Origin of the sequence: Streptomyces sp. S4.7, from assembly GCF_010384365.1 — a bacterium.
Taxonomy (GTDB): Bacteria; Actinomycetota; Actinomycetes; order Streptomycetales; family Streptomycetaceae; genus Streptomyces.
On the sequence record NZ_CP048397.1, the window covers coordinates 3,155,585 to 3,382,076 of the forward strand.

Consider the following 226,492-nt stretch of genomic DNA (forward strand, 5'->3'; position numbering starts at 1 on the left):
GACGATCAACTGGTCGGTGTCGCCGACGGTCTTGTGCGCGGCGAAGAGGAGATTGCCGCCCGCCTTGGTGGTGGAGCCGGTCTTGATGCCGAGCGCGCCGTCGTACGGGACGAGGGTGTTGTAGTTCCGCCAGGTCTTGCCCGACGGGTCCTTCCACTCGGGCAGCTTGGTGATGTCCATCAGCGCCTCGATCTCGACCAGCTTCTGGCCGAGCTTCACCTGGTCCTCGGCGGAGCTGACCGTCGTCGCGTCGAGCCCGGACGGGTCGGTGTACGTGGTGTTCTTCATGCCGAGCTCTTCGGCGGTGTCGTTCATCTTCTTGACGAACGCCTCTTCGGAGCCGTCCGTGTTCCAACGGGCCAGGAGGCGCGCGATGTTGTTCGCGGACGGGATCATGAGGGCGGCCAGCGCGTCGTGCTGGGTGAGCTTGTCGCCCTCCTTGACGGTGTTGAGCGTCGACTCGCCCTGCGCGTCGAGCCCGCCGTCCTCCTCGGCCTTGGCGTCGACCGTGATGGACGGGCCGTCGGCGCCCTTGGCGAGCGGCTTGTCCTTGAGGACGACGTAGGCGGTCATCGCCTTGGCGACGCTGCCGATCGGCACGGCCTTCTGCTCACCGAACGAGTCGACGGTGCCGAGGCCGGTCGCCGCCATGAAGCCCTGGCCCTCGCCGGGCCACGGCAGCGTGGGCTTGTCGCCCTCGAAGGTGTACGTCGACTCCGCCGTCAGGTTCAACGACGGCTCCGGGAGAGGGCGCACGGCCTGTACGACCGCAAAGATGATCAGTACGAGCACGAGCAGCGGCGTCCAGATCTTGACCCGCCTGACGACCGTACGCGTCGGGGTCTCGGGCGGCGCCGGCTTGTTGGTCAGCTCGGCGAGCAGATCGAGCGGCGGCAGCGGCGGCATGGGCTGCTGCCGGGTCCGCTCGGCCTCGGCGACGCCGGCGGAGGCGGGCTGCTGAGCCTGCTCCGACCGGAGGGGCACGAATTTACTGGTCCGCTCGGCGGGCAACTCCGACGCGGGCGCCGGGGTCTGCGGCGGAAGCTTGAGCATGGCGGTGGGCTGATCGACCCCGGGCCGCTTGAGCGCCTTGAACACGGCGGTCTGCCGGTCGACCCCGCCCTCGGGGCTCGCCTCCGGTGCGGTTTGCGCTTTCGCGGAGGTAACGCCCGCGGCTGCGGGCTTCTGCCCGGAGGTGCCTTCCGGCTCCGCCGGGGCGACGGACGGCCGCCGGAAGTTGACTCCCGACCCACCCGCGGGCTTCGCGCCGGGCACCGCCCCGGCCGCAGCGGGAGCGTCCGGCTCCGCCGGAGCCACGCCTGTCGGGCGGTCAGAGCCGGACCCGGCAGACCCGACTTCAGGCTCGGCTCCGGGCTTCGCCCCGGACGAGGCAGGAACGGCCTCGGAACCGTTTCCCGGCTCCACCGAAGCGACAGCCCCCGCCGGGCTGGCGGACGCGTCATCGGCCCCCGCCGGGCTGGCGGACGCGTCATCGGCCCCCGCCGGGCTGGCGGACGCGTCATCGGCCCCCGCCGGGCTGGCGGACGCGTCATCGGCCCCCGCCGGGCTGGCGGACGCGTCATCGGCCCCCGAACCGGAGGCCGACCGGCCACCCACCGGCCGGACCGGCCCGGACCCGTCCGCCGACCCGGCAGGCTCACCCTCAGGCTCCGCCGAGGCAACGTCCGCTTCCGGCGCGGTGTCGCCCTTCACGCCAGCCGTGGACTCGGACACAGCGGGAGTGGACCCCAGCCTGCTGCCCGGCGCCGCCGGAGCGACGTCGGCCGGGCGGTCAGCGCCGGACCCGGCGGGATCGGCCTCGGAACCGTTTCCCGGCTCCACCGAAGCGACAGCCCCCGCCGGGCTGGCGGACGCGTCATCGGCCCCCGAACCGGAGGCCGACCCGGCCTCCGGGTTCGCGGGAGCAACGTCCGCCGCCGGAACAGGGGCAGCCTCGTCACTCTTCGGGCGGCTGGGCGAGGCCGGCGGCGTGGAGGTCACTTCGTCGGACTCGTCCGCCGACCCGGCGGGCGCACCATCAGTCGTCCGCTCGGAGGCTGCTTCCGGCTCCGCGGGAGCGACCCCCGCCTTCGAGCCGGAGGCGGCCGACCCGGCAGGCTCGGCCTCCCGCTCGCCCTCCGGGTTCGCGGGAGCAACGTCCGCCGCCGGAACGGGGGCGGTCTCGGGCTCGTCCGCCGGTTTCTCCGCGGCGGGGCGCAGGCCGGACAGCGGTGTCGCGGTCACTCCCGACCCGCTCTCAGGCTCCGCCGCCGACCCGGACTCCGTCACACCCGCCGAAGACCCCTCCACGGCCGCCACAGGCGCCTCAGCGGCCCCAGGAGCCCCTGGGGCTCCCCCGGCCCCCCTGACCGTGAACACGGCCGTCGAGTGGTCGACAGTGGCCTCCCCGGAACCTTCGCGGTCCGAACTCGCGTCCTTCGTCGTGTCGGGCTCGTCGGCGGCAGACTCCCGGAAGACCGCGAACCTCGGGTCCCGTTCGTGAGTCGCCTCCCCCGACGACTTCCGCTGCTCCGACTTGTCGGGGGACTCGCCCGCCACCGTGCCTCCTCATGCGTGTGCGACGCGTTTCGCGCGCTGCGCCGCACTCTCCGAACTGATTATCAGTGTCCTGTGTGAAACCACAGCCCAAGTGCAAGACGAGAACGACATACATAACGGTTCCCGCACAAAGCGACCAGGCACCCTCGACAGACCAATGTGAGAGGGGTCACCCTGTCATTCATCCACGCGGGGAGGCATGGATGGGCAGGAGCCGCAGAACAATTCCGGAGGAGCTTCTGTTGCTCGCTCTGGACCCGGCCACGGGTACCACAGCGCAGCCGCAGTCGCTCGACCTCGGCCTGGCCGGAGCACAGCTAGTAGAGCTGGCTCTGGCAGGACGGATAGCCCCTGACGGGGATCGTATCGCCGTGGTGATGCCACGGCCGACCGGAGATCCGACTCTGGACTCCGCGCTGGAGCTGTTGCGCAGACGCGGCAGCCCGGTTCGCGCAGTTCACTGGATCGGCGGGCCCCGATTGGGGCTCCGTCAGATTTACCTCTCGCATCTGGAGCGGTGCGGCATGGTTCATGCCGTGGCGGGCCAGATGTGCGGAGTGCTGCCGACGACTCGCTACCAGGCGACGGAGACGGCGATCAGCCGCGACATCAGGGCACGGCTGGACAGTGCGATCCGCACCGGCGTACCGCCGGACCCGCGGACCGCGGCGCTCGCCGCACTGGCCCACGCGGTCGGTCTGGGCAAGCACCTGTACCCCGGTAACGAGGGGCGCTCGTCGCGCTCCCGGCTCCGGGATCTGATCAGACACGACCCGATGGGCGGCCTCGTGGCGCATGCCGTGATGGACGTCCAGAACGGTGCGGCCGCTCAGCCGCGCCGTAATCCCGCACCGGGAGGCCGACCTCCGGCCGTACCGATGCAACCGCACCGCGGGAGCATGGCCCGCGTCGCGGCGCACTGAAGGCACGACACCGAGAGAGCCGCACTGAGAGCACGAACACGCACCGACAGGACAGCACGCGGTACGGGAAACCGCCGCGCCGACGTCCCCAGAGACCCGGTTCGGGAGCCGCAAGAGACGCGCGGGACCAGCCTTACGACAGGCCGTCCCGCGCGTCGCGCGTCCCGCGTCATCACGCGGCGCCCGAATACAGGACCTGGCCACGGTGTGTCCACTTACCACCCGCGCATTCCCCTCTGTCGCCGTTTTCCAGCGCGGTCGGGCCCATCGGTGGCAGTCTGCTGAGACGTAGACACACAGCGCTACGCAGATACTCAGCAGGAGGTGCCGTTCCCGTGGCGTCCAACGTCAATCCCACCGTCAGGCGACGCCGATTGGGCCAGGAGTTGCGCCGGCTCCGCGAGGTCAAAGGCATGACGGCGGAGGAGGTGGCGGAGCGCCTGCTGGTCTCCCAGTCGAAGATCAGCCGTCTTGAGAACGGTCGCCGTTCCATCAGTCAGCGCGATGTCCGCGACTTGTGCGGTGTGTACGAGGTCGAGGACAACCGCATTGTCGAGTCGCTCATGCAAATGGCCAAGGACTCGCGCCAGCAGGGCTGGTGGCACGCTTTCGGCGATATCCCGTACAGCGTCTACATCGGCCTGGAGACGGACGCGGCCTCGCTGCGCGTGTACGAGTCACTCATCGTCCCCGGTCTGCTCCAGACGCGTGAGTACGCCCAGGCCGTCATCGAAGGCATGTGGCCGGAGGAGACACCCGGCGACGTCGAGAAGCGGATCCAGATCCGGCTCAAGCGCCAGGACCGGCTGACGGACCCTCACGACCCGCTCCGCTTCTGGGCGGTCATCGACGAGGCGCTGCTGCGGCGCGTGGTGGGCAGTCCTCAGATCATGGCCGCGCAATTGGGGCACCTCGCGCAATTGAGCGCGCAGCCGCATGTGACACTTCAGGTGGTTCCCTACGATGTGGGCGCGCATCCGGGTATGTACGGCAAGTTCGCCATCCTCGAATTCCAGGAAGCGGCGGATGCCACCGTCGTCTACCTGGAAGGAGTGACGAGCGACCTGTACCTGGAGAAGGCGAATGATGTTCAGAGCTACACCGTCATGTACGAGCATCTCCGGGCCAAGGCTCTCAGCGCCGAACAGTCGAGGGAGTTCATCAACAAGATCGCCGCTGACTACGCGGCGAGTTGACGGCGACTTGGCAGCGACTTGACGGTTCGTCAGGTCAAGAGGCGCGCATCTTACACGCGTAACGGTCATTGAGGTAAGCCGCTTCGGCAATTGCCACTCGGTTGAGTGAACGATGAATGAAACCCATGATTTCACCGCGTAGCGTCGATCACGTCAGAGCGCAATGCGGCGCGCTGGTAAATCGACTTGTGTCAGTCTGGCACGACCACCGGAGCGATCATGGTTAGTAAGCGAGTCTCTTTGACCCAGTGGACGAAGTCCACCTACTCGGCGAACGGGGACTGCGTAGAAGTGCGCGCACTTCCCGCGACGGCGGTCTCCGTCCGGGATTCGAAGAATCTCGGCGGTCCCGTCCTCAATTTCGCCCCGAAAGCCTGGGAGACCTTCGTGGCCGACTCCGTAGGGACGTCGGCCACGACCCTCTGAACACCTTGGTGAGCGGTACGAGTACGTCCGCCGAACCCCAGCCCTCTCGACTGGTCGCCGTCCCGGCCGAGGGGGCTCTCACCTTTTCCGGGCACGGAAGCGGCTCACCGCCCGTTCTCCCGCCCGTTCCGCCCGTTCTCCCGCAGCGTCTCTCGATCGGTCCTCTCTTCCGGTCCGCGCGGGACCCGCATCCCGCGCGACCTCTCCATGGACGGCCGTGGTCTGACGAAGTGCCCGCCCATCGTGTGGTTCCTGTCACGTTCACGACAACGCCCCGCGAGGTCAAGAACGAGCAAAATGGTTCGGCTTTCTGATTTGTGTTCACACCTATGACCGCAGAAACCCTTGACCCGTTGCCGCGAATAGCGGTTCAATCCCCGAAGTCCCCGCTCCCGCACGGGGGCCGCTGACCGGACGTACTGACGAAGTGCACCCCCACGTTCACAAGGCGGACCCCTGGAGGGGGCACATGAACAGTCTCGACTGGACCGTGCTCATCGGATACTTCGGTGTGATGGTCGCGATCGGCGTCTGGTCCCACAAGCGCGTGGGCGACGTCCACGACTACTTCACGGCCGGCGGCAAGATGCCGTGGTGGCTGTCGGGCATCTCGCACCACATGTCCGGCTACAGCGCGGTGATGTTCACCGGCTACGCGGCCATCGCGTACACCTACGGCGTCACGTCGTACGTCACCTGGTCGTTCCCCATCGCCATCGGTATCGCGATCGGGGCCAAGCTCTTCGCGCCCCGGCTCAACCGGGTGCGTTCGCGGCTGCGGGTGTCGTCGCCGCTGGAGTATCTGAAGAACCGCTACAACCTGCCCACCCAGCAGGCGCTCGCGTGGTCGGGCGTGCTGCTGAAGATCGTGGACGTCGGTGCCAAGTGGGCCGCCATCGCCACCCTGTTGTCGGTCTTCACCGGTGTCTCGCTCAACATGGGCATCCTGATCACGGGCGCGGTCACCGCGGTCTACTGCACCGTCGGCGGGCTGTGGGCGGACGCCCTGACCGAACTGGGCCAGTTCATCATCCAGTTCGTCGCGGGCATCGCGATGCTCGTCGCCGTCATGGCGGAGCTGGGCGGCTTCAGCAGTCTGTGGAACGTCTGGGACGAGCCCGAACTCCAGGGCCACACCGAGCCGTTGGCCGGGCCGTACATGATGGTCTTCCTCATCGCGTATCTGTTCATCAAGACCTTCGAGTACAACGGCGGCATGTGGAACCAGGCCCAGCGCTACATGGCCACCGACTCCGCGAAGTCCGCGACGCGGTCCGGGGTCCTGTCCGCCGTGCTGTGGCTGATCTGGCCGCTGGTGCTGTTCTTCCCGATGTGGGTGGCGCCGGTCCTCATCGACACGGACGTACCGGCCGACAGCTACGCGCTGATGGCCGAACAGCTCCTGCCGCACGGTCTGCTGGGTCTGGTCATCGTCGGCTTCTTCTCGCACACGATGGCCATGTGCTCGTCGGACGCGAACGCCATCGCGGCGGTCGTGACCCGCGACATCATGCCCGCGGTGTCGCGCCGCGCACGGGAGTGGGACACGCGGGTCGGGCTGCTGGCCGCCCGCTGGACGACGCTGCTGTTCCTCGGTCTGTCGATGGCCATCGCGACGCAGGTCAACTCGCCCTTCTTCGGCGACATCATCACGGTCGTCATCAAGTGGGTGGCCGGGCTCATGGGGCCGATCGCGATCCCGCTGATGCTGGGTCTGCTGCCCTGGTTCCGCAAGAGCGGTCCCACGGCGGCGCTGATCAGCTGGGCCGTCGGACTGGTCACGTTCTGGCTGGTCAACTACCCGATCAGCTGGAACGTGGACGGTGGGGTGCCGCTCCAGTACCAGGTGTCGATCCCGCTCGCGGTCTCGCTGGTGCTCTACGTGGTGATCGGCTTCGTCAAGCCGGAGGACACGCCGGAGCGTGACGCGGTGCTGGAGAAGATCAACGACGACGACGGGTCGGACGGGTGCGCCGCGGTGCCGGGGCCGGCGGGGCCGGGGGATGCGAAGCAGCTCGGCCGCGAGGGCGCTTCCGGCTGACGCCCCGCCCGCCGCACCGGCGCCGGGCCCGAACTCGCCGACCGGGCCCGCCCGGTGGGCGGTTCTGTCCTCAAACGCCGGACGGGCTGGATGTACGCCCGGCCGACAACCGATTGCGTCCTCAAACGCCGGACGGGCTGCAAGTGAGCCCGCCCGGTGGGCGGTTGCGTCCTCAAACGCCGGACGGGCTGGACGTGGCCGGACAGACTGCAAGTACGCCCACCCGCCGGCCGGTTCTGTCCTCAAACGCCGGACGGGCTGGACGTGGCCGGACGGGGTGGGAGCGTGCCGGGCGCGTTCTCAGCCCGTCCGGCGATTGAGGACGGACGTCCGGCAGCGCGAGCCGGGGGCGACTCGCGCTGTGTGACAGCGGTGCCCGACTCGTCGTGGCCAGGCCGTGTCGACGAGGGCCGCCCCGAGGCGCTCAGCCCCGGGGATACCTCGTCAGCCAGCCCGAGGACGTGATCGACGGGCCGTGGAGGGCCGGGCCCTGGGTCATCTCCATCGCGAAGTCGTCCGCGATCTCCAGCAGCGTCGCCCGGCCCTCCAGCTCCGCCAGCCACGCGGGCGGCAGGGCCGTCTCCCCGTGCATCGCGCCCAGCAGCGCCCCGCAGAGCGCTCCCGTCGCCGAGGACGGCCCGTCGTGGTTGACCGCCAGCCGCAGGCCGTGGCGTACGTCCTCGCCCACCAGCGCGCAGTACACGGCCACCGCGAGCGAGTCCTCCGCCGCCCCGCCCTCCGCGAGCACCGAGACCCGGCCCGGGGTCGGGATCCCCTGCCGTACGGCTCCGAGCGCCTGCCCCAGCGCGTCGGTGACCGGCTGGTGGCCGGGGTGCTGGGTCAGCAGCGCGAGCGACCGCTGCACCGCCGCGTCGACGCTGTCGCCCCGCGCGACGCCGTGCACGATCACGGCGAAGGCACCGGCCGACAGGTACGCCGTGGGATGGCCGTGCGTCTGCGCCGCGCACTCCACCGCGAGCTGGCAGACCAACTGCGGCTCCCACCCCACGAGCAGCCCGAACGGCGCCGAGCGCACGACCGCGCCCGCGTCGCGCGCGGTGGGGTTCTTGGGCTTGTCCAGCGTGCCCATCAGCTCGTCGCCCAGCCCGGTGAGACAGGACACGGACGGGTCGCGGCGCGCGTACAGCCACTCCTCCTGGGCGAGCCAGCCGTTGTCCTTGCGGCGTTCGTCGGGTCCCCAGTCGCTCTGGGTGGCGGCCCACCGCAGATAGGCGCGGTGCACATCGGTCGGCGGATGCCAGGCGCCGGTGTCGCGCCGGACCTGCGCGCGGATGAGGCCGTCGACGGTGAACAGGGTCAGCTGCGTGGCGGCGGCGACCGCGCCGCGCCGGCCGTACGCCTGGGCGAAGTCGGTGACACCCTCGGCGCCGTGCGCGGTCCGGGTCTCGTCGAGGGTGAGCGTGTCGACCCCCGCCCCCAGCGCGTCGCCGATGGCTCCCCCGAGAAGGCACCCGCGGACGCGGCTGCGGAAGTCCTGCTGCTCCGCCCGGCCCCATATGGCGGTGGCTGGCCTGTTCACGCGTCCCTCCCTCCGAGTCGTGGAACGCGCTCTGGCGCAGCACTGTAATCGAACGGGAACGGACTGTTCGGCACGGGCGTGTCCGGGCCCGGCGGGACGGGCGGTTTCGTCCTCAATCGCCGGACGGGGCCGCGCGGGCGGACCCTCCGGGCGATCGGGTTACAGGGAGACGGCGCCGGGCAACAGCCCGTCCGCCCCACAGCGCGGGGGCACGCTCCTGCCGGGGAGCGGCGCGGGGACGGCCTACTCGGGCAGCAGCGGCAGCAGCTCCGGCAGGTGCCCGTCGGACGCGGTCGCCGCCCGTACGCGCTCCTCGGGGACCTCGCCGTACAGCGTGGTCCGGGGCCTGGCCGGCCGGCCCGCGGCGTCGGCGATCGCGACCAGGTCCTTGACGGAGCGGTACGAGCCGTAACCGGACCCCGCCATGCGGGAGATGGTCTCCTCCATCAGCGTCCCGCCGAGATCGTTCGCGCCGGAGCGGAGCATCTCGGCGGCGCCTTCGGTGCCGAGCTTCACCCAACTGGTCTGGATGTTGGTGATGTAGGGGTGGAGGAGGAGCCGGGCCATCGCCATGACCGCGCGGTTGTCGCGCGTGGTGGGGCCGGGGCGGGCGATGCCGGCCAGATAGACGGGCGCGTTGGTGTGGATGAAGGGCAGCGTGACGAATTCGGTGAAGCCCTCGCGCCCGGCCTCAAGTGCCTTGCGCTGCATACCGGCCAGGGTGCGGAAGTGCCCCAGCCAGTGGCGGGGCTGGTCCACGTGGCCGTACATCATCGTGGAGCTGGAGCGGATGCCCAGCGAGTGCGCGGTCTCGACGACCTCGATCCACGTCGCCGTCGGCAGCTTGCCCTTGGTGAGGATCCAGCGCACCTCGTCGTCCAGGATCTCGGCGGCCGTGCCCGGGATCGAGTCGAGCCCGGCCTCCTTCGCGGCCGTGAGCCATTCGCGGATCGACATCCCGGTGCGCGAGGCGCCGTTGACGACCTCCATCGGCGAGAAGGCGTGGACGTGCATGCCGGGGACGCGTTCCTTGACGGCGCGCGCGATGTCGAAGTACGCCGTGCCGGGCAGGTCGGGGTGGATGCCGCCCTGCATGCACACCTCGACGGCGCCGACGTCCCACGCCTGCGCGGCGCGGTCCGCGACCTGGTCGAGCGAGAGGGTGTAGGCGTCGGCGTCCGTACGGCGCTGGGCGAAGGCGCAGAAACGGCAGCCGGTGTAGCAGACGTTGGTGAAGTTGATGTTGCGCGTGACGATGTACGTGACGTCGTCGCCGACCACCTCGCGGCGCAGTTCGTCGGCGATCCGGGTCAGCGCGTCGAGCGCGGGGCCGTCCGCGTGCAGCAGCGCGAGTGCCTCGTCGTCGGTGAGCTTCGTCGGGTCGGCGGCGGCCTGGGTGAGGGCCTGCCTGACGTCGGTGTCGATCCGCTCCGGCACCATGCCGGGCGCGGCGGCCTCGCGCAGGGCGTCCCAGTCGCCGTAGACATGGTCGAAGTCGTCGCGGCGGTCGCCGGTTCGGCCCTCGGTGTCGATGGTGCGGTGCAGGTCGGTACGGCCGGTGGCCGTGAAGCCCTCGTCGGGCTCCTGCCACGGCAGTCCGGCCGGTTTGACGTCCTCGCGGGCGAGACCGGTGACGGGGTCGGCGAGCGCGCGCACGTGCGGCATCACGCGCGGGTCGAGCCAGGGCTCGCCGCGGGCGATGAACTCCGGGTAGATCGTGAGCCGTTCGCGCAGCTCGAAGCCTGCGGCGGCGGTGCGCTCGGCCAGCTGGTCGATGTGCGGCCACGGGCGCTCGGGGTTGACGTGGTCGGGTGTGAGGGGCGAGACGCCGCCCCAGTCGTCGATCCCGGCGCCGATGAGAAGCGCGTACTCCTCGTCCACGAGGTTGGGCGGGGCCTGGATCCGGGCCGCCGGGCCGAGGAGGTGCCGGGCGACGGCGATCGTGGCGGCCAGTTCCTCCAGTTCGGCGTCGGGCATGGCGCGCATCGCGGTGTCGGGCTTGGCGCGGAAGTTCTGGACGATGACTTCCTGGATGCCGTGGTAGGCGCGGGCGGTGCGGCGCAGCTCGAAGAGGGAGTCGGCGCGCTCCTCGTAGTCCTCGCCGATGCCGATCAGGATGCCGGTGGTGAAGGGGACGTTGGAGCGGCCCGCGTCCTCCAGCACCCGCAGCCGTACGGCGGGCTCCTTGTCGGGCGAGCCGTGGTGGGGGCCGCCGGGCTCGGACCAGAGCCGGGTGGCGGTGGTCTCCAGCATCATGCCCATGCTGGGCGCGACGGGCTTGAGCCGCTGGAAGTCGGTCCAGCCGAGCACTCCGGGGTTGAGGTGCGGAAGGAGTCCGGTCTCCTCCAGAACGCGCACGGCCATGGCCCGTACGTACGCCAGGGTGTCGTCGTACCCCTCGGCCGCCAGCCACTCCTTCGCCTCGGGCCAGCGGTCCTCGGGCCGGTCGCCGAGGGTGAACAGCGCTTCCTTGCAGCCCATTTCGGCGCCCTCTCGGGCGATGGCGAGGACTTCGTCGGGCGACAGGAACATGCCGTGCCCGGCCCGGCGCAGTTTGCCGGGGACGGTGACGAACGTGCAGTAGTGGCACTTGTCGCGGCACAGACGGGTGAGCGGGATGAAGACCTTGCGGGAGTACGTGATGACTCCGGGCCGCCCGACGGCTTCGAGTCCCGCGTCGCGGACCCGCGCGGCCGAGGCGGCGAGGTCCTTGAGGTCGTCGCCGCGGGCCTGAAGCAGGACGGCGGCCTCCGCGGCGTCGAGCGCGACACCCTCCCTGGCTCGTTTGAGGGCGCGGCGCATGGCGTTGGCGGTAGGGGCGGAGGGGGCCGTGGCGCTCGTCGTCATATGTCCGAGCATACGAGCGGGGCCGGGGGATTCCGGCTGCCGGATGAGTAGGTGAGCGGATGCCCACATTCGGGGATACGGGAATAACTTCGATCTCATGAACGACGCGAGGGACTTGGCTCACTCGGCCGGCTCGCCCGGCCCGACCGGCGACGAGGTCGGTGGCGCGGGTGGTGGCGTGCTGCGGGGCGTGGGGATCGGCTGCGGGGTGCTCGTCGCCGTACCGGTGCTGCTCGTACTCGGCTTCCTGGTCACGTACTCGGTGCAGCGCGGGACACCGGAGGAGTACGAGCGTGTCGACCCGCAGGCGATGATGACCCGCATCGGGGACGTGTCGCGGGAGTCGTACGAGGTGCTCGGCTTCGAGACGGCCGCCGGGTCCGACGCGAGCGCCGGTCTCTGTTACCCCGGCGGCCTGGAGAGCATGGCCGACGAGCCGGTGGACGGCGCGTACAGCCTCTCGCACCGCTGGTCGGTGGACGACGTCCCGGAGAGCGGGGCCGCGTCCGCGCTGAAGCGGCTGCACGGGCATCTCGGGGACGGGGGCTGGGACATCGACTCGTACGAGAGCGACGCGGGCGCCGCGTACGGGCTGGAGTTGCGCGTCTCGCGCGACGGCCCCTCGGACGACGGTGGCGACATCCGGGCCGTCTTCGAGTGGCGGGACCACCGAGGGCGGTTCGAGGGTGGCGTCCACGCGCCGTGCGCGTACGACCCCGGCGCCGGGCGGGGTACGTGGTCGGCCACGGACGCCGGGGCGGAGGTCGAGCCACCGCGGTTGCGGCCGTAGGGGCAGAGCCCGGAGGGGCAGTCGCGGTGTGCGACTGCCCCTCGGCGGCTTCCGGTCCCTGCGGTGTCATGTCAGGCCGCCAGGGTCACCGCCTCGACGGCCGGGGTGCGCAGGCCGCGGTACGCCGTACCGACGCTGGTGGCGATCGTCGCGACGGCGCCGATCCCGACGACGACCAGCCAGATCCCGAGGTCCTGGTCCGGGGTGGCGGTGTCGACGCGGACCATGCTGAAGGGGACGACTCCGGCGACGGCCGCCACCGTCGCGAAGAACACTCCGGTCACGGTCAGGATCACCGATTCTAGGGCGATCATGCCGAGGACCTGCGGTGGGGTGGCACCGGCGAGGCGCTGCTGGCCGAACTCCCTGGTGCGGTAAGTGGTCGCCGCGTAGAGGCTGTTGATCAGCATGATGCAGGAGAAGACCACGATGATGCCGACGACCACGTAGTTGAGCGTCTCGACGTTCTTGTCCTCTCCGGTCGGGGCGATGCCGGACGCCTTGGCCGCGTCGCTCTGGATGGCCTGCATGTAGAGCGTGGCGCAGGCGATGCCGATGAAGAGGATCAGCGGCATGAGCACGCCGGACAGCTCGGAGGCCCGCCGGCGCATGTTGTGGACGGTCAGATAGCCGCTGGCGCCGGTGAGGGCGGTGATGGGGCGGGCCAGGGTGCCGAGCACGAGGCGCAGGATCGCCGGCGAGAGGATCGCGAAGCCCGCGGCGAGCAGGATGGCTCCGTAGACCGGGCCGGCCATCAGCGCGACGTCCGACTTGTCCAGCGCGAAGGTGGAGAAGACCCCTCCGATGCCGAGGACGAAGGCGGCGGCACCGGCGAGGTTCTTGCCCCGGCCCCGCGGCTTGGCGCCGCCCGCGGCGACCTTGGCCACCCGGCGTACCGCGAGGAACGCGGCCCCGACCGAGGCCACCAGCGTGATGGCGAATCCCGACGCCATCGCGATCGGGCCGAAGCTGAAGTCCACGCCCTGGGTGACCTGGTCGGTGTCCTTGAAGAGGACGAGCAGCCGGTCGCCGCCGAGCATCGCCGGCCCGAACGCAAGGACGGTTCCGACGACCGCCACCGCGACGGCCTCGAAGACGACCATCCGCTTGATCTGGGCGGGGGTGGCCCCGCTGCGGCGGAGCAGTGCGATCTCCTCGCCGCGCTGGCGGACGTTGACGGTGAGGGTGGATGCCACGGCGAAGAAGACGAGGAAGGTGCCGTAGCCGCCGACCACGCTCGCGGCGATGGTGAGCGTTTCCTTGCTGAGCGCGTCGATGCCGGGGGCGGACGCGGTGTCGTGCATCGAGTTGAAGGTCATCACGACCACCGCGCCGAGGAACGTCGAGAGCAGGGTGGCGATGAAGCGCCCGGGGCGCTGTCGGACGGAGCGCATGGCGAGAGTGAACATCGGTCAGACCCCTGCGTAGGTGTTGCCGGCGGACCGGGCGGACGGCTCGGCGGCGGACGGCTGGTCGGCGGACCGCTCGGCCGGCCGGTTGAGGGTGTCGCCGAGGTGGGCGAGGCGTTCGGCGACGGTGTCGACGGTGGGGTGGTCGATGTGTCCGGCGAGGCGGCCGTCGGCGAGGAAGATCACGGTGTCGGCGTAGGAGGCGGCGACGGGGTCGTGGGTGACCATGACGACGGTGCGGCCGTGGACGCGGACGGTCTGCTGGAGCAGGAGCAGGACGTCGCGTGCGCTGCGGATGTCGAGGGCTCCGGTGGGTTCGTCGGCGAGAATGACGGCGGGTTCGGTGACCAGGGCGCGGGCGATGGCGACGCGCTGCTGCTGGCCGCCGGAGAGCTGGTCGGGCCGGTGGGTGAGCCGGTCGCCGAGGCCGACCTGGGTGAGGATGTCCCGGGCGTGGTCCTTGTCGACGCGGCGGCCGGCGAGTCTCAGCGGCAGGACGGTGTTCTGCGCGACGGTCAGGGTCGGCAGGAGGTTGTAGCGCTGGAAGACGAAGCCGATCCGCCGGCGGCGGAACTTCGTCAGCGCGGCCTCGGTGCCGCCGGTCATCTCCTCGCCGTCGACCACGACCTGCCCGCTGTCGGGCCGGTCGAGGCCGGCCGCGCACTGCAGCAGGGTCGACTTGCCCGAGCCGGAGGGGCCCATGACGGCGGTGAAGGACCCGGCGGGAAGACTCAGCGACACCCCGTCCAGAGCGGTCACGGCGCTGTCGCCCGATCCGTAGACCTTGCTGACACCCGCCAGCCGCAGCGCCTCCGCGCTCCTGGCCCGCCCGGTCGAACTCCGACGACGAAACATGATCCGCACCTTCCCCTCGGGCACTCCCTGCGCCACGACTACGAAGCTACGGACGCGCCGCCGCGACCACATTGGGCGTACGACCCGAGTCACCGGTGTCGCTGACTACACCCCCGCCCGCCGCTCACGACCACCGGCGGTAGTGCCTTGTTGACACATACGCCCCTCACACCTACGTTCAGTTCACTAAAGCAAACTTACGGGGTGGGGTTTGTGGCGTTCTGGATGGCTGCCGCGTCCGTGTGGTGCGTACTGCAACTGCTGTTGCTGTCATGGCCCGCGCGTACGGTCGGCTGGCCGACCGTACTGCTGGCCTTCGGGATCGGCGCCTACGGCTGCGGTGTCCTCTCGGTCCTGATCGAGACGGCCGTCACCCGCCAACTGGCCGCCGCCGACGAGACGTCGATGCGCACGGTGATGGACACCGTCATGTGGACGACGGCGCCGGCCGCCGAGGAACTGCTCAAGATCCTCCCGCTCGCGCTCGCCGCCTGGGCGCTGCGCGGCCGGGTCCAGTGGGGCCTGACGGACTTCGTGGTGCTGGGCGCCGCCGTGGGCGTGGGGTTCGGGCTGCTCGAATCGGTGCTGCAATTCGCATTCGCACCGGATGTCCGCGTTCGACCCATCGAGTCGGCGGGTGGCTGGTCGGTCGCGACACGGCTCTTCGAGGCGCCGTTCGTCTCGGGCTTTCCCGAGCTGCTGGGGCACTGGTTCCCCGCGGCCGTGGGCACCCTTGAGCTGGGCTCCGCCACCGCGACCGTACCGGTGGACAACCATGTCGCGTGGTCGGCGCTCGGCGGCCTCGCCGTGGGTCTGGTCGTGTGCGGACACCGCTGGTGGGTACGGGCGGCGGGGCTGCTTCCGCTGCTGGCCGCCGTCGGTCTGCACACCGCGGTCAACTACATCGCCGCCCTGCCCAGCGCCCACGGAACACCGCGTGAGTGGTACGACCGGATCGTCGCCAGCGGGCTCTGGGTGGTGCTCGGCTGTCTGGTGGCGGCCGTGGTGTGGGACGTGCGTACGCGGCGGGCCGGGCGGTCGCGTGAGACGGGGGTGCGGCTGAGGGGCGATCGGGAGGGCGCGGGCGGCGAAGGTGGCGGGGGCTCCGGCGCCGCGCTGCTGAACTACGCGCTGCTGCGGGCCCCTTGGACCACCCTGATCGCTCTCGGGTACGCGCGTCGGCGCCGGGCCCTCTTCCAGGTCACCACCCACCCCCGCGCCCGCCCGGAGCACGTCGCCGCGCTGCGGGACGAACTGACCGCCCGTACGGCCGAGTTGGACGCCACCGCGACCCCGGAGGCCTGGCGTGGCGCCTCGATACGCGAAGCCTGGCGACGCGTGCGAGCACGCGGGGCCGGGCGGCCGCCGTGGTGGGAGAAGGCCGTCCTGATCCTCGGACTGGCCCTGCTGATTCCCTCCGCCCTCCTCGCCGCCACGTTCGCCTTCGAGGAGACAAAGGGGCTGGAGGAGTACTTCACCGAGGGCCGGGGCTGGCAACTCCTCATCGGCTGCGGCCTGGCGGGCCTGCTGCTGGCCGCGTTCCGCCTCGTCATGACGTGGCGCTCCCTGCCCCTGGTCCGTACCCTGCCGGCCGCCGAACCGCATGCGACCGCCCTGCTGCGGATGGGGCTGGTCGCGGGGAGTCTCTGCGCGGGGGCTCTCCTGCTGTCGCGCGCGGACACCATCGCCGAGAACGGCAAGGTCCTGCCCGACCACCTGATCGTCTCCTTCGTTCTGGAGAAGTTCCTGGACGTGGCCCCCGCGCTCATCCTCACCCTGCTGATGTTCGCCCTGCCGTTCGCACTCCCGCTCGGCGCGGCCACCGGCGGACTCGGCTTCCTGCTCCCTGAGTTGCTCACGATGGCGGCGGGCCGCGCCCTGGCCCCACTGGCCGCCCGCGCGGCGGCGCAGGTGGGCGCGCGGCTCGCGGGCCGGGGCGCGCTGGCGTGGGCGCGGAACGCGCTGCGGAGCGGCCGGGGCCGGTACACCCGGCGTTCCGACGAGATCAGGCGCGGCCCGACGGACCCGGTGGACATGGCGACGGGCCGGATGTTCCTGCCGGTGACGGACGTCGAACTGCCGGGTGTGCTCCCGCTGGTGTTCTCGCGGCGGGTGGACTCCGGTTACCGGGGCGGCCGTTGGTTCGGCCCGTCGTGGGCGTCCCGACGGCGGACCAGCGGCTGGAGTTCGACGAGCACGGCGCGGTGTTCTTCACGCAGGACGGTCTGCTGCTGGCGTATCCGCACCCGGCGCCGGGCGGGGCCGCCGTCCTGCCGGAGGAGTCCGCGGGGCGCGCGCGGTGGCCACTGGCGCGGGGCGCCGACGGCTCGTACACGGTGACGGACCCGGACGCCGGGCAGGTCCGCACGTTCACCGCGCACGCAGACAGCGGCGTGGCCCTGCTGCGTACGGTCACCGACCGGCACGGCAACCGGATCGCGTTCACGTACGACGCCGAGGGCGCGCCGGTCGAGATCGCGCACAGCGGCGGGTACGTGCTGCGCCTGACGACGGCGGGCGGGCGGATCACCGGCCTGTGGCTGGGCGACGCGCGCGTGAAGGCGTACGGCTACGACGCCGAGGGCCGGCTGACCCAGACGTACAACTCCTCGGACCTGCCGCTGCGATTCGCGTACGACACGGCGGGCCGGGTGACGTCGTGGACGGACACCAACAACCGCTCCTACACGTACGAGTACGGCGGCGCCGACGACGACCGGGTGGTCGCGGAGGGCGGCGAGGGCGGTCACTACAGCTTCCGTCTCGCGTACGACGGATCCGAACCGTCCCTCCCCGGGCTCACGCTCACGACACTGACCGCCCCCGACGGCGCCACCACCCGCTATCTGATCGATGAGCGGCATCTGGTCGTCGGCGAGATCGACGCGAACGGTGCCGTGTCCCGTACCGCCTTCGACGGGGCCGGACGCGTCACCGCCGAGACGGATCCGCTGGGCCGCACCACGGAGTTCAGGTACGACGAGCAAGGCCGTCTCACGGGCGTTCGGCGTCCCGACGGCAGCACGGTCGCGGCCGACCTCGACACGGAGGGCAGGCCGGTACGGATCACGGACCCGGCCGGGCAGGTCTGGCACCAGACGTTCGACGCGGCCGGCAACCGCACGTCGGTCACCGACCCGACCGGCGCCACGACCCGCTTCCTGTACGACGGCCGGGGCGCCCCGCTCGCGCTCACGGACCCGCTCGGCGCGACCACGCGGGTGCGGTGCGACGCGGCGGGGCTGCCGGTCGAGACGACGGACCCGCTCGGCGCGACGACGCGCCTGGCGCGTGACGCGTTCGGCCGGATCGTGACCCTCACCGACCCGCTGGGCGCGGTCACGCGCTTCGAGTGGTCCACGGAGGGGCTGCTCCTGCGGCGTACGGGTCCGGACGGCGCGGCGGAGTCGTGGACGTACGACGGTGAGGGCAACACCGTCACGTACACCGACGCCAACGGCGGTGTCACGCACCACGAGTACACCCACTTCGACCTGCTGACGGCCCGCACGGGCCCGGACGGCGCGCGCCACTCCTTCACGCACGACGCGGCGGCGCGGCTGACCGGGGTGACCAACCCGCAGGGCCTGAACTGGAGTTACGCCTACGACGCGGCCGGGCATCTCGTGTCCGAGACGGACTTCGACGGCCGTACGGTGCGGTACGCGCTGGACGCGGCGGCCCAACTCGTCTCGCGGGTAGACCCGTTGGGCGTCCGTACCGACCTCCGCTACGACCTGCTCGGCCGTCTTGTCGCGCAGGACGCGGGCGGCCTGGTCACCACGTTCGACTGGACGGCGGGCGACGACCTGGCGCGTTCGACGGGGCCGGACGCCGAACTGCTGCGGACGTACGACCCGGCCGGGCGCCTGCTGACGGAGACGGTGGACGGACGCGAGCTGCGGCTGTCGTACGACGCGGCGGGGCGGTTGTCCGGCCGGCGGACCCCGGCAGGGGCGGTCACGACCTACGCGTACGACGCGGCGGGCAACCGCACCGGACTCACGGCGTCGGGGCGGTCGTTGACGGTGACGCGGGACGCGGCGGGCCGCGAGACCCGGCTCGGCTGGGGCGACGCGCTGTCCCTGACGCAGACCTGGGACGCGGCGGGGCGCCCGCGGTCCCGCTCGTACGCGGGCGCGGCCGTCCCCGCGGTCGCGTACACCTGGCGCCCGGACGGCCACCTCCTCGCCGCGGGCGACGCGCGCTACACGCTCGACCCGGCGGGCCGGGTCACCGAGGTCCGGGCGGCGGCGGACTGGTCGGAGTCGTACGCCTACGACACGGCCGGCAACCAGACCGAGGCCGCCTGGCCGGCGGAGCTCGCGTACCCCGAGGCGACGGGTCCGCGCACCCACACGGGCACCCGCGTGGGAACGGCGGGCACGGTCCGCTACGAGTACGACGCGGCGGGCCGCACCACACTGCGCCAGAAACCCCGCCTGTCGCGGAAGCCGGACAACTGGCGCTACACCTGGGACGCGCGCGACCAGCTGGCGGCGGTGACCACACCGGACGGCACGACATGGCGCTACGCGTACGACGCGCTGGGCCGCCGGGTGTCCAAACAGCGCCTGGCGCCGGACGGTTCGGTGGCGCAGGAGACCCGCTTCACCTACCAGGGCACCATGCTGATCGAGGAGACCTCGACCTCCACGGACTGGACGGGCACCCAGACGCTGACCTGGGACCACGACGAATCGACCCTGACACCACTGGCCCAGACGACCCGCTACGCCGCCTCCCGGTCGGAGACCGACACCCGCTTCTACGCGATCGTCACGGACCTGATCGGCACCCCGACCCACCTGATCGACGAGTCGGGCGCCACGGCCTGGCACGCCCGCCGCACCCTCTGGGGCACGACGACCTGGCCCCCGGACGCCACGGCGTACACCCCCCTGCGCTTCCCGGGCCAGTACCACGACCTGGAAACGGGCCACCACTACAACCTCCACCGCCACTACGACCCGGAATCCACCCACTACCTGACCCCGGACCCCCTGGGCCTGGCCCCGTCCCCGAACCCGACGGCGTACGTCCACAATCCACTGACGTGGTGCGACCCGCTGGGGCTGGCGCCGGCCTGTCGCGTTTTCGCCGTGGACAGTTCTGGTAGGACGTCTGAGCTACCTATTGCCTACTTCGGTGAACGGACTCTGCCCGGTGCGGCCGATAATCTTGCAGAATACCTCGCTAGGGGCGGCAGTCCCATCGTGGCCCGTCAGACCGGGCGGCGAAACATACGCCGGAATCGCCGGCATGCCCAAGCGGGGCTGGATCGGCCGCCCGCTGGCATGACATGGGAGGAGTTTCCATTGGCATCCTCTGCCCAAGGTGGAAGCGGCGCCATCACCACCCTGATTGCGCGTGCCGAAAACAATAGCCAAGGCGGCTTCTTGAGTGGCTTCTACAAGAAGCACGGAATTGGAAATGGAGACGAATTCTACGTTATGCCAGAAGGTTGGTTCAGACGCTGAAGTGAAACTCTTTAATATCTGCTCGACACCAAGGAAATAAGCATGACGATCATTACTGACCTGCTGACCGATATTCGGTCAAAACTCCTCGACCTGGATCGTCCGGTGGTTTCTGATCTTGTGCACCCCGGTCAGCCGCCGGATGAATTGGAGAGACTCTTCGGACCGACACCGGAAACAGTGCGTGACTGGTTCTCCTGGTGCGACGGAACGCGTCGCCGCCCGGGGCAAACCGTGGGACAATCCGCATTCATCCCTGGTTACATTTTTCCTTCGGCGGGCGAAGCAGCCGAAATTCGCAGAGCTGGGCACGCAGATCTCGACACCATGGGACAATGGCTGCCTCTTTTGGTAAATGCTTCCGCGGATCTCTACGCGGCGATCTGGCAGGAAACCCAATTCCTCGGCGTGGCAGGAGTCCTGGAATCGGAACCGACGGAGATCGAATACATGACGATCGAAGAAATGCTCCGGGTTCACTCGGCAGCCTTCGCCGAGGGGGCCTACTTTGTCGACGGAGGTGAACTGGAAGTCGACGACGACGCCTTCGATCAGATCTTTCTCCGGGTAACAGGCCGAGCGCCGCTTTTCTGAAATGCTCATGAGTCCGCGCCGGTCCGGACGTCAGCGAATAAAACGGAAGCGATGCTATGACTTCGCACATGCCCAGAGAAGAGCTGATCTCTCTAGTGAGTCGAATAATGTCGGGAGGGGATCCTGAAGAAGTGGGCGAGCAGCTCATGGTGCGGCTGGCGAGAAACCTCATAGACCCACAGGTGAGCGACTACATCTTCTACTCAGCCCCCCCGCTCTCCGCAGAGGAAGTGGTCGACAAGGCACTCGCGTACCGGCCGATTGCGCTCTGACATGAAACTGACCGTGCAGGCGGCGGAATTCGAGGCGGAGTGTACGAGTTGCCGCCATCCTTGTAGATATTGGGCAGTCCAGCTGGTAAGCCGGGGCAGGCTGGGGTGGGAGCTCAACTGGTCCTGTCTTGGTTGTGGCATTGAGGCCGACGATGTCAACTCGGGGCCGGCTCCCGAGTACATCCGGGGGCGGCTCATAGAGAGGTACGGGAGCACCCACGTTCGGGGCGGCGGCACCGACGCCCACGGCGGCAGGGTCCTCAAAGTCTTCCGGGACGTCTTCGGTTGGTCGGTTCAAGACGCGAAGCAGGCGGCGACAGAACTCACCACGACGGGATGGCGCGGCACTCAGGTGGAGGTCTCCCTCGTCGCGCATCTACTTCAAGAGTCGGGAGTCGAGGTCACGGATGGCGAGGACGAGCAGCCCAGCGGGTAGGCGCAATCACGCAGTGATCGGGCGCGTCGTCTCCGACTCCGAGGGCTTCGCGGGTGACTGGATGGCCGCAGGCGCCGGGAATGTCGTCGTGCCGTTGCCCGCCCATCGGACCGTCTTCACACACTGATGATCAACGGTGGCCGTACCTGTCGGCGAAACTGGAGCAGCCAATGACCTCGTCCGCCCCCGTCACCCGCGACCTGCTCGAAACCTTTGACGACGTACGTACCAGAATCTTCGCTCGCCTCGACGGCCTCACCGACGCCGAGTACCTCTGGGAGCCCGTCGCCTCGTGCATGACACTCCGGGCGGATGCGGATGGCGTGTTCCGTGCCGACCCGCGGCCCACAGGCGACGTCCACCCGGCGCCGTTCACGACGATTGCCTGGCGGATCTGGCACATCGGGGCCGACTGCCTGCGCGGCTACGGCCGCTTCTTCGAGGACCAATCCCTGAGCGGCGACGACCGGCACCTGTGGCCGGGCACAGCGACCGAGGGCGTCCAGGTGGTGGCCGACGACTGGTCCCGATTCCGAACCCAGGTCGAGTCCCTTGGCGATGACCGCCTTCTCCGACCCATGGGCCCCATCGCCGATCCCTACGCTCACGAGAGCTACCTGCTGCTGGCTCTCCACGCCTTGGACGAAGCCGCTCACCACGGTGCCGAACTCGGCGTCCTTCGCGATCTCTACCGTCATGGCTTCGCCAAGGAGCAACGGGAGAACCGCGACGAAGTCGGCCCCCCTGACACATCAAGCCCCTGACAGGCGGCCAAGCAGAGCAATCACGATCTACGGCTGGAGTACATAGCCGCCTCCTCCGGGCCGGGGGACCTGCTCCGCCGACTCCGCCCTCTCCTGGCGGCAGGCCCCGCACATGGTCTCGTCCGCCACCGGGCGGAACAGCAGGGGCTGGATGTGGTGTTCGCCCTCGCACTCGCGCATGCGGGCGACCCGAGGTTCGGGGGCAGGTGGAGGGACGTGTACGGGCTGCGGGTCGCGCAGGATGTAGCGGATCAGGCCGCCGGGGCTGTGGATGCGCTGGTCCTTGGCAGGCATGCTCCCGCGGATCTCGGCGCGGACGCCCTCCGGCGTGTGGCCGCACGCGAGCCATTGGGCGGCGAGGGCGGCCAGTTGCGGGAGCATGCCGCGTGGGACGCGCAGGCGGGGGTCGAGGTGGTGGAGGTCGGTGACGACCTCGCGCGCCTCTTCCTGCGTCGGCTCGGGCGGTCCCACCCGATGGTTGGAGGTGTTCCCCTTCGGGGTGTTTTCTGGATGACGACCGGCGGCCCGACCCGTCGGCCGACCGGCGGCCGGAGAAGTGACCGTCGGAGCCGCGACCGGGACTCCCCCGCCCCGCAGGGCTGTCGCCTCGGCCGCCGACAGCGGGACGCTCGATACGAGTTGGACGGTGGACCACAGGCCGCGTACGCCCTGCTGGCGCCACTCGTGGACGTAACCCTCCTCCTTCAACTGCCCCTTGGCACGGAGGAACGCGCCCTTCTTGATCCCGGCGCGTGTCGCGGTCCGCGAGAGTGATTCCTCGGCGTCCAGCGGGAGCGAGAGCTGCCAGGTCAGCAGCCGTACGGCGTCGGAGGACAGCCGCGGATGGCGGATGATGTCGTTCGATACCTGCGAGAAGAAACGGGCAGGCGGGATAACATGCCGAAGCATTGTGGGTGCCCCTTCCGGGATGGCACTCGTGGTGTAGGCCCTCGTCGCTGGCTGCGAACCGGCGATGGGGGCCGCTTTGTGCTCACGATACAGCAACACACGTACACACACAGTCACTGCGTGCGATCACACCTGGGGCACGCACACGGCGGGAAACGGGCCGTCAGCTCGAACGGAGCAGCCCCGCACGCGGGTTCATGGATCTCCCTCGGGCCCCAGGTACGTCCGCCGTCGCGCGAGACGCGCAGGGTGAGGTAGGTACGGCCCGCGCCGGACAAGATGGGGTCGGTCGCGCCCTCGTCATACGGGATGGCCATCGCGGCACCCCCACTCTCGCTCTGTGTGTCGAAACACTCACAGCGTGAAGTCGGTGCGGCTACGCTCGGTAGGGGTTCACCCGTGACACCGGAGTCAGCACATACGGGAGTTGCTCATGGCCATCGAGGACAACCCCGAGTCGCGCACGAAGTACGGCGAGGAACTGAGAGAGCGACGCGAGAGAGCCGGCCTCACGCAAGAGGCGCTGAGCCAACGGGCGGTCATGTCGCGCACGCACATCGCGCACATCGAGGCGGGGCGACGGCGGCCGGACATCGCCGACGCTCGACGGCTGGACCAAGTGCTCAAGACGGGCGGGCTGTTCGAGAGATTCCTGCCGACGCTGGACGGCAAGAAGGTCGCCGAACACTTCGAGGAGGCGCTGGAGTTCGAGCAGCAGGCCTCGGTGATCCGGGAGTACGCGCCGAAGCTCGTCCCCGGCATTCTTCAGACGGAGGCGTACGCGCGCGAGGTCCTGGGCTCGGGTTCCCCGCCGAAGAGCGCCGAGGAACGCGACAAGCTCCTTGTCACACGGCTGGCCCGCGCTCGCATACTGGACACCTTCGACTCGCCCGTGGTGTGGACGATGCTGGACGAGGCTGTGTTGCGGCGACCGATCGGTGGTCCGGCCACGATGTGCGAACAGCTCCGTCACATCGTCGCGCTGGGTGAGAGCCGCCGTATCCGGGTGCATGTGCTGCCGTTCGAGGTGGGCGCGCACGCACTGCTGGAGGGCTTCGTCTCACTGATGTGGTTCGACGACCTGCCGCCCATCGCCTATGTGGAGGGCTTGAAGAGCGGACGAGTCTGGGAGTTGCCATCCGTGGTGCGCCAGTGCCAGGAGGTCTACGATCATGCCTTGGGCGACGCGTTGTCGCACCGTAAGCCGTTGGCCCTGATCAGGTCCGTCGCGGAGGATTACGAGCATGACGCGCAGCAGCAGTAAGCACAGCATCTCGGACGCTTCGGTACTGCCCGTCTGGCGCAAGTCCAGCTACAGCGGCGGCAGTAGCGGCGAGTGCCTGGAGGTCAGCGACGCGTTCGCCGCCTGCGTCCCGGTCCGTGACAGCAAGGTCCCCCACGGTTCCGCCCTCCTCTTCGCCGCCCCCGTCTGGACTCCCTTCATCACCGCAGTCAAGTCCGACGGGTTCAACCGCTGAAGCTCGTGGAGCCCGTCCTCATGGGCGTTCGCAGAGCCGGTCAGCCACGCCCACCTGGCAGGTGCAGGCCTCACGGCAGCGGACCTGCAGGACGCTTGTCTCAGCGGCGCCGACATGCGTGGCTGTCATAGGGGTCTGGCAGGGTGCGGTTCAAGAGTGCTGATCCGCAAGGCGAGAGCGCCTACATCCTGGAGAAGACCTACACCGGCCAAATGGACTGGAGTTTGTTCTTCGTCCACTCCCAGCGTGAGCACATCAGGGCACTGCTACAGGACATGTTCCTGGACAATCCTGATTCGAACGTGATCGATGGCCAGTTCGAGAGCCATCTGGGTGGTGAGAGCGCGGATCTGTGGCTGATCGAGCACGGCCGTCGCATGGGCCACGTCGACCTGCGCCCCGTCATCGACTGGACGGAGGGGGGTGGCGTTGTTGTCGACTGGGCCGCGTTCGACGCCGCCGTCCCGACCGCTCTGACCGGGACACCCCTCCGGCACGGTGAAGAACTCCGGTTGCGTGATGTGCGGGCGGACTTCGAGCACACCAATAGTGAGCTGTTCAACCCCTACCCGGACGATCCCCTCAGCTACGGGATGCAGGGGTGGGTGGAAGGAGAGATGTCCGATCAGCCCTACGAGATGTTCACCGACCCCGACCCGGAACCTGCGTGACAGGCCGTTGATGGCCTCGCACACGCCCCACGCCCACCGGGAACACCCCATCGAGCTGCTGATCCAGCGGGCCGCCGAGTGCGGCCTCCTCTCAGCCGTACTCGACCTGGTCCAACTGCTCCCGGAGAACGGCGATTTCAACCGCCGTCCGAGCGTGGCGTTCGACGGCCCGTGGCTCGCCCTCACCGGGTTCGGCCGTTCGCCGTGGTGACCGACAACGCCTGAGCAGGCCCCGTCGCCGTCCACACGTCGGCGACGGGGCGCCGCGTGCGACGTAGGCTCGTCGCGCCCCGTCTCTTCTCCGCCACGCCCTGGGAGCCCACTCGTGAACAGCACCGACGACCGCGTGGGCCCGCCCCACCTCGGCGGCGAACGCGAAACCCTGCGAGCCTTCCTCGACTACCACCGCGCGACCCTCGCCATGAAGTGCGCCGGGCTGAGCGACGACGAGTTGCGGCAGCAGTCGATGGCTCCCTCGACGCTGTCCCTGCTCGGCCTCGTACGCCACCTGGCCGAGGTCGAACGCGACTGGTTCCGGCGGGTGTTCGAGGACAACGGGGCGCCGATGCTGTGGTCGCCCCCGGGCGAGATCGATTTCCAGGCGGCGTACGACGCGAGCGGCTCGTCCCGGTCCGAGGCTTTCACCGCCTGGGAGGCCGAGGTCGAGAACTCGCGCCGTGTCGAGCGTGCGGCGCAGTCGCTGGATCTGACGGGCCATCAGCCGAGGTGGGGCGAGGACGTCTCGCTGCGGATGGTGATGGTGCACGTACTGCTGGAGTACGGCCGCCACAACGGCCACGCCGACCTGCTGCGCGAGGGCGTCGACGGGACGGTGGGGGCGTAGCCGGTCGCTGGGACGGTGAGGCGCGGCGGGCTGCGCTGGGCGAGTCGGCGGTGGTTGGGCTGCTCGCCGTATCGTGCTGATGGCGCACGAAGTCTTACGCGGGGAGAGGGCTGGTGCGGTGCCGATCAGTACGCGGCTCGGACGACGGATCCGGCACGACTTCCCGGAACCCGGCTCCGCGCCCGAGATCATGCGCATGCTCGATGAACTCCCGGACACCGCAGGCTACGACGCGGAGTGTTTCAGAAGTGAGCGCCCGCAAGCCGCGATGGTTCCGCTCGCCCAGGAGAGCGCCGAGAGCGCCCGTCGCTTCCGTGAAGCCGTCCAACTCGCCCTGACGGCGGACTGGCGCGGCCTGCCGGTCGCGGCCGAGCCGGCCCACGATGACCGGCCTGATCGCCTGCGGGCCGAATTGGGTCCTTGAGTCGAATCCGGGTGGGACGGCCGCCTTGGCTGCCACAGCGTTTGCGGAACAGCGCGAGCGCGTCCGCCCAGGGCCTCCGAATCGATGTGCGTATCCGTCATCGTGGCCCGAATCAACGCCCCAGCCGGGCCCGCACCATGCCCGTCAGCGCGGCCAGCTCCGGCAGGCGCAGCAGGCGGGCCACGGCCAGGAAGACGCACAGGAGGACGGTCCCGCCCGCCGTCAGTGACAGGAGCGAGGCCGTCGCGCCGCTGCCCAGCTCGCGCGTGAGCCCGTACGCCACCGCGCCCGCCGCCACCGCCGCCGGGGCCGAGGCCGTGATCAGGCGGGCGTACGCACGCAGCACCCGGGCGCCGTCCAGGTCGCCGCCGAGGCGTTTGCGGAGGCGGCGCCAGGCGATGCCGACACCGATGGCGTAGCCGAGGCCGTACGACGCGGCCATGCCGACCACCGCCCAGCGCGGCGGGAGGACGGCGAAGCAGAGAGCGGACGCGGCGGCGTTGACCAGGGCGACAACGAGGGTGTTGTAGAAGGGCGTTCGGGTGTCTTCGTACGCGTAGAAACCGCGCAGCACCACGTACTGCACCGAGTACGGGACGAGGCCGAGCCCGAAGGCCATCAGCGCGAAGCCGATGCCGCGCGCGCCCTCGGCGCCGGACCCCGCGTAGAGCAGCGTCGCCATCGGGACCCCCAGCGCCAGGAAGGCGAAGGCGCACGGCACGATCGCGACGGCGGAGGTCCGGAGGCCGTACGAGATGTCGTCGCGCACCGCCGCCGTGTCGCCGTCGGCCGCGGCGCGGGAGATCCGCGGGAGGACGGCCGTCATGACGGAGACGGTGATGATGGCCTGCGGCATCTGCCACAGCAGCAGGGCGTAGTTGTACGCGGTGATACCGGTCCCGGTGAAGCCGGCCCGCTCGGCCACCGCGCCCGCCTTGGTGGCGAGTTGGGTGACGACGACCATGCCGAGTTGGTTGGCGAGCACGAAGAGCAGCGTCCACTTGGCGAGGCCGATGGCCCTGCCGAGCCCGTGGCCGCGGAAGTCGAGGCGCGGCCGGAGGCGGAATCCGGCGTCGCGCAGGTACGGCAGCATGGCGAGCGCTTGGACGGCGAGACCGAGCAGGGTGCCGATGCCGAGAAGCCGGACGCCTTCGGGGGTGACGTCGGCGGGGGTGACCCCGGAGCCGGTGAAGCCGCCGAAGGCCCAGATGAAACCGCCGAACGCCGCGATGATCACGAGGTTGTTGAGGACCGGGGTCCACATCATGGCGCCGAAGCGTCCGCGCGCGTTGAGTATCTGGCCGAGCACGACGTGGGCGCCCATGAAGAACAGGGTGGGCAGGCAGTAGCGGGCGAAGGCCACAGTGACGTCCATCCGGCGCGGATCGTCCGCGATCTCCGGCGACATCAGATGGACGAGGAGCGGCGCGGCGACGACGCAGAGGGCGGTGACGCCCCCGAGAACCACCATCACGAGGCTGAGGAGACGGTTGGCGTACGCCTCGCCCCCGTCGTCGTCCTTCTTCATGGCGCGTACGAGTTGCGGCACGAAGACGGAGTTGAGCGCGCCGCCGCCGACCAGGACGTAGATCATCGTGGGCAGGACGTTGGCGACCTGGTAGGAGTCGTTGAGCGTGCCGACGCCGATGGCCGCGGCCATCACCAGGGTGCGGGCGAAGCCGGTGATGCGGGAGACGACCGTACCGGCGGCCATGAGGGCACTGGACCTGGCCAGCCCGGCGGACCCACCGGCGGTGGGCGCGGGCGCCGACGCCTGGCGGGGAACTCCTGGGGGCAACCTCAGGGTGACGGTGTCATTGTCGTCCGGGGCGCTCATGCGCACACTCTCTCACCCGCGCGAGAAAGGGAGTTGTGGATGGAGCCGGTGCACGAGAGCCTTCAGGACGGGCCCCGCCCCGTCGTACGGATCGGCGACACCATCCACCGGCCGGTCCAGCCCTGGAATCCCGCCGTCCACGCGCTGCTGCGCCATCTGGAGGCGGTCGGATTCCCCTGCTCACCGCGTGTACTGGGCTTCGACGACGAGGGCCGTGAAGTCCTCACCTTCATCGACGGCGAGTCGGGCCCGGCGGCCTGGGCCAGGGTCGTGGACGACGACGGTCCGGCCGCGTTCGCCCGGCTGCTGCGTGCGTACCACGACGCCTGTGCGGGCTTCGTCCCCCCGGCCGACGCCGTGTGGTCCACGGCTGCCGGCGCCCCGGCCGCCGGTCAGATCGTCTGCCACGGGGACTTCGCCCCCTGGAACACCGTCTGGAACGGCGGCCGTCCCGTCGGGATCCTCGACTGGGACTTCACACGCCCGGCGGCGCGGATCCATGACGTCGCCTATGCCCTGGAGTACGTGGCCCCCTTCCGGGACGACGAGGAGTGCGTCCGTTGGCTGCGGTATCCCGAACCTCCGGACCGGCGGCGGCTGGAACTGTTCTGCGACGCGTACGGTCTCGGCCCGGCCGACCGCCCGGCGTCCGGCGTCCGGCGTCCGGCGTCCGGCGTCCGGCGTGGTCGAAGCCGTCGTCACCGCGCAGCTGGACACCACCGCGCTGGTGCGCCGGCTCGCCGAACGAGGGCTGGAGCCGCAGGCCACGTGGGTGGCCGAGGGGCATCTGGCGGCGCTGGCCGACCTGGTCGAGTGGTGACGGGCGCGCCGGCACCTCTTCGAGTGACCGGGGCCGGGAACAGCCTCCGGATCGGCCGTCCCGCAACAGCCGCCACACCTCGGCCGCCGGAACGGCCGCCCGCGTCAACCGGTCGGCGCCCGTCACACGTACCGCGCGAACTCGTCCAGCGCCCGCAGTACCTCCGCCTCGTCCCCCGAGGGCAGTTGCAGCACCACTTCGCTCACGCCCAGGTCCGCGTAGTGCGTCAGCTTCCCCGGTGAGGGGCGGACCGCGTACGGGACGATCTGGAGCGCGTCGGGGGAGCGGCCCGCGTTCACCCATGCCTTGCGCAGGACCGGGATCGAATCGGCGAGGCCCCGGCCGCCGATCGGGAGCCAGCCGTCCGCCTGTTCGGCGATCCGGGCGAAGAGTCTGGGGCCCGCGCCGCCGCCGACCAGGGTGCGGGGGGCGCCGTTCGCGGGCTTGGGGTGGGCCTCGCTGGGGCGTACGGAGGCGAACTCGCCCTCGTACGGCGTCGGTTCGGGCGCCCACAGCGCGCGCATCAACGCCAGCCGGTCCCAGCCGAGTTCGCGCCGTGTCGTCCACTGCACGCCGTGGTCCGCCGCCTCCTCCTTGTTCCAGCCGAAGCCGAGCCCGAGGGTGAACCGGCCGCCCGACAGATGGTCCAGCGTCGCGATCTGCTTGGCGAGGTCGATCGGGTCGTGCTGGGCGATGAGCGTGATGCCGGTGGCGAGGCCGAGGCGGTCGGTGACCGCCGCCGCCTGGGCGAGCGCGACGAAGGGGTCGAGCGTGCGGCCGTACTCACGCGGCAGATCGCCGCCCGCCGGGTACGGGGTGGCCCGCTCGACCGGGATGTGGGTGTGCTCGGGGAGGTAGAGCCCGGCGAAGCCACGCTCCTCCAGCGCCCGTGCGAGCCGCACGGGCGTGATCGTCTCGTCGGTCAGGAAGATGGTGGTCGCGATCCGCATGCGGTCCTTCTCTTTTCCGGTCGGGTGGCGGCGCCGAGCTGTGGGCGAGCGGCGTACAGACCTGTGCCCGGCCCGGCGGGACTGATGCGGACCCGGCCCGCACCAGCCACTGGCAATGTCCGGACCACCTTCCGAACCCCTTCCCTTGCCCGCCCGTTCACGGCTCAATACCAGGGTTCGAGTGCACCACTTCTGACCGTTCCTGTCCCTTCCTGTCCCTCTCGACACTCCTGGGGAGCCGCCGGCATGTGCAACGACCACACGGAACACGCGATGGGCAGACGCGGTCTGCTCGTGACCGGAGCGGCGACGGCCCTTACGTTGGGCACCGTGAGCTTCGCGAACGCCGCGCCCGGCGAAAGCGGCACCGGCAACAGCACCGGAAACGGCGACGGCACCGAGACCAGGACCGTACGCGGCACCCTGCCCACCGGCTCCCCCGACTACGTCTACCTCCCGGTCGACGTGCCGCGCGGCGTCCGCGAGATCCGGGTCTCGTACAGCTACGAGCGGCCCACCGTCCCGGCCGGCACCCAGGGCAACGCCCTCGACATCGGAATCTTCGACGAGCGCGGCACCGAACTGGGCGGCAAGGGCTTCCGCGGCTGGTCCGGCGGCGCGCGTACGGAGTTCTTCATCCGCGCCGACGAGGCGACCCCCGGCTATCTGCCCGGCCCGGTACGTTCCGGGAAGTGGCACATCGCCCTGGCGCCGTACACCGTCGCGCCCGAAGGCCTCGCGTACGAGGTCACGATCACCCTCACCCACGGGTCCCCCGGCCGCACCCCCCGGCCGGTCCACCCGCCCGAGCGGGCCAAGGGGCGCGGGCGCGCCTGGTACCGGGGCGACTGTCATCTGCACTCCGTGCACTCCGACGGCAGGCGCACCCCGGCCGAGATCGCGGCGGGCGCGCGGGCGGCCGGGCTGGACTTCATCAACACCAGTGAGCACAACACCTCGTCCGCGCACGGCGCGTGGGACGGGCTGTGGGACGACGACCTGCTGATCCTCACGGGTGAGGAGATCACCACCCGCAACGGCCACGTCGTCGCCATCGGCATGGACGCGGGCACGTTCGTCGACTGGCGCTACCGGGCCCGCGACAACCGCTTCGGCCACTACGCCCGCGAGGTGCGGCGCGCGGGCGGGTTGGTCGTGCCCGCGCATCCGCACGCCACCTGCATCGGCTGCAACTGGAAGTTCGGCTTCGGGGAGGCCGACGCGGTCGAGGTGTGGAACGGTCCCTTCACCCCGGAGGACGAGGTGGCCCTGGCCTCCTGGGACAACACCCTGGTGTCGACCGCCCGTTCGGGACGGCCCTGGACCCCGGCGATGGGCAGCAGCGACGCGCACCGTGACCCCGACCCGATCGGCACCCCGCAGACGGTCGTCCTCGCCGACGAGCTGTCCCGCGAGGCGATCCTGGCCGGCATCCGCGCGGGCCGCAGCTACATCGCGGAGTCGGCGGCGGTGTCCCTGACGTTCGGCGCCTCGGGCGGTCGCGGGCAGCACGCCGGGATCGGCGAGCGGCTGCGGGTGGCCGACGACACCCCCGTGACGGTGCGGCTGGAGGTCGCCGGCGCCCCGGCGGGCAGCTCGGCGCGCATCGTCACCGACCAGGGCGCGCTGCACACCGCCGCGCTGCCGGAGTCGGGCTCGGGCACGGTGGAGTGGCGTACGACCGCCGAGTACGCGACGTACGTACGCGCGGAGGTGCGCCGCCCGCCGGCGGTCCCGGGCGTGCCCGGTCTGCCGGGCCCGTTCGTCGCCCTGACCAACCCGGTGTTCCTGGGCGGCAAGGGCGCGTAGCCGTCAAGGACGCTCGGTCGATGTCGTGCGGGACGGCCCCGCCCCCGTGTCTCCACGGGGGCGGGGCACCGGCTCACCGCCACGGATCGCTGAACGGCCTTCCGGGCACCGGCTTGGCGATCAGCGCGACGGCGTTTCCTCCGTGCTGTCGCGTCGCCGCCACCGCCGCGTTCGGTCGCGCGGCGGCGGCGCTCCCACCCTCCTGACGGATCCCGGCGCCGAGTTGTGACCGATGGGCCGTCCGCATCCGGATTTACCCGGAGGGGTCGCGTCCTTTACCGTGTCGAGGGCTTGTGCAGACCCCCGCCCCGAGGCTGACGCCGCCACTCCGGACAAGGCAGACTGTCGGGGGCGATACCGGCAGTTCGGCGGGCAGGGGGAGCTATGGACCGTGACAGCGGGCCGCGCGTACCGGAGCAGCGGGCTCCGGCCACACCGAACAGCACGACGACCGGCACGGGGAGCGGCGCACCGGCCCTGCCCGGCGAGCTGCGTTTCGCCGTACTCGGACCGGTGCGGGCCTGGCGTGGTGGCGAGTCGCTGTCGTCCGGTTCGCCCCAGCAGCGCGCCCTGCTCGCCGCCCTCCTCCTGCGGGAGGGCCGGACCGCCACCGCCGCCGAGCTGATCGACGGCATCTGGGGCGAGACGCCGCCGCCGCAGGCGCTCGCCGCCGTGCGGACGTACGCCTCCCGGCTGCGCAAGGTCCTGTCCCCCGGTGTCCTGGTCAGCGAGTCCGGCGGGTACGCCCTGCGCACCCGGCCCGACGCCCTGGACCTCTCCATGGCACAGGAGTTGGCCGCCGCCGCCGAGAAGGAGCAGACGGCGGGCAACCGTCACCAGGCCCGTGTGCTGATCAACAAGGCGCTGGGGCTGTGGGACGGCGAACCGCTGGCGTCCGTGCCCGGTCCGTACGCGGAGACCGAGCGCGCGCGGCTCGTCGAGTGGCGTCTCCAGCTCGTCGAGGGCCGACTGGACATCGACCTGGAGCTGGGCAGACACGCGGAGGCCGTCTCCGAACTCACCGCGCTGACCGCCGCGCACCCGCTGCGCGAGCGCCTGCGCGAGCTGCTGATGCTGGCCCTCTACCGCAGCGGCCGGCAGGCCGAGGCGCTGGCCGTGTACGCGGACACGCGCCGTCTCCTCGCCGACGAACTGGGCGTGGACCCGAGGCCCGAACTCGCCAGGCTCCAGCAGCGCATTCTCCAGGCGGACGCCGAACTGGCCCGGCCGACGGAGGAGACCGCGCCCGTCGTCACCTTCACCCGGCCCGCGCAACTGCCCGCCACCGTGCCGGACTTCACCGGACGGGACCTGTTCGTAAGGGAGTTGGGCAACAGGCTGGCCGGCGCCGAGGGTTCGGTGATGGCGGTCTCCGCGCTCGCCGGTATCGGCGGCGTGGGCAAGACGACGCTCGCCGTGCACGTCGCGCACGCGGCCCGTCCGCGCTTCCCCGACGGCCAGTTGTACGTGGACCTCCAGGGCGCGGGGGCGCGGTTCGCCGAACCGGAGGCGGTGCTCGGCTCGTTCCTGCGGGCGCTCGGCACACCCGACTCGGCGATCCCGGACTCGCTGGACGAACGTTCCGCGCTCTACCGCTCGACGCTGGACGGCCGCCGGGTGCTGATCCTGCTCGACAACGCGCGTGACGCCGCGCAGGTGCGCCCGCTGCTGCCCGGCACGGAGGGCTGTGCCGCGCTCGTCACGAGCCGCGTCCGGATGGTCGATCTGGAGGGTGCCCATCTGGTCGACCTGGACGTGATGTCGCCGGAGGAGGCGCTCCAGCTCTTCACGCGCATAGTCGGTCAGGAGCGCGTCACCTCGGAGCGCGAGGCGGCGCTGGACGTGGTCGCCGCCTGTGGTTTCCTGCCGCTCGCGATCCGGATCGCCGCCTCCCGGCTGGCCTCGCGCCGCACGTGGACGGTCTCGGTCCTGGCGGCGAAGCTCGCCGACGAACGCCGGCGGCTGGACGAACTCCAGGCGGGCGACCTGGCGGTGAAGGCGACCTTCGAACTGGGCTACGGGCAGCTGGAGCCCGCGCAGGCCCGAGCGTTCCGGCTGCTGGGGCTGGCCGGCGGGCCGGACATCTCGCTGGCGGCGGCCGCCGCCGTACTCGATCTGCCGGCGCACGAGACCGAGGATCTGCTGGAGTCCCTGGTGGACACCTCCCTGCTGGAGTCCGCGGCGCCCGGCCGCTACCGCTACCACGATCTCGTCCGGCTCTACGCGCGTGCCTGCGCCGACCGCGACGAACAGCCGCGCACCGGGATCGACGGGGCGCTCTTCCGGCTGCTGGACTTCTATCTGGCGACCGCGGCGCGGGTGTACACGATCGAGCGGCCGGGCGACCGACTCAAGGACCATCTGGAGCCGACGGAGTACGAGGGTCTGGTCTTCACCGACCGGCACGAGGCGCAGGACTGGCTGTACGCGGAGGCCGACTGTCTGCTGGCGTGCGCCCGGCAGGCGGCGGGCGGCTCGCGGCTGCGGGTCGCCGTCGATCTGCTGTGGGCCGCGCAGGGCCTGGCGGAGTCGGGTGCCAACTCCAAGTCGTACGAGACGGCGGCCCGTTCGGCCCTCGCGGCGGCGCGCGCGGTCGGCGACGCCCGTACGGAGGGGCGCGCGCGGACCTCGATGACCATCGTCCATCTGGTGGCGGGCCGCTACGAGGACGCGGACGACGAGGCCCGGCAGGCGGCGGCGCTGGCGGAGTCCGTACGGGACCCGGCGCCCGTCTACTGGTCGGACAACGACCGGGGCATCATCGCCTTCAACCAGGGCCGCTTCCGGGACGCCGAGGCGCATCTGTTCAGGGCGATGGAGGGCTCCCGGGCCGACGGCAACCGGCCCGGCGAGGCGAGCGCCCTGTGCAACCTCTCGCGCATCCAGCACTCCCTGGGCCGTACGTCCCAGGCCGTGACGCTGGCCGAACAGGGCGTCGAGGTCTACGACAGCATCGGACACACCCTGCGGCTCTCCAACGCCCGCTTCGCGCTGGGGATCGCCCTCACGAACGCCGGGCGGCACACGGAGGCGCTGGAGCAACTGGGCGAGGCGCTGGAGGGGTTCGAGGCGAACCGGCAGAGGCTGTGGGAGGGCACGACCCACTTCCGTATCTCGCAGGCCCATCTGGCGGCCCGCCGTGCCGGAGCCGCCGCGCAGCACGCGGAGCAGGCGCTCGCGATCGGCTGCATCGGCGGCGACCGGACGAGGGCCAACGTCCTGATCACGCTGGGCAAGGCGCTGGAGAGTCTGGGGCAGGCGGACCGGGCGCGGGTGTGCTGGCGCGAGGCGCTGGCGCTGCACGAGGGGTCGGGCGCCGCGGAGGCCGAGGAGGCACGGGAGTTGCTCGCCGCGCCGCTCAGCGCGGCATAGGGGTCGCGCGGGGCGGATGGCGCCAGGGGGGACCGTCGTCCTGCCGGGGCTGGTCCTTCTGCCGGGGTGTCCGATGACTGGTGGGGTGCCCGGCCTGGGCGTTCATCGAATGTTTATGCTCTTTCGGCATGCTCCAGTGCATATTCGATCCGTCGCCTCGGGGGGCAGACGGGTCGCTTGGGACCGTCACATCCTCGGGGGGGGTGAGCGGTCCCCCAGGCCTTCTGCCCGGCGACCTCGGGGGAGTATCCGGGCAGAAGGCCGCCTTCGGTCCGACGTAGGGCAACCCCAAGGGGGACAAGATGAGCAGCACCGAGAAGAAGCCGGAAGAGACCACGCAGGGCGACCACCACTCTCCCGCGCCGCCGAAGACCACCACGACGACGACGCAGGGCGACCACCACTCGCCGGTCCCGCCGAAGAGCGGCGCCACGACGCAGGGCGACCACCACTCCCCCACACCGCCCAAGTAGCACCGGGCGGCGGTCGCGGCGGCGGGGGAGGGGAGCTGCCGCGACCGCTCTCCAGGGGGAAAGAGAGAGACGACGACAGTCGGGGCCGTTCAGGGGGCCCCGCCTGTCGTCGTCTCTCTTCGCGTTGCCGGTCAGGCGGAAGTGCGGATGACGTTCTCGACCTTGCACTCGCCGCCGGAGGCGCCCTCGTCACCCGACACGTCCACCGCGGTGACCTCGACGGACTCGGAGCCGCCCGCGGTCACGGCCGGGATGCTGCCGAAGCCGTTGCCGACGTTCGCGCCGGCCGAGTCGGTGAACTCGACCGAGAACGAGTAGCTGTAGTCGACCGAGGCGCTGTTGGTGGCGGTGACCTCCGCGACGAAGCCGCCGGCGACGGTGTCGTACTTGCAGCTGTCGATGGTCAGATCCCGGCCGGCGTCGGCGGAGCTGCCACCCGTCACGGATCCCCCGGTGGTGGTGGAACCGGACGATCCGTCGTAGTCGTCGTCGTAATCGCTGTCCGAGTGGCTGCTGCCACCGCTGCCGGAACTGCTGCTGGAGCAGCCACCGCCGCCGGAGCCACGGGCGCCGGTCAGCGCGAAGACGGCGATACCGAAGACGGCTATGGCACGGACATGGCGACTTTTCATTTCAACCCCCGTTGAAATTGCGATATTTGGTCATGGTTAATGCCCTTTTGTCGAGCGCATGTCACCCTAGCAGTGCGCGAGGGGTGCTCGGTTACGGGACCAAATCTGGCGGCCCTTGGTTCCCGGGCGTAGCGTCGGATTCTGGAAGCTGTGCTCTGCACGCTCGTCCAAGGAGGCCGTCGATGGTCCGCAACATCATCGGGTCGGTCCTCGCCGTCATCGGGGCCGCCTCGGCGGTCGCGAGCCCGTTCCAGGCCTGGTACAACGGCCGGCACGGCCGGGACTACCGCGTCGAGGACCTGTTCAACGGCATCACCGGCACCGGTTCGGACCTGTGGGTCTCCCTTCTGCTCCCGTTCGTCTTCGCCGCCCTGGTCACCCTGATCGGGCTGGTGCTGCGCTCACGGCTGCTGGTGGCGCTGGCCGGGGTGGTCGTGCTCGGGTTCACGATTCTGTGGATGGTGCGCCAGGGGCAGGCCGCCGGAAGCCTCTCGCTGACCAGCGACGGCTCGGGTCTCGGCCTCGGCGTCGCGGCCGCCCTGGGCGGCGGGGCGCTGCTGCTGATCGCGGCGGCGGTGATGAGCGGCCGGACGCGGCGCAGAGGCGGCGGAGGGGGCCACCGGTACGTCGGCGACCGGAAACGGGACGGGGACCGGGACCAGGACCGGGACGACTACCGGGACCACGGATACGACCCGGACGTGCGTGACGAGTGGTGGGGCGACGAGCGGCTGCCACCCGTACAGCCGCCGGTGAACGGCCCGCAGCGGCAGGACGACCGAGGACCCGGGCAGCAGGCCTGGGACACCGGGGAGCAGCCGTGGGCACAGCCCCCGCCGGACGACACCACCCGGCGCCCGCCCGGGAATTGACCGTACGGGAATCGACCGGCCCGGCCGGTCGGGTGCGCGCGGGCCGTCAGCCGGTACGGCCTGTCGTACGACGCGGCGCGGTCAGCGGGCGCCCCGGCCCGTGGCCGTGCCCTTGATCGCGTCCAGCGCGTACACGCAGCGGTCCTTGCTGCACGCGTACACCACTCCCCCGCGCGCCACCGGTGAGCCCGTGATCTCGCCGCCCGTCGCGAGCTTCCAGCGGAGCTGTCCGCCGCCCGCGTCCAGGGTGTAGAGGACATGGTCGGCCGAGCCGAAGTGCAGCCGGCCGTCGGCCACGACGGGCGCGCCGACGACCTCGCCGCCCGCGGCGAAGCGCCACTTGGGCGTGCCGGCCACCGCGTCCAGCGTGTAGAGCGCGCTGCCGCTGCCCACGTGCACGTTCCCGGCGGTGACCAGGACCGGTTCGAGGGACTGGCGGGCCTCGGTGGCGATGCGCCAGCGGTCCTTGCCGGTGGTGGCGTCCAGCGCGTACACCGTGCCGAGGTAGTCGGCGAGATACACACCGCCGCCGGTCACGGCGGGGCCGGGCGCGAAGGCGGGCGGTGAGAGGAAGACGGCGGGCGCCTCGAAGTGCCAGCGCACATGGCCGGTGGCGATGTCGATGGACAGCACGCGGGTGCCGGCCGCGACGTACACGTACCCGTCGGAGGCGGGGACCAGGCGAATCGGTACGCCGCCGCAGGACGCGCCGTCGCCGATGGGGTACGACCAGCGCTCGCTGCCGGTGCGCGCGTCGAGCGCCCGCAGCCGGGCGTTCTGCCAGACGTACACCGTGCCGTCGAAGATGGCGGGTCCGGCCTCGGGTGTCTCGAAGTCGGTCTGGGCGCCGGTGACTTCCCACAGCTTCTCGCCGTTGGACGCCTCCCACGCCTGGACGCCGCCGCCGCGCGTACCGGTGACGACGGTGCCCCGGTCGGTCTTCAGCGAGTACACCCAGGCGTCGGTCTGGAGTCGCCAGCGCTCGGTACCGTCCGCGCCGTCGAGCGCGTAGAGCGTGGGGCCGTCGGAGGCGTGGATACGGCCTCCGGAGACGGACATCGCCCACGCCACGTCGCGGGTCTTGAACTGCCGGCGCCCGCTGCCCACGTCCAGCGCGTGCACCTCGAACGACGTGACGTAGAGCAGATCGCCGTCGACGACGGGGGTGCCCCAGACGTCGTTGGACATCCGGAAGCGCCAGGGCCGCCAGCGGCCGGGCGCCGCGCCGTCGGGGGCGGGCGAGGGCGCGGGCACCGGCGGCGCGGCGGGGGCCTGGACGGCGCCGGGGGGCAGGTCCGCGCCGGTCAGCCCGGCGGGTGGCCGGATCCAGCCGGTGGCCGGTCCGGCGTCGGCGGAGGCGGCGACCCGGCCGTCGGGGACGCGGGGGCCGGGGCCGATCGGCACCGGGGAGCCGGAGAGCCTGACCGGGCCGCCGGGGCCCGCGCCCGGCGGTGCGGGCACGGCGGGCGCCCCGCCGCCGCCCTGGCCGCCCTGCTGTCCCTGGCCGGCTCGACCGCCCTGACCGCCCTGACCGCCTTCGCCGTCGCGGCGCCACGCGGCGTCCCAGTCGGGCGAGGGCGCGGGCGGCGGCGGCGGCGGGTGATGCGCGGGCGGCGGGGGGACCGGCGCGCGCGCGGCGGCAGCGGCGGCCGCGTTGATGCGCCCGCCACCGCGCCGCTCCTCGATCATCTCGGTGGCGGACGCGGGCAGCCAGGCCGAAGCCGTGCCGCTGTCGTCACTGCCCGAGGCGAACAGGTGCGGGGCGAGCTGCGACTGGAGATCGGCTGGCGACGGGCGACGGGCGGCGTCCATCTGCATGCACGACTCGATCAGCGGGCGCAGGTCGTCGGGGAGCCCCTCCAGATTCGGTCCCTCACGCAGCAGCATGAAGACCGTCTCGACGGGGTTGGCGCCGTGGAAGGGGGCGTGTCCGGTGGCCGCGAAGACGAGGGTGGAGCCGAGCGAGAAGATGTCGCTGGCGCCCGTGACGCTGCGGGAGTCGCGCGCCTGCTCGGGCGACATGTACGCGGGGGTGCCGACGGCCACGTTGGTCATGGTCAGCCGGGTGTTGGAGACGCCGGACGCGATGCCGAAGTCGATGACGCGCGGTCCGTCCTCCACGACCAGCACGTTCGACGGCTTGAGATCACGGTGGACCAGGCCCTCGCCGTGGATGGACTGGAGCGCCTCGGCGATGCCGGCGGCCAGCCAGCGCACGCCCTGGACCGGCAGCGGTCCGCACCGGTTGACCATCTCTTCGAGCGAGGGCGCGGGCACGTAGGCGGTGGCCAGCCAGGGCACGGCGGCCCGGGGGTCGGCGTCCACGACGGCGGCGGTGTAGAAGCCGCTGACCGCGCGGGCGGCCTCCACCTCGCGCGTGAAACGGACGCGGAACAGCTGGTCCTCGGCGAGCTCGGTCCGCACCGTCTTGATCGCCACGCGCCGGCCCGAGGCCGAGCGCGCGAGATAGACGAGCCCCATACCGCCCGCTCCGAGGCGTCCGAGCACCTCGAAGGGCCCGATACGTCTTGGATCGTGCTGCGTCAGCTGCTCCACTTGCCTGCCACCTCCCCGTACGGGCCACAAAGGTACGGCCCCCTGCACCCTGATTCTTCCTGCCTGGCTCGATCGTTGCGAACCCGGGGGCGGATCGGGGTGTCTCACCCCGTTTCGGACAGGAAATGAGCGAACGACCTCGTACGGGGTGAGTATCACGCCCGTATAAGTGTTGACGCGTACGGGCCAACACGGGTTGCGCCACCCCCCGACTCGGACGGACTACGCCGCCGCCGGCTCGGCGAGCAGCGCGAAAGCCGCACCCTGGTTGTCCGCGACGACGGCGATCCGGCCGTACGGGGTGTCTGCGGCGGACTCCCTGACCCGGCCGCCCAGCCGTACGGCGTCGGCGACCGTCTCGTCGCAGTCGGCGACGGAGAAGTAAACGAGGAAATGCCCCGGCATCTCCTTGGGAAATGCGTCGGTGATGACACTTCGCCCGCCGATCGCGGTGTCGCTGTCCGGCTCGGAGCCCTGCGGGGACCACGTGCGGTAATCGGCCGGATCGCCCGGCAGGTCCTTGCCGACGAAGCCGAATACCGACTCGTAGAAGAGGTCGACGCTCTCCTTGTCCCTCGTATAGACCTCTGTCCAGCAGAAAGATCCGGGCTCGCCCCGCTTTTCGAAGCCGGAGAGCGCTCCGGGCTGCCAGAGGCCGAAGACAGCGCCGCCGGGATCGACGCCCTGCGCCATCGTGCCGTACGGCCCCACGGGTGCCGGATCCATCACCATTCCGCCGCCGGCCTCCTTGATTCGCGCACTGAGCGCCGCGGCGTCAGATGTCGCGAAATAAACGCCCCAGGCGGTCGGCATACGCCCGTCCTGCTTCGCCGCGAGTGCGGCCACTCGCTTTCCGTCACTGAATGCATTCGTGTAGTGCCCGTATGCCGCACCGCCGTCCGCGCCGAATGTCCAGCCGAACAGCTCGCCGTAGAAACGCTTGCCCGCCCGGACGTCGGGAAGCGACACATCCACCCAGCACGGCGTGCCTTCCGCGAATGCGGCCATGAGCCCGGATCCTTCCCTCGCGTGCGCACCGCCCGAGCGGCGCCCCTTCCGGCCACGCTAATGGCGCATTTCGCCCGGCGCAGGGCGGGGCAAATCGAACAATTGACTAATCACCTCCCGGTGAGGGCCCGTGCGCGCTGAGTTGTCCACCGAAGTTGTCCACAGGCTGTTGATAACACTTTTCCCGGTCACGGCCGTCCGAGGGGGCGCTCCCTTACCGCCCCTAAACGGTTCCTTACGGCCCCGGCGATCAGCGGGCGGTTCCCCATTTGCAGTCGGCCGAATCGCGCTCCGATCACCCCTCGGTAAGCTGACGGCATGACAGGACAAGTGCGTACCGTCGACGGCCGCGTGGCCGGTCGGCGCGGCCAGGCGACGCGGCAGAAGCTGCTCGACTGCCTCAGCGAGATGCTCAGCACCTCGCCGTATCGGGACGTCAAAGTCATCGACGTGGCCCGGAAGGCAGGCACTTCACCCGCGACCTTCTATCAGTACTTCCCGGACGTCGAGGGCGCCGTCCTTGAGATCGCCGAGGAAATGGCCAAGGAGGGTGCCGGATTGACCGAACTGGTCTCCGGCCGCTCCTGGGCCGGTAAAGCGGGACGCCAGACGGCGGAAGAACTCGTAGAGGGATTCCTCGACTTCTGGCGCAAGAACGACGCGATCCTCAGGGTCATCGATCTCGGCGCCGCCGAGGGCGACAAGCGGTTCTACAAGATCCGTATGAAGATCCTGAGTTCGGTCACCAACTCCCTTACGGATTCCGTGAAGGAGCTCCAGTCAAAAGGCCGGGTGGACAAGGACGTCAACCCCGCCGCGATGGCCGGTTCGCTGGTCGTCATGCTCGCCGCGGTGGCCGGGCACCAGAAGGGTTTCCAGACCTGGGGTGTGAAGCAGGCCGAACTGAGGCCGAATCTGGCGCTGTTGGTCCACCTGGGCATCACGGGCAAGAAGCCGGCGAAGTAGCCGCGCCCGCGGGGCACGGTACGGGCGTGCCCTTCCCTGCGTCCTGTCAAGCCGGTGGCGGATCAGCGAACTTATCCGCCACCGGCGCTCCCGTCTCACGGACCGGACGGCAGTACACGCTCCACCATGTCGCCGATCAGCCGCGCGGCCTCCTCCTCCGAGAAGACACCGGGCAGCGTGAGCCGCTCCACCACCAGCCAGTTGGCGGCCAGATAGAGCATCTTGACCGCGTCGGCGTCACCGGGCAGTCCGGACGCCAGATGCCCCTCGACGTTCGCCTCCACGTCCTTGACGACGCGCGCGGTCAGTACGGCGCGCAGCTCGGGGCGCCGGGTGGCCTCCAGGCGCAGTTCGAGCAGCGCGAGGAACCCGGTCCGGAACGCGGTGACGCGCTCCACCACCTGCCGGGCCAACTCCGCCGTCCGCTCACGGGTGTTGGGGCCGGCGAACAGACCCGCGGCGGTGGCCTCGTCCGGGATCAGCCGCTCGTAGATCCGGTGGCCCACCTGGTTGAGCAGCTCGTCGCGGCTGGTGAAGTAGTTGGACGCCGTACCTTTGGGCACGGCGGCCTCGGCGTCGACGGCCCGGAAGGTCAGACCGCGGGCACCGTCGCTCGCGAGCACTTCGATGGCGGCGTCGACGAGCGCGGAGCGCCGGGCCAGGTTCTGTCGCATCGGAGCGGGCACACCTCTTCGCGTTGATACCACTTCATGTGTAGTACTACATCGTAGGTGGCGGCCGGTGCCCGGTGCGGCCGGGACCGGCGCGGTTGAATGGGCCCATGAGCGACGACGAGGCCGATGATGAGCAGCAGGCGTTCCGCGCGATCCTGCCGGAGCTGCGGGTCTGGGACACCGAACTGCCCTCCTTCGATCCGGGCTCCGTACCGGAGGCGCCGCTGACGCTGTTCCACCGGTGGTTCGTCGAGGCGGCTACGGCCGGGCAGACCGAGCCGCACGCCATGACGCTCGCGACCGCCGACGCCGACGGGCGGCCCGACGTACGCACCCTGCTGCTGCACGACGCCGACGAGCGCGGCTGGCACTTCGCCTCGCACGCGACCAGCGCGAAGGGCCGCCAGCTGGCCGGCCGGCCGTGGGCCGCGCTCGGCTTCTACTGGCCGGCGCGGGGACGGCAGATCCGGGTACGCGGCACGGTGAGCGCCGCCGGGCCGCGGGAGAGCCGGGCCGATCTGGGCGTCCGGTCCACCGGGGCGCTGGCCTCGGCGCTCACCGGGCGGCAGAGTGACGTGCTCGGCTCCTCCGAGGAACTGGCGCGGGCGTCCGAGGCGGCGTGGGAACGGGCGCGGGCCGATCCGCGGGCACCGGCCCCCACCTGGACGAGGTATGTGCTGGCCGCGGACGAGGTCGAGTTCTTCCAGGGCGACGTGCGACGCCGCCATGTCCGGCTGCGTTATCGCCGTACGCCCCCGGGCCCGGCCACGAACGGCGGCGACTGGTCCCGCGAACTGCTCTGGCCCTAGACAGCGCCTTCCCCTAGGCCGCGTCCTGTGGGCCGGGGCCGAAGCGGTCGCGGGAGCTCTCGATGTGGCGCAGATGGCGCTGGGTCCAGTCGCACATCAGGTCGACCGTCTCGCGGAGTCCGCGGCCCGGTCCGGTGAGGGTGTACTCCACCTTCGGCGGGACGGTGGGGTGCACGTTCCGTTCGACCAGGCCGTTGCGTTCCAGCATGCGCAGGTTCTGGGTCAGCATCTTGTGGCTGATGCCCTCGACCTCGTCCCGCACCTCCCCGAAGCGCAGGGTGCGCTCCCCCAGCGCCTCGATGATCAGCAGCGCCCATTTGTTGGCGACGTCGGAGAAGATCTCCCGCGCCAGCGAGTCCGCGCGCCGGAGATCCGCGTCCTCGGGCAGGCCGCCGAACTGCTTGGTCACCATCAGGTTCCCCAGTCACCGAAAAGTGCGTTCTTCCATGTCGGCGCACACTCTCCTACGGTTCCTGAGTAACCACAAGAGACCGGGCAAGAGCCTCGGAGCAAGAGAACCCAGAGCAAGGCAGGGACCATGGCCATCACCCTCGTCAACCCGACCGGACTTCCCGAGATCGACGTCTACCGGCAGGTGTCGGTCGCGACCGGATCGAAGCTGGTCTTCATCGCCGGGCAGGTCTCCTGGGACGCGGACGGCGCCACCGTCGGCGAAGGCGACCTCGCCGCCCAGGTCGAGCGGTGCTACCTCAACATCGCCACCGCCCTGGCCGGGGTCGGCGCCACCTTCGACGACGTCGCGAAACTGACCGTCCACGTCGTCGACTGGACCCCCGACAAGATGCCGCTGTTCCTGGACGGGCTCGCCCGCGCGTCGGCGAAGCTGGGGGTCACCCCCGTACCGCCCGGCACACTGCTCGGGGTCGCGGCACTGGACGTGCCCGAGCATCTGGTCGAGATCGAGGCCACCGCGGTCATCGACTGACCGACGACGGCGTCGGGCCCTACGGCGGACCCCGGTGGCACGCCGCGCGCGGAGCGTCTGATTCACGCCGACTTTCACGGCGGATTCAGCCTCCGCGCGCAGGACTTACCCGTACGTGACCGATTCGCAATCGATTCCCATCTTGACCGAGACCCAACAAGTGCCCGCTCGATTACGCTCAGCTCTCATGCCCAGCGACATCGACCTGACCAACGACCGCCCCGTGTACGTCGTCGGCGGCGGCCCTGGCGGTCTCGCCGTCGCCGCCGCCCTGCGCGCGCAGGGTGTACGAGCCGTGGTGCTGGAGAAGTCCGCGGCCGTCGGGGCCTCCTGGCGCGGTCACTACGACCGGCTCCATCTGCACACCACCCGCAAGCTGTCCGCGCTGCCGGGCCTCCCGATGCCGCGGTCCTTCGGCCGCTGGGTCTCGCGGGACCACATGGTCCGCTATCTGGAGAAGTACGCGGAGTTCCACGGCCTGGAGATCGTGACCGGCGTCGAGGTCACCGGCGTCGACCGCTCGGCGGACGGCGGGAGCTGGCTGCTGCGCGCGACCGGTGGCCGGGAGCTGACCGGGAGCGCCGTCGTCGTCGCCACCGGCTTCAACCACACCCCGCGGCTGCCCTCCTGGCCGGGCGCGGAGTCGTACGGGGGTGAACTGCTGCACGCGGGTGCGTACCGCAGCCCCCGTCCGTACGCGGGCAAGGACGTCCTGGTCGTCGGCGCCGGCAACACGGGCGCGGAGATAGCCGTCGACCTGGTGGAGGGCGGCGCGGAGCGGGTGCGTCTCGCGATCCGTACCGTCCCGCACATCGTGCGCCGCTCCACGGCGGGCTGGCCGGCGCAGCGCACCGGCATCCTGGTCCGGCGGCTGCCGACGCGGCTGGTGGACCGGGCCGGCGAGATCATGTGCCGGATCGCGGTGCCCGACCTCGCGGAGCGGGGTCTGCCGCGCCCCGACACCGGGCTGTACTCACGGGTGCGTGAGGGCGCGATCCCGGTGCAGGACGTGGGGCTGATCGCGGCGGTGCGCAAGGGGCGGGTCGAACCGGTGGCGGCGGTCGAGTCGTTCGACAACAGCAAGGTGGTGCTGGCGGACGGTTCGCGGATCTCGCCCGAGGTGGTGATCGCCGCGACCGGCTACAGCCGGGCGCTGGAGGGCCTGGTGGGGCACCTCGGCGTACTGGACGAGCGGGGGCGCCCGGTGGTGCGCGGCGCGCGCACCTCCGACCGGGCGCCGGACCTGTACTTCACGGGCTTCACCAATCCGATCAGCGGGATGCTGCGCGAACTGTCCAGGGACGCGGAGCGGATCGCGAAGGCGGTCGGGACGAAGGCGCGCAAGGCGGAGGCGCGCAAGGCGGAGGCGCGCAAGGCCAAGAGCGTCAAGCCGCGCTGACCGGGGCGGTCCTGGCCCGGCTCCTGATCAGCAGGGCCATCAGCGCCGCCGCCGCGCACAGCGCGCCCGAGCCGTACCAGACCATGTCGTACGAACCGGTGACGTCACGCACCATGCCGCCCGCGAACGCGACGACGCCGGCGCCGACCTGGTGCGAGGCGAGCACCCAGCCGAAGACGATCGCGCTGTCGGCGCCGTAGTACTCGCGGCACAGGGCGATCGTCGGCGGGACGGTCGCGACCCAGTCCAGACCGTAGAAGACGATGAAGAACAGCATCGGCGGCCGGACGTCCGCACCGCCCTGCACGAGCAGCATCGGCAGGAAGAGCAACGAGACACCGCGCAGCGCGTAGTAGACGGCGAGCAGCCGGCGCGCGTCGAAGCGGTCGGTGAACCACCCCGACGCGATCGTGCCGATGATGTCGAAGACACCGATGACCGCGAGGAGCGAGGCGGCGGTCGTGATCTGCATGCCGTGGTCGTGGGCGGCGGGGATGAAGTGGGTCTTGACCAGTCCGTTCGTGGAGGCGCCGCAGATCGCGAACGTCCCGGCGAGCAGCCAGAAAGGGCCCGTGCGGGCGGCGTCGAACAGGACGGTGACGGCCCGCCGGGCCGCGCCGGTGACCGGGGGCGGCTTGGGCTTGAACTCCTCGGAGCCGTACGCGGGAAGCCTCACGTCCGCCGGGTGGTCGCGCAGCAGCAGCCAGACGAACGGGACGACGACCAGGGCGGACATCGAGACGGTGATGGCGGCGGGGCGCCAGCCGTGGTTCGCCACGAGCCAGGAGAGCAGCGGCAGGAAGACGAGCTGCCCGGAGGCGCCGGCGGCGGTGAGGATCCCGGTGACGAGACCGCGCCGGGCGACGAACCAGCGGTCGGTGACGGTGGCGGCGAAGGCCAGGGCCATCGAGCCGGTGCCGATGCCGACCAGGACGCCCCAGTAGAGGACCATCTGCCAGGCGGCGGTCATGACGACGGTGAGCGCGGAGCCGGTCGCGATGACGCTCAGCGCGACCGCGACGACCCGGCGAATCCCGAACCGGTCCATGAGCGCGGCGGCGAACGGCGCGGTCAGCCCGTACAGCGCGAGATTGACGGAGACCGCGAACCCGATCTCGCCACGCGACCAGTCGAACTCGGTGTGCAGCGGATCGATGAGGAGCCCGGGCAGCGAGGCGAAGGCGGCGGCGCCGATGATGGTCACGAAGGTCACGGCGGCGACGAACCAGGCCCGGTGGATCCGCGGCCGACGCCGACCGCGCGGGCCGGGGGCCTCCGCGGGTATCTCTGCTGGGGTCTCGGCTGTCTGTGTCACGTCGAGAAGCATCGGCGCCGCGGACGCGCGGGACGAGCGGCCCGAAGGCCAGCGGCCAATGGGATCGGGCCATGGGGTGGGGACGAGCCGGGCGCGCACGGCCGGTGCGCCGGACCCGGCCCGCAGCCGCCCGGCAGGGGTGCGCGTGGCCCGGCTACGGTCTGTCCCCCTCGGCTGTCGGGCAGGCGGTCCCGGGCCGGGCGGTGAGTGGCTCCGTGGTGGGCCGGTCCGTGGTGGGCCGGTCCGTGGTGAGCGGGTCCGGCGGGGCGGGTCGAGGGCGGACCACGCGCCGCAGTGCGCGGATCGGGCGGGCCGTGAAGAGGGCCACGCAGACCAGGACGTTCACCACCGCCCCGCCCACCAGCGCCTCGCGCATCCCGATCGCCTCGGCCGCCGGGCCGGCCAGTGCGCGGCCGACCGCGAGCATGATGAGGGAGCCCGCCACGTCGTAGGCGTGGAGCCGGTTCAAAGCCTCCGGCGGGATCATCGTCTGGACCGTCGTGGACCACATCACCAGCCAGAACGCGAAACCCGTACCGCCCGCGAAGAATCCGGCGGCGAGCACCGGCAGCGGGACGTCGTAGGCCAGCACCAGCAGGTTCGCGGCGACCGCGAACAGCGCGATCGTCCCCGCGAACAGCGGTCTGGCCGGGCGCAGTCGCAGCGCCAGCAGTCCGCCCGCCACGTTGCCCGCCCCGTGGACGGTCATCATCAGGCCGAACATGGCCGAGCCGTACCGCTCGGTGACGACCACCGCCTCCAGCGGGACCATCGGCCCGAGGACGGTCACGCCGTACACCGACCAGATCGCTATCACGCCCCACAGCCACGACCGCGCGCGGAACTCGCGCCAGCCGCCGACCAGTTCGGTGAGCATCGAGTCACCGCGAACGGCCTTCATGGTCGGCATCCGCACCAGGAACAGACAGATCCCGCTCATCCCGAACGTCGCCGCGTTGACCGCGAAGATCGTGCCGGGCCCGCCGAACCCGGCCAGCGCGCCGGCCGCGGCCGGACCCGCCATCGTCGCCAGGGACTCGGCGACCCGCAGCACCGCGTTGCCGCGCTGCACGTCGGGCGAGAGCACGGGCAGCATGCTGGCAACGCCGGGCTGGAAGAGTGCGGCGCCGAGTCCGTTGAGTGCGCTGAGCGTGTACACGAGCCAGAGCGGCGGCGCTCCCCCGGCGAAGATCACGGCGAGGCCCGCCGTGCCGAACAGCCGCATCACGTCGGCGAGGACCATCATCCGGCGCGGCGTGAACCGGTCGGCGAGCACTCCGCCGAAGAGAACGAACCCGGTGAAGCAGACCATCCACGCGCCGAGCGCGAAGCTGACGGACGACGCGCCGTGTCCCGATTCGAGCAGCCCGGCGGCCAGCGCGACGGGCACCATGCCGTCGCCGAAGCGCGCCACGGTCCTGGCGAGGAAGAAGAGCCGGAAGTTACGGTTCCAGAGAGGGGTTTCGTCGGATTTCACGGATCTCCCGGCCGGGCCGGGAATGGCGGGGTCCCTCGGACGCTTGGCAGTCACAGAGTCGACAGATATCAAGTGCTGGTCTGGACCACCAGGGGATTCTCGAATGACGGACAGCAAGGACGGCCCGGACAGCGCCGCCGGCCGGGAGCGGGCACGGTCACCGCGCGGCACCGCCCGGCCGCGCCACCGCGTCGTGGTCCTCGCGCTCGACGGGGTCCTCCCCTTCGAACTGGGCATCCCCCAGCGGATCTTCGGCCGCGCCAGGAGCCCCGAGGGCGCCCCGTTGTACGACGTGGTCACCTGCTCGGTCCGACCGCCGGGCCCGGTCCGTACGGACGCGGATTTCGACATCCTCGTCGAGAACGGCCCCGAGGCCATCGCCACCGCCGACACGGTGCTGGTCCCCGCCTCGTACGAACTCGGCCCGGTCTACGAGAAGGGCGTCCTCACCGACGAGCTGACCGCCGCCTTGGCGCATCTGCGGCCCGGCACCCGGCTGGTCTCCATCTGCACCGGCGGCTACGTGCTCGCCGCCGCCGGGTTCCTCGACGGCCGGCCCGCCTCCACCCACTGGTCGTCGGCCGCCCACTTCCAGCGGACCTTTCCCCGGATCAGGGTCGACGCGGACGTGCTCTTCATCGACGACGGCGACGTCCTGACCTCGGCCGGGGTCGCCGCCGGGATCGATCTCTGTCTGCACATCGTGCGCCGCGATCACGGCACGGCCGTCGCCAACGACGTCGCGCGGCGCACGGTCGTCCCGCCGCACCGGGACGGCGGCCAGGCCCAGTACATCCAACGCCCCGTTCCCGACGCACAGTTGGCGACCACCACCAGGGCCAGGGCCTGGGCGCTCGCCCGGCTCCACGAGCCGATCCAGCTGCGGGACATGGCGGAACAGGAATCGATGTCCGTCCGGACCTTCACGCGCCGCTTCCGCGAGGAGGCGGGGATCAGCCCCGGCCAGTGGCTGGTCCAGCAGCGGGTCGAACGGGCGCGCCATCTGCTGGAGGCGACGGATCTGGCCGTCGACCAGATCGCGCGCGACGCGGGATTCGGTACGGCGCAGTCCATGCGCCAGCATCTCCAGGCGGCGCTCGGTGTCGCGCCGACCGTCTACCGGCGTACGTTCCGCGCGGTCGACGGCGGGAGCCAGGGTCCGTGCGGCGACACCCGCGACAGCGGAGGTCCGGCGGCGCTCAGGCCTGTGTGAAGGCCTTCGACGAGCCGTCCGCCCCGGCGGGGGGCCGGTCCCGGTCCCGGTCCGGCTCCACGGACCGGCCGGTCACCGACAGGTCCGCCCCGTAGTGCCCGAGCCCGCCGAGCGGCGGGGGCACCGGCGGCTCGTACCGCGCCGCGGGCTCCGGTTCGGACCGGTCCACCTCGCACCAGATCCGCTTGCCCGAGCCCTCCGGCTGCCAGCCCCACCGGTCGGCCAGTCCGTCGACCAGCTCCAGGCCCCGCCCGTTGGTGTCCGCGCCCTGCGCATGGCGCGGACAGGGGGGACGCGCGCTGGTGTCGGCGACCTCGACCCGTACGGTCCCGGCCTCGGCGGCCCCGGAACCGAAGAGCATCCGCAGCACGGCCGGACAGCCGGTGTGCACGACGGCGTTGGTGACGAGCTCGGAGATCAGCAGGATCAGCGTCTCCGCCAGTGGCTCGTCGTCGTTCAATCCGGAGCCGACGAGCCGCGACCGCGCCCATCGACGGGCCCGGCCGACCTCCGCCGGATCGGCCCCGACCTCCAACTGCACCTGAAGAACCTGCACCGCTCACACCATCCGAACCGGCGGGCACATCGCCTCGCGCCTCGACAAGGTCCACGACAAGGTCACAGAACGTGATTCCCTTGTGGGACAGCATGGTTGACGTACAGTCACCGCAACAAGCGCTTCGGGCATATTCCAACGCGAAGGAGTACGCGTGAGCCATACTGTGCGACGCACTCTGCGGGTAGTCGAACAAGGACGCCCCCGGCGCCGCCGTACGGTGCGATCGGCGGGCATTCCCCGGTCCGGCGTCGCCGTCCTGGCCACACCGGATCCGTCACGCCTCACCACCGCTCGCACCCGAGCGAGGCTACCGGAGCCCGCCGCCGACTCCGGCCCGTGACGGGTCACCCGCAGGACACAACCCGGTATCGACATGTGCGAATGCCATGCCGTCACTCACGGTAACGCTCTCCGGTACGGCTCCGCCAGCTCCGCCGGGCGGTCCCGGGCCCCGGTCGACCTCGCGGTCTACGGCTCCGGCGTCACGTAGTAGGACGCGAACGCCGTCAGGATCTCCTCCTCGGTGATCCGGCCGTCACCGTCCCCGTCCAGCCCCCCGGCGGCCTGCGCGGCCACGCCCTGCTCCGTGCCCAGCACGATCAGCACCCGCTCGGCCGCCGCCGGGGTCACACCATCGCCGTCCTCGTCCGCGATGGCGATCACCGCGTGCAGGAAGGGCCGGGCGATCTCGGCGAAGCGCTTGGGGCTGTCACGCAGCCTCTTCGCGGCGCCGGTGATGAATTCCTGCCGGGTGACCCGCTGGTCACCGTCGACGTCCGCGATGCCCGCCATGCCCTGCCAGAAGGCCTCGGCCCCGCTGTAGAGGGCCTGCCCCTTGTCGGATCGTGCGGTGACGCCGAACTCCGCGAGCAGTGCCGCTGCCGCTCCGCTGAAGTCCTCGCGGTCGATGTAGCCGTTGCCGTCCTGGTCGAAGGCGGCGAACCGGGAGGCGATCTTGCCCTCGTACTCTGCGCTGTCCATGCCTGGGAGCGTACGACGCCATGGGGCCGCCATGTGAAGGCTTCAGGTCTGTCCGGCGGACGGACCTCAGGCGGAGAGGGGCTGCGCCTCCTCGTCGACGGCGTCGGAGACGTCCGAGTAGACCTCGAACAGGCGACGCACGCCGAGAGCCGCGAGAACGCGGTTCACGTGTGAGCCCTCCTCCGCGCCATGGGCGGGCAGGATCAGATGCAGCCGTCCCTGACAGGAGCGCATCAGTTTGCGCGAGGCGATCAGGACGCCGACACCGCTGGAGTCGCAGAAGAAGACCTCGGACAGGTCGAGAACCAGTTCGCGGCGGCCGGCCGCGACGGCGTCGTGGACGTGCTGGCGGACCACGGGCGAGGTCACGAGATCCAGTTCTCCGGTGATGCGCAGCACCGTCCACAGGCCGTGCTCGTCCTTCTCCACCTTGAGCGTCACGCCTGGACCTTCCCTCGTACCGAACCGGAGACTCTGTACGGAGTTCCGGACTCCGGTTCCGCACCGGAGGTCGTCCCTCTTCCTCGCGGCTGCCCGACTGACCTCGTATGAAACACAACGCGTCCGACGCGGCCGAATTCCTTATCATCGCGAGCGGCCTCCAGGGGCGCACTTGGCGCAAAGGGGCGCTCTTCGATGACACTGGCCAGTACATTCGGAAACGGCGGGGTCGCATCGCAGGTCGGGTCACGGAGCAGTCACAGGGCTGGGGGTCTCATGGCGAAGGACACACCGCCCCGCTGGGACCGCAGGATGCAGCAGCGGCTCGCGCGGGGCGAGGCCGCCGCGCTCGGTGAGCTGTACGACCGCTTCGCCTCGCTCGTGCACAGCCTCGCGCACCGGGTGCTCGACGACGACGAGGCCGCCGACCGGATCACCCGGGAGGTCTTCGGCTACGTGTGGGAGAACCCGGATGTCTTCGACCCGAAGCAGGGCTCGATGCGGTCCTGGATCGCCAAGCTCGCCCGCGTCCAGGCCGTGAACCGGTTGCGGCAGCTGGAGACGGCCGCCCACCGGGCCAGCGGCGAGGGCAGCACGGAGGAGCTGGAACAGAAGATCCGCGAGGCGTCGGCGGCCGCACGCGCCGACTACATCGTCACCTCCATGCCCGCGCCCCTGCGAGCCGCGCTGGACCTGGCGTACTTCCAGCGCCGCGACTACCGGCAGACCGCCGCCGACCTCGGAGTCACCGAGGACGAGGCGCGGCGCCGGCTGCGGCTCGGTCTGCAACTGCTCTCGTCGGCGAACGCCCGTCCCCTGGAGGGCTCGTCGCCGCCCGGAAGCGGGCGGTCGCTGTGAACGGGCCGCTCGACGGCGGCAGGAACGGCGACCGCGGCGGCGCCGACGAGCCCGACGGCGTACGCGGCATCCCGCGCATACCGGGCCAGCGCGCCGCCGCCGACGACCTCGATCCGCCCTCGACGGATGTGCTGCGCCGGGCCGTCGAGGGCAACGCCCGCGCCGCGCGGGCGGCGGAGCACAGCCGCGAACGGGAAGAGCCGGATGAACCGGATGCGACAGACGAGGCAGGTACGGCGGACAAGACGGCGGGCGTGGACTCCGGCGCGGGCGCGGACACGGTCCCCGGCACACCGCCCGAGCCCGCCCATCCGCCTGAACCCGCCGGGGAGCGGGAGATGACCGGCGGGCGGGACCCGTACGGTCCGCCGCCCCGCCCGCCGGCGGAGCCCGTCGGGCCGCCGCCCTCGCACTCCGTACTGAAGTCCCTGCTCGGCGCCTGGGCCCTGGCCGCCTGCTCGCCCGAGGAGACGACACACGTCGAGAACCACCTCACCGAGTGCGCGCCGTGCGCCGACGAGGCCCTCAAACTGCGGGACGCGGTCGGCCTGTTGCAGGCCGACCGCAATCTCGACCTCCCTCCGCTGCTCCGCTCCCGCGTGCTGGAGAACTGCCTCGGCCGCAGGGCCGCGCGTATCCCGGTGCCGTTGTGGGCGACCCCGTACGACGCCGAGACCGCCCGGCTCGACGCGCTGCTGCGCGACTTCGGCGACGCCGAGTGGCACGCGCCGCTCCAGCTCAAGTGGTTCGAGAAGGAGGAGCCCGCCGCGCGACGTGCCACGGTCGCCGGGGTCATCGGACACCTGATGACGGTCGACGGCCTGGTGGCCTCGGCGCTGGGACTCGACGATCCGCTGGGCGAGCCGGCGCCGCAGTCGCCGACCGAGCGGACCGAGGCGTTCTGGCGCAGGGCGCATCCGCCGCCCACCCGCACCATCCGCGAACCGTGGCGCGACCAGAGCCACACGCTGATCAGGACGGTCTCCTTCGCGGGGCGCGGTGTGGCCGAACTCTCCGTCCCGTACGGCGAGTTCGCGCTGCCGCTGCGCGACGCGATGATCGACCGGGCCTTCGAGTGCTGGATCCACGGCGTGGACATCGCCGAGGCGGTGGACTACCCGTATCCGGCGCCGAGCGGCCCGCATCTGCACGAGATGATCGACCTCGCCGCGCAGCTCATCCCGTCCGCCCTCGCGGCCCGCCGCCGCGCGGGCCTGGCCTCGCCCGCCCATCAGCTGGTCGTACCGGGGTCGCCGGGGCGCTCGCTGCATCTGGAGGTCGAGGGCCCGGGCGGCGGGAACTGGTACATCGCGCTGGACTCACCGGCCGCGGTCGGCACGGCGGAGCGCGCGGTGGCCCAGGTCGCGCTGGACGGCGTCGAGTTCTGCCAGCTGGTCGCCGGGCACATCTCGCCCGAGGAGGCCGCGGCCGGACAGGACGGCGACCGCGAGGCGATCCGGGACGTGCTGTTCGCGGCGGCCTCGCTGAGCCGGCTCTGACGGTCGGCTTCGACGACCGGCTCCGGCGACCGGCTCCGGCGTTCGGCTGGGCCCTGTCCGGCCGATCATATGACCGGAGCTTGTCCCGAGTGGGAACGGTTGCGGCCGTTCTTGCCCGTCGGTAACGGCCGTTGTGGCCGGTGGCGGGATCACCGGAAGGTGATCGACGGAATTCGACTGCCGCGCCGTTTCCGGGCCAATCGCGGCGTGCCCTCGGAGCAACGTGATACTTCGCTCCGTACTGTGCCCGGCATGGCTGAACGAATGAGTGAGGACGTGTGGAAGGCCTTCATCGGAGAAGGCACTCGCACCGGCAAGCTGTCCACGGTCCGGGCGGACGGCAGCCCGCACATCGCGCCCATGTGGTTCCTGCTGGACGGTGAAGATCTCGTTTTCACCACCGAGAACACGACGGTGAAAAGCCGCAATCTTCTGCGGGACGAACGGGCCGCGATGTGCGTCGACGACGAGCGCCGCCCTATTCCTTCGTGGTGCTGCGGGGACGCGTGGCGATCTCGGAAGACCCCGGGCAATTGCTCACCTGGGCGACGAGTATCGCCGCGCGGTACACGGGCGAGGACCGTGCGCGGGAGTTCGGGGAGCGCAACAGCGTCCCGGGCATGCTACTGGGGCGGATGCGGATCGAGCACGTCACCGCCTACGCGGCCATCGCCTGATTCCTGTAGGTGGCCGCGGCGGCCTGCCTGGTCCCGGCCGGGTACGCGAAAGCCGTCGCCGCTGATTCCGTCTCTTCGATCTCTTGGCGAGCTTCATCACCTGGAAGGTTTGAGCATGCGCGTGGACATCTCGCGTGAGACCGCGGTTCCCGAAGTATTCGAGACAGTCACGAAACTGATGGTGAATGGGCGCCCATCCGTCCTGAGCATCGACACACGCGTCACGCTCCTGGACGCACTGCGCGATCACTTGGGTCTGGTGGGAACGAAGAAAGGCTGCGACCAAGGAGCCTGCGGTGCCTGCACAGTGCATGTGAATGGGAAGCGGGTGCTCTCGTGTCTCACTCTCGCGGCACAGTGCGAGGGCCGCGCGGTGACGACGATCGAGGGGATCGCACGCGCGGGCGCGACGCATCCCGTACAGGAAGCATTCGTCGCACGGGACGGCTTCCAGTGTGGATTCTGCACGCCGGGACAGATCATGTCGGCGATCGCCCTCATCGACGAAGAACGAGCCGGAACAGATGACGACATCCGTGAATTCATGAGCGGAAACCTCTGCCGGTGCGGCGCCTATCCGAACATGGTGGCGGCGATCCGCGACGTGGCCTCCGAGGGGAGAGGCAATGCGGCCATTTGAGTATGTCCGGGCGACGGAAGTCTCCGACGCGGTGCGGCTGGTCTCGGCCCGTCCCGACGCCGCGTATCTGGCCGGAGGGACGACGCAGCTCGATCTGATGAAGGACGGGGTGCTCGGCCCGGGCATGCTGGTCGACATCACGCGTCTCCCACTGGCCGGTACCGAGCGGCGGGGCGAGGCGCTCCACGTCGGCGCCCTGACGACGATGGAGGAACTGGCGGCCGATCCGACAGTCGCCGAGCGCCTGCCTCTGGTCCGGGAGGCGTTGCTGAAGGGCGCGTCCACCCAGCTGCGGAACATGGCGACGATCGGCGGAAACCTGCTGCAGCGGACGCGCTGCCGGTACTTCCGGGACCCCGACGTCCCGAAGTGCAACAAGCGCCTCCCCGGGTCCGGTTGTGCGGCCGTCGAGGGGGTGCCCCGTATGCACGCCGTCCTCGGCGCGAACGAGCGGTGCATCGCCCTGCACGCCTCGGACCTCGCCGTCCCCCTGGTGGCACTCGACGCCGTGGTGCGCGCCCAGGGCCCCACGGGCGAACGGCGGATCCTGCTGAGGGACTTCTACCTCCTGGCATCGGAGAGTCCGGACGTCGAGAACCACCTTGTACACGGCGAACTGATCACTGCCGTCGAGATCCCGCTGCTTCCCGCCGGGGCCGTCTCGGGCTACCTGAAAGTACGGGACCGGATGTCCTACGAGTTCGCGCTCACCTCGGCCGCGGTGGCCCTGGTGGTCTCCGACGGGATCATCCACGAGGCCAGGATCGGGCTCGGCGGGGTGGGCAGCCGGCCTTGGCGGGCGCTGGACGCGGAGCGCGAGCTCGTCGGCTCGCCTCCCGGAACGGAAGCCTTCCAACGAGCGGCGCGGGTGGCCGTACAGGACGCGTGGACCTTGCCCGGCACAGCGTTCAAGGTGGAACTCGCGCAGCGCTGCCTGGTCCGCGAACTGCGCACCGTGTCAGGGGTGGCGGCATGAGCGAGACAGTCGTCGGGGCCGGGATCAGCCGGGTGGACGGCCCCCGCAAGGTGGCGGGCGCCGCTCCCTATCCGTCGGACTTCAACGTCCACCATCAGGTACACGCGGCGCTCGTCGGGAGCACAGTGGCCGCGGGCCGCGTCGTACGCATCGACACCGCCCCCGCCGAGGCCGCGCCCGGCGTGATCAGTGTGCTCACGCACCTCAATATGCCGAGGCTGGAGCGCGGACCCATGACGGCGCTCGGCACCTCACCGCCGCCACCGATGCAGGACAACCTCATCCGGCACTACGGGCAGCACGTCGCTCTTGTCGTGGCGGAGAGCCCCGAGCAGGCCGCGGCGGCGGCCCGGCTGGTGGCCGTCGAGTACGAGCGCACGGAGCCGTTGCTCGACGTGCTGGACCCGAAGGCCCCCCAGGTGACCGACCCGTGGGGGACGGACAGCGATCGCGGGGACACCGACGCGGCCCTGGCCTCGGCCGAGGTGAAGGTCACGCAGACCTACACCACCCCGGACAACACCAACAGCCCGCTCGGTCTCTTCGCCACCCTCGCGATCTGGGACCGGGACCGGCTCACCGTCCACGACACCACCCAGTGGCCCTCCATGGTCAAGGCGACACTGGCCGCCGTCTTCAAGGTCCCGGAGAGCTCCGTTCGCGTACTGGTGCCGTACGTGGGAGGTGCCTTCGGCGCCGGCCTGCGGGCCTGGCAGCACGTGATCCTCACCGTCGCCGCGGCCCGGCTGATCGGCCGGCCGGTGAAGCTCGTGCTGACCCGGCCCCAGATGTTCAGTTGCGTCGGACATCGGCCCGACACGGTGCAGCGGGTGTCGCTCGCCGCGAACCGGAGCGGAGAGCTGACGGCGATCGACCACCGCACCGTCTCGTCGCTGGCCATGGAGGACGACGACTACGAGGCCGTCTCCGCGGGTTCGGCATTCGCCTACCGGTGCCCGAACGTGGTCACCCGGGACGTCCAGGCGCGTCTGAACCGGCCTGCCCCCTGCTCGATGCGCGCCCCTGCGGAAGGCCAGGGCAATTTCGCTCTGGAGTCCGCGATGGACGAGTTGGCCTACGCCCTGGCGATGGACCCGCTGCAGCTGCGTCTGCGCAACGAAACCGACGTCGACCCGCGGTCGGGCCTGCCCTGGTCGGGCAAGGCGTTGCGGGAGTGCTACCAGGTGGGGGCCGAGCGTTTCGGGTGGTCGTCCCGGGACCCCGAGCCGGGCTCCATGCGGGACGGCGACTGGCTCATCGGATACGGGATGGCCGGATGCAGCTACCCGTGGTACTCGGTGCCCTGCTCCGCGCGGGCCACTGTCGGCCGGGACGGGAGCGCGCTGGTGCTCAGCGCCGTCACCGACATCGGAACCGGCACCTACACGGTGATGACCCAGGTCTCGGCGGAGCATCTCGGACTCCCCCTCGGCGTGGTCCGCTTCGACCTCGGCGACTCCGACATGCCGGCCGCTCCCCAAGCGGGCGGCTCCGGACTCACCGGATCCCTGGGGAACGCCGTCGTCGACGCCTGCGGTCGCCTCGTCCGCCGGTTCGCCGAGCTCGCCGCGGAAGACGGCGAGTCGCCATTGCACGGTGTCCCGCCGGAAGCGGTGACCGCCGGCGACGGACGTGTCCACGTGAAAGGCGAGCCCTCCCGGGGCGAGTCCTACATCGACATCCTCAGCCGTCAGGGGCTGGCGGAACTTTCGGCGGACGGTTCGAGCACGCCCGCTTCCCCGGAGGATCTCGGCATGGCGCCGTCCGGCGCTTTCGGCGCCAAGTTCGTCGAGGTGCGGGTCGACCGCGACCTGGGGCTGGTGCGGATCGCGCGGGTGGTGTCGGTCATCGACGGGGGCCGCATCCTCAACGAGAAGACCGGCCGGAGCCAGATCATCGGCGCGACGATCGGCGGTATCGGCCAGGCGTTGTTCGAGGACACCGTCACCGACCCGCGCACCGGTCGAATCGCCAACGGCACGTTCGGGGACTACCTCGTCCCCGTCAACGCCGACATTCCCGACCTGGACGTCGTCTTCGTCGGCGGACCGGACCGCTTCTCGCCGATCGGTACCAAGGGCATCGGCGAGATCGGCCTGGTGGGCATCGCCGCCGCCGTGGCCAACGCGGTCCACCACGCGACCGGCAAGCGCATCCGCTCACTGCCCATCACCATCGACGACCTTCTGTGACGGCGGGGCACGGCAGCGAGGCGACTCGACTGCCGGGCCCTGCGATGATCCGCCGGACAGGGCCTAGCCGAAGATCACCGTGCGGCGGCCGTTCAGCAGGATCCGGTGCTCGGCGTGCCACTTGACCGCGCGGGCCAGCGCCTGGCACTCCACGTCGCGGCCGATCGCGACGAGTTGCTCCGGGGTGACCTCGTGGCCGACGCGCTCGACCTCCTGCTCGATGATCGGGCCCTCGTCGAGGTCGGCCGTCACGTAGTGCGCGGTCGCGCCGATCAGCTTCACACCCCGGGCGTGCGCCTGGTGGTACGGCTTCGCGCCCTTGAAGCTCGGCAGGAAGGAGTGGTGGATGTTGATGATCCGGCCGTTCAGCTGCTTGCACAGATCGTCCGAGATGACCTGCATGTAGCGGGCCAGCACGACCAGTTCGACGTCCTCCGCGCGGACCAGCTCCAGCAGCTCGGCCTCGGCCGCCGCCTTGGTGTCCTTGGTGACGGGGATGTGGTGGAAGGGGATGTCGTACGAGGCGACCAGCTCGGCGAAGTCCGTGTGGTTGGAGACGACGGCGGCGATGTCCACGGGGAGCGCGCCGGTCCTGGACCGGAAGAGCAGATCGTTCAGGCAGTGGCCGAACCTGCTGACCATCAGGACGACCCGCATCCGGTCCACGGCACGGTGGAGCTGCCAGTCCATCCGGAAGGAGTCACCCACCGCGGCGAAGCTCGCGCGCAGCTTCTCCACGGTCACCGGCACCTCGGCCGAGAAATGGACCCGCATGAAGAAGAGCCCGGTGTCGCGGTCGCCGAACTGCTGGCTGTCCTCGATGTTGCACCCGGTCATGAAGAGAAAGCTGGACACGGCGTGCACGATGCCCTGTCTGTCCGGGCAGGACAGTGTCAGGACGTACTCGTCGGACGGGGCGGGCCGGTCGGCCCGGGCGGCGGGCTGCTGCGGGGAACTCATGACCCCAGAGGATCCCACACGGGCCCCGTACGGGGCGGTCGTGACCGCCAGGCGGACCGCGTCGGTATCCGGCGGCGGTGTCTGCCGGGTCGGTGAGACCGCGGCCGGGTCAGGCGGACCGCGTCAGGATCCGCAGCACGTCCAGCGAGCGCGGCACCGTGTCCGGGTCCTCGCCGTCGTTGACGGCCAGCCGTACGTGCGCCTCACGCGCCGCGCGTACCGCCTCCGGCCAGCCGTGGTGCTCCAGATACACCGATATCGGGGCGTCCGGCCCCACCTGGTGCATGATCCGCAGCACCCGCAGGACGGCGACGTCGACCAGCGCGGCCTCGCCGGAGTCACGGAAGATCGTCCCGACGTATTTCTCCGCCGACCAGTTGTCCAGCCAGGTGTCCTCGACCAGCCGGTACACGGCGTCGGTGACGTCGCCGTACCCCTCTCGGCCGGCCAGCCAGAACTCCTGGTGGAAGACGGGATCGGAGAGCATGTGCAGCGCCGAGCGCACATTGCTGCGCCAGCGCCACCAGGGAATGTCATTGAGCGGCATGTCGCCCATGGTGGAGGAGCGACGGCCGCGACGGGAAGAGTTCTCCGAACCTTGCTGCACAGGAGTCGATCGTACGGACCTCCGTGAGGCGATCGCGCGGGCCCCCGTAATTCACCTCGTCGTCATGTGCGGTTGAACAAGCTCCACCAGGCAGTTACCCATAGGCCGGAAGTGTGCGGATACATGACCGGTAGGCAGCAGCGCTCCTCCTCGCCCCGCCCCTTCCACCGGAATCCGGTGGTCCGCGTCCTGTGTACGGTCACGGTCGGGGCATCGGTGGTCACCGGGTGCGGCGTACTCCCTGGGGGGCCGGGGGGCTCCAGGGAGCCCGTCACCGTCATGACGTGGGCGCCGGAGGGCACGGCGGCGACGAACATGCCGGGCATGCCCGCCATGGCCAAGGCCTACGCGCGCTGGGTCAACGCGGCGGGCGGTATCGACGGTCACGAGCTGCGGGTGCTGACCTGCAACGAACGCAACACCTCGGCGGGCGCCGCCGACTGCGCCCGCCTGGCGGCCAAGAAGGACGTCACGGCCGTCGTCGGCTCCTACAGCCAGCACGGCGACGCGTTCATGGCGCCGCTGGAGGCGGCCGGGATCCCGTACCTCGGCGGCTACGGCATCGCCGAGCGGGAGTTCTCCAGCTTCGTCTCGTACCCGGTCAACGGCGGCCAGGCGGCGCTCCTGGCCGGCAACGGCATGCAGCTGGCCGGGGAGTGCGACCGCGTCTCCATCGTGCGGCCGGACACGATCACCGGTGACGCGATGCCGGAACTGCTCAACTCCGGTCTGAGCAGGGGCGGCGGAGGCGGCAAGGACGGCGGGGAGGCGGGCGGGGGCGACAAGGCGACGGACATCCGCGCGGCAGAGGACGCCACCGACTACACCGACTCGGCGGAGCGCGCCCGCGAGAACGCGTCCGACGGCTGTGTCACGGCGGTGCTCGGCGACCGTACGGAGACGTTCTTCGACTCCTACCGGCGGCTCTCCGACGACGACGGGAACATCCGCATCTCCTCGGTGCTGGGCAGCGTCGGCCAGCCCCTGGTGGACCGCACGGGCGGTTCCAAGGGCCTCTTCGAGGGCGCGTACGTCACGGGCTGGTACCCGCAGGCGTCGGATCCGGCGTGGGGGCCGATGCGAGACGTCATCCGTGAGCACGCCTTCGGCGACGACAGCATCGACCCGGCGGACCCGGGCGTGCAGACGACGTGGATCGCCTACACCGCCCTCAGGTCGGTCGTCGAGTCGATCGGCAGGGACACGATCTCCTCGGCCACGTTCTCGCACGCGCTGGACAAGGGCGCGAGGGTCGAGACGGGCGGCCTCACGCCCACGCTGCGCTGGCGGTACGAGGACATGCTGGGCTCGCCCGGCTTCCCGCGCATCGTGAACAGCGAGGTGACCTTCCAGGTGGTACGCGAAGGCCGGCTGGTCTCGCTGAAGGACGGCTTCGTGGACGTCCGCGGAACACTGAGCGACGCGGGCCCCAGCGCGTAGCGCCGGGGGCGGGTCCCGACGGCAGCGCCGTCCGCCCGCGGGGCGGGGCCGCGGGGCGGGACCGCGGCGGCCGGCGCGGTGCATCGCAGGGCGGAGGACCGGCGCCGTGGATGGACCGGCCGTACTCGGCCGACTCCGACAACGCAGGGGGCCACGGAGGAGAGGTGCCGTCACCGGAGCCCGCCCGCCCTCGCGGGTGGAGAGGCCGGCGACCCGTCGTGCGGTGCGGTGCCTCGCCGGCCGGAGGACCGGCGTCCTCGGCCCGTCCGGACGGGGTGTGTTCCGCCCGCCGGACGGGATCATCCGAGCCCGTCCGGCGATCGAGGACACACCCGGCGTCACAGCTCCGTCGGGGCTCGTTCCGTGAGGCCGTACTTGGTCGCGATGCCGTTCCACAGGCCCGACGCCTGGCGCTTCGCCGCCGTCGCCTCGCCGCTCGCGGCGTGGCCCTCGGAGGCCGCCTTCGTCGTACGGGCCTTGCCGCCCTTGCAGCCCTTCTTCGTCTTCGCCTCGCCCGCCCACGTCGCGTAGTGGTCGTCCGCCGAAGCGGACGCCTGCCACGCCTTGGTCAGGGAGGACGACAACTGGGCGTGCCGGGGCAGCTTGTCGAGGGTCAGTTCCTTGAGCCGGGTGACCATGTCGCGGCGCTGATCGGCCGCGCCCTGGAGGTCGCTGACGGCCTTGTCCAGGTTCTCGCAGGTCTTGATGGACTCGACCGCGCTGATCACCGCCGCCCGGCTGTCGTTGCTCTCGGCGAGGAGCTTGTCCAGCTCCTCGGCCTGGGGCTTGGCGGGGTCGGCCGGCTGCTCGTCCTCGCCCGGACCCGAGGGCGAGCTCTCCGACGAGACGGTCTGGTTGTTGTCCTGCTTCTTGGAGTCGTCCCCGCTCATCAGCCAGCCCGCGCCCAGTCCGAGGACGGCGCAGCCGACGACGACCGCGGCGATCAGCGGGATCGGTGAGGACTTGCGGCGCCCGGCGGCCCGGCCCTGCGGGCCCGACGGCTCCTGCGGGCCGCGCGGCGGCTGCCCGTACGGAGGCGGTGCGCCGCCCTGTCCGTAGCCCTGCCCCGGCCCCTGCTGCGGGTGACCCTGCCGGCCGCGGCCCTGTGGACCGCCCCTGCCCCGGCCGGGACCGGCGCCCGGACCCGCGGCCGGGTCGAACTGCGGCAGCTGCTGCGTCGCGTCCGGGACCTGGCCCGCGCCGGGGTCCTCGCTGCGGAAGAGGCTGTCGAACTCGGCGGGCGGCTGGCGGTCGCCGGGGTCGCCGGGCCTGATGCCGTACGGCGCGCCGGGGGGCGCGGCCGGGATGTCCCCGGGGCCCTGCGCGGGGACGGGCGCGATGAACTGCGTGGCGTCCGTGTCCGACGTGGCCCCGGCGGGCGGGGACGGCTGGACGGTGCCGAGGTACTGGGTGGACTCGGCCGGGCTCTCGGGCGGCAGCCCGCCGGGGTTCCGGCCCTGGTGGTACTGCGGCGGCACCGGCGGTATGTACTGCGTCGCGTCGGCGGCCCCGGCCGCGGGCACCGGCGGTATGTACTGCGTCGCGTCCGCGCTGCCGAGAGGGCCGCCGGGGGCGGCCGGGGGCGGCGTCTCGGCCGGCAGGGGCTGCGCACCGTACGTGCCCCCCTGCGGCGCTCCGTACTGCTGCTGCGGCGGCTGTGCCTGCGGCAGGGGCTGCGCCTGGGGCTGCGCGGGCGGCAGCGGCTGCTGGTACTGCTGCTCTTGCTGCTGAGGGGGCTGGTACTGCTGCTGGGGCGCCTGCGGGTAGCCGTAGCCCCCGCCTCCGTACGCTCCCGTCGCGTCGTACGACCCGTGGGCGCCCGGATCCGGCTGCTGCGCCTGCGGTGGCGGCAGTTGATGCCCCTGCGGCTGTCCTTGCGGCTCCGGCTGAGGCGCCCCCGGCCCCCAGGGCTGCCCCCACGGCTGACCGCCCGCCGGGGCGGACTGGTCGGCGGCCGGGGCGCCGGGGATCAAGGGGGGACCGCCGTCGGCGGGCAGCACGATGCCTTCGTGCGCGGGCCGAGCGGCAGGCGACTGCGACTCGTCCCTTTGTCCGCTTTGCGTCACCGGGACTCCTAGTGTGGACCTACGGAATCGTCAGTTCACGCTACCGGGTGAATCAGGAGCCCTGCTACGCGCCCGGAATCAGTCACAGCCACCCGTGTTCAAGACACCCGCCGGCGATGCGGACCAATCGGACCACCGTGCGCGGCTGCCGGTGACCGCCGGAGACCTTCCGCGAACGCCGGGGCCGGCCCGTCCGCCCCGGTCACGGACCCGCCGCCCGAGCCGCGCCCCGTCCCACCGACGCCACACCGGCCCCGTGGTCAACACGGCGCAACGGCCGCCCGATGGCTGTCAGACGCTCCGGCGAACGCCGTACAGCCGCGCTCCGGGCCGAAGTTGTAGCAAAGCCGTGTCACGCGGCCTGCGTCTCCAGCCGCGCGCTGAACTCCCGTACCGCGGGCTCCGCCCCGTACGGCTCCAACCGCTGCTGGAGATCGTCCAGATACTCCGCCCCCCTGCTGGAACGCAGCGTGCCCAGCAGCTCCGCCGCGCGCGTGCCCGTACGGCACGCCTCCTCCACCTCGCGCTGCTGGACCTGTGCCGTCGCCAGCAGCACCAGGCCGATCGCGCGCCGTCTCGACCGGGCCTCCGGATGCCCCGCCAGTGAGTCGGACGCGTGGCGCGCCGCCGCCTCGGGCTGGCCCAGGTCGCGGTAGCAGTGGGCCAACTCGTCGGCCAGATAGGCATGGTCGTAGTGCGCGATCCACACGGGGTCGTCCCCGCTCTCCGGATCCGCGTGCTCCAGCGCGGTGAGCGCCCGGCCCGCGACCGCGTGGCACTGGCTCACATCGCCCATCAGCGCGTGCCCCCGTGCCTCGGCGGCCAGGAACATGGCCTGCGCCCTGGGGGTGACATGTCCCCGCGCGCCTTCCTGCGCGGCCCGCGCCAACTGGGCGATCTCGCGCGGGTTCCCGAGCTGGGCCGCGAGATGGCTCATGGACGCGGCGAGCACATAGCCGCCGTATCCGCGGTCCCCGGCGGCCTGCGCGAGCCTCAGCGCCTGGATGTAGTACCGCTGGGCGAGCCCCGGCTGACCGGTGTCCACCGCCATGTACCCCGCCAGCTCGGTGAGTCTGGCGACGGCGGCGAAGAGTCTGCGGCCGACCGCCTCCGGGTACGACCCCGAAAGCAGGCCCGACACCACGCTGTTCAGATAGTGCACGACGACCGGGCGGACGTGGCCGCTGCCGAACCGGTGGTCCAGCTCGACCAGGGCGGATGTCATGGCGGCGACCGCCGCCACGTCCGAATCCCCCACCCGCGCACCGGTGTTGCGGGCCACCGACGCGTCCGCGCCGGTGATCAGCCAGTCCCGGCTCGGCTCGACGAGCGCCGACGACGCCACCGCCGCTCCGGTCAGGAAGTCGCGTCTGCCCACGTCGCTGCGCCACAACTCGCAGACCTGCTCGATCGCGCCGACGACCGTCGGCGAGAACTGGAGTCCGATGCCCGAGGCGAGATTCTTGCCGTTGGCCATCCCCAGCTCGTCGATCGTGACCGTGCGCCCCAGCTTGCGGCCCAGCGCCTCGGCGATGATCCCGGGGGCCCGGCCGCGCGGCTGCTGGCCACGGAGCCAGCGGGCGACGGACGTCTTGTCGTAGCGGAGGTCGAGGCCGCGTTCATTTCCGACCATGTTCACCCGGCGGGCGAGGCCGGCGTTGGAACAGCCCGCTTCCTGGATGAGTGTTTGCAGCCGTTCGTTCGGCTGACGGGCGACGAGAGGTCTGGCTGCCAATGGATACCCCCTGTGGCCGCGGTGATCGACTGAGCGATCACTGCCCGGCGGAAACGCAGTAAATGCGTGCGATGGTCGAAATCAGCAATCTTCGGTAACTTTCGGGAAACGCCGCCCGCTTGGCACCGAGATGTGTGTGATCCGCCTCATGCCTCGCGCCTCCCCGATGGCAACCCCCGGTCACCGGTTGTGGTTACCCATCGACACGCCGCAACCTCACGCGCGCCCCCGCCCATGCACCAGTGCGCCCCGCGTGCGCGATCGATGCGCCGCCGCGACGCTCCGCGGCGCCCGTAACCCGGGGTGCGGGCGGGAGTTGTGCTCATCGTGGACAAGACCATCGGAGTGACGGGCGTCACGGACGCCGCGCAGATCCCCCAGCAGCGGGGCGAGCCGCTGCTGGACAGCGCCGTGCGGTACGCGCAGGAGCGGCACTGGGACGTGTTCCCCGGCACCTGGCTGGAGGCGGTGGACGGCAGGGAGCGCTGCTCGTGCGAGCGTTCCGACTGTCCGGCCCCCGGGGCGCATCCGACGAGGCCGGACTGGGCGACGCAGGCGACGGGCAGCGGCGTAGCCGCGCGCAGGCTGTGGTCGAAGCAGCCGCGCTCCTCGGTCCTGCTGCCGACGGGCCGCACGTTCGACGCCCTCGACGTGCCCGAGTCGGCGGGGTTCCTGGCGCTCGCCCGGATGGAGCGGATGGGGACGACGCTCGGTCCCGTCACCCGCACCCCCGAGCGCCGGATGCTCTTCTTCGTGCTGCCCGGCGGCTCGGTCAAGGTGGACGACCTGGTGCGGAGGCTGGGCTGGTCGGCCCCGGCGATCGACCTGGTGGCGCGCGGCGAGGGCCACTACGTCGCCGCCCCGCCCACCCGTGTCGGCGGTTACGGCGCGGTGCAGTGGGTCCGGCGGCCCACCCCGCCGAACCGCTGGCTCCCCGACGCGGAGGAGCTGATCAGCCCGCTGGCGTACGCCTGCGGCCGCGACGCGGCGGCCGCACGGGCCCGGCGGACCTGAGGACCCCGCTCGGGGGTCGTCCTATGGTGGGTCCTCCCGACATCTCGAAGAGGAACACCGAAGGGCAGTGCGGCATGCCGGATCACGTACCGGACCGAGCGGCGGAGCAGACAGGGCGACAGACGGCGGCCGGGCGGCCCGCCGCCCGGCGGGAGGCGCGGGATGCGGCGCCGGACACGGCGGGCGGGGCGCGTACGGAGGCGCCGCCCGCCGTACGCGTGGAGGGGCTGTGGAAGCGCTTCGGTGAACAGGTCGCCGTCGCCGGGATCGATCTCGATCTGCCCGCCGGCCAGTTCGTGGGTCTCGTCGGCCCGAACGGCGCGGGCAAGACCACCACGCTCTCCATGGTGACCGGCCTGCTGCGGCCGGACATGGGCAGGGTCCGGGTCGCCGGGCACGACGTCTGGGGCGATCCGGTCGCGGTCAAGGCCAGGATCGGCGTACTGCCCGAGGGGCTGCGCCTGTTCGAGCGGCTCTCCGGGCGCGAACTCCTCGGATACACCGGCCGGCTGCGGGGGCTGCCCGGTGACGAGGTCGACAAGCGCGCCACCCAGCTCCTGGACGTACTGGACCTGGCGGGCTCGCAGCACAAGCTCGTCGTGGACTACTCGACCGGTATGCGCAAGAAGATCGGCCTGGCGTCGGCGCTGCTGCACAACCCCGAAGTCCTGTTCCTGGACGAGCCGTTCGAGGGCGTCGACCCGGTGTCGGCGCAGACGATCCGCGGTGTCCTGGAGCGCTACACCGAGTCCGGCGCGACCGTCGTGTTCTCCAGCCATGTGATGGAACTGGTCGAGTCGCTGTGCGACTGGGTCGCGGTGATGGCCGCGGGCCGTATCCGCGCGCAGGGGACGCTCGCGGAGGTACGGGGCGACGCGCCCTCGCTCCAGAGCGCGTTCCTCGAACTGGTCGGCGCGCAGGGCCGCGACACCGGCGAGTCCCTGGACTGGCTGGGCGGTGCCCGATGAGCGCGGAGGCACCGGCCGGCGGCACGGGTCTGTCCGGGACGCCGGGTGGCGCGGCATCCGCCGCTCCCGCCCCATCGGTCGGCCCCGCCGGTCCCGTCGGTTCGGGTACGACGCCCGTCGCCACCCTCGGCACCCGCGCCCTCGCCCCGGTCTTCGTGACGCTGAAGCTGTCGCTGCTGCGCAACGGGCTGCGGCAGTCCTCCGGCCGTACCGCCGCCTATGTGGCCTCCGTCGTCTTCGCCCTGCTCATCGCCGCGGGCCAGCTCCTCGGTCTGATCCTGCTGCGCGGGAACAGCGGCGCGGGCACCCTCGTCGTCGTACTGACCGCGATCGTGGCCCTGGGCTGGGCGATGCTGCCGCTGTTCTTCCCCAGCGGCGACGAGACACTCGACCCGAGCCGCCTGGTGATGCTGCCGCTGCGGCCCCACGCGCTGATCGGTGCGCTGCTCGCCGCGTCCCTGGTCGGTATCGGACCGCTGTTCACGCTCTGTCTGGTGCTGGGATCCGCGATCGCCGTCGCGCACGGCGGCGCCGCGATCGCGCTGTCGGTCGTCGTCGTACCGCTGACCCTGCTGGTGTGCGTGGCGCTGTCGCGTGCCGTGGCCGCGGCGAACATCCGGCTGCTGACCTCGCGCAAGGGCCGGGACCTGGCCGTGCTGAGCGGTCTGGTGATCGCCGTCGGGATCCAGTTCGTCAACTTCGGTGTGCAGAGGCTCAGCGAGGCGGGCGGGCTGTCGGCGCTCGACCCCGTGGCCGACGTCCTGCGCTGGCTGCCGCCCGCGTCGGCGATCGGCGCCGTGGACTCGGTGAGCGACGGCGCGTACGGATGGGCCGCCCTGCAACTGCTGCTGTCGCTGGCCGCGTTGGCCGCGCTCATGTACTCGTGGCAGCGCTCGCTCGTGAAGCTGATGACCGCCCCGGACGGCTCGACGATCGCCGCCGCCGGGCCGGCCCGCAAGGAGTCGGCTTCCGGGCTGGGCCGGCTGCTCCCCGAGGGGCGTACGGGGACGGTGATGCAGCGGAGCCTGTGGTACGTGTGGCGCGACCCCAAGACCAAGGCGGCGTGGATCACTTCGCTGGCGATCGGGCTGATCGTGCCGCTGATCAACGCCCTCCAGGGCAACGGCTCGATCTATCTCGCGTGCTTCGCGGCGGGGATGCTCGGCATCCAGATGTACAACCAGTTCGGGCAGGACACCTCCGCGTTCTGGATGGTGGCCCTGACGATCTCCTCCACCCGTGACGCGTATCTCGAACTGCGGGCGAGGGCCTTCGCCCTGCTGGTGATCACCCTGCCGTACTCGGCCCTGGTGACGATCCTGACGGCCGCGCTGCTCGGCGACTGGCGGGCGCTGCCCGAGGCGCTCGGGCTGTCCTTCGCGCTGCTCGGCGCGATGATGGCGACGGGCGCCGTGGCCTCGGCCCGGTTCCCGTACTCGATCCCGCAGGACAGCGCGTACAAGAACGTCGCTCCGGGGCAGGGCGGGCTCGCGTGGATCTCGATCCTCGGCGGCATGCTCGGCGGCGCGCTGCTGTGCGCGCCGGTGATCGGGCTGACGATCGGCCTGCACGTGTCGGGCGCTGAGGGCCTGACGTGGCTCGTGCTGCCGGCGGGGACCGCGTACGGCGCGCTGATCGCGTGGGCCGGGGTGAAGGTGGCGGCGCCGCAGACGGCGTCGAGGCTGCCGGAGATCCTGACGGCGGTCAGCAAGGGCTGACCGCCCCCGCAGGCGGGAGAAGTGACCGCCGGGGCGCCCCGGCCGAGGCGCCCCGGCGGCCTGCCCGCTCGGACCGCGCGCGGCGCCGCGGACCGACGCGGTCCTGCTCGGCCGTCTCGGCCACCACCCGGTCTCCGAGGCCGTGCGGCACAACCGCCCCGGGGCCGATCCAAGGAGACCGCGTCGTCTTAAGCTCGCCGGTATGACTGTTTCTCTCAGCGCCGCCGCCCGGAAGATCCTCGACGGCCGCAATCCGGCCGTCCTGTGCACCGTCAACCCGGACGGCGGTCCGCAGTCCTCGGTGGTCTGGGTCGGTACGGACGGCGACGACCTGGTCATCTCCTCGCAGGCGGGCCGTCGCAAGGTGACGAACCTGGCCGGTGAACCGAGGGTCAGCCTCAGCGTGTTCGACATGGCCGACCCGGAGCGGTACGTGGAGGTGCGCGGCACGGCCACCGTCAGTGAGGACATCGGTCGGCGGACAGCCGTCGCGCTCGCCGAGGAGTACGAGGGCCCCGGCGCCGGGCAGGAGTATCTGAACCTGCCGCCCGACGTCGTACGCGTCACGATCCGGATCACCCCGGAACGGCTCACGGGCAACTCGGCGGCCTGACGCGGCAGTCCGCCCGGCATGCGCGGACCGCCCGGTCGCCGTCCCCGGCTACGCCGTCAACGCGCCGTCCAGGAACGGCTCTATCGCGGCGTGCCAGGCGTCCGGCCGGTCGTAGTGCGCGAGATGCCCGGCGTCCGTCACCTCCGCGTACCGCCCGTGCGGCAGGACGCGGACCATCTCCTGCGCCTCCGCGCGGCCCAGCTCGCCGTCCAGGCCCCGCACGACCAGCGTGGGGCAGCGGACCTGCGCCAGCTCCTCCCAGTGCGCGTCGTGCACCCAGGTCTCCCGGGAGACGAGCATCTGGCGGCGGGAGAAGACCGGCCGCCAGCCGTCGGCGCGCTCGGCCATCACCTCGGCGAAGTACTCGCCCCGGCCCGGACTCGGCCGCTCCAGCCACGGGTCGTCCTCGGCGAACCACTTCCGCACGTCGGCGAGCGTCGCGAACGGGACGGGCCAGGTGCGGAACCAGTCGACCCACTCCCGCTGCGACGCCGCCCCCAGCGCGGACGCCCGCATGTCGCAGATGATCAGCGCACCGACCAGGTCGGGACGCTTCGCCGCCAACTGCCAGGCGGTGAGCGCCCCCATGGCGTGGCCGACGAGGGTGACGGGCGCCAGGCCGAGCTGTTCGATCGCGGCCTCGGCGTCCGACACGTACGCCTCGCGTGTGTACGGCGCTTCGGGCGGCTTGTCGCTGCGGCCGTGGCCCCGCTGGTCGAGCGCGACCGCCCGGTGACGCCCGGACAGCCGGCGCGCGGTGGCCGCCCAGTGCGAGGCGCGGCCCATCAGTCCGTGGAGCAGCAGCACGCCGGGGGCGGGTCCGGTCCCGGCCGGCTCCTTGGGAGGATCGGCGAACTCCCAGGCAGCGAGCCGCAGCCCGTCGAATCCGGTCACATCGATGCGCTGCACCATGTGTCCTGGCACCCCCTTCGGTCCTGAGTGGTCGAGTCGATGGCACCGGCCCGATGCCGTGCCGTTCGATGCCGTGCCGTTCGTTGTGCCGTTCGGTCGCACGACTCCCCCAGGCTATCGAACTCCCATTCGAAAACTGGGTCCTGGCGCGCAACACCGCTCGTACGAGTGACGGTGGTCAAGGATTGTCCGAAGCGCCGGAGGGGAGATCTTCTCCAGGAGGCGGACCACTCGGGGATGAGGGTTCGCGGGGACCGACCCTGGGAGCTCGGGGCTCCGGGTCGGAACAGGGGAGGACAGGCCCCGGCGCCGCAAAGCGCCGGGGCCCTTACCGCGCGCGGCGGGCACAGCGAAAAGCATCAGGCGCACAGCCCCGCTCCCTCCTCGGCCGCGGAACGAGGTCCGCCACCGCTGCCCTCAGGTCATATGCCCCTCGACAAGCCTGGCACGCGAATCGCCCGCCCGCTGCCATTCCGCCGGGATATTTGCATTCTCCGTCGCCAGGGGAACACTCTCCGCAGCCGTCACCGGGCAGCCCCGACCCGCCGCCCGTGCGCGGGGCGGCCGGAGCGCTGAGCCGAGGTCCGGGACCGGTACGGGTCCCGGAGACCCCGGTAGGTCAGCGCTTGGCGACGAAGACGTGCGAGGCGACCTCGGAGTCCAGCTCTGCGGCCTCTCCGCTGCTGCCCACGAGCACCCCGCCCACCGGCGACTCCGTCACGCTCACCACGGAGCCGGGCTGCACGCCCGCCCGCCGCAGGGTGTACATCAGCTGGGCGTCCGTCTGGATCGGCTCGCCGATCCGCCGCACCACGACCGTCTTGCCCTCGCTGCCCGGGTCGAGATCGGCCAGGCTGACCATGCCCTCGTCGAGGAAGGGGTCGGCCTCCTTCTTCTCGCCCAGCTCCTCCAGGCCCGGGATCGGATTGCCGTACGGCGACTCCGTCGGGTGCCGCAGCAGCTCCAGCACCCGCCGCTCCACCGCCTCGCTCATCACGTGCTCCCAGCGGCAGGCCTCCGCGTGCACCTGCTCCCACTCCAGGCCGATCACGTCGACCAGCAGACACTCGGCGAGGCGGTGCTTGCGCATCACCCGGGTCGCGAGTCTGCGCCCTTCCTCGGTCAGCTCCAGATGCCGGTCGCCCGCGACCTGCACCAGCCCGTCGCGCTCCATGCGGGCCACGGTCTGGCTGACCGTCGGCCCGCTCTGATCCAGCCGCTCCGCGATCCGGGCGCGCATGGGGACCACACCTTCCTCTTCGAGTTCGAGGATGGTGCGGAGATACATCTCCGTCGTGTCGATCAGTCCGGACATACGTGCCCCTCGATGCTGTGACATGAAAACAACCGTGCGCTGGCCCCTGCTCAATTCTGACGCATCGCACCGACAACCGTGCCGTACGGGAAGCCGCCCATGAGGAAGCCGTATTGACACGGTAAAGGTCCAGACCGCAACGTGATCCGCGGCACAGGCATTCCCGCCCCCGTTCCCTGTCTGTTCCGCCCTCTTTCCCGCCCCCTACGGAAGGTCTCCCGATGAGCGAGAGCACGCTGGCCGGTCAGTTCTTCGGCGCCGCGATCGGTCTGCTGGAGCGCGTACGCGACGAGGAGGCCGCGAGCATCGAAGCGGCCGGCAAGGCGATCGCCGAGACGGTCGCCTCCGGCGGCCGTGTCTTCGCCTTCGGCGCCGGGCACTCCTCGCTCGCCGCTCAGGACGTCGTCTACCGGGCGGGCGGTCTCGCCCTCATGAACCTGCTCACCGTGCCGGGCGTGACGGGCGTCGACGTCATGCCCGCGACGCTCGGCTCCGCGCTGGAGCGGGTCGACGGCCTCGCGAGCGCGGTTCTCGACTCCAGCCCCGCGAAGGCGGGCGACGTCCTGGTGATCATCTCGCTGTCCGGGCGCAACGCGCTCCCGGTGGAGATGGCCCTCAACGCGAAGGCGCTGGGCCTGAAGGTGATCGGCGTGACATCGGTGGCGTACGCGACGCAGACCGGGTCCCGGCATGTGTCGGGCACGTACCTCAAGGACCACTGCGACATCGTCCTCGACAACAAGATCGCGGTGGGCGACGCGGAGCTGTCGGCGGACGGCATCGAGGCGCCGTTCGCGCCCGCGTCGACCGTCGTGACGAGCGCGCTGATGCAGGCCATGGTGGCGACCGCCGCGGGCGGCCTGGTCGAGCGCGGCATCGACCCGCCGATGCTGCGGTCGGGGAACGTGGACGGCGGGCACGAGTGGAACGGGCGCGTGATGACGGAGTACGGGGACCGGATCTTCTACCGGCACTGAAACCCGGCGCCCGGCACCTGGGGTCCGGCACCGGTACGGCCGCGCCTCATCACCCGGGCCCGGCCTCCGGCCGCGTCTCCTCCGCCCGGAGCAGGTCCAGCGACGCCGCCATGCGGGCCGTCACGTCCTCCGCGTACACCGCGTCCTGGCGTTCGAACGACGGGCGGCTGGCACCCCGCAGGAACGTGACCACGCCCAGGGTCCTGCCCCGGCTCCGCAGCACCGTGCAGAGCGCGTGCACGGAGTCGGGCGGCCACTGGCGGGAGACCGACCAGGTCGGGGTGGTCGAGGCCCCCGAGGGGGCGCTCGCGCGCACCGAGCCCGTGCGGGCCACCGCCTGGAGGGCCGGATGCCCGTCCCGGTACCGCACGGGGATCCCGCCCGCCGCCACCGGCAGACAGGGGCCGACCGAACCGCCCGGCGTCGCCGCCACCCGTACGAGGCGGGTCGGCGGGTCACCGGACCACTTGTCACCGTGGGACCTGCCACCGGGCGCGGTCGCCGCGCCCGGGTCGCCGTGCACCAGATCGATCAGCGCGTGGTCGGCGAAGCCCACGAGCGCGAAGTCCAGACAGACCGTCGCCGCCTCCATCGGGCTCTCGCACTCACCCGCGGCCCGCCCGGCGCGATGCAGCTGGCTGGAGCGGAAGCGCAGCTTGTCCGCCTCCTGCGCGGCGAGCCTCGCCTCCGTGACGTCCTGGAAGAGCCAGCCGATGCCCAGCGGCACCGGTTCCTCGGCGAGCGGGGACGCGAGCCGCAGGAAGCCGCTGCGCCAGCAGCGCCGCCGCTCACCGCCGTCCGCCTTGCGCAGCGTCACCCACAGCTCGGCGAGCGCCCGCGGCGCACCCTCCGCCAGTACGTGGTGGAGCGCGCCCTCCAGCTCCTCCACGCCCTGTACGACGGTCTCGCCCAGGGGCCGTCCGAGCAGCGCCGTACGGTTCGAGCCGAGCGCACGCGCGGCGTGCCCGTTGACGACCGTCGGCCGCAGGTCCACGTCGACCAGCACCACGCCCCACAGCGCGTCGTCGAACAGCGCCTCGCTGAGCGCGATGGACCGCTCCAGGTCGATCTGCGCGTGCACCTCGCCGAACGCGCAGTACACCCCGGCGGGGCCGCCGTCCGCGCCGCGCACCCCCGCCGACTGGGTCCGTACGAGGACACGGCCGCCGTCCTTGCGCAGCAGCGCGAACTCGTGGACCAGCCGTCCGGGCACCTCCATCGCCGACATCAGCCGCCCGTGCACCTCGTCGGCGTCGGCGCTGCGCACGGCCCAGCCGGCGAATCCGCGCCGGCCGACGGCCTCCTCGGCGGACCAGCCGAGTATCCGCTCGGCCTCGCGGTTCCAGTGCGTTATGACGCCGTCGGCGTCGAACGCGCACAGGGCGGCGTCCATCCCGTCGAGCAGCGCGGCGAGCAGATCGGCCCCGGGCCCGCTGTCGGGGCCCACCGCCCCGGCCTCGCCGGACTCCGGCTCGTCGGGGCCGGGCGGGCGAGCGGTCTCACTCCGGGAAGCACTCATCCCTGGCACCCCCTGCCGGCTGCTTGGTCACACCTACGACCATTCAACTCGAACGTGACCCAGCACACACCTTGTTCCGGGAAATCGTTGTGCGGTGGAAATCCAAAATAATCACTTGTGGGTCGCGGGAGGGCTTCCTAGGCTGGTGAGCACACTAGAAGGGAGGTGGTTCGGAAGTGATTTCAATCCGGACAAGTGAGGTGGCTGCGGGCTGACGCCCGTCGTCGCACACGTGCGGTGCCGGTGAACCACCGGCCCAATCCAAGCAGTCACCCGACCCGCGTGCTCGCCGGTAAGTCCGGCCGGCTCCTCCCCGGAGGAACCTGAGCACGCGGGTCGTCTGCGTTCGGTGGTCCGCGTTCGGTCGTCCGTGTTCCCGGTCGCCCGCCTTCACCCAGGACGCCGCGTCACGGGCAGAGCCGCTCCACCCGCCAGCCGTCGGACTGCGGCTCGCGGACGTAGCGCAGCCGGTCGTGCAGCCGGTTCTCGTGGCCCTGCCAGAACTCGACGGTCTCCGGGACGACCCGGACGCCGCCCCAGTGCGGAGGGACCGGGACCTGCTCGTCGGGCCCGTAGCGGCGGCCCAGCTCCTCGTACCGTTCGAGCAGTTCGGCGCGCGAGCCGATCGGCGTGGACTGGTCGCTCGCCCACGCGCCGAGCTGGGAGCCGTGCGGGCGGGTGCGGAAGTACGCGGCCGTCTCCTCGCGGCCGACGCGGTCCGCCGCACCGGTGACAACCACCTGGAGGGCCAGCGCGTGCCAGGGGAAGAGCAGGGCGACGTAACCGTTCGCCGCGATCTCCCGGCCCTTGCGGGATCCGTAGTTGGTGTAGAAGACGAAGCCCCGCTCGTCGTAGGCCTTGAGCAGCACCGTGCGCGACGACGGGCGGCCGTCGGGCGTCGCGGTGGAGAGGACCATCGCGTTCGGCTCGTGCAGACCGCCGGCCACCGCGTCCTTGAACCAGCGCGCGAACTGCTCCATCGGCCCGGGTGCGAGGTCGCTCTCCAGGAACGCGGTGCCGCGGTACTGCTCGCGCATCACGGCGGGGTCCGGGGTCGCTGAGGGGTCGGGGGCCGCGGAGGGCGGGATGTGAGGCACGCGACCCATCCTCGCCCAATGCCGGGACCGTGTCATGGTTGATTCATTGTCCGGGTTGGGCAGGACGGTGAGTACGGATGACCGTTCCGGACCGCGAGTCGTAGGACAACGACCGGGGATCCGTATCGGCGCCGACAACTTCTGACATCGGATCGCGGGCCGTAGGCCGTAAGCCGTCTCCCGGTTCAGCCGCACGCTTCCACGCCCGTCACACCAGAGGAGCCGCCTGATGTCCGATTTCGTACCCGGACTCGAGGGAGTCGTCGCTTTCGAGACGGAGATCGCCGAACCGGACAAGGAGGGCGGCGCCCTCCGTTACCGGGGCGTCGACATCGAGGATCTGGTCGGCCACGTGTCCTACGGGAACGTGTGGGGCCTGCTCGTCGACGGCGCCTTCAATCCGGGGCTGCCGCCCGCCGAGCCCTTCCCCATCCCCGTCCACTCCGGCGACATCCGCGTCGACGTGCAGGCGGCGCTCGCGATGCTCGCCCCCGTCTGGGGCCTCAAACCGCTCCTCGACACCGACGAGGCGACGGCGCGCGACGAGCTGGCTCGGGCCGCCGTCATGGCCCTGTCGTACGTGGCGCAGTCGGCACGCGGCCAGGGCGTGCCGATGGTGCCGCAGAGCGAGATCGACAAGGCGGAGTCCGTCGTCGAGCGCTTCATGATCCGCTGGCGCGGTGAGCCCGACCCGCGGCACGTCAAGGCGGTCGACGCGTACTGGACGTCGGCGGCCGAGCACGGCATGAACGCCTCGACGTTCACGGCCCGCGTCATCGCCTCCACCGGCGCGGACGTCGCCGCGGCCCTCTCGGGGGCCGTCGGCGCCATGTCCGGGCCGCTGCACGGCGGCGCCCCGTCGCGGGTCCTCGGCATGATCGAGGAGATCGAGCGGCTGGGCGACGCGACGGCGTACGTGAAGCAGGCGCTCGACAAGGGCGAGCGGCTGATGGGCTTCGGCCACCGCGTCTACCGGGCGGAGGACCCGCGCGCCCGCGTGCTGCGGCGTACGGCGAAGGAGCTGGACGCGCCGCGTTTCGAGGTCGCCGAGGCGCTGGAGAAGGCGGCGCTGGAGGAGCTCCACGCGCGCAGGCCGGACCGGGTGCTGGCGACGAACGTGGAGTTCTGGGCGGCGATCATGCTCGACTTCGCCGAGGTGCCCGCGCACATGTTCACGTCGATGTTCACCTGCGCGCGTACGGCGGGCTGGTCGGCGCACATCCTGGAACAGAAGCGGACGGGCCGGCTGGTGCGGCCCTCGGCGCGGTACGTGGGTCCGGGGTCGCGGGACCCGCGCGAGATCGAGGGGTACGACGACATCGCGTCCTGACGGACGGCCCGGACGCCGGAGGGCTCCGCGTGTCGCGCGGTGCCCTCCGGCGGATCCGGTCCGGATCCGGTCGGGTCGGCCCTCCCCGTCAGCCCAGCACCGTTTCCAGGATCCTCGCCCACTGCGCGACCACCCGGTTCCGCCGCTGCGTGTCGTCCGTCAGCAGGGTGGCGAGGCCGAGGCCGCGCGCCATGTCCAGCAGGCCCTGGACCGTCTCCCGAACGCCGGGGACCGACTCGTCCGCGCCCAGCAACTCCACGGTCATACGGTGCGCCTCACGGCCGACCCGCGCTTCGAGTTCGGTGACACGGGGCCGCAGTTGTTCCTCGTCGGAGGCGGCGACCCACAGATGCAGCGCGGCCCGGAACAGCGGCCCGGTGTAGAGCGTGACGACCGCCTCGACCACCTCACGGCGGTGGGTCGGCCCGCTCGGCGCGAGCGCGCGCAGGGCGGTGGAGCGTTCCTCGGCGACGTACTCGACGGCCGCGGTGAACAGGTCCTCGCGGGTGGGGAAATGGTGCTGCGCCGCGCCCCGCGACACCCCGGCGCGTTCGGCGACGACGGAGACGGTGGAGCCCGCCCAGCCGTGTTCGGCGAGACACGCGACGGCGGCCTCCAGCAGCCGCCGGCGGGTGACGCGGCTCCGGTCCTGCTTGGGCTCCTTGGAGGTGGTCACCGCACCCATGCCGCGTCCCGCCGTTCGAGGAACGCCGACATCCCCTCGCGGGCCTCGGCCGTGGCGAAGAGGGACGCCGAGCGCTGGACGAGATCCTCCGCGTACTGGTCGAAGGTCTCCAGCACCCGCGCGCTCAGCAGCTTCTTGGACTCGGCCAGACCCTGCGGGGAGCCTCTGCGAAGGGCTTCCAGGACCGGGGCGAGCGCGCTGTCCACGTCGTCGGCGGCCTCGGTGACGAGCCCGTCGGTGACTGCCTCGGCCGCGTCGAAGGTCTCGCCGGTGAGGTAGTGGCGGGCGGCGGCGCGCGGTGTCATCCGGGGCAGCAGGGGCATCGAGATCACTGCGGGCGCGACTCCGATCCGTACCTCGGTGAAGGCGAAGTCCGAGTCGGTGGAGGCGATCACGATGTCGCAGGCCCCCAGCAACCCGAGCCCCCCGGCCCGGACATGGCCGGTGACACGCGCCACGACGGGCTTGGGGTGCTCCACGATCTGCCGCAGGAGGGCGACGAAGGTGTACGGGTTCGGCGGCTCCTTCAGATCGGCGCCGGCGCAGAAGGTGCCGCCGGTGTGGCTGAGCACCACGGCGCGTACGGAGGGGTCCTTGGCGCACCCGGTGAGCGCGTCGGCCAGCTCGCCCACGAGCCGTGCGGACAGGGCGTTGCGCTTGGCCGGCGCGTCCAGGGTCAAGGTGGTGATGCCGCGCTCGTGCGCGGTCGCGACGAGCGTCACGTGGTCTCCGTCTCCCGTTCGCGGGCTGGTGTGCGAGGGTTCAGAGAGTGGCAGCGTGCGCCGAATCAATCAAGCGCGCATGCATGATTCCGGTGGTCGCGGCAGTCGCGGGCAGTTGCTCGGCTCAGTCGCAGAAGGCTTCGTCCAGGAGCGCGTGGACGGCGTCGGCCGGGTCAGCGGGGCGGTTAGACGTGAGCCCGACCGTGGCTTGGCGGCGCCCGTCCTCCGTGGAGTACGACCAGGCCTGGTAGGCCAGGGCGTCGCCGTCGTTGCCGTACACACGGACCCCGCACGCGGTGTCGTACCAGTCCAGACCCAGTCCGTACGTCGCACCCTCGGCACCGGGCTTCTTCGTCTCCGCCGGCAGGTGGTCGGAGACCAGACCCGTCGAGCAGCGCGGCGACGAAGCGGTTGAGGTCGCGGGTCGTGGAGATCATGTCGCCGGCCGTGCCGAACAGGGACGGATTCATCTCCGTGTAGTCCGTGGGGTGCGCCGTACCGCCGGGCTCGACGGGCAGATAGGCGCGGGGACGCGGCTGGGGCACACGCGGGGACGTGTCCGGCACCGACGTTCCGCGCAACCGCAGCGGCTCGATGATCCGTCGCTCGATCTCTTCGGCGTACGACTGGCCGGCCGCCTTCTCGATGATCCGGCCGAGGAGGAGGTAGCCGGTGTTGGAGTACGAGTAGCGCGACCCCGGCGGGTCGACGGACGGCGCATTGGCCACCGCCCGCCGCACCAACTCGTCGGGGGTCCAGGTCCGCCACCGGTTGGCCACGAACTCCTGGCCCGGCGGCATCGGCAGCGTGCTGACGTAGTCGTACACCCCACTGGTGTGGTTGAGCAGCTGCCGCACGGTCATGCCTTCGCCGGCCGGTAGGACTCCGGGCAGCCACGACTCGACGGTGTCGTCCAGCCCCAGCTCGCCCTCTTCTACGAGTTGCAGAACGACGGTGACGACGAACGTCTTGCTGATGCTGCCGACCCGGAAATGGCCGCGGGCCGGCACGGCACGCGTCGTACCCAGCTCGGCGACCCCGCTGGTGCCGCGCCAGACGCCGTGTTCGTCCCGCACCTCCGCCAGGGCCCCGACGGCGCCGACGTCCACGACGTGGTCCAGCCGCTCCTGCAACGTCTTTCGATCCGCGCCGTGTTCGGCGGGCGCGGCGGAGGCGGCGGTGCCCGCCACGATCACCGCGACGGCGGCGGGCGCGCTCACCCACGCCCGTTGGGCACGCATCATCCCGACCTCCGTGATCAGTGTGTACGGCACGGTGCACGCCGTACGACGAGCCTGCCGGAGGCGCGGGGCCGCCACGAGGGGGCGCGTTGCCGTATCCGGCCGGGGGTTATCCCCACCCTCGGCCGCCAATGCGCCCTGCACGAACCGGGCATCGTTCCCTACGGTTGGAGGACGAACGTATGCGTTCTGGAGGCGAGCATGGATGCGGTAACAACGGCCAAACACCGTACCCCCATCAGCGACGACGGCCACCAGCCCAACCGGCCCATCCCACCGGCGCAGCCGACACCGCCGCCGCCTCCCCCTAAGAAGTAGGTGAAGTGGGCACACCAGCACGGTCGGCGGCCGACCTCACCGAGCAACTCCTAGCCGCGGTAGCCCAATTCATCGGCCCGGTGCCGTCCGCCTTCGACCGCGCGGTCCGCGCGGTCCCGAGGCATCTCTTTCTCCCTGCTGTCATCTGGCTGCGCGACGGGGAGGGCGGCTACCGGCCGTGCGACCGGGCCGCCGCCCCCGGCGAGTGGCTGAGCGCTGCCTACAGCGACGCTCCGCTCGTCACACAGCTCACCGACAAAGTACCTACCTCGTCCGCGTCCATGCCCTCCATGGTGCTCCGCATGCTCGCTCTGGCGGACCTGGACCGGGAGGCGGCAGGGCTCCGTGTTCTCGAACTCGGCGCGGGCACCGGGTTCAACGCGGCGCTGCTCTGCCACCTCTGTGACGATCAGGCCGTCGCCACCGTCGAGTTGGACCCCACGCTCGCCGCGGAGGCGGAGCGGAATCTGAAGGCAGTCGGCCACGCGCCGAAGGTGGTACGCGGTGACGCCGGGGCCGGCTGGCCGGCCGGGGCTCCGTACAAGCGGATCATCGCCACGTTCTCGGTCGACCGGCTCCCGTCGGCCTGGTTGGAGCAGACAGAACCGGGCGGCCGCATCGTCACCCCGTGGAACTCCGCCTGGTGCAGCGGTTACGGCACGCTGGTGCTGACGACGACACCGGACGGCGGCGGCGAAGGCCGGTTCCACGACTTCGCCTCGTTCATGCCGATGCGGGAGCTTGTCCCGTCGGCTACCGCGCCCGCCGACAACGGCGGTCCGCCCGAACCCCGGCATGTGACGTCCTCGGCCTTGTCCCCGTGGGCCGTCGCCGGAGGAAATCTGAACGCGGAGTTCCACGTCGGACTCACCGTTCCCGGAGCCTGGTTCGCCTGGGACGCGAGCGGCGAGCACGCTCCCGCACGGCTCGATGTAGCCGACGACACCGGGCCGTCCTGGGCCACGGTCGACTACGACGGACAACACGCCGACCGGTTCACCGTCACCCAGGCAGGTCCCCGGCGGCTCTGGGACGAGATCACGGCGGCTCACACCCGGTGGGAGAGCCTTGGCCGCCCGAGCGTCGACCAGTACGGCCTCACCGTGGATACGGCAGGGGCCCACACGGTGTGGGTGATACAGAGCGACGGCACCCGCGAACCGGCTTCACCGGAGCGGCACGGCCATTCGCCCGCCGCCGCCCCGCTCCCCGGCTGACGCCGCCGCAGCGCCGACTCTGTGAGGGCCGGGGGCACGTACGCGACATCAAGCGGTCCGACATCCGCACCCGGCGGGACGATCGCGTCGATCCGGTCGAGGAGATCGTCGTCCAGTGCGGTCGCCGCGCCCGCGAGCAGGTCGTCGAGGTGGACCATGGTGCGGGGGCCGATGACGGCCGCGGTGACACCGGGGTGGGTGATGGCGAACGCCAACGCCATGTGGGTCAGCGACAGACCGGCCTGCTCGGCGAGCGGGAGGAGTCGCTCGACGGCGTCCAGTTTGCGCTCGTCGGTCATGTGCTGGGGCACCCGGTGGATACGTGCGGCGTGTGCGTCGGACAGGCGGCCCTTACGGTGGAACCGGTGAGCAGGCCCATGGCCGGCGGGCTCCGGACCAGGGTGCCCATGCCGTAGCGCTCGCAGACCGGCAGCACCTCGCGCTCGATGGCACGGTTGAGGATCGAGTAGGGCGGCTGCTCGGTACGGAACCGCTCCAGCCCGCCGCCCTCGGCAGGTTCGACGCCGACATCGAGGGTGTCGGCGCCGCAGAACTCAAAGACGCCTTCGCCCGCCTGGCCCGCCGCTACACCGAGACCGCGACCGCGCCTTCCTCACCCCGGTGAACCGGGCACTGGCAAACGGGGCCGCCGCCTCGTACATCTGACGCGTCAGGCGCCCAACGCGCCGCGCTTCACGGCCGAGATGAAGGATCCCCAGCCGGACGCGTCGAACGCGAGCACCGGGCCGTGCGGGGTCTTGCTGTCCAAGATCGGAACACGGTCTACGGGTGCAGCATCACCTTCGTGTAGCCCTCGATCCGCTTGTCGAACTTGTCGTACGCCGACGGCGCCTGGCCCAGGGGCAGTTCGTGCGAGACGACGAAGCTCGGCTTCGCCCTGCCGTCGATGATCATGTCCCGCAGGAACCGGTTGTAGTTCTTCACGTTGCACTGGCCCGTGCCCATCCGCAGGCCCTTCTCGAAGAGCTTGCCGATGGCGACGAGCAGCATGCCCTGCTTGGCCTGCTCGTCCGGGCCTCCCGGGTCGGCCGGGACGTAGAGACCCGGTACGCCGAGCGCCCCGGTGGCGCGGACCGTTCCGACGAGGGAGTTCAGGACGGTCGCCGGCTCCTCGGTGTCCGTGCCGTGCGCCTTCGCCTGGTAGCCGACGGCGTCGATGCCCTTGTCCGTGCCGACGCCCTCGGTCTGTTCCTTGATCTGCTCGACCGGGTCGCCCTCGCCGAAGTTGATCGGCACCGCGCCTATCTCCTCGGCCTTCTGCAGCCGCTCGGCGACCCGGTCCACGACGAAGACCTTTCGCGCGCCGCGCAGCAGCGCCGAGTAGGCGGCCATCAGTCCGACCGGCCCGCCACCGTACACCGCGACGCTCTCGCCGGGGCGCACCTGGGCGAGTTCGCAGCCGTGGTAGCCGGTGGGGAAGATGTCGGCGAGCAGAATGAAATCGCTCTCGTGCTCCTGTCCCGGCGGCAGCTTCAGGCAGTTGAAGTCGGCGTACGGAACGCGCAGGTATTCGGCCTGGCCTCCCTTCCAGGGGCCCATGGACACGTAGCCGTAAGCACCGCCTGCGAAACCGGGATTGACCGTCGTGCAGAACGCGGTGAATCCGTCGACGCAGTTGGTGCAGAATCCACAGGCGACGTTGAAGGGCATGACGACACGGTCGCCCTTCTTGAGGCCGGTGACGCCCTCGCCGATTTCGTCGATGATTCCCATGTTCTCGTGGCCGAATACGATACCGGGCTCGGCTGCGGTGCGGCCCTCGTACATGTGCAGGTCCGAGCCGCATATCGCGGTCGTGCTGACCCGTACGATCACATCGTTCGGATGCTGGATGCCCGGCTTTTCGACGTCTTCCACCGCGACGCTGAAAGGTCCCTTGTAAACGACGGCTTTCATGCTGCCACCTCCGTCCGGCTGCGCACGTGTGTGATTGCCCCACCCGGCCTCACCCACCCCCGGCCGCCCCGCCCCGGCCGCTCTCCCCGCGTGACCCACCTCTCAATGGTTCTCCGCCCCGGCCGATGGGGCAAGTCGGCATTCTCCGGTAAATGGCCGCCCGGCGCCGTACCATGAAATGGAGAGGGTGACGAAACGTGTCCGCACAGCGACTGGGAACTCTGCTCGTCGCCGCGCCGGGGCTGTCCGGCACCGTTTATCCGCCCGGCACGACCGTGGCCGTCCACGGACGCGGCTCCACCGTGGACGCCTTCGTCAATGGAGACTGGCTCGCTCTGTCGTGGTGGGAGTTCTCCGACGGACTTCGCGAGGACATCGCGGACCGCTGACGCTCTCTGCGACCGGACGCATACGTCACGTCGGCGTTATCGTCTCCGGCTGCCTTTCGCGGTCCCTGAGTTCACGCCTGAGGATCTTGCCCGACGCGGCCCTCGGGACACCCTCGATGAATTCGACCCGGCGGACCTTCTTGTGCGGGGCGACGTGTTCCGCGACGTATCCCATGACGTCGGACTCGGTCAGTTCGGGCGCCGTGGGCCGGCGGACGACATACGCCTTCGGGATCTCGTTCCCGGCCTCGTCGTACACACCGATCACCGCGGCATCGGCTATCGACTCATGGGTCAGCAGCAGCGCTTCCAGGTCGGCGGGGGCGACCTGGAAGCCCTTGTACTTGATGAGTTCCTTCACGCGGTCGACCACGAACAGCCAGCCGTCGGCGTCGACCCGGCCGATGTCGCCGGTGTGCACCCAGCCTTCGGCGTCGATCATGTGGGCGGTCTCCTCGGGACGTCCGAGATAGCCCTTCATGACCTGCGGGCCGCGGATGAGGACTTCGCCGTCGGTGCCCACGGGGACGTCCGTGCCGGGGTCGTCGAGCGAGACGATACGCATCTCGGTGCTGGGCAGGAGCCTGCCCACGGCTCCGGCGGGCGGGTCGACGGCGTCCAGCGGGACGACGTGCGTGCCCGGCGACAGCTCGGTCATGCCGTACGCCTGCCGGACGGGCGGCAGCCCCAGCCGGGCCGAACAGGCTTCGGCGAGGCGGGCGTCGAGGGGCGCGGCGGCGCTGACGACGTAGTCGAGCGAGGACAGGTCGTAGCGGGCGACGGCCGGGTGCTTGGCGAGCGCGAGGACGATCGGCGGGGCGACGTACAGGCCGTTGATGCGGTGCGTCTCGATCGCGCCGAGGAACTGGTCGAGTTCGAAGCGCGGCAGCACGACGACGGTGGCGCCGGTCCGCAGTGGCGCGTTCATCAGGGCGGTGAGGCCGTAGATGTGGAAGAACGGGAGTACCGCGAGGATGCGGTCGCCGGGGCCCATGGGGATGACGGGGTCGAGCTGCGCCAGGTTGGTGGCGATGGAGCGGTGCGTCAGCATGACGCCCTTGGGGCTGGCGGTGGTGCCGGAGGAGTACGGGAGGGCGGCGATGTCCTCGGCGGGGTCGATGTCCACATCGATGTCCGCGTCGGCGGCGGGCCGTCCGGCGCCGTCGGCCGCCGGCCCGGTGGCGATCATGTCGAGTACGGAGCGGTGGCCCGGCGCCCGGTCGCAGACGAGGATCTCCTCGATGCCGCCGACCAACTCGGCCGATCTGCAGGCGACTTCGAGCAGCGGCGAGACGGTGACGATCCAGCGGGCCGAGGAGTCCCGCAACTGTTTCGCGAACTCCTCGGCGGTGGACAGCGGATGGACGGTGGTGACGGAGGCGCCGGCGCGGGTGGCCCCGTAGAACACGACCGGATACGCGACGGTGTTGGGGCTGTGCAGGGCCAGGACGTCGCCCTTGCGCAGACCGGCCGCGGTGAGCGCGGCGGCGGTACGGCGGTGGAAGGCGTCCAGTTGGGCATAGGTGACGGTCGTTCCGTCCGTACCGTCCACGAGGGCGACGGCCTCGCCGAACTCGGCCGCGCGGCCGAGTACCGCCTCGTGGATGGGCAGGTCGACCGGCTCGACATCCGCGTACTCGCTGTGAAAGATCATGAGGACGATCCCTTCGACGCGTGGACTGCCAGGTGCGTGGGACGGACAGAATGACCTGTCTCAGTACGACTTGGGGAGACCCAGGGACTGGTGGGACACGTAGTTCAGGATCATTTCGCGGCTGACGGGCGCGATACGGGCCACGCGAGACGCGGTGATGAGGGAGGCCAGACCGTACTCGCGGGTGAGCCCGTTGCCGCCGAGGGTGTGTACGGCCTGGTCGACGGCGCGTACGCAGGCCTCCCCCGCCGCGTACTTGGCCATGTTGGCGGCCTCGCCCGCGCCCGCGTCGTCGCCCGCGTCGTAGAGGTGCGCGGCCTTGCGCATCATCAGCCGGGCGAGTTCGATCTCGATGTAGGCCTGGGCGAGCGGGTGGGCGATGGCCTGGTGGGCGCCGATGGGCTGCTTCCAGACCTGCCGGGTCCTGGCGTAGTCGACGGCCTTGTCGAGGGCGTGGCGGCCCATGCCGAGGGCGAAGGCGGCGGTCATGACGCGTTCGGGGTTGAGGCCGGCGAACAGCTGGAGGAGTCCGGCGTCCTCGTCGCCGACGAGGGCGTCGGCGGGCAGCCGTACGTCGTCCAGCACCAGCTCGAACTGCTTCTCCACCGCCTGGAGTTCCATGTCGATCTGCGAGCGGTGGAAGCCCTGCGCGTCACGCGGGACGATGAAGAGGCAGGGCTTGAGGGAGCCTGTCCTGGCGTCCTCGGTGCGGCCGACGACGAGAGTGGCGTCGGTGATGTCGACGCCGGAGACGAAGACTTTGCGGCCGTTGAGTATCCAGCCGTCGCTGTCGTCCGCCCTGCGGGCGGTGGTGGTGATGCGGTGCGAGTTGGAACCGGCGTCGGGTTCGGTGATGCCGAAGGCCATGGTGCGGGAGCCGTCGGCGAGACCGGGGAGCCATTCGCGCTTCTGCTCCTCGGTGCCGAAGCGGGCGATGACGGTGCCGCAGATGGCGGGTGACACGACCATGAGGAGCAGGGGGCAGCCGGCGGCGCCCAACTCTTCGAGGACTATGGAGAGTTCGGCGAGGCCGCCGCCTCCGCCGCCGTACTCCTCGGGGAGATTGACGCCGAGGTAGCCGAGCTTGCCCGCCTCGCTCCACAGGGTGTCGCGGTCGAAGCCGCGGCCGTGCCGGCGGCCGAGGGCGGCGACGGCGGCGCGGAGATCCTGGTGTTCCTGCGTTTCGACGATGCTCATGTGTCCTCCTGGGCGGTGTCCGTGACTACGGCGAGGAGCGCGCCGACCTCGACCTGGCTGCCGGGGACGGCGTGGAGCGCGGTGAGCGTGCCGGAGGCGGGAGCGGTGATGCGGTGCTCCATCTTCATGGCCTCCAGCCAGATGAGCGGCTGCCCGGCGGTGACGGCGCTGCCCTCGCCGAGCCCGTCCGCGATCCGTACGACGGTGCCGGGCATGGGCGCGAGCAGCGAACCGGGCGCGGTGGCGGTCCGGGGGTCGGTGAAGCGGGGGTGGACGCGGAGCCGGTACGAGCCGGCGGGGCTGTCGACGTAGACGTGGTCGCCGTGTTCGGCGACGTCGAAGTGGCGCAGCACGCCGTCGACTTCGAGGCTGACGCGGTGGGGTGCGACGGCGACGGCGCGTACGGCGTCGTCCTCGACGCGGAACCCGTCGCGGGTGCGGTGGTAGCGGACCTCGTACTCGCCGTACGTCTTGGTCTGCGGCTGCGACGCGAGGTTCCGCCACCCGCCGAGGGGGTGGCCCCGGCGTACGGCGTCGGCGAGCGCGGCGGCGACGGCGGCGGGCCGTCCGGCGTCCTCGGCCGTCGGCCCGGTGAGCGCGCCGAGGTGGCGTTCGTAGAACCCGGTGTCGAGCCGCCCGCCGGTGAAGTCCGGGTGGAGCAGGGACCGTACGAGCAGTTCGCGATTGGTGACCGGCCCGTGCACACGCGCCCGCCGCAGCGCGCCGGCCAGCACTCGCACGGCCTCGGCACGGGTGGGTGCCCAGGCGACGACCTTGGCGAGCATGGAGTCGTAGTGCACCCCGACGCTGTCCCCGGACCCGTACCCGGTATCGACCCGCACACGGGGGTGCCCACCGCGCCCGACGAGCGCGGGTTCCGGTGCGTCCGGGGCGACGCGGGGGCCGGGGCCGCCGGCCCCGCCGATGTCGGCCCCGGTGCGGCCGAGGCCGCCGGAGGCGGGACCCGTCGCGCCCGCGCCGGAGGCGCCCGGACCGGGGTGGCCCGTCCCGGCCCAACCGCCCGCGCCCGCAGTCCGGGCGACCCGCGGCTCGTTCGCGCCGGAGGCGCCCGGACCGACCGCCCCCGTCCCGCCCGCGCCCGGCGCGTCGATCCGGCCCGGATCGACGGCGCGCGCACCCGACTCGGCCCGGCCGGATGCGCCCGTCGCCGGCGAGGGCCGTGCGGCCCGCGGCTCGGCCGCGTACGGCGGGCCCGCTTCCCCCACCCCCCGCACCGTCAACTCGTGGACGCGGCCCGGTTGGGGGGCCCAGTCCTGGGAGGGGTCCTCCGCGTAGAGGCGGGCCTCGATCGCGTGGCCGAGGGGGGATGGTGGGGTCGGCGGGAGGGCGGCGCCTTCCGCCAGGATCAGTTGGAGTGCGACCAGGTCGACCCCGAACACCTCCTCCGTCACCGGGTGTTCGACCTGGAGGCGGGTGTTCATCTCCAGGAAGTACGCGCGGCCCGTCGGGGAGAGCAGGAACTCGACCGTGCCCGCGCCCCGGTACTCCACCGCCCGCGCCGCCGCGACCGCCGCGTCCGTCAGGGTGGCGCGCAGTTCCGCCGTCAGGCCCGGCGCCGGGGACTCCTCGATCACCTTCTGGTGCCGCCGTTGCAGGGAGCAGTCGCGGGTGCCCAGCGCCCACACCGTGCCGTACGCGTCGGCGAGGATCTGGACCTCGACGTGCCGGCCCCGTTCCACGTACGGCTCCGCGAAGACCTCGCCGTCGCCGAAGGCCGACCGGGCCTCCGCGCGGGCCGCCTCCCACTCCTCCCCCACGGCGTCGAGCGAGCGGACCACCCGCATCCCCCGGCCGCCGCCGCCCGCCGCCGCCTTGATCAGCAGCGGCAGATCCGCCTCGGTCGCCGAGGCCGGGTCCACCGGTGTCAGGAGCGGCACACCCGCCGCCGCCATCAGCTCCTTCGCACGGGTCTTGGAGGCCATCGCCTCGATGGCCTCCGGCGGCGGACCCACCCACACCAGCCCCGCGTCGAGCACCGCCCGCGCGAACCCGGCGTTCTCGGAGAGGAATCCGTAGCCGGGGTGCACCGCGTCCGCGCCCGCCGCGAGGGCCGCCTTCACGATCAGGTCGCCGCGCAGATACGTGTCGGCGGGGGCGGCGCCGGGCAGCCGTACCGCCGCGTCCGCCTCGCGTACGTGCAGCGCGCCGGCGTCCGCGTCCGAGAAGACCGCGACCGTGCCGATGCCCCGCTCGCGGCAGGTCCGGAGGACGCGGCAGGCGATCTCGCCACGGTTCGCGACGAGGAGAGTGGATATCAACGTAAGCCTCACATTCGGAAGACGCCGAAGCCGCCCCGGACGCCTTCGACGGGCGCCGTGCGGATCGCCGACAGGCACAGGCCGAGCACCGTGCGGGTGTCACGCGGGTCGATGACCCCGTCGTCGTAGAGCCGCCCGGAGAGGAACGCCGGAAGCGACTCCGACTCGATCTGCGCCTCCACCATGGCGCGCAGCGCCGCGTCACCGTCCTCGTCGTACGGCTGCCCCCTCGCAGCCGCCGAGCCGCGCGCCACGATCGACAGCACACCCGCCAGCTGCTGCGGCCCCATCACCGCGGACTTGGCGCTCGGCCAGGCGAACAGGAACCGCGGGTCGTAGGCCCGGCCGCACATGCCGTAGTGCCCGGCTCCGTACGAGGCGCCCATCAGCACCGACAGGTGCGGGACCTTCGAGTTGGCGACCGCGTTGATCATCATCGCGCCGTGCTTGATGATGCCGCCCTGCTCGTACTCCTTGCCGACCATGTAGCCGGTGGTGTTGTGCAGGAAGACCAGCGGGATGTCGCGCTGGTTGGCGAGCTGGATGAACTGCGCGGCCTTCTGCGACTCGGCGCTGAACAACACGCCCTGCGCGTTGGCGAGCACTCCCACCGGGCAGCCGTGCAGTGTCGCCCAGCCGGTCACCAGACTCGGCCCGTACAGCGGCTTGAACTCGTCGAAGTCCGAGCCGTCGACGATCCGTGCCACGACCTCGCGCGGGTCGAAGGGGATCTTGAGGTCGCCGGGGACGATGCCCAGCAGTTCGTCCTCGTCGTACTTCGGCGGCTCGACCGACGCCGGGTCCGGATCGGGGTGCGCCTTGCGCCGGTTGAGGCGGGCGACGATCCGCCGCGCCTGCCGGATCGCGTCCGGTTCGTCCACGGCGAAGTGGTCGGCGAGCCCCGAGTCGCGGGCGTGCATCTGCGCGCCGCCGAGCGATTCGTCGTCGCTCTCCTCGCCCGTGGCCATCTTCACCAGCGGCGGCCCGCCCAGGAAGACCTTCGACCGGTCCTTGATCATCACGGCGTGGTCGGACATGCCGGGCACATACGCCCCGCCCGCCGTCGAGTTGCCGAAGACGACCGCCACCGTGGGGATCCCGGCGGCGGAGAGCCGCGTCAGATCGCGGAAGAGAGCGCCGCCGGGGATGAAGATCTCCTTCTGGGAGGGGAGATCGGCGCCGCCGGACTCGACGAGACTGATGAGCGGCAGCCGGTTCTCGTACGCGATCCGGTTGGCGCGCAGGGCCTTCTTCAGCGTCCAGGGGTTGGACGCGCCGCCGCGCACGGTCGGGTCGTTGGCGGTGACGACGCATTCGACGCCCTCGACCACGCCGATGCCGGTGACCATGGACGCGCCGACGGGGTAGTCGCTGCCCCAGGCGGCGAGCGGGGACAGTTCCAGGAAGGGGGTGTCCGGGTCGAGCAGCAGCTCGACCCGCTCGCGGGCGAGGAGCTTTCCGCGTTTACGGTGCCGCGCCACGTACTTCTCGCCGCCGCCGGCCAGCGCCTTGGCGTGCTCGGTGCCGAGGTCCGCGAGCTTGGTGAGCATCTCGGCGCGGTGCTCGGCGTAGTCGGGGGACGCGGTGTCCAGCGCCGAGTGGAGCACGGTCACAGCAGAACCTCCGGGATGTCGGCGTGCCGGGAGCGCAGCCACTCGCCGAGCGCCTTGGCCTGCGGGTCGAAGCGGGCGCGTGCGGCGACGCCTTCGCCGAGGAGGCCCTGGACGGTGAAGTTGAGCGCGCGCAGATGGGGCAGGACATGCCGGGTGACGGTCAGGTCGGCCGTCTCGGGCAGGAGTTGACGCAGTCGCTCGACGGTCAGCTCGTGCGCGAGCCAGCGCCAGGCCTGCGGACCGCGCGCCCACACACCGACGTTGGCGTCCCCGCCCTTGTCGCCGCTGCGGGCGCCGACGATCAGGCCGAGGGGGGCGCGGCGGGTGGGTCCGGCGGGCAGCGGGTCGGGGAGCGGGGGCTCGGGGACGGGTTCAAGTACGCGTGTGGGGGCGGCGGTCGGCACCGGTACGCGCGTGCCGTCGGGGAGCACCGCCGTGTGCTGGATCTCGGCGGCGGGGACGTACGCCGCCTCGAAGACGCCGTACGGAGCGCCCTTGCCGGGCGGCGCGGTGACATGGAAGCCGGGGTAACTGCCCAGCGCCAGCTCGACGGCGGCGCCGCTGACCGCCCGGCCGACGGCGTCGGGGTCGCTGTCGCGGACGACGAGCCTCAGCAGCGCGCTCGCGGTCTCCTCGGTGCCGGCGTCCGCCCGGTCGGTGCGCGCCAGCTCCCAACGGACCTCCTCCGGCGCCTTCTTGACGCCCGGCGCCGCCAGCGCGTCGGCGACCTGTTCCTTCACCAGCCGTGCCTTCGCGTCGATGTCGAGTCCGGTCAGGACGAAGACGACCTCGTTGCGCCAGCCGCCGATCCGGTTCAGCCCGACCTTGAGCGCGGGGGGCGGTGCCTCGCCGCGCACGCTGGTGACGGAGACCCGGTCGGGGCCGTCCTGGGTGAGCCGTACGGTGTCGAGCCGGGCCGTCACGTCGGGTCCGGCGTACCGGGCTCCGCCGGTCTCGTAGAGCAACTGCGCGGTGACGGTGCCGATGTCGACGACTCCGCCGGTGCCGGGGTGCTTGGTGATGACGGCGGAGCCGTCGGCGTGGAGTTCGGCGAGCGGGAAGCCGGGGCGGCGGACGTCGTGCTCACCGAAGAAGGCGTAGTTGCCGCCGGTGGCCTGGGTGCCGCACTCCAGTACGTGCCCGGCGACGACGGCGCCCGCGAGGGCGTCGAGGTCGTCGGCGCCCCAGCCGAAGTGCGCGGCGGCGGGGCCGGTGACGAGCGCGGCGTCGGTGACCCGGCCGGTCACCACCACGTCGGCCCCCCCGCGCAGACACTCGGCGATGCCGGCGCCGCCGAGGTAGGCGTTGGCGGTGAGCACACCCTCGCCCCAGTCGCGCGCCGCGAGCAGGTCGTCGCCCTCGACGTGCGCGACGCGCACGGGGACGCCGACGCGCTCGGCCAGTTCGCGTACGGCGGCGGCCAGTCCCGCCGGGTTCAGCCCGCCCGCGTTGGCGACGATCTTCACGCCGTGTGTCCGCGCGAGCCCGAGCCCTTCCTCCAACTGCCGCAGGAATGTCCTGGCGTAGCCGGACGCGGGGTTCTTGAGCCGGTCGCGGCCGAGGATGAGCATGGTCAGTTCGGCGAGGTAGTCGCCGGTGATCACGTCGAGCGGGCCGCCGGTGAGCATGGAGCGAAGCGCGTCGAAGCGGTCGCCGTAGAAGCCGGAGGCGTTCCCGACGCGCAGGACGTCGCGGGTGGGGTGAGAGGTGTCCGGCACGCTCAGGCCCCCTTCGCCGGGCGGCCGGGACCCGCCGGGCCCGCGAACGCCTGGGCGATGTCCAGCCATCGGCCGGCGTCCGGGCCCTCGGCCCGTACGTCCAGGTCGGCGCGGTGGGCGCGCTGTGTCACGAGCAGGCAGAAGTCCAGGGCCGGCCCGGTGACGCGCTGGTCGGCGTCCTCGGGACCGTATGTCCACAACTGGCCTTGGGGTCCGGTGAGTTCGACCCGGAAGGGGGCGGCGGGTGGCTGTTCGCCGCGGACGAGGTAGGCGTAGTCGCGGGCCCGTACGCCGATCCACGCCACGTGCCGCAGCCGCGCGGTCGGCTCGCGCCGCACGCCGAGCGCGTCCGCGATGTCCTGGCCGTGCGCCCAGGTCTCCATCAGGCGTGCGGTCACCATCGACGGGGCGCTCATCGGCGGCCCGTACCAGGGGAAACGCGCGCCGGGGGGTGCGGAGCGCAGCGCGTGGTGGAGCCGTTCGCGGCCCTCGCGCCAGTGGGCGAGGAGTCGGTCCGGCGGCAGTACGGCGCCGGCCTCGGCGCCCTCGTCCACGAAGGAGTCGGGGGCGGCGAGCGCCTTCGCGGCCACGTCGGCGAAGACGGCCTCGTCGGTCACGGCGAGGAGGGACGCGGTGTCGGTCCACGCCAGATGGGCGATCTGGTGGGCGACGGTCCAGCCGGCCGCCGGGGTCGGGAGCGACCAGCTCTCGTCGCCCAACTCGGCCACGAGCCGGTCGACTTCCTCACTCTCGCTGCGCAGATCGTCGAGGATTGGCGCGGCAGGGTCGGACACGGGACGCACTCCCATCGGCTCTCGGGACACGGCGTGGTGCGTGCCCCGGAGCATGGCAGCGCCCGGAGAAACAAGCAAGCGTGCTTGCTTTACTGGCCGGCGCTTTCCCGGCCCGTCCGCAGGGCCTCCGGTGCGGGCTCCGGTGCGGCTCCCTCCGCCACGGCCTTCCCGGCGGCCGACTCCTCGCGCCGCGTCCTGCGCCTGCCCGCCTGCGCCTGGACCGCTCCCACGCTCGCCATGATGACCAGCGCGATCGCCAGCGCGTCGGTGAGGGAGAGGCCCTGGTGCAGCACGAGGAAGCCGGCCATCGCCGCGAGAGCCGGTTCCCCGCTCATCAGGATCGCGAACGTCGACGCGGGCAGCCGCCGCAGCGCGAGCAGTTCCAGGGTGTACGGCAGGACGGACGACATCAGCGCCACCGCGAGCCCGAGCCCGATCGTGGACGGCACCAGCAGCTTCGAACCGGCGTCCATGATGCCGAGCGGCAGGGTGAGCACGGCGCCGAAGGCCATGGCCAGCGCGAGTCCGTCGGCCTGCGGGAAGCGCTGCCCGGTCCGGGCGCTGAAGACGATGTACGCCGCCCACATCACCCCCGCCGCCAGCGCGAACGCCGCGCCCACCGGGTCGAGCCGGTCGAACCCGCCGCCGCTGAGCAGCACCACACCGCCGAGCGCGAGGCCCGCCCACAGGAGGTTCGAGAGCCTGCGGGAGGCGATGACGGAGAGGGTGAGCGGCCCGAGGACCTCCAGGGTCACGGCGGCGCCCAGCGGGATGCGGTCGGCGGCCTGGTAGAAGAGGAGGTTCATGGCGGCCAGCACGGCGCCGAAGACGAGCACCGTGCCCCAGTCGGCGCGCGAGTGACCGCGGACCCTGGGCCGGCAGACCACGAGCAGGACGACCGCCGCGAGCAGGAGCCGCAGCGCCACCACGCCGACCGCGCCGGCCCGCGGCATCAGCAGTACGGCGATGGCGGCGCCGAACTGCACGGAGAGCATGCCCCCGACGACGAGCGCGACGGGCCCGAGCGTGCGCCGCCCCTTCTCCGCCGGCGCCCCGGCGGCCACCCCCACGGCCTCGGGGACCGCCACGACGGCGCCTGCGGCCGCGGTACGCGACTCCTCCACCGGGATCCTCCTCCAATTCAGCCAGACCCATCAGGTCAATTCAATGAACTACTGCATGCAACATACTGCACTGCGAAACACGACGGTCGACCCCCCGACCCCAGGCCACCGCGCCCGCGACCATCGGCTCTCCGCGACGGAGATTCCACCGTTGACACGATTGGCTAATGAGACTAGCTTTTAGCTAACAACATTAGCCAACTATCCGGAGGACGTCATGACCCAACACCTCGCCGTCGACGGCGGCACGATCGCTTACGAGGTGGCGGGGTCCGGGCCGCTGATCGTTCTCGCACACGGCATGGGTGACAGCCGCGCCGCGTACCGGGCCGTGGTTCCCCAACTGGTGGCCGCCGGCTACCGGGTCGCCGCGGTCGATCTGCGCGGCTGCGGCGAGTCCACCACCGACTGGCCCGACTGGAGCCGCACCGCCATCGCGGGCGACCTGCTCGCGGTGATCCGGCACCTGGGCGGCCCGGCCGTGCTCGTCGGCCACTCGATCTCCGGCGGCGCCGCCACCATCGCCGCGGCGCGGGAGCCCTCGCTGGTCACCGCGGTCGTCCAGCTGGCACCGTTCACCCGTAAGCAGTCGATCCGCCTCGGGGACCTGCGGGTGAAGCGCTTCCGGCAGGGCATGCTGCGGCTGCTCGGCGCGGCGACGTTCGGCAGCGTGCCGCTCTGGCGCTCCTACCTCGGCACGGCCTACCCCGGTGCGAGACCGGCCGACTGGGCGGAGCGGCTCGACCGCGTCGACTCCCTGCTGCGCGAGCCGGGCCGGATGAAGGCCCTGCAGGGCATGGGCCGCGGGGCCCCGGCCGACGCCGGTGCGCAACTGGCCAACGTACGCCGCCCCGTCCTGGTCGTCATGGGCACGCTCGACCCCGACTGGGCCGACCCGCACGCCGAGGGTTCGGCGATCGTCGAGGCCCTGCCGTCCGGTCTCGGCCGCCTGGAGATGATCGAGGGCGCCGGGCACTACCCGCACGACCAGTTCCCCGACCGGGTGGTCTCGCTCGTGCTCGCCTTCGTCCGCTCGGACGCCGCCCGTGCCTAGGGCCGGACTGGACCCGGCGGCCGTGGTCGCGGCCGGCGCCGCCCTCGCCGACGAGGTGGGCCTCTCCGGGCTGACGATGGGCCTGCTCGCCGAGCGGGTGGGCGTACGCACCCCGTCCCTCTACAAGCACGTGGGCGGCCAGGAGGACCTCACACGGCGCATCGCGGCCCTGGCGCTGAGCGAGGCCGCGGACGCCGTCGGCGGCGCGGTCCAGGGATACGCGGGCCGCGACGCCCTGGCGGCGGCGGCGCGCTCCTTCCGCGCCTTCGTCCTGGAACACCCCGGCCGGTACGCCGCGACGATCGGCGTCGAACCGTCCGGCCCGGACGATCCGCTGGCCACCGCGGGCCGCCGGCTGCTCGACGCCTTCACGGCGGTCCTGCGCGGCTACGAGATCGACGAGGCCGACGTGGACCACGCCCTGCGCATGCTCCGCAGCTTCTGCCACGGCTTCGCCACGCTCCAGTCGGCCAACGGCTTCCAGTGGAGCGCGGACGTGGACGAGAGCTTCGAGTGGCTGATCGCCTTCACCGACCGCGGGCTGCGCGCCATTTGAGCCCGCGGACGCCACCGACCACCGACGGCACCGACACCGACACCGCCGACGTGCGGATCGCCCCTCAGCCGACCGGCTGGGCGAGCCCTGTGACCGTCGACCACCGGGGCCCGGTGTCGCGGTCGTGGCTCCATACGTACTGGCTGTCCGGGGTGCGCGTCATGCCGAAGTCGTAGAGGTCCGGCCGGTCGTGGTGCTCCCAGCGGGCGACGGCCGTCCCGATCTCCTCAAGAAGGCGTCGTGGCCCTCCCTGGAAGGCGGCGCCCGGTCCGGACACGGAAGCGGTCAGGGTCGCCCAGGAGGAACGGCCGTCGTGGGCCCAGGCCACCGGTCCGTCCCGGTCCCCGAGGACGATCTCCACGTCCGGCAGGAGCACCCGCAGCGCGAACAACAGGTGCGGATCGGACAGTCGCGTCAGATCGAGGGTGTGGGCGCCCTCGACCTCGGCCGGGTCGTGACCGCGCACCTCCTGCCAGCCGGCGCGGGCCGGAGCGCCGCGGGCGGGCATGAACAGGGCGAGCCCCTGGACCCAGCCGGTGGCGGAGAGCCCGTCGGCCGCGACGGTGAGGGCGACATGCCCCATGCGGCCCCACGGGGTGACGATCCGTCCGCCTGGCCGGGTCTGGGCCACCCACTCCCACGGGACGGTCTCCACCGCGTACGTCGACTCGACCCGGTCGTACGGGCCATCCGGCGCGTGACCGAGCCGCCCGTCCCCGGTGACCACGGTGACCTCCGCCCCCGCGGCCTCCAGGCGGGTGCGCGCCGTCGCCGCGAGACCGGGTTCGGCCTCCACGCTGGTCACCCGCCCCGGCCCGGCGCGACGGGCGAGCAGCGCCGCGTTCCAGCCGGTGCCGGTACCGAGCTCCAGGACCCGGTGGCCGGGCTCCGCCATCAGGGCATCGAGCATGTCCACCACCACGGACTGACAGGACAGGCTGGATGTGGCCCGTCCGTCTCCCACCTGGGTGACGGCGGGATCACCCGGGCCGCCGTAGACCTCGGCGGCCCACCGCTCCGGCTCCGTCGCGCGGCTCACCGCGACGTAGGCGTCGCCGTCCCAGCGCCACAGCGTGTCGGGTGCGAACGAGTGCCGGGGAACGGCGTCGACGGCCGCCCGCACCCACGGCGAGTCCGCGGGCCAGCCGCCCCGCTCCGCCATCGCCTCGGCCAGCGCGATCCGCCGCTCCTCGAACACGGCGCCTACTTCCGGCGGTTGCCGGAGGGAGGCGGCGGTTTGGGCACCTCGCTGTCGCCGTTGCCCGGCGGCGGCTTGCCCTGCGAAAGGTCCGGCTCGGGCTTGCGGTGATCCCCCATGACACATCCCCTTCCTGAAGGTAGTCGATCAACTACAGAGTGCTACATGTTCGATCGGTGGAGCAAGCGATCCGAGGAGATCGGCGACCGACTCCCGTGGCACTGACCGCGCAGACCCGGCGCACTCGGGAGCGCATCCGTCAGCGGCCGGTGCCCGGCCCGTCACCACCCGTGCCGTCCCCCGGCCCTTCGTCGCCCGCCGCCTCCCCCAGCGCCTCGGCGAGGACCTCCGCCAGGTGCCTCGCTCCCCCGTCGGACAGCTGGTCCAGCTGCGTACGGCACGAGTAGCCGTCCGCGAGGAGTTCCGTTCCCTCGTCCGCCGCCCGGACCGCCGGCAGCAGCTGGTCCTCCGCGCACGCCACCGAGACGTCGTAATGGCCCTTCTCGAAACCGAAGTTGCCCGCGAGGCCGCAGCAGCCGCCGCTCAACTCGCCGGTGAGACCCGCCCGTTCGCGCAGGCGCCGTTCCGCCGCGTCACCGAGGACCGAGTGCTGGTGGCAGTGGGTCTGGCCCGCGACCGGGCGGTCGACGCGTGGCGGGCGCCAGTTGGGCGCGGACTCCTCCAGCGTCTGGGCGAAAGTCCTCACGGACGCGGCGAGCCGGGCGGCGCGCGGGTCGTCCGCCAGCAGCTCCGGCAGATCCGTCTTCAGCGCGGCGGCGCAGCTCGGTTCCAGAACAACCACCGGCAGCGCCCGGTCGAGCAGCGGTTCCATCCGGTCCAGGGTGCGGCGCATGACGGCGCGCGCCTGGTCGAGCTGCCCGGTGGAGACGTACGTGAGGCCGCAGCACACCTTGCCGGGCGGCAGCGTGTGCGTGACGCCGGCCGCGTCCAGGACCCGTACGGCCGCCTGTCCCACCGACGGCGACAGGTGCTCGGTGAAGGTGTCCGGCCACAGCACCACCGCCGGGTCCCCGGCCATCTCGCGCCGCTGCCGCCGCAGCCACCGGGTGAACGTGAGCGGCGCCAGGCGCGGGATCGAGCGCTCGGGGGCGATCCCGCCCGCGCGCTTGGCCAGCGCGGCCACGCCCGGCACCCGTACCCCCGCGTTCAGCAGACCCGCGAACGGCGCGGCAGCCCGGAGCCAGCGCGGCAGCCGGCCCATCGCGTAGTGCGCGGCGGGCCGCCGCCTGCCCTCGTAGTGGTGGTGCAGGAACTCGGCCTTGTACGTGGCCATGTCGACGCCCACCGGACAGTCGCTGCGACAGCCCTTGCAGGACAGACAGAGATCGAGCGCGTCCTTGACCTCGGCCGAGCGCCAGCCGTCGGTGACGATCTCACCGGCGAGCATCTCGTGCAGCAGCCGGGCGCGCCCACGTGTGGAGTGCTGTTCGTCGCCGGTCGCGCGGAACGAGGGGCACATCACCCCGGCGCCCGAACTCGGCCCCTCCACCCGGCATTTGGCGACGCCGACACAGCGCCGTACGGCCGCCGAGAAGTCTCCGCCCACGACACCGTCCGCCTCGCCGTCGTGCGGATAGGCGAAGGCGACGTCGACGCGGCTGCGCGGCAGGACCTCGAAGCGCAGGTTCTCGTCGAGCCGGGCGGGCCGGGCGATCGAACCGGGGTTCAGGCCGCCCGCCGGATCCCACACGTCCTTGAACTTCCCGAAGAGACCGGTCAGTTCGTCCCCGTACATCTTCGGCAGCAGCTCCGAACGCGCCAGCCCGTCGCCGTGTTCCCCGGAGAGCGAGCCGCCGTGCGCGACGACCAGCCCGGCGACGTCCTCGGAGAAGCGCCGGAAGCGGCGCACACCGTCGGTGCTCAACAGGTCGAAGTCGATGCGGACATGGATGCAGCCGTCGCCGAAGTGCCCGTAGGGCGTGCCGCGCAGCCCGTGCTGGGCGAGCAGCGAGCGGAAGTCCCGCAGGTACGCGCCGAGCCGGGCGGGCGGTACGGCGCAGTCCTCCCAGCCCGGCCACGCCTCTCCCCCGTCGGCGCTGCGGGTGGCGGTGCCCGACGCGTCCTCCCGTACCCGCCACAGGGTCCGGATCCCGGCCGGGTCGTCCACGACCGTGCCGTCCAGGGCGTCGGCGGCGCGCATGATCCGCTCGGCGTGCGCGCGGGCCTCGGCGACGGTGGCGCCGCCGGTCTCCACGAAGAGCCAGGCGCCGCCGCGCGGCAGGTCGTGCGGGCCGGGGACGAGGTCGTCGGCCATGCCCTCGACGGTGAGCGGGTGGTACGGCAGCAGCCCCGCGGCCGCTTCGGCCGCCGCGCTCTCGTCGGGGTAGCCGAGGACCGCGAGCACCCGCGCGGGCGGCGAGTCCACCAGCCGTACGACGGCCTCCGTCACGACGCCCAGCGTGCCCTCGCTGCCGCAGAACGCGCGGGCGAGGTCGGTGCCGTTCTCCGGGAGCAGCGCGTCCATCGCGTAGCCGGAGATTCTGCGCGGGAGGCCGGTGGGGTAGCCGGTGCGCAGCAGGGCGAGGTTGCTCTCGACGAGGGGGCGCAGCCCGGTGGGGGCGCCGTCCCAGCCCTTGCCGAGCCGCAGGGAGGCGCCGCCGTACGTCGTGACCGACAGCTCGTGGACGTTGTCGGCGGTCGTCCCCCACGCGACCGAGTGCGATCCGCACGAGTTGTTGCCGATCATGCCGCCGAGGGTGCAGCGGCTGTGCGTGGAGGGGTCGGGCCCGAAGGTCAGACCGTGCGGTGCCACGGTGTCGCGGAGCCGGTCGAGGACCACTCCGGGCTGCACGACGGCGGTACGGGCCCCGGTGTCGACCGACACGATCGAGCGAAGATGCCGGGTGAGATCGAGGACGACGCCGATGCCCGTGGCGTTCCCGGCGATCGAGGTGCCGCCGCCGCGCGGCACGACGGGGACGCCGTGCGTACGGCAGATGTCGAGGGCCGCCGCGACGTCCGCCGTGTCGCGGGGTGAGACGACGCCCACCGGGACCCGTCGGTAGTTGGACGCGTCCATGGTGACCAGTGCGCGGGCGGCGGCGCCGAAGTCCACTTCCCCGCGGACGGCTCCGGCGAGGTCTCTGGCCAGCGCGGTGGTGGCCGCCGATGCCTGCGCCTTCGCGGGTGCCGTACGCGCCGTCGTTTCCCGGTTCCGGTTCCGCTGCCTGTGCTCAGCCATTCCCCCAGGATGCCCCGCCGGGCGCATCGCACCACATGTCGACGACGTGTCGGCCACGTCTCACGACGTGACCGCCGCCCTGACAGCCGTCGGAAAACGTCTAGGCTGCCGTCCGTGGCCGATATTCAGATTCCCGCTGACATCAAGCCCGCCGACGGTCGTTTCGGCGCGGGCCCCTCCAAGGTACGTACGGAGGCGGTCGACGCCCTGGCCGCCACCGGCACCTCTCTCCTCGGCACGTCCCACCGCCAGGCCCCGGTGAAGAACCTGGTCGGCGCGGTGCGTGACGGTGTGCGCGAGCTCTTCCAGCTCCCCGAGGGCTACGAGGTGATCCTGGGCAACGGCGGTTCCACCGCCTTCTGGGACATCGCGACGCACGGTTTGATCGAGAACAAGTCGCAGCACCTGACGTTCGGCGAGTTCTCGTCGAAGTTCGCGAAGGCGTCGAAGCTCGCCCCCTGGCTGGCCGAGCCGACCGTCATCTCCTCCTCGCCGGGCACCCGCCCGGACCCGGAGGCCGAGTCGGGCGTGGACGTGTACGCGCTCACGCACAACGAGACCTCCACCGGTGTCGCCGCGCCCGTCAGGCGTGTCGCGGGCGCCGACGAGGGCGCGCTCGTGCTGGTCGACGCGACGTCCGGCGCCGGCGGTCTGCCGGTCGACATCGCCGAGACCGACGTCTACTACTTCGCCCCGCAGAAGTCCTTCGCCTCCGACGGCGGCCTGTGGATCGGCGTCTTCTCGCCGGCCGCGCTGGAGCGCGCCGCGCGTGTCCACGGCTCGGGCAGGCACGTCCCGGAGTTCTTCTCGCTGCCGACGGCGATCGACAACTCGCTGAAGAACCAGACGTACAACACCCCCGCGCTCTCGACGCTCTTCCTGCTGAACGAGCAGCTGACCTGGCTGAACACCCAGGGCGGTCTCGACTGGTCGACCGCCCGCACGGCCACGTCCGCGCGCACGCTGTACGGCTGGGCGGAGTCGTCCAAGTACGCGACGCCGTTCGTGCTCGACCCGGCGCACCGCTCGCAGGTCATCGGCACGATCGACTTCTCGGACGAGATCGACGCCGCTGCCATCGCCAAGGTCCTGCGCGCCAACGGCATCGTGGACACGGAGCCGTACCGCAAGCTGGGCCGCAACCAGCTGCGGGTGGCGATGTTCCCGGCGATCGACCCGGCGGACATCGAGGCACTGACGGCGTGCGTCGACTACGTGATCGACAAGCTCTGACCCCACCCCGCGCCGTCGACCGGCCCCGTCCCCTTTCGTTGGGGGCGGGGCCGTCACTCTTGCGCGTGCATGATCACGTTCACGACGAATCGGGCTGTCCCGGCTTACGATGATGGTCTCGACAACAAGGTCACCGCTTACGCCGAGGCCAAGATCCCCGTCTACGTGATCGTCGACCGCAGACACACCCGACCGCACGTGCTCACCGACCCCGTCGCCGGCGACTACGCAAGCCACCGCATCCACGCGCCCGGCGAGCAGATCGTCCTCCCCGAGTCGATCGGCGCCGAGGTGAAGCCCGACGTCTCGGCCGTGCTCAAGACCGGGGAGCCCAGGAACGCGACCTGACGGTCACCGGCTCAGCCGCTGGAACCTCCGCACCGCCAGTGGGACGAACAGCAGCGTGATCGCCACCGGCCAGGCCACCGACAGCAGCAGTGCGTGTTCCTCCGGCCAGGTGCCGCCGCTCGCCACCGGGTTGCCGAACAGTTCCCGGGTCGCCGTCACCGTCGCCGACACCGGGTTCCACGCGGCGACCACGCCCAGCCAGTCCGGCATCAGGGACGGGGCGACGAAGACGCTGGAGATCATCGTCACCGGGAAGGCGACGGCGAAGAGACTTCCGGCCTGTTCGGGGCCCGGGACGACCAGGCCGAGCCAGACTCCGACCCAGATCAGCGAGAAGCGCAGCAGCATGAGCAGGCCGAAGGCCGCCAGGAAGGCGAGCAGGCCGCCGTCCGCGCGCCAGCCGATCGCCAGGGCTGTGAGCGCGAGGATCGCCAGTTCCGCGCACGCGGTGAGCATGTCCCCGACGCCGCGTCCCGTGACCACCGCCGACGGTGCCATCGGCATCGACCGGAAGCGGTCGTGCACTCCCTTGCTGGAGTCGGTGACGAAAGCGGTCGCCGTGTTCATGAAGCCGAAGGCCATCGTCATGGTGAACATGCCCGGCATCAGGAACTCCCGGTAGTCACCCCCGCCCGGCACCTTCATCGCGCTACCGAAGACATAGCCGTAGAGCAGCACGGAGACGAGCGGGAAGCCCAGCATCCAGAGGATGTAGGAGGGCTGGCGCTGATAGTGGGTCAGGCTGCGGCGTACGAGGTTCCAGCAGTCGGCCACCGCCCAGTAGGCGCGGCCGTGCGTGTCGTCCACCACCAGGCTCACCCCCGCGTTCTGATCCGTCCTCGGATCCGTGTTGGTGCTCATGCCGCCACCTCGGTCTTCGTCCTCTTCGTCGTCGTCGCGTCGGTCGGCGCCTCTTCCGAACGGTGGCCCGTCAGCCGCAGGAACACGTCGTCCAGGCTCGGACGGCGCAGGCCGATGTCCTCCGCCGCGATCCCCCGGTCCCGCAGCTCCCGCGCGACGTCCGTCAGCGCGGCCACCCGGTCGGTGACGGGCGTGTGCACCCGGCGTGCCTCGGTGTCCGTCGCCGGCACCGATCCCGCGACGCGTGCCACCACCTCGGCCGCCGCCGGGAGTTCGCGCTCGTCGTGGACGACGACCTCGATCAGGTCACCGCCCACGGTGTTCTTCAGCCCGTCCGGTGTGTCGTCGGCGATCGCCCGCCCCCGGTCGATGACCGTGATGTGCGAGGCGAGCTTGTCGGCCTCGTCCAGATACTGCGTCGTGAGCAGCACGGTCGTACCGCCCGCCACCAGCGCCCGCACGGCGTCCCAGACCTCGCCGCGCCCGCGCGGGTCGAGTCCGGTCGTCGGCTCGTCGAGGAAGAGGACCCGGGGCGCGAGGATCATCGACGCGGCGAGGTCGAGCCGGCGCCGCATACCGCCGCTGTACTCGCGCACGCCCTTGTCCGCCGCGTCCACCAGGTCGAATCGCTCCAGCAGTTCCCCGGCGCGCAGCGCGGCCCGCCGTCCGCCGAGGTGGAAGAGGCGGCCGAACATCTCCAGGTTCTGCCGGCCGGTGAGGATCTCGTCGACCGCCGCGTACTGCCCGGTGAGCCCGATCCGGGCGCGGACGGTGCGCGGTGCGGTGCGCACATCGGCCCCGGCGACCGTCGCGCGCCCACCGTCGAGCCTCAGCAGGGTGGCGAGCGCGCGTACGGCGGTGGTCTTGCCCGCGCCGTTCGGGCCGAGGAGGCCGTGCACGGTTCCGGTGCGTACGGCGAGGTCGAAGCCGTCGAGGGCGTAGGTGTCCCCGTAACGCTTGCGGATCGCTTCGGCGTGCACGGCGTATTCGGTCGCGTTGTCGTCGGTCACGGCGTGGTCGTTCACTGCCCCTCCAGGGAACTGAGTACGGTGTACCCAAGAAGCGTACATGGTACCCAGTTGATGTCCAGCCGTTTAGGCTGGGGCCATGGCGACGACGGAAAGCAGCGGCAGCGGCGACGTGTCCCGCAGCATGGAACTCCTCTGGGGCACCGGCGAGCGGGCGACCCGGGGACCCAAACCGGGGCTCACGCTCGACCGGATCGTCACGGCCGCCGTCGAACTCGCGGACGCCGAGGGGCTCTCCGCGGTCTCGATGCGCAGACTCTCCACGGAGCTGGGCGCGGGAACGATGTCGCTCTACCGCCATGTCCCCGGCCGGGCCGAGCTGGTGGACCTGATGCTGGACCGCGTACAGAGCGAGTCCGGTACGCCCACCGCCGAACCGGATCCCTCGGCCGCCCCCGGCTGGCGGAAGACCGTCGAGACGGCGGCCCGCGGCGAACTCGCCCTCTACCAGGCCCACCCCTGGCTGGTCTCCGTCAACCAGACCAGGCCCGTCCTCGGCCCCGGCGCCGTCGGCGGCATGGAGACGATGCTCACCGGCATAAAGGACATGGGCCTGACCGACCCCGAGCTGATCTCCGTGATCATCATGGTCAGCGGTTACGTCTCAGGCGTCGCCCGCACCCAGGTGCAGGCCGTCGAGGTCCAGCAGGCGAGCGGCATCAGCGACGACGAGTTCTGGAAGGCGCAGGCGCCGATCCTGTCGGCGGTGATGAACAGCGGGCGCTACCCGGTGATGGCCACGCTCTCGGAAGACGCGTTCGGCCCCGACTTCGACCACTTCGAGTTCGGGCTCCAGCGGCTGCTCGACGGCCTGGAGGTGCTGGTCGCGCGGCGCACCGGCGGCGGCTGAGCCGGTATCCGCTTCCTCAGCCGCTCTGCTTCCGGCGCCTGAACCCGAAGAACAGCACGGCGGCTCCCACGAGCACCACCGCGCCGATGGTGATGTTCCCGCTCTCGCCCCCGACGCCGTCCCCCGCCGCGCCGTCGCCCGTGCTTCCCGCGCCTCCGGACGAACCGCCCTCCTTGTCGATGTCGACGCGCTCGACCTGGCTGCGCGTCCCCTCCGTGCCGAACATCAGGGCCGACCCGTCCAGGGTGTACGTCACCGACTCGGCCTGCCCCTGGATCGGGGCCCGGACGCGGTGGTCGGCGCCCGGGCGGCCGTTCTTCCACACGTAACCGCGGGCGCTGAAGTACGAGCGCAGCAGCAGTTCCCTGCCGTCCGGCGAGAACGCGCCGTCGGTCACCCACGGCACCTCGCCGATGCGGGTGAAGGTGTTCGTGCCGTTCGCGGTGAGCTCGGCCGGGCCTTCGTAGAGGCCGCCACCGTCCTCGTTCTTCGAGGCGATGTAGAGGCGGCCGGTGGCGGGATGGACCATCAGCGCCTCGGCGTCGCGCGGGCCGTCCGCGTACCTCACGGTGTACTGCGTGGCGTCGACCGTCGCGTCCGCGAGCGTCTTCGGCTCGGGGAAGCGGTAGATCCAGACGTGGTCCCAGCTGCCGTTGAGGTTGTCGCCGATGTCACCGACGTAGATGTCTCCGTCGGCGCCGACGGAGATCGCCTCCATGTCACGGGGCTCGCCGACCCCGCGCATGGTGATCGTCGCGACGGTCTCGCCGGTCCGCGAGTCGATGCCGTAGACGAGGGGCTTGTCCTGGTCGTTGTGCGTCCAGTACACGCCCGGGTGCGCGCGGCTGGCGGCGAGACCGCTGGACTCGGTGATGCGCGGGTCCGTGATCCGGAAGCTCCGGTCGGGGTCGGCGGCGGGCGCGGCCGGTGCGGCTACGGCCGCCGGGCCGCAGAGCGCGCCCGCCGCGCCCGCCAGGACGAGCACCGCCGCCGCGAGGACGGACCGGACACGGCCCGCGCGCGGAACGGGGGGCGGAGACGGACGCACGTCCTTGACCTTGACCATGGGCCAAGACTGCCACCTCGCAGGCCGGGGACGGTCGTCCACCGGCCATCGGGGATGATGATCCGATGCGTTTCATGTTCGTCGGCGACTCGATGACCATCGGCCGCGCCGGCGACTTCACCTGGCGCTACCGGATGTGGCGGCACCTGAACGCGGCGTACGGCGGCCCGTTCGCGATCGTCGGCCCGCGCACCGGGCTGTACGACGCCCACGCCGACGCCCCGGTCTCGCACGCGTACGGCGACCCCGGCTTCCCCGCGAAGGCCTGGCCGCACCTCGCGGGCTGGGGCGAGGGCTGGCAGCACATGGCGCCGGTGGTCCGTGACGCCGTCGCCGCGCACCGCGCGGACATCCTGCTCGTCTCGCTCGGCCTGATAGACCTCGGCTTCTACACGGACAGCGACCGAACCGCGCTGTACGCGAGGGAGTTCATCGCCGAGGCACGGGCGGCGAATCCGCGCGTGCGGATCGTGCTGTTGCCGGTCATACCCAACACGCGCGCCGACACCGACCCGGAGTTCGCCACCGAGGTCGACCGCTTCAATGTCCTGCTGGCCAAGGCCGTCGCCGATCTGGACAACGCGGCCTCCCCTCTGCTGCCGGCCTCGCGCCCCGCGTCGTACGACATCCACCGCGACACCTATGACGGGACCCACCCCGGCCCTTCGGGTGAGCATCTGCTCGCGGGGGCGTTCGCCGACGCGATGCACCAGGCGTGGGGGCTGGGCGCGCCGTATCCGTTCGCACGGCGATGAGTTGGCGTACACGGGCACCAACTCCCGTACGACGCGTCACCCGCGCCCGAGCGGGGTCCCGCACCCGCCGCAGTTCACCGGCCGCGGGCCGTCGTCCAGACGACCGCACTCCTCGCAGACCAGCTCCAGCATGCAGGGCGGTTCACCGCCCTGCACGACCTCGTCACCGGCGTCACGGTCACCGTCACCGCCACCGTTGCCGAAAGACATCGCCACGCACCTCCCCACCGCTCGCCGTCGCCCTCAACCCTACGCAAACCCCCCGTACCCCACCCCGTGAAGGAGACCCCTCGTGGACCGCGAGCCCGGTGAGCTGTATCCGCCGATCGAGCCCTACGACCGGGGCATGCTCGATGTCGGCGACGGCAATCTCGTCCACTGGGAGGTCTGCGGCAACCCCGGCGGCAAGCCCGCGCTCGTCGTGCACGGCGGCCCCGGCTCCGGGTGCGGCCCGCGCGCACGGCGGTACTTCGACCCCGACCGCTACCGCCTCGTCCTCTTCGACCAGCGCAACTGCGGACGCAGCACCCCGCACGCGAGCGACCCCGCCGCCGACATGCGGCACAACACCACCGGTCATCTCCTCGCCGACATGGAGCGGTTGCGCGCGCACCTCGGGATCGGCAAGTGGCTGCTGTACGGCGGCTCCTGGGGCTCGACGCTGATCCTCGCGTACGCCGAGCGGCACCCGGACCGTGTCTCGGAGATCGTCATCCCGAGTGTCACCACCACCCGCCGCTCCGAGATCGACTGGCTCTACCGGGGCGCCGGCCAGATCTTCCCCGAAGCGTGGGCACGCTTCCGGGCCGGTGCCCCGGCCGATGACGCGCGGCCGGGCGGCCACCAGGACACTCCCGGTCTGCTCGCGGCGTACGCGCGTCTCACCGAGAGCCCCGACCCCGCCGTACGGGCCAGGGCCACCGCCGACTGGTGCGCCTGGGAGGACGCGGTGCTCTCGGGGGAACCGCACGGCTCCGCCGACCCGTACAGCGGCCGGCCCCCCGCCGCACGCCAGGCCCTCGTACGGATCTGTGCGCACTACTTCTCCCACGGCGCCTGGCTGGAGGAGGGCGCGCTGCTGCGCGACGCGGGACGGCTGGCGGGGATTCCGGGGGTGCTGATCCACGGCAGACACGACCTGTCCGGCCCGCTCGGCACCGCGTGGGACCTGGCCGCCGCCTGGCCCGACGCCCGTCTGGTCGTCGTGGAGGACGCGGGCCACAAGGGCGGCGCGACGATGCGCCGCGAGCAACTGGCCGCGCTCGACGCGTTCGCGGCGCCGGACGGTGGTTCGCGGGGCACCTGTTGAGGCCTTGCTTCGAGCGCGCTCGAAGGCGTTGGCTGTTGAGTCATGAAGTACACGCAGCTCGGACGCACCGGACTCAAAGTCAGCCGACTCGTCCTCGGCACCATGAATTTCGGTCCTCACACCAACGAGGCCGACAGCCACGCCATCATGGATGACGCGCTCGGCGCCGGCATCAACTTCTTCGACACGGCCAACGTCTACGGCTGGGGCGAGAACAAGGGCCGCACCGAGGAGATCCTCGGCACCTGGTTCGCGCAGGGCGGCGGCCGTCGCGACAAGGTCGTGCTCGCCACCAAGGTGTACGGCAACATGGCGGCCGAGGGCGACGCGTGGCCCAACCACGACAAGCTGTCCGCCCTCAACATCCGCCGCGCGGTCGACGCCAGCCTCAAGCGGCTCCAGACCGACCACATCGATCTCTACCAGTTCCACCACATCGACCGTGACACCCCGGTCGAGGAGATCTGGCAGGCGATCGACACCCTGATCCAGCAGGGCAAGATCCTCTACGCCGGTTCCTCCAACTTCCCCGGCTGGAAGATCGCCCAGACCAACGAGACGGCCCACCGCCTGGGCTCGTACGGCCTGGTCAGCGAGCAGTGCCTGTACAACCTCGCCGAGCGCCGTGCCGAGATGGAGGTCATCCCGGCCGCGCGGGAGTACGGCCTCGGGGTCATCCCCTGGTCGCCCCTCCAGGGCGGTCTCCTCGGCGGCGCGGTCCGCAAGGAGCGCGAGGGCGCCCCCGGCAAGCGGTCGGGCGACCGGCTCAGGGACAGCAAGATCCGTGAGCAGATCCAGGCGTACGAGGACCTGCTCGCCAAGCATGACCTCGAACCGGGCGAGGCCGCTCTGGCCTGGCTGCTGACGCGTCCGGGCGTGACGGGCCCGATCGTCGGCCCGCGTACGGCCGGACAGCTGGAGTCCGCGCTGCGCGGGGTCGAGCTGGAGCTGCCGGAAGAGGTGCTGGCGTCGCTGGAGGAGATCTTCCCCGGTCCGGGGCCCTCTCCCGAGGCTTTCGCCTGGTAGTGCCGCTACGGGAGGGCGCGGCCTCCGGGCCGCGCCCCCTGACGGTCGCGGGACGGTCGCTAGCCGACCGCTCCCGCCACGGCGACGATCACGAACATCAGCACCAGCGCGGCGGCCATGATCCGGTTCCGGGTTTTGGGGTCCACGCGTCGAGGTTAACGGCCGCCGTCGGCGGGACTCGCGGTGGGGCAGCGCACCAGCGTCTCGTACCGCGGCTGCTCCCCCGGCACTCCGGCCACGGGCAGCCGGCTCCGTACGAGCGCCAGCTCCCCGACCTCCCACGGCGTGCCCTCGAAGCCGTCGAGCGCGGCAGCGTACGGGCGCAGGTCGGTCTCGGTCCGGGTACGGGCCAGCGTGAGATGCGGCCGGTAGGTCCGGTGCTCCTCCATCGCCAGCCCCGTCCGGCGCGCGGCGGCGTCGGCGCGTTCGGCGAGCCGCCGCAGCTCGGCGATGCCCCCGGCGGCGCCGGCCCACAGCGCGCGCCCGCCGAAGTGTCCGCCGCCGCGCAGCCGCAGCGGGAAGGCTCGCGTCCGGTGCGCCGCACGCTCCAGCCGCTCGGTCAGCTCGGGCACGAGCGCCTCGTCGACCTCCCCCATGAAGGCGAGCGTGAAGTGCCACCCCGCCCGCCCGGTCCACCGCATCCCATCGGCCCCGGGAAGCCCCCGCACCCGCAGGTCGACGGCCTCGGCGAGTTCGTCGACGGCGTGGGCGGGCGGCAGCACGGCGGCGAAGAGACGCATGCCGGCCAGTCTGGCAGCCCGGCGTGACCGAGTCACCGTGGTTATCGTTGTACCGCGCGGCTGCCGAATCGCGTACGGCGGCGGGGAGGAGCGCCACGATGACCGTCGTAGAGACCGACAGGATCGCCATGGCCGACGAGAGCGACGACAAGGACAAGCTGACTCTGGACAGGATGTTCGAGTGGCTTGAGCAGTTGCCCGTCCCCGAGGGATACAAGGCCGAGATCGTCGGGGGGAACGTCTTCATGGCGCCGCAACGGGACACCCATTGGGAGATCATCCTGGATCTCGTCGAGCAGCTACGGGCTTCCCGCTACGCGCGCAGCCGGGTCAAGTCCGATGTCCGCTTCGACTTTCCCGGGCACCTGAACGGCTTCGCCTGCGATGTCGTCGCACTGTCCGGCGAAGCGGTGAAGAACGCCAAGGGTCTCTGGGACTGCGAGGACATCGAGTTGGTGGCCGAGGTGATCTCCAAGTCGACCGCGCTCAACGACTACGGCCCGAAGAAGGCCGCCTACGCGACCGCCGGCGTGCCCGTCTACCTCGTCGTCGATCCGTACGTCGGCCGCTGCCGCGTCTTCACCGAACCGAAGAAGGACGAGTACGCCGTCGACCGGACCGTCGACTTCGGTGAGGAGATCAAGCTCAAGGACACCGTGGTCGGTCTCACCCTCAAGACCGACGAGTTCCCGCGCGGCTGACCTCGGCCGCGCCCGCTCCCCCGAGCCCCCCGGGCGAGCGGGCGACAGCACTCACGCCGCCGTCGTCAGTGGCTGTTCCCGCTGGACGAACGTCACATGGCGGTGGCCACGGCGCAGGTCGATCCTGACGCGGAGGCCGCCGACCCGGGCGAGCATCACTCCCACGCCCACCGCCGCCAGCGCGGCGACCGCGCCGCCGGAGGCGAAACCGACCCTGGGGCCGTAGGTGTCGGTGACCCAGCCGACGATCGGGGCGCCCAGTGGCGTACCGCCCGTGAAGACCATCATGAACAGGGCCATCACCCGGCCGCGCATGGCCGGGTCCGTGGTCATCTGGATGCTGGAGTTGGCGGTGACATTGACCGTCAGGCCGCACATGCCGACCGGCACGAGCAGCGCAGCGAAGAGCCAGAACGTCGGCGCGAACGCGGTCACGATCTCCAGCACACCGAAGAGGACCGCCGCCGCGACCAGCAGCCGCATCCGGGAGGTGCCCCGGCGGGCCGCGAGCAGGGCGCCGATCAGGGAGCCGATCGCCATCAGGGTGTTGAGCAGGCCGTACGTACCGGCGCCGGCGTGGTAGACGTCGTCCGCGAAGGCCGACAGCCAGATCGGGAAGTTGAAGCCGAAGGTGCCGATGAACCCGACGAGCACGATCGGCCAGATCAGCTCGGGCCTGCCCGCCACGTAACGCAGCCCCTCCCGCAGCTGGCCCTTGCCGCGTGGGGTGCGTTCGACCTTCAGCAGTTCGGAGTTGCGCATCAGCAGCAGGGCGGTGAGCGGGGCGATGAACGACAGTCCGTTGAGGAGGAAGGCGTAACCGCTGCCGACGGCGGTGATCAGCACACCGGCGACGGCCGGGCCCACGAGCCGGGCGGACTGGAAGTTGGCCGAGTTCAGGCTGACGGCGTTACGGAGCTGGTCCGGCCCGACCATCTCGTGCACGAACGACTGCCGTGCCGGGTTGTCGACCACCGTGACCAGACCGAGTACGAAGGCCGTGGCGTACACGTGCCAGACCTGGACCTGACCGCTGAGGGTGAGCGCGGCGAGCGCGAGTCCGGTGACTCCCATCGCGGCCTGGGTGCCGAGCAGCAGGGTGCGCTTGTTGCACCGGTCGGCTATGACGCCGCCGTACAGGCCGAAGAGCAGCATCGGCAGGAATTGGAGGGCCGTGGTGATACCGACGGCCGTGGAGGATCCGGTGAGGGTGAGCACCAGCCAGTCCTGGGCGATGCGCTGCATCCAGGTGCCGGTGTTCGACACGACCTGTCCGGTGGCGAAGAGCCGGTAGTTACGGATCCTCAGCGAGCTGAACATGCTCGTGCGGGGCTGTTCGGTCTGTTCGACGGGGTCGGGGGTGGTCGGTGCGGGGGCGGAGTCTGCTCCGGATCCCGTACTCAAAGTTGGTTCGCCTCCTCGGCGTGGACAGTGTGCTTCTACGGGCCTACAGGTGCGCGAGCTTCTCCAGCACCGGCGCGGCGGCGCGGAGCTTGGACCATTCGTCCTCGTCCAGGCCCTCGGCCACGGCGGTCAGCCAGGCGTTGCGCTTGCGGCGGCTCTCTTCGAGCATGGCTTCGGCCCGCTCGGTCGACGTGACCACCTTCTGGCGGCGGTCGTCGGGGTGCGGCTCCAGCCGGACCAGTCCCTTGGCTTCGAGCAGGGCGACGATCCGGGTCATCGACGGCGGCTGTACGTGCTCCTTGCGGGCCAGCTCACCGGGTGTCGCCGAGCCGCAGCGGGCGAGGGTGCCGAGCACCGACATCTCGGTCGGGCTCAGCGACTCGTCGACGCGCTGGTGTTTGAGGCGCCGGCCCAGCCGCATGACGGCCGAGCGGAGTGCGTTCACGGCGGCCGCGTCGTCGCCGTGGGATAGATCAGGCATGTTGTTTAGCCTAACTCATTACCTTGGCTAAAGAAAACGGAAAACGGCCCTCCGCGCCAGGGCTCACAGATCCCACACATCGAGCGCCCGCAGCTCACTCGTACGAGTGAGACAGGCGCGGAAAGTGACCCAACGGCCCGCACGTGCCCGCGACCCTGGTCGGCATGGGATCGACGGTGCTCAGCCTGCGGATAGACGGTGAGCTGCTCGACCGGCTTCGGCAACACGCCGCCAGACGCGGAATGAGCGTCCAGGACTACGTGGTCGGGACGCTCATGCGCGACGATTTCGACGAACGCTTCAGGGCGGCCGTCGACGAGACGGAGAGGTTCTACGGCGCGGCGTGACGCCGGGACAAAACGCCCGCGGGGCGAGCCGGCCCTCTTATGTGAGGCCCAGCGCCGGCATCGCGTAGTAGAAGACGAACACGGCCGACACGACGTACATCGCCACCGGCACCTCGCGGCCCCGGCCCGCCGCCAGCCGCAGCAGGCTGAAGGTGATGAAGCCGATGCCGATGCCGTTGGTGATCGAGTACGTGAACGGCATGGTCACCATCGCCAGGAACGCGGGCACGGCGACGGTGAAGTCGCTCCAGTCGATGTCCTTGACCGATCCGGCGAGGATCAGGAAGCCGACCGCCACCAGTGCGGGCGTCGCCGCCTGGGACGGGACCATCGTCGCGATCGGTGTGAGGAACAGCGACAGCGAGAAGAGCGCACCCGTCACGACGGACGCCAGTCCGGTCCTGGCCCCCTCGCCGACACCCGCCGTGGACTCCACGAAGCAGGTGGTGGCGGAGGACGAGGTGGCGCCGCCGGACGCGACGGCGATGCCGTCCACGAACAGCACCCGGTTGATGCCGGGCAGCCGGCCCTTCTCGTCCATCAGCTTCGCCTCGTCGCCGACGCCGAGGATCGTGCCCATCGCGTCGAAGAACGTGGCCAGCAGCACGGTGAAGACGAAGAGGAGGCCGGTGAGGACGCCGACCTTCCCGAAGCCGCCGAAGAGACTGAGCTCGCCGATCAGCCCGAAGTCCGGCATGTCCACGGGGTTGCCCGGCCACTTCGGCGTCGTCAGGCCCCAGCTCGGCACCTCGGCGACCGCCTCGACGACGAGCGCGACCACCGTCATCGTGACGATCGAGATCAGGATCGCGCCGGGCACCTTGCGGATGATCAGCGCGAGCGTGAGCAGCGCGCCGAGCGCGAAGACCAGCACGGGCCAGCCGTTGAGGTGGCCGTCGGAGCCGAGCTGGAGCGGCACGGTGGTCCTGGCGGCGTCCGGGATACGGGAGACGAAGCCGGAGTCGACCAGACCGATCAGCATGATGAAGAGGCCGATACCGATCGCGATGCCCTTGCGGAGACTGGCCGGTACGGCGTTCATCACCCGTTCCCGCAGCCCGGTCGCGACCAGCAGCATCACCAGGAAACCGGCCAGGACGACCATGCCCATCGCGTCGGGCCAGCTCATCCTCGGGGCCAGCTGGAGCGCCACGACCGTGTTCACCCCGAGCCCGGCGGCGAGCGCGATCGGCACATTGCCGATGACGCCCATCAGGAGGGTGGCGAAGGCCGCGGTCAGCACGGTGGCGGTGACCAGCTGCCCGCCGTCGAGCTGGTTGCCGTACATGTCCTTCGCGCTGCCGAGGATGATCGGGTTCAGCACGATGATGTAGGCCATCGCGAAGAAGGTGGCGAAGCCGCCGCGGACCTCGCGGGCGACGGTGGAACCGCGCTCCGAGATCCTGAAGAAGCGGTCCATGGCGACCGGGGCGGTGGCCTTGTCCTGGACGGGCATGCGCAACCCTCGGTCGTCGTGGTCATCGGCTGTCATGTTCATCGGCTGTTCGAGCGAATGGAACCGGCCATGCGGAACGGGCCATCCCGCAAAACCGTTTCAGTATGAACAGATGGACCGGTGATCGCTATCTCCGCGCGTAGAGCCGTGCGGGACCGCGCCCGAGCGGGCCGGGGCCGCCGCATACACTGACGCCATGGCCAAATGGACCCCGACGCATGAGGCACCCGAGCCCCTGGAGGGACCGGTCGTCCCGACCATCGTCGGCGGCACCCTCATCTGGTTCGTCCTCTTCCTCGTGCAGATCCCGTTCTACGGCTGGTTCGACGACCACGGGCACCTCTGGTGGGTATGGACCTGTCTGGCCGGCGCCGGGCTGGGGCTGATCGGCATCTGGTACGTCCTCAGGCGCGACGCCGCCATCAGGCGCACGGCCCGGGAGACGGACACAAAGTCCGGCACCGCGCGGGGCGACGGACCGGGGTCGGACACCGGCGGCGGCTCCGCCGGGGACCCCGCGCCGTAATGCCCTGGGACGACTAGTGGCCGTACCTCTCGTACCTCGGTCGGATCTTCGGGCCCCCCGGCGGGTAAACGCCCCCGCGCGGCCGTAACGTCAACCCCATGACTCAGCGGGCGAAGATCGACACCGGCGGCGGCGAGCCACGCGGCCCCTCAATTGACGCGGGCGCGGAACTCGACCCCGTCCACCCGAGGGAACTGCCCGCACCGGCCGGCCGCGCCACGGGGCTGACCGCCGCGGAGGTCGCCGAACGGGTCGCGCGGGGCGAGGTCAACGACGTACCCGTACGCAGCAGCCGCTCGACCGCCGAGATCGTCCGCGCCAACGTCTTCACCCGCTTCAACGCGCTCATCGGTGTGCTCTGGGTGATCGTGCTGTTCGTCGCGCCGATCCAGGACAGCCTCTTCGGCTTCGTCATCATCGCGAACACCGGCATCGGCATCATCCAGGAGCTGCGCGCCAAGAGGACGCTCGACGGTCTGGCCGTCATCGGCGAGGCCAAGCCGGTCGTACGGCGTGACGGCGTCCCGGCCGGGATCTCCACCTCCGAGATCGTCCTCGGCGACGTCGTCGAGCTGGGCCCCGGTGACAAGGTCGTCGTGGACGGCGAGATCGTCGAGGCCGACAATCTGGAGGTCGACGAGTCACTGCTCACCGGTGAGGCCGACCCGGTGCTCAAGCGCCCCGGCGACACGGTGATGTCGGGCAGCTTCGTGGTCGCGGGCGGCGGCGCGTTCCGGGCGACGAAGGTGGGACGGGAGGCGTACGCGGCCCAACTCGCCGAGGAGGCGTCGCGCTTCACGCTCGTCCAGTCCGAACTGCGCAGCGGCATCAGCACGATACTCAAGTACGTGACCTGGATGATGGTCCCGACCGCGATCGGGCTGATCATCAGTCAGCTCGTCGTGAAGGAGAACGCCTTCAAGGACTCCGTCGCCCGGACCATCGGCGGCATCGTCCCGATGATCCCGGAGGGCCTGGTCCTGCTGACCTCGGTCGCTTTCGCGATCGGCGTCATCCGGCTCGGCCGCAAGCAGTGCCTCGTCCAGGAGTTGCCTGCGATCGAGGGCCTGGCCCGCGTCGACGTCGTCTGCCTCGACAAGACCGGCACGCTCACCGAGGGCGGCATGGACATCGCCGAACTGCGCCCGCTGGGCGGCGCGGACGAGGCGTACGTACGCACGGTGCTCGGCGCGCTCGGTGCCTCCGACCCCCGGCCCAACGCCAGCCTCCAGGCGATCATCGACGCCTACCCGGACCACTCGGGGTGGCGCGCCTCGGCGGCGCTGCCGTTCTCGTCGGCCCGCAAGTACAGCGGCGCCACGTTCAAGGGGGACGGCCTGGACGGGCCCACGAGCTGGCTCCTGGGCGCGCCCGACGTCCTGCTGCCCGCCGGTGATCCGACGCTCGCGGAGATCGACTCCCTCAACGAGCAGGGCCTGCGGGTGCTCCTGCTGGCCCGTGTCGACGGCACCGGACCGCTGGACGCGCCCGGCGTGACGGCCGGCGCCGAGCCGACGGCCCTGGTCGTGCTGGAGCAGCGGCTGCGCCCCGACGCCGCCGAGACCCTCACGTACTTCGCCGATCAGGACGTCGCGGCGAAGGTGATCTCCGGCGACAACGCGGTCTCGGTCGGCGCGGTGGCCGCGAAGCTCGGGCTGCCGGGCGCGGAGCGCACGGTGGACGCCCGCCAACTGCCCGCCGAGCGCGACGAGATGGCGAAGGCGCTCGACTCGGGCACGGTCTTCGGCCGGGTCAGCCCGCAGCAGAAGCGGGAGATGGTGGGCGCGCTTCAGTCGAACGGCCACACGGTCGCGATGACCGGTGACGGTGTGAACGACGTCCTCGCCCTGAAGGACGCCGACATCGGCGTCGCGATGGGATCGGGGTCGGAGGCGACGCGGGCGGTCGCCCAGATCGTGCTCCTGAACAACAGCTTCGCGACGCTGCCCTCGGTGGTGGCCGAGGGGCGCCGCGTCATCGGCAACATCACCCGCGTCGCCACGCTGTTCCTGACGAAGACGGTCTACTCGGTGCTGCTGGCCATCCTCGTGGTGTGCACGCAGGTGGAGTATCCGTTCCTGCCCCGGCATCTGACGCTGATCTCCACGCTCACGATCGGCGTCCCGGCGTTCTTCCTGGCCCTGGCGCCGAACAAGGAGCGCGCCAGACCGAACTTCGTACGCAGGGTGATGCGCTACTCGATCCCCAGCGGCATCGTCGCCGCCGCCGCCACGTTCACGACGTACTCGCTGGCCCGCTCGCACTACAGCGGTTCGGGCGCCCTGCCCGCCGAGACGAGCGCGGCGACACTGACGCTGTTCCTGGTCTCGATGTGGGTCCTGGCGATCATCGCCCGCCCGTACACCTGGTGGCGGGTGGGGCTGGTGCTGGCGATGGGATTCTGCTTCGTGGTGGTGCTGGTCGTCCCCGCGCTCCAGCACTTCTTCGCGCTGAAACTGGTGGGCACGACGATGCCCTGGACGGCGGTGGCGATCGCGGCCGTGGGCGGGGTGCTGCTGGAAGTGGCGTGGCGGGTGGTGGACCGGAAGTACCCGGTGTAGGCACGGCCGGCCGGGAGACGGTACGGCGAAGGGCCCCGCGCCGGGTGCGCGGGGCCCTTCGTGGTGCCTGCCCGGGCCGCTGCCCGCCGGGGTTGTTACGTCACTTCACGTCGACGAAGTCGCCGGCCGGGATGACCGCCGGGGTCGTGGACGTGCCGGCGAAGTTCCAGCGCCAGTAGCCGTCCACCGTGGCCTTGGTGGTGGTCCTTAGCGTGCCGGTGCTGGAGGTCTTGACCGTCTTGACCGTGCTGTAGGTGGTGCTGGTCTTCTTACGGAACTGGAGCTGCACCGACTGGGTCGCGTAGCCCTTGTAGGTGCCCGTCTCCCAGTTGGCGCGGGAGAGCTTGCCCGTGACCGTGATCGTGCCGCCCTTCTTCACCGGCTCCGGCGCGGCGTTGACGGTGATCTTGGACAGGCGCTGGAGGTTCGTCTTGGCGAACTTGTCGTTCTGGACGCTGTAGGTGTCGTTGGACAGTGCCCAGACACCGACGTTCCAGGTCTTGGAGTCGCTGTTGATGAGCCACAGCGGGTCGACCTCGATGGTCTGGGTGCACGTCGAGGTGGTGGCACTCGCGGCCGTGCACTTGAACGCTCCGGGCGCTCCGAAACCGAAGGAATCCGGGTCGTCGAGGCTGGAGCCGATCCAGATGATCGCGTCGGCGTCGGCGATGCCGGACGGGTGGGACGCGGTGATCGAGACGGAGACCTTCTTGACGGCGGTGGTGCCGACGACGATGGGCTTGCCGCCGTTGACCACGGCCTTGTTGATGACCGGGGCCTCGGCAGCCGCCCGGGCGTTGCCCTTCGGCGCGGCGGCGGAGCCCTCGTGGGTGGCGGAGCCGTAGGACGGCACGCCGGGACGTGTCCCCGCGGGCGCGGCCTGGGTGGCCGGCACAGCGAGGGCTGACAGAGCCAGGGCACCGGTCGCGACGGCAACAGTGGCGCGGATTCGCATGCATTTCCCCATGTGTCAGTGAGCCTGTTGGCTCACCCGTACAGACGAGGGTCAGGAGGTAATGGTTGTGCACAACGTGCGACTTTCGTGAAGATCGCACCTCTTGCCGTGACTTCAGTCGAACCAGCGGTCCCGCGCCAGTTCCTCCGTGCGCGACGCGTCCTCCAGCAGCGCGGCCACCTCGAAGCGGCGCGGCCACTGCCCCGCCGCCCACGCCAGCCCGGCGGCGACACCCTCCACCGTGGCCGCGTGGACCGTGCCGTCCGGTGTGCGGCGCCAGTCCAGCTCCACGCCGCCCGCGAGCAGCCGCTCGTGCTCGACGTAGGTGGCGGGCGTGCCCGCGCCGAGCAGTACGTGGACGGACTCCGGGACCTCGTACTCCTCGCCCTGTGTCGCCACCTCCGCCGTGACGCTCTCGCCCAGCCGACCGACCTGGAGCAGCTCCGCGAGGTCTGCGGTGCGCGCCGGGGCGACCGGCAGCAGCGGCAGTCCGGCGCTCAGCGGCAGCAGGTCGGGCGCGTCCGCGATCACGGCGTCCGCCGCGTCCACGATCCGCACCTCGCCGTCCACGACCGCGCGCAACTCGTCGGGCAGGGTGACCTGCTCGGGGTCGAGTTCCGCGATCGCCGTGTAGAGGGCGTGCAGCTGACGGGCCGTCACCTTACGGCCCGGATCGGCCAGCCGGGTCAGCAGCTCGGCCGCGCCGCCCGGCTCGTCCAGCAGCGCGGCCACCGACGTCCGTACACCCAGGGCGCGCAGCACCTGCGCGTCCTCGAAGCCGGACGCGTCCACGGAGTCGTACAGCCCGGCAAGCAGCGGATCGCCGCCGGCCGCGCGCAGACCGGCCGGGCGACGCCCGTCGAGCACCGGGTGGTCGCGCAGCCACCAGGCGGTGTACGAGCGCACGCTCTCGGTGGTGCCGTCGGGCAGCAGGACCCGTACGGGCGCGGTCAGCGCGTCCCTCAGCGGGGGCCGCGCCAGCAGGGCCAGCGCCTGCGGCCAGGCGTCGTCGTCCACGAGGTCCAGGTCGCGTACGGCCACGATCTCGGTGGCGACGGGCGGCACGGGTGTCTCGGGCAGCCGGTCCAGGACGTCCTCGCACCACACGTCGACGGCGTCGAGGAGACCGGCGTCGTCGGGTTCGGCGAAGTCGCCGTCGCGCGGCTCCAGTTCGTCGGGGTCCAGGACGACATCGGTGGCGCGTACGAGGATGAAGTCGGCCAGCACCCCGCAGGCGGCGAGCGGCTGTTCGCCCCAGCGCTCGGCCAGGTCGGCGTCGCACAGGGCGAGTTCGTCCTCGCGCATGACGGCGGCGAACGGGCTGCCGGGCAGGACGAGTTCACCGGCGGGAGCCAGTTCGCCGTCCTCGTCGGGCAGAGCGAGCGCGGCCAGCCACGGCTCGTCGCCGGCCTCCAGATCCGCGTCCCGCACCAGGGCGAGGACCGTCTCGGCCAACTCCTCGGCGTCCAGGCCCTGTTCCTCGTCCCACACCTCGGCGGAGTCCAGCGAGGCGGCGACCGCCGCGCGCACCTCCGGGGTGGTCAGCACGGCGCGCGGCGACGCGGGGAGGGCGCCCAGCTTCTCCAGCAGCGGGTGGGCGGCGTCGGGGTGCGCCACCCTCAGGCCGAGCCTGGCCAGGTCGGACGGCGTGTCGGCGAGCGGCAGCAGGACCCGCCGGGGCCCGACCGCCGTACGGCCACTGGCGAGCGGCACCGGCAGTCCGGACAGCCGGTCCGGGTCGACGCCGGCCAGCGACTCGTACAGCCGCCGCCACCACTCGGGAGGCCGCTCGGCGCCGCCGATGCGCTCGATCGCGTCGCCGAGGGGCAGCCGGCCCACGGCCAGGGACCGCAGCTCCGTGCGCCGTTCGAGTCCGGCGGGCAGCAATGTGGGCAGCACTTCGGCCAGTACGCGTACGGTGTCGGCGCCCGCGCCCTCCACGACCTCCGCCTCGAAGGGCCGCAGCGCGGTCAACTCCTCGCTGGGGGCGGCCGGTTCGAGAAAGGCGACACGCGGCAGCCGCTTGAGGACCGCGGCCCGCAGGACGCCGTCCAGCTCGCCCTTGCCGAGCGGTCCCGGTACCAGGTCGATCGTGCCGGTGGACACCGGCTGCCAGTCGCCGAGCAGTTCGGCGTAGGCGTCGGCGGCGCGCTCCACGAGGAAGTCGGTCAGCGGACCGGGCGCGGGGTGGCGCCTGGTGGTGTCCAGCGGCAGCGAGGCGATCAACAGCGCGGGGACGCCGAGAGGTTCGTCGGTCGGCGTCGGGGCGTGCACGACGGGTGCGGTACGGGGCCGGACCGGGGCGCCCTCGTCGTCCACGGGTACGGCCCAGGTGACCGCCCAGTGGGGGCGCAGGCGTTCCTCGACGGGGCGGCCTTCGAGCAGGTCGGGCGCGGTGGCGCCGTGGTGACTGACGACCCGCCAGCGCCGTACGGCGTCCGCGGCGCTGTCCTCGACGTGCACGTACGGGCCGTGCTCGGCGCGCCTGAGCACCCGCTCGCCGTCCGGGGTCTCGACCACGATCTCGGCGAGGCCCGGCAGGGTCAGCAGCAGCGCGTCGTCGATCGCGGCGAGCAGCCGCTCCACCAGGTCGAGCGCGGTCCCGTCCCGCAGGGGGAGGATGACCACGGTGTCGTAACCCTCCGGCGCGCTGCCCTCGGCGGGCAGCGGCAGCCGCAGCAGCGGCACGTGCCCGTCGCGGCGGCGCAGCTCGTCGCCGAGCCCGGGGCTCGTCCGGGCGGCCTCCTGGGCCAGCCCGCGCGCCTCGGCGAGCGACCAGCGGACGCCGCCGTGCCGGCCGACGACGGCCGGTTCGTCGCTGACGGCGATGACGGCGGCGAAACCGACACCGAACCGCCCCACGGCGGACTCGTGCCCCTCACGCTTGGCGGAGGCGCGCAGTGTGCTGAGCGATTCGACACCGGTCGCGTCGAGGGGCGCGCCGGTGTTGGCGGCCACGAGTACGGCGGGCCCTTCGGCCGTGGCGGGCCGCAGGGTGAGCCGGAGCCGGCCGGGGGCGCCGGCGCGGGCGGCCGCGTCGGCGGCGTTCTGCGCCAACTCGACGATCAGGCGGTCACGGTAGCCGCCGAGCGCGAGGTCCTCCTCGGCGTTGGCGTCCTCCCGGAAGCGGGCGGGACCCGCCCCCCAGGAGGCCAGTACCGCACGCCGCAGCCGAGCCGTCCCGAACGGGTCGACCCCCTCGGTCGTCGTGACGCTCACCCTGTGACTCCACTCTGTCCGCGTACCGGTCCCGTATCGGTAAGTGTGCGGCCCGAAGGTACCGCGCGGAGAAGTCGGTACGCAGAGCGGTGCCGCGATCGCCGGCCTTGCCGAGCCTGTCCGGCGACGGAGGGCAGAAACGTGGCCCGTCCGGCCGCGGAGGACGAACCGGTCGCCCGGCACGGCCGGTCACGGGCACAAGCCGTCGGGCCGGTCGGGCCCGCGGCCGGTCAGGCGCTGTCCGGACTCTCCGGGGTGCCGTTCCTCGTCGGGGGCTCCAGTTCGAACGCGTCCGCTCCCAGCTCGTCCAGCACGTGCGGTGCCGGACGCGGGGGCGTGGGCATCACGGCCGCCTCGGAGTGGCCGCCGCAGCCGTACGCCAGGGACACCACCCGTCCGTCCGCCGGCGAGAACTCGTTCGCGCAGACGCCGAACGCCTGCCGCAGCGAGCCCGCGAGCGGCAGCAGGAAGCCGCAGGACACACAGGGCGCGGGCGCCGCCTGTGCCATGGGGGTCTTCGCGCCGAACGCCTCGTCCCAGCGGTCCGCCGCGATGTGCAGCCCGTACCGGGACAGCACCCTGGCCCGGCGCATGCCGAGCTCCTCGGCAAGGGCCGAAATGGTGCCGCGGCCGGTGGTCGCCGTCGCGGCGTCGCCCGTCGCGCCCTCGCGGTCGGTCTCCTCGGCGTCCTCCGCCTCGACCAGGTCGGCCAGCGCCTGCGGAGTGACGCCCTCGCGCAGGACGGAGTTCGGCGGGGGCACGTCCTCGCCGCTGTAGCCGGGCTCCAGGCGCAGATCCTCCGCCTCGGTCGGCAGCAGATCGCCGGGGCCCATGTCGCCGGGGCGCAGCCGGTCGCTCCACGGCACCCATTCGGGGGCCTGGAGGGAGTCGGGGCCGGGCAGCAGCACCGTTTCGTCAAGGGTGACGAGCTTGGAGCGGGACGCGCGGGCCACGGTCACCGCCCAGCGCCAGCCCCGGTAGCCCATCTCCTTGCATTCGAAGAGATGGGTGACGACGCGGTCACCCTCGGACACCGCCGACACATGCTCGCCGACGACACCGGGCGCGGCAGCCTCCTCGGCTGCCGCCCTCGCGAGGTCTACCGCCTCGGCGCACAGGCGGTCGGGGGTTCGGCTTCGAGTCGTCGCAGCACTCACAGGTCTCGCTTCTCTCCTACGCCGTTTCACGGGTGCGCCGGCCGAGTCGCGATGCACGGGCCGAGGGCGGAGCGGACCAGAGGGCCGCATCGACGTCCACGCCCGAGGCCTCTCGGGCACACCTACCGTCAACCATTCTGCGGGATGACGAAGAGGCGCGCGGCCGAGAACAACCGCCGGTGGCGCGCTACGCACGCTACCCCCTCCACCGCCCGCCGCCCACCTGCACGCCCCCTTTCCCGGAGTTCGGGCAGCCCGGAGGCGGTGCGACAGCCCGGGAAAGGGCCGGAAGACAGCGGTGGAGCGGGTGTCCGAGCGGCCGTGAAATCTCGGCAAAGTAATGAGAAGAAGAGCCGAAGTCCGCGCGTCAGCGACGTCGTGGGCGTTCCCTCACCCGAAGTGGGGGCAGTATGACGGGGTGGCAGCCGTCAGGTCGTCCGAGAGGCCCGGTCCGTTCCGCAGAGCGGGCCGGTCGGTCGGGCGTGCCCTGCACCTGCCGTTCACCGGCACGGCCAAGGGCATCCGCAAGGCCACGCACGCGCACGGCGCGGGCGAGTCCGGCCTCGGCAGACTGATCGAGCTGCACGCCGTGAACGGCGCGGGTGACGTCATGATCACCGTCGCCCTCGCGTCGACGGTCTTCTTCTCCGTACCGACCGACGAGGCCCGTGGCCGCGTCGCGCTCTACCTCGCCGTCACCATGGCCCCCTTCACACTCCTGGCCCCGGTGATCGGCCCCCTCCTCGACCGCCTGCCGCACGGCCGCCGGGCCGCGATGGCCGGCGCCATGCTGACCAGGGCGCTGCTCGCGCTGACGATGTCGGGCGCGGTGGCGACGGGCGGCCTCGAGCTGTATCCGGCCGCGCTCGGCGTGCTCGTCGCCTCGAAGGCGTACGGGGTCGTCCGCAGCGCCGTCGTGCCACGGCTGCTGCCACCGAAGTTTCCCCTGGTCCGGGCCAATTCCCGGGTGACGCTCGCGGGGCTGCTCGCGACGGGTGCGGCGGCCCCGATCGGGGCCGGACTCCATCAGATCGGGCCGCAGTGGCCGCTGTACGGGGCGTTCGTCATCTTCGTCGCGGGCACGTTCCTGGCGTTCACGATGCCGCCGAAGGTGGACTCGGCCAAGGGCGAGCGCAAGATGCAGCTGGTGGCGCGCGGGAGCAAGAAGCGGCCGAGTCTGCGTACGGTCGGCCCCTCCGTCTTCAACGGCCTCCAGGCGAACGCGTCGCACCGCGCGCTCTCCGGCTTCCTGATCTTCTTCCTGGCGTTCCTGCTGCGCCAGCATCCGCTGGCGGGACAGAGCGCCGCCGTCTCGCTGGCCATCGTTGGCGTCTGCGCCGGTACGGGCAACGCGATCGGTACGGCGGTGGGCGCCTGGCTCAAGGCCCGCGCGCCCGAGCTGATCATCGCCACCGTGCTGGGTCTCGCGCTCACGGCGGCGATCTTCGCCGCGGTGTTCTTCGGCGGCCTGACGATCGCGGTGCTCGCCACCACGGCCGGTTTCACCCAGGCGCTGTCGAAGCTGTCGCTGGACGCGTGCATCCAGCGGGACGTCCCGGAGGAGGTCCGTACGTCCGCCTTCGCGCGCGCCGAGACGCTGCTCCAGATGTCCTGGGTGGTGGGCGGCGCGATCGGTATCGCGCTGCCGCTCAACGGCGTGCTCGGCATGTCGGTCGCCGCCGCTCTGGTCGCGACCGGGGCGCTGTTCTCCGTACGGGGGCTGCTCGGCGCGGCCAGGCACGGCGCGCCGCACCCGCGCGTCGGATGAGACCGGCCGGGCGATAGCCTTCCGCCCATGACCGTTGCGTTTATCTCTGCCAGGGCCCGCCGGACCGGTGTCGCGCTCGGCGCCGTCTCCGCGGGCCTGCTCGTCCTCTCGGCCTGCGACAAGCCGACGCCGGTCGCGACGGTGACGGTGGGCACGGACTCCGTGCACTCCGAGGCGGCCTGCTACAACCACGGCGAGTCGCTGGGTGAGCAGTCCGTGCTGGCGAAGTGCCTCAACGACACGTCCGGGCGCAAGACGATCCCGGTCTCCCTCGACGACCGGATCCACTTCGGCGTCGACCCGGCGATCGCGGACAACGGCTGGACCTTCTACATCGACGGCCAACGTGTGGAGCCGGAGCCGAACAAGGACACGTACCGCACCATCCAGGCGAGTTCGTTCTTCGCCTCGCAGACGGGCGAGCTGATCAAGTCCGTCGATCTCGGGATCGTGGAGACGAGCGAGAAGGAGAAGGCGGTCACCGGTGTCTGGAACTTCGAGCTGAAGAAGAAGTCCTGATCCCGGAGTTCCGGCCGGACCGCAACCCGGCGAGGGAGGGGCGTGCGTGCGCGTACTCGTCGTGACGGCCGTGCCGGCCGAGGCCGACGCGGTCTCCGCCGGACTGGGCGGATCCGGTACGGCGGCCACCGAGCGCGCCCTGCCGGGCGGTTACGTCCTGCGCGCCCGCCCGAGCGCCGATGTGCTGGCGGCCGGGGTCGGTCCCGCCGCGGCGGCGGCCGGTACGGCGACGGCGCTGGCCGCCTCGGCCTCCGCCACCCCGTACGACCTCGTGGTCTCCACCGGTATCGGCGGCGGGTTCCAACCGCTCGCCCCCCTCGGCTCGTTGGTGGTGGCCGACGCGATCGTCGCCGCCGACCTGGGCGCCGAGACGCCCGAGGGTTTCCTGCCGGTGGACGAACTCGGCTTCGGCCGCACCGTCCACCTCCCGCCCCCGGAGGTGGCCGCCCGGATCGCGCACCTGCTGGACGCCGTCCACGCGCCGGTGCTCACCGTCTCCACCGTGACCGGATCGGCCGCCCGCACCGGTGAACTGATCGCGCGTCACCCGCGCGCCGCCGCCGAGGCGATGGAGGGGTTCGGTGTCGCGGAGGCCGCCGCCGCGTACGCCCTGCCGGTGATCGAGATCCGCGCGGTCTCCAACGCCGTCGGCCCGCGCGACCGTTCGGCGTGGCGCATCGGCCCGGCACTGGACGCGTTGCGGTACGCCTTCCAGCAACTCAGCCCCGTCTTCGAGGAGTCGCCATGAGTCATGCCGCCGCCAAGCCCCTGCGCATCGCCTACTCGCCCTGCCCCAACGACACGTTCGTCTTCGACGCGTGGGCGCACGGCCGGGTGCCCGGCGCGCCCGAGCTGGACGTGACGTTCGCGGACATCGACATCACCAACGGCATGGCGGAGCGCGGCGAGCTGGACGTGCTGAAGGTGTCGTACGCCGTGCTGCCGTGGGTCCTCGACGAGTACACGCTGCTGCCGTGCGGCGGCGCGCTCGGCCGCGGCAACGGTCCGCTGGTCCTGACCCGCGAGCCGGCCTCCGATCTGACGGGCGCGACCGTCGCCGTACCGTCCGAACGGTCCACCGCCTACCTGCTGTTCCGGCTGTGGGCGGCTGAGGTCGTGCCGGGCGGGGTGGGCCGGATCGTGGTCATGCCCTTCCACGAGATCATGCCCGCGGTGCGCGACGGCAAGGTCGACGCGGGGCTCGTCATCCACGAGGCGCGCTTCACCTACCGGGACTACGGGCTGCACCGGCTCGCCGACATGGGCGAGCACTGGGAGTCCACGACGGGCCTGCCGATCCCGCTGGGCGCGATCATCGCGAAGCGGAACCTGGGTTCAAACACGCTCCAGCTGCTGGCGGACTCGGCGCGTACGTCGGTCCGCATGGCGTGGGACGACCCGGAGGCGTCCCGCCCGTACGTCCGCGCCCACGCGCAGGAGATGGACCCGGCGGTCGCGGAGCAGCACATCGGCCTGTACGTGAACGAGTTCACCGCCGACCTCGGCCCGGACGGCTACGCGGCGGTCCGGGGGCTCCTCACCCGCGCGTCGGCGGAGGGCCTGGTTCCACCGCTCCCCCCGGAGGCGCTGGCCTTCGGCTGACCAGCCGGGACCTCGGTCCTAGGACCCGGGTGTACGGGCCTGGTCCGTGCGGCCGATACGCGACCGCCGGACCCCGTCCTAGCGTCACACCCATGACCAACGACGTGAACACGAGCGGTGTCCTGGAAGAGGCCCTGGGGCGGCTGCACGCCTCCGGTCCCGAGATCTACGAGTGGCGCCTGACCAACCACGCCCCCATGGTGGTCGAGGCGCTCGCCACGCACGGGCAGTCGGCGGCCGTGCACCGCTGGCTGGACGCCTACCAGGCCAGGCTCGACGACTTCCCCACCCCCGTGTCCCCCGTGACCGACGCCAACTGGCGGGAGGCGCTGGGCGATACGCGCCGGGGAGCGGACTGGATCGGCTACTTCCTGCGGGCGACCGGGGAACGGCCCTGGCGTGACGTGCTCGCCCAGTGGTGGGCCCGGCTGCTGCCGGGACTGTACGGCGGGTCCACCCACCCGGTGATCCGGGTCGGCCACGCCGTACGCGTCATCACCCGGAGCGGGGAGAACGGGCCGCGCCTCACCGAACTCGCCCACGGACTCGGCTACTGGGCCGCCCGGCACCACACGGTCCCCGGCGTCGCCCCACTCCCCGGTGCCCCGGACGCCGACGGCGCGCTGGAGGCCGTCCCCGCGATCAGCGACTTCCAGGGCGGCTTCCGGGACAGGCTCGCCCGGGTCGACCGCCTGCCGGTCTGGTCGGCGGACGTCACCGACCCGGACGAGGCACGGGACCGGCTGACGGCCCTGGTGGCCGCGGCGACCCACCGCTACGCCACCCACGGCCACGGCGACGAGACGATGCTGGTCCACGCGGCAACGGCCCCCAACGCCGTACTCCGCACCCTGCCCGCCCTGCCCCGCGCCCTGTGGGTCCCGAGCCTGCACGCGGCCTGGACGGCCTCCGCGGCGGTGACCTCGATGTACGCCCCACCCGCCCCGGCCCCGTACACCCCAGCCCCGGCCGTGACGCCCGAGGAGGTCCTCGAACGGGCCCTGGCCCACGGCGACGAGCACGTCATCAAGTTCGCCGACACGGCGCTGGACGTGGGCGACGAACGGGCACTGACGGCGGCACTGCGCGCGATCGACCTGAGCGAACCGCTGATCTACTGAGGATGCGGCCTTGGCAGCAGCTGGAGGTGTACATCGGCATGCGCTGCGGCCCCGAGGTCGCGTGACACGGCCGGGACGCGGGCGGGAGCAGGCGGGGGGAGGGAGCCGGACTCACGTGTCAGGCCACAGGGCCGGTGAGCCCGGCGGGGTTCGGTGGGGTTCGGCGGGTGGGGCTATACGTCGAGTTGGTCCGCCACCGCGCGCAGCAGGCCCGCGATGTTCGCACCCTGCGACTTGTCCGGGTATCTGCCGCGCTCCAGCACGGGCGTGATGCTCTCCAGGAGCGTCGTCAGGTCCTGGACGATCGAGGCGAGTTCGTCGGGCTTGCGGCGCTGGGCCGCCGCCACCGACGGGGCCGGGTCGAGGACCGTGACCGAGAGGGCCTGGTCACCACGTTGGCCCGCGACGACGCCGAACTCGACGCGCTGGCCCGGCTTCAGTGCGTCGACTCCGGCAGGGAGGACCGATGAGTGGACGAAGACGTCGCCGCCGTCGTCACGGGAGAGAAAGCCGAAGCCCTTCTCGCGGTTGAACCACTTGACCTGGCCGGTAGGCACGTCTGTCCTCGTCCTCATATGTGTTGGGGGCGCTGGCGCGCACAGAAACGGCTCTGGATAGCACTACAGCGGGTCGGACGACCCGCCAATCCCCAAGGCTAATGGTCCAGGGGCTGGTGACAAGACGTCGCCGGTTGGTTCCTGTCCGCATGGAACTACCCTGGTGGAGTGACCGCTACTCCTTCATCGCCCTCGACGGAATCCGCACCCGACGCCGCGTCCGAACCCGCCGCCCAAGTGGCCGGTCCCGGCGACCGGCTGGTGCGGATCGGCGCGATCGTCTTCATCGTCGGCGCGGTCGCCACACTGGTCACCGTGGCCCCACTGTTCCTCGGGACGGACCCGTTCCCGACCGTCGCCTACGCGCTGTGCATGCTCATGGCCGTCGGCTTCGTGATCGCCGGCGCCGGCCTCCTGCGGTCGATCGCCGCGCAGCGCCGTCAGGCCAGGTCGGCGGCGGGCTCCGCGACGTAGGCGCGCAGCCACTCCGGGAACGCCAGCAGGTCCGGCAGCACGACGTCCGCGCCCGCCGCCCGCAGTTCCCCCTCGCCGCAGGGGCCGGTCGGCACCGCGACCGAGAGCGCGCCCGCCGTACGGGCACCGCGTACGTCGCCCGTGTGGTCGCCCACGTACACGCTCGCGCCGTGCTCGCGCAGCGCCTCCGCCTTCGCTTCCGCCCAGAGCCGGCCGACGACCGCGTCCGGTTCCACACCGAGATGCGCGAGATGCAGCTTCGCGTTCGGCTCGTGCTTCGCCGTCACCACGATCACCCGCCCGCCGAGCGACCGAACGGCTGCGACCGCCTCACGGGCCCCGGCCATCAGCAGCGTCGGCGCGATGGCGTGAGTGGGATAGATCTCCCGGTACCGGTCGCCCATCGCCGCGATGCGGTCCGCCGGGAACCAGTGCGCCAACTCCTCGTCGAGCGGCGGTCCCAGCCGGGTGACGGCCAGATCGGCGTCGATCGGGACACCGGTCTCGGCCGAGAGAGCGCGGTAGGCGGCGTGGATGCCGGGCCGGGAGTCGATGAGGGTCATGTCGAGATCGAAGCCGACCGTCGGCGGCCGGTCGCGACCGACGGACAGGGGCGGGGTCGGGAGCGAAGTCATACGAGCATTGTGCCCGGACCCCTCCGCCGGTCGGTGGCCTGATCTCGACGCTTAGACTTAGCCAAGCCTTACCAAGCCACGCCCACGTCAATCCGCGCCCAGCCACGTCCAAGCCATGCCTCGCCGACCCACGCCGCGCCACGCCCCGCCGTCGTGGTCCCGGAGCCCAGCACCCGATTGGTCCCGATGACAGCCGCCGCCGTCCCGACGACCCACCGCACCAGACGCGCTCTCGTCGCCCGCCGCATCGGCTGGACGACGGTCGCCGCCGCGGCCCTGCTGCTCGCCGTCCTGCTCAGCCTCGCGGTCGGGGCCCGCGCCGTCGCGCCGGGCGCCGTGTTCGACGCGCTGCTCAACGGGGGTCACGGCGAGGACGCCGAGGTCGTACGGCAACTGCGGGTGCCCCGTACCGTCGTCGGCCTGATGGTCGGCGCCGCGCTCGCGCTCGCCGGTACGGTCCTCCAGGGCATCACCCGCAACCCCATCGCCGACCCCGGCATCCTCGGAATCAGCCAGGGCGCGGCGGTCGGCGTCGTCATGGCCATCGCCTTCGCCGGGGTGCACACGCTGACCGGATACGTGTGGTTCGCGTTCGCCGGCGCTGCCGTCGCCTCGGTCGCCGTGTACGCGATCGCCTCACGCGGCAGGGGCGGCGCGACCCCGGTCAAACTCGCCCTCGGCGGCGCCGCGATCAACGCGCTCCTGGTCTCCGTGACGATGGGCATCCTGACGACCCGGGCCGCCGCGCTGGACGAGTTCCGCTTCTGGCAGGTGGGGTCGGTCGCGGGCCGGGACGCCGAACTCGTCGGCCAGGTCTGGCCGTTCCTCCTCGTCGGCACGGTCCTGGTGGTGAGCGTCGCGCGCGGGCTCGACGCGCTCGCGCTCGGCGAGGACGTCGCGAAGGGCCTCGGGCAGAACGTCGGAGCCGTCCGCGTCGTGGGCGGTGTCGGCGCGACCGTACTCGTCGGGGTCGGCGTCGCCGCGGCCGGGCCGATCGCCTTCGTCGGCCTCGCCGTCCCGCACATCGCCCGCGCGATCGTCGGCAGCGACCACCGCTGGCTGATGCCGATGGCCGCGCTGGTCGGGCCGGTGATGCTGCTCGTGGCCGATGTGCTCGGCCGTGTCCTGTTCCCGCCGGGCGAGGTGCCGGCGGGCGTGATGACGGCGCTGCTCGGTGTGCCGTTCCTGGTCGCTCTCGTACGCAGGAAGGCGGTACCGGCATGAGTACGGCCCCAGCGGCCGACCGGAAAGTGGTCACCAGGGGCGCCGGGGTACGGCCCGCCGGATACTCACTCGTACGCACCCGGCTGGGCACCCGGCGCGTGTCGTTCCTCGTGCACCGGCGCGCGGCGGTCGTCGCCTGCGCCCTCGCGGTGCTGCTCTCGCTGGTCTGCGTCGCCTACCTCGGCGTCGGCGAGAGCTTCGTCGCCCCCGCCGAGGTCCTGAAGGTGATCCTCGGACAGCCGTCGCCGGACGAACTGGTCGTCGGCACGCTGCGGCTGCCGCGCATGGTGGTCGGTCTCCTCGTCGGCGCCGCCTTCGGTGTCTCCGGCGCGCTCATCCAGACCGTCGCCCGCAACCCGCTCGCCAGCCCGGACATCATCGGGGTCACGCAGGGCGCGAGCGCGCTGACGGTCTTCGCGATGACGTACGGCGTCACGTCGTTCACCGTCCTGCCCTACCTCTCGGTCACGGGCGGCATGCTGGCCGCCGTGCTCGTGTACGTCTTCGCCTGGCGCGGCGGGCTGCACGCCACCCGCTTCGTCCTCATCGGCATCGGCTTCGCGATCGCGCTGCGCTCGCTCACCACACTCTTCATGACGAAGGGCGACTATCTGGTCGCCCAGCAGGCCCAGGTGTGGATGACCGGCTCGCTCAACGGCCGCGGCTGGGACGAGGCCGCGCCGCTCGGCTGGGTGCTGCTGATCCTGCTGCCGGCGGTGGCGTGGGCGGCGTACGCCCAGCGCACGGTGTCGATGGACGACGGGACCGCCACCGCGCTCGGCGTGCGCCTGGGGCACGTACGGCTCGGGCTCGTCCTGCTCGGCGTGGTGCTGGCGTCGGTGGCGACCGGGACCGCGGGGCCGGTGGACTTCGTCGCGCTGCTCGCCCCGCAGATCGCGCGGCGGATGACGCGTACGGCGCAGATCCCGCTGCTCTGCTCCGCGCTGCTCGGCGCGGTGATCGTCGTACTCGCCGACCTCCTCGCGCGCAAGCTGTTCGCGCCCACCGAACTGCCCGTGGGCGTGCTCACGGCCGCGATCGGTGCCCCGTATCTGATCTGGCTGATCATCCGCAGCCGTACCGCAGGAGCTGGAGCATGAGCATGGGCGCAGGCACGGGCACGGGCACGGGCATCGGTGGCCGGACGGAGGCGCGGGAGACCGGCGTGAGCCGGCTCGCGGCCCACGAGCTGACGCTCGCCTACGACGACCGCACGGTCGTACACGGTCTCGAACTGGCCGTCCCCGACGGGCGGGTGACCGTGATCGTCGGCCCCAACGCCTGCGGCAAGTCGACCACGCTGCGCGCGCTCGGGCGGCTGCTGAGGCCGAAGAGCGGTTCGGTGCTGCTGGACGGCGCGGAGCTGGCGAGCATCCCGACGCGGAGGATCGCGCAGTCGATCGGTCTGCTGCCGCAGTCGCCGTCCGCGCCCGAGGCGATCACCGTCGCCGACCTGGTCTCGCGCGGGCGCCAGCCACATCAGCGCTGGTGGCAGCAGTGGTCGGAGGAGGACGAGCGGGCCGTGACGGACGCGATGGGGCGTACGGACGTGACCGAGCTGGCCGAGCGGTCGGTCGACGAACTGTCGGGCGGTCAGCGGCAGCGCGTGTGGATCGCGATGGCGCTGGCGCAGGAGACGGATCTGCTGCTGCTGGACGAGCCGACGACGTTCCTGGACATCGCCCACCAGGTGGAGGTGCTCGACCTGGTGCGCCGCCTCAACCACGACCAGGGCCGCACGGTCGTGATCGTGCTCCACGACCTCAACCAGGCGGCGCGGTACGCCGATCACCTGGTGGCCATGAAGGAGGGCCGGATCGTCGCGGAGGGCGCTCCGGGCGAGGTCGTCACGGCGGAGCTGGTACGCGAGGTGTTCGGCCTCGAATCGGTGGTGGTCCCGGACCCGGTGACGGGGTCACCGCTGGTGGTCCCGGGGGCGCCGTACCGGCCGGGGGACGGGGAGTAGTCGCGCGCGACGGCGCCGTCCCCCCGGACGCCGGACGGGGTCGGGTCGTGCCGCCCGGCGCGGTCGCGGATCGAGGACGACCGGGAGCCGCTTCGAAGCGCGGGCGCGCGTCGGCGCGCGGCGTGTGCCGGCGGAGCCGGGAGCGGCACGGAAGCACGTCACCGACAGCGGAGCATGGCGACCCGGCGGCCACGGAGACGCAGCGACGGCGCCCACCACCTCAGCCCTCACGGTGGCGGGAGCGTGGTTGCGCGGCAACGCGGCAAGCGTCGACGGCACCGGCGGTCAGCCCGGCAACACGGCGAGAGCCCGTCGGCACGACAGCGGCCGTGGACGTGCGACAAGGCGGTGGCGCCGCGACGGCAACGCGATTGCGCGGCAGCCCGGTACCGTCGGCAGCTCAGCGGCGGCGGGAGCGCCAGACCAGGAAGAGTGCCGAGCTGACCGCCGCCACCCGGATCACCAACGGCCAGGTCGCCGAGAGCGCCTCGCCCATCGTGCCCTCCGGGATGGGCTCGCCCCAGCGTTCCGTCGCACGGCCCCAGAGCCAGATCCCGCCGCCGACCACGGCCACGATCGGCAGACCGAAGACCGCCAGCTTCGCCTCGAAGCGGGACAGCCGGCGTGAGGCGTACGCGAGGACCCAGCCGCCCGCGAGCGCCAGCCAGGAGCCGAGGACCGCGCCGACGACGAGGAGGGCGGCGGCCAGCAGGAGGAACGGGTTGGTGAGCCGCAGCCCGGGGCCCGCGCCCGGGGCGGCGGGGGCGGGGTCGGGCTTCTTGGCGCGGGGGCGCAGTCGTGACAGCAGCCGGCGCCGCTCGGGCGTCTGCGCCACTTCCATCGCGCCGGCCCCGTCCGCCGCCGCCTCCGCCTCCGCCTCCGCCGCGAGGCGGGCCTTCTCGTCACGTTCCTCGGGCGTCGGCGGCGGCTTCAGTATCTCGGGGATCTCGACCCCGCCGACGAACCCGGAGACACCGGTCGCCGTGCCCATCGGGCCGGCGTCGACACGCCACCAGTCCGGTTCACCGCCGGACTCGCCGAGTTCGTGCATGGGCGCCAGATGCGGCGGGGAGGCGGTGGGTTCGGCGGGCGTCTCGGGTGCGGTCCGGCGCTTCTGCTTCGGCAGCGAGGGCCCGTCAGGCCCCCGCCCCTCGCCGGAAGCACCGAGCCCGAGCCCGAGCCCGAGGCCCAGCCCGCGCCCCAGCTTGCCGCGCTGCTTGGGAAGCCTGGGCCCGGACCGGGGTTCTGGAACGGGATCGGGTGACGGATCCGGCGCCGGCTGCCGGTCGGCGAACGTGCCGCCCGGCGCCGCCGCGCCCACCACCTGGTCCGGCGAACCGAGCCGCCCCAGGATGCGGCGGACGGCGGCGGGACTGTCGCCGCCGAACTTCCCGCGCTGCTTGTCGATCTCGCCGCGCAGCTCGGAGACGAGTCTCATCCGGTCACCGGAGGGCAACTGCCTTTGCTGGGCCACGTCTCCGACCCTGCTCAGATAGTCGTAGACGAGCTGGTCGCTCTCGATCCCCACACTGCCCTCCGCACATACGCGCCGTACCTGGGGCCGATGGTGTCGCGCTCGTCCCCGTACGTCCAGTACGGCGCGTGCGGGCGGCTCCTGGGTCGCGCCTGTCCCCCAGGTCCTGACTTCACACTGGCGTCTGGCTCCCACCCTGCCGGCGGACGACGCCAGTTCGAAGACAGGCCCCAGGCGGGCGGACCCGGCGGCCACGGCACGTCCGCGACGAGGGGAAGGATCATCTCCTCCTCGTAGTCGAGGTGCGCGGTCAGCTCCGTCGTCATCCGTGCCAACTCGGCCCGGAAGCGCGGCGGATCGGCGGCGCCGATGTCGGCGAGCAGCGCCACCAGCCGCTCCTGGACGCGGGCGACCGTGCGGTGTTCGGCGCGCAGCCGGTCGAAGACGTCGGTCAGATGCGGGTGGTAGTGGGCGATCCCGGGGAACAAGTGCCCGTCCTCGCCGGTGTGGTGGAACTCCAGCGCCTGGCAGAACGCCAGGCAGCGCTGCCGGATCTGCAACCCGAGACCCGGCGCCGGCGGCTCGCCGGGACCCTCGTGGGCGTCGAGCGCGGCGAAGTGCGCGTCGATGTCGGCGGTCACCAGCCGCGGTTGGAGGCGCAGTTGGTCATGGACCTCCAGGATCTTGTCGGCGAGGGTCCGCACCTCGCGCGGGCTCCCGTCGTCGGGCACGGCGGGCTCCAGCACCACGACCGGCAGGGTGCGGGTGGTGGCGGCCTGGTAGTCGCCGTATCCGGGAGCCTCGCGTACGACGTGCGCGAACAGCTCGTCGCGCCTCGCCCCTTCGGCCGGGACCGCGAGGGCCTGGTAGGCGCTGGTGCCGATCTCGACGTCGACCACGGGGTGGGCGAGCAGGTTGCGGTACCAGTGGGGGTCGTCGGAGGCGCCGAGGTTGGAGGCGACGAGCAGGAGCGAGCCGCCGTGGCGGACGTACCCGAGGGGAGTGGTCCTGGCGGTTCCGGACTTCGCGCCGGTGGTGGTCAGCAGGAGCAGGTTCCCGCCTTCGAAGGGGCCGCCGACCTTCCCCTCGTTGGCGCGGAACTCCTCGATGACGGACTCATTGACGGATGCATTGAACGATGTGGGCATGCGTGTGTGTTCTCCGGAAGATGGAGGCAGCCTTCGGACACGGCAGAGCCGGGGGCTGCGAAGGATGAGAGACGACGTGCGACAGCGCTGTTCGCGCTCGTGGCTACGTCACGTACGGGTCGCGGAGTACGTACTCGTGCTCATGGCGGATCCCCTGAATGAAGGGTGCTCGCCCGGTCACCGGCCCGCCCACTGCTCTTCGGCCGGCACCACGCGGCACCGCGTCCATTACACGCAGCCGCCTGCCGGCTGTCAACAAGCCCCGGACGACGCCCTCCCCGCACCGCGCCGCACGGCCCCCGACGGCCACCACCCCGGCCAGGCGCCCCGCAGGGGCTAACGTGGGGCGGATGACGGGAATCAGCTAGCCGCCCCTGGAGGCGCACGTGTCCGAACGAACCGGCGCAACGCCCCCGCGTACGCTCGCGGAGGCCCTGCGCACCCGCGACGACGACGCGCTGGCCGCTCTGCTGCGCACGCGCCCCGACCTGCTGAGCCCCGTACCGAACGACCTCAGCCAGCTCGCCACCCGGGCCGGCACCCGCGCCTCCGTGATGCGGGCGCTGGAGCGGCTAGACCGATTCACGCTCCAGACCGCCGAGGCGCTGGCGGCCTCGACCGACCCCGCGCCGTACGAGGCCCTGCTCGCCCTGATGACCGGCGACGAGGGTGACGCGCGGGTCGAGGCGGCCCTGCCGCGCGCCGTCGCGGCGCTGCGCGAACAGGCGCTGATCTGGGGCGCGGACGACCGGCTGCGGCTGGTCCGTACGGCCCGCGAGATCCTGGCCCCCTCCCCCGGCCACCCCTCCCCGACCGGCCTCGGCCCGACCGTCGCCGAGGCCACGGCAGGGATGTCGCCCGGCCGGATCCAGGAGATCATCAGCACCGCCGGTCTGCCCTCCACGCACGACCCGGTCTCGGCGGTCGCCGCGCTGGCCGCGCTGTTCACCGACCGCACCCGTATGGCGGCGCTGCTCGACACCGCCCCGCCCGACGCGCTGACCGTCCTCGACCGACTGGTGTGGGGGCCGCCGTACGGCGAGATCACCTCGAAGCCCGCGCCGCCCGTGCAGTGGCTGCGCGACCACGGGCTGCTGCTGCCGACCTCCACGCGCACCGTCGTGCTGCCGCGCGAGGCCGCGCTGCATCTGCGCGGGGGCCGCGCGCACCGCCACGCCGAGCCGGAGCCGCCGGCGATCCTGCCGCATCCCTCGGCGTCGTCGGCGGCCTCGTCGGCCGTCAGCCGTCCACAGGTTGTGGACAGCGCGGCGGCGGCACAGGCGTACACCGCGCTGGAGACGATCGAGGAGCTCGCCAAGGAGTGGAACGAGGGCGGCCCGAACGTCCTGCGCGCCGGCGGTCTCTCCGTACGCGACCTCAAGCGCACCGCCACCGCCCTGGACGTCACCGAGCCCGTGGCCGCCTTCTGGGTCGAACTCGCCTACGCGGCCGGGCTGTTGGCGGCGGACGGTGAGGCCGACGAGCGGTACGCGCCGACGCCCGCCTACGACCAGTGGCCCGATCTGCCCCCGGCGCAGCGGTGGGCCGCACTGGCCACGGCCTGGCTCCGCGCCACCCGCACCGCGGGCCTCGTCGGCGGCCAGGACAGCAAGGGCCGTACGCTCGCCGCGCTCGGCCCCGACCTGGACCGCGGCGCCGCGCCGGAGGTACGGCGCCATGTCCTCGACCTGCTCGCGAGCCTCCCGGAGGGCACCGCCCCCGACCCGGAGAGCGTGCTCGCCCGGCTGCGCTGGGAGCGCCCGCTGCGCGGCGCGGCGGCCGGCCGGCCCGAGGACCTGCGCGCGCGCATCGCCGCGTGGACCCTCAACGAGGCGGAGATGCTGGGCATCACCGGCCGCGGCGCGCTCTCGTCGCACGGCCGCGCGCTGATCGCCCCGGACGCCGGGGCGGGCGGGGCGACGGGCGCGTTCCCGAAACCGGCCGCACGGGCGGCCACCGGCGCCGAACTCCCGGCCGCCGGTCTGCACGCGGCCCACGCCCTGGCCCCCCACCTCCCCGAACCCCTCGACCACGTCCTCCTCCAGGCCGACCTCACCGCCGTCGCCCCCGGGCCGCTGCTGCGCCCGCTCGCCGAGACGCTGTCCGTGATCGCCGACATCGAGTCACGCGGCGGCGCCACCGTCTACCGCTTCACGCCCGCGTCCGTACGCCGCGCCCTCGACGCCGGGCGGTCCGCGTCCGACCTGCACGCGTTCCTGGCCGCCCACAGCCGTACGCCGGTACCGCAGCCGCTCAGCTATCTCATCGACGACATGGCGCGCCGCCACGGGCATCTGCGGATCGGCGCCGCGTCGGCGTACGTACGCTGCGACGACGAGGCCGTCCTGGACGAGATCCTGGCCGACCGGCGCTCCCAGGGCCTGCGGCTGCGCCGGCTGGCGCCCACCGTCCTCGCGGCCCAGGCCGACCCGACGACGCTGCTGGACGGGCTGCGCACGATGGGCCTCGCGCCGGCCGCCGAGTCCGCCGACGGCGACGTCCTGGTCACGCGCGCCCACGCGCACCGCACCCCGCCGCGTACGCCGCCTGCCCCCGTGCCGGACGGCCCGCCCGTGCCCGCGCCGCCGCTGCTCGGCGCGGCGGTACGGGCGATCCGGGCGGGCGACCAGGCGGCGACCGTCGTACGCAAGACGCTCCCCGAACCGGCCGAGGCCGCGGCGACGGCACGCGGGGACCTGCCCCGCACCACGTCGGCCGAGACCCTGGCGACGGTCCAGGCCGCCGCGCTGACGGGCTCGGCGCTCTGGATCGGTTATGTGAACGCGGAGGGCGCGGCGAGCCAGCGGGTGATCGCGCCCGTGCGGGTCGAGGGCGGCTTCGTGACGGCGTACGACCACACGGCGGACGAGGTCCGCACCTACCCGCTGCACCGCATCACCGGCGTCTCGGAACTGGCGGACGACCCGGCGTAGCCCCGCGCGGGGCGCTACTTCGGACTCTTCTTCGCGGGCGTGGTCTTCTTCACCGGGGACTTCTTCGCGGTCGCGGTCTTCCCGGCCGTGGTCTTCTTCGCCGCCGCCTTCTTCCCCGCCGTCTTCTTCGCCGCCGTCTTCTTCGCGGCCACGGGCTCGCGCCTCACCGCGGACCGCACGCGCTCGGTCCACGGCGTGCGACCCGTCGTGGGCGTGCCCACACCCGCGCGCCGGGCCTTCTTCTCCGCCACCCGCTCACGCCGCTCCGCCTCGCGCTCTTCCTCACGCTCCCGCTCGCGCCGGACCTGCGCCTCCAGCGAGCGGAACCCCAGCGTGTGGAAGCGGTGGCTGAACCGGCGCCCGATCAGCAGATACGCCAGGAACGCACCGCTCGCGTTCATGATCACGTCGTCCACGTCGAAGGCCCGGCCCTCGACGATCGCGCCCTGCGCCAGCTCCACCACGGTCATCATGACCACGGTCAGCGCCATCACCCGCAGCATCCGGAACCTGCGCGGCACCAGCACCGGCAGCAGCAGCCCGAACGGCGCGCCCATCAGCACGTTGCCGCCGACCTGCTTGCAGGCGGCGAGGAAGGTGTAGTCCTCGGCGTACTGGCGCAGCGAGTGCCCCGGCTGGAGATTGGACCCGGCGATCTCCGACGAGGCGGGTGACGGCGTGAGTGTCAACTCCGCGAGAACGGCGGCGAACCCGACCAGCAGCAGGAGCGCCACGGCCAGAATGACCACCCGCAGCACGGCTCCGCCCCACGACGTACTCCAGGACGACGTCGCGTTCACCGAGCCGTCCACCCCGCGGGCGCTGCCCCGCCCACCCGTCGGTTCCATTTCAGCGGCCATACGCCGCGCCTGCCCCCGACCGCGCCACGTACGCACCCGAGTCGCCCCGGTCCGGCGCTCGGCGGGGAAGACGCGCGAGAGGGGCGTCCGGTCCGTCCTGAACGCGCGCTTCCGGTGGCCCCGAGGCTCCCCCTCCACGAAAGCACCCGCGATACGCCACACTGGACGTTTGGCCGTGGGAAGTGGCCGTACGTAGGACGGAAGGCGCTGCTGTGAACGGACCTCTCATCGTCCAGAGCGACAAAACGTTGCTGCTGGAGGTGGATCACGAGCAGGCCGACGCCTGTCGGCGGGCCATCGCGCCCTTCGCCGAGCTGGAGCGGGCGCCCGAGCACATCCACACCTACCGGCTGACCCCGCTCGGGCTGTGGAACGCGCGGGCGGCAGGACACGACGCCGAGCAGGTCATCGACGCGCTCGTGGCGTTCTCGCGCTACCCGGTGCCGCACGCGCTGCTCGTGGACGTCGCCGAGACCATGGCCAGGTACGGGCGGCTCACGCTGTCCAAGCACCCCACCCACGGGCTCGTGCTGACCAGCACCGACCGGCCGGTCCTGGAGGAGATCCTGCGGTCGAAGAAGGTCCAGCCGCTCGTCGGTGCGCGGATCGACCCCGACACCGTCGCCGTGCACCCCTCCGAACGGGGGCAGATCAAGCAGACGCTGCTGAAGCTGGGCTGGCCGGCGGAGGACCTGGCCGGGTACGTGGACGGCGAGGCGCACGCCATCGAGCTGGACGAGCGCGAGTGGTCGCTGCGGCCGTACCAGAAGCAGGCCGTCGAGGGCTTCTGGCACGGCGGGTCCGGGGTCGTCGTGCTGCCGTGCGGGGCGGGCAAGACGCTCGTCGGCGCGGGCGCGATGGCGCAGGCGAAGGCGACGACGCTGATCCTCGTCACCAACACCGTCTCCGCCCGGCAGTGGAAGCACGAGCTGATCAGGCGCACGTCCCTGACCGAGGAGGAGATCGGCGAGTACAGCGGTACGCGCAAGGAGATCCGACCGGTCACGATCGCGACGTACCAGGTCCTCACGGTCCGCCGTAAGGGCGTCTATCCGCATCTGGAGCTGTTCGACTCCCGCGACTGGGGTCTGATCGTCTACGACGAGGTGCATCTGCTGCCCGCGCCCGTCTTCAAGTTCACCGCCGACCTCCAGGCGCGGCGCCGGCTCGGGCTGACGGCCACGCTCGTGCGGGAGGACGGCCGCGAGTCGGACGTCTTCTCGCTCATCGGGCCGAAGCGTTTCGACGCGCCGTGGAAGGAGATCGAGGCGCAGGGCTACATCGCGCCCGCGGACTGTGTCGAGGTACGGGTCAATCTCACCGACAGCGAGCGCCTGGCGTACGCGACCGCCGAGCAGGAGGAGAAGTACCGCTTCTGCGCGACGACGGCGACCAAACGCAAGGTGACGGAGGCCCTGGTCCGGAAGCACAAGGGCGAGCAGACGCTGGTCATCGGCCAGTACATCGACCAGCTCGACGAGCTGGGCGAGCATCTGGACGCCCCGGTGATCAAGGGCGAGACGAGCAACGCGCAGCGGGAGAAGCTGTTCGAGGCGTTCCGGCAGGGCGAGATCTCGGTGCTCGTCGTGTCGAAGGTCGCGAACTTCTCGATCGATCTGCCGGAGGCGACGGTCGCCATCCAGGTGTCGGGCACGTTCGGCTCCCGGCAGGAGGAGGCGCAGCGGCTGGGCCGGGTGCTCCGGCCGAAGGCGGACGGCCACGAGGCGCGCTTCTACTCGGTGGTCGCCCGCGACACGATCGACCAGGACTTCGCGGCGCACCGGCAGCGGTTCCTCGCGGAGCAGGGGTACGCCTACCGCATCGTGGACGCCGACGAGTTGCTGGCCGGCAACTGAGACAGCGGGAGCGGGCGGACGGCCGCGAGCCGCCGGTCGGTGATCCGGCGGTGGCGGTGGCGGCGGTGGGCCGCGTAAGCGAGGGCCGCGAGCACCGCGAGTGCCAGCAGTGCGTACGGGGCCGCCAACACCTGCTGCCACCACGGCAGTTGCAGCTCCGCCCCGTCCTCGTGGGGTACGAGGAGGAAGGTCCGCGCCGAGAAGACCAGCGCGACCGCCGCCGCCGTACGCCACCGGCCCTCCGCGAGCAGGACGGCCAGCAGCGGCACGCACCACACCCAGTGGTGGGACCAGCTGACCGGCGAGACGAGCAGCGCGGTCAGCGCGATGGCCGGCATGCCCCATGTCCCATGTCCCGCCCGCACGACGGCCCTTCGCGCCAGCCACAGGCCGGCGAACGTGATGACGACGCAGGCGACCGCCCAGCCGACGCCGGGCTCGGGCGTGTGCAGCGCGCGGGCGAACAGCCCTTGCAGCGACTGGTTGTCGGCGCTCCACGCCTCGCCCGGACGGCTGGTCTCGAAGACCCGTAGAGTCCAGAAGTCGAGGCTGGACCGGGGCAGGACGAGCGCGCCGAGCAGCATCGTGCCGATGAGCGACGCGAGGGCGGTGAGCCCGGCGCGTACGTCGCCGGACCTGCCCGTGACCAGCAGATAGGCGATGAAGAGGGCGGGCGTCAGCTCGACGCCCGCCGCGATCCCGACGGCGAAGCCCTTGCCGAGCGCGTGGTCCGGCCGCGTCAGGTCCCAGAGGACGAGGCAGGCCAGCGCGAGGCTGATCTCTCCGTGCAGGACGGTCCGGAAGACCGGTTCGAGCCACAGCCCGAAGGCGACGAGTACGGAAACGGGGACGGGGACGGGGGTGGTGGCCGTGTCGGGGCGCCGGGCGGCGAATCGCCAGGAAAGCCGGACCAGGAGGGCGAGAAGCAGCACGTTGCCCACGACGACAACGGCCTTGAGCGTGGCGACCGGGAGCCAGGTGGCCGGGACGAACAGGATCGCGGCGAACGGCGGCGAGGTGGCGGGCAGTCGCCACTCGGTGACCGCGACCCGCTCGGCCACCGGGATCGGCTGAGCGAGCAGGGCGTACTGGGCCGGGCAGAGCGCGGTGAGTGCGGTGAGTGCGGTCAGCGACAGGACGAGTGCGCCAACTGCGAGGAGTGACCGGACAGTCACGGTCGGGAGCGTCACGGCCGCGACATTAGCCGATCGGGGCTCGTGCCGAGGTGCCGGTCGGCCGCGCAGCGATGTGCGGATGTACGCGCGGATGCACGCGCGGGTGTACAGACACGTACAGACATGCGGACTTGCGTGCGGTCCTGCGGGTGGATGTGCGTGCTCAGCGCATGATGCCCGCCTCCTCTCCGTACTCACCGAGGACGGCCACGCTGAACGCGGCGGTCACGAAGACCTTGACCGCCCGCAGCGCGTTGCCGACACGATGCGGCTGGTGCGGGCCGGAGTGAGGGGCGGAACCGAGCGCCGTCGCCCCGCTGTGCGGCGGGCCGACGTCCACGGTCGGGATCGGGGTGAAGGTCGCTGTACTCATACTTCAATGGTGCGTCCTCCGCGAGCGCGGCACATCGCTCCGCAGGGGGAATCGGCCGAGCCGTTCCGTACATCTGCGGGGATACGGCATCCCCTACGGGGACTACGCCCCCGCCCCTGACCTCTCACCGGGGTCGGACGGGGAAGGACGAGGCCCGCGGCCCGGACGGCCCCGGAAAACCCGTTCGCCCCGCCGCCACCCGCTGACTACAATCGCCCTCTTCTCCCGCCTCCCTCCGAGGAGCGCTGTCGTCCGGTCGGAAACCGGGCGGCTGCCCTGACGTGATCCACCGCCGACACCGGCCGCCGCCCCGCCACCATCGGGTCGCGGCCCGTCGGCCTGCGTACATCCGGAGGCACCACCGTGTCCGCGCACGACCCCGCACCGCCCCGGGCCCAGCTCCCGGCCCCGGCGGCCGACACCCGCACCGATCCGCTCGCCCGCGAGCGCGCCCATCTCGGCGCCTCCCGCGCGGCCCTGCGCTCCATGCGCGAGGACGTCCAGTCCCTCGACATCCGCGACGTGACGGCGAACTGGGTCAACGCCGCCGTCCTCGAATCGCAGATCGAGGACCGCATCAAGGCCCTCGCCGACCTCTCGCACACCCCGCTCTTCTTCGGCCGCCTCGACTACCTGCACGCGGTCGGCGCCGCCGAGGCCGAGGGCGCCGAGGGCGAGCGCTTCTACATCGGCCGGCGGCACGTCCACGACGCCGACGGCGACCCGATGGTCATCGACTGGCGCGCGCCCGTCTCGCAGCCCTTCTACCAGGCGTCCAAGAAGAATCCACTGGACGTCGGCCTGCGCCGCCGCTTCGGCTACACGGCCGGCGAACTGACCGCGTACGAGGACGAGCACCTCTCCGACCCGACGGAGACGGCCCACTCCAGCAAGCTCCTCCAGGCCGAGATCGAGCGCCCGCGCGTCGGCCCGATGCGCGACATCGTCGCGACGATCCAGCCCGAGCAGGACGAGATCGTCCGGTCAGGGCTCGGCGGCTCCGTCTGCGTGCAGGGCGGCCCCGGCACCGGAAAGACCGCGGTGGGCCTGCACCGGGTGGCGTATCTGCTGTACGCGCACCGTGAGCGGCTGGCCCGTACCGGCACGCTGGTCATCGGACCGAACGCCTCCTTCCTCCACTACATCGAGCAAGTGCTGCCCGCACTCGGCGAGTTGGAGGTCAAGCAGGCGACAGTCGACGAGCTGGTGGCGTCGGGGCCTGGCCAGGTGCGGGTGCTGGGCACCGACAGCGCGGCGACGGCCGTCGTCAAGGGCGACGCCCGCATGGCGCGGGTGCTGCGCCGGGCGGTCCGTTCGCACGTCACGCTGCCCACGGAGCCGGTGATGGTGGTGCGCGGCTCCCGGCGCTGGCGGGTACCGGCGTACGAACTCGAAAAGCTGGTGCGGGAGTTGCTGGACCGCGACATCCGCTACGGCGCCGCGCACGACGCCCTGCCACAGCGCATCGCGCACGCCGTGCTCGTACAGATGGAGAGATCCGGTGAGGCGCCCGACGACCGGGTGCAGGACGCGGTGGCCCGTGACCCCGCGGTGAAGGCGGCCGTGAAGGCGATGTGGCCCGCCGTCGACCCGGCGAAGCTGGTGCTGCGGCTGCTCTCCGACGCGGACTTCCTCGCCGAGCACGCGGAGGGGCTGCTGACGGACGAGGAGCAGAAGGCCCTGCTGTGGACGAAGCCGCCGCGCAGCGTGAAGACGGCGAAGTGGTCGTCGGCGGACGCGGTGCTGATCGACGAGGCGAACGATCTGGTCTGGCGCACGCACTCGCTCGGCCATGTCGTACTGGACGAGGCGCAGGATCTGTCGCCGATGCAGTACCGGGCGGTGGGCCGGCGCTGCTCGACCGGCTCGGCGACGGTGCTCGGGGACCTGGCGCAGGGCACCACGCCCTGGGCGACGGCGAGTTGGGCGGAGGCGCTGGCGCATCTGGGCAAGCCGGAGGCGGTGGTGGAGGAGCTGACGGCCGGTTTCCGCGTACCGCGCGAGGTGATCGCCTACGCGTCGCGTCTGCTGCCCGCGATCTCGCCCGGGCTGACGGAGGTGGCGTCGGTACGTGAGTCGCCGGGCTCGCTGGAGGTACGCGCGGTGGGGGCCGAGACCCTGGACGCGGCGGTCGTCGGCGCGTGCGTGGAGTCGCTGCGGCACGAGGGCTCGATCGGCCTGATCGCGGCGGACGCCCGTATCCCCGGGCTGGCCGCCGCGCTGTCGGCGGCGGGCCACTCGTACCTCGCCCCGGGCGAGGAGACGACGGCGGCCTCCCGCCTCACGCTGGTCCCGGCGTCGCTGGCGAAGGGCCTTGAGTACGACTACGTGGTCCTGGACGAGCCGTCGGCGGTGGTCGGCGGCGAACCGGACGAACGCACGGGCCTGCGCCGCCTGTACGTGGCACTGACCCGGGCGGTCTCGGGCCTGGCCGTGATCCACGCCGCCCCACTGCCGCCCCAGCTGGACACCGCCTGGGCGGGGTAGGCCGGGTGGGCGACACTGTCGGAGTGAACTCGAACGATGAGCCCGATGCGGCGAAGACGGTGCCCACGACGGACGCACCGGGAGTACCGGACGGCACGGCGGACGTGTCCGACGCCGGTGCGGGGGGCGTGAGCGGGACGGGTGCCCCGGTGGGCGTCGGCGTGGGCCGGGCCGTCGCCACGAGCGACACGGACAGTGCGACGAACGCTCCCGACGCACCCGCCCCGGCGTCCGGGCCGGCGGACACGGCACATGCGGCCGACTCCGTAGGCACGGCGGGGACGGCGGATACGAACGCACCCGACACCGTCGGCACGGAGGGTGTGACCGCCGCCGACCCGGACGCGCCGGACGCGGCCGACGTCGGCACAACCGACACGGGCGACACGGCCGGTACGGCACCCGCACCCGTACCCCCCAGCCGTCGGCTGTTCTGGTCCACTCTCGGGATCGGCCTCGTGCTGTTGCTCGTCGATCAGGCGTCCAAGTGGTGGGCCGTCGGGGCGTTGGGGGACTCGGAGTCGATCGATGTCGTCGGCGACGTCATCCGTTTCTGGCTCGTCTACAACCCCGGCGCCGCCTTCTCCATGGGCACCGGCGTGACCTGGGTCTTCACGATCTTCGCCGGAGTCGCCGTCGTCGCCATCGCCTGGTACGCGTGGCGCGTGGTCTCCACCCCGTGGGCGTACGCGCTCGGGCTCCTTCTCGGCGGCGCCACGTCCCACTTCGGCGACCGTCTCTTCCGCGAGCCCGGATTCGCGCGCGGGCACGTGGTCGACTTCATCGACTACGCGGGGTTCTTCGTCGGCAACGTCGCCGACATCGGGATCTTCGCGGGCGCGGTGACGATCGTGGTGCTGTCGTTCAGGGGCATAGAGGCCGTCGACCGCGACCCGGTCGACAATCCGGCCGGCTGACTCCGCCAAGCGCCGGACGGGCACCGCACCGAGCCCGTCCGGCGATCGGGAAGGCAGGCCGCGCCACTACGCGTCGATCGCCTCGCGCCACTCCCGTACCGTCGCCTCGTCCACCGGCGCCCCCCAGCCGTTGGGCCGCGCCGCGCCGCCGATGTGGAACGCGTTCAGGCCGCCCGCACGCAGCCGCGGCAGGTGGTCCAGCCGCAGGCCGCCGCCGACGAGGAGTTCGGGGCCGTAACCCGGTTCACCGGCCGCCGCGGACTCCGCCTCGGCCAGCAGGACCGGGATGCCCGCGTCGACCCCGTTCGCCGATCCCGCCGTGAGGTACGTGTCGAGGCCGGGCAGGTCCGCGAGCTGCTTGCGCAGCGCGTCGCGGTCGGCCGCGCGGTCGATCGCCCGGTGGAACGTCCAGCGGCAGGGGTCCAGCTCCGCGACGAGCCGTTCGACCGTGACGAGGTCCACATTGCCGGCGACGTCGAGGAAGCCGAGGACGAACTCGTCCGCACCCTCGACCCGCATGGCGTCCACGCATTCCACCAGCACGTCCACCTCTTCCGGTGATCCCGCCGAGAACCCGTCCTGGAGCCTCAGCATCACGCGCAGCGAGATGTCGACGGAGGCGCGGATCTTGGCGAAGGTCTCGACCGGCGGGGTGAGACCGTCCGCCGCCATGTCGGTGACCAGCTCAAGACGGTCCGCCCCGCCCGCCTGGGCCGCGACGGCGTCCTCGGCGTCGAGGGCGATCACCTCCAGGACTGCACGCTTGCTCATGGGAACCCATTCCGTTCGGGAGGCTAGGAAGCCGGGTCAGGACCTGGGACGACCGGTTCGGCAGTCGGCCCGTCGCAGATCTACAGATCGGTCTCTATAGGTCTAGTCCAATAGCCAGCCTACGACGCCGCACGGCGCGCCCGCATCATCAAACCCCCACCACACCACATCAGCCGCCACCCGCCGTCGCCGGGCGGCGTCACCCCGCCCTTGCTTCGGATAGGGGCGAGGGGTATACATGGACATGGAAGTAGATACCCCCTAGGGGTATCTGGAGGCGACGCGGAGGAGAATGGCAGTCATGAGCACCACACCGGCAACCGACACACCCGCCGAAGCCCCGGCAGCCACCGGCACCACCGGCGCCCCGGGCACCGTCACGGTCGACGTCGAGCTGGCCATCGGTGGCATGACCTGCGCCTCGTGTGCGGCCCGTATCGAGAAGAAGCTCAACCGTATGGACGGTGTCGAGGCGACCGTGAACTACGCGACCGAGAAGGCGAAGGTCACCTACGCGCAGGGCGACCTCTCCGTACAGGACCTGATCGCCACCGTCGAGAAGACCGGTTACACGGCCGCCGAGCCACCCCCGCCCCTGCCGGCGGGCGGCGGCGGCACGCAGCCGGGACCCGGCGCCGGCTCCGGTGCGGAGAGCGGGGCCACCCGCGCCGACGACGAACTGCGCACGCTGCGGGAGCGGCTGATCACCGCAGTCGTCCTCGCCGTGCCCGTCATCGCGATGGCGATGGTGCCGGCGTTGCAGTTCGAGTACTGGCAGTGGCTGTCGCTGACGCTGGCGGCCCCCGTCGTCACCTACGCGGCCTGGCCGTTCCACCGTGCGGCGTGGACGAACGCGCGGCACGGCGCGGCGACGATGGACACCTTGATCTCGGTGGGGACGTCGGCGGCGTTCGCGTGGTCGCTCTGGGCCCTGTTCTTCGGTACGGCGGGCACCCCGGGGATGACGCACCCGTTCGAGCTGACGATCGCTCGGGGCGACGGGGCCGGGAACATCTATCTGGAGGCGGCGGCCGGTGTCACCGCGTTCATCCTGGCCGGCCGGTACTTCGAGGCCCGGTCCAAGCGCAAGGCCGGCGCCGCGCTTCGGGCGCTGATGGAGCTGGGGGCGAAGGAGGTCACCGTCCTGCGGGACGGCCGCGAGACGACCGTCCCGACCGGTGAGCTGGTGGTCGGAGACCGCTTCGTGGTGCGGCCGGGCGAGAAGATCGCCACCGACGGCACCGTCAGTGAAGGCACCTCCGCCGTCGACGCCTCCATGCTCACCGGCGAATCCGTCCCCGTCGAGGTCGCACCAGGCGACACCGTCACCGGAGCGACCCTCAACGCCGGCGGACGCCTCGTCGTCACCGCCACCCGGATCGGCGCCGACACCCAGCTCGCCCGCATGGCCCGCATGGTCGAAGACGCGCAGAACGGCAAGGCCGCGGCCCAACGGCTCGCCGACAAGATCTCCGCCGTGTTCGTCCCCGTCGTCATCGCCCTCGCCCTGGGCACGCTCGGCTTCTGGCTCGGCAACGGATCGGGCATCACCGCCGCGTTCACCGCCGCCGTCGCCGTACTCATCATCGCCTGCCCCTGCGCCCTGGGGCTGGCAACCCCCACCGCCCTCATGGTCGGCACCGGACGCGGCGCTCAGCTCGGCATCCTCATCAAGGGCCCCGAAGTCCTCGAATCGACACGGAAGGTCGACACGGTCGTCCTCGACAAGACCGGCACCGTCACCACCGGCCGTATGACCCTCCTGGCCACCCACGCCGCCCCCGGCACCGAGGAATCGGAACTGCTGCGGCTGGCCGGCGCCCTGGAGCACGCCTCCGAACACCCCATCGCCCGCGCGATCGCCACCGGAGCGACCGAGCGGACCGGCCCCCCGCCCGCCCCCGAGGACTTCGCGAACGTCCCCGGCCTCGGCGTCCAGGGCGTCGTCGAGGGTCACGCCGTCCTCGTCGGCCGCACGAAACTCCTCGCCGAGTGGGAGATCCGCCTCCCCGGCGAACTCACCGCCAGGAAGGAGGAGGCGGAGCGGCAGGGCCGTACGGTCGTCGCGGTCGCCTGGGACGGCGAGGCACGCGGCATCCTCGAAGTCGCCGACGCGGTCAAGGACACCAGCACCGAAGCCGTCCGCCGTCTGCGCGCCCTCGGTCTGACGCCCATCCTCCTCACCGGCGACAACAGGGCCGTCGCCGAGGCCGTCGCCACCGAGGTCGGCATCGGCGCGCAGGACGTCTTCGCCGAGGTGATGCCCGAGGACAAGGTGGATGTCGTCAAGCGCCTCCAGGGCGAGGGCAGGTCCGTCGCGATGGTCGGCGACGGGGTCAACGACGCCGCCGCCCTCGCGCAGGCCGATCTCGGTCTCGCCATGGGCACCGGCACCGACGCCGCCATCGAAGCCGGCGACCTCACCCTCGTCACCGGCGACCTCCGCGCCGCCGTCGACGCCATCCGTCTCTCCCGTCGCACCCTCGGCACCATCAAGGGCAACCTCTTCTGGGCCTTCGGCTACAACGTCGCGGCCCTCCCCCTCGCGGCCGCCGGGCTCCTCAACCCCATGATCGCGGGCGCGGCCATGGCCTTCTCCTCCGTCTTCGTCGTCGGCAACTCCCTGCGGCTGCGCGGCTTCAAGGCGTCCGTCTGAGCGGTCCGACGGGCCGGAGTCTGGTCCAGACCAAAGCCTTGACAGGGTGGCGCTTCACTTCTTAGATCGAAGAGGTGAAGCGCTTTCTGTCGTTTCCCGATCCACCTGTCTGTCATATGCATGACAGTCTCCCACTCAGGAAGGGATCGTCACATGCTCACCAGGACGCGTCTCGCACAAGGCCCGTTCCGCCTCTTCCTCCTGCTCGCCGTCCTCCTCGGACTGGCGGCCGTACCCGCCATCGGTCCCGCGGCGTCGGCGGCGGCGCCCGCGGCGAAGAGGTCGGCGACGCGACGTTCTCCGTACGGCCGGCGCCGGACGCCGTCCAGGCGGACGTCGTACGGCTGATCGACGCGGGCCCGGTCGCGGACGCGCGCACGAGCGCCGAGGGCGCGGGGCACGCCGAGGCGGTCGTACGCCTCCGGGCCCCGGCACGCGCTCCGGCGGGCTCGCGCGGCGGGCTCCGCGGGAGCCGTTGGGCCGACACCACACGTGCGCCGCTGCTCCGAGCCGCGTCGAACGCCCGCGGCAGGGCACCCTGAGGTCAAGCAGCACGGCGGAACTGCCGCAGGCAGATCGTCACAGGGCCGCACGCACCCCCGCGACCGCTGTGACCGCCGCCGCGACCCTGCGACCGCCCGACACGAACACCGGACACGAACACCGAACGGGGAGTCGAGAGTGCCCAAGTCCCGCCCGGCACACGCCTGGTGGCACCCGTATCCACCGCGCGCCAAGCGTCCACCGCGCGACGCCCGCCGCTTCGCCCGCGCGCTCCGGCGCACCCCGATCGCGCTGTGGCGGGACGACGCCACCGACTGGGCCGCCGCCCTCACGTACTACACCGTCCTCGCGATCATCCCGGCGCTCCTGGTCACCGTGGCCGCCATCGGTCTCGCGGGCACCGACGCGGCGGGCGAACTGGCCGACCAGATCACCTCCCTGGTCCCGGCCCAGTCCCGGCATCTGATCAGCGAGGCGCTCAACCAGATGACCCGCCAGCGCACCGCGGCCTGGCTGCTGACGATCTTCGGCACGGTCGGCGCGCTCTGGTCCTCCTCCAGCTATCTGGGCGTCTTCCGGCGGGCGCTGCACCGTATGCACGGCGCGGTCGACCACCGCCCGCCGTGGCGCAAGGCCCCGCGCATCGTGATCGCGGCGTGCGCGCTGCTCGCGCTCCTCGTCACGAGCGCGTTCACGCTGGTGCTGACGGGCGACGCGGTCCACCGGATCGGACCGCTGCTGGGCGTCGGGAGCACGGCGACCGTGCTGTGGACCGTGCTGAAGTGGCCGCTGCTGCTGGCGCTCGCGGCTGTCCTCGTCCTCATCGTGTTCCGTACGGGCCCGCCCGGCACCCGCCATCTGCGGAGCTCGCTGCCCGGCGGGGTGCTCGCGGTGCTGCTGTGGCTGCTGATGTCGGCGGGGTTCGCGCTGTACGCGGCCCACTCGGGTACGTACAGCCGGCTCTACGGCTCGCTCGCGGGCAGCATCGTCTTTCTCGTCTGGCTGTGGCTGTCGAACCTGTCGCTGGTGGCCGGCGCCCAGTTCAACGCGGAGCTGGCCGCCGGGGACAGGGCTCTAAGCTCTCCCTCCATGTCCGTTCACGACGCCCTCCGCAGCCGCTGGCTGCGCACCCTCGACGCGGTCCGGGACGGGGAAAGCGCCCCCGGCCCGCTCCCCGATCCCCTCCCCTACGCCGAAAACCTCATGGCCCGCTGGGCCGAGCCCCAGCGCCGGTACCACAACACCGACCACCTCCTGGCCGTCCTGGACCACATCGACACCCTCGCCGTGTACGCGGCCGACCCCGAAGCCGTACGCCTGGCGGCCTGGTTCCACGACGCCGTCTACCGGCCCGACCGCTCGGAGAACGAGGAGCGCAGCGCCGTCCTCGCGGTCCGCGCGCTCACCGAGGCGGGCGTACGGCCCGACGTCACGGACGAGGTCGCCCGCCTCGTGCGCCTCACCGTCACCCACGATCCGGCGCCCGGCGACACCAACGGCGAGGTGCTGTGTGACGCGGATCTCGCGATCCTCGCGTCGGGGCCGGAGGCGTACGAGGCGTACACACGCGCCGTGCGGGAGGAGTACGGCTTCGTCCCGGACGACGCGTTCCGGGCGGGCCGGGCGGCCGTACTGCGCCAACTCCTCGACCTGGAGAGGCTGTTCCGCACGCCGCACGGCGCGGAGCTCTGGGAGGGACGGGCCCGTCTGAACCTCACGGCCGAGCTGGAGACGCTCACCCGCTGACCGGCCCGGTCAGGAATCACGGAGCGGGGGCCGGTGGTTGTACGTGCCATGCCTGACTCCGCTCCCGTCGCGCCCAGCCGCGCCCGCATGCCACTCGCCGTGTACATACTCGGGCTCTCCGTCTTCGCCCTCGGGACCAGTGAGTTCATGCTGTCCGGGCTGCTGCCGCCGATCGCCGAGGACATGGATGTCAGCATCCCGAAGGCCGGTCTGCTGATATCCGCCTTCGCGATCGGCATGGTGGTCGGCGCCCCGCTGCTCGCCGTGGCGACGCTGCGGCTGCCGCGCCGTACGACACTCATCGCGCTGATCTCCGTCTTCGGCCTCGGCCAGGTCGCGGGCGCGATCGCGCCCAACTACGAGGTGCTGTTCGTCTCACGTGTCGTCAGCGCGTTCGCGTGCGCGGGCTTCTGGGCGGTCGGCGCGGCGGTCGCCATCGCGATGGTGCCGCAGACCTCGCGTGCCCGCGCGATGGCCGTGATGATCGGCGGGCTGTCGATCGCGAACGTGCTCGGGGTGCCGGCCGGGGCGTTCCTCGGTACGCATCTGGGCTGGCGTTCCGCGTTCTGGGCGGTCGGCGCGGCGTCCGCCGTCGCGCTGGTCGGTGTCGCGACGCTGATCCCGCGCATCCCGCTGCCGGAGCGGAAGCCGGAACTCCGGCGTGAGCTGCTGATCTACCGCGACCGCCAGGTCTGGCTCGCGATCGCCATCACGGCGCTCGCGGCGGGCGGGGTCTTCTGCGCGTTCTCCTATCTGGCCCCGCTGCTGACGGACGTGGCCGGTCTGGACGAGGGCTGGGTCCCCACGGTGCTCGCGCTGTTCGGCGTCGGCGCGCTGATCGGCACGGTGATCGGCGGCAGGGTCGCGGACGCGCACCTCTTCGGGGTGCTGCTGAGTGGCGTGGTGGCGTCGACGGTGTTCCTGGCCGCGCTGGCACTCCTGGCGTCGAGCGCGGCGGCGGTGGTGGCGCTGTCGCTGCTGCTCGGATTCTCGGCGTTCTTCACGGCACCGGCGCTGAACGCGCGGATGTTCAACGTGGCGGCGGCGGCCCCGATCCTGGCGGGCGCGACGGCGACGTCGGCGTTCAACCTCGGCAACACGGGCGGCCCGTGGCTCGGCGGCACGGTGATCGACGCGGGGCTCGGCTTCGCCTCGACGGCGTGGGCGGGAGCGGCGATGACCGTGCTGGCGGCGGGCCTGGTGGCGCTGGCGATACGCCACCAGCGGCCGGGCGGCACACGCGTGATCGCGAAGGGCACGGATCGCCCCCACCCGGCGGTTGAGGGCGCCCGGTCACGGCTCGCACCGTGAAGACAACCCCGGCCACCCGAGGCCCGCCCGCCGATCGAAGGCGCCCGGCCACGGCCCGTCCGGCGGTTGAGGGCGCCCGGCAAGCAGGCCCGCCCGGCAACCGCTACCCACGCCACCGCTTCCGCTGCCGCAACCCCGCTCCCGTCAGCCTCCGCACCAGTTCCCGCGAGTCCACCTCCACCGCACCCGCCCGGACGGCGTCCCCGTACCGGTGGGCCGGCACGTCGTAGTGATCGCGCTCGAACGCCCGCGCCGGGCACCCGATCCCCGCCGCGAAGGCGTGCAGTTCCTCGTACGAGACATCACTCACCAGGTGCGACCAGAGCCGCCCGTGCCCCGGCCAGGTCGGCGGATCGATGTACACGGTCACGTCAGCCGGCCCCCAGAACCGCGCCCAGCGACCCGACCGGCGCCACCACCACGGCCGCCTTCCCGCACACCCAGTGCGGATCCGCGCCCAACTCCGGCTCCACCTGCAGCGCGTGCGGCCCGCCCTCCGCCGCCAGTTCCGTGCGGGACTCGCCGCAGACGGGGCACAGCGGCCAGCGGCCGTGCGTCTCCAGGAGGGCGTCCTGTACGTCCTGGGCGATCAGGCCGACGACGAACTCGATCCCCTCCGGCCACTGCTCCACCCACCACCGCCGGTGCGACACGGCGTCTTCCACCAGCGAGACGATCTCGGCCCGCGCGACGTCACCCGCCGCGAGGTCGGCGAGGACCAGGGCGCGTGCGGTGTGCAACGCCTGTTCCAGGGGGTTCATGTCTTCCATGCACCCATTGTCGTACGCTCAAAGCTTCACATCCGTGTGAAGGATCGCCCCGAGGGAGCCATATGCGCATCGGTGAACTGTCGGACCGCACCAGCACCTCCCGGCGCCTCCTGCGCTACTACGAGGAGCAGGGCCTCATCGTCTCCACCCGCTGCGCCAACGGCTACCGCTCCTACGACGAGCCGGCCGTCGACCGGGTCGTACAGGTCCGGGGGCTGCTCGACGCCGGCCTGCCGACCCGGATCATCAAGCAGATCCTCCCGTGTCTCGACAAGCCGCGGGTCATCCACTTCCCGGACGCGACCCCGGAGATGCTGGCGACCCTCGAAGTGGAACGGGACCGGATGACACACCGGATCGACTGCCTGACCCGCAACAGGGACGCGGTGGAGGAGTACCTGGCGACGGTCCGCGAGACGGCCGCGCCCGTCGCGCCGAGCGCGCCCGTCGCCTGAGAACGACCCTAGCCGCCCCCTTGACGCACCCCCCGCCTGAAATTATCTTTCAGACGTGACCAGTGACGTGAAGGAAATTTACAGCGGCGGCGCCCCTCCGGCCCCCGCCGCCCTCGCGGCCAAGGTGCGTACGCTCGCGCCCTCCATGACCCGCTCCATGCAGCGCGTCGCCGAAGCCGTGGCCGCCGACCCCGCGCGGACCGCCGCGCTCACCGTCACCGGGCTCGCCGAACTCACCGGTACGAGCGAGGCCACCGTCGTCAGGACGGCCCGTCTCCTCGGCTACCCCGGCTACCGCGATCTGCGTCTCGCCCTCGCCGGCCTCGCCGCCCACCAGGAGTCCGGCGCGGCCCCGGCGGTCACCGCCGACATCGCCGTCGACGACCCGATCGCCGATGTCGTCGCCAAGCTCGCCTACGACGAGCAGCAGACGCTCGCCGACACGGCGGCCGGGCTCGACACCGTGCAGCTCGGCGCGGTCGTCACGGCCGCCGCGAACGCGCGGCGTATCGACATATACGGCGTCGGCGCGAGCGGTCTCGTCGGCATGGACCTCGCGCAGAAGCTCCTGCGCATCGGTCTGATAGCCCACGCGCACAGCGATCCGCACCTCGCGGTCACCAACGCCGTCCAGCTCCGGCCGGGCGACGTGGCCATAGCGATCACGCACTCCGGCTCCACCGGGGACGTCATCGAGCCGCTGCGCGTCGCCTTCGACCGGGGCGCGACGACGGTCGCGATCACGGGCCGCCCGGACGGCGCGGTGTCGCAGTACGCGGACCACGTCCTCACCACGTCCACGGCCCGCGAGAGCGAGCTGCGGCCTGCCGCGATGTCCAGCAGGACGAGTCAGCTCCTGGTCGTGGACTGTCTGTTCGTGGGGGTCGCCCAGCGGACGTACGAGACGGCCGCACCCGCGCTCGCGGCGTCCTACGAGGCGCTGGCGCACCGCCACTCACCGCGCTCGCGCTGATCCGGGACCCGCACACCCGCCGATCGCCGGCCGCCGCGCCGCCGAACGCACACCTGCCGGTCACAGACCCGCGACCGCACACCGCAGTCGCACACCCGCGCGCCGCTGAACCGGCGCGCACCGCTCGACCGCTCGACCGCGTCACCAAAAAAACGGGGCTTCCTCAGGTTTCTGCCAGCTCGCCAGAAAGAGCCGCTTCTCCATGACCTCCATGCCCACCGATGCCTCATCGACGTCCGGCGCCGGTAGTTCCGCCTCCAGCCCCGCTTCCAGCTCCTCCGCCGGTTCCTCCTCCTACGGCGAGCTCCGCGCCGAACTCGCGACCCTCACCACCGAGGCGTTCCGACCCGAACTCGCCGACATCGACCGCCGTTCGACGGAGGACATCGCCCGCGTCATGAACGGCGAGGACCAGACCGTCCCCGCCGCGGTCGCCGCGCAGCTCCCCCGTATCGCCGCCGCCATCGACGCCGCCGCCGAGCGGATGGCCCGGGGCGGCAGGCTGATCTACTCGGGGGCGGGCACGGCCGGCCGTCTCGGCATCCTGGACGCCAGTGAGTGCCCTCCCACCTTCAACACGGACCCGTCGGAGGTCGTCGGCCTCATCGCGGGCGGCCCCGGCGCGATGGTCAAATCCGTCGAGGGCGCCGAGGACTCCAAGGAGCTCGCCGCGACGGACCTGGACGAGCTGAAGGTGGGCCCGAACGACACGGTCGTAGGCATCTCGGCGTCCGGCCGCACGCCGTACGCGGTGGGCGCGGTCGAGCACGCCCGCTCGCTCGGCGCGCTCACCGTCGGTCTGTCCTGCAACGCGGACAGCCCGCTCGCCGCCGCCGCCGATCACGGCCTGGAGATCGTCGTGGGCCCCGAACTGCTCACGGGATCAACGCGGTTGAAGGCCGGTACGGCGCAGAAGCTGGTCCTCAACATGATCTCGACGATCACGATGATCCGGCTCGGCAAGACGTACGGGAACCTGATGGTCGACGTCCGCGCGTCCAACGAGAAGCTGCGGGCCCGCTCCCGCCGTATCGTCGCGCTCGCGACGGGCGCGGCGGACGAGGAGATCGAGGCGGCGCTGGCGGCGACCGACGGCGAGGTGAAGAACGCGATCCTCACGATCCTCGGCGCGGTCGACGGCCCCACGGCGGCAAGCCTTCTCGCGGACTCGCACGGTCATCTGCGGGTGGCTCTCCAGGCGTCGAAGGGGGCCGCCGCCGATTCGTAGGATCGTGGCGCCGTGCACGGCCACGCTCCGCTCCCCCGAATCCCCCGCGCCTCCCGCAACTCCCGGTAAGGACGACCGCCCATGACCACCGCCCACCCCACCGACGCCCCTTCGGCCATATCCCGCGCCGAACTGCGCGGTCGCGCGACCGGCGCCGGCGTCATGGCCTTCTTCGGCCTCGGCTGGACGGCGTGCGGTGTCACGGACATGCCGGTGACGGCGGGCCGGGCGGTGTTCGCGTCCGCCGCACTCGTCTCGGTCACCTTCGCGTTCCTGGCCGCCCGCAGGAGCCGCGCGGCGGCGAACGCCCCGACGCACGGCGACCCGACGGCGGACACCAGGAAGAAGGTGGGCGTGCGCTTCGCTCTGGTGGTACTGGCGGAGTGGGTGGCCATCTTCGCGATCGCCCGCGTGCTGGTGGCGACGGACCACACGGAGGCGGTCCCCGCGTTCGTCGCCGTGGTGGTGGGCGTCCACTTCTTCCCGCTGGCCCGCCTGTTCGGCGTCCGCGCGTACCACCTCACCGGCGCGGGGATGTGCGTCTCGGCCCTGACGGCGGCCGTACTGGCGCCACTGACCTCGACCGCCGCCCTGTGGACGGCGCTTCCGGGCTTCGGCTCGGCGGCGGCACTGTACGCGACCTGCGTGCACCTGCTGCGTGTCCGTCGCGACAACGACGGCCAAGGTCCTCGGCCATGACCGAGATCACCGCGCAGGCGTGGCCCGAGCCTCCGATCGCCGGTACGGAGGCAGCAGCCGTCATCGGCGCGCTCCAACGCCGGCGGGCCACCCTGGCCCACGCGCCCTGGCGCTGACATCCGTGTCCACCGGGGCCTTGTGCCCCGGGTGCCGGGCCTGGCTTCATGAACGGCATGAGGACTGCGGCATTGCGTTGGCGGGCTCGGTACAAGAAGCCCTGGATCTACGAGGAGGGAGCCGTCGCGGTCGGCGTCCTGCCGCCGTTGACGGTCCTGTTCTCCTTCGTCGCACCGGCGGTGGCCTTCCTGCTGGGGCTCTGGACCGTCGTCGGACTCGCGATATCGGGACCGGCCTGGGTGCGTACATGGCGGTCGGTGATCGAGGTGCGGGTGGAGACACAAGGCGGGCGGCGGCTGGTGCTGCGGCAGCGGTACGGGCGTACCCGCGCCTGCCCTCTCGACGCGGTGACCGCGTTGCGCCCGCTCCAGGTCGGGCTCGTCTCACCGGCCGTCGTGGACGACGGAGACGACGACGAGTCCTGGGAGACCGACGAGATGGTGCTGCTTCTGGAGGTGGGCGGGGCGTCCCACACCACGTACCAGGCACCGCACATCACCTCGGCCCACATCGCACCGCTGATCGAGGCCCTGCGGCACGCCTGCCCCCACCTCGTCGTGGCCGGGACCGAGTACCGCAGGCGCCACGCGGGCGACGTCGAACGGGGCATGTCCCCCGGCTGAGGGCGCACCGGACCCGCGGCGGAGCCCGGTGCGCCGTACCTGTGGGCCAGGCGGGGCGGCCGGGGCTCTCGGGGCGGCCGGGCCGGGTGTGCGCCGTGGCCGTACCCGCACCGGCCGCCGTGGCGGCGAGCGCGAACGTGGCCGCCGCCGCGCCGCCGAGCACGGCGCGGCGGGTGGGGCGGGAGGAGCCGGGGGGGGGAGTCAGGGACATGGTGTCGGGCCTCCGGGGCTTCGGGGGTACCTGGGGACAGGGACAACTCCGGTGCGCTATGCGCACGTAACGCGCCGCGGCCGGGACCGAGTTCCCGGTGCGGGGGGCAAGCCGGCCCGGCTGTAGCCTCGGCGGCATGTCAGCGAATGATCGGGAGACCATGTCCGCCGAGGTGACGGGGTGGCTGTCGGAGAACTCCGTACCCCTGAGCGGCGGTCTGACCGCCGGCGCGCCCACCGCCGACCTCCAGCCGCTCAAGCGGGTCCTCGACGGCGTCCGGATCGTGGGGCTGGGCGAGTCGACCCACGGCACCCGTGAGTTCTTCCAGCTCAAGCACCGCCTGCTGGAGTACCTGGTCACCGAACTGGGCTTCACCGTCCTCGCCATGGAGGCGAGCGCGTCCGCCGGTCCGGCCGTCGACGCGTACGTACGCGACGGTGTCGGCGACCCCGAACGGGTGCTGACCGGGCTGGGGTTCTGGACCTGGCGGACCGAAGAGGTCCTGGCCGTGATCAAGTGGATCCGCGCCTACAACGACGGGCGTCCGGACGGAGAGAAGGTCCGCTTCGTCGGCATCGACCCGCAGCGGGCGGGGGATTCGCTCGCGGTGCTCGAAGCGTTCCTGACCAGCGTGGCGCCGGACCGGCTGCCCGCCCTGCACTCCGCTCTCGGTGTGCTCGCCACCGCGTATCCGGGCTCGCTCCCCGACCCCGAGCAGAAGCTGATGCACGAGGCCACGAGGCTGCTGGAGTACGTACGCGGCTACGACGATCCCGGCACCCCCGCCGGGGCCGTGGCGGTACGGCACGCCCGCAACCTGGTCAGGGCCGCCGATCTGGTGACGCGCAACGCCCAGCACCCGGACCCGGAACGGACCGTCCAGGCCGCACGCGACCGGTACATGGCGGAGGCCATCGAGGACGTCCTGGACGCGGACCCGGCCGCCAAGGTGGTGCTCTGGGGCCACAACGGCCACGTCGCGAAGGGCATCAGCTCCGGCGGCGGCGCCCGGCCGCTCGGACTGCATCTGCGCGAGCGGTACGGCGACGCGTACTACGCCTTCGGGCTCCTCTTCGGTTCGGGCTCCTTCCGTGCCCACCGCATCTGGCCGGGCCCCTGGAGCGGCGTCGGCGGGCTGACGGGCCGGTCCGCCGAGGGCAACCCCATCGGCGCGGCCCCGGCGACCACCGTGGAGGCCCAACTGGCCGCCGCCACACCGCGGGACCATCTGCTGGACCTGCGCCCCGCCGGCGCGGGGGACGCGCCGCGCGCCGTACGGGAGTGGGTCGAGGCCACGCACGGGACACGGACCTTCGGCGCGCTGGTGACGCGCTGGTTCTACCGCCGCGACATCACCCCGGTCCGGCTGTCGGACGCGTACGACGGCCTGGCCTACGTCGCCGTCTCGACGGACTCCCGCCCGATCCCGCAGCACCGGCCGCAGAGCCGGGGAACCGGTGTGGAGTAGGGCCGCAAGGCCCGTACCGTTCCCTCGCCGGCCGGGATCACCCGCACCGACAACTCCGTACACACCATCGCGGCCGACCACGGGACTGCCGCCGCCGCTCTCGTATCGGCCGTCCTCGGCCATCTCGCGTACGTCACGTACCTCGCCGTCGCCCACAGCCCGTCGGCGATCTTCGGCGCGACGACCCGAAGCTCAAGTCCCGTGCTCCGAGTCCTCTTTCCACAGGGAATGGGAGGAGGTCCTCCCTACCTACCCCACCGGGCGGCTCACCGGCCCCAACTGAGCCGCACACCAAGAGGGATGACTTTTAGTGATCGGCTTGCAACGCGGCGTGTCGACGGTCTAGCGTTCCGGATAGCGAACATAGGACGGCCCCCGCCAGGTGCTACCAACACCTGCGAGGGCCTCGCCCACAGATCGACCCACTTAGAAAGCGATCCGATGGCTGAGCCACAGCTTAGTGCTGCCGCGCGCACCGCGCACATGACTTCGCCCACCACTCACCCCTTGGCGAACCCCGGCTACGGCAAGCGTTCGACGCCCGGCCAACAGCCCGCCGCCCCCGGCGACTTCGCGCATCTGCCCGACCGCGAGGCGGCGATCGCGCTCTACCTCGACCGGCTGCCGGACGGCGCGGACATCTCGGTCAAGACGCTGGCGACAATCCTCCCGTACGGCCAGTGCGCGCTCCGCACGGCGCTCCGGTGCCTGCGCCGCACGGGCCATCTGCGTATCGGCCGGGAGCATGTACGGGGCTCCGGGAGCGCGCGGTGGGTGACGCGTACGTGGTTCTCCCGTACCCCCCGCGGCAACGCGTGGTGGGCGGCGTTCGCGGCAGGCAACGCGCCGTCACTGCGGGAAGAGCCCGCCGCGCGTCCCACTCGCTCACGCGCGTACATCCTGCTGGCGGCCCTGAGACGCGCCGCACCCGCCCTCGCGCTCTCCGCGAGGGACTGCGCGGCGCTGGAACCGCTGGCGGCGGAGTGGTTCGCGCGGGAGGCGACGGAGCAAGACCTGCTGCGCGAACTGACGTCGGGCCTGCCACCCGAGGTCCACTGCTCGGCGGCCTTCACGCGCGCCCGCCTGATCTCAAAGCTCCCGCCGGAACCGGTCCGCCTCCCGAAACCGGCGCTCCGCGTCCTCGAATGCGCGAAGTGCGGCGCACCGGCCCGCCCCGAAGCGCTCGCCTTCGGCGAATGCGCCACTTGCCGTGGCGAACCCGTCCCCGTACGCCAGGCGAACCGCGCTCCGCTGCCACCGCAAAGAGTCCGCGCATTGGCCGCCGATGCCCGCGCGGCGACGTCCCGTCCACCGGAGAGGACTCACGAATGACCGTTCAGCCCACCCGTGCCAGAAGCAGGGCACGATGTACGGGAGGAGGCGACGCCATGACCCCCAGCACCGCTGATCACGCCCAGATGTCCGTCAAGGAGTTCGAGCAGATCGCTCACCACACCCCTGAGACGGTGACGCTCGAATTCATCAATGGGAAGTTGGAGGTCAAGCACGTGCCGGACGGGGCTCACGACGAGATCATCATGTGGGTCGCCGACCAATGCATGCAGTCCAGGGCGGAACTCCGGCTGTACCGCGAGCGCGGGCTCAAGGTCGAGACGTACCGCAATGGTCGAGCCCGTCCTGATGGAGCCCTCGCGCCGCGCGGGCACTTCGCCAACCACGGCGAGTGGTCCGATCCGGGCGGCGTGCTCATGGTCACCGAAGTGACCTCGTACGACGGCGACACCCACAGCCGCGACCGCAAGGAAAAGCGCGACGGCTACGCGGCAGCCGACATCCCCGTCTACCTCCTCATCGACCGCGACTCCAACGAGCTTGTCGTCTACACGGACCCGCGAAACGGCGCATACAAGGCCCGTCGCTCGCACCCGTTCGGCGCCACCGTCACGCTCCCCGACCCCGTCGCCATCACCCTCGACACCGACGAGCTGAAGAACTACATCAGTTGAACGCCCCGAGGGCGGCACCCCCTCTCGGGGGTGCCGCCCTCGGTTCGTACAACTGCGTGCGTGCTACGCCATGAACCGCCGACCCGTCAGGATCAGAAGTCCATGTCACCGCCCGGCATGCCGCCCGGCGCGCCGCCGGCGGCGGCCTTCTCCGGCTTGTCGGCGATGACGGCCTCGGTGGTGAGGAACAGCGCGGCGATGGACGCCGCGTTCTGCAGCGCGGAGCGCGTGACCTTCGCGGGGTCGATGATGCCCTCGGCGATCATGTCCACGTACTCGCCGGTCGCGGCGTTCAGGCCGTGACCGATCTTGAGGTTGCGGACCTTCTCGACGATGACGCCACCCTCAAGACCCGCGTTGACCGCGATCTGCTTGAGCGGGGCCTCCAGCGCGAGCTTGACGGCAGCGGCGCCCGTCGCCTCGTCGCCTTCGAGCTCCAGCTTCTCGAACACCGAGGAAGCCTGGAGCAGAGCCACACCACCACCGGCGACGATGCCCTCCTCGACGGCGGCCTTGGCGTTGCGCACCGCGTCCTCGATGCGGTGCTTGCGCTCCTTGAGCTCGACCTCGGTCGCGGCGCCGGCCTTGATGACGGCCACGCCGCCGGCCAGCTTCGCGAGGCGCTCCTGGAGCTTCTCGCGGTCGTAGTCCGAGTCCGAGTTCTCGATCTCGGCGCGGATCTGGTTCACGCGACCGGCGACCTGCTCGCTGTCACCGGCACCGTCGACGATGGTGGTCTCGTCCTTGGTGATGACGACCTTGCGGGCGCGGCCCAGCAGGTCGAGACCGGCGTTCTCCAGCTTGAGGCCGACCTCCTCGGAGATGACCGTGCCGCCCGTGAGGATGGCGATGTCGTTCAGCATCGCCTTGCGGCGGTCACCGAAGCCCGGGGCCTTGACGGCGACGGACTTGAAGGTGCCCTTGATCTTGTTGACGACGAGGGTGGAGAGCGCCTCGCCCTCGACGTCCTCGGCGATGATCAGCAGTGGCTTGCCCGACTGGATGACCTTCTCCAGGAGCGGCAGAACGTCCTTGACGCTGCCGATCTTGGAGTTGACGATCAGGATGTACGGGTCGTCGAGCGACGCCTCCATACGCTCCATGTCGGTGGCGAAGTACGCCGAGATGTAGCCCTTGTCGAAGCGCATGCCCTCGGTGAGCTCGAGCTCGAGACCGAAGGTCTGCGACTCCTCGACGGTGATGACGCCTTCCTTGCCGACCTTGTCCATCGCCTCGGCGATGAGCTCGCCGATCTGGGTGTCGGCGGCGGAGATGGAGGCCGTCGAAGCGATCTGCTCCTTGGTCTCCACGTCCTTGGCCTGCTCGAGAAGCGCACCGGAGACGGCCTCGATGGCCTTCTCGATACCGCGCTTGAGGGCCATCGGGTTGGCGCCGGCGGCCACGTTGCGCAGGCCCTCGCGGACCAGGGCCTGGGCCAGGACGGTCGCGGTGGTCGTACCGTCACCGGCGACGTCGTCCGTCTTCTTGGCGACTTCCTTGACCAGCTCGGCGCCGATCTTCTCGTACGGGTCCTCGAGCTCGATCTCCTTGGCGATGGAGACACCATCGTTGGTGATCGTGGGGGCGCCCCACTTCTTCTCGAGGACGACGTTTCGGCCCTTGGGGCCAAGGGTGACCTTGACGGCGTCGGCGAGCTGGTTCATCCCGCGCTCGAGACCGCGCCGTGCCTCCTCGTCGAACGCGATGATCTTGGCCATGTGAAGTGGTCCTCCCGGACAGGGGGTGGATTGCTCCGGACCGTGTCCGCGCCCGCGACGGACGGCCTGAGAGCCCTGCGGTTCCTTGCCCCACAGGCTCTCGGGCCTCGCTGACCCGGTCCATAAGTTGTCACTCTCACCTACAGAGTGCTAACGCCAATGATTAGCACTCGACCCCCGAGAGTGCAAGCGACTCCCGAGTGACCGCGGAGCCGTGCAGGACCCGCGCACGCCTCGCGCACGCCCCCCGCGCGCACGCAAGAGGGGCCCGTATCCCCTGCCGGGATACGGGCCCCTCGTGCGTGAGTGAGTGCGTCGTTGGCCGATCGCGCCGGGATCAGACGGCGAGCTTGACCATGTCCGCCTGCGGACCCTTCTGGCCCTGCGAGATCTCGAACTCAACTCGCTGACCTTCTTCAAGGGTGCGGTAGCCGTCCATCTGGATCGCGCTGTAGTGGACGAAAACATCCGCACCACCGTCGACCGCGATGAAGCCGTAGCCCTTCTCCGCGTTGAACCACTTGACGGTGCCCTGAGCCATGCCCAACTCCCCTATTACTGGCCCCTCCGCGGGACCGCACTTCGCGCCGGAACGCGTCGACCGCGGCTGAATGTATCTGCCCAACTGCCCTCTGCAACAGGTCAATCGGACGAGAATTATGGGCATGGCCGAACACGCAAAGGGGTGAATTGCCGGGCCACCAGGGGCAAGTCGGGCCGGGCAAAGCGTAAGGAACCGCGCAAACAGCGTCCACACTTTGACCGCATCTTGTCGCGAACTCATATGCTCGTGGCACAGGCGGCAGCGGGGCTACCCCAACTGTACCGCGTTCAACCTCATGGAATTACCCCCTCCGTTTCTCTCGCGGAGGGGGCAACACCGTTCACCGTGCGTGCCGTTCAGCCGCCGGCGACCGCCGGGATGATCGAGATCCCGGCACCGTCCGGGGTGACGGTCTCCAGGCCCTGCTCGAAGCGGACGTCGTCGTCGTTCACGTACACGTTGACGAAGCGCCGGAGCTTGCCCTGGTCGTCCAGGACGCGGGCGGCGATACCCGGGTGGTTGGTCTCCAGGGACTCGATGACCTGGGAGAGGGTCGTGCCCTCGGCCGCGACCTCGGCCTTCCCGCCGGTGTACGTACGGAGGATGGTGGGGATACGGACGTTCACGCTCATCGGTTTCTGCCTTCCGGGAAGTAGCGGGTTGGTGAGGTGCTCAACGCGCCAGACCGGCCGAGCGGAACGCGTCGAGGCTCGGCGGGATCGTCGCGGTCGGCCCCGTCGTCGGCGCGACCGCGTCCAGCGTCTTGAGCCCGTCACCGGTGTTCAGCACGACCGTCGTGAGCGCCGGGTCGAGCAGACCCGCCTCGATGAGCTTGCGCGTCACGCCCACGGTCACCCCGCCCGCGGTCTCGGCGAAGATCCCCTCGGTCCGCGCGAGCAGCTTGATCGCGTCGACGACCTGCTCGTCGTTCACGTCCTCCACGGCGCCGCCCGTGCGGCGGGCGATGTCCAGGACGTAAGGGCCGTCGGCCGGGTTGCCGATCGCCAGCGACTTGGCGATGGTGTTCGGCTTCTGCGGCCGTACGACGTCGTGGCCGGCCTTGAACGCGACGGACACCGGCGAACAGCCCTCGGCCTGCGCGCCGAAGATCTTGTACGGCTTGTCCTCGACCAGGCCGAGCGCGATCAGCTCCTTGAGCCCCTTGTCGATCTTCGTCAGCTGCGAGCCCGACGCCACGGGGATGACGAGCTGGTCGGGCAGCACCCAGCCGAGCTGCTCGCAGATCTCGTACGCGAGGGTCTTCGAGCCCTCGCCGTAGTACGGGCGGAGGTTGACGTTGACGAAGCCCCAGCCCTCGCCGAGCGGGTCGCCGATGAGCTCCGAGCAGAAGCGGTTGACGTCGTCGTAGTTGCCCTCGATGCCGACGAGTTCACCGCCGTAGACGGCGGCCATGACGACCTTGCCCTGCTCCAGGTCGTGCGGGATGAACACGCAGGAGCGGAAGCCCGCGCGGGCCGCGGCGGCGCCGACGGCGCCCGCGAGATTGCCGGTGGAGGAGCAGGAGAGCGTGGTGAAGCCGAAGGCGCGCGCCGCCTCGACGGCGATGGCGACGACCCGGTCCTTGAAGGAGTGCGTCGGGTTGCCGGAGTCGTCCTTCACGTACAGGCCGCCGGTCACACCCAGCTCACGGGCGAGGTTGTCGGCCTTGACGAGCTTGGTGAAGCCGGGGTTGATGTTCGGCTTCGACGCCACGTCGGCGGGGACGGGCAGCAGCGGGGCGTAGCGCCAGATGTTGTCGGGGCCCGCGGCGATGCGCTTCTTCAGCTCCTCGGGATCGCCCGTCGGCAGGTCGTAGGCCACTTCGAGGGGGCCGAAACAGCTCTGACAGGCGAAGATCGGGCCGAGTTCGAAGCGTTCACCGCATTCGCGGCACGAGAGGGCGGCGGCGGGTCCGAGGTCCACGGTGCCGGCGTCGGATGCTGCTGATCCGGCGGCAGTGGTGGCGTCGTTGGTGTTGGAGACGGTCTGCACAGCCATGAAGGCGAGGGCCCTTTCCTCATCTTCCTCGCGACGCATCTCGCCGCGAGACGGAATTGGCACCTTCCCCACCGTGACCTCGCGGTCGGCGGGAGGGTTGCCGGGGCTTCAACGGGCCGTTCCCTCTGCCCCTCTGGATGAGCGGTATTCGATTGTCAGCCTGATGACCCCCGACGTGCGACGGTCATCCGCGTTGTTCAAGACTGTAACCGAACCCCTGGACGGTTGAAGGCCTCGTCCGATCCGCGAGATGGAGATCACGTGCTGGAAGAGGTGGAGCGCTGGCTGGCCCGGCGGTCCTGGTCCGCGGCGGACCGGCCGCCCGGTCTGCTGGCCGCGGCGAAGCAGGGTACGCAGGTCAGCGTGGTGCTCCCGGCCCTGAACGAGGAGGCGACGGTCGGCCGGATCGTCTCGGTGATCCGGCGCGAACTGATGTCGGGCCCGGCGCCGCTCGTCGACGAGCTGGTGGTGATCGACTCGGGTTCGACCGACCGTACGGGGGAGGTCGCCGCGGCGGCCGGGGCACGGGTGGTGCACCGGGACGACATCCTGCCGAGGCTGCCGGCCGTGCCGGGCAAGGGCGAGGTGCTGTGGCGCTCGCTGCTGGTGACGAGCGGCGACATCGTCTGTTTCGTGGACGCGGACCTGAAGGACTTCTCGGCGGATTTCGTGACGGGGACCGTGGGGCCGCTGCTGACCGAGCCGGACGTGCTGCTCGTGAAGGCGATGTACGACCGCCCGCTCGGCGACGAGCCGGGGCAGGGCGGCCGGGTGACGGAGCTGGTCGCGCGCCCGCTGCTGAATCTGCACTGGCCGCTGCTCGCGGGGTTCGTGCAGCCGCTGGGCGGCGAGTACGCGGTACGGCGCTCGCTGCTGGAGCGGCTGCCGTTCCCGGTCGGTTACGGGGTGGAGCTGGGGCTGCTCGTGGACGCGCTGCACACGGTGGGGCTGGACGCGCTGGGCCAGGTCGATGTCGGGGTGCGCAGGCACCGGCACCAGGACGGGCAGGCGCTGGGGCGGATGGCGGCGGCGATCTACCGGACGGCGCAGCTACGGCTGTCGCGGGGGCATCTGGTGCGGCCGGCGCTGACGCAGTTCGAGCGGGGCGAGGGCGGCTTCGAGCCGCGTACGCACGCGGTGGACACGCAGGAGCGGCCGCCGATGCGGGAGATCGCGGAGTACGCGGAGCGGCGCGCGGCGTAGGCGCGCCGCGAGGGCCCGGCGTGGGCGCGTGGCTCAGGCGCGCGCGTGGGGCTCACCGGGCCCGCCCGGCGGCAGGCTTCACCGCGTGGCATTACCGGTCCGTTCGTATGATTTGCGTATATTGCCCGGTATGGCGATGACTGCGGTGACCCTGACCACGGAACAGCTCTGGCTGCTGGGCGGCGTGGCCCTCGCCCTCGTCGCCGCCGGGGTGGTGGCGCTCGCGGCGAGCCGGGGCCGGGGGCGTGGCTGATCCTCACCGACCTGAATCCGTACGTTTGAGCGTTTGTGCGACGGGCTAGATTTCGGCACATGGTCTCCGAGCAAGCCGCCCAGGTCCTCGTCGCGTCCAATCGCGGCCCCGTCTCGTACACACTCGGCGAGAACGGCGAGCTGACCTCCGGGCGCGGTGGCGGCGGTCTCGTCTCGGGTCTGTCGGCCATCGGGCCGGACACGAACGCGGTGTGGGTGTGCGCGGCCCTCGGTGACGGCGACCGCGAGGCCGTACGGCGCACCGGCGGCCGGCTGGACACCGCCGACACGGGCGGGCAGCGGGTCAGGATGCTCGGCATCCCGCCGGAGGTATACGCGGACGCGTACAACGGCGTCGCGAACTCCACGCTCTGGTTCGTCCACCACCTGCTCTACCAGACACCGCTGGAGCCGGCCTTCGGCTCGGACTTCCGGGCGCAGTGGGCCTCCTACGAGGCGTACAACCGCGCGTTCGCGGAGGCCCTGGCCGACGAGGCGGGCGACGGCGCGGCCGTACTGATCCAGGACTACCACCTGGCCCTGGTGCCCGGCATGCTCCGGGCGCTCCGGCCCGATCTGCGGATCGGGCACTTCTCGCACACGCCGTGGGCCCCGGTCGACTACTTCCGGCTGCTGCCCGACGACATCGCGCGCCAGCTGCTGCGCGGCATCCTCGGCGCCGACCGGGCCGCGTTCCTGACCCGCCGCTGGGCCGACGCGTTCACCGCGTGCTGCGAGGAGCTGCTGGGCGGGACGGGGAAGACACGGATCGGCGTGCACGGCCTGGGCGCCGACGCGGACTTCCTGCGCGAGCGTGCGAACCGGCCCGACGTCGACGAGCGGCTGGCCGAGCTGCGGGAGCAGATCGGCGGCTCGGACGGGGCGCCGCGCAAGACGATCGTGCGGGTGGACCGTACGGAGCTGTCGAAGAACATCGTGCGCGGGATGCTCGCCTACCGGCAGCTGCTGGCTGACCGTCCGGAGTGGCGCGAGCGGGTCACGCATGTGGCGTTCGCCTACCCGTCCCGGCAGGACCTGGCGGTCTACCGCGACTACACGGCCCGGGTCCAGGAGGTGGCCGACGAGATCAACTCCGCCTATGGCACGCCCGGTTGGACGCCGGTGGTGCTGCACGTCAAGGACGACTTCGCGCGCTCGCTCGCCGCGTACCGCCTCGCGGACGTGGCCCTGGTCAACCCGATCCGCGACGGCATGAACCTGGTCGCGAAGGAGATCCCGGTCGTCTCGGAGGAGGGCTGCGCCCTGGTGCTGTCGCGCGAGGCGGGCGCCTACGAGGAGCTGGGCGACGACGCGCTGGTGGTCAACCCGTACGACGTGTCGGCCACGGCGGCGGCCCTGCACGAGGCCCTGACGATGGACGACGACGACCGCACGGCGCGTACGAAGCGCCTGGCCGCCGCCGCGACGGCACTGCCGCCGCAGCGGTGGTTCCTGGACCAGCTGGAGGCGCTGCGGAACGGCTGAGCGCCTACCAGTCGACGGGCCGGTAGTCCTTGAGCAGTAAGTACGCCGTGGACGGGGCTGCCCGCCTGCCCCTGCACGATCGGGTGGTAGATCCGCGCCGCGCCGTCCACGATGTCCAGCGGCGGGCGCCAGCCGGTGGCGGCGTGCCGCTCCCTGGCGGGCAGCGGTTTCTCGTCGGTGACCCAGCCGGTGTCGACGCTGCACACGTGGATGCCGCGCTCGGCCAGCTCACCGGCGCTGGTGCGGGTGAGCATGTTGAGGGCGGCCTTGGCCATGTTGGTGTGCGGGTGACCGCTCGTCTTCCTGTGGACCGCGAACTGCCCCTCGACGGCCGTCACGTTGAGCAGATAGCGCCGCGCGTGGGGTGAGGACTCCAGCAGGGGCGGCAGCCGGTCGGCGAGCAGGAACGGGGCCACCGCGTTGACCAGTTGGACCTCCAGCAGCTCCGCCGGGTCGATGCCGCCGAGCCGGGCGGTCCAGGAGTTCTCGGCGGCGGTCTCGGTCAGCAGCCCCGCCTCGTCCACGGTCGCGAGCACGGAACCGTCGCTCTCGGGTGTGCCGGTGTTACGGGGCACGAGCCCGGCGGCCCAGGACCGGCCCGCCACCCCGGTGTTCACGGCGCCGGGGACGCCGAAGCCCGGGGCGGTCCACACGGCGGGGGCCTTGGCGGCCGGCAGCGCGGTGCGCGCCGGTGCGGCCTCCGCGGCGGCCAGGGCGGAGTAGGCGCGCGGCGAACGGCGCAGCGTCTGGGCCGCGTTGCGGGCACGGCGCCGGACGAGGTTGTCGCGGGCGCAGTCGGGGCCGAGGCGGTGGTAGAAGTGGTGGATCCGGCGGTAGTGGTCCTCGCAGACGTAGCAGCGCTGGGGACGCCCCAACTCGCCGGCGAACTGGTCGTCCCGCACCGGATCCGCACCGGCCGGCGGCGCGTCCGTCGTCCGGTCCGGCGCGCCCATGACGGTGCCGGCCTGGATCCCGGCGTCCGCCGTCGCACGGGCGCCGCGGGTGGCCGACCGGCGTTTGCGCCGCCCGTCCCGGAAGAGTCCACTGGCTGCGCGCTCCAGCCGCTCCCGCCGCGGATCCTCGATCGACAGCTCCCCGCGCCTCGTTCAGCAACTCCAGCGTCGCCCGTATCCGGTCGTCCGTCGGACCGTCCATCAGGTCGTCGTCCATCGAGCCCTCGCCCCCGCTCGCACCGAACGACCATGATGCGTGAGGGGGCCGCCCGGTGTCGCCCGCGTTTCGGCGCGGCGCCCGAGATCTGGACCTCTGCTCTCAGAGGCGGGCGGACACCGCGGCGAGGAAGCCGGTCAGCGCTCCCGGGCCCGGCAGCACCAGGTCGGCCCGCGCGGCGAGTTCGGGGACCTCGCCCGTACCGCTGCACAGCAGCAGACCCGGATGGCCGTCGCCGCGCAGGGTGTCGACCGCGGCGAATGCCGGGAGGTCGCCCAGGTCGTCGCCGCCGTAGACGACCGTCTCGGCGCCGACCTCGCCGACGTACTCGCGCAGGGCCACGCCCTTGTCCACGCCGGGCGGGCGCAGTTCCAGGACGAGGCGGCCCGGTTCGAGCATCAGGCCGTGCCGGGCCGCCAGGTCGGCGAGCGGTTCGCGCAGTGCGTCGAAGGCCCCCTGCGGGTCGGTGGCACGGCGGGTGTGGACCGCGACCGCCTGGCCCTTCTCCTCGATCCACGCACCGCGCCAGGAGTCGAACCGGGCGAGGAGTCCGGGGAGTTCGGCGCGGACCGCGGCGACTCCGGGGTGCGGCTCCGGGGTCTGGACGGCGCCGCTGACCGCGTCCCAGCGTTCGGCGCCGTAGTGGCCGAGGACGACGAGGTGTTCCAGGCCGGGTACGCCGGCGAAGCCGCCGTACCGTACGGCGACATCGGCCGGCCGGCCGGTGATCACCGCGACGGAAGCCACGTGGGGGGCGAGGGCTACGAGCGCGGGGACGGCGCCGGGGTGGGCGCGGGCCTGTTCGGGGTCCGGGACTATGTCGGCGAGCGTGCCGTCGAAGTCGAGCGCGACGACGGCTTTCCCGGGCCGCGCGAGAAGCGCGGCCAGTCCTTCGGCGCCGGCGGGGGTGACGGGGGTCGGCAGGGGGTGCGGATGGCTGCCCATGCCCCGACCCTATCGGCGTACGGGGCCCGGGGCCCGCCCTACTGGGTGCGGAGCGGTCGCGGTGGCCGGGTTCGTCTCACCCGGTCCGTCCGGTGGCCGGTTCGTCCTCGATCGCCGGACGGGCTGTTCTCGCGCTCAGCGGCGGGCGCGGCGGGCGTCCCTGATCCGGCGCAGGCGGTTGACCGTCACCGGGTCGTGGACCAGGGCCAGCGGGTCGTCGATGAGCGCGCCCAGCAGCTGGTAGTAGCGGGTGGGCGAGATGCCGAGCCGCTCCCTGATGACGCGCTCCTTGGCGCCGGGGCCCGGCCAGGAGCGCTTCTCCACGGCGAGGACGGCGCGGTCCCGCTCGGTCAGTTCCGACCGGTCGGCGGGACCGCGGTCCTCGTGCGACGTGTGTCCGGGCTCGGGCTCGGCGCCGGACTCGGCGCCGGGCTCCGGCTCGGGTATCAGTGCGGCGGTCATAGGGCTGCCACGCTACTCGGCGTTCTCCGCCGTCGTCGCGTCACGGCCGATCCTCGCCAGGATCTCCGACGGCACCGCGCCGGGCTGCACCGTCTTGCCGATGTTCTTCTTGATGTCGTCGCTGACGCCCGCCCACGACGTCTTGCCGAACGGGTAAAGCTCGGCGGTGGGCAGCGCCTCCAGGAACTTCCGCAGTTCCTTGTGCTCGTCGTCGGCGACCATCGTATCGGACGCGCTGTAGGTGACCGGCAGGAGGTCGTACTGTCCGACGAAGTCCATGACGTTCTCGTCCTCGAAGGTGAAGTCGAGGAAGATGCCCGCCTGTTCACGGTGGCCGGGCTGCTTGAACGCCATGATCCAGTCGGCGACACCCATCGTCGCCTTGGACTTGCCGTTGATGCCGGGCAGCGGCACCATCCCGACATCGACGCCGGCCTTCTCGGCCTCCTGCATCATCGTCGGGTGCCCGTTGAGCATGCCGACCTTGCCGTCGGTGAACGCCTTGAAGGCGTCGGCGCGGTCCAGTTCGCCGGGCGGTACGGAGCCGGTGAGACCCTTGCCGACCAGCTCCTTCTGGAGCCATTCGAAGGTCTTGACGTTCGTCTCCGAGTCGACGGCGTACGAACCGTCGGTCGCGTCCGTGTAGCCGCCGCCACCGCTGAGCATCCACATCATCGTCTCCGCCTGCGCCTCCTCGGGGCCGAGCGGAAGGGCGAACGGGGTCGGTACGTCCTGCGCCTTGAGCGCCTCGGCGTCCGACTTGATGTCGTCCCAGTCCTGCGGCGCGGAGAGACCGGCCCCCGCGAAGAGGCCCTTGTTGTAGAAGAGGAGCCGTGTGCTGGCGACGAACGGCATTCCGTACTGGGTCTGGTCGACCTTTCCGGCGTCCGCGAAGCGGGAGAGGAAGTTCGCCTGCGTGGGAATGGAGAGCAGCTCGTCCGCGCTGTACAGCTCTTCCTTCTTCACGTAGTCGGCGTAGGCGCCGATCTGCGCGATGTCGGGCGCCTCGCCGTCCCTGACCATCTTCGCCACGTCGGCGTCCACGGTCTTCCAGGAACGGATGTCGACATCGACCTTGATGCCCGGGTTCTTGGACTCGAACTCCTTGGCCAGGCTGTTCCAGTACTTCTCCGAGCTGTTGGCGGCACTGTTGCCGTAGTCCGCCGCGACCACTTTCAAGGTGACGTCACCCGAACCGCCGGAGCTGCCGCAGCCGCTCAGCGCCATCGTCATGCCCAGTGCGGCTATCGCCGCGGTATGCCTCAGGAAGCGCTGTTGCACAGCTCTTTTCCCACCCTTGTATTCGCTCGGCCGTCTTTACGGCGTTCGTTGTCCCGTCGGTCCCCCGCGACGTCCTGCGTTGACGAGCTGCGATTTTTCCCCATGCACCGTCGGAGGTCTACACCAGCCCCGTATCGCTTCGGCAACTTCCCCTGCCCGTCAGGTTTGGCGAAGGCTTTGTATGGGCTGGCAACAATCCCGCACAGTGGACTAGACCTTTCTTGGGTTTTCGCGCGAGAATGCGTCTGTGAGACACGTCATCGCCCTGGATGTGGGCGGCACCGGTATGAAGGCCGCCCTGGTCGGGACGGACGGCGCGCTGCTGTACGAGGCGCGCCGCGCGACCGACAGGGAGCGCGGCCCCGACGCGATCGTCGAGACGATCCTCGGCTTCGCGGCGGATCTGCGCGCGTACGGCGTCGAGCACTTGGGCGAGAGCGCGGTCGCCGCCGGAGTGGCGGTACCGGGCATAGTCGACGCCGAGCGCGGGATCGCGCTGTACGCGGCGAACCTCGGCTGGCGCGATCTTCCGCTGCGCGATCTGCTGGCGGCCCGGCTGGGCGGCGTACCGGTCGCGCTCGGGCACGACGTACGCACCGGCGGGCTCGCCGAGGGGCGGATCGGCGCGGGCAGGGGCTCGGACCGGTTCTTCTTCGTCCCCCTCGGCACCGGCATCGCGGGCGCCATCGGCATCGACGGGGCCATAGAGGCGGGCGCGCACGGCTACGCGGGCGAGATCGGACATGTGGTGGTCCGGCCCGACGGACCCGTGTGCGGGTGCGGGCAGACCGGCTGCATGGAGACGCTCGCGTCGGCCGCGGCCGTGACCCGGGCGTGGGCGGCGGCCAGCGGTGATCCGGAGGCCGACGCCGCCGACTGCGCGAAGGCCGTCGCGTCCGGCGACCCGAGGGCCCTGGCGGTCTGGGCGGACGCCGTCGACGCGCTCGCGGCCGGGCTGGTCACCGCGCTCACCCTGCTCGACCCCCGAAGGCTGATCATCGGTGGCGGTCTCGCCGAGGCCGGGGAAACGTTGTTCACACCCCTGCGGGCCGCGGTCGAGGAGCGGGTCACGTTCCAGAAGCTGCCCGAGATCGTCCCGGCGGCCCTCGGGGACACCGCCGGATGCCTGGGCGCGGGGCTGCTCGCCTGGGATCTTCTCTCGACGGAGGTATCCGCCTGATGGCCGCACGCGCCGAAAGCACTGTTCTCGCCGGGGCCCGGGTGGTGCTGCCGACCGGGATCGTGGAGAACGGACGGGTGAGCGTCGAGGGCGGACGAATCACCGAGGCCGGGCCGGCCTCCTCCTCCGTAGGAGACACCACCGGATCCTCCGGTGCCGTCGCCCCCGGGACGCTCGACCTGACCGGCCACTGGGTGGTGCCCGGCTTCGTGGACATGCACAACCACGGCGGCGGCGGCGCGTCCTTCACGTCGGGCGGGGCCGACGACGTCCTCAAGGGCGTCCGTACGCACCAGGAGCACGGCACCACCACGCTCGTCGCCTCCACCGTCACCGGCGAGATGGACTTCCTCGCGCAGCGCGCCGGGTTCCTCTCCGAACTCGTCGAACAGGGCGACCTCGCCGGCATCCACTTCGAGGGGCCGTTCATCTCGCCCTGCCGCAAGGGCGCGCACAGCGAAGGGCTGCTGCGCGACCCGGACCCCGCCGAGGTGCGCAAGCTCCTCGACGCGGCCCGCGGCACGGCCAGGATGGTGACCCTCGCGACCGAACTGCCGGGCGGCATCGACTCCGTACGGCTGCTGGTGGAGCACGGTGTGATCGCCGCGATCGGGCACACGGACGCGACGTACGAGCAGACCGTCGAGGCCATCGACGCGGGCGCGACGGTCGCCACGCACCTCTTCAACGCGATGCCGCCGCTCGGCCACCGCGCGCCGGGGCCGATCGCCGCGCTGCTGGAGGACGAGCGGATCACCGTCGAGCTGATCAACGACGGCACGCATCTGCATCCGGCGGCGCTGGAGCTGGCGTTCCACCGCGCGGGCGCGGACCGGGTCGCGTTCATCACGGACGCGATGGACGCCGCCGGTTTCGGCGACGGCGTGTACCAGCTCGGACCGCTGGAGGTCGAGGTCAAGGACGGTGTCGCGCGGCTCGCCGTGGGCGGTTCGATCGCGGGCTCGACCCTGACCCTGGACACGGCCTTCAGACGCGCGGCGACGATCGACCGGCTGCCGGTCACCGAGATCGTGCGGGCGATCTCCGCCAACCCGGCGAAGCTGCTGGGCGTGGACGACCGGGTGGGCTCACTGGAGGCGGGCAAGGACGCCGACCTGGTGATCCTGGACGCGGAGTTCGCGATCGCGGGCGTGCTGCGCAAGGGCGAATGGGTGGTCAAGCCCGGACCGGGGCGGTAGATCCGGCCGGTGCCGGGGCGGTGGGTCCGGCGGGTGCCGGGGCGGTGGGTCCGGTCATCCGTTCCGCTCCCTCCACTGGGGCGCCCGGCCCGGCTTTGGCATGATCAGAACCGATACGGAGCGGGCAGGCGTCCCCTCCCCCGTCGCACCCCCGAGGGAGGGCACCGCGCATGATCCTCACGGTCACGCTCAACACCGCCCTCGACATCACCTACCGCACCCCCGCCCTCACGCCGCACGCCACCAACCGCGTCGCCGAGGTCTCCGAACGGCCCGGCGGCAAGGGCCTCAACGTCGCCCGTGTGCTGTCGTCGCTCGGCCACGGGACCGTCGTGACCGGGTTCGCCGGCGGCCGGACCGGGGACGCGCTGCGCGAACTGCTCGCCGCCGAGGGCCCGTCCGACGCGCTCGTGGGGATCGCGGGCACCACGCGCCGCACCATCGCCGTCGTCGACGAGGCGACCGGTGACACGACCCAGCTGAACGAACCGGGCCCGACCGTCACACCCGCCGAGTGGGCCTCGTTCCTCACCTCCTACGAAGGGCTCGCCGCCCGCGCGGACGCCGTCGCGCTGTGCGGCAGCCTGCCGCCCGGCATCCACGTCGGCGCGTACGCGGAGCTGGTACGCCTCGCGCGGGCGGCGAACCTGCCCGTACTCCTCGACACCAGCGGCGAACCACTGCGCCGTGGCATCGCCGCACGCCCCGACCTCGTGAAGCCCAACGCCGACGAACTGGCCCGGCTCACCGGCTCCCGCGAGCCGCTGCGCGCGACGCGCGACGCCCGCAGGCGCGGCGGCCGTGCCGTCATCGCCTCGCTCGGCGCCGCCGGGCTGCTCGCCGCGACCCCGGACGGCTGGTGGCGGGCGGCACCGCCGAAGGCCGTACGGGGCAATCCGACCGGCGCGGGGGACTCGGCGGTGGCGGGGCTCCTGTCGGGGCTCGTGGAGCGGCTGCCGTGGCCCGACAGACTCGCGAGAGCGGTCGCGCTCTCCACGGCGACGGTCCTGGCGCCCGCGGCGGGCGAGTTCGACCGGGAGGCGTACGCGGACCTGCTGCCGCGGATCGCCGTGACGGAACAAGCACCGTGACCGAGCGGGCTCGGTGACGGAACGAGAACAGTCCGGACAGGGGACCACATGCCACTCGTAAGTACCGGTGAACTCGTCTCGGCGGCGGCCGAACGGCGGGACGGGCGGGGCGGCGTCGCCGCGTTCAACGTCATCACCCTGGAGCACGCCGAGGCGATCGCCGCCGGCGCCGAACGGGCGGGGCGTCCCGCGATCCTCCAGATCTCCGAGAACGCGGTGAAGTTCCACGGCGGCCGGCTGACGGCCGTCGCCGCGGCCACCGCCGCCGTCGCGCGCGCCTCGCACGCCCCGCTCTCGCTCCACCTCGACCACGTCGAATCGGCCGAACTGCTGCGCGCGGCCGACGGAGAGGGCTTCAGCTCCGTAATGTTCGACGCGTCGAAGCTGTCCTACGAGGCGAACGTCGAGGCCACGGCGGAGGCGGTCGCCTGGGGCCGTGCGCGCGGCATCTGGATCGAGGCCGAACTGGGCAAGGTCGGCGGCAAGGACGGCGAACCACCGCTGGGCGCCCACGCCCCCGGCGTCCGTACGGATCCCGCCGAGGCGGTCGCGTACGTGGACGCCACCGGCGTCGACGCGCTGGCCGTCGCGGTCGGCTCCTCGCACGCGATGACGGACCGCACGGCGGCCCTGGACCACGAACTGATCGGCGCGCTGCGGCGGGCCGTCGCCGTACCGCTGGTGCTGCACGGCTCGTCGGGCGTCCCCGACGAGGAGATCCGGCGGGCGGTCGCGGCGGGCATGGTCAAGATCAATGTAGGCACGGCCCTGAACACGGCCTTCACGACCGCGGTCCGCGTCCGCCTGGAGTCCGACACGAAGACGGTCGACCCCCGCAAATACCTCGCCCCGGCTCGCGAGGCGATGACCGGGACGGTGGCGGCGTTCCTGAAGGTGATCGGCGGGGAGTCCTAGACCGGGCTCCCCGGGTGCGGGAACCGGGCGAGCGGGCTCAGCCCTTCGCTTTGCCCTGTTCCAGGGAGACCTGGTCGAGGATGGCGTCGCACTGGTCGCCCGCCTCGCACGACAGCTTCAGCGTGTTGCTGCCCTTGTCGAGGTTGACGTAGGCGTAGGTGGTGGTCCACCCCTTCTCCCAGTCGCCCTCCTTCGCCTTGGCGAAATTGGACATGTTGACCGAGCGGGGCGTCTCGCCGTTGATCGTGAGCGACGTCTTCGCGTCCTTGCCCGGCACGCCGTAGGTGATGAACAGCGTGTACTCACCGGCCTCCGGCAGATCGACGGTCCAGCTGGCCGATCCACCGGGCCCGTTGAACGTCACGTACGCGCCGCCCGCGCCCTTCGCGCCCTTGATGTCCTTCGCCAGCACCGCCGGCGCCCCGAGCTGGAGCGTCGCCGCGTCCTGCTTGGGAAGCTCGATCGGCTTGTCGGGGTCCGGATCCTGCTTGCCGGGGTCCTCGCTCGGTGCCGCCGACTCGCCCGTGGTCGGGCCGTCCGTCGGGCCGCCGTCGGCGTTCTTGCTGTCGTCTCCGTTGGAGAGCAGCGCGGCCGTGATTCCGATCACGACCACCGCCACGACGGCTACGGCGCCGATGAGCAGGCCCTTGGTGTTGGGTCCGCCGCCGTTGCCACGGCCGCCACCGCCGCGCTGGGCGGGAACCGTACGCGTGGCGGCGCCGCCGGTCTCGGGGGCCGCGTAGTGCGCGTCGGGAGCCTGGCCGTACTGAGGCTGCTGGCCTCCGTACTGCGGCTGCTGCCCGTAGGACTGCTGTTGCTGCGGGACCTGACCGTACTGGCGCTCGCCGACGGTCCTGACCTGGTTGTACGACGTTCTCGGCACACCGGGCTGAGAGGCGGGACCGGGGTAGCCGTAGCCGCCGCGCCGGGCCTGCGCACCGTTCGCGGCCGTCTGTCCGTCCTCGTACAGATAGCCGAACGGATCGTCGTCCTCGGGCTTACTCGCGCCGTTGTTCCCGGCCGTCATCCCTGGGTCACTCCTTACCATCTCGCCAGCGTCGCCGACCGGCCGAGCCTACCTCGATTGGGCAAGCATACGGACGGGCCTTGATCGGAGTGGGCGGTTGCGCCATCCCCCGGTGAACATCGGGAGACATCGGTGGACATCGGTGAACCGCCGTACAGAGAGATAGGACACGACGGGCCCCGGCACGGCCCCGGCGTCACCCCGCCCGGCGCTGGACCTTGCTGCGCGAGCGCTTCTCGATGTACATCCGCTGGTCCGCGGATTTCAGCACTTCCTCGACCGTCATTCCGCAGCTCGCCCAGCCGATACCGAAGCTGGCTCCCACCCGGACCGCCCTGCCGTCCACCCTGATGGGCGGGATGATCGCGTTCCGCAGCCGGACCGCCAGGTCGGCGGCGTCCGTGGCGCCGAGGCCGTCGGCGAGGACCACGAACTCGTCGCCGCCGAGACGCGCCACGGTGTCGCCGTCCCGCACTCCGGTGTTCAGCCTGCGGGCGACTTCGATGAGGACGGCGTCGCCGGTGTTATGGCCGAAACGGTCATTGATCGACTTGAAACCGTCGAGGTCGCAGAAGAGGACGGCGAGGCCCTTGCTCCCGTCGTCGGGGTCGGCGCCCGGCGCGACGGTGTGCACGTGGTGGTCGAGGGGCACGGGGGCGGCGGACGGGTCGAAGCCGTCTCTTGGGAAGGCGCGCTCGGCGGGGTCCCCGTAGGAGTCGTAGGAGTCGTACGGCTCGTACGGTCCGTAGCCGGGGTCGTAGCCCCCGGCCGCGCCGCCGTGGCCCCCGCCGTAACCGGGCGCCGGTACGGGCGCGTAGCCGGCGCCGCTGGTCCCGTTGTAGCCGCCGTAGCCGGGCTCCTGGCCGTACGGGACCACTCCGGTGCCGTGACCGCCCTCGTCGTATCCGCCGCCGCTGCCGGCGCCGTTGGCGCCCTCGTATCCGCCGAACGCCTTGTCCACGGTCTGCACCGCCGTCTCCCGTACCGATATGGCGTTGGGACGCTCGCAGAGGCGGGCACTGAGACGGGCGCGCAGCTCCGCGCTGTTGGGCAGACCGGTCAGGGAGTCGTGCGAGGCGCGGTGGGCGAGCTGGAGTTCGTTGCGCTTGCGCTCCTCTATGTCCTCGACATGGGTGAGGAGGAAGCGGGGGCCGTCGGTGGTGTCGGCGACGACGGAGTTGCGCAGCGACACCCACACATAACTGTTGTCACGTCGCGCCAGCCGCAGCTCGGCGCGACCGCCCTCCGCCGAGGTGCGCAGCAGGGTGCCGATGTCCTCGGGGTGGACGAGGTCGGAGAAGGCGTAGCGGCGGATCGCGGAGGCGGACCGGCCAAGCAGCCGGCACAGCGCGTCGTTCGTCCGCAGCAGCCTGCCGTGCTGGTCCCCGCCCATCTCGGCGATGGCCATACCACTGGGCGCGTACTCGAACGCCTGCCGGAACGACTCCTCGCTGGCCCGCAACGCCTGCTGCTCCCGCTCCAGCCGGACCAGCGCGCGCTGCATGTTTGCTCTGAGGCGGGCGTTACTTATCGCAATGGCGGCCTGGGAGGCGTACATCTGGAGCGCTTCACGCCCCCAGGGGCCCGGACGGCGCCCGCCGCGCGGCCGGTCGACGGATATGACCCCGAGGAGCTCGCGCCCGCCCCCAGGGGCGTACATGGGGGCGTAGAGGCGGTCCTGCGGGTGCCACTCGTCCTCGAAGCGCGGGTCGGGTCCCTCGGTGTACCACTGCGGGACGTCGTCATCCAGCAGGATCCAGCCCTCGGTGTGGGGTATGTACCGCAGCTCACCCCAGGTCTCGCCCATGCTGAGCCGGCGTTCCCAGGAGGCGCGCGCGCCGACGCGGCCGGTGATCAGCGCCTCGGCCGCGGCGTTGCCGGCGAAGGCGGCGACGACCAGGTCACCGTCGGGCTGTACGAGGTTGACGCAGGCCAGCTCGTAGCCGAGGCCTTTGACTATGCCGTCGGCAACTGTCTGCAGGGTGTCGGCCAGACTGCGGGCGGTGTTGAGCTCGCCGACAACGTCGTGCAGCTGCCGCAGGGTCGCAAGGCGGACGTACGGCTCCGACTCGGTCTCCATCGTTCGCTCTCCCCGAGACCTCGACAGCAACTCCAGAATTCTCATCGGCTCGCTTGATGCGGTATCCCGGCCACTGAATCACAGCGAGCTGTGCACTCGGTACACAGGGTCAACAATTCCTCGACCCTGTGAGCCAAGTCACACACGAGGAAGGAGCATTGGCCGGGGGCGTGGGAACGCTCCAGGCCTTCATGAACGCAAATATCGAGGTGGGAAGCGGTGCGGTGGGGGCGCGCGGAGGGGCGCATTATGGGCGCACACTCCGGCGTGCAGAGGCGGCGAGGGCCTCACCGGAGCCGCGTCCCGGGCTCGCGAAGTGCCGCGACGCAGTCGCGCGGAGGGCTGGACCTAGGTCCTGGCTGGTTCTGTGGTCCGATGCGGGCATGTCACCGCCGGGGCTAGCGTGGACGACGTGCTGCAGAAGACAACCGCCCGGCGTACCGAGGCGCAGCCTCCCGACGCCGCGTCTCCCGAAGCCGTCCTCCATCCTGAGGGAGTGAGCAACGACGAGTTCCGCGCCGCGCTCTCCCGGCTGGCCGCCGGGGTGGTGCTGGTCACCGCGCACGACCCGGACGACGGTCCGAAGGGCGCGGACGCCGGAATGACGGCCACGTCCTTCATGTCCGTCTCGCTCGACCCGCCTCTGGTGGTGGTGAGCCTGCGCAACGGCTCCCGGATGGACGACCTGCTGGACGAACAGCCGATGTGGGCGGCGTCGATGCTCTCCGAGAGCCAGGTGCGGATCGCCGGCCGCTTCGCGATGAAGGGCCGGATCAGCGACCGGCTGCTCTTCGAGGACATGCCCCACCGGCGCGGTGAGGTGAGCGGGGCACCGCTGATCGACGGCGCGCTGACGGTCCTGGAGTGCCGGACGGAGCAGCGGATCGTGACCGGCGACCACACGCTGGTCGTGGGCCGGGTGCTGACGGCGGCGGTGCCGGGCGGATCGGGCGACGGGGGCCCGCTGACGTACTTCCGCGGGAAATACCGGCAGTTGGGGCAGGGCCAGGGACAGGGCTGAAGCCGCGGCGCGGCGTCCTCCCGGCCCGCTACGACCAATCCCGGCCGTCGCGCCCGCGCTTGGTCTGCGCGCGCTGCTTCTTCTGCCGCAGCCTGCGCTCGTTGATACCGCGCGGGATCTTCGTGGCCCGGCGCGGACGCGGCGGCGGAGCCGTCGCCTCGGCCAGGAGCGAGGCCATCCGCACCAGGGCCGTCTCGCGGTTGCGCCACTGGGAACGGTGCTCCGACGACCGTACGGTCACGACACCGCCCACCAGCCGGCTCGCGAGCCGCTCCAGCGCCCGCTCCTTCCACGCCTCGGGCAGCGCCTGCGTCTTGGCGAGGTCGAAGCGGAGCTCCACCTGCGAGTCGCTGGTGTTCACATGCTGTCCGCCGGGTCCCGAGGAGCGCGAGAAACGCCACATGAGCTCGGCCTCCGGAAGGGAGACGGAGCCGCGGATGACGTGCGGGGACCCGGACATGTGTCCATCGTCCCGTGTCCGCACAGACAAATCAAAGGCGTTGAGGAACCTCTGAGTCCTCTCTCCGCGTTATGGCGGGTGACGGTAACTTCGGAAGCCGATCGAAGTCCGCACATGAGCTCGTACACAACGAAAGGGACCATCCCCATGGCTGTAAGCCTGTCCAAGGGCGGCAACGTCTCGCTCACCAAGGAGGCACCGGGCCTGACAGCCGTCACGGTCGGCCTCGGCTGGGACGTCCGCTCCACCACCGGTACGGACTTCGACCTCGACGCCTCGGCGATCGCGGTCAACGCGGGTGGAAAGGTTGTCTCCGACAGCCACTTCATCTTCTTCAACAACAAGTCCACGCCGGACCAGACCATCGTCCACACCGGCGACAACCGCACCGGTGAAGGCGCGGGCGACGACGAGGCGATCAACGTCAACCTGGCGGGTCTGCCCGCCGACGTCGACAAGATCGTCTTCCCGGTCTCCATCTACGACGCCGAGACCCGCAGCCAGAACTTCGGCCAGGTCCGCAACGCGTACATCCGCATCGTGAACCAGGCCGGCGGCACCGAGATCGCCCGCTACGACCTGAGCGAGGACGCCGCCACCGAGACCGCGATGGTCTTCGGCGAGCTGTACCGCAACGGTGCGGAGTGGAAGTTCCGCGCGGTGGGCCAGGGTTACGCCTCGGGCCTCGCGGGCATCGCCACGGACTTCGGCGTCAACCTCTGAGTCGCTGAATCGTCAACTCGTCGAGTCGCTCAGCGAGTGACCGACCGATTGGTGCGAAGGGGCCTCCGGCATTTGCGGCCGGGGGCCTTTGGCGTGCGGTCCGCGGACCCGCGACCCCGCGAACCCACGGCCCTGCGGACCCACGCGCCGCGACAGGCACTCGCCGTGGACTCACGCGCCGGGCGGTGGTCGGTCGGAGCCGTACAGCCAATCGTCCCAAAGAGCCGTCAGATCGCGGTCCGTCCACTTCTGCGCGAAGGCGGTGAAGTCGGCGGTGGACGCGTTGCCGTGGCGGTACGCCCGCGTCCAGCCGCGTACGAGCGCGAAGAACGTGTCGTCACCGACCGCCAGCCGCAGCTGATGGAGCACCATGGCGCCGCGCCCGTACACCGGCCGCCCGGAGATGTCCGCGGCGGTCGGCGGTTCGGCCGGCGCGAAGGCCCAGTTCTCGGCGTTCTTGTACGCCCGCTCGAACGCGCTCCGCGCCGGGACGCCTTCGATGTCCTCCGCCCAGAGCCATGCCGCGTATTCGGCGAAACCCTCGTTCAGCCATATGTCCTGCCAGGACTTGGGGGTCACGGAATCGCCGAACCACTGGTGCGCCAGTTCATGGACGAGGATCGCGGTGCTGGTGGGACCGGGCAGGAAGGGGCGGTTCTGCGTCTCCAGCGCGTAGTCGGCGTCGCCGGGCCGCCCGATGATCACGCCGGTCGAGGAGAACGGATACGGGCCGAACGTCTTCTCGCCCCACTTCATGATCTCCGGGATCTTCTCGAGCAGCCGGGCGCTGTCGGCGGCCACGGCCGGATCGACGGCGGTGAGGACGGGAACACCGCCGTCGGAGCCCGGGGTGGTCCTGGTCCGGTAGGGGCCGACGGCGACCGTCGCGAGATAGCTCGCCATCGGCTCCGCGCAGTGCCAGCCGAAGGTCGTACGGCCGCCGGCCGTCCGCTCGCTCGTCAACTCTCCGTTGGAGATCGCCCGCTGGCCCTTTGGCACGGTGATCCGGATGTCGTACGCGGCCTTGTCGCTCGGATGGTGGTTGCCGGGGAACCAGGCCATCGAACCGGTCGGCTGGCCCAGCGCGACGGAACGCTTCCCCGATCTGAGCCAGCCCTCCCTCGTCCTGTCGGCGTCGGTCAGGGTCCGGGGGACGCCGGAGTAGCGCACGACCGTACGGAAGGTGTCCCCGCGCCCGATGTCCGAGCGCGGCAGCAGCGTCAGCTCCGTGTCGGCGCGCCGTACGCCGGCCCGCTCGCCGTCGACGGTGACCCGGCCGACGGTCAGACCGGCCAGGTCGAGGTTGAACGCGCTGAGCCGGCGCGTGGCGCGGGCGGTGATCTCGGCGTCGGCGTCGAGGCGGCCGGTGGCGGGGTCGTAGTCGAGGGTCAGGCCGTAGTGCGTGACGTCGTAGCCGCCGTTGCCGAGGTGCGGGAAGTACGGGTCACCGAGGCCGGCCGAGCCGGGGGCGCCGGGGGCGCCGGGCTCGTCCCGTTCCGCGCAGCCCGCGAGGCCGCCGATGACGAGGGTGAGGGCGAGGGCGAGGAAGGGACCGACGGCGAGAGAGGGGGAGGGGAACGGGAGGGGGTCGGTGCGGCGGACCCGCCCGAGAGGGCTCCGGTGTCGCGGCCGGTGAGGGCCGCGGTCCGGCGGCCGGTACGGGTTCTGGTCCTGCGGCTCGTGCCGGTTCTGGTCTCGCGGCTCGTGCCGGTTCTGGTCTCGCGGCTGGTGCACGCGGTGATCGTAGGCCGCGCCCGGCCCCCGTCCCGGCGGGCACGAACTCGTCCGCGCGGCGTCGTGACACCATCGGACGCGTGCTCGACATCGGCTACTCCCTCTCCCGCCGCTTTCCCGATCCCCCGCAGACGGACTACCGCCTCGCCGACGTCCGGGCCCTGCGGCACGATCTGTTCTGCGGCGATGTGTACCTGGCCGACACCAAGGCCGACCGCGAGGTGTCCACAGGCTGGGGATGGGTGCCGGTGCTGGACTTCGCGTGGGCGCTGTGCGACATCGTGGAGCAGCTCGACCGTGATCCGCGCGGCAACCGGTCGGCCAACAGGCAGTACGCCGAGCTGGACTTCACCGAGTCGGCGGACCGCGTGCTCTTCGAGCGGCGCTTCGGCTGGGTCGACGTGGCCGCCGACTGGATGCCCGCCGACGAACCCCCGCTCACCTTCGGCCACCGGCTGCTGCGCCGTGAGTCGCGCGACTTCCTGCACGACCTGCTGGCCGACCTCGGGGACATGCACGAGGGGCTGATGGACAACCCCGCGATCTGGGACATCCAGGCCCGCTTCCCCCGCGTCTGACCGCCCGCCTCTTACGCGATCGCACACTGTCCGGCCCACTACGAAGTGAGCCGACATCCACCCGGCTGGGCGGACGCGGGTGAGCATGGGTTGGTATGGGCGAATCCACACGACCCTGTGGGACGTTTTCGGATTGGCAGGAGTACAACCGCCGGGGCCGGGAAGACGCAGTTCTGCCGGGACGCCACCAGGAACCCAGACACCAGGGTTCACCCCCCACATGGCCGAGCCCCCGGAGCACATTGAAGACCCCGACCCACCCCCACGGTCGGGGTCTTCCGCTTGAGCAGCTCAGGCGCCCGGCGCGTCCTCCACCCGTACACCGATCTGCGCCGCGAACGCGGGCGCCAGATCGAGCAGTTGCGCCGTACTGATGACGGCACCGGCCAGCCGGTCGACCCCGCGCGCGATGCCCAGCTCGGCGACGGTCCGCAGATCGACGTCCTTCATCCGGACGCCGCTGAGGTCCGCGTCCTTCAGGACGCAGTCCCGGAACTCGACGCGCTCCAACTCCGCTCCCCCGAAGTCCGGTTCGGCCAGGACACAGCCCTCGAACACCACGTCCTTCAGCTTCGCCTTCCGCAGATTCAGATAGTCGATCTTGCCGCCCCGGATCAGCACCCGCTCGAACACCGCGCCGTGCAACTGCACCCCGCCCAGTCGCGCGTCCACCACCTCGACATCGCGCAGCGACGCTCCCCCCAGATCCGTGCCCACCCCCCGGATGCCGTCGAGAACGCAGTCCATGAAGCGGGCCCGGCCAAGATCGGTCCGGTCGAGCCCGCACTCGCGCAGCGCGCAGTCCATGAACCGGGCGCCCAAACCCTCCTGATCCGCCAGATCCAGCCCGCCGAACTCCTGCCCGTCGTAATCCCCGTCGGGCTCCAGCTCCCCCTCGTACGGCACCAGCGGCGGCAGCCGGACCTCCGGCCGCCGCGCCGGCACACTCCTGCCGGCCGCCGCCGTCTTCCCCGCCGCCGTTTTCCGCGTCGCCGCTCTCCGAACCATGAACCCATCGTGACGCACACCACTGACAGTCGCCCGAAATGTCCGGCTCGTCATGTCACAGACCGCACCCGCGTCTCGTCATATCCGTGAGGACCAACGCGCAGGCACACCGGGAACGAGTGAACGAGTGAAGGGGCAACAGCCATGGATCACATCACCGTCGTCGGCGGCGGCTTCGCCGGACTCACCGCGGCCATCTCGGCGGCCGAGTCGGGCGCCAGGGTGACCGTTTTCGAGGCGCACCACACCTTCGGCGGGCGGGCCCGCACCACCGAGGGCCCGTACCACGCCAACGAAGGGCCGCACGTCTTCTACCACCGCGGCCCGCACTGGGCCTGGCTCCGGCAGCGCGGTCTCCTCGGCCCGATGGCCCGCGTCCCGGCCCTCGAAGCCGCCCGCCTCCGCTTCCACCGTGACGGCGCTCTCCGCAAGGCCCCACCCTTCGGACTGCTCAAGGCGAGCCGCAGCAGGGCCGAACGGGCGCCCGTGGACATCGACTTCCACACCTGGGCCACCGAGCGACACGGCCACGACGCGGCCGTCGCCGCCGCCCGTTACGCCGCCGTCGTCCTCTTCCACCACGATCCGGGCTCTCTGTCCGCCGCCTTCGTCCAGGAACGGCTCCGGCGCGCCGCGACCATCCCGCCGGAGGCCCACATCGCGGTCGGCGGCTGGAGCCAGGTCATCGACCGGATGCTCGGGCGGGCCTGGAATCTGGGCGTACGCGTCGAGACCGTCTCCCGCGTCGACGCCCTCCCCGAGGACGGTCCGGTGATCGTCGCGACATCGCTCGACTCGGCCCGGCCGCTGCTCGGTGACGACAGCCTTCGGTGGGAGAGCGGGCGCACCGCGCTGCTGGACCTCGGGCTCACCACGCGCAGGGGCGACCCGTTCGTCATCTGCGATCTCGACGCGCCGGGCTGGCTGGAACGCTTCACCGCCGCCGATACGTCGCTCGCACCCGCCGGTGAACAACTGCTCCAGGGTCAGTTCCCGGTCGCCCCCGACGAGCCGGCGGCCGTCGGCATCGCGCGCGCGGAGAACCTGCTGGACCTGGGCTTCCCCGACTGGCGCGAACGGGCCCTCTGGCGGCGCCAGTCGCTCGCCGCGGGCCGTACGGGAGCGGTCGATCTGCCGGGCACCACCTGGCGCGACCGGCCGCACATCGACCGGGGCGACGGCGTCTATCTCGTCGGTGACCAGGTCGCCGCGCCCGGTGTCCTGTCCGAGGTGTCGTTCAACAGCGCGATCGAGGCGGCCTCGCTCGCGCTGCGCAAGGCCGACGGGGCCCGGCTCCGCCGCTCCGCCTGACCCCGAGCCCACTTGACCTCAAGCCCGCTTGAGGTCGGAGGCTGGCTTCCGTACGCCGACCCGGAACGCGCGCCGCGACGCGGAGCACGACGCGACAGAACGCGCGACGCGACGTGCCGGGACCGAACGAGGGAGCCAGCCATGCACGCCATCCGCCTCCACGCCTTCGGGCCCGCCGAGAACCTGGTCCACGAACGGGCAGACGATCCCGTCCCCGGCCCCGGCCAGGTCCGGATCGCCGTCGCAGCGGCGGGGGTCCATGTCCTGGACACCGCCCTGCGCGAGGGCGGACAGGGCCCGCTGCCCCACCCCGTCGAACTGCCCACCGTCCCCGGCCGGGAAGTGGCGGGCACGGTCGACGCGCTCGGTGAGGGCACCGACCCGAGCTGGCTCGGCAAGCGGGTCGTCGCCCACCTGGGCATGGTCCCCGGCGGCTACGCGGAACTCGCCGTCACCGATGCCGCCCGGCTCCACGAGACCCCCGACAACCTCGACGCCGCCGAGGCCGTCGCCATGATCGGCACCGGCCGCACCACCATGGGCATCCTTCAGTTCACCACCCTCGGCCCCGAGGACGTCGCGGTCGTCCCCGCCGCCGCCGGAGGCATCGGCACGCTCCTCGTCCAGTACGCGAAGAACGCCGGCGCGACCGTCGTCGGCCTCGCCGGCGGCCCCGCCAAGGTGGCGCGCGTCACCGAGAACGGCGCCGACATCGCCGTCGACTACACGCTGCCCGGCTGGCCCGGGAAGGTCCGCGCCCTACTCGACGGGCGCCCCGCCACCGTCGTCTTCGACTCGGTCGGCGGCGACACCGGCCGCGCCGCCGTCGACCTCCTCGGCAAGGGCGGGCGCCACATCGTCTTCGGCTGGGCCGGGGAAGGCATCCTCGACGGCGAACCGCTGACCTACACGAAGGAGGAACAGGCGGCGCGCGGCATCACCTCCGAGGGGGTCCTCGGCCCCGTGATGCTCCAGAAGGCGGGCGGCGACGTCCGCGTACTGGAGGCGCGTGCCCTGTCCGAGGCCGCCGCGGGCCGCCTGCGTCCCGCCGTCATGCGCTTCCCGCTCGCCGACGCGGCCCGCGCCCACCGCGCGATCGAGACGCGCGGCACGATGGGCAAGGTGGTCCTGGAGCCACCGCTCGGCGGGGCGGACGTCTGACCGGACCGGGAACAGGCGGAGAACGGAACGGGCCAGGCGGGATTCGGGCCGGGACCGGCGGGCTCAGGCCGACGAAGGACCGGGTGCCGACAGTCGCTCGGCCAGCCGGTCGAGACCGCCTCTGATCAGCTGCCCGTACCCGTCGTCACCGAGCGTGCCCACCGCCTCCTGCCCGCGCGCCAGATGATCACGGGCCCGGTCGAGATCGCCCAGCCGCCGGTACACATCCCCCAGGTTGAGATGCAGCGACGGGTAGAACGCGGCCACCGGACCCGCCACCCCCGCGAGCCGCGCCCGCTCGTCCGAGACCAGATCCGCCGCCTCCAACGCGCGCAGGTCCCAGACCAGTTCCTCACCCGGATCGTCCTGGACATCGGCCATGGAGTGAGCCAGCGCGCATATGTGGAACGGGTCGCCGTCCGCGCCCAGCCGGTCCCACACACCGGCGAACACCCGCCGGGCGGCGTCCCGTTCACCGCGCTGTCCCAGCTCCATGCCACGGCCGATCTCCGCCATCACCGGATCGGTCTGCTGCGTCGTCGTCCCGGACATGAGGTCCCCCAGAAAAGTCGGTCTCCGCACTCGTCACCGAGCGTAGAGGGCCCCACTGACAACGCGGCCGACGGAGCCGACGCAGCCGACACGCACCTGACGCATGTCAGGCGCCGGGCGCCCCCAGCGCGGCCAGTTCCCCGTCCGTCAGCCGGAACACCGTCCACCCGTCCTGCGGCCGCGCCCCCAACGCCCGGTAGAAGGCGATCGACGGCTCGTTCCAGTCCAGTACGGACCACTCCAGCCGCTCGTACCCGCGCTCCACACAGATCCGCGCCAGCTCCGTCAGCAGCGCCTTCCCGTGCCCGCCGCCGCGCAGCTCCGGACGGACGTACAGGTCCTCCAGATAGATGCCGTGCACCCCGCGCCACGTCGAGAAGTTCAGGAACCACAGCGCGAACCCCGCCACCGCGCCGTCGTCCGTCTCCGCGATGTGCGCGTACGCGGCGGGCCGCTCCCCGAACAGCGCCTCCCCCAGCTGCGCCTCGGTCGCCCGTGCCTCGTCCGGGGCCTTCTCGTATGCCGCCAGTTCACGGATCATCGCGTGGATCACCGGAACGTCGGCGGCCGTCGCCGTACGAATCATGACCGCAGCCTGCCCTTTCTCCGGCTGCCGCGCCAGCGGCGCCCGGAGCGGCCCGCACTCGGCGCTCCGGGCCCTGAACGATCCCGGCCGCGGCGGTCAGAGCCGACGGTCCCGCAACTTCCGCCCCACGGCCAGGTGCACGGGCGACAGCCCCCGCTCCCCGTCATCGATGTCCCACAGACAGCTCTGGAGCACCCGCCCCAGCGTCCACGCCCGCGCGCGCTCCCGGTCCAGTCCCATGACCTCCGTCATGAGATCGAACCTCCACAGGATGTCGCCCGCGTCGAACCGGTTGACGACGGCGGGCAGCAGCTCGAACCCCGGATCCCCGGCCAGCGGCTTCGGATCGATCGCCAGCCACGGCTCACGGCCCCCGTCCCCGGCCGCCGGGCCCGCCACGGGCGCCAGCACGTTCTCGAAGTGCAGATCCCAGTGCAGCAGCCGGTCGTCCGGCTCACCGGCCACCTCGCGTACCGCCGCCGCGCAGTCCAGGAGCAGCCGCCGCTCCGCGCCGCCGGGCAGCGACCGCACCGTCACCGGCGTCTCGTCGAGCATCGCCCCCGCGATCCCGTCCAGCGTCCGCAGGCCCGCCGGCGCGGCCCGCGCCGTCAACCGGGCCAGCAACCCGGCGATGACCGCCACCCCGTCCCGTACCGGTACACCGGTCAGATCCCGCGCCGCGTCCAGCCGCTCCAGCAGCAGCGTGCCCGACGCCTCGTCGTACTCCAGCAGCCGCACCGCGCCGTCGCCGTCCCACAGCCGCAGCGCCAGCGGCTCACCGGCCGTCTCCTCGTCCAGGTTCTGGAGCTTCAGCACGGCCGGCGTACCGTCCGCCCGCTCCACCGGCAGGACCAGCGCGCACATGCCGTGCGTCGCCGGGCCCGTACGCCGAAGCTCCCACCCCTTCAGCAAGTCGGCCGCGCGCCCCGGGAGCGCGGCGATGAACGCGCGCCCCCGCGCACCCAGAAACTTCGACTGTGTCCTCGCCAGCCCCGCCGGGATCTCCATCGCCCCGAGCCTACGAGCGCACCGACCGAACCTCGACCGCGTTTTCGCGCCGCCGCCGCGCCAGCCCGGAATGTCGATCCCGTCCAAGACCCCGCCCCCGTGGGTGAATCGCCCCATGCGCCGCCATCTCCGCAAGGCCGCCCACACCACCTGGACCCGGGTCAGGACCGCCCCCGGCACCTGGCTCTGCCTCGCGGCCGTCGCCGCGCACATCGGTGCCACCCTCGTCAGCGAAGGCATCCTCAACTGGGCCGTCCAGCACGGCCGCACGCACCAAGCCGCCGCGCGCACCCTCGACGTGGGAGGCGGCTACGCCCTCTCGGGCGTAGCCGCCGCCCTCACCTACCGGATCACCCCGCACTGGCGACCTCCGTACGTAGGAGCCGTTTTCATCATCTACGGCGTCCCGCTCATCGCCGGGCCGGACTTCACCGACATCGGCCACGTCACCGCCGTCCTCATCGGCCTCGCCTGCTACCCCCTCCCCCGGGGTCGCCCCCGTACCCCGAACCTGGACACAGGCACGGAAAGCGGTGTACGAACACCGTCATGAGCAGCACCACCAACGGCGGCATCTCCTTCTGGTACGCCCAGGACGGCATACCCGCGCCCCGCGAACCCCTCCCCGGCGACGCGACGGCCGACGTCTGCATCGTCGGCGGCGGCTTCACCGGCCTGTGGACGGCCTACTACCTGAAGAAGGCCGTGCCCTTCCTCAACATCACCGTCCTGGAAGGCAGGTTCTGCGGATACGGCGCCTCCGGGCGCAACGGCGGCTGGCTCTACAACGGCATCGCCGGACGCGCCGCGTACGCCCTCAAGCACGGCCACGACGCCGCCGTACGCCTCCAGCAGGCCATGAACGACACCGTGGCCGAGGTCGTACGCGTCGCCGCCCACGAGACGATCGACGCCGACATCCACCAGGGCGGCGTCCTCGAAGTCGCGTACACACCGGCACAGCTCGCCCGCCTCAAGGACTTCCACACCACCGAGATCGCCTTCGGCGAGACGGACCGCACCCTGCACGGCGCACGCGAGACCGCCGATCGCGTACGGGTCACCGGCGCCGTCGGCTCCAGCTGGACCCCGCACGGCGCCCGGCTGCACCCCGTCAAACTCCTCAAGGGCCTCGCCGCCGCCGTAGAGGCGCTCGGCGTCACCATCCACGAATCGACGCCCGTCACGCAGATCAAGCCCAAACACGCGACCACCCCGTACGGCACCGTCCGCGCGCCCTACGTCCTGCGCTGCACCGAGGGCTTCACCGCCGGCCTCAAGGGCCAGCGCCGCACCTGGCTCCCCATGAACTCCTCGATGATCGCCACCGAACCGCTGCCCGCCGCGGTGTGGGACGCCATCGGCTGGGAAGGCCGCGAGACACTCGGCGACATGGCGCACGCCTACATGTACGCCCAGCGCACCGCCGACGACCGCATCGCGCTCGGCGGCCGGGGAGTCCCGTACCGCTACGGCTCCCGAACCGACAACGACGGCCGCACGCAACCCGCCACCGTCGCCACGCTGCGCGACATCCTGGTCCGCTTCTTCCCCACCACGGCCGGCGTCCGCATCGACCACGCCTGGTCGGGCGTCCTCGGTGTCCCCCGCGACTGGTGCGCCACGGTCACCCTCGACCGCTCCACCGGCCTCGGCTGGGCGGGCGGCTACGTCGGCTCGGGAGTGGCCACGACCAACCTCGCGGCCCGCACCCTGCGCGACCTGATCCAACAGGACTCCGGCCAGGGCGGCCCCACCGACCTCACGACCCTGCCCTGGGTCAACCACAAGGTCCGCAAATGGGAACCGGAACCCCTGCGCTGGCTGGGAGTCCACACCCTCTACGCGGCCTACCGCACGGCGGACCGCCAGGAGTCCACGGCCCGCACGACGACAACCCACCGCATCGCCCGCACGGCGAACCGCATCGCGGGCCGCCACTGACCCCGACACCCCGAAGAGCCACGCCCCCGCCCCCCGATAAACCGAAAGGCCAGGTCACCGTGGACGACCTGGCCTTCCCCCGAGCCCCCTGTCGGATTCGAACCGACGACCTACGCATTACAAGTGCGTTGCTCTGGCCAGCTGAGCTAAGGAGGCGTGCGGGGAAACTATAACCGGCACCGATCACGGGTCGGCCGGGAATTTCGTCGCGGCTCACCTACTGACAGATCTTGAAACGCGGGGTAGCGTCACCTCAAGTTCATCCAGGTGGACTAGACCCATCCTCCGCCACTCGGCGGAGGAGCCATTCCTTTACTCGGATCGTCCGGCACGTTCCTGCCGGTGAAGGGACCACATCACCATGGCCACTGTTCAGTTCGACAAGGCGACCCGTGTGTACCCGGGTTCCACCAAGCCCGCTGTCGATCAGCTTGAGCTCGACGTCGCCGACGGCGAGTTCCTCGTACTCGTCGGCCCTTCCGGCTGCGGCAAGTCGACCTCCCTGCGCATGCTCGCGGGTCTTGAGGACGTCAACGGCGGCGCCATCCGCATCGGTGACCGCGACGTCACGCACCTGCCGCCCAAGGACCGGGACATCGCGATGGTGTTCCAGAACTACGCGCTCTACCCGCACATGTCGGTCGCCGACAACATGGGCTTCGCGCTGAAGATCGCGGGCGTCAACAAGGCCGACATCCGTAAGAAGGTCGAAGAGGCCGCGAAGATCCTCGACCTCACCGAGTACCTGGACCGCAAGCCGAAGGCGCTCTCCGGTGGTCAGCGCCAGCGTGTGGCGATGGGTCGCGCGATCGTGCGTGAGCCGCAGGTGTTCCTCATGGACGAGCCGCTGTCGAACCTCGACGCCAAGCTCCGTGTGTCGACCCGTACGCAGATCGCCTCGCTCCAGCGCCGTCTGGGCATCACGACGGTGTACGTCACGCACGACCAGGTCGAGGCCATGACCATGGGTGACCGGGTCGCCGTCCTCAAGGACGGTCTGCTCCAGCAGGTGGACTCGCCGCGCAACATGTACGACCGTCCCGCCAACCTCTTCGTCGCCGGCTTCATCGGCTCCCCGGCCATGAACCTGGTCGAGGTCCCGATCACCGACGGCGGCGTGAAGTTCGGCAACAGCGTCGTCCCGATCTCCCGCGAGGCGCTGTCCGCCGCGGCCGACCGCGGTGACAGCACCGTCACCGTCGGTGTCCGCCCGGAGCACTTCGACATCGTGGAGCAGGGCGGCGAGGTCGCGAAGACGCTGTCGAAGGACGCCGACGACGCGCCGGCCGGTCTGGCCGTCACCGTCAACGTCGTCGAGGAGCTCGGCGCCGACGGTTACGTCTACGGCGACGCGCAGGTCGGCGGCGAGCACAAGGACCTGGTGGTCCGCGTCAACGGCCGCGCCGTTCCCGAGAAGGGCGCCAAGCTGCACGTCGTGCCGCGTCCGGGCGAGACGCACGTCTTCGCCTCGTCCACGGGCGAGCGCCTCAGCGACTGACCCCTCGGGGCGACCGAACTGAAGAACGTACTTACGGCCCCGCACCTCGGTGCGGGGCCGTTTGCGTATGCCGCCCGAGCGGACAAATACCCCGGAACACAGGCCATTTCGCATCGCGTGCGTCAACACCCGATTCGAAAAGCCCAGTCGAACCATCCCTCGGCCGGGTGACTAAATGTCGCCAAATCATCACTGACCGCTACGCTCGCCTCCGTGACCCACACTGCCCGCCGAATCGGCCGAACTCTCGCCCTCGTACTGCCCGTCGTCCTCGTCCTCTCCGGAACCCTGGCGGTCGCGACCGTCCCGTGGGCGGCGAAGAACTCCGAGGCACAGATCCTCACCGCCTCCTCGGACAAGGCGTCCGTACGCGCCAAGTCCCGCGCCCCGCAGGACGTTCTCCGCGACAAGCTGCTCGTGGAGCTTCAGGAGAAGGACCCGGGGATCGCCCTGACCCACCTCCAGCGCCAGATCGAGGAGCGTCCCTCGCTCGCCAAGCACTGCATGTCCCTGGCCCGCGCGCTCGGCCGCGCCGCTGTCGCGCACTACGGACCCACCCGCGCGCAGTCGTTCTCCCGACCCGTGTGCGACACCTCGTTCGCCTACGGGGTCTCCCAGCAGACCGCGGGGCACTGAGCAGCGCCTCCCCGACCGCCCCGCCTATCGTTCACGGCATGATGACGTTTCCGACGCAGGCCGTGGTCCTCGCGGGCGGCCAGGGATCGCGGCTGCGCCCGTACACCGACGACCGTCCGAAGCCGATGGTCGAGATCCCCGGGACGGGGACCCCGATCATCGGCCATCAACTTGCCTGGCTGGCCGCCGAGGGCGTCACGGACGCCGTCGTCTCGTGCGGCCATCTCGCCGAGGTGCTCCAGGAGTGGCTGGACTCGTCGCAACTCCCGCTGCGTGTCACGACCGTGGTGGAGAAGGAGCCGCTCGGCCGCGGCGGTGGTCTCAAGTACGCCGCCGCACGGCTGCCCGAGCCCGAGCACCCCTGGTACGCCACCAACGGCGACATCTGGACGCGTTTCTCGCTGCGCGAGATGGCCGCGTTCCACGCCGAGCGCGATGCCACCGCGACGCTCGCCCTCGCCCGGCCGCGGATTCCCTGGGGGGCCGTGGAGACCGACGAGTTCGGCCATGTGCTGGACTTCATCGAGTCGCCGCCGTCGCCGTATCTGATCAACGCGGGTGTGTACGTGTTCTCGTCGGAGTTCGCGGGTCTGCTGCCCGACCGGGGCGACCACGAGCGGACGACCTTTCCCCGGCTGGCGCGCGAACGTCGGCTGGCGGGCTTCCCGCTGCCGCAGGGCGCGTACTGGCGGGCCATCGACACCGCGAAGGACCTCACCGAGGCGGCCAAGGAGCTGGCGACCGCCGCGCGTTGACGTTCCCCCGGCCGTTCCCCCGGTCTTTCCCGCTGAGTTCCCGTCGCCCCTCCCCCGGCCGCTCCCCCGGCCGCTTCCCTCGCGTTCGACGCCGGATGCCGGCGCGGCGCGCTCCTGGCGGGGCCTGACGGGCGCCGGGGCACCCTGTACACCCCTCGGAGCCGTACCGGGCGCCTCAGGCCCGCAGACGGGCGCACAGCACACGTACGAGGGCGGCCACCCGATCCCGCCGGGTGGCCGCCCTCGTACGTGTTCCGGTCGTCGCCGCGTCGCGTCAGCCGAGCAGGCCGCCGATCGGGTTCTTGGCGCCGCCACCGCCGCCGCCGGACGAGCCGCCCTCGCCGCCCGTGGTGCCGCCGCCGTCACCTCCGCCGCCCGTGGTGCCGCCACTGCCCGTCGAGCCGCCGCTCGTCGCGGGGCCCTGGCTGCTGGACGGCGGTGGTGCCTGCTGCTGTGACGTCTGCGGGGGGGCCTGGCCGGTGCCCTGGGACTGGCTGGGCTGCCCGCTCGCGCCGGTCCGGCCGGGCTCGCGGGCCGGGTTCCGGCCCGGCGTCGACTGCTCGGCCGCCGGACCGCTGGTCTGGCCGGCGGTCGGCGCGGCGCTGCCGCCGTTCTGCCGGGCCTCTCCGGTGGGCGAGCCCGACGCGCTGCTCTTGCCGGACTTCTGCGGGAGCGGCGAGCCGGGGAGCTGGTTGACCGGGTTGTTCGGTCCGGGCACGGTCACCATGTCCGTGGACCGTACGGCGCCGCCGAGCATGGAGCCGATGAGCAGCGTCAGACCGATGACCACGGTCGCGACGACCGCGCCCCGGCGCAGTACGCGGCGCCGCAGCTCCCGGAGGGGGGAGCGCGGGCCGAGCTTGCGCCAGGCCTCGCCGGCCAGGCGCCCGTCCACGGAGTAGACGGGGGCGCCCGCGATGATCAGCGGGGACCAGGCGGCCAGGTAGATGATGTCGGGCGCGTCGTAGACGGGGACGGTGCGCCAGCTGACGGTGAGGATCAGCGCGGCCGAGAGCAGCGCACCGAAGCAGGCGGCGAGCCGCTGCCAGAGGCCGAGGACGGTGAGCACTCCCGCGACGACCTGGAGGAAAGCGACGCTGAGTCCGGCGCCGACGGGGTGCGAGAGGGCGAAGTCGCGCAGTGGTTCGGCGAGCGCCCACGGCTGGAGCGAGGTGAGCCAGGTGACCATGGAGCCGCGCTTGCCGCCGTCGAAGTAGACGGGGTCGCAGAGCTTGCCCATGCCCGCGTAGACGGAGATGAGTCCGAGGAAGACGCGGAGCGGCAGGAGCACCACGCCGAGGTTCATACGGCGACCCGGGTAGTAGGCGTGCCGTACGGCGGCGTCCGCCGCCGAGTGGTCCAGGCGCTCCCCGCGCGGGTCGTCGTCGTAGTCGGGACCGTCGTAGCCACGACGCTCGCGTTCGTAGTCGCGCTCGTATTCGAGGTCGTCGCGGTCGTCGTGCCCGCCGCGGTGGCGCGCGCCGCCCGCCCCGTACCTGTCGTACTCCGGTGCGTCGTACGCGCCCACGGCCTGCCGCATGGGAGGCAGCAGGGGGGCGCCGGACCCGGCGCCCCCGCCGCGGTGCGGTACGCGCGGGGTCGGCATCGTGTCGTCGCCCAGGTCGATGCGCGGGATGACCTGGGTGGAGCCCCCGACCCCCGCTTCGTAGGGGCTGCCCGGCGCGTCGGCGAGGGCCGCGCCCGCGGCGGTCGCCGAGGAGTTCCGCACGGCCTGGAGGAGCCCGGTGGCTCCGAGGTCGCCCGGCTCCGACCTGCCGCTCCAGACGACGGGGGCCCGGCGGCGGGCCGCGCCTCCGGGGCGGCTCATCGCGGGGATCCGCGCGGTGTCCGCCGTGGCGCGTACGGGGCTGGGGCGCTGGCTCGTTGCGAGCTTCACCCGAAAGCTGGCGTGGTTCACGATGACCTGCGCGGGATCGCAGTCCACCTTGACCATGCTCAGCGGGGGCTGTTCGTCGAACCCGGGCCGGGGCGTTCTGGTGTCCACACTCATCTAACCGAGTGACTTGTGTTTAGGACACTGCCTTGACGGCCGGTAAATGTCCGAGACCCGTCAAGAGTGGCGGCACGGGGACATTTGTACGAAGGGTGCCCCGCACCGTACCGGCGCGGGGCCCGTCGCCGGGCCCGCGCCCCCGGCCGCTCAGCCGCGCCGGCGGGCCGCCTCGTACAGCACCACACCGGCGGCGACGCCCGCGTTCAGCGATTCGGCGCCGCCCGGCATCGGGATCCGCACGCGGTAGTCGCAGGTCTCGCCGACCAGCCGGGACAGTCCCTTGCCCTCGCTGCCGACCACGATCACGACGGGGCCGCCGAGCGCCGGGAGGTCGCCGACCTCGGTGTCGCCGTCGGCCGCCAGACCGACGACGGTCAGACCCGCCTTCTGGTAACTCTCCAGCGCGCGGGTGAGGTTGGTGGCGCGGGCGACGGGCGTACGGGCGGCGGTGCCGGCCGAGGTCTTCCACGCGCCGGCGGTCATTCCGGCGGCGCGCCGCTCGGGCACGACGACGCCGTGACCGCCGAAGGCGGTGACGGAGCGGACGACGGCGCCGAGGTTGCGCGGGTCGGTGATGCCGTCGAGCGCGACGATCAGCGGGTCCTCGCCGTCGTCGAAGGCGGCGGCGGCCAGGTCCTCGGGGTGCGCGTACTCGTACGGCGGGACCTGGAGCACCATGCCCTGGTGGTTGAGGCCGTTGGTCATGCGGTCGAGCTCGGGCCGGGGGGCTTCCATCAGGTGGATGCCGCCGCGGTCGGCGGCGAGCTGAAGGGCCTCGCGCACGCGCTCGTCGTTCTCGATGTACTGCTGTACGTAGAGCATCGTCGCCGGTACGCCGTCGCGCAGCGCCTCGAAGACCGGGTTGCGGCCGACGACCATCTCGCTGGTGCCCTTGCCGCCGCGCCGGGTGACCTGGCGTCGGGCGGTCAGCTTGGCCTTGGCGTTGGAGACACGGTTCTGCACATGGCCCTTGCGGGCGGACGCGGGCGGCGTCGGGCCCTTGCCCTCCAGGCCGCGGCGTCGCTTGCCACCGCTGCCGACCTGCGCGCCCTTCTTGTTGGACGTGCGGCGGTTCCTGCGTTGGCTGTTCCCGGCCATGACCTACCTGTTTCGTTGCTTTCGTCGGTTCGTGAGAACTTCACTTCGTTCACGCGAGTGTGCCGCCCGGCGGCCGGACAGCACAATCGAGGCCCCGGTCGGGGCCCCGCGGCACCCGGTCCGCCCGGCGCCTCCTCTTCAGGAGGCCGTCCCGCGCCTCCCCTTCAGGAGGCCGTGGTGTTCGCCCCGCTCAGCGGGGGCCGAGCGTCCACCGGGGGCCCGCCGGGCCGTCCTCGATGACGAGTCCGGACTGCTGGAGCTGGTCCCGGATGGTGTCCGCCGCGGCCCAGTCCTTACGGGCACGGGCGGACTCGCGCTGGTCGAGCACCAGCCGTACGAGGGTGTCGACGACCCCGTGCAGGCTGTCGCGCCCGTCGGGACCGTCCTCGCCGGCGCCCGCTCCCGTCCAGTGTGCGTCCAGCGGGTCCAGACCGAGAACTCCGAGCATCGCGCGGACCTCGGCGAGGCGGGCGACCGCCGCTTCCTTGTCGTCGGCGGCGAGGGCCGAGTTCCCCTGCCGGACGGTGGTGTGGATGATCGCGAGGGCCTGCGGGACACCGAGGTCGTCGTCCATCGCGTCGGCGAAGGCGGGCGGTACCTCGTCGGCGGGCTCCACGGTGTGGCCGGCCATCTCGATGACGCGCTGGACGAAGCCCTCGATCCGCCCGAAGGCGGACTCGGCCTCGTGCAGGGCCTCCTCGCTGTACTCGATCATCGAGCGGTAGTGCGGCGTGCCGAGGTAGTAGCGCAGGACGATGGGCCGCCAGTGCTTGACCATCTCGCTCACCAGGACCGAGTTGCCGAGCGACTTGGACATCTTCTCGCCGCTCATGGTGACCCAGGCGTTGTGCACCCAGTACTCGGCGAACTCGTCGCCGTACGCCTTGGCCTGCGCGATCTCGTTCTCGTGGTGCGGGAAGACGAGGTCGAGGCCGCCGCCGTGGATGTCGAAGGCGCTGCCGAGGTATTTGTGCGCCATCGCGGAGCACTCCAGGTGCCAGCCGGGCCGGCCGGGGCCCCAGGGGGTCTCCCAGAACGGCTCGCCGGGCTTGACGGCCTTCCACATGGCGAAGTCGCGCTGGTCGCGCTTGCCGGTCTCGCCCTCGCCCGAGGGCTGGCGCAGATCGTCGATGTCCTGGTTGGAGAGCCGGAGGTACTCCGGGAAGGACCGCACGTCGAAGTAGACGTTGCCGTCGCTCGCGTAGGCGTGACCGCGCTCGATGAGGACGCGCATCATCTCGATCATCTCGGGGACGTGCCCGGTGGCGCGCGGCTCGTAGGTGGGCGGCAGGCAGCCCAGGACGTCGTAACCGGCGTTGAAGGCGCGCTCGTTCTCGTACCCGATCGCCCACCAGGGGCGGTCCTGCACGGCCGACTTGGCGATGATCTTGTCGTCGATGTCGGTGACGTTCCGTACGAAGGTCACGTCGTAGCCGCGGTGGGTGAACCAGCGCCGCAGGATGTCGAAGTTGAGCCCCGACCTGATGTGCCCGATGTGCGGTGCGGCCTGCACGGTGGCACCACAGAGGTAGATCGAGACACAGCCCGGGACGAGCGGGGTGAAGTCACGAATCTGCCGGGCGCCGGTGTCGTACAGCCGAATAGTCACGCGACAAGGGTAGTGCTCCGGAGGCAGTGCACCGGGCCCCTTGGGGGCACGGGACACCGAAGCGTGACGTTGGGCGCCTCGGACGGCCCTCGTGAGGGGCGGTCCGGACGGCAGTCCGCGCACGGTCCGGGCACTGTCCGTCATCGGACAGTGCCCGGTGGCGTCCGGAGGGCGTCAGATGCGGCCGACGACCTTCCGGGGGGTTATCCGGACGACCACGCGCTCGTCGTCCTGGGCCGCGTTCGGGTTGAACTCGCCGTACGTTTTCCCGACGTACTTCACGGCCAGCTCGTCGATGAGCTCCTGTCCGCCCTCCGTGGTGAGGGTGGCCGACCCGCGGATCTCGGCGTACGAGTACGGGGCGTCGAAGGGCTGGAGCATGACCGTCACCCTCGGGTCGCGCCGCAGGTTCTCCTCCTTACGACGGCCGACGGTCGTCGAGATGAGGATGTCGTCGCCGTCGCGCTTCACCCATACCGGCGACACCTGGGGGCTGCCGTCGGGCTGGATGGTGGCGATCGCGACGAAGACGGGGCTGTCCAGGAGCTCCTTGAGCTTCTCGGAGAGAGCGACTGCCATCGATGCTGCCTTCCTTGGGAGGGGATGCACGCGGGGTGCACGGAAGGGGTACGCGCGGTACGCGTACCCCTCGATCCTTCTCAACCGACGTGGGCCGTCCGGTATTTCGGGTCGGGCGACTCGAAATCGGCGGGCCGTCCGCCACGACCCGGCGGGCATCCGCGCGAGCGTTCAGCCGGCGCGCACCAGCAGCGCCGTGGCGATCGCGGCCAGGCCCTCGCCGCGCCCCGTCAGCCCCAGCCCGTCGGTGGTCGTGCCGGACACCGAGACGGGCGCGCCGACCGCTTCCGACAGCGCCTTCATGGCCTCGTCGCGGCGCTTGCCGATCTTCGGCCGTACGCCGATGACCTGGACGGCGACGTTGCCGATGACGAAGCCCTCGGCGCGGACGATCCTGGCCGCCTCCTTGAGGAGGGTGACGCCGGAGGCGCCCGACCACTCGGGCCGGGAGGTCCCGAAGTGCGCGCCGAGGTCTCCGGCGCCGGCCGCGGAGAAGAGCGCGTCACAGGCGGCGTGGGCGGCGACGTCGCCGTCGGAGTGGCCGGCCAGACCGTAGCCGTCGTTCTCGGGGCCGTCCCAGAGCAGACCGGCGCACCACAGCTCGCGCCCGGCCTCGAAGGCGTGCACGTCGGTGCCGATGCCGATCAGCGGCAGAGCGGGGAGCGGTGCGGACTCAGAACCCATCGTTGGCCCTCCTGCGGGCGAGTACGGCCTCGGCTAGCACCAGGTCCAGCGGCCGGGTCACCTTGAACGCCTCCTCGTGGCCCGGCACGACCACGACGGGCACGCCGAGCTGCTCGACGAGCCCGGCGTCGTCCGTGGCGCCCTGGCCGGCGAGCGGCACCGTCAGGTGCGCGCGTACGAGCGTGTCCCGGTCGAAGCCCTGCGGGGTCTGTACGGCCCGCAGTCTGGCGCGCTCGGGGGTGGCGACGACGGGCTCCGGCTGGTCCTTCCCGCCGGGCTCGACCTCTTTGACGGTGTCGGCGAGCGGCAGGGCGGGGACGACGGCGGGCGCTCCGGCCCGTACGGCGTCGACCACCGCGTCCACGGTGTCGACCGGCACGAGCGGCCGTGCCGCGTCGTGGACGAGGACGGTGGTGATGTCGTCCGGCAGGGCCTCCACGCCGAGCCGTACGGACTCCTGGCGGGTCTCGCCGCCGGGTACCACGAGATAGTCGGTGCGCGTGGGCAGCGAGTGCTCGTCGAGGAGCAGCTTCACCGCCCCCGCGTCGTCGGGCGGGGCCACCACGACCACGAGGGAGACCGCGCGGGAGGCCGCCATGGCCCGTACCGCGTGGACCAGCATCGGGGTGCCGCCCAGGGTGCGGAGCGCCTTGGGGGCGCCGGGGCCGAGCCGTATGCCACGGCCCGCCGCGGGGATCACGGCGGCGGTGCGGTGTGGGCTCGATTCGTCTGACATCGGTTGCACTCCGGCAGGTTTGTTTCCTCGGCCGACATGGGTATGGCCTCAGCGTGCCGGGCGCGGCGCCTTGACCGGACCCTTCCGTGACACTGGTTGAGACCAGCTGCGCCAGCTGCCCGGGCCCGGCACACCAGGATCGGGCGCAGGCGCGTGTGCCGGATTCGAGTACGGATACGGGGACTGCGGGGGAAATTCGGTTGTGACGTGGTGTCACATCCGAGTAGATCTTAGGGCCGGACGAGGCTCGTGAAGAGGTCCCGCCGGAGAGATTTTCACCTGCTGGGTTCTCTGCCGACTCCTCCGGGCATGCCGCAGTGCCCGGCGACACAGCATATGAATCACTGCTGGTCAGCGGGCACCGCGGCATTGATGCCTGATCCTGCTTCACGCCCGGCTGCTGCTCCGCGTCGGTGCGCGCATGACGCACACATCGACGGCGTACGACAGCCGGGACGTCCGGGTCAGGACCCGGTCAGGACGCGAGGACCTCGTCGAGCAGGGCCTCGGCCTTGTCCTCGTTCGTGTTCTCCGCGAGAGCCAGCTCGCTCACCAGAATCTGGCGCGCCTTGGCGAGCATGCGCTTCTCACCTGCGGAGAGTCCACGCTCTCGCTCCCGACGCCAGAGATCGCGGACCACTTCGGCGACCTTGATGACATCGCCGGAAGCGAGCTTCTCAAGATTTGCCTTGTAGCGCCGGGACCAGTTCGTCGGCTCTTCCGCGTACGGTGCCCGCAGCACCTCGAAGACCCGGTCCAGCCCATCCTGACCGACCACATCGCGCACTCCGACGAACTCCGCATTGTCCGCCGGGACACGAACCGTCAGGTCGCCCTGGGCGACCTTGAGCACCAAGTAGGTCTTGTCCACGCCTTTGATCTGACGAGTTTCGATAGCCTCGATCAGCGCGGCCCCGTGATGGGGATAGACCACGGTGTCGCCAACCTTGAACGTCATGTGACAGGTACCCCTTCCGTGGCTATCCAGGGTAACACGGGAACGGCTTGTTCTGAATGGCGTTTTCGCAGGTCAGGGCGCATCTCGGGGCTTGACAACAGCAATAGGAACGTGCTGCGAGCGGCTTCCGGAACGAGGTATTCGCAGGTGGGAGCGGCTGCGAAGCCGGACAGAAACACACGTGTTCCACCGCCTCGAACCCCGTCACGATGGGCTGAACGTCCACATATGTCTGGTTCCGGAGGCTGAACTTCCCCTGCTCCGTTCGGATGTCGGTCACACGTACGGACAGAAGTGCGAAGCCAATCCGAATTTGATCACCGGGGGTTTACGAAGCTATCCGGCGCTATTCGTAAGGAATGTGTGTCGGGTCGGGGAATTGATCACCGGACTTATGTGAACGGCGTACTAAACATGCCGTGGCCACTTACTTTCGCCTCGCTTAGGCCTCGCTCCCCGGCAGCCTCCGTCGGCGGCCGGGCACCGAAGTGGCGGGTCGGGTGCGGGGCCGTGACGGGGGCTCGGTAACCTGGGCCCGCTGAACCAGCGCCAGCCTTCCTCAGCCCGTCCGCACGTCCAAGCCCAAGGAGTTGCCGCCGCCGTGAGCCGCAGCCTTCGACGCGGCACCCTCGCCGCGTCTGCCATCGCGTTCTCGATCGCCTCGCTCGCCGCGTGCGGTGCCGGCAACGACGCGCAGACGCTCGGCGTCCGACCTGACAACGCCTCGACCTCGATCGGCGACATCAGCGTCCAGAACGCCACGGTCGTCACTCAGCCCAAGGCCACCGCCGAAGGCCCCGCCGTCATCACGGCGACGCTCTTCAACAACGGCCGCACCCAGCAGACGCTCGACGCCATCACGCTGCCCGGCAGCGGCAACACGGTGAAGATCACCCCGGTCAAGGGCAAGGGACCGCTCACGGTGCCCGCGGGCGCCTCGGTCCTGATCGGCGGCGAGGGCAACGCCTCCGCCGTGATCGAGACCGGCAACGAGCCCGCGCGCAACGGCGACGCCCAGCGGGTCGTGTTCCAGTTCAGCGAGACCGGTGACGTCGCACTCGACGCCTTCGTGGTCCCGGCGACCGGCCCCTTCACGGGCTTCGGCCCGAGCGCGCCGCCCTCGCCGTCGCCCGGCCTCTCGGAGGAGCCGGGCGACACGGGCTCGGGCTCCCCGTCCGACGGCGCTTCCGGCGCACCCGGCGACGGGGAGACGGACGACGGCGAGGGCGGCGAGTCCGAGGCGCCCGGCGGCACCGCCGAGGGCGCGGACCAGGGCACCGAGGAGGGCGAGCAGTCGACACCGACGGACGCCGCCTCGGCGTCCTCGGACACGGAGCACTGAGCAGCCGCCACCGGCAGTACGTGTAGGGGCGCCCACCGGGATTCCGGCGGGCGCCCCTACACGTGTGACCGCCCATGACGAGTGGGGTCCAGCGGTCTACGGCTCGAACTTGTAGCCGAGACCGCGCACCGTCACCAGGTACCGCGGCGCCCCCGGATCCGGCTCGATCTTCGCGCGCAGCCGCTTGACGTGGACGTCGAGGGTCTTGGTGTCCCCCACGTAGTCCGCGCCCCAGACCCGGTCGATGAGCTGCATACGGGTCAGGACCCGGCCGGCGTTGCGCAACAGCATCTCCAGGAGGTCGAACTCCTTCAGCGGCAGGTCGACCTTGCCGCCGGAGACCGTCACGACGTGCCGGTCCACGTCCATCCGGACCGGACCGGCCTCCAGGGCGGCGGGCGTGACCTCCTCCGGCTCGCCCCTGCGGCGCAGCACCGCGCGGATGCGCGCCACCAGTTCCCGCGAGGAGAAGGGCTTGGTCACATAGTCGTCGGCTCCTATTTCCAGACCGACGACCTTGTCGATCTCGCTGTCCTTGGCGGTCACCATGATCACCGGGACGTTGGACTTCCCGCGCAGCTGGCGGCACACCTCGGTGCCGGGCAGACCGGGCAGCATCAGGTCGAGGAGGACGAGGTCGGCGCCGTTGCGTTCGAACTCGTCGAGCCCCGCGGGCCCGGTGGTCGCGATCGCGACCTCGAAGCCTTCCTTGCGGAGCATGTAGGAAAGGGCGTCGCTGAAGGATTCCTCATCCTCGACGACGAGCACTCGGGTCACGGAAGGACCTCCGGGGCAGGGATCTCAGTCGATTGGTCAAGATCGTTGACGTCGTGATGAAAGCGGCGCTGGGCATCTTCGTCCGGGCCGGTGGCGGTGGGCGTGCGGTCCCGTCCGGCGCCCGTCTCGGGGAGCCTCAGGGTGAAGGTGGAGCCCTGACCTTCGGAGCTCCACATCGTGACCTCCCCGCCGTGCGAGGCGGCCACGTGCTTGACGATGGCCAGGCCGAGGCCCGTACCACCGGTGGCTCGGGAGCGGGCCGGGTCGACGCGGTAGAACCGCTCGAATACGCGTTCCCGGTCCTTCTCGGAGATGCCGATCCCCTGGTCGGTGACGGCTATCTCGATCAGATCCCCGCCGGGCGCGGCCACGCGGCGCGCCGCGATGCCCACACGGGTGCGGGCCGGGGAGTAGTTGACGGCGTTCTCGACGAGATTGCCGAGGGCGGCGGCCAGCTGGCCGCGGTTGCCCCAGACTCGCAGATCGGCGGCGCCACCGGCGGCCATGGTGATCTGCTTGGTGGAGGCGGCGTGCCGGGACCTGTCGATGGCCTCGGCGACGAGCTCCTCCACCCGTACGGGCTCGGCGTCCTCCAGCGGGTCGTCGTTCTGCACCCGCGAGAGGTCGATGAGTTCCTGTACGAGATTGGTGAGCCGGGTCGCCTCGATCTGCATGCGGCCGGCGAAGCGGGTGACCGCCTCAGGGTCGTCGGAGGCGTGGATGACGGCCTCGGAGAGCAGGGAGAGCGCCCCGGTGGGGGTCTTGAGCTCATGGCTGACATTCGCCACGAAGTCACGCCGGACCGCTTCGATCCTGCGCGCCTCCGTGAGGTCCTCGACCAGGAGCAGAACGAGGCGGGAGCCGAGCGGCGCCACCCGGGCCGATACGGCCAGGGCCTCGCCGCGGCCGGTGCCGCGCCGGGGAAGGTCGAGCTCCACCTGGCGTATCTCGCCGTCGCGGCGGGTGTCGCGCGCCATGTGCAGCATCGGGTCGACGGCCAGCTTGCCGCCTCTGACCAGACCCAGCGCGTACGCGGCGGAGCTGGCCTTGACCACCGAATCGCTCTCGTCGAGCACGACGGCGGAGGAGCGGAGGACGGAGAGCACGGTGTCCACGCCGGGCGGAAGACCGGCCTCCGTATGCAGTGAGCTACGGGTGGGCCTGGCCTGGTCGCGCTCGCTCCAGCGGAACGCCAGCATGGCGATCACGCCGGTACACGCCCCGGCGATCGCTGCCACTGCGGCGACTGCCGCGTTCACGTCCATGTATCCAGGTTATGCGCGGTCAGCGACACTCTCCCAGCCGTACAGGTGTCTTCTCGAACACTCGTCGCCCAGAGTTCACCGTGGAGAAAGTGCCGGTTCACTTGGGAGGGAGCATCCGGACTCCTGACGGCCCGAACGTGGGACCGTGGGGGTTCGACAGCCCCTACCCCTGACGGTCCGTCGCCGGTCCGTGCGACGAGGACGGTGCTGTTCGGGGGCCATTTCGACGTACTCGGACACCCCGGACCACCAGCAGGAAAATCCAGAGAGGGACACCCATGCGGGACGCGTACCACGAGGAACTTGACTCGATCGGCGAGGGCCTGGTCGAGATGGCCCGGCTGGTCGGGTCGGCGATCGGGCGCGCCACCACGTCCATGCTCGACGCCGATCTGAAGCTGGCCGAGAGCGTGATCGCCGGCGACCAGAAGGTCGACGACCTCCAGCACGACCTGGAGGCCAGGGCCATCGCGCTGCTGGCGCGGCAGCAGCCGGTCGCCACCGATCTGCGGATCGTGGTCACGTCGCTGCGGATGAGCGCGGACCTGGAGCGCTCGGGCGACCTGGCGCAGCACGTCGCCAAGCTGGCCCGGCTCCGCTTCCCGGTCAACGCCGTGCCGCACGACCTGCACGCGACCATCCTGGAGATGGGGCAGCTCGCGCAGCGGCTGATGGCGAAGGCGGCCGAGGTCATCATCACCAAGGACGTCGATCTGGCGCTTCAGCTGGAGCAGGACGACGACGAGATGGACCTGCTGCACCGGACGCTGTTCCAGCACCTGATGGACGACCGCTGGAAGCACGGCATCGAGACCGCGGTGGACGTGACGCTGCTCGGCCGGTACTACGAGCGGTTCGCCGACCACGCGGTGTCGGTGGCCAAGCGCGTGGTCTATCTGGTGACGGGTGAGCACGCGGACGAGATCCAGCAGGCGGAGGCCCCGGTCGAAGGGGCCTGACAGCCGGGTGTGCCGCACGGGCTCCGTGGCACGGGGCTCTTGGGGGCGCATGGGGGCGTGTCGCGGTGACAGTGGGGGGCGCCTGCGCGCATGCGCCGTTGATGCGCCCGCCATGGAGCCGGTGCAATGAGCGAAGACGCACCCACGTTCGCCCGTGCACACCTTCGAGGAGGAACCATGGCCGAGTCCCCCATGACCCAACCCCAGCAGGAAACGCCTGTCGAACGGGTGCGGCTGCCGATCCTCGGCGCCTGCGGCTGCGGCTCGGGCTGCGGCTGCGGCTGCCAGTCGGGTGCGCCCTGTGCCTGCGGGGGCAGCTGCGGCTGACACGGACAAGGGCCCGGTCCGGCGGTGAAGACCTCCACCCGGACCGGGCCCTGCTAACTCGGCTCCGTACTACTTCTTCTTGCCCTGGTTCTTCACGGCCTCGATCGCGGCCGCCGCCGCGTCCGGGTCCAGGTAGGTGCCGCCCTGCTTGAGCGGGCGGAATTCGGCGTCGAGGTCGTAGGCGAGCGGGATGCCCGTGGGGATGTTGAGGCCCGCGATGTCCGCGTCCGAGACGCCGTCCAGGTGCTTCACCAGCGCGCGCAGGCTGTTGCCGTGCGCGGCGACCAGGACCGTACGGCCCGTCAGCAGGTCCGGGACGATGCTGTCGTACCAGTACGGCAGCATGCGGACGACGACGTCCTTCAGGCACTCGGTGCGCGGGCGCAGCTCCGGCGGGATCGTCGCGTAGCGCGGGTCGTCGCTCTGCGAGAACTCGGTGCCGTCCTCCAGCTCCGGCGGCGGGGTGTCGTACGAGCGGCGCCAGAGCATGAACTGCTCCTCGCCGAACTCGGCGAGCGTCTGCGCCTTGTCCTTGCCCTGGAGCGCGCCGTAGTGCCGCTCGTTCAGGCGCCAGGAGCGGCGGACGGGGATCCAGGAGCGGTCGGCGGACTCCAGCGCCAGCGTGGCGGTGCGGATCGCGCGCTTCTGCAGGGAGGTGTGCAGGACGTCGGGCAGCAGACCGGCGTCCTTCAGCAGCTCACCGCCGCGCACGGCCTCCTTCTCACCCTTGTCCGTGAGATTGACGTCCACCCAGCCGGTGAACAGGTTCTTCGCGTTCCATTCGCTCTCGCCGTGGCGGAGGAGGATCAACTTGTACGGTGCGTCGGCCATGGGCCCGAGCCTAATCGAACGTTTCCGATTGACGGCTGCCGTCAATTGACTGGCGACCCGGTGACGCCCGTACGTAAGTTGCCGTTGGCCGATCGGCCACTTACAACGCCGGATTCCTCGGGGGGAATGCCGCATGTCCGTCGCCGCACTGAGACGCGCCACGGGGGAGAGCGTCAGAAGAAGCGTCGCGGGGCTGCCGCGTGAGTTCTGGTGGCTGTGGACGAGCACGCTGGTCAACCGGCTCGGCGCGTTCGTCACCACCTTCATGGCGTTGTATCTGACCGTGGAGCGCGGCTACTCGGCGTCGTACGCCGGTCTCGTCGCCGCGCTCCACGGACTCGGCGGTGTCATCTCCGCGGTCGGTGCGGGCGTGATGACCGACCGGCTCGGGCGGCGGCCCACGCTGCTGATCGCGCAGTCGTCGACGGCCGCGTCCGTGGCGCTGCTCGGCTTCGTGCAGCACCCCGTGGCCATCGCCGCCGTCGCGTGCCTGGTCGGTATGACCTCCAACGCCTCGCGCCCCGCGGTGCAGGCGATGATGGCGGACATCGTGAAGCCCGAGGACCGGGTGCGGGCGTTCTCGCTCAACTACTGGGCCATCAACCTGGGGTTCGCGGTCTCGGCCGGTGTGGCGGGCTTCATCGCCGAGTACAGCTATCTCGCCGGCTTCCTCGGTGAGGCGGCGCTGACGCTGGCCTGCGCCGTACTGATCTACATCAAGCTGCCCGAGTCCCGGCCCGAACGCGTCCTCGTGAACGGCAGGAGCGCGCCGGAGACCGGGATGGGGACGGTCCTGCGGGACGGCCGGTTCATGGGTGTGGTGGGGCTGTCGTTCGTGGTCGCGCTGATCTTCCAGCAGGCGTTCGTGGGACTGCCGGTCGCGATGGGTGCGGACGGGTTCAGCAGTTCCGACTTCGGGATGGTCATCGCGTTCAACGGCGTACTGATCGTGGTGCTCCAGATCCCGGTGACCCGTTTCATCGAACACCGTGACACCCGCCGGCTGCTGATCCTCTCCTCGGCTCTCGCGGGGTACGGCTTCGCGCTGACCGCGTTCGCCGGGTCGCTGGCCGTGTACGTGCTGGCGGTGTGCGTGTGGACCCTGGCCGAGATCGTCAACGCCCCGACGCAGACCAGCCTCGTGGTGCGGCTCTCGCCGGTCGACGGGCGGGGCCGCTACCAGGGCATGTACACGATGTCGTGGGCGGTGGCCGGTCTGGTCGCGCCGCTGATGGCGGGTTTCCTGATCGACCACTACGGCGCGGACTGGCTGTGGGGCGTGTGCGGGCTGCTGGGGACGGTGGCGGCGGGCGGCTACTGGCTGCTGATGCGGGCGCTGCCGGCGGACGCGCTCGACCGGGGCGCGGTGGAACGCAACGAGGCGGACGGGTCATCGGTGGACCGGAGCTCGGCGGACGAGAAGGGGACGGAGTTGGACGGCGAACCCGTCGCGCGGCCGGTCGTGTTGAGCGAGGCGACGGAACGGCCGTGAGACCGCTCAGGTCACCGCGGCGATGACCGGCTCTCCGTCAACGGGTCGGCCCGCACGGTGTGGGTGAAGGTGTCCACGCGGGGGGCGCCGGACGCGGCCCGCCACCGGGTCGGAGCGCCGGACCGGTGGCGGGCCTTGGCACCGCCGACCCGGCCGACCCGGCCGGCCTGTCCGCGGAAGCGGGTGGTGCGGGGGTGCGGGGGTGCGGTGGTCGGCACGTACAGCCCGAACTCGTCGCGGCGTGCCGCCCCGGGAGGGCCGAATGTGCGCGGTTCTGGGGCGACTTCAGCCGGTCGGCGGGGTCTCGTCCGGCTGTCGCGTCAGATGCGCGAAGGCGTCGAGGTTCCGCGTGGACTCGCCACGGGAGATCCGCCACGCGTACTCCTTGCGGATCGCGTCCGCGAACCCCAGTTCCAGCAGCGTGTTGAAGGAGCCGTCGGCCTCTTCGAGCACGGAGCCGAGCAGCCGGTCCACCTCGTCCTCGCCGACGGCGGAGAGCGGCAGCTTGCCGGAGAGGTAGATGTCGCCGAGCCGGTCGACCGCGTACGCCACCCCGTACAGCTTGAGGTTGCGCTCCAGCAGCCAGCGGTGGACGCCTTCCTGGTTCGCGTCCGGGTGCCGGATGACGAAGGCGTTGACGGAGAGGGAGTGCCTGCCGACCCGCAGGGAGCAGGTCGTGGAGAGCTTGCGGGTGCCGGGCAGCGTGACCACGAACGTGCCGGGCTCGGGGGTCTCCCACTTCAGCCCGGAGTCGTGGGCGGCGGATTTCAGGGCCCGTTCGACCAGGCCGGTGGCGTGGACCGTCCCGGCGGGGACCGTCCCGGCGGCGGTCGTGCTTCCGTTCGCGTCGGCTCGCGCTTCGTCAGCCATGGTGCGAGCGTACGCGACCGCGGTGATCATGTACGGCGGCCGTGTAGACGTCCGCCGTCGCCGAGGCCGCCGTGTCCCAGCCGAAGGACTGCGCGTGCCGCGAGGCCGCCAGCCCCATCCGGTCCACGAGTTCGGGCCGGTCGACGAAGCGGGCGAGCGCCTGGGCGTACGCCTCCGGCTCGTGGCCGGGTATCAGGAAGCCGGTCTGGCCGTTGCGCACCGCCACCGGCAGACCTCCCACGGCGGCCGCGACCACCGGCGTGCCCGCCGCCTGCGCCTCGATGGCGACCAGTCCGAAGGACTCGCTGTACGAAGGCATGACCAGCACGGACGCCGCACGGAACCAGTCGGCGAGCCCTTCCTGGCCGACCGGCGGACGGAACCGTACGACATCGGCGATACCGAGCCGGGCCGCGAGCTTGTGCAGCCCCTCCGGCTTCGAGAGACCGCTGCCGCTCGGGCCGCCCACGACCGGGACGACCAGCCTCCTACGGAGGGAGGGGTCACGGTCCAGCAGGACGGCGACGGCCCGCAGCAGGACGTCGGGTGCCTTGAGCGGCTGGATCCGGCCGGCGAAGAGCGGGACGAACGCGTCCTGCGGCAGCCCGAGCCGGGCGCGCGCCGCCGCGCGGCCGTCGGCGGGAGTGAAGAGGTCGAGGTTCACACCGGGGTGGACGACCGCGACCTTTCCGGGATCCGATTCGTAGAAGCGGACGAGTTCGTCGGCCTCCTCGGCAGTGTTCGCGATCAGCCGGTCCGCGGCGCGCACGATCTGTGTCTCGCCGATGACCCGGGCCGGGGGCTCGGGTGTGTCGCCCTCGGCGAGCGCGGCGTTCTTGACCTTGGCCATGGTGTGCATGGCGTGTACGAGGGGCGCGCCCCAGCGCTCGGCGGCGAGCCAGCCGACATGGCCGGAGAGCCAGTAGTGGGAGTGGACGAGGTCGTAGTAGCCGGGGCGCTGGCCGGCCCACGCCTGCATCACACCGTGCGTGAACGCGCACAGCTGCGCGGGCAGCTCCTCCTTGGCCAGTCCTTCGTACGGACCGGCGTCCACGTGCCGTACGAGCACGCCCGGCGCCAGCTCCACGCTCGGCGGCAGCCCGCCGGTGGTCGAGCGCGTGAAGATCTCGACCTCGATGTCGATGTCCGCCAGCCGCTTGGCCAGCTCGACGATGTAGACGTTCATGCCGCCCGCGTCGCCCGTCCCCGGCTGGTGCAGCGGGGAGGTGTGCACGCTGAGCATGGCGACGCGCCGCGGTTTGCGGGGGTGGCCGGGGATCCGGAGCCGGGGTGGTGACACCAGGGTGCCGGCAAGCCTGGACACGTACTGGCTCACGTCGAAGGACCTCTCGCTCGGAGCATGGCAAGGAGAGGGTGTGGGGACCCTCTGGGACGCGGCAACGCCGGAACGCTCTCTTTCATTTCCGGCTTTACCGAATCATTGCCGTTGAGTGCTCAACCCTGGACGGGTGTTCCGGGGACCCGGCGGGCGACGGCGGCGGTCGCGGACCCTGCCGGCGGGCGCGGGCGGGGCGGCTTGCGCCGCATCGGCAGGCCTTCGCCGCGTCGCCAGGCCCTTCGCCGCGTCGTTAGGCTCGTCCGCATGCCCGCGCGCCCGCCCTCATCGCCCCGACGCCCCGTGGGCACGGTCACGCGCGGCACGACCAACCCGAACCGGCTGCGCCGCATGGACCGCTGGATCGCCGCCGTACACGGCCCCGCGCTGCGCCGCTCGGCCGATCCCGTCGCCGTCGACCTCGGGTACGGCGCCGCGCCCTGGACCGCCGTCGAGTTGCTGAGGCGGCTGCGGGCCGCCGAGCCGCGCACCGAGGTGGTGGGCGTCGAGATCGAGCCCGCGCGGGTCACGGGGGCGCTTGCGTACGAGGAGGACGGGCTCAGCTTCGTGCACGGCGGCTTCGAGACCCCGCTGCCGGACGGCCGCCGGCCACTGCTGATCCGGGCGGCGAACGTCCTGCGGCAGTACGAGGAGAGCGAGGTCCCGGCCGTCTGGGACCGCCTCCGGGCCCGCCTGGCACCCGGCGGGCTGCTGGTCGAGGGGACGTGCGACGAGATCGGCAGGCGCCATGTCTGGGTCGCCCTCGGTGCGGAGGGGCCGCGCACGGTCACCTTCGCGACCCGGCTCGGCTCGCTGGACCGCCCCTCGGATCTGGCCGAGCGGCTGCCGAAGGCGCTGATCCACCGCAATGTGCCGGGCGAACCGGTGCACGCGTTCCTGCGGGACTTCGACCGGGCGTGGGCGGCTGCCGCCCCGTACGCCTCACTGGGCGCGCGCCAGCGGTGGATCAGGGCCGTACGGGATCTGTCGGCGGACTGGCCGCTGGCAGGCCCGGCGGCGGGCGGCGGCGTGAGCAGATGGCGGCAGGGAGAGGTGACGGTGGAGTGGGCGGCGCTGGCGCCGGGCTCGGACGAAAGGGACGCGACCAAGGGAACATGAGCGGAGGGCCGTTCGTCCCTGAGGGGGAGAACGGCCGACGGCCCGTCACGCCCTCTGTCGTTCCGGAGGCCTGCATGGCACGATCGCGTCGGCGGAGAACAGTTACTGACAGTAAGTCAGATGTATTCGGCCTTACACGTTCAGAGAGTTGCGAGAGTCGGCGGAGCAGTCGCCGAGACGGTTGTCCGGAGGGGGAGCTTGTGAACAGACGCCGCTGCGTCAGAGTCGCGATCACGGTCGTCTGCGCTCTGTCGGTGCTCACGTCACCGGCGTTGCTGAACCAGGCGTACGCGGCTCCCGCGTCCCCAGCGTCTCCCGCATCCCCCGCCTCACCGAGCGACCCGCCGGTCGCGCCCCGGCCGTTCGACCGGTCCCTGCCGCCCGGCGCGGACGGCAGGACGCCCGCCGCGGACGACTCGAAGCTCGAAGCGGTGCGCAGGAAGATCGAGGGGCTGTACGGCAGGGCGGCCTCGGCCACCGACGCGTACAACCTCGCCGAGGAGCGCGCCGACAACCAGTCGGCCGAACTCGTCAGGCTGGCCAGCGAGATCGTCAACGGCCAGGTCCGGATCGACAGACTCAAGAGCCAGGCGGGCGCCGCGGCCCGCGCCCAGTACCGCGCGGGCGGGCTGCCGCCCGAGGCCCAGCTGATGCTCACCGACGACCCGCAGCTCTTCCTGGACGGGGCGGACAGGGTCGAGCGGGGCCAGAAGGCGACCAGGGACCTCCTCGGCCGGATGACCGAGGCGCAGGACGACTTGACGGCGTACACGAAGAAGGCCGGCGCCGAGTGGACCAAGCTCGAAGCCAGCCGGGTCAAGCAGGCCAAGGCGAAGAAGGAGATCCAGCGGCAGATCAAGGCCGCCAAGAAGATAGAGGCGGGGCTGGAGAAGGAGGAGCGCGACCGGCTGCTGATGCTTGAGCAGGAGGACGCGGCCAAGGCGCAGGCGGCCTGGCTGAGTTCGGGCGCGCTCAAGGACATCGACGGCAAGGCGAGCGCGCAGGGAAAGAAGGCGATCGAGTACGCGATGGCGCAGGTCGGCAAGCCGTACGTATGGGGCGCCGAGGGCCCGTCGTCGTTCGACTGCTCGGGGCTGACCTCCGAGGCGTGGTCGGCGGCCGGCAAGGTGATTCCGCGTACCTCGCAGGAACAGTGGCGGCTGCTCCCCCGGGTCCCCCTGGCCGACATGCGGCCCGGCGACCTGATCATCTACCACGACGACGCGAGCCATGTGGGCATGTACGTGGGCGACGGCTCGATAGTCCACGCGCCGCGGCCGGGCCGGCACGTGACGCTGACGGGGGCGGGCTCGATGGTGATTCTCGGGGTCGTCAGGCCGGACAAGTAAGGACCGGCAGCAGCGGCGCCGGGCCGCCCCCCCCCCCATCCCCTGCGCCCCCTGTGCCCCTTTTTTGACGCGAACGCCCCGTACATCCCTCGTGGCTCCGCTCCCACGTGATGTTTGTCATGGCCGTTTCGAGCCGCCCGGCGCGCGAATCGCGCCGGATGCGTGGCGGGAAGCGGCATATGACGCGGGTTCTTCTCCGCGCGGCGTTCCTTACGCCATTCCTTTCGGACGCCGGCTACCGCTATGGTCCCGGTCGGTGGGGCGTCGATCGTCGCCGCACCGCGCCCTCGGGGGGAGGGAAGGACTCACAGACCCATGGCCGTACCTGCACCTGTGCCGCGTCAGCGCACGGGGTCGACAGCCGAGAGTGCGCCCGCCCGGGAGACCTCCGGCGGCGACCTCACGCTGCTCGTCATCGAGGACGACCCCGCGGGCACCTTCAGCGCACCGGAACTCCCCGACGCCGCCGGCACCCGGGTCCGTATCCGCACCGCGCGCAACCTCACCGAGGCCGAGCGGCTGCTCACCGACGACATCCACTGCGTCCTGGTGGACCTCGCCCTGTCGGGCCGGGACGACGGCGACCTCGACGGACTCGCGCCGCTCAAGCATGTGCTGCGGCTCGCGCCCCGCCACGCCGTACTCGCGCTGGCCGCCGAGGGCGACAGCGAGCGCGCCGCCGCGGCCGTACGGGTGGGCGCGCAGGACTACCTCTTCCGCGACGAGCTCGACAGCCGGCTGCTGAGCCGCGCCATCCGGTACGCCGTCGAACGCAAGCGCGCGGACGTCGCGCAGCGCCAACTCACCGAGTCCCGGCTGCGGGCACAGGAGAACGCACGGCTGGAGCGCGGGCTGCTGCCCACCCCCCTCCTGGAGGGGGCGAAGCTGCGGTTCGCCTCCCGATACCGGCCCGGCCGCTCCCGCGCCCTGCTCGGCGGCGATTTCTACGACACGGTCCGTACGCCCGACGGCACGGTCCACGTGATGATCGGCGACGTCTGCGGCCATGGCCCCGACGAGGCCGCGCTCGGGGTGGAGCTCCGTATCGCCTGGCGGGCGCTGACCTTCGCCGGGCTCAGCGGGGACATCCTGCTCTCGACGCTCCAGAAGGTGCTGGAGCACGAGCGGGAGAGCGAGGAGATCTTCGCGACGCTCTGCACGGTCGACATCGCGCCGGACGGCCGGCGGGCGGGGCTCTGTCTGGCCGGTCACCCGTCGCCGCTGGTCGTCCGCGCCGGCCGGGCACCCGAACTGCTGCCGTACGACGAGGGCGGCCCCGCGCTCGGCCTGCTCCCGCGCGCCCGCTGGCCGCGCCGCGAGGTCGAGCTGGGTGAGGCGTGGAGCCTGATGATGTACACGGACGGGCTGATAGAGGGCCGCGTCGGAGCGGGCACGAAGCAGCGGCTGGGCCAGGACGGCATGGTCGAGATGATCACCGCGCAGCTGGCGCGGGGCCTGAGCGGCGAGGAGCTGCTGGAGGCCGCGGTGGCGCAGGTGCGGGAGCTGAACGGCGGCGAGCTGACGGACGACGTGGCCGTACTGCTGCTGGACCGCGGCCGGGTGACCGCCGGGACCGCCGGGCAGGCGCACGCCTCGCCGGCGCTCGGTCACTGACCCCGGCTCGCCCGCACCCTGTGCACGGGCAACGCCCAAAGGACCCGTTCAACCGGTACCGCTCGACCGGCCCTGCTCACCGGCCGCCGTTGTACGGCCCGTAGGGACCGTCACTGCTGGAGCCCCCGCTGCGGCCCCGGCCGCCACCGTCACCGGTCTGCCTGATCGCGGGACGCACATCGACGAAGTACACGATGACCGCGATGAGCCCGATGATCGGCAGGAAGGAGAGAAGCGGGAAGATCAGGCTCACCACGAGCGCGATGCCCAGAATGATCAGCCAGAACGGCTTGGTCTGCTTGTCCGCCGCGCGGAAGGCGTCCTCACGCCGGATGAACGCGTCGACCAGCGCGAAGCAGGCGAACACGGTCAGCGGAATGCTCAACATGGCCACGAGCCCGTCGAAGCCGGCCATCAACACGTTGCCCACCGCCTGTTTCTGTCCGAATCATGTGCCGACAAGGTACCCGTACAACGGACCGGACACCCGTGGGGTGCCCGGTCCGCGGATATAGCTGTCACTTGCCCGTGGGCGGCGTGGCCTTCTTGGCGGCGGCCGGCTTACGGGCGGCGGGCGCCTTCCTCGCGGCGGGCTTCACCCCGGTGGCCTTGGCCTCCGGCTTGGCCGCCTTCGTCTCGCTCTTGACCGCGGGCTTCGCGGGCGCGGACTTGGCGGGGGCGGTCCTGGCGGTCGCGGGCTTGGCCTGGGCGGGCTTCGCCGCGGCCGGCTTGGCCGTCTGCTTGGTGCCGGGCTCGACGGCGATGGCGATCTCCGTCATCTCGTCCGCGGCGTCACCGCGCCAGCTCCGTACGGACTGCTCGCCGCGCTCGGCGACCTTCTCGTACGTCTCACGGGCCCTGACCGCGTACTCCGCGGCCACACCCACGCTCCGCAGCGCCAGGTCCTGAGCGGTCTCGCCCAGCTTCTTCAGGTCGGTGTCGAGCGACCCGAGCACCTCGGTGACCTTGGACTGAACGGTCGTCTGCGCCTCCCTGGCCTGTGAGGCGACCTTGTCCTGGACGAGCTTGGGGTCGGCGTTCCGCACCGCGTCGATGCGGCCCGGCGCCTCCGCCCGCAGCTGCTCGATCAGCCCGGGAACCTTCCTGGCCTGCTCGACGGCGAGATCCGCCGTACCGGCCGCGAAGTAGAGGGGGGTCGGGTCGCTGAACGTCTTGCGCAGGTCATCGGCGATGGCCATGACTGTGGTCCTCCGGATCAGTGTGAGGGTGGGGTGACGGCACCGCCGCCGGCCGTACCGGGCGTGTCCCCGTCGGCGTCCCCGCTACCGGTTCCGGCGCCCTTACCGGCCGGTCCCGCGGTCGCCGTCGCTTCCGTACTCTCCGCAGTCTCCGTGCCGAGCCCGTTCTCCTTGCGGAAGGACTCGTAGATCTGCAGGAGCACCTGCTTCTGCCGCTCGTTGATCGACGGATCGGCGAGGATGACGGCACGCGTCTCCAGCTCCTCGCGCTCCCGCTCGTCGAGCATCCCGGCCTGCACGTACAGCGTCTCGGCGGAGATCCGCAGCGCCTTGGCGAGCTGCTGCAGGATGTCCGCGCTCGGCTTGCGCAGACCGCGTTCGATCTGGCTGAGGTACGGATTGGACACCCCGGCCGCCTCGGAGAGCTGCCGCAACGACAGCTGCGCGTTGCGCCGCTGCTCGCGCAGATACCCACCGAGATTGCCGACGTTGAGTGATGCCATGGCTCCAGGGTGCCCACTCTTGCTAACTATTGCAAGCACCCGCTTGCAAAAGTGTTCCACGCAACAAGCGGCACCACGAGAGGCCGACAGCGGCGCCCCGGGCGTCCGGGTGATTTCGGCTACTCCCCCGTGCCGCGCCACCACCCCCATTACGCTGGGGTATCAATCAGTCGCAGCAAGTGCGCGGAGCGGCGCGCCAGGGGGTGGCGGGGATGGCGGTCGACCGGTATCTGCGCAAGGCGCTGGAGCTCTGGGAGCAGGGGCGGCGGTACGAGGACGAGGACCGAACGGATCGCGGGCGCCGCCGAGGTCCGCATGGTCACGGCCCGCCTGATCGTCGAGCATCCGCCCGCCGTGGGTGTCAGAGGCAGACGGTGGCTCGTGACGGAGGAGTCCGGGACCGGAATCAGCGCGGCCTACCGGGACCGGCGCAACTTCCGCCGGGCCGTACTGCCCAGCTGCGCGGGCCTGGACGCGGCGGGCGAGGCGGTACGGCTCGGGGCCGAGAGCGTCGGCCTCCACGCGGCGCTGGCACGCCGGACGGCCGCGGTGGGTGCCCACCGGGATGTTCACGGCGCTGCCGCTGCACGCGGCCGGCCATCACCGGGAGGGCGGGCCGGCCCTGCTCGACAGAGCGGCGTCCTCGTACACACCGACCGTACGGGCACTGGCCGCGGCCCGATCGCAGTCCGGTGCCACGGTGCCGGGCGGCAGCCGCCTCGTGGTCTCCGTGCCTTCCGCGCCGAACGCCCCGGCGCTGCCGTCCGCCGCCGAGGAGGCGGAACTGGTGCGGGCGGCGGCCCCCGGCGCCACGACCCTGCTGACGGACGCGGCCGCGACCCGTGACCGCGTCCTGGCGGAACTGCCCCGGCACAGCTGGGCGCACTTCGCCTGCCACGCGGCCCCCGACCCCCGCGCACCGTCACGGAGCGGGCTGCTGCTCCAGGGCCACGCGCGCGGAGCGCTCACCGTCGCCGACGTCTCCACGCTGGATCTGCGCGGCTCCCGGCTGGCGTACCTCTCCGCCTGTGAGACGGCCGCGGTGGGTCCGCGCCATGTGGACGAGGCGATCCATCTCGCCTCCGCCTTCCAGCTCGCCGGGTTCTCGCACGTCGTCTCGACGCTGTGGCAGCTTCCCGACCGGGCCGTGTACCGGCTCGCGCAGGCGATGTACACGGAGTTCTCGGAGGCCGGGCGGGACGGCGGCGAGGTGGCCGGAGTCGTCCACGCGGTGAACCGGCTCCTGCCGTACGTTCAGCACGACCAGGAGTGCCAGGGCGCCCAGCCACGCGGCGACGAGCGCACCGCGGCGGGCCGTCGTCAGCTTCGCGAGCAGCAGCGCACCCGCCCCCAGTGCCGACACCGCGCATCCCAGCACCGCCGGATCGCTTCCGGTGCACAGCATCAGCGCGCCGACCGCCACGAACCCGGCGGCGCACACACGGGTACGGCGCGGCCCCGGCCAGATCGCAGGGTGGTGTCCAGGGCGACGGCCGCCAGCAGATTGCCGGCGAGGAGATACGCGTCCACGCAGCTCCTGTCCACGCACGCGCTGTTCGTATCGCGTAGCTCAGCGTACGCCAACGGGTCTGTGCGCGTCGGGAGTTGAGGCACAGGGTGGTGGTCAAGGGGCGGCGCGGTGGGCGGCGCCCTCAGCGGCGCGGTTCCCAGCGGAAGAAGCGGGAGGCCAGCAGGACCGCCGCGACGACCCAGCCCAGGGTGGGCAGCAGCAGAAGCAGGGAGTCCGCCACGGGGACGCCGCCGTTCCAGGCGTTGATGGCCAGCTCGGTGGCCGAGCCGCCGGGGATCAGCCGCTTGAGCAGGGTCATCTCCTCGGTGCCGGCGATGCCCACCCACGTGGTGACGGCGATGGCGCCGAGGCTGACGGGCAGCGTGGTCACCTGGGCGTGCTCGGGGGAGTTCGTCACTCCCGCCGTTGCCAGTCCCAGACCGAGCATCATGGCCACCGTCGAGACGACCGCCGCCACCAGCAGGAGAACGTTGGACGGTGAGCCCGCGACCGCGGCCAGCACGGCGAGGATCACGGTCACCTGGACCACCGCGAGGACGGTGACCGGGAGCAGCAGCCCGGCGAGAATGCCGGCGTCGCTCGCCGGGGTGGAACGCAGCCGCTTGAGGAAGAGGTTCTGGCGGCGTGAGGCGAGAGTGGTCACCGTGGTGGCGTAGAGACCGAACGCGGTGACGGTGAACATCACGATCGCCGCGATGTACCCGAGGCTGTACATGTCGGCGAAGGTCTCGTGCCGGTAGACGAAGAACGCGCAGGCCGCCACCGGGATGATGAAGCTGTTGAGCAGCACCAGCCGGTTCCGGGAGATCTGGGTCAGCTCGCTCTGGGCGATGGAGAGCATGGGGAAGGTCCTCTTCTGGAAAGTTCCGGGAGCGGTCTATTCGCTGCCGATGGAGCGGAAGACGTCATCGAGCCGGGTCGGCCCGGCCTGGAGTTCCCGCAGTTCGATCGCGTTGGCGTGCGCCCAGCCGAGCAGGGCGTACAGGTCGTTCTGCAGGCCGAAGGTCTCGATGAGGAGGTTTCCGCCGCTGTCGCGCGCGGCCCGCAGCGGGAGTGCGGGGGCGGCGGCCGGAAGGGAGAAGCGGATGACGGCGGGCAGGGTCCGCGTCAGCTCGGAGACGGTCCCTTCCTGGTGAAAGGTGCCCTTGTGCATGAGCCCGATGCGGTCCGCGCGCTGCTGGGCCTCCTCCAGGTAGTGCGTGGTGAGCACGATGGTGGAACCGTCCTCGCGCAGTTTGTCCACGGCGTCCCACAGGGCGTCCCGTGACTGGATGTCCAGGCCGGTGGTCGGCTCGTCCAGGAAGACCAGCTCGGGGCTCCCGTACACGGCGGTGGCGAAGTCCAGACGTCGCTTCTCACCGCCGGAGAGCTGGGACACGAGGGTGTCGGCCTTGTGCGTGAGGTCGACGATGCTGAGCACGCGTTCGACCCTGTCCGTGCGCTGGGAGAGCTTGCCGATCAGCCGGACCGATTCCCGTACGGTCAGATCCGGGGAGAAGCCGCTCTCCTGCAGCATGATGCCCATCCGGGGCCGTACGGCGCGCCGGTCGCGCGGGCTGTGCCCGAAGACCCGGACGGTGCCCGAGGTGGCCTTGCGGTGGCCCTCGACGGTCTCCAGGGTCGAGGTCTTCCCGGCCCCGTTCGTGCCGAGCAGCGCGTACAGCTCCCCCTTCCTCACCTGGAAGGACAGGTCTTTCACGGCGTGGAAGTCGCCGTAGCTCAGGTTCAGACGTTCAACGTCGATGACTGGTGTCGAGGTCATGCCTCAATTCCAGCCGTGATCGGACCCGTCCGGCAGTGCGTGCTGTCATCACTCGCGATGACATTCCTGTTGGTGAACGCATGACACGGCGTCACTGGCGCCGGCCGCGGCGCCGGAAGAATACTGGGCGGACTCCGCCGTCCCATCCCGGAAAGCCACACATGGAAACCAGCCCCCCGCGCGCGGGACACACCAGGACGACGCAGGGCCGGCTGCGCGGGTGGAACCTCACCGTATTCATCCCGCCACTCGCTGTCGTCGGGGCGGTGCTGGTCGCGGCCGACGCCCGGAACTGGTGGGAGGCCACCGTCCTGGCCCTGGGCGTGTTGGCGGCCCTGGTGGTCCTCGAACGCTGGACGGCGGGCGACACCTCGCGCGTCGTGGTTCCGTGCCTGATCGTCACCGCCGCGGTGTGGCCGTTCGGAGTGCTGGTGGCCGACAGTCACCGGGCGTTCTACGGCATGACGATCGTGGTCCCGTTCTTCGTCGCCCGGCTGCCGCGCCACCGGGCTGCGGCGACCGTGGGCCTGGGCGCGTTCGTCGCCGCCGTGGGCGCGGCGGAGCTGCTGGAATCGCCGGACGACGTTCCCGGCGTACTGCTCCGGTACGTCCTCGTCCCCACGGCCGTCGTCGTCGTGGCGACCTGCCTCATGTTCGCCAACCGGCGGTTCTACGAAATCATCGAGGAGGCACGGGAACGCGAGGCGGAGCTGGCGGTCTACCGGGAACGTGTCCGGTTCGCCGGCGATCTGCACGACATCCAGGGCCACACACTGCATGTGGTGAAACTGAAGATCGCGCTGGCCGAGAAGCTGGTGCGGCGCGACATCGGGCGCGTGGAGGAGGAGCTGCGGGAGGTGCACGCCCTGGTCAGCGACACGATCGCCCAGACGAAACAGCTCGCCTACGCTCAGCGGCGGCTCAATCTGTCCGTGGAGCTGGAGAACGCGAAGAATCTCTTCGAAGCCGCGGGCATCCGCGTGCGCGTCAACCGTGAGGGCGCCGTCGACGAGAGGGTCGACGGGCTGCTCGGCCAGGTACTCCGCGAGACGACGACCAACATCCTGCGCCACGCGCAGGCCACTCGGGTGCGGATCACCCTCTCGCGGTCGGGCATCACCATCGAGAACGACGGAGCCCCGCACGCTCCCCTGCCGCGGCTCGGCGGACTGGCAGCTCTCAGGGAACGCGTGGGCGACAGCGGAGGCGAGCTGACGGTGGAGCAGGAGAACGGGCGCTTCCTCACGGCCGCCGAGTTTTCCCCCCTGGGCGCGGCGACGCCGCGTCGCCCGGCGCGGAAGGACGACAACCGGTGACCACCGTGGTGCTCGCCGACGACGAGGCGCTTCTCCGCAAGGCGCTCGCGGCGCTGCTGACCCTCGAAGACGGGATCACCGTGGTCGCCGAGGCACACGACGGCGAATCCGCCGTGCGGGAGACACTGCGGCACCGGCCCGACGTGCTCGTCATCGACCTGGAGATGCCCGGTGTGGACGGACTCGGCGCGGTCGAGCGGATCCGCCGGGAGCGGCCGGACCAGGTCGTCCTCATGCTGACCCGCCATGCCAGGCCCGGGGTGCTCCGCAAGGCCCTGCGACTCGGAGTCCAGGGCTTCGTCAGCAAGTCGGCGGAGCCCGCGCACATCACATCGGTCATCAACACGCTGCACGGGGGCAGGCGTTGGATCGACCCGGACGTCTCCGCGCTCGCCGTGGTCGACGACTGCCCGCTCACCGACCGGGAGATCGACGTGCTGCGGGCGACCGGTGAGGGGTACTCCGCCGCCGAGATCGCCGACCGCCTGCATCTGGCGGAAGGGACCGTACGCAACTACCTCTCGCACGCCATGCAGAAGACGCAGACGCGGACCCGGCACGAGGCGGCGCGGTACGCGCGGGAACACGACTGGCTGTGAGCGTGAACTCCGGGCGCGGGCCCGCGCCCGTGGGCGCGGGTCGCCGGAATCGGCGTAGTTCGGCGGAGTCAGACGGTCGTCGTCTCCCGTCCCTGCTCCTTCTCGACCTGCTGCTTCTCCACCGGCTTCTCCGGCGCCTGCTTCTCGGGCGTCTGCTTCTCCGGCGTCTGCTTGTCCGGCGCCGCCTCGGGGTCCGTGGGAGGAGCCGACCGGAGGGCTGCCGAAGCCGCGTCGACGGCCTGGGCCGTTTCTGCGGGTGTGGCGCGCTCCAGGAAGCGGAGCAGTTCGACCGGGAACGGCAGAACCAGCGTGGAGTTCTTCTCGGCCGCGACGGCCACCACGGTCTGGAGCAGCCTCAGTTGAAGCGCGGCGGGCTGGTCGGACATCTGCCCGGCCGCCTCGGCGAGCTTCTTCGACGCCTGGAGCTCCGCGTCCGCGTTGATCACGCGCGCCCGGCGCTCACGGTCCGCCTCGGCCTGGCGTGCCATGGACCGCTTCATGGTCTCCGGCAGCGACACGTCCTTGATCTCGACCCGGTCGATCTGTACGCCCCAGCCGATGGACGGGCTGTCGATCATCAGCTCCAGCCCCTGGTTCAGCTTCTCCCTGTTCGAGAGCAGATCGTCCAGATCGCTCTTACCGATGATCGACCGGAGTGACGTCTGCGCCATCTGCGAGACCGCGAACCGGTAGTCCTCGACCCGGATCAGCGCGTCCGCCGCGTCGACCACCTTGAAATAGATCACCGCGTCGACGCGCACGGTGACGTTGTCACGTGTGATGCCGTCCTGTGCGGGGACGGGCATCGTCACGATCTGCATGTTGACCTTGCTCAGCCTGTCCACGAACGGCGTGATCAGCGTGAATCCGGGCCCTCGGATGCCCTCGCGCAGCCGGCCCAGACGGAAGACCACGCCGCGCTCGTACTGCTTGACGATCCGGGCGGACGCCATCGCCAATACAGCGCACACGCAGATGGCGGCTATGACTCCTATGACCAGTCCCTCGACCATGATGACCCCCTGGTGCCAGACGAAGGTCCCACTCACAACGATATGCCCGAAATGATGCGACGGTCGATCGCCGGTCGCCGGTCGCCCCTAGGCTCCGCCCATGAACCCGGCGCGCTCCACGCGAGACCAGTTGTCAATGATCGACAGCCTGAACGCCCTGCCGTTCCCCGAGCGGGAGGAGAGACGGACCGAGGGGGACATCTGGAGCGGTCCCGGCTACCACGTGGCCGTACTCCGGGAGAGCCGGGACTTCTGGGAGGAGCGCGGTGAGGAGATCGTGGAGGAGGCCGAGCAGGAGATCGAGGCCGCCCTCGAAGCGCTGGCCGCGACACTGACGGGCCGCTGGGGCGAGCCCGAGACCGTCGATCTGTCCCCCTACCTCGGAATCGACAGCCCCGCCCCGGACCTCGGCCCCGACCCTGCTCTCGATCTCGCGGTGCCCGAGCCGATGGGCTCCCTGTGCGGACTCGCGGGCAGCATGCGCGTCTGGCGGCCGGCACCCGCCGGGCGCTGGCTGGCGCTCGCCGTCGGCCAGGCCGATCCCGAGTGGCCGATCCAGCTGCTGGCCGCCTTCGGCGAGGCGTCCTCGCTGTCGGACCGACCTGACTGACCACGCCGGCCCGGTCTGCCGGATCGACCGGGCCCCGCCGATCTCCCAGGAGGAGGCGCTCGTCGGCCGGTGCGCCGAGGTGGGGGACGATCTCGGGTCGGCGGTCGTCGCGGCACGGCTGGTGCGCGATCTGATGCGGCTGTGCCTGCTGCTGGAGCGGAGTTACGCCCCGTACGGCAAGTGGCTGGGCAGCGCGTTCGGGCGGCTCGCGGTCGCCGACGCTCTCAAGCCGTCGCTGGCGGGCGTGCTGGCCGCGACGCGGTACCCGGTGCGGGAGCGGCATCTGTGCGACGCGTACGAGTACGTGGCCGGGCTCCAGAACGCGACGGGGCTCGCGGCCCCGGTGGACCCGGCCCGCAGGCCGTACCACGGCAGACCCTTTGAGGTGCTGCACGCCGAACGCTTCGCCCGGGCCCTCGCGGCGACCGTCACCGCCCCCGAGCTGCGCGGCCTGCCGCTGACCGGCGGGGTGGACCAGTGGGCGGACAGCACGGACTTCCTCGGACTCGGCGGGCCCCGGCGCGCGGCGGTCGACGCGCTCGCCCGCACCGTTACGCGATCTCCTTGACGACCACGTTCTCCTTGACGACCGCGTTCTCGTGGCGTCAGCTCCGGAGGGAGCGGAAGAACGCCCGTACGTCACCCACCAGCAGCTCCGGCACCTCCATCGCGGGGAAGTGGCCGCCGCGGTCGTAGGAGGTCCACCGCGTGATGTTGTTCGTCAGGTCGGCGACATGGCGCAGCGGGATGAAGTTGTCGCGCGGGAAGTCGGCCAGGGCGGTCGGGACCGTGGACGGCTTGGGCGGCGCCCCCCAGTACGCGGCGTGCGCCCGCTCGTAGTAGATGCGGGCGGACGAGCCCGCCGTGCCGGTGAGCCAGTACAGCATCACGTTCGTGAGCAGCCGGTCCCGGTCGATCGAGTCGGCGCTGTCCGTCCACTCGTGGAACTTCTCGGTGATCCAGGCCAGTTGGCCGACCGGCGAGTCCGTGAGGCCGTACGCCAGTGTCTGCGGGCGCGTCGACTGGATGTCGGCGTACCCCTGGCGTTCGCGGGCGAACTCCCGCGCCCGCTCCCAGGAAGCCACCGCGCGTCTGCCCGCCTCCGGGCTCAGCGCGGCCAGTTCCGCCGCGCTCGGCTCGTGCGCCGCGCCCCCGCCCGGCAGCAGGTTCAGATGTACGCCGACGACCTCGTCCGGCCGGATGCGGCCCAGTTCGCGGGAGATCGCCGCTCCCCAGTCGCCGCCCTGCGTGCCGTACCGCTCGTACCCCAGGCGGGCCATCAGCTCCGCGAACGCCGCCGCCACCCGCTCGTACTCCCAGCCCTTCTCCCGCGTGGGCCCGGAGAGACCGAAGCCGGGGATGCTCGGCAGCACCAGGTGGAACGCGTCGGCGGGGTCGCCGCCGTGCGCGCGGGGGTCGGTGAGCGGGCCCGCCACATCGGTGAACTCGACGATCGAGCCGGGCCAGCCGTGCGTCATGATCAGCGGCGTCGCGTCCGCCTCGGGGGACCTGATGTGGGCGAAGTGGACGGTCGCCCCGTCGATGGTGGTGGTGAACTGCGGCCACCGGTTCAGCTCGGCCTCGGCCGCCCGCCAGTCGTACGTGTGCCGCCAGTGGTGTGCCAGCGCCCGGAGATGACCGAGCGGGACACCGTACGCCCAGCCCGCCCCCGGCAGTTCGTCGGGCCAGCGGGTGCGGTCGAGACGGTCGTGGAGATCGTCCAGCTCGCTCTGCGGGATGTCGATACGGAACGGCTCGATACGGGTGGGGCTCATAGCGGCGCATCGTAATTCCGGCAGCCCAGGCGACCCCACCCATTTCCGTCTTGACCCTCACACTGATGTCAATGTCTGAGCCTGTGGCCATGGACAACCAGCTCTTCGGCTACAGCCCGATCACCGAACGTCCCCCCATCCACTGGCCGGGCGGTGCCCGCGTCGCCTTCTACGTGGGGCTCAACGTCGAGCACTACCAGGTCGACCGCCCCTCCACGAGCATCTTCGCGGGCACCGCCTCCCTGGCGCCGGACCCGCTGAACTACGGCTGGCGCGACTACGGACCCCGGGTCGGCATCTGGCGGCTCGTCGACAGCCTCGACCGGCACCGTGTCCGCGCGAGCGTGATGCTCAACTCCGATGTCGGCAGCCGCTATCCGCAGATCGTCCGCGCGGGCCGCGACCGCGACTGGGCGTGGATCGCGCACGGCAGGAACAACTCCATCTTCCAGGCCGACATGACGCGGGACGAGGAACGCGCCTATCTGACCGAGGTGGTCGACACCATCGAGAGGGACACCGGCCGGCGCCCGCGCGGCTGGCTGGGGCCGGCGCTCACCGAGACCTTCCGGACTCCGGAGCTGCTCGCCGAGCTGGGTCTGGAGTACGTACTGGACTGGTCGAACGACGACCAGCCGTACCGGCTCGACGTACCCGGCATGCTGAGCGTCCCGTACTCCATCGAGGTCAACGACATCAGTCTGTTCGTCGGCAAGAGCCTCGGCGGGCCCGACTTCGTGCGGATCGTCAAGGACCAACTTGATCAGCTCCACGAGGACTCGGCGGACAGCGGCCGGGTGATGTCACTGGTGCTGCACCCGTTCGTCATCGGCCAGCCGTTCCGGCACAAGTACCTGGACCAGGCGCTGGAGCACATCGCGAACCACCCCGGCGTCTGGCTGACGACGAGCGACGAGATCGCCGAGCACTACGCGCGGACGGTCGGGGAGGCAGAGCGGACCGCGCGGGGGTAGCTGCTGGGAGGTCGGGCGCGCAGGGCTGAAGCGCGGAGAAGTCGGTCGCGCCGCGGCCGCGTTCCGCCCTACCGTCACGGTATGGACTTGGACCACGCCCGCGCGCTGTGGAGTGAACTCGCCGGTGTCCCGGTCGAGTTCACCTCTCCCACCGCCGTTGTGACCGCGCCCGGCTCACGGCTCTGCCCGCCGGGATGGGCCGGGATCGTACGGATCGGCGACGCCGCCGTGGTCACCGCTCCACACGCGCGGGGCGCCGAGGCGCTGAGGGCCGCGGTACGGGAGCTGGCGTCCGCGGAGCTGGTCGACCCGGTCCGGCTCGGCGTGGCCCTGAGCGGTACGGGAGCGCCGGTGCTCGACGTGCTGGGGCCCGCCACGCTCTCCTACCTGGACCGGGACGCGTTCGTGCCCGCGCTTCCCGAGGGGGCCGGTACGACCGTCGAGCGGGCGGCGCCCGGCGACCCCGCGCTGACCGCGCTGCTGGCGGGGGCCGGGAAGGGGGACGCGGACGAGAGCGGTCTGGACGAGATCACCTCACCCGCGTTCCTGCTCCGCGA

The 226,492-nt window shown here is 71.6% G+C and carries 202 protein-coding genes, 1 tRNA gene, 7 pseudogenes and 1 riboswitch (2 of these 211 cut by a window edge); of the genes and pseudogenes, 111 read left to right on the forward strand and 99 right to left on the reverse strand.

Annotation, left to right across the window (positions count from 1 at the left end; genetic code table 11):
* Window positions 1-1,317, reverse strand: the 5' portion of a protein-coding gene (locus SSPS47_RS36205) for a hypothetical protein (RefSeq protein WP_343234882.1). Its footprint begins 384 nt before the window's first position; the window shows 1,317 of its 1,701 coding nt (coding positions 1-1,317); its start codon is at window positions 1,315-1,317; its stop codon lies off the left edge, out of view.
* A gap of 1,445 nt (window positions 1,318-2,762) precedes the next feature.
* Here SSPS47_RS36205 and SSPS47_RS13765 point away from each other — a divergent pair.
* The 4 genes from SSPS47_RS13765 to SSPS47_RS13780 all read left to right on the forward strand — a co-directional run bounded on the left by SSPS47_RS13765 (window position 2,763) and on the right by SSPS47_RS13780 (window position 7,145).
* Window positions 2,763-3,482 (forward strand): GPP34 family phosphoprotein, encoded by a 720-nt coding sequence (locus SSPS47_RS13765; protein ID WP_164251399.1) that lies wholly within the window; start codon window positions 2,763-2,765, stop codon window positions 3,480-3,482.
* Window positions 3,483-3,817: 335 nt separating this feature from the next.
* A complete protein-coding gene (locus SSPS47_RS13770; protein WP_147878551.1) occupies window positions 3,818-4,678 on the forward strand; it encodes a helix-turn-helix transcriptional regulator in 861 nt (286 codons plus the stop codon).
* Between the two features lie 219 nt (window positions 4,679-4,897).
* Window positions 4,898-5,104 (forward strand): DUF397 domain-containing protein, encoded by a 207-nt coding sequence (locus tag SSPS47_RS13775; protein WP_164251400.1) that lies wholly within the window; start codon window positions 4,898-4,900, stop codon window positions 5,102-5,104.
* Between the two features lie 469 nt (window positions 5,105-5,573).
* The gene (locus SSPS47_RS13780) at window positions 5,574-7,145 is read left to right on the forward strand and encodes a sodium:solute symporter family protein (protein ID WP_164251401.1); all 1,572 of its coding nucleotides are present in this window, start codon (window positions 5,574-5,576) and stop codon (window positions 7,143-7,145) included.
* Between the two features lie 424 nt (window positions 7,146-7,569).
* Here SSPS47_RS13780 and SSPS47_RS13785 read toward each other — a convergent pair whose 3' ends face one another.
* On the reverse strand, window positions 7,570-8,685 hold the full coding sequence (locus tag SSPS47_RS13785) for an ADP-ribosylglycohydrolase family protein (protein ID WP_164251402.1): 1,116 nt from the start codon (window positions 8,683-8,685) through the stop codon (window positions 7,570-7,572).
* A 243-nt stretch (window positions 8,686-8,928) separates the two neighbouring features.
* The gene (locus SSPS47_RS13790; protein WP_164251403.1) at window positions 8,929-11,544 is read right to left on the reverse strand and encodes a bifunctional FO biosynthesis protein CofGH; all 2,616 of its coding nucleotides are present in this window, start codon (window positions 11,542-11,544) and stop codon (window positions 8,929-8,931) included.
* A gap of 85 nt (window positions 11,545-11,629) precedes the next feature.
* Between SSPS47_RS13790 and SSPS47_RS13795 the strand changes: the two genes are divergently transcribed.
* A complete protein-coding gene (locus tag SSPS47_RS13795) occupies window positions 11,630-12,322 on the forward strand; it encodes a hypothetical protein (RefSeq protein WP_164251404.1) in 693 nt (230 codons plus the stop codon).
* A 71-nt stretch (window positions 12,323-12,393) separates the two neighbouring features.
* Here the strand turns inward: SSPS47_RS13795 and SSPS47_RS13800 are convergent, their stop codons facing one another.
* Complete coding sequence (locus tag SSPS47_RS13800) at window positions 12,394-13,731, reverse strand: ABC transporter permease (RefSeq protein WP_164251405.1); 1,338 nt, start codon at window positions 13,729-13,731, stop codon at window positions 12,394-12,396.
* Window positions 13,732-13,734: 3 nt separating this feature from the next.
* Window positions 13,735-14,586 carry an ABC transporter ATP-binding protein gene (locus SSPS47_RS13805; protein WP_164251406.1) on the reverse strand — a complete coding sequence of 284 codons (852 nt, stop codon included), beginning with the start codon at window positions 14,584-14,586 and terminating at the stop codon, window positions 13,735-13,737.
* 225 nt (window positions 14,587-14,811) lie between these two features.
* On the opposite strand from SSPS47_RS13805, the gene SSPS47_RS35370 reads away from it, so the two are divergent.
* The 6 genes from SSPS47_RS35370 (at window position 14,812) to SSPS47_RS13835 (ending at window position 22,132) form a co-directional block, all read left to right on the forward strand.
* Window positions 14,812-16,926, forward strand: coding sequence for a DUF6531 domain-containing protein (locus tag SSPS47_RS35370; RefSeq protein ID WP_164251407.1), 2,115 nt, complete (start codon window positions 14,812-14,814; stop codon window positions 16,924-16,926).
* Window positions 16,927-16,979: 53 nt separating this feature from the next.
* A complete protein-coding gene (locus SSPS47_RS13815) occupies window positions 16,980-20,066 on the forward strand; it encodes an RHS repeat-associated core domain-containing protein (RefSeq protein WP_239065261.1) in 3,087 nt (1,028 codons plus the stop codon).
* A 42-nt stretch (window positions 20,067-20,108) separates the two neighbouring features.
* Complete coding sequence (locus tag SSPS47_RS13820) at window positions 20,109-20,660, forward strand: hypothetical protein (RefSeq protein ID WP_164251409.1); 552 nt, start codon at window positions 20,109-20,111, stop codon at window positions 20,658-20,660.
* 68 nt (window positions 20,661-20,728) lie between these two features.
* Entirely contained in the window at window positions 20,729-20,932 is a 204-nt protein-coding gene (locus SSPS47_RS13825; RefSeq protein WP_164251410.1) for a hypothetical protein, read from the forward strand.
* Between the two features lies 1 nt (window position 20,933).
* Window positions 20,934-21,368, forward strand: coding sequence for a hypothetical protein (locus SSPS47_RS13830; protein ID WP_164251411.1), 435 nt, complete (start codon window positions 20,934-20,936; stop codon window positions 21,366-21,368).
* A 170-nt stretch (window positions 21,369-21,538) separates the two neighbouring features.
* Window positions 21,539-22,132 carry a DinB family protein gene (locus tag SSPS47_RS13835; protein ID WP_164251412.1) on the forward strand — a complete coding sequence of 198 codons (594 nt, stop codon included), beginning with the start codon at window positions 21,539-21,541 and terminating at the stop codon, window positions 22,130-22,132.
* 27 nt (window positions 22,133-22,159) lie between these two features.
* Here the strand turns inward: SSPS47_RS13835 and SSPS47_RS13840 are convergent, their stop codons facing one another.
* Window positions 22,160-23,041: a hypothetical protein gene (locus SSPS47_RS13840; RefSeq protein WP_203557838.1), complete on the reverse strand. Its 882-nt coding sequence runs from the start codon at window positions 23,039-23,041 to the stop codon at window positions 22,160-22,162.
* A 433-nt stretch (window positions 23,042-23,474) separates the two neighbouring features.
* Between SSPS47_RS13840 and SSPS47_RS13845 the strand changes: the two genes are divergently transcribed.
* The 6 genes from SSPS47_RS13845 (at window position 23,475) to SSPS47_RS13870 (ending at window position 26,458) form a co-directional block, all read left to right on the forward strand.
* Window positions 23,475-24,305 (forward strand): helix-turn-helix transcriptional regulator, encoded by an 831-nt coding sequence (locus tag SSPS47_RS13845; protein WP_164251413.1) that lies wholly within the window; start codon window positions 23,475-23,477, stop codon window positions 24,303-24,305.
* Window positions 24,286-24,519 carry a DUF397 domain-containing protein gene (locus SSPS47_RS13850; RefSeq protein WP_164251414.1) on the forward strand — a complete coding sequence of 78 codons (234 nt, stop codon included), beginning with the start codon at window positions 24,286-24,288 and terminating at the stop codon, window positions 24,517-24,519. The genes SSPS47_RS13845 and SSPS47_RS13850 overlap by 20 nt, the downstream gene beginning before the upstream one ends.
* Window positions 24,520-24,662: 143 nt before the next feature.
* Window positions 24,663-25,190, forward strand: coding sequence for a hypothetical protein (locus SSPS47_RS35375; protein WP_239064899.1), 528 nt, complete (start codon window positions 24,663-24,665; stop codon window positions 25,188-25,190).
* Window positions 25,191-25,200: 10 nt separating this feature from the next.
* Entirely contained in the window at window positions 25,201-25,401 is a 201-nt protein-coding gene (locus SSPS47_RS13860) for a hypothetical protein (RefSeq protein ID WP_164251415.1), read from the forward strand.
* 114 nt (window positions 25,402-25,515) lie between these two features.
* The gene (locus tag SSPS47_RS13865) at window positions 25,516-26,034 is read left to right on the forward strand and encodes a DinB family protein (protein WP_164251416.1); all 519 of its coding nucleotides are present in this window, start codon (window positions 25,516-25,518) and stop codon (window positions 26,032-26,034) included.
* A gap of 79 nt (window positions 26,035-26,113) precedes the next feature.
* Entirely contained in the window at window positions 26,114-26,458 is a 345-nt protein-coding gene (locus SSPS47_RS13870) for a hypothetical protein (protein WP_239064900.1), read from the forward strand.
* Window positions 26,459-26,570: 112 nt separating this feature from the next.
* Here the strand turns inward: SSPS47_RS13870 and murJ are convergent, their stop codons facing one another.
* Together murJ and SSPS47_RS34820 are read right to left on the reverse strand one after the other, a co-directional pair.
* Window positions 26,571-28,295 (reverse strand): murein biosynthesis integral membrane protein MurJ, encoded by a 1,725-nt coding sequence (gene murJ / locus SSPS47_RS13875; protein ID WP_203557839.1) that lies wholly within the window; start codon window positions 28,293-28,295, stop codon window positions 26,571-26,573.
* Window positions 28,296-28,307: 12 nt separating this feature from the next.
* Complete coding sequence (locus tag SSPS47_RS34820) at window positions 28,308-28,451, reverse strand: hypothetical protein (RefSeq protein WP_203557840.1); 144 nt, start codon at window positions 28,449-28,451, stop codon at window positions 28,308-28,310.
* 526 nt (window positions 28,452-28,977) lie between these two features.
* Here SSPS47_RS34820 and SSPS47_RS34825 point away from each other — a divergent pair.
* A complete protein-coding gene (locus SSPS47_RS34825; protein ID WP_203557841.1) occupies window positions 28,978-29,115 on the forward strand; it encodes a hypothetical protein in 138 nt (45 codons plus the stop codon).
* Window positions 29,116-29,237: 122 nt separating this feature from the next.
* Here SSPS47_RS34825 and SSPS47_RS13885 read toward each other — a convergent pair whose 3' ends face one another.
* A complete protein-coding gene (locus SSPS47_RS13885; RefSeq protein ID WP_164251417.1) occupies window positions 29,238-30,065 on the reverse strand; it encodes an LLM class F420-dependent oxidoreductase in 828 nt (275 codons plus the stop codon).
* 246 nt (window positions 30,066-30,311) lie between these two features.
* Here SSPS47_RS13885 and SSPS47_RS13890 point away from each other — a divergent pair, with 246 nt between their 5' ends.
* The 3 genes from SSPS47_RS13890 to SSPS47_RS13900 all read left to right on the forward strand — a co-directional run bounded on the left by SSPS47_RS13890 (window position 30,312) and on the right by SSPS47_RS13900 (window position 35,719).
* Window positions 30,312-31,874, forward strand: a complete 1,563-nt coding sequence (locus SSPS47_RS13890; RefSeq protein ID WP_164251418.1) for a CehA/McbA family metallohydrolase — start codon at window positions 30,312-30,314, stop codon at window positions 31,872-31,874.
* A 384-nt stretch (window positions 31,875-32,258) separates the two neighbouring features.
* A complete protein-coding gene (locus SSPS47_RS13895; protein ID WP_164251419.1) occupies window positions 32,259-35,246 on the forward strand; it encodes a BTAD domain-containing putative transcriptional regulator in 2,988 nt (995 codons plus the stop codon).
* 302 nt (window positions 35,247-35,548) lie between these two features.
* On the forward strand, window positions 35,549-35,719 hold the full coding sequence (locus SSPS47_RS13900; RefSeq protein WP_164251420.1) for a sigma-like protein: 171 nt from the start codon (window positions 35,549-35,551) through the stop codon (window positions 35,717-35,719).
* 131 nt (window positions 35,720-35,850) lie between these two features.
* On the opposite strand, the gene SSPS47_RS13905 is transcribed toward SSPS47_RS13900, so the two are convergent.
* A complete protein-coding gene (locus SSPS47_RS13905; protein ID WP_164251421.1) occupies window positions 35,851-36,351 on the reverse strand; it encodes a hypothetical protein in 501 nt (166 codons plus the stop codon).
* A 182-nt stretch (window positions 36,352-36,533) separates the two neighbouring features.
* Between SSPS47_RS13905 and SSPS47_RS35380 the strand changes: the two genes are divergently transcribed.
* On the forward strand, window positions 36,534-37,223 hold the full coding sequence (locus SSPS47_RS35380) for a hypothetical protein (protein ID WP_239064901.1): 690 nt from the start codon (window positions 36,534-36,536) through the stop codon (window positions 37,221-37,223).
* Between the two features lie 81 nt (window positions 37,224-37,304).
* Here the strand turns inward: SSPS47_RS35380 and SSPS47_RS13915 are convergent, their stop codons facing one another.
* Window positions 37,305-39,779 (reverse strand): PQQ-binding-like beta-propeller repeat protein, encoded by a 2,475-nt coding sequence (locus SSPS47_RS13915; RefSeq protein WP_164251422.1) that lies wholly within the window; start codon window positions 39,777-39,779, stop codon window positions 37,305-37,307.
* A gap of 222 nt (window positions 39,780-40,001) precedes the next feature.
* Window positions 40,002-40,787, reverse strand: coding sequence for a VOC family protein (locus SSPS47_RS13920; RefSeq protein WP_164251423.1), 786 nt, complete (start codon window positions 40,785-40,787; stop codon window positions 40,002-40,004).
* Window positions 40,788-41,105: 318 nt separating this feature from the next.
* Here SSPS47_RS13920 and SSPS47_RS13925 point away from each other — a divergent pair, with 318 nt between their 5' ends.
* Entirely contained in the window at window positions 41,106-41,753 is a 648-nt protein-coding gene (locus SSPS47_RS13925; protein WP_147876771.1) for a TetR family transcriptional regulator, read from the forward strand.
* Window positions 41,754-41,848: 95 nt separating this feature from the next.
* On the opposite strand, the gene SSPS47_RS13930 is transcribed toward SSPS47_RS13925, so the two are convergent.
* The gene (locus SSPS47_RS13930; protein ID WP_164251424.1) at window positions 41,849-42,427 is read right to left on the reverse strand and encodes a TetR/AcrR family transcriptional regulator; all 579 of its coding nucleotides are present in this window, start codon (window positions 42,425-42,427) and stop codon (window positions 41,849-41,851) included.
* A 107-nt stretch (window positions 42,428-42,534) separates the two neighbouring features.
* Here SSPS47_RS13930 and SSPS47_RS13935 point away from each other — a divergent pair, with 107 nt between their 5' ends.
* Window positions 42,535-43,236 (forward strand): pyridoxal 5'-phosphate synthase, encoded by a 702-nt coding sequence (locus SSPS47_RS13935; protein ID WP_164251425.1) that lies wholly within the window; start codon window positions 42,535-42,537, stop codon window positions 43,234-43,236.
* 13 nt (window positions 43,237-43,249) lie between these two features.
* On the opposite strand, the gene SSPS47_RS13940 is transcribed toward SSPS47_RS13935, so the two are convergent.
* Window positions 43,250-43,648: a helix-turn-helix domain-containing protein gene (locus SSPS47_RS13940; protein ID WP_164251426.1), complete on the reverse strand. Its 399-nt coding sequence runs from the start codon at window positions 43,646-43,648 to the stop codon at window positions 43,250-43,252.
* 126 nt (window positions 43,649-43,774) lie between these two features.
* Here SSPS47_RS13940 and SSPS47_RS13945 point away from each other — a divergent pair, with 126 nt between their 5' ends.
* Window positions 43,775-44,182 carry a RidA family protein gene (locus tag SSPS47_RS13945; RefSeq protein ID WP_164251427.1) on the forward strand — a complete coding sequence of 136 codons (408 nt, stop codon included), beginning with the start codon at window positions 43,775-43,777 and terminating at the stop codon, window positions 44,180-44,182.
* Window positions 44,183-44,369: 187 nt separating this feature from the next.
* Complete coding sequence (locus SSPS47_RS13950; protein WP_164251428.1) at window positions 44,370-45,581, forward strand: NAD(P)/FAD-dependent oxidoreductase; 1,212 nt, start codon at window positions 44,370-44,372, stop codon at window positions 45,579-45,581.
* Here SSPS47_RS13950 and SSPS47_RS13955 read toward each other — a convergent pair.
* Both SSPS47_RS13955 and SSPS47_RS13960 read right to left on the reverse strand, forming a co-directional pair.
* A complete protein-coding gene (locus SSPS47_RS13955) occupies window positions 45,568-46,908 on the reverse strand; it encodes an MFS transporter (RefSeq protein ID WP_164251429.1) in 1,341 nt (446 codons plus the stop codon). The genes SSPS47_RS13950 and SSPS47_RS13955 overlap by 14 nt on opposite strands.
* A gap of 142 nt (window positions 46,909-47,050) precedes the next feature.
* Window positions 47,051-48,373 carry an MFS transporter gene (locus SSPS47_RS13960; protein ID WP_239064902.1) on the reverse strand — a complete coding sequence of 441 codons (1,323 nt, stop codon included), beginning with the start codon at window positions 48,371-48,373 and terminating at the stop codon, window positions 47,051-47,053.
* A gap of 103 nt (window positions 48,374-48,476) precedes the next feature.
* On the opposite strand from SSPS47_RS13960, the gene SSPS47_RS13965 reads away from it, so the two are divergent.
* Window positions 48,477-49,586, forward strand: a complete 1,110-nt coding sequence (locus SSPS47_RS13965; RefSeq protein ID WP_164251431.1) for a helix-turn-helix domain-containing protein — start codon at window positions 48,477-48,479, stop codon at window positions 49,584-49,586.
* On the opposite strand, the gene SSPS47_RS13970 is transcribed toward SSPS47_RS13965, so the two are convergent.
* The 3 genes from SSPS47_RS13970 to SSPS47_RS13980 all read right to left on the reverse strand — a co-directional run bounded on the left by SSPS47_RS13970 (window position 49,573) and on the right by SSPS47_RS13980 (window position 51,567).
* Window positions 49,573-50,142, reverse strand: coding sequence for an ATP-binding protein (locus tag SSPS47_RS13970; RefSeq protein ID WP_164251432.1), 570 nt, complete (start codon window positions 50,140-50,142; stop codon window positions 49,573-49,575). The two genes, SSPS47_RS13965 and SSPS47_RS13970, sit on opposite strands and share 14 nt — an antisense overlap.
* A gap of 471 nt (window positions 50,143-50,613) precedes the next feature.
* Complete coding sequence (locus SSPS47_RS13975) at window positions 50,614-51,126, reverse strand: EF-hand domain-containing protein (RefSeq protein WP_147876762.1); 513 nt, start codon at window positions 51,124-51,126, stop codon at window positions 50,614-50,616.
* A 66-nt stretch (window positions 51,127-51,192) separates the two neighbouring features.
* Window positions 51,193-51,567 carry an STAS domain-containing protein gene (locus tag SSPS47_RS13980; protein WP_147876761.1) on the reverse strand — a complete coding sequence of 125 codons (375 nt, stop codon included), beginning with the start codon at window positions 51,565-51,567 and terminating at the stop codon, window positions 51,193-51,195.
* Window positions 51,568-51,843: 276 nt separating this feature from the next.
* Here SSPS47_RS13980 and SSPS47_RS13985 point away from each other — a divergent pair, with 276 nt between their 5' ends.
* From SSPS47_RS13985 to SSPS47_RS14010, 6 genes and pseudogenes are all read left to right on the forward strand, one after another.
* A complete protein-coding gene (locus SSPS47_RS13985; protein WP_164251433.1) occupies window positions 51,844-52,425 on the forward strand; it encodes a sigma-70 family RNA polymerase sigma factor in 582 nt (193 codons plus the stop codon).
* Entirely contained in the window at window positions 52,422-53,924 is a 1,503-nt protein-coding gene (locus SSPS47_RS13990) for a maleylpyruvate isomerase N-terminal domain-containing protein (protein ID WP_164251434.1), read from the forward strand. Before SSPS47_RS13985 ends, SSPS47_RS13990 begins: the two co-directional genes overlap by 4 nt.
* A 252-nt stretch (window positions 53,925-54,176) precedes the next feature.
* Window positions 54,177-54,601 (forward strand): annotated as a pseudogene (locus SSPS47_RS13995) (PPOX class F420-dependent oxidoreductase).
* A gap of 115 nt (window positions 54,602-54,716) precedes the next feature.
* The gene (locus SSPS47_RS14000) at window positions 54,717-55,241 is read left to right on the forward strand and encodes a (2Fe-2S)-binding protein (protein WP_164251435.1); all 525 of its coding nucleotides are present in this window, start codon (window positions 54,717-54,719) and stop codon (window positions 55,239-55,241) included.
* Window positions 55,228-56,217, forward strand: a complete 990-nt coding sequence (locus SSPS47_RS14005) for a xanthine dehydrogenase family protein subunit M (protein WP_164251436.1) — start codon at window positions 55,228-55,230, stop codon at window positions 56,215-56,217. Before SSPS47_RS14000 ends, SSPS47_RS14005 begins: the two co-directional genes overlap by 14 nt.
* Window positions 56,214-58,409 carry a xanthine dehydrogenase family protein molybdopterin-binding subunit gene (locus tag SSPS47_RS14010; RefSeq protein WP_164251437.1) on the forward strand — a complete coding sequence of 732 codons (2,196 nt, stop codon included), beginning with the start codon at window positions 56,214-56,216 and terminating at the stop codon, window positions 58,407-58,409. Before SSPS47_RS14005 ends, SSPS47_RS14010 begins: the two co-directional genes overlap by 4 nt.
* 63 nt (window positions 58,410-58,472) lie before the next feature.
* Here the strand turns inward: SSPS47_RS14010 and purU are convergent, their stop codons facing one another.
* Window positions 58,473-59,369 (reverse strand): formyltetrahydrofolate deformylase, encoded by an 897-nt coding sequence (gene purU / locus SSPS47_RS14015; RefSeq protein WP_147876754.1) that lies wholly within the window; start codon window positions 59,367-59,369, stop codon window positions 58,473-58,475.
* A gap of 109 nt (window positions 59,370-59,478) precedes the next feature.
* Complete coding sequence (locus SSPS47_RS14020; protein WP_239064903.1) at window positions 59,479-59,916, reverse strand: hypothetical protein; 438 nt, start codon at window positions 59,914-59,916, stop codon at window positions 59,479-59,481.
* A gap of 183 nt (window positions 59,917-60,099) precedes the next feature.
* Between SSPS47_RS14020 and SSPS47_RS14025 the strand changes: the two genes are divergently transcribed.
* Entirely contained in the window at window positions 60,100-61,416 is a 1,317-nt protein-coding gene (locus SSPS47_RS14025; protein WP_164251438.1) for an ABC transporter substrate-binding protein, read from the forward strand.
* Between the two features lie 338 nt (window positions 61,417-61,754).
* Here SSPS47_RS14025 and SSPS47_RS14030 read toward each other — a convergent pair whose 3' ends face one another.
* Window positions 61,755-63,482, reverse strand: a complete 1,728-nt coding sequence (locus SSPS47_RS14030) for a hypothetical protein (protein ID WP_203557842.1) — start codon at window positions 63,480-63,482, stop codon at window positions 61,755-61,757.
* A 352-nt stretch (window positions 63,483-63,834) separates the two neighbouring features.
* Window positions 63,835-65,217, reverse strand: coding sequence for a transcriptional regulator (locus SSPS47_RS14035; RefSeq protein ID WP_164251439.1), 1,383 nt, complete (start codon window positions 65,215-65,217; stop codon window positions 63,835-63,837).
* A 318-nt stretch (window positions 65,218-65,535) separates the two neighbouring features.
* Between SSPS47_RS14035 and SSPS47_RS14040 the strand changes: the two genes are divergently transcribed.
* The 4 genes from SSPS47_RS14040 (at window position 65,536) to SSPS47_RS14055 (ending at window position 69,530) form a co-directional block, all read left to right on the forward strand.
* Entirely contained in the window at window positions 65,536-66,231 is a 696-nt protein-coding gene (locus SSPS47_RS14040; RefSeq protein WP_203557843.1) for a bifunctional DNA primase/polymerase, read from the forward strand.
* 74 nt (window positions 66,232-66,305) lie between these two features.
* Window positions 66,306-67,199 (forward strand): ABC transporter ATP-binding protein, encoded by an 894-nt coding sequence (locus SSPS47_RS14045; protein WP_164251441.1) that lies wholly within the window; start codon window positions 66,306-66,308, stop codon window positions 67,197-67,199.
* On the forward strand, window positions 67,196-68,917 hold the full coding sequence (locus SSPS47_RS14050; RefSeq protein ID WP_239064904.1) for a transporter: 1,722 nt from the start codon (window positions 67,196-67,198) through the stop codon (window positions 68,915-68,917). The genes SSPS47_RS14045 and SSPS47_RS14050 overlap by 4 nt, the downstream gene beginning before the upstream one ends.
* Window positions 68,918-69,119: 202 nt before the next feature.
* On the forward strand, window positions 69,120-69,530 hold the full coding sequence (locus SSPS47_RS14055) for a PPOX class F420-dependent oxidoreductase (RefSeq protein ID WP_164251442.1): 411 nt from the start codon (window positions 69,120-69,122) through the stop codon (window positions 69,528-69,530).
* Between the two features lie 48 nt (window positions 69,531-69,578).
* Here SSPS47_RS14055 and SSPS47_RS14060 read toward each other — a convergent pair whose 3' ends face one another.
* Window positions 69,579-70,442 carry an alpha/beta hydrolase gene (locus SSPS47_RS14060; protein WP_147876747.1) on the reverse strand — a complete coding sequence of 288 codons (864 nt, stop codon included), beginning with the start codon at window positions 70,440-70,442 and terminating at the stop codon, window positions 69,579-69,581.
* Window positions 70,443-71,061: 619 nt separating this feature from the next.
* Window positions 71,062-71,757, reverse strand: coding sequence for a metal-dependent transcriptional regulator (locus SSPS47_RS14065; RefSeq protein ID WP_147876746.1), 696 nt, complete (start codon window positions 71,755-71,757; stop codon window positions 71,062-71,064).
* Between the two features lie 221 nt (window positions 71,758-71,978).
* On the opposite strand from SSPS47_RS14065, the gene SSPS47_RS14070 reads away from it, so the two are divergent.
* Window positions 71,979-72,734 (forward strand): SIS domain-containing protein, encoded by a 756-nt coding sequence (locus SSPS47_RS14070; RefSeq protein ID WP_164251443.1) that lies wholly within the window; start codon window positions 71,979-71,981, stop codon window positions 72,732-72,734.
* A 49-nt stretch (window positions 72,735-72,783) separates the two neighbouring features.
* On the opposite strand, the gene SSPS47_RS14075 is transcribed toward SSPS47_RS14070, so the two are convergent.
* Together SSPS47_RS14075 and pdxH are read right to left on the reverse strand one after the other, a co-directional pair.
* The gene (locus tag SSPS47_RS14075) at window positions 72,784-74,253 is read right to left on the reverse strand and encodes a PAS domain S-box protein (RefSeq protein WP_164251444.1); all 1,470 of its coding nucleotides are present in this window, start codon (window positions 74,251-74,253) and stop codon (window positions 72,784-72,786) included.
* 407 nt (window positions 74,254-74,660) lie between these two features.
* A complete protein-coding gene (pdxH, locus tag SSPS47_RS14080) occupies window positions 74,661-75,290 on the reverse strand; it encodes a pyridoxamine 5'-phosphate oxidase (RefSeq protein WP_164254573.1) in 630 nt (209 codons plus the stop codon).
* A 289-nt stretch (window positions 75,291-75,579) separates the two neighbouring features.
* On the opposite strand from pdxH, the gene SSPS47_RS14085 reads away from it, so the two are divergent.
* Window positions 75,580-76,680, forward strand: a complete 1,101-nt coding sequence (locus tag SSPS47_RS14085; RefSeq protein WP_147876743.1) for a citrate synthase 2 — start codon at window positions 75,580-75,582, stop codon at window positions 76,678-76,680.
* Between the two features lie 88 nt (window positions 76,681-76,768).
* On the opposite strand, the gene SSPS47_RS14090 is transcribed toward SSPS47_RS14085, so the two are convergent.
* The 3 genes from SSPS47_RS14090 to SSPS47_RS14100 all read right to left on the reverse strand — a co-directional run bounded on the left by SSPS47_RS14090 (window position 76,769) and on the right by SSPS47_RS14100 (window position 79,361).
* Window positions 76,769-77,365: a TetR/AcrR family transcriptional regulator gene (locus SSPS47_RS14090; protein WP_164251445.1), complete on the reverse strand. Its 597-nt coding sequence runs from the start codon at window positions 77,363-77,365 to the stop codon at window positions 76,769-76,771.
* Window positions 77,353-78,087 (reverse strand): enoyl-CoA hydratase family protein, encoded by a 735-nt coding sequence (locus SSPS47_RS14095; protein WP_164251446.1) that lies wholly within the window; start codon window positions 78,085-78,087, stop codon window positions 77,353-77,355. Before SSPS47_RS14095 ends, SSPS47_RS14090 begins: the two co-directional genes overlap by 13 nt.
* 185 nt (window positions 78,088-78,272) lie before the next feature.
* Window positions 78,273-79,361, reverse strand: coding sequence for a serine hydrolase domain-containing protein (locus SSPS47_RS14100; protein ID WP_239064905.1), 1,089 nt, complete (start codon window positions 79,359-79,361; stop codon window positions 78,273-78,275).
* 290 nt (window positions 79,362-79,651) lie between these two features.
* On the opposite strand from SSPS47_RS14100, the gene SSPS47_RS14105 reads away from it, so the two are divergent.
* Window positions 79,652-80,863, forward strand: coding sequence for a methyltransferase (locus tag SSPS47_RS14105; RefSeq protein WP_164251447.1), 1,212 nt, complete (start codon window positions 79,652-79,654; stop codon window positions 80,861-80,863).
* On the opposite strand, the pseudogene SSPS47_RS35385 reads toward SSPS47_RS14105, so the two are convergent.
* A pseudogene (locus tag SSPS47_RS35385) lies at window positions 80,857-81,377 on the reverse strand (aldo/keto reductase); the annotation flags it as partial. The gene SSPS47_RS14105 and the pseudogene SSPS47_RS35385 overlap by 7 nt on opposite strands.
* Between SSPS47_RS35385 and SSPS47_RS35390 the strand changes: the two are divergent.
* Window positions 81,366-81,488, forward strand: a pseudogene (locus tag SSPS47_RS35390) (transcriptional regulator); the annotation flags it as partial. The pseudogenes SSPS47_RS35385 and SSPS47_RS35390 sit on opposite strands and share 12 nt — an antisense overlap.
* Window positions 81,489-81,533: 45 nt before the next feature.
* Here the strand turns inward: SSPS47_RS35390 and SSPS47_RS14115 are convergent.
* Both SSPS47_RS14115 and SSPS47_RS14120 read right to left on the reverse strand, forming a co-directional pair.
* Entirely contained in the window at window positions 81,534-81,632 is a 99-nt protein-coding gene (locus SSPS47_RS14115; RefSeq protein WP_329033615.1) for a DUF397 domain-containing protein, read from the reverse strand.
* Window positions 81,633-81,646: 14 nt separating this feature from the next.
* Window positions 81,647-82,780 carry a glutathione-independent formaldehyde dehydrogenase gene (locus SSPS47_RS14120; RefSeq protein ID WP_164251448.1) on the reverse strand — a complete coding sequence of 378 codons (1,134 nt, stop codon included), beginning with the start codon at window positions 82,778-82,780 and terminating at the stop codon, window positions 81,647-81,649.
* A 197-nt stretch (window positions 82,781-82,977) separates the two neighbouring features.
* On the opposite strand from SSPS47_RS14120, the gene SSPS47_RS14125 reads away from it, so the two are divergent.
* Window positions 82,978-83,169 carry a hypothetical protein gene (locus SSPS47_RS14125; protein WP_147876737.1) on the forward strand — a complete coding sequence of 64 codons (192 nt, stop codon included), beginning with the start codon at window positions 82,978-82,980 and terminating at the stop codon, window positions 83,167-83,169.
* 25 nt (window positions 83,170-83,194) lie between these two features.
* On the opposite strand, the gene SSPS47_RS14130 is transcribed toward SSPS47_RS14125, so the two are convergent.
* The 7 genes from SSPS47_RS14130 to SSPS47_RS14165 all read right to left on the reverse strand — a co-directional run bounded on the left by SSPS47_RS14130 (window position 83,195) and on the right by SSPS47_RS14165 (window position 93,494).
* Window positions 83,195-84,823 carry an AMP-binding protein gene (locus SSPS47_RS14130; protein WP_164251449.1) on the reverse strand — a complete coding sequence of 543 codons (1,629 nt, stop codon included), beginning with the start codon at window positions 84,821-84,823 and terminating at the stop codon, window positions 83,195-83,197.
* A 60-nt stretch (window positions 84,824-84,883) separates the two neighbouring features.
* On the reverse strand, window positions 84,884-86,020 hold the full coding sequence (locus SSPS47_RS14135; RefSeq protein WP_164251450.1) for an acyl-CoA dehydrogenase family protein: 1,137 nt from the start codon (window positions 86,018-86,020) through the stop codon (window positions 84,884-84,886).
* A complete protein-coding gene (locus tag SSPS47_RS35395) occupies window positions 86,017-88,299 on the reverse strand; it encodes a biotin carboxylase N-terminal domain-containing protein (RefSeq protein ID WP_239064906.1) in 2,283 nt (760 codons plus the stop codon). Before SSPS47_RS35395 ends, SSPS47_RS14135 begins: the two co-directional genes overlap by 4 nt.
* Before the next feature lie 8 nt (window positions 88,300-88,307).
* Window positions 88,308-89,912 carry a carboxyl transferase domain-containing protein gene (locus SSPS47_RS14150; RefSeq protein WP_164251451.1) on the reverse strand — a complete coding sequence of 535 codons (1,605 nt, stop codon included), beginning with the start codon at window positions 89,910-89,912 and terminating at the stop codon, window positions 88,308-88,310.
* A complete protein-coding gene (locus SSPS47_RS14155; RefSeq protein WP_239064907.1) occupies window positions 89,909-91,630 on the reverse strand; it encodes an acyclic terpene utilization AtuA family protein in 1,722 nt (573 codons plus the stop codon). The genes SSPS47_RS14150 and SSPS47_RS14155 overlap by 4 nt, the downstream gene beginning before the upstream one ends.
* 2 nt (window positions 91,631-91,632) lie before the next feature.
* Window positions 91,633-92,424 (reverse strand): TIGR03084 family metal-binding protein, encoded by a 792-nt coding sequence (locus SSPS47_RS14160; protein ID WP_164251453.1) that lies wholly within the window; start codon window positions 92,422-92,424, stop codon window positions 91,633-91,635.
* A gap of 89 nt (window positions 92,425-92,513) precedes the next feature.
* Complete coding sequence (locus SSPS47_RS14165; protein ID WP_239065262.1) at window positions 92,514-93,494, reverse strand: EamA family transporter; 981 nt, start codon at window positions 93,492-93,494, stop codon at window positions 92,514-92,516.
* A gap of 271 nt (window positions 93,495-93,765) precedes the next feature.
* Here SSPS47_RS14165 and SSPS47_RS14170 point away from each other — a divergent pair, with 271 nt between their 5' ends.
* Complete coding sequence (locus SSPS47_RS14170; protein WP_164251454.1) at window positions 93,766-94,602, forward strand: alpha/beta hydrolase; 837 nt, start codon at window positions 93,766-93,768, stop codon at window positions 94,600-94,602.
* Between the two features lie 22 nt (window positions 94,603-94,624).
* A complete protein-coding gene (locus tag SSPS47_RS14175; RefSeq protein WP_164254577.1) occupies window positions 94,625-95,158 on the forward strand; it encodes a TetR/AcrR family transcriptional regulator in 534 nt (177 codons plus the stop codon).
* Between the two features lie 64 nt (window positions 95,159-95,222).
* Here the strand turns inward: SSPS47_RS14175 and SSPS47_RS14180 are convergent, their stop codons facing one another.
* The gene (locus tag SSPS47_RS14180; protein WP_239064908.1) at window positions 95,223-96,356 is read right to left on the reverse strand and encodes a methyltransferase domain-containing protein; all 1,134 of its coding nucleotides are present in this window, start codon (window positions 96,354-96,356) and stop codon (window positions 95,223-95,225) included.
* Window positions 96,357-96,615: 259 nt separating this feature from the next.
* Window positions 96,616-99,558: an FAD-binding and (Fe-S)-binding domain-containing protein gene (locus SSPS47_RS14185; protein WP_164251456.1), complete on the reverse strand. Its 2,943-nt coding sequence runs from the start codon at window positions 99,556-99,558 to the stop codon at window positions 96,616-96,618.
* Window positions 99,559-99,672: 114 nt separating this feature from the next.
* On the opposite strand from SSPS47_RS14185, the gene serC reads away from it, so the two are divergent.
* Both serC and SSPS47_RS14195 read left to right on the forward strand, forming a co-directional pair.
* Window positions 99,673-100,791 (forward strand): phosphoserine transaminase, encoded by a 1,119-nt coding sequence (gene serC / locus SSPS47_RS14190; RefSeq protein WP_164251457.1) that lies wholly within the window; start codon window positions 99,673-99,675, stop codon window positions 100,789-100,791.
* Window positions 100,792-100,860: 69 nt separating this feature from the next.
* Window positions 100,861-101,139 carry a Uma2 family endonuclease gene (locus SSPS47_RS14195; RefSeq protein ID WP_164251458.1) on the forward strand — a complete coding sequence of 93 codons (279 nt, stop codon included), beginning with the start codon at window positions 100,861-100,863 and terminating at the stop codon, window positions 101,137-101,139.
* A 3-nt stretch (window positions 101,140-101,142) separates the two neighbouring features.
* Here the strand turns inward: SSPS47_RS14195 and SSPS47_RS14200 are convergent, their stop codons facing one another.
* Together SSPS47_RS14200 and SSPS47_RS14205 are read right to left on the reverse strand one after the other, a co-directional pair.
* The gene (locus SSPS47_RS14200; protein ID WP_164251459.1) at window positions 101,143-102,000 is read right to left on the reverse strand and encodes an ABC transporter permease; all 858 of its coding nucleotides are present in this window, start codon (window positions 101,998-102,000) and stop codon (window positions 101,143-101,145) included.
* Complete coding sequence (locus SSPS47_RS14205) at window positions 101,997-103,025, reverse strand: ATP-binding cassette domain-containing protein (RefSeq protein WP_239064909.1); 1,029 nt, start codon at window positions 103,023-103,025, stop codon at window positions 101,997-101,999. The genes SSPS47_RS14200 and SSPS47_RS14205 overlap by 4 nt, the downstream gene beginning before the upstream one ends.
* Window positions 103,026-103,107: 82 nt before the next feature.
* Here SSPS47_RS14205 and SSPS47_RS14210 point away from each other — a divergent pair, with 82 nt between their 5' ends.
* Window positions 103,108-103,878: a TetR/AcrR family transcriptional regulator gene (locus tag SSPS47_RS14210; RefSeq protein ID WP_164251461.1), complete on the forward strand. Its 771-nt coding sequence runs from the start codon at window positions 103,108-103,110 to the stop codon at window positions 103,876-103,878.
* A 16-nt stretch (window positions 103,879-103,894) separates the two neighbouring features.
* On the opposite strand, the gene SSPS47_RS14215 is transcribed toward SSPS47_RS14210, so the two are convergent.
* Window positions 103,895-104,944: a WD40 repeat domain-containing protein gene (locus SSPS47_RS14215; RefSeq protein WP_164251462.1), complete on the reverse strand. Its 1,050-nt coding sequence runs from the start codon at window positions 104,942-104,944 to the stop codon at window positions 103,895-103,897.
* A 65-nt stretch (window positions 104,945-105,009) separates the two neighbouring features.
* Between SSPS47_RS14215 and SSPS47_RS14220 the strand changes: the two genes are divergently transcribed.
* Window positions 105,010-105,699: a GDSL-type esterase/lipase family protein gene (locus tag SSPS47_RS14220; RefSeq protein WP_164251463.1), complete on the forward strand. Its 690-nt coding sequence runs from the start codon at window positions 105,010-105,012 to the stop codon at window positions 105,697-105,699.
* Window positions 105,700-105,735: 36 nt separating this feature from the next.
* Here the strand turns inward: SSPS47_RS14220 and SSPS47_RS14225 are convergent, their stop codons facing one another.
* Window positions 105,736-105,909, reverse strand: a complete 174-nt coding sequence (locus tag SSPS47_RS14225) for a hypothetical protein (RefSeq protein WP_164251464.1) — start codon at window positions 105,907-105,909, stop codon at window positions 105,736-105,738.
* An 82-nt stretch (window positions 105,910-105,991) separates the two neighbouring features.
* Here SSPS47_RS14225 and pip point away from each other — a divergent pair, with 82 nt between their 5' ends.
* Together pip and SSPS47_RS14235 are read left to right on the forward strand one after the other, a co-directional pair.
* Entirely contained in the window at window positions 105,992-107,008 is a 1,017-nt protein-coding gene (pip, locus tag SSPS47_RS14230) for a prolyl aminopeptidase (protein WP_164251465.1), read from the forward strand.
* Window positions 107,009-107,050: 42 nt separating this feature from the next.
* The gene (locus tag SSPS47_RS14235; protein WP_164251466.1) at window positions 107,051-108,034 is read left to right on the forward strand and encodes an aldo/keto reductase; all 984 of its coding nucleotides are present in this window, start codon (window positions 107,051-107,053) and stop codon (window positions 108,032-108,034) included.
* A gap of 155 nt (window positions 108,035-108,189) precedes the next feature.
* On the opposite strand, the gene thpR is transcribed toward SSPS47_RS14235, so the two are convergent.
* Window positions 108,190-108,774: an RNA 2',3'-cyclic phosphodiesterase gene (gene thpR / locus SSPS47_RS14240; RefSeq protein ID WP_164251467.1), complete on the reverse strand. Its 585-nt coding sequence runs from the start codon at window positions 108,772-108,774 to the stop codon at window positions 108,190-108,192.
* 98 nt (window positions 108,775-108,872) lie between these two features.
* On the opposite strand from thpR, the gene SSPS47_RS14245 reads away from it, so the two are divergent.
* Window positions 108,873-109,475, forward strand: coding sequence for a Uma2 family endonuclease (locus SSPS47_RS14245; protein ID WP_164251468.1), 603 nt, complete (start codon window positions 108,873-108,875; stop codon window positions 109,473-109,475).
* A gap of 51 nt (window positions 109,476-109,526) precedes the next feature.
* Here the strand turns inward: SSPS47_RS14245 and SSPS47_RS14250 are convergent, their stop codons facing one another.
* Window positions 109,527-110,879, reverse strand: a complete 1,353-nt coding sequence (locus SSPS47_RS14250) for an MFS transporter (protein WP_203557845.1) — start codon at window positions 110,877-110,879, stop codon at window positions 109,527-109,529.
* Window positions 110,880-110,922: 43 nt separating this feature from the next.
* Complete coding sequence (locus SSPS47_RS14255; RefSeq protein WP_078076637.1) at window positions 110,923-111,360, reverse strand: MarR family transcriptional regulator; 438 nt, start codon at window positions 111,358-111,360, stop codon at window positions 110,923-110,925.
* Between the two features lie 164 nt (window positions 111,361-111,524).
* Between SSPS47_RS14255 and SSPS47_RS14260 the strand changes: the two genes are divergently transcribed.
* Window positions 111,525-111,707, forward strand: coding sequence for a ribbon-helix-helix protein, CopG family (locus SSPS47_RS14260; RefSeq protein ID WP_147876719.1), 183 nt, complete (start codon window positions 111,525-111,527; stop codon window positions 111,705-111,707).
* 37 nt (window positions 111,708-111,744) lie between these two features.
* On the opposite strand, the gene SSPS47_RS14265 is transcribed toward SSPS47_RS14260, so the two are convergent.
* Window positions 111,745-113,163, reverse strand: a complete 1,419-nt coding sequence (locus SSPS47_RS14265) for an NCS2 family permease (protein ID WP_164254579.1) — start codon at window positions 113,161-113,163, stop codon at window positions 111,745-111,747.
* Window positions 113,164-113,359: 196 nt separating this feature from the next.
* On the opposite strand from SSPS47_RS14265, the gene SSPS47_RS14270 reads away from it, so the two are divergent.
* A complete protein-coding gene (locus SSPS47_RS14270; RefSeq protein WP_164251469.1) occupies window positions 113,360-113,689 on the forward strand; it encodes a DUF2530 domain-containing protein in 330 nt (109 codons plus the stop codon).
* 98 nt (window positions 113,690-113,787) lie between these two features.
* A complete protein-coding gene (locus SSPS47_RS14275; RefSeq protein ID WP_164251470.1) occupies window positions 113,788-116,250 on the forward strand; it encodes a cation-translocating P-type ATPase in 2,463 nt (820 codons plus the stop codon).
* 100 nt (window positions 116,251-116,350) lie between these two features.
* Here SSPS47_RS14275 and SSPS47_RS14280 read toward each other — a convergent pair whose 3' ends face one another.
* The 3 genes from SSPS47_RS14280 to SSPS47_RS14290 all read right to left on the reverse strand — a co-directional run bounded on the left by SSPS47_RS14280 (window position 116,351) and on the right by SSPS47_RS14290 (window position 121,581).
* Entirely contained in the window at window positions 116,351-117,205 is an 855-nt protein-coding gene (locus SSPS47_RS14280; RefSeq protein ID WP_164251471.1) for a DUF5707 domain-containing protein, read from the reverse strand.
* 114 nt (window positions 117,206-117,319) lie between these two features.
* On the reverse strand, window positions 117,320-120,424 hold the full coding sequence (locus SSPS47_RS14285; RefSeq protein ID WP_164251472.1) for a molecular chaperone Hsp90: 3,105 nt from the start codon (window positions 120,422-120,424) through the stop codon (window positions 117,320-117,322).
* A gap of 230 nt (window positions 120,425-120,654) precedes the next feature.
* A complete protein-coding gene (locus SSPS47_RS14290) occupies window positions 120,655-121,581 on the reverse strand; it encodes a DUF3027 domain-containing protein (RefSeq protein ID WP_164251473.1) in 927 nt (308 codons plus the stop codon).
* A gap of 418 nt (window positions 121,582-121,999) precedes the next feature.
* Here SSPS47_RS14290 and SSPS47_RS14295 point away from each other — a divergent pair, with 418 nt between their 5' ends.
* From SSPS47_RS14295 to SSPS47_RS14315, 5 genes are all read left to right on the forward strand, one after another.
* Window positions 122,000-123,349 (forward strand): MFS transporter, encoded by a 1,350-nt coding sequence (locus SSPS47_RS14295; RefSeq protein ID WP_147876714.1) that lies wholly within the window; start codon window positions 122,000-122,002, stop codon window positions 123,347-123,349.
* Window positions 123,350-123,376: 27 nt separating this feature from the next.
* Window positions 123,377-123,868 (forward strand): DUF2771 domain-containing protein, encoded by a 492-nt coding sequence (locus tag SSPS47_RS14300; RefSeq protein ID WP_164251474.1) that lies wholly within the window; start codon window positions 123,377-123,379, stop codon window positions 123,866-123,868.
* 46 nt (window positions 123,869-123,914) lie between these two features.
* Window positions 123,915-124,616, forward strand: coding sequence for a futalosine hydrolase (locus SSPS47_RS14305; RefSeq protein WP_164251475.1), 702 nt, complete (start codon window positions 123,915-123,917; stop codon window positions 124,614-124,616).
* Window positions 124,613-125,470: a 1,4-dihydroxy-6-naphthoate synthase gene (locus tag SSPS47_RS14310; protein ID WP_164251476.1), complete on the forward strand. Its 858-nt coding sequence runs from the start codon at window positions 124,613-124,615 to the stop codon at window positions 125,468-125,470. The genes SSPS47_RS14305 and SSPS47_RS14310 overlap by 4 nt, the downstream gene beginning before the upstream one ends.
* A 92-nt stretch (window positions 125,471-125,562) precedes the next feature.
* On the forward strand, window positions 125,563-126,591 hold the full coding sequence (locus SSPS47_RS14315; RefSeq protein WP_164251477.1) for a questin oxidase family protein: 1,029 nt from the start codon (window positions 125,563-125,565) through the stop codon (window positions 126,589-126,591).
* A 173-nt stretch (window positions 126,592-126,764) separates the two neighbouring features.
* Here the strand turns inward: SSPS47_RS14315 and SSPS47_RS35970 are convergent, their stop codons facing one another.
* A complete protein-coding gene (locus tag SSPS47_RS35970; RefSeq protein WP_078076620.1) occupies window positions 126,765-127,148 on the reverse strand; it encodes a cold-shock protein in 384 nt (127 codons plus the stop codon).
* A 237-nt stretch (window positions 127,149-127,385) separates the two neighbouring features.
* Between SSPS47_RS35970 and SSPS47_RS14325 the strand changes: the two genes are divergently transcribed.
* Window positions 127,386-127,622, forward strand: coding sequence for a hypothetical protein (locus SSPS47_RS14325; protein ID WP_147876805.1), 237 nt, complete (start codon window positions 127,386-127,388; stop codon window positions 127,620-127,622).
* On the opposite strand, the gene SSPS47_RS14330 is transcribed toward SSPS47_RS14325, so the two are convergent.
* On the reverse strand, window positions 127,589-128,257 hold the full coding sequence (locus tag SSPS47_RS14330; protein ID WP_164251478.1) for an HAD family hydrolase: 669 nt from the start codon (window positions 128,255-128,257) through the stop codon (window positions 127,589-127,591). The genes SSPS47_RS14325 and SSPS47_RS14330 overlap by 34 nt on opposite strands.
* Before the next feature lie 186 nt (window positions 128,258-128,443).
* Between SSPS47_RS14330 and SSPS47_RS14335 the strand changes: the two genes are divergently transcribed.
* From SSPS47_RS14335 to SSPS47_RS14345, 3 genes are read left to right on the forward strand one after another with little or no spacing between them, the layout of a single operon-like run.
* The gene (locus tag SSPS47_RS14335; protein WP_147876708.1) at window positions 128,444-129,481 is read left to right on the forward strand and encodes an iron ABC transporter permease; all 1,038 of its coding nucleotides are present in this window, start codon (window positions 128,444-128,446) and stop codon (window positions 129,479-129,481) included.
* On the forward strand, window positions 129,478-130,581 hold the full coding sequence (locus SSPS47_RS14340; protein WP_164251479.1) for an iron ABC transporter permease: 1,104 nt from the start codon (window positions 129,478-129,480) through the stop codon (window positions 130,579-130,581). Before SSPS47_RS14335 ends, SSPS47_RS14340 begins: the two co-directional genes overlap by 4 nt.
* A gap of 2 nt (window positions 130,582-130,583) precedes the next feature.
* Window positions 130,584-131,447, forward strand: coding sequence for an ABC transporter ATP-binding protein (locus SSPS47_RS14345; protein ID WP_275405191.1), 864 nt, complete (start codon window positions 130,584-130,586; stop codon window positions 131,445-131,447).
* Between the two features lie 400 nt (window positions 131,448-131,847).
* On the opposite strand, the gene SSPS47_RS14350 is transcribed toward SSPS47_RS14345, so the two are convergent.
* Both SSPS47_RS14350 and SSPS47_RS14355 read right to left on the reverse strand, forming a co-directional pair.
* Complete coding sequence (locus tag SSPS47_RS14350) at window positions 131,848-132,975, reverse strand: hypothetical protein (protein WP_164251481.1); 1,128 nt, start codon at window positions 132,973-132,975, stop codon at window positions 131,848-131,850.
* A 179-nt stretch (window positions 132,976-133,154) separates the two neighbouring features.
* Window positions 133,155-134,069 (reverse strand): annotated as a pseudogene (locus SSPS47_RS14355) (nitroreductase/quinone reductase family protein); the annotation flags it as partial.
* 386 nt (window positions 134,070-134,455) lie between these two features.
* Between SSPS47_RS14355 and SSPS47_RS14360 the strand changes: the two are divergent.
* Window positions 134,456-137,002, forward strand: coding sequence for a helicase C-terminal domain-containing protein (locus SSPS47_RS14360; RefSeq protein WP_164251483.1), 2,547 nt, complete (start codon window positions 134,456-134,458; stop codon window positions 137,000-137,002).
* Window positions 137,003-137,016: 14 nt separating this feature from the next.
* Here the strand turns inward: SSPS47_RS14360 and SSPS47_RS14365 are convergent, their stop codons facing one another.
* Window positions 137,017-137,850 carry a VanZ family protein gene (locus SSPS47_RS14365; RefSeq protein ID WP_239064910.1) on the reverse strand — a complete coding sequence of 278 codons (834 nt, stop codon included), beginning with the start codon at window positions 137,848-137,850 and terminating at the stop codon, window positions 137,017-137,019.
* 224 nt (window positions 137,851-138,074) lie between these two features.
* Between SSPS47_RS14365 and SSPS47_RS14370 the strand changes: the two genes are divergently transcribed.
* Window positions 138,075-139,718, forward strand: a complete 1,644-nt coding sequence (locus SSPS47_RS14370) for a DNA repair helicase XPB (protein ID WP_078076609.1) — start codon at window positions 138,075-138,077, stop codon at window positions 139,716-139,718.
* On the opposite strand, the gene SSPS47_RS14375 is transcribed toward SSPS47_RS14370, so the two are convergent.
* Together SSPS47_RS14375 and SSPS47_RS14380 are read right to left on the reverse strand one after the other, a co-directional pair.
* Window positions 139,676-140,893, reverse strand: coding sequence for a glycosyltransferase 87 family protein (locus SSPS47_RS14375; RefSeq protein WP_239064911.1), 1,218 nt, complete (start codon window positions 140,891-140,893; stop codon window positions 139,676-139,678). The genes SSPS47_RS14370 and SSPS47_RS14375 overlap by 43 nt on opposite strands.
* Before the next feature lie 163 nt (window positions 140,894-141,056).
* On the reverse strand, window positions 141,057-141,266 hold the full coding sequence (locus SSPS47_RS14380; RefSeq protein WP_147876700.1) for a hypothetical protein: 210 nt from the start codon (window positions 141,264-141,266) through the stop codon (window positions 141,057-141,059).
* Between the two features lie 486 nt (window positions 141,267-141,752).
* Here SSPS47_RS14380 and SSPS47_RS14385 point away from each other — a divergent pair, with 486 nt between their 5' ends.
* Together SSPS47_RS14385 and SSPS47_RS14390 are read left to right on the forward strand one after the other, a co-directional pair.
* A complete protein-coding gene (locus SSPS47_RS14385) occupies window positions 141,753-143,753 on the forward strand; it encodes an ATP-binding domain-containing protein (RefSeq protein ID WP_203558075.1) in 2,001 nt (666 codons plus the stop codon).
* Between the two features lie 23 nt (window positions 143,754-143,776).
* Window positions 143,777-144,670: a signal peptidase II gene (locus SSPS47_RS14390; protein WP_203557846.1), complete on the forward strand. Its 894-nt coding sequence runs from the start codon at window positions 143,777-143,779 to the stop codon at window positions 144,668-144,670.
* Window positions 144,671-144,736: 66 nt separating this feature from the next.
* On the opposite strand, the gene SSPS47_RS14395 is transcribed toward SSPS47_RS14390, so the two are convergent.
* Window positions 144,737-145,441: a copper homeostasis protein CutC gene (locus SSPS47_RS14395; protein WP_147876698.1), complete on the reverse strand. Its 705-nt coding sequence runs from the start codon at window positions 145,439-145,441 to the stop codon at window positions 144,737-144,739.
* A gap of 301 nt (window positions 145,442-145,742) precedes the next feature.
* Here SSPS47_RS14395 and SSPS47_RS14400 point away from each other — a divergent pair, with 301 nt between their 5' ends.
* From SSPS47_RS14400 to SSPS47_RS14420, 5 genes and pseudogenes are all read left to right on the forward strand, one after another.
* Window positions 145,743-148,097 (forward strand): heavy metal translocating P-type ATPase, encoded by a 2,355-nt coding sequence (locus SSPS47_RS14400; RefSeq protein ID WP_164251487.1) that lies wholly within the window; start codon window positions 145,743-145,745, stop codon window positions 148,095-148,097.
* A 153-nt stretch (window positions 148,098-148,250) separates the two neighbouring features.
* Entirely contained in the window at window positions 148,251-148,445 is a 195-nt protein-coding gene (locus tag SSPS47_RS14405) for a hypothetical protein (protein ID WP_164251488.1), read from the forward strand.
* 333 nt (window positions 148,446-148,778) lie between these two features.
* A pseudogene (locus SSPS47_RS14410) lies at window positions 148,779-149,648 on the forward strand (YihY/virulence factor BrkB family protein); the annotation flags it as partial.
* Window positions 149,649-149,690: 42 nt separating this feature from the next.
* A complete protein-coding gene (locus SSPS47_RS14415; protein WP_164254582.1) occupies window positions 149,691-150,347 on the forward strand; it encodes a hypothetical protein in 657 nt (218 codons plus the stop codon).
* A gap of 87 nt (window positions 150,348-150,434) precedes the next feature.
* On the forward strand, window positions 150,435-151,658 hold the full coding sequence (locus SSPS47_RS14420) for a Cmx/CmrA family chloramphenicol efflux MFS transporter (RefSeq protein WP_164254581.1): 1,224 nt from the start codon (window positions 150,435-150,437) through the stop codon (window positions 151,656-151,658).
* A 103-nt stretch (window positions 151,659-151,761) separates the two neighbouring features.
* Here SSPS47_RS14420 and SSPS47_RS14425 read toward each other — a convergent pair whose 3' ends face one another.
* Both SSPS47_RS14425 and SSPS47_RS14430 read right to left on the reverse strand, forming a co-directional pair.
* On the reverse strand, window positions 151,762-152,028 hold the full coding sequence (locus SSPS47_RS14425; RefSeq protein ID WP_164251489.1) for a DUF4031 domain-containing protein: 267 nt from the start codon (window positions 152,026-152,028) through the stop codon (window positions 151,762-151,764).
* 1 nt (window position 152,029) lies between these two features.
* Entirely contained in the window at window positions 152,030-152,428 is a 399-nt protein-coding gene (locus tag SSPS47_RS14430; protein WP_164251490.1) for a hypothetical protein, read from the reverse strand.
* A 62-nt stretch (window positions 152,429-152,490) separates the two neighbouring features.
* On the opposite strand from SSPS47_RS14430, the gene SSPS47_RS14435 reads away from it, so the two are divergent.
* The 8 genes from SSPS47_RS14435 to SSPS47_RS14470 all read left to right on the forward strand — a co-directional run bounded on the left by SSPS47_RS14435 (window position 152,491) and on the right by SSPS47_RS14470 (window position 160,169).
* On the forward strand, window positions 152,491-152,883 hold the full coding sequence (locus SSPS47_RS14435) for a MerR family transcriptional regulator (RefSeq protein ID WP_147876693.1): 393 nt from the start codon (window positions 152,491-152,493) through the stop codon (window positions 152,881-152,883).
* A gap of 55 nt (window positions 152,884-152,938) precedes the next feature.
* Window positions 152,939-153,856 carry a MurR/RpiR family transcriptional regulator gene (locus SSPS47_RS14440; protein ID WP_147876692.1) on the forward strand — a complete coding sequence of 306 codons (918 nt, stop codon included), beginning with the start codon at window positions 152,939-152,941 and terminating at the stop codon, window positions 153,854-153,856.
* A 211-nt stretch (window positions 153,857-154,067) separates the two neighbouring features.
* Window positions 154,068-155,084: an N-acetylmuramic acid 6-phosphate etherase gene (murQ, locus tag SSPS47_RS14445; protein ID WP_239065264.1), complete on the forward strand. Its 1,017-nt coding sequence runs from the start codon at window positions 154,068-154,070 to the stop codon at window positions 155,082-155,084.
* A gap of 81 nt (window positions 155,085-155,165) precedes the next feature.
* Window positions 155,166-155,783 carry a hypothetical protein gene (locus tag SSPS47_RS14450; protein ID WP_164251492.1) on the forward strand — a complete coding sequence of 206 codons (618 nt, stop codon included), beginning with the start codon at window positions 155,166-155,168 and terminating at the stop codon, window positions 155,781-155,783.
* Window positions 155,784-155,956: 173 nt separating this feature from the next.
* A complete protein-coding gene (locus SSPS47_RS14455) occupies window positions 155,957-156,523 on the forward strand; it encodes a hypothetical protein (protein ID WP_164251493.1) in 567 nt (188 codons plus the stop codon).
* A 347-nt stretch (window positions 156,524-156,870) separates the two neighbouring features.
* Window positions 156,871-158,202: an erythromycin esterase family protein gene (locus tag SSPS47_RS14460; protein ID WP_239064912.1), complete on the forward strand. Its 1,332-nt coding sequence runs from the start codon at window positions 156,871-156,873 to the stop codon at window positions 158,200-158,202.
* A 507-nt stretch (window positions 158,203-158,709) separates the two neighbouring features.
* Window positions 158,710-159,534, forward strand: coding sequence for a hypothetical protein (locus SSPS47_RS14465; protein ID WP_164251494.1), 825 nt, complete (start codon window positions 158,710-158,712; stop codon window positions 159,532-159,534).
* A 56-nt stretch (window positions 159,535-159,590) separates the two neighbouring features.
* Window positions 159,591-160,169, forward strand: coding sequence for a Uma2 family endonuclease (locus SSPS47_RS14470; RefSeq protein ID WP_164251495.1), 579 nt, complete (start codon window positions 159,591-159,593; stop codon window positions 160,167-160,169).
* Window positions 160,170-160,261: 92 nt separating this feature from the next.
* Here the strand turns inward: SSPS47_RS14470 and groL are convergent, their stop codons facing one another.
* The 4 genes from groL to thrC all read right to left on the reverse strand — a co-directional run bounded on the left by groL (window position 160,262) and on the right by thrC (window position 164,429).
* Complete coding sequence (gene groL / locus SSPS47_RS14475) at window positions 160,262-161,887, reverse strand: chaperonin GroEL (protein ID WP_147876687.1); 1,626 nt, start codon at window positions 161,885-161,887, stop codon at window positions 160,262-160,264.
* Window positions 161,888-162,224: 337 nt separating this feature from the next.
* On the reverse strand, window positions 162,225-162,428 hold the full coding sequence (locus SSPS47_RS14480) for a cold-shock protein (protein WP_005315736.1): 204 nt from the start codon (window positions 162,426-162,428) through the stop codon (window positions 162,225-162,227).
* A gap of 359 nt (window positions 162,429-162,787) precedes the next feature.
* Window positions 162,788-163,063, reverse strand: coding sequence for a ubiquitin-like small modifier protein 1 (locus tag SSPS47_RS14485; RefSeq protein ID WP_164251496.1), 276 nt, complete (start codon window positions 163,061-163,063; stop codon window positions 162,788-162,790).
* A gap of 40 nt (window positions 163,064-163,103) precedes the next feature.
* Window positions 163,104-164,429 carry a threonine synthase gene (gene thrC, locus SSPS47_RS14490; RefSeq protein ID WP_147876685.1) on the reverse strand — a complete coding sequence of 442 codons (1,326 nt, stop codon included), beginning with the start codon at window positions 164,427-164,429 and terminating at the stop codon, window positions 163,104-163,106.
* Window positions 164,430-164,445: 16 nt separating this feature from the next.
* Window positions 164,446-164,573: riboswitch (SAM riboswitch) on the reverse strand.
* Between the two features lie 117 nt (window positions 164,574-164,690).
* Between thrC and SSPS47_RS14495 the strand changes: the two genes are divergently transcribed.
* The 3 genes from SSPS47_RS14495 to SSPS47_RS14500 all read left to right on the forward strand — a co-directional run bounded on the left by SSPS47_RS14495 (window position 164,691) and on the right by SSPS47_RS14500 (window position 167,369).
* Window positions 164,691-165,632, forward strand: coding sequence for a glucosyl-3-phosphoglycerate synthase (locus tag SSPS47_RS14495; RefSeq protein WP_164251497.1), 942 nt, complete (start codon window positions 164,691-164,693; stop codon window positions 165,630-165,632).
* A gap of 130 nt (window positions 165,633-165,762) precedes the next feature.
* The gene (locus SSPS47_RS35975) at window positions 165,763-165,885 is read left to right on the forward strand and encodes a hypothetical protein (RefSeq protein WP_275405148.1); all 123 of its coding nucleotides are present in this window, start codon (window positions 165,763-165,765) and stop codon (window positions 165,883-165,885) included.
* A 59-nt stretch (window positions 165,886-165,944) separates the two neighbouring features.
* Window positions 165,945-167,369, forward strand: a complete 1,425-nt coding sequence (locus SSPS47_RS14500) for a trehalose-6-phosphate synthase (protein WP_147876683.1) — start codon at window positions 165,945-165,947, stop codon at window positions 167,367-167,369.
* A gap of 236 nt (window positions 167,370-167,605) precedes the next feature.
* Here SSPS47_RS14500 and SSPS47_RS14505 read toward each other — a convergent pair.
* The 4 genes and pseudogenes from SSPS47_RS14505 to SSPS47_RS14520 form a co-directional block, all read right to left on the reverse strand.
* A pseudogene (locus SSPS47_RS14505) lies at window positions 167,606-168,322 on the reverse strand (hypothetical protein); the annotation flags it as partial.
* Window positions 168,323-168,641: 319 nt separating this feature from the next.
* Window positions 168,642-169,484, reverse strand: coding sequence for a trehalose-phosphatase (gene otsB, locus SSPS47_RS14510; RefSeq protein ID WP_164251498.1), 843 nt, complete (start codon window positions 169,482-169,484; stop codon window positions 168,642-168,644).
* A 135-nt stretch (window positions 169,485-169,619) separates the two neighbouring features.
* Complete coding sequence (locus tag SSPS47_RS14515; RefSeq protein WP_239065265.1) at window positions 169,620-169,838, reverse strand: DUF3263 domain-containing protein; 219 nt, start codon at window positions 169,836-169,838, stop codon at window positions 169,620-169,622.
* A 120-nt stretch (window positions 169,839-169,958) separates the two neighbouring features.
* A complete protein-coding gene (locus tag SSPS47_RS14520; protein WP_164254584.1) occupies window positions 169,959-171,179 on the reverse strand; it encodes an extracellular solute-binding protein in 1,221 nt (406 codons plus the stop codon).
* A 295-nt stretch (window positions 171,180-171,474) separates the two neighbouring features.
* Here SSPS47_RS14520 and SSPS47_RS14525 point away from each other — a divergent pair, with 295 nt between their 5' ends.
* From SSPS47_RS14525 to SSPS47_RS14540, 4 genes are all read left to right on the forward strand, one after another.
* Complete coding sequence (locus tag SSPS47_RS14525) at window positions 171,475-172,407, forward strand: ROK family protein (protein ID WP_147876680.1); 933 nt, start codon at window positions 171,475-171,477, stop codon at window positions 172,405-172,407.
* The gene (gene nagA, locus SSPS47_RS14530) at window positions 172,407-173,606 is read left to right on the forward strand and encodes an N-acetylglucosamine-6-phosphate deacetylase (protein WP_164251500.1); all 1,200 of its coding nucleotides are present in this window, start codon (window positions 172,407-172,409) and stop codon (window positions 173,604-173,606) included. Before SSPS47_RS14525 ends, nagA begins: the two co-directional genes overlap by 1 nt.
* Before the next feature lie 170 nt (window positions 173,607-173,776).
* Window positions 173,777-174,697 carry a 1-phosphofructokinase family hexose kinase gene (locus SSPS47_RS14535; RefSeq protein WP_164251501.1) on the forward strand — a complete coding sequence of 307 codons (921 nt, stop codon included), beginning with the start codon at window positions 173,777-173,779 and terminating at the stop codon, window positions 174,695-174,697.
* A 48-nt stretch (window positions 174,698-174,745) separates the two neighbouring features.
* On the forward strand, window positions 174,746-175,612 hold the full coding sequence (locus SSPS47_RS14540) for a class II fructose-bisphosphate aldolase (RefSeq protein WP_164251502.1): 867 nt from the start codon (window positions 174,746-174,748) through the stop codon (window positions 175,610-175,612).
* 37 nt (window positions 175,613-175,649) lie between these two features.
* On the opposite strand, the gene SSPS47_RS14545 is transcribed toward SSPS47_RS14540, so the two are convergent.
* Both SSPS47_RS14545 and cdgB read right to left on the reverse strand, forming a co-directional pair.
* Window positions 175,650-176,639, reverse strand: coding sequence for a carbohydrate-binding protein (locus SSPS47_RS14545; RefSeq protein WP_164251503.1), 990 nt, complete (start codon window positions 176,637-176,639; stop codon window positions 175,650-175,652).
* Between the two features lie 196 nt (window positions 176,640-176,835).
* Window positions 176,836-178,719 carry a diguanylate cyclase CdgB gene (gene cdgB, locus SSPS47_RS14550; protein ID WP_164251504.1) on the reverse strand — a complete coding sequence of 628 codons (1,884 nt, stop codon included), beginning with the start codon at window positions 178,717-178,719 and terminating at the stop codon, window positions 176,836-176,838.
* A 496-nt stretch (window positions 178,720-179,215) separates the two neighbouring features.
* Here cdgB and SSPS47_RS14555 point away from each other — a divergent pair, with 496 nt between their 5' ends.
* Window positions 179,216-179,740 (forward strand): flavin reductase family protein, encoded by a 525-nt coding sequence (locus SSPS47_RS14555; protein ID WP_239065267.1) that lies wholly within the window; start codon window positions 179,216-179,218, stop codon window positions 179,738-179,740.
* Window positions 179,741-179,768: 28 nt separating this feature from the next.
* On the opposite strand, the gene arfB is transcribed toward SSPS47_RS14555, so the two are convergent.
* Complete coding sequence (gene arfB, locus SSPS47_RS14560; protein ID WP_164251505.1) at window positions 179,769-180,200, reverse strand: alternative ribosome rescue aminoacyl-tRNA hydrolase ArfB; 432 nt, start codon at window positions 180,198-180,200, stop codon at window positions 179,769-179,771.
* A 147-nt stretch (window positions 180,201-180,347) separates the two neighbouring features.
* On the opposite strand from arfB, the gene SSPS47_RS14565 reads away from it, so the two are divergent.
* Window positions 180,348-180,923, forward strand: coding sequence for a TerD family protein (locus SSPS47_RS14565; RefSeq protein ID WP_147876673.1), 576 nt, complete (start codon window positions 180,348-180,350; stop codon window positions 180,921-180,923).
* Between the two features lie 171 nt (window positions 180,924-181,094).
* Here SSPS47_RS14565 and SSPS47_RS14570 read toward each other — a convergent pair whose 3' ends face one another.
* Window positions 181,095-182,444 (reverse strand): M1 family metallopeptidase, encoded by a 1,350-nt coding sequence (locus SSPS47_RS14570; protein WP_239065268.1) that lies wholly within the window; start codon window positions 182,442-182,444, stop codon window positions 181,095-181,097.
* Between the two features lie 293 nt (window positions 182,445-182,737).
* Between SSPS47_RS14570 and SSPS47_RS14575 the strand changes: the two genes are divergently transcribed.
* Window positions 182,738-183,235 (forward strand): hypothetical protein, encoded by a 498-nt coding sequence (locus SSPS47_RS14575; RefSeq protein WP_164251507.1) that lies wholly within the window; start codon window positions 182,738-182,740, stop codon window positions 183,233-183,235.
* Window positions 183,236-183,526: 291 nt separating this feature from the next.
* Here SSPS47_RS14575 and SSPS47_RS14580 read toward each other — a convergent pair whose 3' ends face one another.
* The gene (locus SSPS47_RS14580) at window positions 183,527-184,243 is read right to left on the reverse strand and encodes a pentapeptide repeat-containing protein (protein WP_343234883.1); all 717 of its coding nucleotides are present in this window, start codon (window positions 184,241-184,243) and stop codon (window positions 183,527-183,529) included.
* Window positions 184,244-184,387: 144 nt separating this feature from the next.
* Here SSPS47_RS14580 and SSPS47_RS14585 point away from each other — a divergent pair, with 144 nt between their 5' ends.
* Together SSPS47_RS14585 and SSPS47_RS14590 are read left to right on the forward strand one after the other, a co-directional pair.
* Window positions 184,388-185,554 carry an NAD(P)-binding protein gene (locus tag SSPS47_RS14585; protein ID WP_164251509.1) on the forward strand — a complete coding sequence of 389 codons (1,167 nt, stop codon included), beginning with the start codon at window positions 184,388-184,390 and terminating at the stop codon, window positions 185,552-185,554.
* Between the two features lie 141 nt (window positions 185,555-185,695).
* Window positions 185,696-186,715, forward strand: a complete 1,020-nt coding sequence (locus tag SSPS47_RS14590) for a zinc-binding dehydrogenase (RefSeq protein ID WP_164251510.1) — start codon at window positions 185,696-185,698, stop codon at window positions 186,713-186,715.
* A 63-nt stretch (window positions 186,716-186,778) separates the two neighbouring features.
* On the opposite strand, the gene SSPS47_RS14595 is transcribed toward SSPS47_RS14590, so the two are convergent.
* From SSPS47_RS14595 to SSPS47_RS14605, 3 genes are all read right to left on the reverse strand, one after another.
* Window positions 186,779-187,267, reverse strand: a complete 489-nt coding sequence (locus SSPS47_RS14595; RefSeq protein ID WP_164251511.1) for a tetratricopeptide repeat protein — start codon at window positions 187,265-187,267, stop codon at window positions 186,779-186,781.
* A gap of 106 nt (window positions 187,268-187,373) precedes the next feature.
* Window positions 187,374-187,853, reverse strand: coding sequence for a GNAT family N-acetyltransferase (locus SSPS47_RS14600; RefSeq protein WP_164251512.1), 480 nt, complete (start codon window positions 187,851-187,853; stop codon window positions 187,374-187,376).
* Between the two features lie 96 nt (window positions 187,854-187,949).
* The gene (locus SSPS47_RS14605; protein ID WP_239064913.1) at window positions 187,950-188,861 is read right to left on the reverse strand and encodes an aminoglycoside phosphotransferase family protein; all 912 of its coding nucleotides are present in this window, start codon (window positions 188,859-188,861) and stop codon (window positions 187,950-187,952) included.
* Between the two features lie 115 nt (window positions 188,862-188,976).
* Here SSPS47_RS14605 and SSPS47_RS14610 point away from each other — a divergent pair, with 115 nt between their 5' ends.
* On the forward strand, window positions 188,977-189,414 hold the full coding sequence (locus SSPS47_RS14610) for a rhomboid-like protein (protein ID WP_164251514.1): 438 nt from the start codon (window positions 188,977-188,979) through the stop codon (window positions 189,412-189,414).
* Window positions 189,411-190,805, forward strand: a complete 1,395-nt coding sequence (locus SSPS47_RS14615; RefSeq protein ID WP_164251515.1) for an FAD-binding oxidoreductase — start codon at window positions 189,411-189,413, stop codon at window positions 190,803-190,805. Before SSPS47_RS14610 ends, SSPS47_RS14615 begins: the two co-directional genes overlap by 4 nt.
* An 82-nt stretch (window positions 190,806-190,887) precedes the next feature.
* Here the strand turns inward: SSPS47_RS14615 and SSPS47_RS14620 are convergent.
* Window positions 190,888-190,961, reverse strand: a tRNA-Thr gene (locus SSPS47_RS14620).
* A gap of 205 nt (window positions 190,962-191,166) precedes the next feature.
* Between SSPS47_RS14620 and ugpC the strand changes: the two genes are divergently transcribed.
* From ugpC to SSPS47_RS14635, 3 genes are all read left to right on the forward strand, one after another.
* Window positions 191,167-192,303 (forward strand): sn-glycerol-3-phosphate ABC transporter ATP-binding protein UgpC, encoded by a 1,137-nt coding sequence (gene ugpC / locus SSPS47_RS14625; RefSeq protein ID WP_147876643.1) that lies wholly within the window; start codon window positions 191,167-191,169, stop codon window positions 192,301-192,303.
* Between the two features lie 213 nt (window positions 192,304-192,516).
* Window positions 192,517-192,939 carry a hypothetical protein gene (locus tag SSPS47_RS14630; protein WP_078076561.1) on the forward strand — a complete coding sequence of 141 codons (423 nt, stop codon included), beginning with the start codon at window positions 192,517-192,519 and terminating at the stop codon, window positions 192,937-192,939.
* 38 nt (window positions 192,940-192,977) lie between these two features.
* On the forward strand, window positions 192,978-193,694 hold the full coding sequence (locus tag SSPS47_RS14635; protein WP_147876642.1) for a nucleotidyltransferase family protein: 717 nt from the start codon (window positions 192,978-192,980) through the stop codon (window positions 193,692-193,694).
* 274 nt (window positions 193,695-193,968) lie between these two features.
* Here SSPS47_RS14635 and SSPS47_RS14640 read toward each other — a convergent pair whose 3' ends face one another.
* From SSPS47_RS14640 to SSPS47_RS14670, 7 genes are all read right to left on the reverse strand, one after another.
* Window positions 193,969-195,705, reverse strand: a complete 1,737-nt coding sequence (locus SSPS47_RS14640; protein WP_203557847.1) for a DoxX family protein — start codon at window positions 195,703-195,705, stop codon at window positions 193,969-193,971.
* A 150-nt stretch (window positions 195,706-195,855) separates the two neighbouring features.
* Entirely contained in the window at window positions 195,856-196,806 is a 951-nt protein-coding gene (gene rlmB, locus SSPS47_RS14645; protein WP_147876641.1) for a 23S rRNA (guanosine(2251)-2'-O)-methyltransferase RlmB, read from the reverse strand.
* A gap of 190 nt (window positions 196,807-196,996) precedes the next feature.
* The gene (gene cysS, locus SSPS47_RS14650; RefSeq protein ID WP_164251516.1) at window positions 196,997-198,415 is read right to left on the reverse strand and encodes a cysteine--tRNA ligase; all 1,419 of its coding nucleotides are present in this window, start codon (window positions 198,413-198,415) and stop codon (window positions 196,997-196,999) included.
* Between the two features lie 174 nt (window positions 198,416-198,589).
* Window positions 198,590-198,994, reverse strand: coding sequence for a PPOX class F420-dependent oxidoreductase (locus SSPS47_RS14655; RefSeq protein WP_147876639.1), 405 nt, complete (start codon window positions 198,992-198,994; stop codon window positions 198,590-198,592).
* A gap of 171 nt (window positions 198,995-199,165) precedes the next feature.
* Window positions 199,166-199,678 (reverse strand): 2-C-methyl-D-erythritol 2,4-cyclodiphosphate synthase, encoded by a 513-nt coding sequence (gene ispF, locus SSPS47_RS14660; RefSeq protein WP_147876638.1) that lies wholly within the window; start codon window positions 199,676-199,678, stop codon window positions 199,166-199,168.
* The gene (gene ispD, locus SSPS47_RS14665; RefSeq protein ID WP_164251517.1) at window positions 199,668-200,414 is read right to left on the reverse strand and encodes a 2-C-methyl-D-erythritol 4-phosphate cytidylyltransferase; all 747 of its coding nucleotides are present in this window, start codon (window positions 200,412-200,414) and stop codon (window positions 199,668-199,670) included. Before ispD ends, ispF begins: the two co-directional genes overlap by 11 nt.
* Before the next feature lie 475 nt (window positions 200,415-200,889).
* Window positions 200,890-201,372 (reverse strand): CarD family transcriptional regulator, encoded by a 483-nt coding sequence (locus SSPS47_RS14670; protein ID WP_003953493.1) that lies wholly within the window; start codon window positions 201,370-201,372, stop codon window positions 200,890-200,892.
* Between the two features lie 601 nt (window positions 201,373-201,973).
* On the opposite strand from SSPS47_RS14670, the gene SSPS47_RS14680 reads away from it, so the two are divergent.
* Window positions 201,974-202,714 (forward strand): DUF461 domain-containing protein, encoded by a 741-nt coding sequence (locus tag SSPS47_RS14680; RefSeq protein WP_164251518.1) that lies wholly within the window; start codon window positions 201,974-201,976, stop codon window positions 202,712-202,714.
* Window positions 202,715-202,810: 96 nt separating this feature from the next.
* Here SSPS47_RS14680 and SSPS47_RS14685 read toward each other — a convergent pair whose 3' ends face one another.
* Both SSPS47_RS14685 and SSPS47_RS14690 read right to left on the reverse strand, forming a co-directional pair.
* A complete protein-coding gene (locus tag SSPS47_RS14685; RefSeq protein WP_030353388.1) occupies window positions 202,811-203,491 on the reverse strand; it encodes a response regulator transcription factor in 681 nt (226 codons plus the stop codon).
* Window positions 203,488-204,756 carry an ATP-binding protein gene (locus SSPS47_RS14690; RefSeq protein WP_164251519.1) on the reverse strand — a complete coding sequence of 423 codons (1,269 nt, stop codon included), beginning with the start codon at window positions 204,754-204,756 and terminating at the stop codon, window positions 203,488-203,490. The genes SSPS47_RS14685 and SSPS47_RS14690 overlap by 4 nt, the downstream gene beginning before the upstream one ends.
* A gap of 278 nt (window positions 204,757-205,034) precedes the next feature.
* Between SSPS47_RS14690 and phoU the strand changes: the two genes are divergently transcribed.
* On the forward strand, window positions 205,035-205,715 hold the full coding sequence (gene phoU / locus SSPS47_RS14695; RefSeq protein ID WP_078076550.1) for a phosphate signaling complex protein PhoU: 681 nt from the start codon (window positions 205,035-205,037) through the stop codon (window positions 205,713-205,715).
* Between the two features lie 396 nt (window positions 205,716-206,111).
* Here the strand turns inward: phoU and SSPS47_RS14700 are convergent, their stop codons facing one another.
* Entirely contained in the window at window positions 206,112-206,873 is a 762-nt protein-coding gene (locus SSPS47_RS14700) for a phosphoglyceromutase (protein ID WP_164251520.1), read from the reverse strand.
* Window positions 206,874-207,006: 133 nt separating this feature from the next.
* On the opposite strand from SSPS47_RS14700, the gene SSPS47_RS14705 reads away from it, so the two are divergent.
* Complete coding sequence (locus tag SSPS47_RS14705; protein WP_164251521.1) at window positions 207,007-208,365, forward strand: MFS transporter; 1,359 nt, start codon at window positions 207,007-207,009, stop codon at window positions 208,363-208,365.
* A gap of 285 nt (window positions 208,366-208,650) precedes the next feature.
* On the opposite strand, the gene SSPS47_RS14710 is transcribed toward SSPS47_RS14705, so the two are convergent.
* Window positions 208,651-209,235 (reverse strand): YbjN domain-containing protein, encoded by a 585-nt coding sequence (locus SSPS47_RS14710; RefSeq protein ID WP_164251522.1) that lies wholly within the window; start codon window positions 209,233-209,235, stop codon window positions 208,651-208,653.
* Complete coding sequence (mshA, locus tag SSPS47_RS14715) at window positions 209,228-210,571, reverse strand: D-inositol-3-phosphate glycosyltransferase (protein ID WP_164251523.1); 1,344 nt, start codon at window positions 210,569-210,571, stop codon at window positions 209,228-209,230. Before mshA ends, SSPS47_RS14710 begins: the two co-directional genes overlap by 8 nt.
* 267 nt (window positions 210,572-210,838) lie before the next feature.
* On the opposite strand from mshA, the gene SSPS47_RS14720 reads away from it, so the two are divergent.
* The 3 genes from SSPS47_RS14720 to SSPS47_RS14730 all read left to right on the forward strand — a co-directional run bounded on the left by SSPS47_RS14720 (window position 210,839) and on the right by SSPS47_RS14730 (window position 214,653).
* Entirely contained in the window at window positions 210,839-211,690 is an 852-nt protein-coding gene (locus SSPS47_RS14720; protein WP_164251524.1) for a class I SAM-dependent methyltransferase, read from the forward strand.
* A gap of 200 nt (window positions 211,691-211,890) precedes the next feature.
* Window positions 211,891-213,039 carry a C40 family peptidase gene (locus tag SSPS47_RS14725; RefSeq protein WP_164251525.1) on the forward strand — a complete coding sequence of 383 codons (1,149 nt, stop codon included), beginning with the start codon at window positions 211,891-211,893 and terminating at the stop codon, window positions 213,037-213,039.
* A gap of 315 nt (window positions 213,040-213,354) precedes the next feature.
* The gene (locus tag SSPS47_RS14730; protein WP_164251526.1) at window positions 213,355-214,653 is read left to right on the forward strand and encodes a response regulator; all 1,299 of its coding nucleotides are present in this window, start codon (window positions 213,355-213,357) and stop codon (window positions 214,651-214,653) included.
* Window positions 214,654-214,729: 76 nt separating this feature from the next.
* Here the strand turns inward: SSPS47_RS14730 and SSPS47_RS14735 are convergent, their stop codons facing one another.
* The 3 genes from SSPS47_RS14735 to SSPS47_RS14745 all read right to left on the reverse strand — a co-directional run bounded on the left by SSPS47_RS14735 (window position 214,730) and on the right by SSPS47_RS14745 (window position 216,355).
* Complete coding sequence (locus tag SSPS47_RS14735) at window positions 214,730-215,074, reverse strand: DUF2516 family protein (RefSeq protein ID WP_239065269.1); 345 nt, start codon at window positions 215,072-215,074, stop codon at window positions 214,730-214,732.
* Between the two features lie 97 nt (window positions 215,075-215,171).
* Window positions 215,172-215,852 carry a hypothetical protein gene (locus tag SSPS47_RS14740; RefSeq protein WP_164251527.1) on the reverse strand — a complete coding sequence of 227 codons (681 nt, stop codon included), beginning with the start codon at window positions 215,850-215,852 and terminating at the stop codon, window positions 215,172-215,174.
* A gap of 17 nt (window positions 215,853-215,869) precedes the next feature.
* Window positions 215,870-216,355, reverse strand: coding sequence for a helix-turn-helix transcriptional regulator (locus SSPS47_RS14745; protein ID WP_164251528.1), 486 nt, complete (start codon window positions 216,353-216,355; stop codon window positions 215,870-215,872).
* A gap of 553 nt (window positions 216,356-216,908) precedes the next feature.
* On the opposite strand from SSPS47_RS14745, the gene SSPS47_RS14750 reads away from it, so the two are divergent.
* Window positions 216,909-217,964, forward strand: a complete 1,056-nt coding sequence (locus SSPS47_RS14750) for a CHAT domain-containing protein (protein WP_164251529.1) — start codon at window positions 216,909-216,911, stop codon at window positions 217,962-217,964.
* A gap of 43 nt (window positions 217,965-218,007) precedes the next feature.
* Here the strand turns inward: SSPS47_RS14750 and SSPS47_RS14755 are convergent, their stop codons facing one another.
* Together SSPS47_RS14755 and SSPS47_RS14760 are read right to left on the reverse strand one after the other, a co-directional pair.
* Entirely contained in the window at window positions 218,008-218,727 is a 720-nt protein-coding gene (locus SSPS47_RS14755; RefSeq protein WP_147876618.1) for an ABC transporter permease, read from the reverse strand.
* Window positions 218,728-218,763: 36 nt separating this feature from the next.
* On the reverse strand, window positions 218,764-219,648 hold the full coding sequence (locus SSPS47_RS14760) for an ABC transporter ATP-binding protein (protein ID WP_164251530.1): 885 nt from the start codon (window positions 219,646-219,648) through the stop codon (window positions 218,764-218,766).
* Window positions 219,649-219,809: 161 nt separating this feature from the next.
* Here SSPS47_RS14760 and SSPS47_RS14765 point away from each other — a divergent pair, with 161 nt between their 5' ends.
* Both SSPS47_RS14765 and SSPS47_RS14770 read left to right on the forward strand, forming a co-directional pair.
* Window positions 219,810-220,964, forward strand: a complete 1,155-nt coding sequence (locus SSPS47_RS14765) for a histidine kinase (RefSeq protein ID WP_164251531.1) — start codon at window positions 219,810-219,812, stop codon at window positions 220,962-220,964.
* A complete protein-coding gene (locus SSPS47_RS14770; RefSeq protein ID WP_164251532.1) occupies window positions 220,961-221,563 on the forward strand; it encodes a response regulator transcription factor in 603 nt (200 codons plus the stop codon). The genes SSPS47_RS14765 and SSPS47_RS14770 overlap by 4 nt, the downstream gene beginning before the upstream one ends.
* Window positions 221,564-221,631: 68 nt before the next feature.
* Here the strand turns inward: SSPS47_RS14770 and SSPS47_RS14775 are convergent, their stop codons facing one another.
* A complete protein-coding gene (locus tag SSPS47_RS14775; RefSeq protein ID WP_164254587.1) occupies window positions 221,632-222,576 on the reverse strand; it encodes a slipin family protein in 945 nt (314 codons plus the stop codon).
* 136 nt (window positions 222,577-222,712) lie between these two features.
* Here SSPS47_RS14775 and SSPS47_RS14780 point away from each other — a divergent pair, with 136 nt between their 5' ends.
* Together SSPS47_RS14780 and SSPS47_RS14785 are read left to right on the forward strand one after the other, a co-directional pair.
* Window positions 222,713-223,186 carry a hypothetical protein gene (locus SSPS47_RS14780; RefSeq protein WP_239064914.1) on the forward strand — a complete coding sequence of 158 codons (474 nt, stop codon included), beginning with the start codon at window positions 222,713-222,715 and terminating at the stop codon, window positions 223,184-223,186.
* Window positions 223,187-223,226: 40 nt separating this feature from the next.
* Window positions 223,227-223,754 (forward strand): annotated as a pseudogene (locus tag SSPS47_RS14785) (DUF4037 domain-containing protein); the annotation flags it as partial.
* A gap of 37 nt (window positions 223,755-223,791) precedes the next feature.
* Here the strand turns inward: SSPS47_RS14785 and SSPS47_RS14790 are convergent.
* Entirely contained in the window at window positions 223,792-224,961 is a 1,170-nt protein-coding gene (locus tag SSPS47_RS14790) for an epoxide hydrolase family protein (protein WP_164251534.1), read from the reverse strand.
* A gap of 71 nt (window positions 224,962-225,032) precedes the next feature.
* On the opposite strand from SSPS47_RS14790, the gene SSPS47_RS14795 reads away from it, so the two are divergent.
* Both SSPS47_RS14795 and SSPS47_RS14800 read left to right on the forward strand, forming a co-directional pair.
* A complete protein-coding gene (locus SSPS47_RS14795; protein ID WP_239064915.1) occupies window positions 225,033-225,935 on the forward strand; it encodes a polysaccharide deacetylase family protein in 903 nt (300 codons plus the stop codon).
* Between the two features lie 81 nt (window positions 225,936-226,016).
* Window positions 226,017-226,492, forward strand: partial view of a GNAT family N-acetyltransferase gene (locus SSPS47_RS14800; protein WP_164251535.1) — the 5' portion only. It continues 295 nt past the right edge of the window; the window shows 476 of its 771 coding nt (coding positions 1-476); its start codon is at window positions 226,017-226,019; the stop codon falls past the right edge of the window.

Excerpts from the sequence above, each read along its gene's own strand:
- SSPS47_RS14210 (WP_164251461.1), top strand. The coding sequence starts at position 103,108 with ATGGCGACGACGGAAAGCAGCGGCAGCGGCGACGTGTCCCGCAGCATG.
- SSPS47_RS13895 (WP_164251419.1), top strand. The coding sequence starts at position 32,259 with ATGGACCGTGACAGCGGGCCGCGCGTACCGGAGCAGCGGGCTCCGGCC.
- SSPS47_RS14720 (WP_164251524.1), top strand. The coding sequence starts at position 210,839 with ATGCCCGCGCGCCCGCCCTCATCGCCCCGACGCCCCGTGGGCACGGTC.
- SSPS47_RS14315 (WP_164251477.1), top strand. The coding sequence starts at position 125,563 with ATGACCAACGACGTGAACACGAGCGGTGTCCTGGAAGAGGCCCTGGGG.
- SSPS47_RS14760 (WP_164251530.1), bottom strand. The coding sequence starts at position 219,648 with ATGACCTCGACACCAGTCATCGACGTTGAACGTCTGAACCTGAGCTAC.
- SSPS47_RS13835 (WP_164251412.1), top strand. The coding sequence starts at position 21,539 with ATGACCTCGTCCGCCCCCGTCACCCGCGACCTGCTCGAAACCTTTGAC.
- SSPS47_RS14415 (WP_164254582.1), top strand. The coding sequence starts at position 149,691 with ATGTCCGTTCACGACGCCCTCCGCAGCCGCTGGCTGCGCACCCTCGAC.
- SSPS47_RS35975 (WP_275405148.1), top strand. The coding sequence starts at position 165,763 with ATGGCGATGACTGCGGTGACCCTGACCACGGAACAGCTCTGGCTGCTG.
- rlmB (WP_147876641.1), bottom strand. The coding sequence starts at position 196,806 with ATGGCCGGGAACAGCCAACGCAGGAACCGCCGCACGTCCAACAAGAAG.
- SSPS47_RS14460 (WP_239064912.1), top strand. The coding sequence starts at position 156,871 with ATGTCAGCGAATGATCGGGAGACCATGTCCGCCGAGGTGACGGGGTGG.
- SSPS47_RS13885 (WP_164251417.1), bottom strand. The coding sequence starts at position 30,065 with ATGCGGATCGCGACCACCATCTTCCTGACCGACGAGACGATCACGCCC.
- SSPS47_RS14330 (WP_164251478.1), bottom strand. The coding sequence starts at position 128,257 with ATGACTTCGCTCCCGACCCCGCCCCTGTCCGTCGGTCGCGACCGGCCG.
- SSPS47_RS14600 (WP_164251512.1), bottom strand. The coding sequence starts at position 187,853 with ATGATTCGTACGGCGACGGCCGCCGACGTTCCGGTGATCCACGCGATG.
- SSPS47_RS14455 (WP_164251493.1), top strand. The coding sequence starts at position 155,957 with ATGAGGACTGCGGCATTGCGTTGGCGGGCTCGGTACAAGAAGCCCTGG.
- ispF (WP_147876638.1), bottom strand. The coding sequence starts at position 199,678 with ATGGGTTCTGAGTCCGCACCGCTCCCCGCTCTGCCGCTGATCGGCATC.
- SSPS47_RS13975 (WP_147876762.1), bottom strand. The coding sequence starts at position 51,126 with ATGGACAGCGCAGAGTACGAGGGCAAGATCGCCTCCCGGTTCGCCGCC.
- SSPS47_RS14790 (WP_164251534.1), bottom strand. The coding sequence starts at position 224,961 with ATGAGCCCCACCCGTATCGAGCCGTTCCGTATCGACATCCCGCAGAGC.
- SSPS47_RS13925 (WP_147876771.1), top strand. The coding sequence starts at position 41,106 with ATGACAGGACAAGTGCGTACCGTCGACGGCCGCGTGGCCGGTCGGCGC.
- SSPS47_RS14540 (WP_164251502.1), top strand. The coding sequence starts at position 174,746 with ATGCCACTCGTAAGTACCGGTGAACTCGTCTCGGCGGCGGCCGAACGG.
- SSPS47_RS13955 (WP_164251429.1), bottom strand. The coding sequence starts at position 46,908 with ATGCTTCTCGACGTGACACAGACAGCCGAGACCCCAGCAGAGATACCC.
- SSPS47_RS14745 (WP_164251528.1), bottom strand. The coding sequence starts at position 216,355 with ATGGCATCACTCAACGTCGGCAATCTCGGTGGGTATCTGCGCGAGCAG.
- SSPS47_RS13850 (WP_164251414.1), top strand. The coding sequence starts at position 24,286 with ATGACGCGCAGCAGCAGTAAGCACAGCATCTCGGACGCTTCGGTACTG.
- SSPS47_RS14690 (WP_164251519.1), bottom strand. The coding sequence starts at position 204,756 with ATGGACGTGAACGCGGCAGTCGCCGCAGTGGCAGCGATCGCCGGGGCG.
- SSPS47_RS14435 (WP_147876693.1), top strand. The coding sequence starts at position 152,491 with ATGCGCATCGGTGAACTGTCGGACCGCACCAGCACCTCCCGGCGCCTC.
- SSPS47_RS14060 (WP_147876747.1), bottom strand. The coding sequence starts at position 70,442 with ATGGTGCAGCGCATCGATGTGACCGGATTCGACGGGCTGCGGCTCGCT.
- SSPS47_RS14590 (WP_164251510.1), top strand. The coding sequence starts at position 185,696 with ATGCACGCCATCCGCCTCCACGCCTTCGGGCCCGCCGAGAACCTGGTC.
- SSPS47_RS14300 (WP_164251474.1), top strand. The coding sequence starts at position 123,377 with ATGACCGTTGCGTTTATCTCTGCCAGGGCCCGCCGGACCGGTGTCGCG.
- SSPS47_RS14565 (WP_147876673.1), top strand. The coding sequence starts at position 180,348 with ATGGCTGTAAGCCTGTCCAAGGGCGGCAACGTCTCGCTCACCAAGGAG.
- SSPS47_RS13820 (WP_164251409.1), top strand. The coding sequence starts at position 20,109 with ATGACGATCATTACTGACCTGCTGACCGATATTCGGTCAAAACTCCTC.
- SSPS47_RS14580 (WP_343234883.1), bottom strand. The coding sequence starts at position 184,243 with ATGGTTCGGAGAGCGGCGACGCGGAAAACGGCGGCGGGGAAGACGGCG.
- SSPS47_RS13795 (WP_164251404.1), top strand. The coding sequence starts at position 11,630 with ATGAACGACGCGAGGGACTTGGCTCACTCGGCCGGCTCGCCCGGCCCG.
- SSPS47_RS14395 (WP_147876698.1), bottom strand. The coding sequence starts at position 145,441 with ATGAGCAAGCGTGCAGTCCTGGAGGTGATCGCCCTCGACGCCGAGGAC.
- SSPS47_RS14605 (WP_239064913.1), bottom strand. The coding sequence starts at position 188,861 with ATGGAGATCCCGGCGGGGCTGGCGAGGACACAGTCGAAGTTTCTGGGT.
- SSPS47_RS13805 (WP_164251406.1), bottom strand. The coding sequence starts at position 14,586 with ATGTTTCGTCGTCGGAGTTCGACCGGGCGGGCCAGGAGCGCGGAGGCG.
- SSPS47_RS14345 (WP_275405191.1), top strand. The coding sequence starts at position 130,584 with ATGGGCGCAGGCACGGGCACGGGCACGGGCATCGGTGGCCGGACGGAG.
- SSPS47_RS14595 (WP_164251511.1), bottom strand. The coding sequence starts at position 187,267 with ATGTCCGGGACGACGACGCAGCAGACCGATCCGGTGATGGCGGAGATC.
- SSPS47_RS14185 (WP_164251456.1), bottom strand. The coding sequence starts at position 99,558 with ATGGCTGAGCACAGGCAGCGGAACCGGAACCGGGAAACGACGGCGCGT.
- SSPS47_RS14780 (WP_239064914.1), top strand. The coding sequence starts at position 222,713 with ATGATCGACAGCCTGAACGCCCTGCCGTTCCCCGAGCGGGAGGAGAGA.
- SSPS47_RS14545 (WP_164251503.1), bottom strand. The coding sequence starts at position 176,639 with ATGACGGCCGGGAACAACGGCGCGAGTAAGCCCGAGGACGACGATCCG.
- SSPS47_RS14130 (WP_164251449.1), bottom strand. The coding sequence starts at position 84,823 with ATGATCTTTCACAGCGAGTACGCGGATGTCGAGCCGGTCGACCTGCCC.
- cdgB (WP_164251504.1), bottom strand. The coding sequence starts at position 178,719 with ATGGAGACCGAGTCGGAGCCGTACGTCCGCCTTGCGACCCTGCGGCAG.
- SSPS47_RS14340 (WP_164251479.1), top strand. The coding sequence starts at position 129,478 with ATGAGTACGGCCCCAGCGGCCGACCGGAAAGTGGTCACCAGGGGCGCC.
- SSPS47_RS13905 (WP_164251421.1), bottom strand. The coding sequence starts at position 36,351 with ATGAAAAGTCGCCATGTCCGTGCCATAGCCGTCTTCGGTATCGCCGTC.
- SSPS47_RS14075 (WP_164251444.1), bottom strand. The coding sequence starts at position 74,253 with ATGAGTGCTTCCCGGAGTGAGACCGCTCGCCCGCCCGGCCCCGACGAG.
- otsB (WP_164251498.1), bottom strand. The coding sequence starts at position 169,484 with ATGGGCAGCCATCCGCACCCCCTGCCGACCCCCGTCACCCCCGCCGGC.
- SSPS47_RS14380 (WP_147876700.1), bottom strand. The coding sequence starts at position 141,266 with ATGAGTACAGCGACCTTCACCCCGATCCCGACCGTGGACGTCGGCCCG.
- SSPS47_RS14700 (WP_164251520.1), bottom strand. The coding sequence starts at position 206,873 with ATGGCCGACGCACCGTACAAGTTGATCCTCCTCCGCCACGGCGAGAGC.
- SSPS47_RS13940 (WP_164251426.1), bottom strand. The coding sequence starts at position 43,648 with ATGGTGACCAAGCAGTTCGGCGGCCTGCCCGAGGACGCGGATCTCCGG.
- phoU (WP_078076550.1), top strand. The coding sequence starts at position 205,035 with ATGCGGGACGCGTACCACGAGGAACTTGACTCGATCGGCGAGGGCCTG.
- SSPS47_RS13890 (WP_164251418.1), top strand. The coding sequence starts at position 30,312 with ATGTGCAACGACCACACGGAACACGCGATGGGCAGACGCGGTCTGCTC.
- SSPS47_RS13830 (WP_164251411.1), top strand. The coding sequence starts at position 20,934 with ATGAAACTGACCGTGCAGGCGGCGGAATTCGAGGCGGAGTGTACGAGT.
- SSPS47_RS14195 (WP_164251458.1), top strand. The coding sequence starts at position 100,861 with ATGATCACGTTCACGACGAATCGGGCTGTCCCGGCTTACGATGATGGT.
- SSPS47_RS14430 (WP_164251490.1), bottom strand. The coding sequence starts at position 152,428 with ATGGAAGACATGAACCCCCTGGAACAGGCGTTGCACACCGCACGCGCC.
- SSPS47_RS13780 (WP_164251401.1), top strand. The coding sequence starts at position 5,574 with ATGAACAGTCTCGACTGGACCGTGCTCATCGGATACTTCGGTGTGATG.
- purU (WP_147876754.1), bottom strand. The coding sequence starts at position 59,369 with ATGAGTTCCCCGCAGCAGCCCGCCGCCCGGGCCGACCGGCCCGCCCCG.
- SSPS47_RS14335 (WP_147876708.1), top strand. The coding sequence starts at position 128,444 with ATGACAGCCGCCGCCGTCCCGACGACCCACCGCACCAGACGCGCTCTC.
- SSPS47_RS14710 (WP_164251522.1), bottom strand. The coding sequence starts at position 209,235 with ATGGCTGACGAAGCGCGAGCCGACGCGAACGGAAGCACGACCGCCGCC.
- SSPS47_RS14535 (WP_164251501.1), top strand. The coding sequence starts at position 173,777 with ATGATCCTCACGGTCACGCTCAACACCGCCCTCGACATCACCTACCGC.
- SSPS47_RS13900 (WP_164251420.1), top strand. The coding sequence starts at position 35,549 with ATGAGCAGCACCGAGAAGAAGCCGGAAGAGACCACGCAGGGCGACCAC.
- SSPS47_RS14640 (WP_203557847.1), bottom strand. The coding sequence starts at position 195,705 with ATGAGTGTGGACACCAGAACGCCCCGGCCCGGGTTCGACGAACAGCCC.
- SSPS47_RS14170 (WP_164251454.1), top strand. The coding sequence starts at position 93,766 with ATGACCCAACACCTCGCCGTCGACGGCGGCACGATCGCTTACGAGGTG.
- SSPS47_RS14085 (WP_147876743.1), top strand. The coding sequence starts at position 75,580 with ATGTCCGATTTCGTACCCGGACTCGAGGGAGTCGTCGCTTTCGAGACG.
- SSPS47_RS14275 (WP_164251470.1), top strand. The coding sequence starts at position 113,788 with ATGACTCAGCGGGCGAAGATCGACACCGGCGGCGGCGAGCCACGCGGC.
- SSPS47_RS14280 (WP_164251471.1), bottom strand. The coding sequence starts at position 117,205 with ATGCGAATCCGCGCCACTGTTGCCGTCGCGACCGGTGCCCTGGCTCTG.
- SSPS47_RS13985 (WP_164251433.1), top strand. The coding sequence starts at position 51,844 with ATGGCGAAGGACACACCGCCCCGCTGGGACCGCAGGATGCAGCAGCGG.
- SSPS47_RS14705 (WP_164251521.1), top strand. The coding sequence starts at position 207,007 with ATGTCCGTCGCCGCACTGAGACGCGCCACGGGGGAGAGCGTCAGAAGA.
- SSPS47_RS14090 (WP_164251445.1), bottom strand. The coding sequence starts at position 77,365 with ATGGGTGCGGTGACCACCTCCAAGGAGCCCAAGCAGGACCGGAGCCGC.
- SSPS47_RS14310 (WP_164251476.1), top strand. The coding sequence starts at position 124,613 with ATGAGTCATGCCGCCGCCAAGCCCCTGCGCATCGCCTACTCGCCCTGC.
- SSPS47_RS14255 (WP_078076637.1), bottom strand. The coding sequence starts at position 111,360 with ATGCCTGATCTATCCCACGGCGACGACGCGGCCGCCGTGAACGCACTC.
- SSPS47_RS14065 (WP_147876746.1), bottom strand. The coding sequence starts at position 71,757 with ATGTCCGGACTGATCGACACGACGGAGATGTATCTCCGCACCATCCTC.
- ugpC (WP_147876643.1), top strand. The coding sequence starts at position 191,167 with ATGGCCACTGTTCAGTTCGACAAGGCGACCCGTGTGTACCCGGGTTCC.
- SSPS47_RS14200 (WP_164251459.1), bottom strand. The coding sequence starts at position 102,000 with ATGAGCACCAACACGGATCCGAGGACGGATCAGAACGCGGGGGTGAGC.
- SSPS47_RS13840 (WP_203557838.1), bottom strand. The coding sequence starts at position 23,041 with ATGCTTCGGCATGTTATCCCGCCTGCCCGTTTCTTCTCGCAGGTATCG.
- SSPS47_RS14775 (WP_164254587.1), bottom strand. The coding sequence starts at position 222,576 with ATGGTCGAGGGACTGGTCATAGGAGTCATAGCCGCCATCTGCGTGTGC.
- SSPS47_RS14500 (WP_147876683.1), top strand. The coding sequence starts at position 165,945 with ATGGTCTCCGAGCAAGCCGCCCAGGTCCTCGTCGCGTCCAATCGCGGC.
- SSPS47_RS13950 (WP_164251428.1), top strand. The coding sequence starts at position 44,370 with ATGCCCAGCGACATCGACCTGACCAACGACCGCCCCGTGTACGTCGTC.
- SSPS47_RS13775 (WP_164251400.1), top strand. The coding sequence starts at position 4,898 with ATGGTTAGTAAGCGAGTCTCTTTGACCCAGTGGACGAAGTCCACCTAC.
- SSPS47_RS14420 (WP_164254581.1), top strand. The coding sequence starts at position 150,435 with ATGCCACTCGCCGTGTACATACTCGGGCTCTCCGTCTTCGCCCTCGGG.
- SSPS47_RS14470 (WP_164251495.1), top strand. The coding sequence starts at position 159,591 with ATGACCCCCAGCACCGCTGATCACGCCCAGATGTCCGTCAAGGAGTTC.
- SSPS47_RS14385 (WP_203558075.1), top strand. The coding sequence starts at position 141,753 with ATGCGCGAGGACGTCCAGTCCCTCGACATCCGCGACGTGACGGCGAAC.
- SSPS47_RS14740 (WP_164251527.1), bottom strand. The coding sequence starts at position 215,852 with ATGGCCATCGCCGATGACCTGCGCAAGACGTTCAGCGACCCGACCCCC.
- SSPS47_RS13825 (WP_164251410.1), top strand. The coding sequence starts at position 20,729 with ATGCCCAGAGAAGAGCTGATCTCTCTAGTGAGTCGAATAATGTCGGGA.
- SSPS47_RS14235 (WP_164251466.1), top strand. The coding sequence starts at position 107,051 with ATGAAGTACACGCAGCTCGGACGCACCGGACTCAAAGTCAGCCGACTC.
- SSPS47_RS14225 (WP_164251464.1), bottom strand. The coding sequence starts at position 105,909 with ATGTCTTTCGGCAACGGTGGCGGTGACGGTGACCGTGACGCCGGTGAC.
- SSPS47_RS14135 (WP_164251450.1), bottom strand. The coding sequence starts at position 86,020 with ATGAGCATCGTCGAAACGCAGGAACACCAGGATCTCCGCGCCGCCGTC.
- SSPS47_RS13800 (WP_164251405.1), bottom strand. The coding sequence starts at position 13,731 with ATGTTCACTCTCGCCATGCGCTCCGTCCGACAGCGCCCCGGGCGCTTC.
- SSPS47_RS14670 (WP_003953493.1), bottom strand. The coding sequence starts at position 201,372 with ATGACGTTCAAGGTTGGCGACACCGTGGTCTATCCCCATCACGGGGCC.
- pdxH (WP_164254573.1), bottom strand. The coding sequence starts at position 75,290 with ATGCGCGAGCAGTACCGCGGCACCGCGTTCCTGGAGAGCGACCTCGCA.
- SSPS47_RS14610 (WP_164251514.1), top strand. The coding sequence starts at position 188,977 with ATGCGCCGCCATCTCCGCAAGGCCGCCCACACCACCTGGACCCGGGTC.
- SSPS47_RS13845 (WP_164251413.1), top strand. The coding sequence starts at position 23,475 with ATGGCCATCGAGGACAACCCCGAGTCGCGCACGAAGTACGGCGAGGAA.
- SSPS47_RS13790 (WP_164251403.1), bottom strand. The coding sequence starts at position 11,544 with ATGCTCGGACATATGACGACGAGCGCCACGGCCCCCTCCGCCCCTACC.
- arfB (WP_164251505.1), bottom strand. The coding sequence starts at position 180,200 with ATGTCCGGGTCCCCGCACGTCATCCGCGGCTCCGTCTCCCTTCCGGAG.
- SSPS47_RS14270 (WP_164251469.1), top strand. The coding sequence starts at position 113,360 with ATGGCCAAATGGACCCCGACGCATGAGGCACCCGAGCCCCTGGAGGGA.
- SSPS47_RS14485 (WP_164251496.1), bottom strand. The coding sequence starts at position 163,063 with ATGAGCGTGAACGTCCGTATCCCCACCATCCTCCGTACGTACACCGGC.
- SSPS47_RS14055 (WP_164251442.1), top strand. The coding sequence starts at position 69,120 with ATGACTGTTTCTCTCAGCGCCGCCGCCCGGAAGATCCTCGACGGCCGC.
- SSPS47_RS14045 (WP_164251441.1), top strand. The coding sequence starts at position 66,306 with ATGCCGGATCACGTACCGGACCGAGCGGCGGAGCAGACAGGGCGACAG.
- SSPS47_RS14005 (WP_164251436.1), top strand. The coding sequence starts at position 55,228 with ATGCGGCCATTTGAGTATGTCCGGGCGACGGAAGTCTCCGACGCGGTG.
- SSPS47_RS14025 (WP_164251438.1), top strand. The coding sequence starts at position 60,100 with ATGACCGGTAGGCAGCAGCGCTCCTCCTCGCCCCGCCCCTTCCACCGG.
- SSPS47_RS14635 (WP_147876642.1), top strand. The coding sequence starts at position 192,978 with ATGATGACGTTTCCGACGCAGGCCGTGGTCCTCGCGGGCGGCCAGGGA.
- SSPS47_RS14450 (WP_164251492.1), top strand. The coding sequence starts at position 155,166 with ATGACCACCGCCCACCCCACCGACGCCCCTTCGGCCATATCCCGCGCC.
- SSPS47_RS35380 (WP_239064901.1), top strand. The coding sequence starts at position 36,534 with ATGGTCCGCAACATCATCGGGTCGGTCCTCGCCGTCATCGGGGCCGCC.
- SSPS47_RS35370 (WP_164251407.1), top strand. The coding sequence starts at position 14,812 with ATGGCTGCCGCGTCCGTGTGGTGCGTACTGCAACTGCTGTTGCTGTCA.
- SSPS47_RS14245 (WP_164251468.1), top strand. The coding sequence starts at position 108,873 with ATGACCGTCGTAGAGACCGACAGGATCGCCATGGCCGACGAGAGCGAC.
- SSPS47_RS14050 (WP_239064904.1), top strand. The coding sequence starts at position 67,196 with ATGAGCGCGGAGGCACCGGCCGGCGGCACGGGTCTGTCCGGGACGCCG.
- SSPS47_RS13935 (WP_164251425.1), top strand. The coding sequence starts at position 42,535 with ATGAGCGACGACGAGGCCGATGATGAGCAGCAGGCGTTCCGCGCGATC.
- SSPS47_RS13965 (WP_164251431.1), top strand. The coding sequence starts at position 48,477 with ATGACGGACAGCAAGGACGGCCCGGACAGCGCCGCCGGCCGGGAGCGG.
- murQ (WP_239065264.1), top strand. The coding sequence starts at position 154,068 with ATGCCCACCGATGCCTCATCGACGTCCGGCGCCGGTAGTTCCGCCTCC.
- SSPS47_RS14070 (WP_164251443.1), top strand. The coding sequence starts at position 71,979 with ATGAGCGAGAGCACGCTGGCCGGTCAGTTCTTCGGCGCCGCGATCGGT.
- thrC (WP_147876685.1), bottom strand. The coding sequence starts at position 164,429 with ATGGCTGTGCAGACCGTCTCCAACACCAACGACGCCACCACTGCCGCC.
- nagA (WP_164251500.1), top strand. The coding sequence starts at position 172,407 with ATGGCCGCACGCGCCGAAAGCACTGTTCTCGCCGGGGCCCGGGTGGTG.
- SSPS47_RS14220 (WP_164251463.1), top strand. The coding sequence starts at position 105,010 with ATGCGTTTCATGTTCGTCGGCGACTCGATGACCATCGGCCGCGCCGGC.
- SSPS47_RS13945 (WP_164251427.1), top strand. The coding sequence starts at position 43,775 with ATGGCCATCACCCTCGTCAACCCGACCGGACTTCCCGAGATCGACGTC.
- SSPS47_RS13870 (WP_239064900.1), top strand. The coding sequence starts at position 26,114 with ATGGCGCACGAAGTCTTACGCGGGGAGAGGGCTGGTGCGGTGCCGATC.
- murJ (WP_203557839.1), bottom strand. The coding sequence starts at position 28,295 with ATGAGCGCCCCGGACGACAATGACACCGTCACCCTGAGGTTGCCCCCA.
- SSPS47_RS14020 (WP_239064903.1), bottom strand. The coding sequence starts at position 59,916 with ATGCCGCTCAATGACATTCCCTGGTGGCGCTGGCGCAGCAATGTGCGC.
- thpR (WP_164251467.1), bottom strand. The coding sequence starts at position 108,774 with ATGCGTCTCTTCGCCGCCGTGCTGCCGCCCGCCCACGCCGTCGACGAA.
- SSPS47_RS14755 (WP_147876618.1), bottom strand. The coding sequence starts at position 218,727 with ATGCTCTCCATCGCCCAGAGCGAGCTGACCCAGATCTCCCGGAACCGG.
- SSPS47_RS14655 (WP_147876639.1), bottom strand. The coding sequence starts at position 198,994 with ATGGCAGTCGCTCTCTCCGAGAAGCTCAAGGAGCTCCTGGACAGCCCC.
- SSPS47_RS14765 (WP_164251531.1), top strand. The coding sequence starts at position 219,810 with ATGGAAACCAGCCCCCCGCGCGCGGGACACACCAGGACGACGCAGGGC.
- ispD (WP_164251517.1), bottom strand. The coding sequence starts at position 200,414 with ATGTCAGACGAATCGAGCCCACACCGCACCGCCGCCGTGATCCCCGCG.
- SSPS47_RS13930 (WP_164251424.1), bottom strand. The coding sequence starts at position 42,427 with ATGCGACAGAACCTGGCCCGGCGCTCCGCGCTCGTCGACGCCGCCATC.
- SSPS47_RS14260 (WP_147876719.1), top strand. The coding sequence starts at position 111,525 with ATGGGATCGACGGTGCTCAGCCTGCGGATAGACGGTGAGCTGCTCGAC.
- SSPS47_RS14795 (WP_239064915.1), top strand. The coding sequence starts at position 225,033 with ATGTCTGAGCCTGTGGCCATGGACAACCAGCTCTTCGGCTACAGCCCG.
- SSPS47_RS14405 (WP_164251488.1), top strand. The coding sequence starts at position 148,251 with ATGCTCACCAGGACGCGTCTCGCACAAGGCCCGTTCCGCCTCTTCCTC.
- SSPS47_RS13920 (WP_164251423.1), bottom strand. The coding sequence starts at position 40,787 with ATGGCCGCATTCGCGGAAGGCACGCCGTGCTGGGTGGATGTGTCGCTT.
- SSPS47_RS14480 (WP_005315736.1), bottom strand. The coding sequence starts at position 162,428 with ATGGCTCAGGGCACCGTCAAGTGGTTCAACGCGGAGAAGGGCTACGGC.
- SSPS47_RS14215 (WP_164251462.1), bottom strand. The coding sequence starts at position 104,944 with ATGGTCAAGGTCAAGGACGTGCGTCCGTCTCCGCCCCCCGTTCCGCGC.
- SSPS47_RS14000 (WP_164251435.1), top strand. The coding sequence starts at position 54,717 with ATGCGCGTGGACATCTCGCGTGAGACCGCGGTTCCCGAAGTATTCGAG.
- SSPS47_RS14520 (WP_164254584.1), bottom strand. The coding sequence starts at position 171,179 with ATGACGATGGCGCTGAGCGGCTGCGGCAGCTCCGGCGGTTCGGGTGAC.
- SSPS47_RS14010 (WP_164251437.1), top strand. The coding sequence starts at position 56,214 with ATGAGCGAGACAGTCGTCGGGGCCGGGATCAGCCGGGTGGACGGCCCC.
- SSPS47_RS34820 (WP_203557840.1), bottom strand. The coding sequence starts at position 28,451 with ATGGCGCAGCAGCGCGTGGACGGCGGGATTCCAGGGCTGGACCGGCCG.
- SSPS47_RS14365 (WP_239064910.1), bottom strand. The coding sequence starts at position 137,850 with ATGGAACCGACGGGTGGGCGGGGCAGCGCCCGCGGGGTGGACGGCTCG.
- SSPS47_RS13860 (WP_164251415.1), top strand. The coding sequence starts at position 25,201 with ATGGCCTCGCACACGCCCCACGCCCACCGGGAACACCCCATCGAGCTG.
- SSPS47_RS14400 (WP_164251487.1), top strand. The coding sequence starts at position 145,743 with ATGAGCACCACACCGGCAACCGACACACCCGCCGAAGCCCCGGCAGCC.
- SSPS47_RS14730 (WP_164251526.1), top strand. The coding sequence starts at position 213,355 with ATGGCCGTACCTGCACCTGTGCCGCGTCAGCGCACGGGGTCGACAGCC.
- SSPS47_RS14615 (WP_164251515.1), top strand. The coding sequence starts at position 189,411 with ATGAGCAGCACCACCAACGGCGGCATCTCCTTCTGGTACGCCCAGGAC.
- SSPS47_RS14265 (WP_164254579.1), bottom strand. The coding sequence starts at position 113,163 with ATGCCCGTCCAGGACAAGGCCACCGCCCCGGTCGCCATGGACCGCTTC.
- SSPS47_RS14585 (WP_164251509.1), top strand. The coding sequence starts at position 184,388 with ATGGATCACATCACCGTCGTCGGCGGCGGCTTCGCCGGACTCACCGCG.
- SSPS47_RS13765 (WP_164251399.1), top strand. The coding sequence starts at position 2,763 with ATGGGCAGGAGCCGCAGAACAATTCCGGAGGAGCTTCTGTTGCTCGCT.
- groL (WP_147876687.1), bottom strand. The coding sequence starts at position 161,887 with ATGGCCAAGATCATCGCGTTCGACGAGGAGGCACGGCGCGGTCTCGAG.
- SSPS47_RS14120 (WP_164251448.1), bottom strand. The coding sequence starts at position 82,780 with ATGAAAGCCGTCGTTTACAAGGGACCTTTCAGCGTCGCGGTGGAAGAC.